The sequence below is a fragment of the Noviherbaspirillum soli genome, from assembly GCF_015352955.1.
Taxonomy (GTDB): Bacteria; Pseudomonadota; Gammaproteobacteria; order Burkholderiales; family Burkholderiaceae_D; genus Noviherbaspirillum_A; species Noviherbaspirillum_A soli.
This window is the reverse complement of the sequence record NZ_JACYOX010000001.1, coordinates 57,497-288,182: the sequence shown is the minus strand read 5'-3', so window position 1 is coordinate 288,182 and position 230,686 is coordinate 57,497. Positions and strand designations below refer to the sequence as shown.

General features: G+C 63.3%; 195 protein-coding genes and 5 tRNA genes (2 of these 200 cut by a window edge). 93 read left to right on the top strand and 107 right to left on the bottom strand.

What is annotated here, in order from left to right; all coding sequences use genetic code 11:
• The 5 genes from IGW04_RS01245 to IGW04_RS01225 all read right to left on the bottom strand — a co-directional run.
• A protein-coding gene (locus IGW04_RS01245; RefSeq protein ID WP_194711195.1) for a hypothetical protein crosses the window boundary here: on the bottom strand, positions 1-1,302 show its 5' portion. Its footprint begins 180 nt before the window's first position; only the first 1,302 of its 1,482 coding nucleotides appear in the window; its start codon is at positions 1,300-1,302; its stop codon lies beyond the left edge, outside the window.
• Between the two features lie 174 nt (positions 1,303-1,476).
• Positions 1,477-2,904 carry a hypothetical protein gene (locus tag IGW04_RS01240; RefSeq protein ID WP_194711194.1) on the bottom strand — a complete coding sequence of 476 codons (1,428 nt, stop codon included), beginning with the start codon at positions 2,902-2,904 and terminating at the stop codon, positions 1,477-1,479.
• Positions 2,905-3,186: 282 nt separating this feature from the next.
• Positions 3,187-5,838, bottom strand: a complete 2,652-nt coding sequence (locus IGW04_RS01235; RefSeq protein WP_194711193.1) for a putative bifunctional diguanylate cyclase/phosphodiesterase — start codon at positions 5,836-5,838, stop codon at positions 3,187-3,189.
• Positions 5,835-7,043: a formate-dependent phosphoribosylglycinamide formyltransferase gene (purT, locus tag IGW04_RS01230; protein ID WP_194711192.1), complete on the bottom strand. Its 1,209-nt coding sequence runs from the start codon at positions 7,041-7,043 to the stop codon at positions 5,835-5,837. The genes IGW04_RS01235 and purT overlap by 4 nt, the downstream gene beginning before the upstream one ends.
• 179 nt (positions 7,044-7,222) lie before the next feature.
• Positions 7,223-8,887: an MFS transporter gene (locus IGW04_RS01225; RefSeq protein ID WP_194711191.1), complete on the bottom strand. Its 1,665-nt coding sequence runs from the start codon at positions 8,885-8,887 to the stop codon at positions 7,223-7,225.
• A 231-nt stretch (positions 8,888-9,118) separates the two neighbouring features.
• Here IGW04_RS01225 and IGW04_RS01220 point away from each other — a divergent pair, with 231 nt between their 5' ends.
• From IGW04_RS01220 to IGW04_RS01155, 14 genes are all read left to right on the top strand, one after another.
• Positions 9,119-12,475 carry a DEAD/DEAH box helicase gene (locus IGW04_RS01220; protein WP_228526731.1) on the top strand — a complete coding sequence of 1,119 codons (3,357 nt, stop codon included), beginning with the start codon at positions 9,119-9,121 and terminating at the stop codon, positions 12,473-12,475.
• Between the two features lie 156 nt (positions 12,476-12,631).
• Positions 12,632-13,810 carry an acetyl-CoA C-acyltransferase gene (locus IGW04_RS01215; protein WP_194711190.1) on the top strand — a complete coding sequence of 393 codons (1,179 nt, stop codon included), beginning with the start codon at positions 12,632-12,634 and terminating at the stop codon, positions 13,808-13,810.
• A 126-nt stretch (positions 13,811-13,936) separates the two neighbouring features.
• On the top strand, positions 13,937-15,751 hold the full coding sequence (locus IGW04_RS01210) for an acyl-CoA dehydrogenase (RefSeq protein WP_194711189.1): 1,815 nt from the start codon (positions 13,937-13,939) through the stop codon (positions 15,749-15,751).
• A gap of 71 nt (positions 15,752-15,822) precedes the next feature.
• Positions 15,823-16,125: a Dabb family protein gene (locus IGW04_RS01205; protein ID WP_194711188.1), complete on the top strand. Its 303-nt coding sequence runs from the start codon at positions 15,823-15,825 to the stop codon at positions 16,123-16,125.
• Between the two features lie 271 nt (positions 16,126-16,396).
• The gene (locus IGW04_RS01200) at positions 16,397-17,182 is read left to right on the top strand and encodes an SDR family oxidoreductase (protein WP_194711187.1); all 786 of its coding nucleotides are present in this window, start codon (positions 16,397-16,399) and stop codon (positions 17,180-17,182) included.
• Positions 17,182-17,622, top strand: coding sequence for a PaaI family thioesterase (locus IGW04_RS01195; protein ID WP_194711186.1), 441 nt, complete (start codon positions 17,182-17,184; stop codon positions 17,620-17,622). Before IGW04_RS01200 ends, IGW04_RS01195 begins: the two co-directional genes overlap by 1 nt.
• 51 nt (positions 17,623-17,673) lie before the next feature.
• Positions 17,674-18,669, top strand: a complete 996-nt coding sequence (locus IGW04_RS01190) for an NADP-dependent oxidoreductase (protein ID WP_194711185.1) — start codon at positions 17,674-17,676, stop codon at positions 18,667-18,669.
• A gap of 11 nt (positions 18,670-18,680) precedes the next feature.
• Complete coding sequence (locus IGW04_RS01185; RefSeq protein WP_194711184.1) at positions 18,681-19,607, top strand: glutathione S-transferase family protein; 927 nt, start codon at positions 18,681-18,683, stop codon at positions 19,605-19,607.
• A gap of 71 nt (positions 19,608-19,678) precedes the next feature.
• The gene (locus IGW04_RS01180) at positions 19,679-20,581 is read left to right on the top strand and encodes an SDR family oxidoreductase (protein ID WP_194711183.1); all 903 of its coding nucleotides are present in this window, start codon (positions 19,679-19,681) and stop codon (positions 20,579-20,581) included.
• Positions 20,582-20,626: 45 nt separating this feature from the next.
• The gene (locus IGW04_RS01175; protein WP_194711182.1) at positions 20,627-21,529 is read left to right on the top strand and encodes an alpha/beta fold hydrolase; all 903 of its coding nucleotides are present in this window, start codon (positions 20,627-20,629) and stop codon (positions 21,527-21,529) included.
• Positions 21,530-21,657: 128 nt separating this feature from the next.
• Positions 21,658-22,884, top strand: a complete 1,227-nt coding sequence (locus IGW04_RS01170) for a L,D-transpeptidase Cds6 family protein (RefSeq protein WP_194711181.1) — start codon at positions 21,658-21,660, stop codon at positions 22,882-22,884.
• Positions 22,884-24,074 carry a L,D-transpeptidase family protein gene (locus IGW04_RS01165; RefSeq protein WP_194711180.1) on the top strand — a complete coding sequence of 397 codons (1,191 nt, stop codon included), beginning with the start codon at positions 22,884-22,886 and terminating at the stop codon, positions 24,072-24,074. Before IGW04_RS01170 ends, IGW04_RS01165 begins: the two co-directional genes overlap by 1 nt.
• A 57-nt stretch (positions 24,075-24,131) precedes the next feature.
• Entirely contained in the window at positions 24,132-24,569 is a 438-nt protein-coding gene (locus tag IGW04_RS01160) for an acyl-CoA thioesterase (RefSeq protein ID WP_194711179.1), read from the top strand.
• The gene (locus IGW04_RS01155; protein ID WP_194711178.1) at positions 24,566-24,994 is read left to right on the top strand and encodes a GNAT family N-acetyltransferase; all 429 of its coding nucleotides are present in this window, start codon (positions 24,566-24,568) and stop codon (positions 24,992-24,994) included. The genes IGW04_RS01160 and IGW04_RS01155 overlap by 4 nt, the downstream gene beginning before the upstream one ends.
• Here the strand turns inward: IGW04_RS01155 and IGW04_RS01150 are convergent.
• Genes IGW04_RS01150 through ygfZ form a run of 3 tightly spaced genes read right to left on the bottom strand, consistent with a single transcriptional unit; the run spans position 24,939 to position 27,075 of the window.
• Positions 24,939-25,739, bottom strand: coding sequence for an NRDE family protein (locus tag IGW04_RS01150; protein ID WP_194711177.1), 801 nt, complete (start codon positions 25,737-25,739; stop codon positions 24,939-24,941). The genes IGW04_RS01155 and IGW04_RS01150 overlap by 56 nt on opposite strands.
• Positions 25,730-26,017, bottom strand: a complete 288-nt coding sequence (locus IGW04_RS01145) for a DUF4936 family protein (RefSeq protein WP_194711176.1) — start codon at positions 26,015-26,017, stop codon at positions 25,730-25,732. Before IGW04_RS01145 ends, IGW04_RS01150 begins: the two co-directional genes overlap by 10 nt.
• A gap of 11 nt (positions 26,018-26,028) precedes the next feature.
• Positions 26,029-27,075: a CAF17-like 4Fe-4S cluster assembly/insertion protein YgfZ gene (gene ygfZ / locus IGW04_RS01140; protein ID WP_194711175.1), complete on the bottom strand. Its 1,047-nt coding sequence runs from the start codon at positions 27,073-27,075 to the stop codon at positions 26,029-26,031.
• Between the two features lie 104 nt (positions 27,076-27,179).
• On the opposite strand from ygfZ, the gene mltG reads away from it, so the two are divergent.
• From mltG to IGW04_RS01120, 4 genes are all read left to right on the top strand, one after another.
• Positions 27,180-28,160, top strand: coding sequence for an endolytic transglycosylase MltG (gene mltG / locus IGW04_RS01135; RefSeq protein WP_407672010.1), 981 nt, complete (start codon positions 27,180-27,182; stop codon positions 28,158-28,160).
• Between the two features lie 17 nt (positions 28,161-28,177).
• Positions 28,178-28,789, top strand: coding sequence for a dTMP kinase (tmk, locus tag IGW04_RS01130; protein ID WP_194711173.1), 612 nt, complete (start codon positions 28,178-28,180; stop codon positions 28,787-28,789).
• Positions 28,790-28,887: 98 nt separating this feature from the next.
• Entirely contained in the window at positions 28,888-29,916 is a 1,029-nt protein-coding gene (locus IGW04_RS01125; protein ID WP_194711172.1) for a DNA polymerase III subunit delta', read from the top strand.
• A gap of 7 nt (positions 29,917-29,923) precedes the next feature.
• On the top strand, positions 29,924-30,289 hold the full coding sequence (locus IGW04_RS01120) for a PilZ domain-containing protein (RefSeq protein WP_194711171.1): 366 nt from the start codon (positions 29,924-29,926) through the stop codon (positions 30,287-30,289).
• Between the two features lie 148 nt (positions 30,290-30,437).
• Here the strand turns inward: IGW04_RS01120 and IGW04_RS01115 are convergent, their stop codons facing one another.
• Positions 30,438-31,010 carry a porin family protein gene (locus IGW04_RS01115; protein WP_194711170.1) on the bottom strand — a complete coding sequence of 191 codons (573 nt, stop codon included), beginning with the start codon at positions 31,008-31,010 and terminating at the stop codon, positions 30,438-30,440.
• A 314-nt stretch (positions 31,011-31,324) separates the two neighbouring features.
• Between IGW04_RS01115 and IGW04_RS01110 the strand changes: the two genes are divergently transcribed.
• Positions 31,325-32,113, top strand: a complete 789-nt coding sequence (locus IGW04_RS01110) for a TatD family hydrolase (protein ID WP_194711169.1) — start codon at positions 31,325-31,327, stop codon at positions 32,111-32,113.
• On the top strand, positions 32,106-32,792 hold the full coding sequence (locus IGW04_RS01105) for an ankyrin repeat domain-containing protein (protein WP_194711168.1): 687 nt from the start codon (positions 32,106-32,108) through the stop codon (positions 32,790-32,792). The genes IGW04_RS01110 and IGW04_RS01105 overlap by 8 nt, the downstream gene beginning before the upstream one ends.
• A 15-nt stretch (positions 32,793-32,807) precedes the next feature.
• Here IGW04_RS01105 and IGW04_RS01100 read toward each other — a convergent pair whose 3' ends face one another.
• Positions 32,808-34,340, bottom strand: coding sequence for a glycine betaine ABC transporter substrate-binding protein (locus IGW04_RS01100; protein WP_194711167.1), 1,533 nt, complete (start codon positions 34,338-34,340; stop codon positions 32,808-32,810).
• A 107-nt stretch (positions 34,341-34,447) separates the two neighbouring features.
• On the opposite strand from IGW04_RS01100, the gene IGW04_RS01095 reads away from it, so the two are divergent.
• Positions 34,448-35,170, top strand: a complete 723-nt coding sequence (locus tag IGW04_RS01095; protein ID WP_194711166.1) for a pseudouridine synthase — start codon at positions 34,448-34,450, stop codon at positions 35,168-35,170.
• A gap of 8 nt (positions 35,171-35,178) precedes the next feature.
• Entirely contained in the window at positions 35,179-35,910 is a 732-nt protein-coding gene (locus tag IGW04_RS01090) for an RNA pseudouridine synthase (RefSeq protein ID WP_323744793.1), read from the top strand.
• A gap of 1 nt (position 35,911) precedes the next feature.
• Here IGW04_RS01090 and IGW04_RS01085 read toward each other — a convergent pair whose 3' ends face one another.
• A complete protein-coding gene (locus IGW04_RS01085) occupies positions 35,912-36,247 on the bottom strand; it encodes a hypothetical protein (protein WP_194711164.1) in 336 nt (111 codons plus the stop codon).
• A 69-nt stretch (positions 36,248-36,316) separates the two neighbouring features.
• A complete protein-coding gene (locus tag IGW04_RS01080; RefSeq protein ID WP_194711163.1) occupies positions 36,317-38,047 on the bottom strand; it encodes an AMP-binding protein in 1,731 nt (576 codons plus the stop codon).
• A 176-nt stretch (positions 38,048-38,223) separates the two neighbouring features.
• On the opposite strand from IGW04_RS01080, the gene IGW04_RS01075 reads away from it, so the two are divergent.
• Positions 38,224-38,973: a glutathione S-transferase gene (locus tag IGW04_RS01075; RefSeq protein WP_194711162.1), complete on the top strand. Its 750-nt coding sequence runs from the start codon at positions 38,224-38,226 to the stop codon at positions 38,971-38,973.
• On the opposite strand, the gene ppnN is transcribed toward IGW04_RS01075, so the two are convergent.
• On the bottom strand, positions 38,966-40,336 hold the full coding sequence (ppnN, locus tag IGW04_RS01070; RefSeq protein WP_194711161.1) for a nucleotide 5'-monophosphate nucleosidase PpnN: 1,371 nt from the start codon (positions 40,334-40,336) through the stop codon (positions 38,966-38,968). The genes IGW04_RS01075 and ppnN overlap by 8 nt on opposite strands.
• Positions 40,337-40,526: 190 nt before the next feature.
• Between ppnN and IGW04_RS01065 the strand changes: the two genes are divergently transcribed.
• Together IGW04_RS01065 and IGW04_RS01060 are read left to right on the top strand one after the other, a co-directional pair.
• Entirely contained in the window at positions 40,527-41,396 is an 870-nt protein-coding gene (locus IGW04_RS01065; RefSeq protein WP_194711160.1) for an acyl-CoA thioesterase, read from the top strand.
• Positions 41,397-41,440: 44 nt separating this feature from the next.
• Entirely contained in the window at positions 41,441-42,331 is an 891-nt protein-coding gene (locus IGW04_RS01060; RefSeq protein ID WP_194711380.1) for a pirin family protein, read from the top strand.
• Positions 42,332-42,377: 46 nt separating this feature from the next.
• On the opposite strand, the gene IGW04_RS01055 is transcribed toward IGW04_RS01060, so the two are convergent.
• The gene (locus IGW04_RS01055) at positions 42,378-43,109 is read right to left on the bottom strand and encodes a phosphatase PAP2 family protein (protein ID WP_194711159.1); all 732 of its coding nucleotides are present in this window, start codon (positions 43,107-43,109) and stop codon (positions 42,378-42,380) included.
• A 245-nt stretch (positions 43,110-43,354) separates the two neighbouring features.
• Here IGW04_RS01055 and IGW04_RS01050 point away from each other — a divergent pair, with 245 nt between their 5' ends.
• Positions 43,355-45,208: a hybrid sensor histidine kinase/response regulator gene (locus IGW04_RS01050; RefSeq protein ID WP_194711158.1), complete on the top strand. Its 1,854-nt coding sequence runs from the start codon at positions 43,355-43,357 to the stop codon at positions 45,206-45,208.
• A 22-nt stretch (positions 45,209-45,230) separates the two neighbouring features.
• Here the strand turns inward: IGW04_RS01050 and IGW04_RS01045 are convergent, their stop codons facing one another.
• The 3 genes from IGW04_RS01045 to IGW04_RS01035 are packed head-to-tail and all read right to left on the bottom strand — an operon-like array spanning position 45,231 to position 50,354.
• Positions 45,231-46,364, bottom strand: coding sequence for a hybrid sensor histidine kinase/response regulator (locus tag IGW04_RS01045; RefSeq protein WP_194711157.1), 1,134 nt, complete (start codon positions 46,362-46,364; stop codon positions 45,231-45,233).
• 18 nt (positions 46,365-46,382) lie between these two features.
• Entirely contained in the window at positions 46,383-47,207 is an 825-nt protein-coding gene (locus IGW04_RS01040) for a CheR family methyltransferase (protein WP_194711156.1), read from the bottom strand.
• Between the two features lie 12 nt (positions 47,208-47,219).
• Positions 47,220-50,354: a response regulator gene (locus IGW04_RS01035; RefSeq protein WP_194711155.1), complete on the bottom strand. Its 3,135-nt coding sequence runs from the start codon at positions 50,352-50,354 to the stop codon at positions 47,220-47,222.
• 358 nt (positions 50,355-50,712) lie between these two features.
• On the opposite strand from IGW04_RS01035, the gene IGW04_RS01030 reads away from it, so the two are divergent.
• From IGW04_RS01030 to IGW04_RS01020, 3 genes are all read left to right on the top strand, one after another.
• Positions 50,713-51,342 carry a YfiR family protein gene (locus IGW04_RS01030; protein ID WP_194711154.1) on the top strand — a complete coding sequence of 210 codons (630 nt, stop codon included), beginning with the start codon at positions 50,713-50,715 and terminating at the stop codon, positions 51,340-51,342.
• Positions 51,342-53,231: a hybrid sensor histidine kinase/response regulator gene (locus IGW04_RS01025; RefSeq protein WP_194711153.1), complete on the top strand. Its 1,890-nt coding sequence runs from the start codon at positions 51,342-51,344 to the stop codon at positions 53,229-53,231. The genes IGW04_RS01030 and IGW04_RS01025 overlap by 1 nt, the downstream gene beginning before the upstream one ends.
• A gap of 239 nt (positions 53,232-53,470) precedes the next feature.
• The gene (locus IGW04_RS01020) at positions 53,471-55,888 is read left to right on the top strand and encodes a catalase (protein ID WP_194711152.1); all 2,418 of its coding nucleotides are present in this window, start codon (positions 53,471-53,473) and stop codon (positions 55,886-55,888) included.
• A 351-nt stretch (positions 55,889-56,239) separates the two neighbouring features.
• Here IGW04_RS01020 and IGW04_RS01015 read toward each other — a convergent pair whose 3' ends face one another.
• On the bottom strand, positions 56,240-56,962 hold the full coding sequence (locus IGW04_RS01015; protein ID WP_194711151.1) for a Crp/Fnr family transcriptional regulator: 723 nt from the start codon (positions 56,960-56,962) through the stop codon (positions 56,240-56,242).
• Between the two features lie 90 nt (positions 56,963-57,052).
• Positions 57,053-57,394: a hypothetical protein gene (locus IGW04_RS01010; protein WP_194711150.1), complete on the bottom strand. Its 342-nt coding sequence runs from the start codon at positions 57,392-57,394 to the stop codon at positions 57,053-57,055.
• A gap of 214 nt (positions 57,395-57,608) precedes the next feature.
• Here IGW04_RS01010 and IGW04_RS01005 point away from each other — a divergent pair, with 214 nt between their 5' ends.
• Positions 57,609-57,872, top strand: coding sequence for a hypothetical protein (locus tag IGW04_RS01005; protein WP_194711149.1), 264 nt, complete (start codon positions 57,609-57,611; stop codon positions 57,870-57,872).
• Positions 57,873-58,068: 196 nt separating this feature from the next.
• A complete protein-coding gene (locus IGW04_RS01000) occupies positions 58,069-59,367 on the top strand; it encodes an NCS2 family permease (RefSeq protein ID WP_194711148.1) in 1,299 nt (432 codons plus the stop codon).
• Between the two features lie 293 nt (positions 59,368-59,660).
• Here IGW04_RS01000 and IGW04_RS00995 read toward each other — a convergent pair whose 3' ends face one another.
• The 8 genes from IGW04_RS00995 to IGW04_RS00960 all read right to left on the bottom strand — a co-directional run bounded on the left by IGW04_RS00995 (position 59,661) and on the right by IGW04_RS00960 (position 69,026).
• Positions 59,661-60,749, bottom strand: a complete 1,089-nt coding sequence (locus IGW04_RS00995; RefSeq protein ID WP_194711147.1) for a DUF294 nucleotidyltransferase-like domain-containing protein — start codon at positions 60,747-60,749, stop codon at positions 59,661-59,663.
• Between the two features lie 36 nt (positions 60,750-60,785).
• On the bottom strand, positions 60,786-62,942 hold the full coding sequence (locus IGW04_RS00990; protein WP_323744792.1) for a 3'-5' exonuclease: 2,157 nt from the start codon (positions 62,940-62,942) through the stop codon (positions 60,786-60,788).
• The gene (locus IGW04_RS00985) at positions 62,939-63,307 is read right to left on the bottom strand and encodes a response regulator transcription factor (RefSeq protein WP_194711146.1); all 369 of its coding nucleotides are present in this window, start codon (positions 63,305-63,307) and stop codon (positions 62,939-62,941) included. The genes IGW04_RS00990 and IGW04_RS00985 overlap by 4 nt, the downstream gene beginning before the upstream one ends.
• Positions 63,304-66,027: a sensor histidine kinase gene (locus tag IGW04_RS00980; protein ID WP_228526730.1), complete on the bottom strand. Its 2,724-nt coding sequence runs from the start codon at positions 66,025-66,027 to the stop codon at positions 63,304-63,306. The genes IGW04_RS00985 and IGW04_RS00980 overlap by 4 nt, the downstream gene beginning before the upstream one ends.
• Positions 66,024-66,242, bottom strand: a complete 219-nt coding sequence (locus IGW04_RS00975) for a hypothetical protein (protein WP_194711145.1) — start codon at positions 66,240-66,242, stop codon at positions 66,024-66,026. Before IGW04_RS00975 ends, IGW04_RS00980 begins: the two co-directional genes overlap by 4 nt.
• A 2-nt stretch (positions 66,243-66,244) precedes the next feature.
• Positions 66,245-67,885, bottom strand: coding sequence for a cation acetate symporter (locus IGW04_RS00970; protein WP_407672018.1), 1,641 nt, complete (start codon positions 67,883-67,885; stop codon positions 66,245-66,247).
• 47 nt (positions 67,886-67,932) lie between these two features.
• Positions 67,933-68,238 carry a DUF485 domain-containing protein gene (locus tag IGW04_RS00965; protein WP_194711143.1) on the bottom strand — a complete coding sequence of 102 codons (306 nt, stop codon included), beginning with the start codon at positions 68,236-68,238 and terminating at the stop codon, positions 67,933-67,935.
• A 248-nt stretch (positions 68,239-68,486) separates the two neighbouring features.
• Positions 68,487-69,026, bottom strand: a complete 540-nt coding sequence (locus IGW04_RS00960; RefSeq protein ID WP_323744791.1) for an acyloxyacyl hydrolase — start codon at positions 69,024-69,026, stop codon at positions 68,487-68,489.
• Positions 69,027-69,260: 234 nt separating this feature from the next.
• Here IGW04_RS00960 and IGW04_RS00955 point away from each other — a divergent pair, with 234 nt between their 5' ends.
• Entirely contained in the window at positions 69,261-70,187 is a 927-nt protein-coding gene (locus tag IGW04_RS00955; RefSeq protein ID WP_194711142.1) for an endonuclease, read from the top strand.
• 180 nt (positions 70,188-70,367) lie between these two features.
• Here IGW04_RS00955 and IGW04_RS00950 read toward each other — a convergent pair whose 3' ends face one another.
• The 4 genes from IGW04_RS00950 to dbpA all read right to left on the bottom strand — a co-directional run bounded on the left by IGW04_RS00950 (position 70,368) and on the right by dbpA (position 72,950).
• Positions 70,368-70,625 (bottom strand): hypothetical protein, encoded by a 258-nt coding sequence (locus tag IGW04_RS00950; RefSeq protein WP_194711141.1) that lies wholly within the window; start codon positions 70,623-70,625, stop codon positions 70,368-70,370.
• 180 nt (positions 70,626-70,805) lie between these two features.
• Positions 70,806-71,060 (bottom strand): hypothetical protein, encoded by a 255-nt coding sequence (locus tag IGW04_RS00945; protein ID WP_194711140.1) that lies wholly within the window; start codon positions 71,058-71,060, stop codon positions 70,806-70,808.
• A 15-nt stretch (positions 71,061-71,075) separates the two neighbouring features.
• Entirely contained in the window at positions 71,076-71,288 is a 213-nt protein-coding gene (locus IGW04_RS00940; protein WP_194711139.1) for a hypothetical protein, read from the bottom strand.
• Between the two features lie 270 nt (positions 71,289-71,558).
• Complete coding sequence (gene dbpA, locus IGW04_RS00935; protein WP_323744789.1) at positions 71,559-72,950, bottom strand: ATP-dependent RNA helicase DbpA; 1,392 nt, start codon at positions 72,948-72,950, stop codon at positions 71,559-71,561.
• Positions 72,951-73,134: 184 nt separating this feature from the next.
• Here dbpA and IGW04_RS00930 point away from each other — a divergent pair, with 184 nt between their 5' ends.
• Entirely contained in the window at positions 73,135-73,833 is a 699-nt protein-coding gene (locus IGW04_RS00930; RefSeq protein WP_194711137.1) for a hypothetical protein, read from the top strand.
• A complete protein-coding gene (locus tag IGW04_RS00925) occupies positions 73,830-74,429 on the top strand; it encodes an RES family NAD+ phosphorylase (RefSeq protein WP_194711136.1) in 600 nt (199 codons plus the stop codon). Before IGW04_RS00930 ends, IGW04_RS00925 begins: the two co-directional genes overlap by 4 nt.
• Before the next feature lie 14 nt (positions 74,430-74,443).
• Here the strand turns inward: IGW04_RS00925 and IGW04_RS00920 are convergent, their stop codons facing one another.
• Positions 74,444-75,187 (bottom strand): hypothetical protein, encoded by a 744-nt coding sequence (locus IGW04_RS00920; RefSeq protein ID WP_194711135.1) that lies wholly within the window; start codon positions 75,185-75,187, stop codon positions 74,444-74,446.
• Between the two features lie 31 nt (positions 75,188-75,218).
• Here IGW04_RS00920 and IGW04_RS26005 point away from each other — a divergent pair, with 31 nt between their 5' ends.
• Positions 75,219-75,347, top strand: coding sequence for a hypothetical protein (locus tag IGW04_RS26005; protein ID WP_267253670.1), 129 nt, complete (start codon positions 75,219-75,221; stop codon positions 75,345-75,347).
• 318 nt (positions 75,348-75,665) lie between these two features.
• Here the strand turns inward: IGW04_RS26005 and IGW04_RS00915 are convergent, their stop codons facing one another.
• The 4 genes from IGW04_RS00915 to IGW04_RS00900 form a co-directional block, all read right to left on the bottom strand.
• Positions 75,666-76,571, bottom strand: a complete 906-nt coding sequence (locus IGW04_RS00915; RefSeq protein WP_194711134.1) for a crotonase/enoyl-CoA hydratase family protein — start codon at positions 76,569-76,571, stop codon at positions 75,666-75,668.
• 87 nt (positions 76,572-76,658) lie between these two features.
• A complete protein-coding gene (locus IGW04_RS00910; RefSeq protein ID WP_194711133.1) occupies positions 76,659-80,417 on the bottom strand; it encodes an AAA family ATPase in 3,759 nt (1,252 codons plus the stop codon).
• A complete protein-coding gene (locus IGW04_RS00905; protein ID WP_194711132.1) occupies positions 80,414-81,646 on the bottom strand; it encodes an exonuclease SbcCD subunit D C-terminal domain-containing protein in 1,233 nt (410 codons plus the stop codon). The genes IGW04_RS00910 and IGW04_RS00905 overlap by 4 nt, the downstream gene beginning before the upstream one ends.
• Positions 81,647-81,796: 150 nt before the next feature.
• Positions 81,797-82,045 carry a hypothetical protein gene (locus IGW04_RS00900; RefSeq protein ID WP_194711131.1) on the bottom strand — a complete coding sequence of 83 codons (249 nt, stop codon included), beginning with the start codon at positions 82,043-82,045 and terminating at the stop codon, positions 81,797-81,799.
• 144 nt (positions 82,046-82,189) lie between these two features.
• On the opposite strand from IGW04_RS00900, the gene trxC reads away from it, so the two are divergent.
• Complete coding sequence (gene trxC / locus IGW04_RS00895) at positions 82,190-82,639, top strand: thioredoxin TrxC (protein WP_194711130.1); 450 nt, start codon at positions 82,190-82,192, stop codon at positions 82,637-82,639.
• A 488-nt stretch (positions 82,640-83,127) separates the two neighbouring features.
• On the opposite strand, the gene IGW04_RS00890 is transcribed toward trxC, so the two are convergent.
• Positions 83,128-83,598: a cyanophycin metabolism-associated DUF1854 family protein gene (locus IGW04_RS00890; RefSeq protein WP_194711129.1), complete on the bottom strand. Its 471-nt coding sequence runs from the start codon at positions 83,596-83,598 to the stop codon at positions 83,128-83,130.
• Between the two features lie 2 nt (positions 83,599-83,600).
• A complete protein-coding gene (locus tag IGW04_RS00885) occupies positions 83,601-85,874 on the bottom strand; it encodes a cyanophycin metabolism-associated ABC transporter (protein WP_194711128.1) in 2,274 nt (757 codons plus the stop codon).
• 268 nt (positions 85,875-86,142) lie between these two features.
• On the opposite strand from IGW04_RS00885, the gene IGW04_RS00880 reads away from it, so the two are divergent.
• The 3 genes from IGW04_RS00880 (at position 86,143) to IGW04_RS00870 (ending at position 92,411) form a co-directional block, all read left to right on the top strand.
• Positions 86,143-88,311 carry a cyanophycin synthetase gene (locus tag IGW04_RS00880; RefSeq protein WP_407672017.1) on the top strand — a complete coding sequence of 723 codons (2,169 nt, stop codon included), beginning with the start codon at positions 86,143-86,145 and terminating at the stop codon, positions 88,309-88,311.
• A gap of 43 nt (positions 88,312-88,354) precedes the next feature.
• Positions 88,355-90,928: a cyanophycin synthetase gene (gene cphA, locus IGW04_RS00875; protein ID WP_194711126.1), complete on the top strand. Its 2,574-nt coding sequence runs from the start codon at positions 88,355-88,357 to the stop codon at positions 90,926-90,928.
• Between the two features lie 457 nt (positions 90,929-91,385).
• Positions 91,386-92,411 carry a tyrosine-type recombinase/integrase gene (locus tag IGW04_RS00870; protein WP_194711125.1) on the top strand — a complete coding sequence of 342 codons (1,026 nt, stop codon included), beginning with the start codon at positions 91,386-91,388 and terminating at the stop codon, positions 92,409-92,411.
• A 333-nt stretch (positions 92,412-92,744) separates the two neighbouring features.
• Here IGW04_RS00870 and IGW04_RS00865 read toward each other — a convergent pair whose 3' ends face one another.
• Positions 92,745-92,954, bottom strand: coding sequence for a hypothetical protein (locus IGW04_RS00865; RefSeq protein WP_194711124.1), 210 nt, complete (start codon positions 92,952-92,954; stop codon positions 92,745-92,747).
• Positions 92,955-92,968: 14 nt separating this feature from the next.
• Here IGW04_RS00865 and IGW04_RS25540 point away from each other — a divergent pair, with 14 nt between their 5' ends.
• From IGW04_RS25540 to IGW04_RS00855, 3 genes are all read left to right on the top strand, one after another.
• Complete coding sequence (locus IGW04_RS25540) at positions 92,969-93,142, top strand: hypothetical protein (RefSeq protein ID WP_228526728.1); 174 nt, start codon at positions 92,969-92,971, stop codon at positions 93,140-93,142.
• 189 nt (positions 93,143-93,331) lie between these two features.
• Positions 93,332-94,495 (top strand): AAA family ATPase, encoded by a 1,164-nt coding sequence (locus tag IGW04_RS00860; protein ID WP_194711123.1) that lies wholly within the window; start codon positions 93,332-93,334, stop codon positions 94,493-94,495.
• Positions 94,496-94,759: 264 nt separating this feature from the next.
• On the top strand, positions 94,760-95,806 hold the full coding sequence (locus IGW04_RS00855; RefSeq protein WP_194711122.1) for a porin: 1,047 nt from the start codon (positions 94,760-94,762) through the stop codon (positions 95,804-95,806).
• A gap of 313 nt (positions 95,807-96,119) precedes the next feature.
• Here the strand turns inward: IGW04_RS00855 and pip are convergent, their stop codons facing one another.
• A complete protein-coding gene (pip, locus tag IGW04_RS00850; RefSeq protein WP_323744788.1) occupies positions 96,120-97,064 on the bottom strand; it encodes a prolyl aminopeptidase in 945 nt (314 codons plus the stop codon).
• A 296-nt stretch (positions 97,065-97,360) separates the two neighbouring features.
• Between pip and IGW04_RS00845 the strand changes: the two genes are divergently transcribed.
• Positions 97,361-99,994: a DNA translocase FtsK gene (locus IGW04_RS00845; protein ID WP_194711120.1), complete on the top strand. Its 2,634-nt coding sequence runs from the start codon at positions 97,361-97,363 to the stop codon at positions 99,992-99,994.
• 402 nt (positions 99,995-100,396) lie between these two features.
• The gene (locus tag IGW04_RS00840; protein ID WP_194711119.1) at positions 100,397-101,074 is read left to right on the top strand and encodes a TorD/DmsD family molecular chaperone; all 678 of its coding nucleotides are present in this window, start codon (positions 100,397-100,399) and stop codon (positions 101,072-101,074) included.
• Between the two features lie 697 nt (positions 101,075-101,771).
• Here the strand turns inward: IGW04_RS00840 and IGW04_RS00835 are convergent.
• Complete coding sequence (locus tag IGW04_RS00835) at positions 101,772-103,337, bottom strand: hypothetical protein (protein WP_194711118.1); 1,566 nt, start codon at positions 103,335-103,337, stop codon at positions 101,772-101,774.
• Positions 103,338-103,684: 347 nt separating this feature from the next.
• Here IGW04_RS00835 and IGW04_RS00830 point away from each other — a divergent pair, with 347 nt between their 5' ends.
• Complete coding sequence (locus tag IGW04_RS00830) at positions 103,685-103,969, top strand: hypothetical protein (protein WP_194711117.1); 285 nt, start codon at positions 103,685-103,687, stop codon at positions 103,967-103,969.
• Here the strand turns inward: IGW04_RS00830 and IGW04_RS00825 are convergent.
• On the bottom strand, positions 103,959-105,263 hold the full coding sequence (locus tag IGW04_RS00825; RefSeq protein WP_194711116.1) for a hypothetical protein: 1,305 nt from the start codon (positions 105,261-105,263) through the stop codon (positions 103,959-103,961). The genes IGW04_RS00830 and IGW04_RS00825 overlap by 11 nt on opposite strands.
• A gap of 244 nt (positions 105,264-105,507) precedes the next feature.
• Between IGW04_RS00825 and IGW04_RS00820 the strand changes: the two genes are divergently transcribed.
• The 7 genes from IGW04_RS00820 (at position 105,508) to IGW04_RS00790 (ending at position 111,951) form a co-directional block, all read left to right on the top strand.
• Positions 105,508-105,780, top strand: coding sequence for a hypothetical protein (locus IGW04_RS00820; protein WP_194711115.1), 273 nt, complete (start codon positions 105,508-105,510; stop codon positions 105,778-105,780).
• A gap of 8 nt (positions 105,781-105,788) precedes the next feature.
• Positions 105,789-108,665, top strand: a complete 2,877-nt coding sequence (locus IGW04_RS00815; RefSeq protein WP_194711114.1) for a molybdopterin-dependent oxidoreductase — start codon at positions 105,789-105,791, stop codon at positions 108,663-108,665.
• 179 nt (positions 108,666-108,844) lie between these two features.
• Positions 108,845-109,528, top strand: a complete 684-nt coding sequence (fdh3B, locus tag IGW04_RS00810) for a formate dehydrogenase FDH3 subunit beta (RefSeq protein WP_228526725.1) — start codon at positions 108,845-108,847, stop codon at positions 109,526-109,528.
• Entirely contained in the window at positions 109,525-109,746 is a 222-nt protein-coding gene (locus tag IGW04_RS00805; RefSeq protein ID WP_194711113.1) for a hypothetical protein, read from the top strand. The genes fdh3B and IGW04_RS00805 overlap by 4 nt, the downstream gene beginning before the upstream one ends.
• Positions 109,747-109,781: 35 nt before the next feature.
• On the top strand, positions 109,782-110,876 hold the full coding sequence (locus IGW04_RS00800) for a formate dehydrogenase subunit gamma (protein ID WP_194711112.1): 1,095 nt from the start codon (positions 109,782-109,784) through the stop codon (positions 110,874-110,876).
• Positions 110,869-111,495 carry a hypothetical protein gene (locus IGW04_RS00795; protein WP_194711111.1) on the top strand — a complete coding sequence of 209 codons (627 nt, stop codon included), beginning with the start codon at positions 110,869-110,871 and terminating at the stop codon, positions 111,493-111,495. The genes IGW04_RS00800 and IGW04_RS00795 overlap by 8 nt, the downstream gene beginning before the upstream one ends.
• Before the next feature lie 24 nt (positions 111,496-111,519).
• Complete coding sequence (locus tag IGW04_RS00790) at positions 111,520-111,951, top strand: DUF3305 domain-containing protein (RefSeq protein WP_194711110.1); 432 nt, start codon at positions 111,520-111,522, stop codon at positions 111,949-111,951.
• A 270-nt stretch (positions 111,952-112,221) separates the two neighbouring features.
• Here the strand turns inward: IGW04_RS00790 and IGW04_RS00785 are convergent, their stop codons facing one another.
• The 6 genes from IGW04_RS00785 to IGW04_RS00760 all read right to left on the bottom strand — a co-directional run bounded on the left by IGW04_RS00785 (position 112,222) and on the right by IGW04_RS00760 (position 119,839).
• Entirely contained in the window at positions 112,222-112,665 is a 444-nt protein-coding gene (locus IGW04_RS00785; RefSeq protein ID WP_194711109.1) for a hypothetical protein, read from the bottom strand.
• A gap of 770 nt (positions 112,666-113,435) precedes the next feature.
• On the bottom strand, positions 113,436-114,146 hold the full coding sequence (locus tag IGW04_RS00780) for a TetR/AcrR family transcriptional regulator (protein WP_194711108.1): 711 nt from the start codon (positions 114,144-114,146) through the stop codon (positions 113,436-113,438).
• Positions 114,147-114,185: 39 nt separating this feature from the next.
• Positions 114,186-116,195, bottom strand: a complete 2,010-nt coding sequence (locus IGW04_RS00775) for an acetyl/propionyl/methylcrotonyl-CoA carboxylase subunit alpha (RefSeq protein WP_194711107.1) — start codon at positions 116,193-116,195, stop codon at positions 114,186-114,188.
• A gap of 14 nt (positions 116,196-116,209) precedes the next feature.
• Positions 116,210-116,995: an enoyl-CoA hydratase/isomerase family protein gene (locus IGW04_RS00770; RefSeq protein WP_194711106.1), complete on the bottom strand. Its 786-nt coding sequence runs from the start codon at positions 116,993-116,995 to the stop codon at positions 116,210-116,212.
• Between the two features lie 9 nt (positions 116,996-117,004).
• Positions 117,005-118,612 (bottom strand): carboxyl transferase domain-containing protein, encoded by a 1,608-nt coding sequence (locus IGW04_RS00765; protein ID WP_194711105.1) that lies wholly within the window; start codon positions 118,610-118,612, stop codon positions 117,005-117,007.
• Positions 118,613-118,642: 30 nt separating this feature from the next.
• Entirely contained in the window at positions 118,643-119,839 is a 1,197-nt protein-coding gene (locus IGW04_RS00760; RefSeq protein WP_194711104.1) for an isovaleryl-CoA dehydrogenase, read from the bottom strand.
• 331 nt (positions 119,840-120,170) lie between these two features.
• Between IGW04_RS00760 and IGW04_RS00755 the strand changes: the two genes are divergently transcribed.
• Together IGW04_RS00755 and IGW04_RS00750 are read left to right on the top strand one after the other, a co-directional pair.
• Positions 120,171-121,385 carry an ABC transporter substrate-binding protein gene (locus tag IGW04_RS00755; protein ID WP_194711103.1) on the top strand — a complete coding sequence of 405 codons (1,215 nt, stop codon included), beginning with the start codon at positions 120,171-120,173 and terminating at the stop codon, positions 121,383-121,385.
• A 72-nt stretch (positions 121,386-121,457) separates the two neighbouring features.
• Positions 121,458-123,137 carry an AMP-binding protein gene (locus IGW04_RS00750; RefSeq protein WP_194711102.1) on the top strand — a complete coding sequence of 560 codons (1,680 nt, stop codon included), beginning with the start codon at positions 121,458-121,460 and terminating at the stop codon, positions 123,135-123,137.
• Positions 123,138-123,473: 336 nt separating this feature from the next.
• On the opposite strand, the gene hpf is transcribed toward IGW04_RS00750, so the two are convergent.
• A complete protein-coding gene (gene hpf, locus IGW04_RS00745; protein WP_194711101.1) occupies positions 123,474-123,815 on the bottom strand; it encodes a ribosome hibernation-promoting factor, HPF/YfiA family in 342 nt (113 codons plus the stop codon).
• A gap of 361 nt (positions 123,816-124,176) precedes the next feature.
• Here hpf and IGW04_RS00740 point away from each other — a divergent pair, with 361 nt between their 5' ends.
• A complete protein-coding gene (locus IGW04_RS00740) occupies positions 124,177-126,753 on the top strand; it encodes a sensor domain-containing phosphodiesterase (protein WP_194711100.1) in 2,577 nt (858 codons plus the stop codon).
• Between the two features lie 54 nt (positions 126,754-126,807).
• Here the strand turns inward: IGW04_RS00740 and IGW04_RS00735 are convergent, their stop codons facing one another.
• The 3 genes from IGW04_RS00735 to IGW04_RS00725 form a co-directional block, all read right to left on the bottom strand.
• The gene (locus tag IGW04_RS00735; protein WP_194711099.1) at positions 126,808-127,788 is read right to left on the bottom strand and encodes a 2-hydroxyacid dehydrogenase; all 981 of its coding nucleotides are present in this window, start codon (positions 127,786-127,788) and stop codon (positions 126,808-126,810) included.
• 63 nt (positions 127,789-127,851) lie between these two features.
• A complete protein-coding gene (locus tag IGW04_RS00730) occupies positions 127,852-129,546 on the bottom strand; it encodes a thiamine pyrophosphate-binding protein (RefSeq protein ID WP_194711098.1) in 1,695 nt (564 codons plus the stop codon).
• Positions 129,547-129,689: 143 nt separating this feature from the next.
• The gene (locus IGW04_RS00725; RefSeq protein WP_194711097.1) at positions 129,690-130,619 is read right to left on the bottom strand and encodes a LysR family transcriptional regulator; all 930 of its coding nucleotides are present in this window, start codon (positions 130,617-130,619) and stop codon (positions 129,690-129,692) included.
• 219 nt (positions 130,620-130,838) lie between these two features.
• Between IGW04_RS00725 and IGW04_RS00720 the strand changes: the two genes are divergently transcribed.
• The 3 genes from IGW04_RS00720 to IGW04_RS00710 are packed head-to-tail and all read left to right on the top strand — an operon-like array spanning position 130,839 to position 136,119.
• Positions 130,839-131,426, top strand: coding sequence for a DUF2760 domain-containing protein (locus IGW04_RS00720; protein ID WP_194711096.1), 588 nt, complete (start codon positions 130,839-130,841; stop codon positions 131,424-131,426).
• Positions 131,423-133,279, top strand: coding sequence for an Hsp70 family protein (locus IGW04_RS00715; RefSeq protein ID WP_194711095.1), 1,857 nt, complete (start codon positions 131,423-131,425; stop codon positions 133,277-133,279). Before IGW04_RS00720 ends, IGW04_RS00715 begins: the two co-directional genes overlap by 4 nt.
• Before the next feature lie 2 nt (positions 133,280-133,281).
• On the top strand, positions 133,282-136,119 hold the full coding sequence (locus IGW04_RS00710; RefSeq protein ID WP_194711094.1) for an Hsp70 family protein: 2,838 nt from the start codon (positions 133,282-133,284) through the stop codon (positions 136,117-136,119).
• Positions 136,120-136,153: 34 nt separating this feature from the next.
• On the opposite strand, the gene IGW04_RS00705 is transcribed toward IGW04_RS00710, so the two are convergent.
• Positions 136,154-136,522, bottom strand: a complete 369-nt coding sequence (locus IGW04_RS00705; RefSeq protein ID WP_194711093.1) for a DUF423 domain-containing protein — start codon at positions 136,520-136,522, stop codon at positions 136,154-136,156.
• A 247-nt stretch (positions 136,523-136,769) separates the two neighbouring features.
• On the opposite strand from IGW04_RS00705, the gene IGW04_RS00700 reads away from it, so the two are divergent.
• Positions 136,770-137,321: an ATP-dependent Clp protease proteolytic subunit gene (locus IGW04_RS00700; RefSeq protein ID WP_194711092.1), complete on the top strand. Its 552-nt coding sequence runs from the start codon at positions 136,770-136,772 to the stop codon at positions 137,319-137,321.
• A gap of 94 nt (positions 137,322-137,415) precedes the next feature.
• On the opposite strand, the gene IGW04_RS00695 is transcribed toward IGW04_RS00700, so the two are convergent.
• Positions 137,416-137,748 carry a KGG domain-containing protein gene (locus IGW04_RS00695; RefSeq protein WP_194711091.1) on the bottom strand — a complete coding sequence of 111 codons (333 nt, stop codon included), beginning with the start codon at positions 137,746-137,748 and terminating at the stop codon, positions 137,416-137,418.
• Positions 137,749-138,107: 359 nt separating this feature from the next.
• Here IGW04_RS00695 and IGW04_RS00690 point away from each other — a divergent pair, with 359 nt between their 5' ends.
• The 3 genes from IGW04_RS00690 to IGW04_RS00680 all read left to right on the top strand — a co-directional run bounded on the left by IGW04_RS00690 (position 138,108) and on the right by IGW04_RS00680 (position 141,675).
• On the top strand, positions 138,108-138,563 hold the full coding sequence (locus IGW04_RS00690) for a hypothetical protein (RefSeq protein WP_194711090.1): 456 nt from the start codon (positions 138,108-138,110) through the stop codon (positions 138,561-138,563).
• Positions 138,564-138,933: 370 nt separating this feature from the next.
• On the top strand, positions 138,934-139,803 hold the full coding sequence (locus IGW04_RS00685; RefSeq protein ID WP_228526724.1) for an isoaspartyl peptidase/L-asparaginase: 870 nt from the start codon (positions 138,934-138,936) through the stop codon (positions 139,801-139,803).
• Positions 139,804-139,839: 36 nt separating this feature from the next.
• Positions 139,840-141,675, top strand: a complete 1,836-nt coding sequence (locus tag IGW04_RS00680; RefSeq protein ID WP_194711089.1) for a Mur ligase family protein — start codon at positions 139,840-139,842, stop codon at positions 141,673-141,675.
• A 55-nt stretch (positions 141,676-141,730) separates the two neighbouring features.
• Here the strand turns inward: IGW04_RS00680 and IGW04_RS00675 are convergent, their stop codons facing one another.
• Entirely contained in the window at positions 141,731-142,141 is a 411-nt protein-coding gene (locus tag IGW04_RS00675) for a bacteriohemerythrin (protein ID WP_194711088.1), read from the bottom strand.
• On the bottom strand, positions 142,138-142,575 hold the full coding sequence (locus IGW04_RS00670) for a universal stress protein (RefSeq protein ID WP_194711087.1): 438 nt from the start codon (positions 142,573-142,575) through the stop codon (positions 142,138-142,140). The genes IGW04_RS00675 and IGW04_RS00670 overlap by 4 nt, the downstream gene beginning before the upstream one ends.
• A gap of 218 nt (positions 142,576-142,793) precedes the next feature.
• Between IGW04_RS00670 and IGW04_RS00665 the strand changes: the two genes are divergently transcribed.
• Entirely contained in the window at positions 142,794-145,463 is a 2,670-nt protein-coding gene (locus IGW04_RS00665; protein WP_194711086.1) for a bifunctional diguanylate cyclase/phosphodiesterase, read from the top strand.
• Between the two features lie 157 nt (positions 145,464-145,620).
• On the opposite strand, the gene IGW04_RS00660 is transcribed toward IGW04_RS00665, so the two are convergent.
• From IGW04_RS00660 to IGW04_RS00645, 4 genes are all read right to left on the bottom strand, one after another.
• Positions 145,621-146,622: a tripartite tricarboxylate transporter substrate binding protein gene (locus IGW04_RS00660; RefSeq protein WP_194711085.1), complete on the bottom strand. Its 1,002-nt coding sequence runs from the start codon at positions 146,620-146,622 to the stop codon at positions 145,621-145,623.
• An 87-nt stretch (positions 146,623-146,709) separates the two neighbouring features.
• Entirely contained in the window at positions 146,710-147,909 is a 1,200-nt protein-coding gene (locus IGW04_RS00655; RefSeq protein WP_194711084.1) for an AI-2E family transporter, read from the bottom strand.
• 99 nt (positions 147,910-148,008) lie between these two features.
• Positions 148,009-148,335, bottom strand: a complete 327-nt coding sequence (locus IGW04_RS00650) for a BON domain-containing protein (protein ID WP_194711083.1) — start codon at positions 148,333-148,335, stop codon at positions 148,009-148,011.
• Positions 148,336-148,418: 83 nt separating this feature from the next.
• A complete protein-coding gene (locus IGW04_RS00645; protein WP_194711082.1) occupies positions 148,419-149,006 on the bottom strand; it encodes a hypothetical protein in 588 nt (195 codons plus the stop codon).
• A gap of 268 nt (positions 149,007-149,274) precedes the next feature.
• On the opposite strand from IGW04_RS00645, the gene IGW04_RS00640 reads away from it, so the two are divergent.
• Positions 149,275-149,487: a glycine zipper 2TM domain-containing protein gene (locus IGW04_RS00640; protein ID WP_194711081.1), complete on the top strand. Its 213-nt coding sequence runs from the start codon at positions 149,275-149,277 to the stop codon at positions 149,485-149,487.
• A gap of 90 nt (positions 149,488-149,577) precedes the next feature.
• On the opposite strand, the gene IGW04_RS00635 is transcribed toward IGW04_RS00640, so the two are convergent.
• Complete coding sequence (locus IGW04_RS00635) at positions 149,578-150,279, bottom strand: Crp/Fnr family transcriptional regulator (protein WP_194711080.1); 702 nt, start codon at positions 150,277-150,279, stop codon at positions 149,578-149,580.
• Between the two features lie 203 nt (positions 150,280-150,482).
• On the opposite strand from IGW04_RS00635, the gene IGW04_RS00630 reads away from it, so the two are divergent.
• The 4 genes from IGW04_RS00630 to IGW04_RS00615 all read left to right on the top strand — a co-directional run bounded on the left by IGW04_RS00630 (position 150,483) and on the right by IGW04_RS00615 (position 155,378).
• Positions 150,483-151,301: an OmpA family protein gene (locus tag IGW04_RS00630; RefSeq protein WP_194711079.1), complete on the top strand. Its 819-nt coding sequence runs from the start codon at positions 150,483-150,485 to the stop codon at positions 151,299-151,301.
• 225 nt (positions 151,302-151,526) lie between these two features.
• Positions 151,527-152,771 (top strand): D-amino acid dehydrogenase, encoded by a 1,245-nt coding sequence (locus IGW04_RS00625; RefSeq protein WP_194711078.1) that lies wholly within the window; start codon positions 151,527-151,529, stop codon positions 152,769-152,771.
• Entirely contained in the window at positions 152,764-153,888 is a 1,125-nt protein-coding gene (locus tag IGW04_RS00620) for an NAD(P)/FAD-dependent oxidoreductase (RefSeq protein ID WP_194711077.1), read from the top strand. Before IGW04_RS00625 ends, IGW04_RS00620 begins: the two co-directional genes overlap by 8 nt.
• Complete coding sequence (locus tag IGW04_RS00615; protein WP_194711076.1) at positions 153,885-155,378, top strand: NAD(P)H-hydrate dehydratase; 1,494 nt, start codon at positions 153,885-153,887, stop codon at positions 155,376-155,378. The genes IGW04_RS00620 and IGW04_RS00615 overlap by 4 nt, the downstream gene beginning before the upstream one ends.
• Here IGW04_RS00615 and IGW04_RS00610 read toward each other — a convergent pair.
• Complete coding sequence (locus IGW04_RS00610) at positions 155,344-156,057, bottom strand: ABC transporter ATP-binding protein (protein WP_228526722.1); 714 nt, start codon at positions 156,055-156,057, stop codon at positions 155,344-155,346. The two genes, IGW04_RS00615 and IGW04_RS00610, sit on opposite strands and share 35 nt — an antisense overlap.
• A gap of 25 nt (positions 156,058-156,082) precedes the next feature.
• Between IGW04_RS00610 and IGW04_RS00605 the strand changes: the two genes are divergently transcribed.
• Together IGW04_RS00605 and mnmH are read left to right on the top strand one after the other, a co-directional pair.
• Positions 156,083-156,706 carry an arylesterase gene (locus tag IGW04_RS00605; protein WP_323744787.1) on the top strand — a complete coding sequence of 208 codons (624 nt, stop codon included), beginning with the start codon at positions 156,083-156,085 and terminating at the stop codon, positions 156,704-156,706.
• A gap of 4 nt (positions 156,707-156,710) precedes the next feature.
• Entirely contained in the window at positions 156,711-157,784 is a 1,074-nt protein-coding gene (mnmH, locus tag IGW04_RS00600; protein WP_194711074.1) for a tRNA 2-selenouridine(34) synthase MnmH, read from the top strand.
• Positions 157,785-157,945: 161 nt separating this feature from the next.
• Here the strand turns inward: mnmH and IGW04_RS00595 are convergent, their stop codons facing one another.
• The 11 genes from IGW04_RS00595 to IGW04_RS00545 all read right to left on the bottom strand — a co-directional run bounded on the left by IGW04_RS00595 (position 157,946) and on the right by IGW04_RS00545 (position 171,332).
• Positions 157,946-159,880 carry a SurA N-terminal domain-containing protein gene (locus tag IGW04_RS00595; RefSeq protein ID WP_194711073.1) on the bottom strand — a complete coding sequence of 645 codons (1,935 nt, stop codon included), beginning with the start codon at positions 159,878-159,880 and terminating at the stop codon, positions 157,946-157,948.
• 88 nt (positions 159,881-159,968) lie between these two features.
• A tRNA-Asp gene (locus IGW04_RS00590) sits at positions 159,969-160,045 on the bottom strand.
• Between the two features lie 46 nt (positions 160,046-160,091).
• Positions 160,092-160,167, bottom strand: a tRNA-Val gene (locus tag IGW04_RS00585).
• 62 nt (positions 160,168-160,229) lie between these two features.
• Positions 160,230-160,502 carry an HU family DNA-binding protein gene (locus IGW04_RS00580; RefSeq protein WP_194711072.1) on the bottom strand — a complete coding sequence of 91 codons (273 nt, stop codon included), beginning with the start codon at positions 160,500-160,502 and terminating at the stop codon, positions 160,230-160,232.
• Between the two features lie 207 nt (positions 160,503-160,709).
• Positions 160,710-163,121: an endopeptidase La gene (gene lon / locus IGW04_RS00575; RefSeq protein ID WP_194711071.1), complete on the bottom strand. Its 2,412-nt coding sequence runs from the start codon at positions 163,119-163,121 to the stop codon at positions 160,710-160,712.
• 261 nt (positions 163,122-163,382) lie between these two features.
• Positions 163,383-164,651, bottom strand: a complete 1,269-nt coding sequence (clpX, locus tag IGW04_RS00570; RefSeq protein WP_194711070.1) for an ATP-dependent Clp protease ATP-binding subunit ClpX — start codon at positions 164,649-164,651, stop codon at positions 163,383-163,385.
• Positions 164,652-164,816: 165 nt separating this feature from the next.
• Positions 164,817-165,446 carry an ATP-dependent Clp endopeptidase proteolytic subunit ClpP gene (gene clpP, locus IGW04_RS00565; RefSeq protein ID WP_323744786.1) on the bottom strand — a complete coding sequence of 210 codons (630 nt, stop codon included), beginning with the start codon at positions 165,444-165,446 and terminating at the stop codon, positions 164,817-164,819.
• Between the two features lie 30 nt (positions 165,447-165,476).
• The gene (gene tig / locus IGW04_RS00560) at positions 165,477-166,820 is read right to left on the bottom strand and encodes a trigger factor (protein ID WP_194711069.1); all 1,344 of its coding nucleotides are present in this window, start codon (positions 166,818-166,820) and stop codon (positions 165,477-165,479) included.
• A gap of 28 nt (positions 166,821-166,848) precedes the next feature.
• Positions 166,849-166,935, bottom strand: a tRNA-Leu gene (locus IGW04_RS00555).
• 135 nt (positions 166,936-167,070) lie between these two features.
• Entirely contained in the window at positions 167,071-170,163 is a 3,093-nt protein-coding gene (locus IGW04_RS00550) for an efflux RND transporter permease subunit (RefSeq protein ID WP_194711068.1), read from the bottom strand.
• Positions 170,160-171,332, bottom strand: coding sequence for an efflux RND transporter periplasmic adaptor subunit (locus IGW04_RS00545; protein ID WP_228526721.1), 1,173 nt, complete (start codon positions 171,330-171,332; stop codon positions 170,160-170,162). Before IGW04_RS00545 ends, IGW04_RS00550 begins: the two co-directional genes overlap by 4 nt.
• Positions 171,333-171,435: 103 nt before the next feature.
• Between IGW04_RS00545 and hpnC the strand changes: the two genes are divergently transcribed.
• The 3 genes from hpnC (at position 171,436) to hpnE (ending at position 174,589) form a co-directional block, all read left to right on the top strand.
• Entirely contained in the window at positions 171,436-172,254 is an 819-nt protein-coding gene (gene hpnC, locus IGW04_RS00540; protein WP_194711067.1) for a squalene synthase HpnC, read from the top strand.
• Positions 172,255-172,387: 133 nt separating this feature from the next.
• A complete protein-coding gene (gene hpnD / locus IGW04_RS00535) occupies positions 172,388-173,221 on the top strand; it encodes a presqualene diphosphate synthase HpnD (RefSeq protein ID WP_194711066.1) in 834 nt (277 codons plus the stop codon).
• Positions 173,222-173,251: 30 nt separating this feature from the next.
• Complete coding sequence (hpnE, locus tag IGW04_RS00530) at positions 173,252-174,589, top strand: hydroxysqualene dehydroxylase HpnE (RefSeq protein WP_194711065.1); 1,338 nt, start codon at positions 173,252-173,254, stop codon at positions 174,587-174,589.
• Positions 174,590-174,676: 87 nt separating this feature from the next.
• Here the strand turns inward: hpnE and radA are convergent, their stop codons facing one another.
• The gene (gene radA, locus IGW04_RS00525) at positions 174,677-176,050 is read right to left on the bottom strand and encodes a DNA repair protein RadA (RefSeq protein WP_194711064.1); all 1,374 of its coding nucleotides are present in this window, start codon (positions 176,048-176,050) and stop codon (positions 174,677-174,679) included.
• Between the two features lie 9 nt (positions 176,051-176,059).
• Positions 176,060-177,145, bottom strand: a complete 1,086-nt coding sequence (gene alr, locus IGW04_RS00520; RefSeq protein WP_194711063.1) for an alanine racemase — start codon at positions 177,143-177,145, stop codon at positions 176,060-176,062.
• A gap of 150 nt (positions 177,146-177,295) precedes the next feature.
• Between alr and lplT the strand changes: the two genes are divergently transcribed.
• Entirely contained in the window at positions 177,296-178,558 is a 1,263-nt protein-coding gene (gene lplT / locus IGW04_RS00515) for a lysophospholipid transporter LplT (protein WP_194711062.1), read from the top strand.
• 27 nt (positions 178,559-178,585) lie between these two features.
• On the opposite strand, the gene IGW04_RS00510 is transcribed toward lplT, so the two are convergent.
• From IGW04_RS00510 to tsaB, 4 genes are read right to left on the bottom strand one after another with little or no spacing between them, the layout of a single operon-like run.
• Positions 178,586-179,563, bottom strand: a complete 978-nt coding sequence (locus IGW04_RS00510) for a DUF1853 family protein (RefSeq protein WP_194711061.1) — start codon at positions 179,561-179,563, stop codon at positions 178,586-178,588.
• The gene (locus IGW04_RS00505) at positions 179,547-180,344 is read right to left on the bottom strand and encodes a uracil-DNA glycosylase (protein ID WP_194711060.1); all 798 of its coding nucleotides are present in this window, start codon (positions 180,342-180,344) and stop codon (positions 179,547-179,549) included. The genes IGW04_RS00510 and IGW04_RS00505 overlap by 17 nt, the downstream gene beginning before the upstream one ends.
• The gene (gene rimI / locus IGW04_RS00500) at positions 180,341-180,811 is read right to left on the bottom strand and encodes a ribosomal protein S18-alanine N-acetyltransferase (protein ID WP_228526719.1); all 471 of its coding nucleotides are present in this window, start codon (positions 180,809-180,811) and stop codon (positions 180,341-180,343) included. Before rimI ends, IGW04_RS00505 begins: the two co-directional genes overlap by 4 nt.
• Entirely contained in the window at positions 180,808-181,500 is a 693-nt protein-coding gene (gene tsaB / locus IGW04_RS00495) for a tRNA (adenosine(37)-N6)-threonylcarbamoyltransferase complex dimerization subunit type 1 TsaB (RefSeq protein WP_194711059.1), read from the bottom strand. Before tsaB ends, rimI begins: the two co-directional genes overlap by 4 nt.
• 77 nt (positions 181,501-181,577) lie before the next feature.
• Here tsaB and IGW04_RS00490 point away from each other — a divergent pair, with 77 nt between their 5' ends.
• Together IGW04_RS00490 and IGW04_RS00485 are read left to right on the top strand one after the other, a co-directional pair.
• Entirely contained in the window at positions 181,578-182,009 is a 432-nt protein-coding gene (locus tag IGW04_RS00490; RefSeq protein WP_194711058.1) for a thioredoxin family protein, read from the top strand.
• Positions 182,010-182,098: 89 nt separating this feature from the next.
• On the top strand, positions 182,099-182,554 hold the full coding sequence (locus IGW04_RS00485) for an HAD domain-containing protein (RefSeq protein ID WP_194711057.1): 456 nt from the start codon (positions 182,099-182,101) through the stop codon (positions 182,552-182,554).
• 129 nt (positions 182,555-182,683) lie between these two features.
• Here IGW04_RS00485 and IGW04_RS00480 read toward each other — a convergent pair whose 3' ends face one another.
• Positions 182,684-184,360: a hypothetical protein gene (locus IGW04_RS00480; protein ID WP_194711056.1), complete on the bottom strand. Its 1,677-nt coding sequence runs from the start codon at positions 184,358-184,360 to the stop codon at positions 182,684-182,686.
• Positions 184,361-184,588: 228 nt separating this feature from the next.
• On the bottom strand, positions 184,589-187,219 hold the full coding sequence (locus IGW04_RS00475) for a mechanosensitive ion channel family protein (RefSeq protein ID WP_194711055.1): 2,631 nt from the start codon (positions 187,217-187,219) through the stop codon (positions 184,589-184,591).
• Positions 187,220-187,467: 248 nt separating this feature from the next.
• Between IGW04_RS00475 and lpxO the strand changes: the two genes are divergently transcribed.
• Together lpxO and pepA are read left to right on the top strand one after the other, a co-directional pair.
• A complete protein-coding gene (gene lpxO, locus IGW04_RS00470) occupies positions 187,468-188,367 on the top strand; it encodes a lipid A hydroxylase LpxO (RefSeq protein ID WP_194711054.1) in 900 nt (299 codons plus the stop codon).
• Between the two features lie 560 nt (positions 188,368-188,927).
• The gene (gene pepA / locus IGW04_RS00465) at positions 188,928-189,749 is read left to right on the top strand and encodes a flocculation-associated PEP-CTERM protein PepA (RefSeq protein ID WP_194711053.1); all 822 of its coding nucleotides are present in this window, start codon (positions 188,928-188,930) and stop codon (positions 189,747-189,749) included.
• Between the two features lie 92 nt (positions 189,750-189,841).
• Here pepA and IGW04_RS00460 read toward each other — a convergent pair whose 3' ends face one another.
• Together IGW04_RS00460 and IGW04_RS00455 are read right to left on the bottom strand one after the other, a co-directional pair.
• Positions 189,842-190,558: an SDR family oxidoreductase gene (locus tag IGW04_RS00460; RefSeq protein WP_194711052.1), complete on the bottom strand. Its 717-nt coding sequence runs from the start codon at positions 190,556-190,558 to the stop codon at positions 189,842-189,844.
• 33 nt (positions 190,559-190,591) lie between these two features.
• Positions 190,592-191,524 (bottom strand): MYG1 family protein, encoded by a 933-nt coding sequence (locus IGW04_RS00455; RefSeq protein WP_194711051.1) that lies wholly within the window; start codon positions 191,522-191,524, stop codon positions 190,592-190,594.
• 148 nt (positions 191,525-191,672) lie between these two features.
• Between IGW04_RS00455 and IGW04_RS00450 the strand changes: the two genes are divergently transcribed.
• The 3 genes from IGW04_RS00450 to IGW04_RS00440 all read left to right on the top strand — a co-directional run bounded on the left by IGW04_RS00450 (position 191,673) and on the right by IGW04_RS00440 (position 194,876).
• Positions 191,673-191,864 (top strand): hypothetical protein, encoded by a 192-nt coding sequence (locus IGW04_RS00450; protein ID WP_194711050.1) that lies wholly within the window; start codon positions 191,673-191,675, stop codon positions 191,862-191,864.
• 164 nt (positions 191,865-192,028) lie between these two features.
• Positions 192,029-192,418, top strand: a complete 390-nt coding sequence (locus IGW04_RS00445) for a DUF2946 domain-containing protein (protein WP_194711049.1) — start codon at positions 192,029-192,031, stop codon at positions 192,416-192,418.
• Positions 192,419-192,563: 145 nt separating this feature from the next.
• Positions 192,564-194,876 carry a TonB-dependent receptor gene (locus IGW04_RS00440; RefSeq protein ID WP_194711048.1) on the top strand — a complete coding sequence of 771 codons (2,313 nt, stop codon included), beginning with the start codon at positions 192,564-192,566 and terminating at the stop codon, positions 194,874-194,876.
• A 37-nt stretch (positions 194,877-194,913) separates the two neighbouring features.
• Here the strand turns inward: IGW04_RS00440 and IGW04_RS00435 are convergent, their stop codons facing one another.
• The 6 genes from IGW04_RS00435 to IGW04_RS00410 form a co-directional block, all read right to left on the bottom strand.
• Entirely contained in the window at positions 194,914-195,540 is a 627-nt protein-coding gene (locus tag IGW04_RS00435) for a LysE family translocator (protein ID WP_194711047.1), read from the bottom strand.
• Positions 195,541-195,691: 151 nt separating this feature from the next.
• Positions 195,692-197,104 carry an FAD-binding oxidoreductase gene (locus IGW04_RS00430; protein WP_194711046.1) on the bottom strand — a complete coding sequence of 471 codons (1,413 nt, stop codon included), beginning with the start codon at positions 197,102-197,104 and terminating at the stop codon, positions 195,692-195,694.
• 21 nt (positions 197,105-197,125) lie between these two features.
• Entirely contained in the window at positions 197,126-198,139 is a 1,014-nt protein-coding gene (locus IGW04_RS00425) for a tripartite tricarboxylate transporter substrate binding protein (protein WP_194711045.1), read from the bottom strand.
• Between the two features lie 121 nt (positions 198,140-198,260).
• Positions 198,261-199,292 carry a hydroxyacid dehydrogenase gene (locus IGW04_RS00420; protein WP_194711044.1) on the bottom strand — a complete coding sequence of 344 codons (1,032 nt, stop codon included), beginning with the start codon at positions 199,290-199,292 and terminating at the stop codon, positions 198,261-198,263.
• Positions 199,292-200,515, bottom strand: a complete 1,224-nt coding sequence (locus tag IGW04_RS00415) for an alpha-hydroxy acid oxidase (protein ID WP_194711043.1) — start codon at positions 200,513-200,515, stop codon at positions 199,292-199,294. Before IGW04_RS00415 ends, IGW04_RS00420 begins: the two co-directional genes overlap by 1 nt.
• Positions 200,516-200,578: 63 nt before the next feature.
• Positions 200,579-201,256 carry an RraA family protein gene (locus IGW04_RS00410; RefSeq protein WP_194711042.1) on the bottom strand — a complete coding sequence of 226 codons (678 nt, stop codon included), beginning with the start codon at positions 201,254-201,256 and terminating at the stop codon, positions 200,579-200,581.
• 109 nt (positions 201,257-201,365) lie between these two features.
• On the opposite strand from IGW04_RS00410, the gene IGW04_RS00405 reads away from it, so the two are divergent.
• Complete coding sequence (locus IGW04_RS00405; RefSeq protein ID WP_194711041.1) at positions 201,366-202,286, top strand: LysR substrate-binding domain-containing protein; 921 nt, start codon at positions 201,366-201,368, stop codon at positions 202,284-202,286.
• A 38-nt stretch (positions 202,287-202,324) separates the two neighbouring features.
• Here the strand turns inward: IGW04_RS00405 and IGW04_RS00400 are convergent, their stop codons facing one another.
• The 7 genes from IGW04_RS00400 to cysS all read right to left on the bottom strand — a co-directional run bounded on the left by IGW04_RS00400 (position 202,325) and on the right by cysS (position 208,997).
• Entirely contained in the window at positions 202,325-202,729 is a 405-nt protein-coding gene (locus IGW04_RS00400) for a hypothetical protein (protein ID WP_194711040.1), read from the bottom strand.
• Positions 202,730-203,001: 272 nt separating this feature from the next.
• Positions 203,002-203,095: transfer RNA gene (locus IGW04_RS00395), tRNA-Ser, on the bottom strand.
• Positions 203,096-203,182: 87 nt separating this feature from the next.
• On the bottom strand, positions 203,183-204,433 hold the full coding sequence (locus IGW04_RS00390; RefSeq protein WP_194711039.1) for an aspartate kinase: 1,251 nt from the start codon (positions 204,431-204,433) through the stop codon (positions 203,183-203,185).
• A 133-nt stretch (positions 204,434-204,566) separates the two neighbouring features.
• The gene (tilS, locus tag IGW04_RS00385) at positions 204,567-205,973 is read right to left on the bottom strand and encodes a tRNA lysidine(34) synthetase TilS (RefSeq protein ID WP_194711038.1); all 1,407 of its coding nucleotides are present in this window, start codon (positions 205,971-205,973) and stop codon (positions 204,567-204,569) included.
• Complete coding sequence (locus IGW04_RS00380) at positions 205,939-206,913, bottom strand: acetyl-CoA carboxylase carboxyltransferase subunit alpha (protein ID WP_194711037.1); 975 nt, start codon at positions 206,911-206,913, stop codon at positions 205,939-205,941. Before IGW04_RS00380 ends, tilS begins: the two co-directional genes overlap by 35 nt.
• A 42-nt stretch (positions 206,914-206,955) precedes the next feature.
• Positions 206,956-207,606 carry a DNA-3-methyladenine glycosylase family protein gene (locus IGW04_RS00375; RefSeq protein ID WP_194711036.1) on the bottom strand — a complete coding sequence of 217 codons (651 nt, stop codon included), beginning with the start codon at positions 207,604-207,606 and terminating at the stop codon, positions 206,956-206,958.
• A gap of 5 nt (positions 207,607-207,611) precedes the next feature.
• A complete protein-coding gene (gene cysS, locus IGW04_RS00370; protein ID WP_194711035.1) occupies positions 207,612-208,997 on the bottom strand; it encodes a cysteine--tRNA ligase in 1,386 nt (461 codons plus the stop codon).
• Positions 208,998-209,243: 246 nt separating this feature from the next.
• Here cysS and IGW04_RS00365 point away from each other — a divergent pair, with 246 nt between their 5' ends.
• From IGW04_RS00365 to IGW04_RS00350, 4 genes are read left to right on the top strand one after another with little or no spacing between them, the layout of a single operon-like run.
• Complete coding sequence (locus tag IGW04_RS00365) at positions 209,244-209,807, top strand: peptidylprolyl isomerase (RefSeq protein ID WP_194711034.1); 564 nt, start codon at positions 209,244-209,246, stop codon at positions 209,805-209,807.
• Positions 209,808-209,865: 58 nt separating this feature from the next.
• Complete coding sequence (locus tag IGW04_RS00360; RefSeq protein WP_194711033.1) at positions 209,866-210,354, top strand: peptidylprolyl isomerase; 489 nt, start codon at positions 209,866-209,868, stop codon at positions 210,352-210,354.
• 27 nt (positions 210,355-210,381) lie between these two features.
• Positions 210,382-211,197 (top strand): UDP-2,3-diacylglucosamine diphosphatase, encoded by an 816-nt coding sequence (locus tag IGW04_RS00355; RefSeq protein ID WP_194711032.1) that lies wholly within the window; start codon positions 210,382-210,384, stop codon positions 211,195-211,197.
• A 5-nt stretch (positions 211,198-211,202) separates the two neighbouring features.
• A complete protein-coding gene (locus tag IGW04_RS00350) occupies positions 211,203-212,114 on the top strand; it encodes a LysR family transcriptional regulator (RefSeq protein WP_194711031.1) in 912 nt (303 codons plus the stop codon).
• Between the two features lie 85 nt (positions 212,115-212,199).
• Here IGW04_RS00350 and IGW04_RS00345 read toward each other — a convergent pair whose 3' ends face one another.
• The 6 genes from IGW04_RS00345 to IGW04_RS00320 all read right to left on the bottom strand — a co-directional run bounded on the left by IGW04_RS00345 (position 212,200) and on the right by IGW04_RS00320 (position 219,339).
• Positions 212,200-214,188, bottom strand: a complete 1,989-nt coding sequence (locus tag IGW04_RS00345) for a TRAP transporter large permease (RefSeq protein ID WP_194711030.1) — start codon at positions 214,186-214,188, stop codon at positions 212,200-212,202.
• Positions 214,185-214,811 carry a TRAP transporter small permease subunit gene (locus tag IGW04_RS00340; protein WP_194711370.1) on the bottom strand — a complete coding sequence of 209 codons (627 nt, stop codon included), beginning with the start codon at positions 214,809-214,811 and terminating at the stop codon, positions 214,185-214,187. Before IGW04_RS00340 ends, IGW04_RS00345 begins: the two co-directional genes overlap by 4 nt.
• 117 nt (positions 214,812-214,928) lie before the next feature.
• The gene (locus IGW04_RS00335; protein WP_194711029.1) at positions 214,929-216,080 is read right to left on the bottom strand and encodes a TRAP transporter substrate-binding protein; all 1,152 of its coding nucleotides are present in this window, start codon (positions 216,078-216,080) and stop codon (positions 214,929-214,931) included.
• Positions 216,081-216,472: 392 nt separating this feature from the next.
• A complete protein-coding gene (locus IGW04_RS00330; RefSeq protein ID WP_194711028.1) occupies positions 216,473-216,676 on the bottom strand; it encodes a cold-shock protein in 204 nt (67 codons plus the stop codon).
• A gap of 166 nt (positions 216,677-216,842) precedes the next feature.
• Positions 216,843-217,673 carry a winged helix-turn-helix domain-containing protein gene (locus IGW04_RS00325; RefSeq protein ID WP_194711027.1) on the bottom strand — a complete coding sequence of 277 codons (831 nt, stop codon included), beginning with the start codon at positions 217,671-217,673 and terminating at the stop codon, positions 216,843-216,845.
• A 946-nt stretch (positions 217,674-218,619) separates the two neighbouring features.
• Positions 218,620-219,339, bottom strand: a complete 720-nt coding sequence (locus IGW04_RS00320) for a response regulator transcription factor (protein WP_194711026.1) — start codon at positions 219,337-219,339, stop codon at positions 218,620-218,622.
• A gap of 530 nt (positions 219,340-219,869) precedes the next feature.
• Here IGW04_RS00320 and IGW04_RS00315 point away from each other — a divergent pair.
• Positions 219,870-220,712: a winged helix-turn-helix domain-containing protein gene (locus tag IGW04_RS00315; RefSeq protein ID WP_194711025.1), complete on the top strand. Its 843-nt coding sequence runs from the start codon at positions 219,870-219,872 to the stop codon at positions 220,710-220,712.
• Here IGW04_RS00315 and IGW04_RS00310 read toward each other — a convergent pair.
• Positions 220,696-221,451: an SDR family oxidoreductase gene (locus IGW04_RS00310; RefSeq protein ID WP_194711024.1), complete on the bottom strand. Its 756-nt coding sequence runs from the start codon at positions 221,449-221,451 to the stop codon at positions 220,696-220,698. The two genes, IGW04_RS00315 and IGW04_RS00310, sit on opposite strands and share 17 nt — an antisense overlap.
• Before the next feature lie 1,217 nt (positions 221,452-222,668).
• On the opposite strand from IGW04_RS00310, the gene IGW04_RS00305 reads away from it, so the two are divergent.
• A complete protein-coding gene (locus tag IGW04_RS00305) occupies positions 222,669-222,872 on the top strand; it encodes a cold-shock protein (protein ID WP_194711023.1) in 204 nt (67 codons plus the stop codon).
• 647 nt (positions 222,873-223,519) lie between these two features.
• Here the strand turns inward: IGW04_RS00305 and IGW04_RS00300 are convergent.
• On the bottom strand, positions 223,520-224,197 hold the full coding sequence (locus IGW04_RS00300; RefSeq protein ID WP_194711022.1) for a response regulator: 678 nt from the start codon (positions 224,195-224,197) through the stop codon (positions 223,520-223,522).
• Between the two features lie 285 nt (positions 224,198-224,482).
• Here IGW04_RS00300 and IGW04_RS00295 point away from each other — a divergent pair, with 285 nt between their 5' ends.
• The gene (locus IGW04_RS00295; protein ID WP_228526716.1) at positions 224,483-225,460 is read left to right on the top strand and encodes a flagellar brake protein; all 978 of its coding nucleotides are present in this window, start codon (positions 224,483-224,485) and stop codon (positions 225,458-225,460) included.
• Between the two features lie 36 nt (positions 225,461-225,496).
• Here the strand turns inward: IGW04_RS00295 and IGW04_RS00290 are convergent, their stop codons facing one another.
• Both IGW04_RS00290 and IGW04_RS00285 read right to left on the bottom strand, forming a co-directional pair.
• Positions 225,497-226,381: a DMT family transporter gene (locus tag IGW04_RS00290; protein WP_194711020.1), complete on the bottom strand. Its 885-nt coding sequence runs from the start codon at positions 226,379-226,381 to the stop codon at positions 225,497-225,499.
• Positions 226,382-226,637: 256 nt separating this feature from the next.
• Positions 226,638-227,018 (bottom strand): hypothetical protein, encoded by a 381-nt coding sequence (locus IGW04_RS00285; protein WP_194711019.1) that lies wholly within the window; start codon positions 227,016-227,018, stop codon positions 226,638-226,640.
• A gap of 704 nt (positions 227,019-227,722) precedes the next feature.
• Here IGW04_RS00285 and IGW04_RS26000 point away from each other — a divergent pair.
• Together IGW04_RS26000 and IGW04_RS00280 are read left to right on the top strand one after the other, a co-directional pair.
• Positions 227,723-227,851: a hypothetical protein gene (locus IGW04_RS26000; RefSeq protein WP_267253669.1), complete on the top strand. Its 129-nt coding sequence runs from the start codon at positions 227,723-227,725 to the stop codon at positions 227,849-227,851.
• A 97-nt stretch (positions 227,852-227,948) separates the two neighbouring features.
• A complete protein-coding gene (locus IGW04_RS00280; RefSeq protein WP_194711018.1) occupies positions 227,949-228,176 on the top strand; it encodes a hypothetical protein in 228 nt (75 codons plus the stop codon).
• Positions 228,177-228,312: 136 nt separating this feature from the next.
• Here IGW04_RS00280 and IGW04_RS00275 read toward each other — a convergent pair.
• Positions 228,313-228,389, bottom strand: a tRNA-Arg gene (locus IGW04_RS00275).
• A 249-nt stretch (positions 228,390-228,638) separates the two neighbouring features.
• Here IGW04_RS00275 and IGW04_RS00270 point away from each other — a divergent pair.
• Both IGW04_RS00270 and IGW04_RS00265 read left to right on the top strand, forming a co-directional pair.
• A complete protein-coding gene (locus tag IGW04_RS00270) occupies positions 228,639-229,259 on the top strand; it encodes a methylamine utilization protein (protein WP_194711017.1) in 621 nt (206 codons plus the stop codon).
• 7 nt (positions 229,260-229,266) lie between these two features.
• Positions 229,267-230,686, top strand: partial view of a putative bifunctional diguanylate cyclase/phosphodiesterase gene (locus tag IGW04_RS00265; protein WP_194711016.1) — the 5' portion only. Its footprint extends 989 nt past the window's final position; the window shows 1,420 of its 2,409 coding nt (coding positions 1-1,420); its start codon is at positions 229,267-229,269; the stop codon falls past the right edge of the window.

Here is a 230,686-nt window from a genome sequence, read left to right as displayed (position 1 = left end):
TCCGATCAGCGCAGAGAGTCGGAACGACTTCGTGCTTTCCTTCGGACTAACGACTGCCTTCGGACTCTGCACCGGACTGGTCAGTGGGCTGCCCGATGGCGTGGATGTCGGGCTGAGAGTCGCTGTCGTACCCAAAATGGATGGCCCAATTCGGTGTTGCGACGGATGAAGGCCGATGGGGCCCGAAAAGCTCGCTGACAGCCGGCCCATTTTGCCGCCCTCGATTTCTGCCCATGATTCGTTCGCCTGCACCGGGCTGGATACGGAGCGCTGCCTGCCCTGCGGGCTTGACGGCGCAAACGAGGGGGACCATGGGCGAACGGCGTCTTCCTTTTCTTCGCCAAGCCATTCGCGGCACTGGGCCAGAAGGGTGCGCAGCCCCTTCTTCAGATCTTCCTTCTCAGACCTCTCGGCACTGAAATGCTGAATGGCATCCTTCAGGCCACGCGCAATAAATTTTTCCAGCGCCGGGCAAATGCTGTTCAGTTCGGCAACCATCTCGGCCTCCTGTCCATCAACGGCGGCGACCTTTGCACGGTTAAACATCTGCATCAATCCGGAGAAGGCATGATGGGCCGCCTGGAATTCGGCTGTCGGAACGCCTTCCTGTTTGCCGGTGCCCATGAACTTCCGCATCACATCGGCAAGGACGCTCTCCAGCGCCTTCTTTATTGCATCTGCAATCGGCTGGAGTTGCCGCTTTTGTTCCCGATCGCTCAACTGTGGCCTCGTTGCCGCCGGTGTGACAGGTAGCACCGGCGTGTCGAACAGGGCCAGCAACGATGGGTCGGTAATTTCGTCAAAAACAAAGGAAGGCTTGTCTTGTTCGAGCCATTGTTGACGGCGGCTTGTGGTGTCTGTCCCGGGGGCGAGCAGGCTCCCCTGGCTTCGGCTGGAACTGGCTTGTGCTTGCGTGCCGGCCAACGCCGGCATGGCCTCCGCGGCCTGAGTGGCTGGGGACAGCCTGCTGCTGGCATTGCGCAGCGCTGGCACGCTTGCGTTGGGGCTGCGCACGGCGGCGGCATGGGACTGGATCGTTTGCCCGGCACTTGCGGTTTCCCTGCGTGGCGAAGAAACAGGCGAGGTTGGCCGCTGTTCAGTTTCGCCGGAATGGCTGACGCTCCTGGCCGAGGCGCTATCTTTTCTGACACTTAATTTAATTTTCTTGAAAGGCAAGTTACCCGATGTCTTGTTGTCGGCCGTAACGTCGTTTTCCTCCTTGCTGATGCTGGCTTTCGCAGCCGCCGCATGTTGCTCGGCCGATGGGCTGCCATGTCTGTCAAGTGTGGACGCTCGTTTCATGCTTCTTACCTCTTCAGGAGTGGCTGCTCTCGGGATCGCCTACCGACGGTCCCGAACGACGCCATCGCGGCCTCGTTCAGACCATTGCCTGGCGTGCAGCAAGGAATGTGGATGTGTGTCTGCCATTGCCGGGATCACGGTGGCCATGCTGCAGGCGCCAGCGCAACCACGCTGCTAGGCGTCCGCCTTTTCCCGCGTGGACGGCTTTGCATCGGTCGTGGTTGTCGTTGTCGTGCTGACGGTGCTTGTGGCACCTGGCGTTGATGGCGGCCCTTGCAGGGTTGTCACGTCGCCATCGTGAACGCTGTCTGCGTCGTGTACCGCTTCGTTTCGGTCAGTCGGTCCGGACAGTGCCGGCGGCGACAAGAACAGCATGCTGGGTGGGCGCGGCTTGGGTTGCGCCTTCAATGGCTTTGAGGGGGAGGACACACCCTTGCGCGGCGACACCTGTTTTGCCTCGGCCCGTGCGGGAGACGGCGACCTGGGAGGGGAGGACGGATGTTCATCGCCGTTCGTCCCGGTCCTGGCATCCAATGCCGGCGCCGGAGACGGCATCACCGTGTTGTTCACGCTCTGCTTTTCATTCCCTTTGCTTTCGGTGCGCATGTGTCTCGATGTGCGGGGCGTGGTGCTGAGCGGCGAGTGTGGCCCGGCGTTGGATGGGTTTGCACGGCTCCAGTCCAGCCTGGGCACCGTGTTCGTGTTACCTGGCGCCAGGCGCGACCGTGTATCTGCCGGCCCAGAAGAAGGGATTGTCGCATCGCTTTGAGCCTGGGGAGGGCTTGAGACAGTCTTCTCCGCCACCTGCGCCTTATGACGCTTGGCCGGGCTGTTTTTGAACTGGGGGCTGCCTTCATCGCCCTGGGCTCGCTTGCCCGACGGCGGAGAGGGCATCTTTTCAAGCCGTCCGCGGCCCGCCTCGCTGTCAGGCGAGCGCGGAGTACGCTGCACCGTGGGAGATTGCGGGAGAACTGCATCGGTTTTTTTTGTCTTCTCGTTCTTTTGCCTTTCAGGGCTGCTCACGAACCGCGGTGACGATGGACGAGGAGATCTTGGTTGTTGTTGTTGTTGTTGTTGTTGTTGTTGTTGTTGATTCAGCCTCTCGTTCACTAACTGCGACAGCGCCGTAATCTTGTGTCCAAGCTGCAGGCACTGATTATGCGCTTCTGAAAAATTCTGATCGCCATCGGGATCCTGCTTGAGTCCATCGATGGCGGCAAGCAGGAATACCTGATTTGACTTTGCGGCAAGCAGATAGGTTTGGCATTTAAGGAAATCAGTCCTATCGTAATGGGTGTCTACCTGGCCCAATGCATTACTGATTTGCGCAGCCATTTCCTGCATCCGCTGTGCATTTGCTGGCTTGCCGGCCTTCGCGCATTCCGTGGCAATGGCAGAGCCCATCTTGTCAATAAAGATGCCGATATCAAAAAAAGTCTGGCACAGGGAGTCGCTTTTGCCGATCCCCACAAGCAGTGCTTCGTATTCTTTCGTGAGGACGCGCGGCACAGCCGTGCGCGGCGACAGTGGCGTGGCGCCGTTGTCAGGCAAACGCCTCGGTGAGTCCGTTGCGCGCGGCGATCCAACTTTCTGGTTGTCCATTACTTCTCCTTTGGTTAAAGACGAATGGTCTTGCATGGGATATATGGCATGCCGGGGGTCGCCGGCCCATGGCCTCGCCGCGGGAGCGATGCAGGATGTGGCCTGGTCCGGCTTGCAGGTTCCCGCGGTCATCGCGCTGGCCTGAAGGACAGGGATTCCTGGCGCATGATCAAAACGGCAAGCTTTGTAACCGTGACTTTTTGATTGTTCCTGGCGCCTGGCCGGGTAGGCTTTAAGGGAAATGCAGAGATGCGGAGATGCGCTGAGCCGCGCGGACGCGGCTCAGGCCGGTATGCTGGATGACAGCGAGTACGCGCTGTCGGCAGAAAGCAGATGCTCGGCCTGGGCGGCAGGCACGCCGGCCGAGAAGAAATAACCCTGTCCCATCCGACAGCCCATGCGCCGCAGGGCGGCGACCTGTTCGGCCGTCTCCACGCCCTCGGCGATCGTGTCGAGTTCCAGCAGCTGGGCCAGTGTCAGGATCAGCTGCACGATGCCGGCATCGTTGCTCTCCTGGCCTAGGCCGCGCGCGAAGGCACGGTCAATCTTCAACACGTCGATGGGTAACCTTTGCAGATAGGCCAGTGAAGAATAGCCGGTGCCGAAATCGTCCAGCGCCAGGCGCAGGCCCAGGCTCTTGAGCCTGGCCAGGTTCTCGATGGTCTGCTGCGGATTGGCCATGGCCGAAGACTCGGTCAGTTCCAGTTCGATGAACTGGGGCATCACGCCCGTGCGTTCAAGTATCTGCGCCACTTCCCCGATGAAGGAAGAATGCATCAGCTGCCGCATCGACACGTTCACGCCCAGGGTCAGCGCTGTCTTGCGCGGATACTTCTGATGCCACTGCTTCAACTGGATGCAGGCTTGCTCCAGCGCCCACAGGCCGATGGGCACCACCATCCCCGAACTTTCCGCGATCGGGATGAAGTCGTCAGGCTTGATCTCGCCATACTGCGGGCTGTTCCAGCGCATCAGGAGTTCAAAGCCGCACAGCCGGCCGTCGGCCAGCGCAACCTGCGGCTGGTAGACCAGGGTCAACTCCTGGCGTTCCAGTGCGAAGCGCAGCGCCACATCCATTTGTGCGCGGCGCGTCGTTGACAGCTGGAGCTGGGCATTGAACAGTTGCGCGCGATTGCGGCCGCGCTCCTTGGCCTGGTACATCGCGGCATCGGCGTCCCTGATCAGCTCAGAGGGCGTACGGTGCTCGGGTAACAATTGCGCCACGCCGATGCTTGCATGAAGCTTGACCACGATATCGCCCACCATGATCGGCTCGGCCAGGATGTTCAGCAAGGCTGCCGCGCGTTCACAGGCGACCTCGGTGCTGTCATGGGTCAGCACGATGAATTCGTCGCCGCCAAAGCGGGCCACCATGTCCTGCGGACCGGCGGTGGACTGGATGCGGCGCGCCAGTTCGATCAGGCAGCGGTCTCCCATGTCATGGCCATGGGTGTCGTTGACGCTCTTGAAGAAATCCAGGTCGAGATAGAGCACCGAAACCTGCGGCGGCCTCTGGCCCTCCGGAGCGATCTGGTCGGCAATGGCCTTGAGCACATAGCGCCTGTTGGGCAGCCCGGTCAGGGCATCATGCATGGCCAGGTGTTCCAGCCGCATTTCATATTCCTTGCTATCGGTGACGTCGCGCACGATGCCCAGCATGCCCGATGTCACGCCATTGGCATCGCGCAGCGGATATTTGAAGGTGCGGTACCAGCGCTCCGCTTCGCCATCCCGCAAGTCCTGCACTTCAAGGTTTTCCACCGGCACGCCGCTGCGTATGACGTTCATGTCCTGCAGGTGAAGCCGATGCGCCGCATCCGGATTGACGAACATCCGGCCGCGCGCCTTCTGCAGCGCCTGCAGTTCCTCCGAAGTCTTGCCATGCAGCTCGATGTCGGAGGTACAGCCGTTGTGCCTTTGAAAGCTGGCGTTGGTGATGGTGAAGCGGCCTTCCCGGTCCTTTGCATAGATCATGGCCGGATTGAGGTCGAGCACCGTGCGCAGGAGCGCATGTTCTTCCATGAGCTTGCGCTCGGCCTCGACACGCGCGCTGATGTCCTCGATGCTGAACACCAGGCCCTTGATGGCCGGATCATGCAGCATGTTGTAGCCGCGGATTTCAAGCCATACCCAGTTGCCTTCACGATGCCTGATGCGCAGTTTCATCGCCAGGCTGGTGCCGGGGGTGCGTCGCAGCAGGCGCAGGTTGTCGTTTCGACGCGCGAGATCATCCGGATGGATCTCGGGCACGGCGCCGCTGGTCATCTCGTGCTCGGTGTAGCCAAGCACGTCATTGACTGCCGGGTTGATGTAGGTCGTGTTGAAATGCCGGTCAGTGATCATGAACACATGCTTGGCTGCCCGTGCAATCACATTGAAGCGGCGCTCGTTGGTCAGCGCCTGTTCCAGCGACGCCAGGTTCATCTCCATCGCGCGCGAAAGCCAGGTGGACAGCAGGCCGGCAAACAGGGTGACGAAAAACCCGGGCAGCCAGTCTTCGGGCTGACTGCCGCCCGCAACGCTGGTCAGCACGCCGGTTGCCGAGATGCCGAGAATCACCGCCATGGCATGCGGCGCCGGCAGGACCAGCGGAAACACGCCGGCCAGGCCTATCCACCACGGCAACGGCGCTATCGGCAACTGCGCCTGCACCGACAGCATGCCGATAGCGGTGCAGGATGCCAGCAGTTCCATCAGGACGTGGCGCCTGCCGAGCAAAAGCAAGCCGGGCCTGAGCAGGCGCACCATGGCGACGGTCGCCAGCACGCCCACCACGAACAGGGCCACCTTGACGACGCCTGCCGATCCGGGATGCGCTATCCACAGCAGCACGCCGGTCTCCACCAGCAGGCTGGCATAAAGAAAAAGCGAACCGGCGCGGAAGATATCCGGGCCGGTGTAAGCGCTACCCCGTTGCGGTAGCGTCAGTTTCATGGCAGCACTGGCTTGACCCTGGATGCCGCTTCCTTGGCATGACGGCGCGCCGTCTCGATATCTCCTGCGGCGGCCAGCGCCACGCCCATGCGGCGCCGGGCATGGGATTGCGGTTTGCCAAACAGCCGGATGTCCGAGCCCGGCACGGCGAGGGCGTCGGCAACGCCTTCGAACGCGATGCCGACGGCTTCATGCTGGCCATAGATCACGGCCGACGCGGCTGGCGAGCGCAGCGCGGTATTGACCGGCAGACCCAGGATCGCGCGCGCATGCAGGTCGAATTCGCTCTGGAACTGGCTTGCCATGGTCACCATGCCGGTGTCATGCGGGCGCGGGCTGACTTCGGAGAACCACACCATGTCGCCGGCAACGAACAATTCCACGCCGAAAATGCCCAGTCCGCCGAGATTGTCGGTCACCTGGCGGGCGATCTCGCGGGAACGCTCAAGCGCTAGCGATGGCATCGGGTGGGGCTGCCAGGATTCGACATAGTCGCCCTGCACCTGGACATGGCCGATCGGATCGCAGAAACTGGTTTCGGTCTCGCCCAGGGCATTGCGCGAGCGCACCGTCAGCAGGGTGATTTCATACTCGAAGCGGATGAAGCCCTCGACGATCACGCGCCCGGAATCAACCCGGCTGCCGGCTGCCGCGGCATGCCATGCGGCTTCCACGTCCTCCGGGCCGTCGAGCTTGGACTGGCCCTTGCCGGAGGAAGACATCACCGGCTTGACGATGCAGGGAAAACCCAGTTCATGGCAGGCTGCGCGCATGGCCTCCAGGCTGTCGGCGAACCGGTAGGGCGATGTCGGCAATCCGAGTTCCTCGGCGGCCAGCCTCCGGATGCCTTCGCGGTTCATGGTCAGCCAGGCGGCGCGCGCCGTGGGAATCACTGTGGCCTTGCCATCGCGCTCCAGCTCGACCAGCGTCTGCGTGGCAATCGCCTCGATTTCCGGCACCACGAGATCGGGCTGCTCGGCTGCGATCAGTGCCGCGAGGGCGTTGCCGTCGGTCATGTCGATCACGTGGGCACGGTGCGCCAGTTGCTGGCCGGGCGCGTTTTCATAACGATCGACGGCAATGGTTTCGACGCCCAGGCGCTGCAAGGCAATGATGACTTCGCGGCCCAGCTCGCCCGAGCCGAGCAGCATGACCTTGGTGGCAGTGGGGGACAGGGGCGTGCCGAGGCGTGCGGGTATGGTCATGTTGATTCTGCGGGGAATGTAGGTCAGGAATAATAGGAAATTACCAACGCGACAATACCAAACGTCGCTGGGTTTGGACAGCCATATCGGCGTGGTAACGGAGAATACGCAAAGAAAAACCGCCGGCGTGATGCCGGCGGTTCGGGAGCGGGAAAGGCGTCAGGAACGCCGGGTTCTCGTCAGTCGTCAGCGTAGATGTTGCGGTCCTTGGTCTCACGCACGAACAGCAAGCCGATCACGAAGGTGATCAGGGCGATGATGATCGGGTACCAGAGACCGTAGTAGATGTCGCCCTTGTAGGCCACCAGCGCGAAGGCGGTGGTGGGGAGCAGGCCGCCAAACCAGCCGTTGCCGATATGGTAGGGCAGCGACATCGAGGTATAGCGGATGCGGGTCGGGAACATTTCCACCAGCATGGCTGCGATCGGGCCGTAGACCATGGTCACGTAGATCACCAGCACGGTCAGCAGCGCCAGAACCATCGGCTTGTTGATCTGCGCCGGATCGGCCTTGGTCGGATAGCCGGCTGCCTTGACGGCATCGCCCAACTCCTTCTTGAAGGCGGCATCCTTGGCGGCGGCCTCTTCCTTGGACAGGCTGGTGGCGTCGTAACCGTTGATCACCTTGTCGCCGACCTTGACGGTGGCCACCGAGCCAGGTTCGCCGGCCACATTGGTGTAGGCCACCGATGCATTGGACAACTGGGTACGGGCGATGTCGCAGGACGAAGTGAACTTCTTGGTGCCGGTCGGGTTGAACAGGAACTGGCATTTGGCCGGATCGGCAGTGACCACAACGGGCGAATTCTTGATCGCGTTTTCCAGCGCCGGGTTGGCGTAATGGGTCAGCGCCGAGAAGATCGGGAAATAGGTCAGGGCTGCGATCAGGCAACCTCCCAGGATGATGGGCTTGCGGCCGATCTTGTCGGACAGGATGCCGAAGATCACGAAGAACGGGGTGCCGATCACCAGGGAGGCGGCGATGAACAGGTTGGCCGTGGCGCCGTCGACCTTCAGCGTCTGCGTCAGGAAGAACAAAGCGTAGAACTGGCCCGTGTACCACACCACGGCCTGGCCGGCGGTCAGGCCGATCAGGGCCAGGATCACGATCTTCAGGTTGCCCCATTGGCCGAAGGCTTCCGACAGCGGCGCCTTCGAGGTCTTGCCTTCGGCTTTCATCTTGGCAAAAGCCGGCGACTCATTCATCGACAGCCGGATCCAGACCGAAATCGCCAGCAGGAACACCGACACCAGGAACGGAACGCGCCAGCCCCAGGCGGCGAAGGCCTCCTCGCCGACGGCGGTGCGGGTGCCCAGGATCACCATCAGCGACAGGAACAGGCCCAGCGTCGCGGTGGTCTGGATCCACGAAGTGAAGAAGCCGCGCTTGCCTTCAGGGGCATGCTCGGCAACATAGGTCGCGGCGCCGCCGTATTCGCCGCCCAGCGCCAGGCCCTGCAGGATGCGCAGGATGATGAGGATGATGGGGGCGGCGATGCCGATCGAATTGTAGTTGGGCAGCAGGCCGACGATGAAGGTGGACGCGCCCATGATCAGGATGGTGACCAGGAAGGTGTACTTGCGGCCGATCATGTCGCCGAGGCGACCGAACACCAGCGCGCCGAACGGGCGGACGATGAAACCGGCGGCAAAGGCCAGCAGGGCGAAAATGAAGGCGGTGCTGGGGTCGGTGCCGGCGAAGAACTGCTTGGCGATGATGGCGGCCAGCGAGCCGTAAAGGTAGAAGTCGTACCACTCGAATACCGTTCCCAGGGAAGACGCAAAGATGACCTTGCGCTCCTCCTTGGTCATGCTGCCCGAGGCGGCGGTCTGCACAGTGCTCATGATGTCTCCGTTGAAATGTTTGTTGTACGGGCCGGGCCCGCGAATTCATGATGCTGAGGCGCAGTGTAGGAGTCTTACCTTACGGCAGGCTTGCTTGAAACTTACTGGATTCTTACGCAGGCGGCTTCCATGTATCGTCCGTGCCTGCCGCTGTTTTACAATGCTGTTCCGCTAATTTCTCGCACTCCGCGCCGAGCCCCCCCACCGTGTTCCATATCCAATCCTTGCATCATGCGCCCTGATATCCATCCATCATTCGGCGACGAGGTCGCGTACGACATGCAGGCAGTGCAACGCTGGTTTTCCGCCTCCACGCTCGCCAAGGCCAGCGGCTATATCAACTCAGTGATCACGCTCGGCTGGGCCAGAGGCACGCTGTTTGCCGACGTCCAGGGCTCGGAGCGCCGGCCGTACATGCTTTCTGTCTCGTTCCTTGAAAGCCCCATGGGCCTGCAGGCACACGGCAGTTGCCGTTGTCCTGTGGGAGCGAACTGCAAGCATGTTGCCGCGGCGCTGCTGGCCAACCTTGAAAGGACCACCTCCTCGGCCGACCAGCCGCGCCCGGAAATGCTGCGCTGGCTGGAAGATTTTCGCGCCCAGTGCCAGGCCAGCAAGGCGTCCGCCGAGCGCAAGGCAGCGAAAAACGATCTTTGCCTGCTGTATCTGCTGGCGTGGGAGCCGTATCAGCAATGCCCTGCAGTGAGCATGTTCAAGACGCACCGAAGCGAGAGGATGGCGCTGCGCAGGAACGCCGACTCCTGGAACAATGTGCAGCCGGCATTGTTGAAGCCGCCGAAGTTCGTTGCCGAACAGGACATGCCCATCCTGCGCGGGCTATGGATGACGCGCAAGACCGACTACGACGACAAGTTTCTTCTGCGCGGCGAGGCTGGCGCGGATCTGCTCGAAAGGCTGGTGGCCACCGGACGCCTGTATCTGGATACCGTGGACCAAAGCGGCAGCGGGCAGGCGGACGCCACGTACCGCGGGCCGTTGCGGCCGGCTGGCGTGCGCGCCAGCCGTATTGCCTGGGAGGTGGAAAAGGGTGGGCTGCTGCGGCCCGCGCTGCATGTCGATCCCGCGGCCGAAGTGCTCATTACGGTAGAGCCGCCCTGGTACGCGGACCCGGCCTCGCTGGAGGCGGGAGTGGTGGAATTGCCGGCCGCCATGCGCGAGGTGCCGTCGCGCAGCGTTGCCGGCTACCTGTCGATGCCGCCGATCCTGCCGGTTGAGGCGGCCCTCGTGGCGGCGGTGCTGAGCGAAACCGTGCCAGTCCTGCCGCCGCCGCCGCTGGAACAGCTCGCGTCTCTGCGTACGATCGACCTGGAGCCGGTGCCGGTGCTGGCGCTGGATGCGCGCTTGGTCTACATGGACCACAACGGGCAATATACCTACCGGGCCCATGTGCTGGACTTCGGCACGGTGGACTTCCTCTACGACGATATCCGCGTGCCTGCCTACAGCGATACCACGCTGTTTGCCGACCTCAAACAGCAGATGGTGCAGGTCAAGCGCAAGCCGGAAGCGGAAGCCGCGCGGATCAGGCAACTCAAGGCGGCCGGTCTGCGCAAGGTCACGGTTCAGCATCCTGAACATCATGGCTTGCCGCATCGCATCTTCACGCCGCGTGAATCTGACGGCTGGGACGAATTCATGCAGGAGGGCCTGCGCGGGCTGCGCGGCAAGGGCTGGCAAGTGGCGATGTCGCCCGACAGCCGCTTCAACGTCATCGACATCGACGCCATTGACGGCGTCGCGCGCCAGAACAAGGATGGCTGGTTCAGCCTGGAGCTGGGGATTGCCGTCAACGAGCGCACCGTGCGGCTGGAGCCGCTTCTGCTTGAACTGTTCAAGCGTGATCCGCGCTGGCGCAAGGGACTGCTGGAGGGCATTGACGACGATGAAGCGATCGAGCTGAAAACCCCGGAAGGTGAACGGCTGCGCATCCGCGCGGAGCGCCTGAAGCCAGTGGTGCGCACCCTGATCGACCTGTTCGACACCATGCAGGATGGCGAACTGCGCATGGGGCCTCTGGATACCGGACGCCTGGATGCGCTCAATGCCACTGGACGCTGGGAGTTCCATGGCGATAGCGCGGTGCGCGAGTTGGCGCAGCGGCTGCGCGAAGGCGGCGGCCTGCAGACAATCAAGCCGCCGCGCGGCCTGAAGGCGACCTTGCGCCCGTATCAGCAGCAGGGCCTGGACTGGATGCAATTCCTGCGCCGGCACCGGCTAGCCGGCGTTCTGGCAGACGACATGGGGCTGGGCAAGACGGTGCAGACGCTGGCCCATGTGCTGGCGGAAAAGCAGGCCGGACGCCTCGACCGGCCGGCGCTGGTCGTGATGCCGACCACGCTGGTGCCCAACTGGCTGGCCGAAGCCGCCCGCTTTGCGCCTGGCCTTAAGGTGCTGGGCCTGCATGGCGCGCAACGCAAGGACAGCTTCGAGCGCATCGGCGAATCCGACCTGGTGCTGACCACCTATCCGCTGGTCTGGCGCGACCATGAGGCGCTGGCCGCGCATGCCTATCACCTGCTGATCCTCGACGAGGCACAGTATGTGAAGAATGCCGCGTCCCGCGGCGCCGCCGCGATCCGCCAGCTCGATGCCCGCCATCGGCTGTGCCTGACGGGAACGCCGCTGGAAAACAATCTGGGCGAACTATGGGCCCAGTTCGATTTCCTGCTGCCGGGATTCCTCGGCAGCCAGCAGGACTTCAACAAGCGCTGGCGCAATCCGATCGAGAAATTCGGCGACAACACGCGGCGCGAGCTGCTGGCGCGGCGCCTGCGGCCGTTCATGCTGCGCCGGAAAAAGGACCATGTGGCGACCGAGCTGCCGCCCAAGACGCAGATCGTGACCACGGTCGAGCTGGAAGCGGCGCAGCGCGACCTGTATGAAACGGTGCGCACCGCGATGCAGAAGAAGGTCAGGGAAGCCATCGCCGGACAAGGACTGGCGCGCAGCCACATCATCGTGCTGGATGCATTGCTGAAACTGCGCCAGGCCTGCTGCGACCCGCGCCTGGTCAAGCTGCGTGGCGCCAAGTCCGCGCAATCGGCCAAGCTCGAGATGCTGATGACGATGCTGCCCGCGCTGCTGGACGAAGGCCGCAGGATACTGCTTTTCTCCCAGTTCACGGCGATGCTGGACCTGATTGCCGAGGCGCTCGACGCCGCTGGAATTCCATATGTCATGCTGACCGGCGAGACCAGCGACCGCAGCCTGCCGGTGCAGCGATTTCAGCAGGGCGAGGTGCCGCTGTTCCTGATCAGCCTCAAGGCCGGCGGCGTTGGCCTGAACCTGACTGCCGCCGACACCGTCATTCACTACGATCCGTGGTGGAATCCCGCGGCCGAGAACCAGGCGACCGACCGCGCACATCGCCTGGGGCAGGACAAGCCGGTGTTTGTCTACAAGCTGATTGTGGCGGGCAGCATCGAGGAAAAGATCGTCGCGCTGCAGGAACGCAAGGCCGCGCTGGCCGACAGCATCTTGTCCGATCGCGCCGCTGGAAGTGCCGCCTTTTCCAGCGAGGACATTGAAGCGCTGTTCGCGCCGCTGCCGGAATTGCCCGGAGAAAAATGAGAATGCCCGGTACAGGATGAAAGACTGTCAAAAGTTTTGCGAACGACCGTACTTAATTATGCTATTCTCGCTGCACAAGAAAAAGTCGTTCCAGTTTGTTTCGCAACCCGGCGCCAATCGCCGCATACCGAATTTCATTCCAACCAGGAGACCCACATGACTGACGCCGTCATCGTTTCGACCGCCCGCACCGCCCTTGCCAAGTCCTGGAAAGGCGCCTTCAACATGACCCACGGCGCAACCATGGGCGGCCACGCGCTGTCGCATGCCATCCAGCGCGCAGGCATCGAGCCCGGTGAAGTCGAAGACGTGCTGATCGGCTGCGCCACTCCGGAAGGTGCCACCGGCAGCAACATCGCCCGCCAGATCGCCATCCGTGGCGGCTGCCCGGTCACCACCGCCGGCATGACCATCAACCGTTTCTGCTCCTCCGGCCTGCAGACCATCGCCACCGCAGCCCAGCGCGTGATCGCGGGCGAAGGCGACATCTATGCCGCCGGCGGCGTGGAGTCGATTTCCTGCGTGCAGCAGGAAGCCAACAAGCACATGATCGTCGAGACCTGGCTCAAGCAGAACAAGCCGGAAATCTACTGGCCGATGCTGCAGACCGCCGAGAACGTCGCCAAGCGCTACAACATCAGCAAGGAGCGCCAGGACGAATACGGCGTGCGCAGCCAGCAGCGCGCATTCGCCGCGCTGAACGAAGGCAAGTTCAAGGACGAGATCGTGCCGATGACCACCATCATGGGCGTGGCCGACAAGGCGTCCGGCATGCTGATGACCCGTGAAGTCACCATCGATGCCGATGAAGGCATCCGCGGCGACACCACGATGGAAGGCGTGTCCAAGATCCGCACCGCGGTGCCGGGCGGCGTGGTGACCGCAGGCAACGCCAGCCAGTTCTCCGACGGCGCCTCGGTGGCCATCGTGATGAACAGCAAGCTTGCCGAGCAGCGCGGCCTGACCCCGCTGGGCATCTTCCGCGGCTTTGCCATTGCCGGCTGCGAGCCGGACGAAATGGGCATCGGCCCGGTGTTCGCCATCCCCAAGCTGCTGCAGAAGGCCGGCCTGAAGGTCGAGGACATCGACCTGTGGGAACTCAACGAAGCCTTCGCCGTCCAGGTGCTGTACTGCGCCGACAAGCTGGGCATCCCGATGGACCGCCTGAACGTCAATGGCGGCGCAATCGCGGTTGGCCATCCCTACGGCGTGTCGGGCGCGCGCCTGACCGGCCATGCGCTGATCGAAGGCAAGCGCCGCGGCGCCAAGCTGGTGGTGGTGACCATGTGCATCGGCGGCGGCCAGGGCGCTGCCGGCCTGTTCGAAGTCGTTTAAGCGCGCAAGCGCGGAGGCAGCGCACGGCTGCCTTCAGCGCCCGCCGGCGGCCTGGGCTGCGGCGGGCGCCTGCCTCATCTCATCAACAGGATCGCGCAGGCACGGACTTGCGCGACGGAGACCAGCATGCAATCCAAACTTCTATCCCGCCGCGACATCGACTTCCTGCTGTATGAATGGCTCAACGTCGAGTCGCTGACTTCGCGTGCGCGCTATGCCGACCACAGCCGCGAGACCTTCAACGCCGCAATGGACACCTGCGAACAGATCGCCACCGACCTGTTCGCTCCGCATAACAAGAAGAGCGACCAGCAGGAGCCGCATTTCGACGGCGAGCAGGTCACCATGATTCCGGAAGTCGGCGCGGCGCTGAAGGTGTTTTGCGAGGCGGGCCTGATGGCCGCCGGCCAGGACTACGAGCGCGGCGGCATGCAGTTGCCGTGCGTGGTCGAGAAAGCCGGCTTTGCCTACTTCAAGGCAGCCAATGTCGGGACTTCGTCCTACCCCTTCCTGACCATAGGCAATGCCAACACGCTGCTCAAGTGCGGCACGCCCGAACAGATCAGGACCTTTGTCGAGCCGATGCTCGAAGGCCGCTTTTTCGGCACCATGTGCCTGTCCGAGCCGCAGGCCGGCTCCAGCCTGTCCGACATCGTGACCCGCGCCGAGCCGCAGGAAGACGGCACCTACCGGCTGACCGGCAACAAGATGTGGATCTCGGCCGGCGAGCATGAGCTGTCGGAAAACATCGTGCACCTGGTGCTGGCCAAGGTGCCTGGCCCGGACGGCAAGCTCATTCCCGGCGTCAAGGGCATTTCCCTTTTCATCGTGCCGAAGAAGCTGGTCAACGAGGACGGCAGCCTGGGCGAGCGCAATGACGTGGTGCTGGCCGGCCTGAATCACAAGATGGGCTATCGCGGCACCACCAACTGCCTGCTCAATTTCGGCGAGGGCAAGTTCAGGCCCAAGGGCAAGGCGGGCGCCATCGGCTACCTGGTGGGCGAAGTCCACAAGGGCCTGGCCAACATGTTCCACATGATGAACGAGGCCCGCATCGGCGTCGGCCTGGGCGCGGTGGTGCTGGGGTACACCGGCTACCTGCATGCGCTGGACTATGCGCGCAACCGTCCGCAGGGACGGCATCCGATGAACAAGGATCCCGCCAAGCCGCAGCTGAGGATCATCGAGCATACCGACGTCAAGCGCATGCTGCTGGCGCAGAAAGCCTACGTCGAGGGCGGCATGGCGCTGGCGCTGTACTGCTCGCTGCTGGTCGACGAGCAGCGCACCAACGAGAGCCCGGAAGCGGTGCGCGAGGCCTCGCTGCTGCTGGACATGCTGACGCCCATCGTCAAGTCCTGGCCGTCGCAGTGGTGCCTGGAAGCCAACAATCTGGCGATCCAGGTGCACGGCGGCTACGGCTATACCCGTGAATACAACGTCGAGCAGTTCTACCGCGACAACCGGCTCAATCCCATCCATGAAGGCACCCATGGCATCCAGGGCCTCGACCTGCTGGGCCGCAAGGTGGTCATGCAGGAAGGCGCGGCGTTCAAGGCCTATGCCAATGCGGTGCAGAAAACAATCGACCGTGCGCTGGCCGTGAAGGAACTGGCGGCCGATGCCCATGCGCTGGGCGCGGCGCTGCAGCGCATCGATGCGGTGACCCGTTTGCTGTATGCCGCCGGCGACATGAACAAGACCCTGGCCAATGCCTCGCTGTACCTGGAAGCCTTTGGTCATACGGTGCTGGCGTGGATCTGGCTGGAGCAGGCGCTGGTGGCGGTGGGCAAGGAAGGCCATGACGCCGACTTCTACCGCGGCAAGCTTCAGGCCTGCGCCTACTTCTTCAAGTGGGAGCTTCCGAAGGTGCATCAGCAGCTGGACCTGCTGGAAACCGTCGACACCACCACGCTGGACATGCAGGACGACTGGTTCTGAGGCCAGACGGCGCGTGGGCAGGCAGGGCTTTCGCGCCGTTTATTCAAGAGATGAAACGATACGGAGCATCGATGCTGAAGCACATCGTGATGTGGAAACTGAAGGACCAGGCCGAGGGCGCAGACAGGGCAGCCAATGCGCTGAAGATGAAGGAACTGCTCGACGCCTGCGCCGGCATCGTGCCCGGCATCCTGAAGTTCGAGGTGGCGCTGGCCCAGGCCGGCCTGGAAGCAAGCTATGACGTGGTGCTGTACTCGGAATTCGCCGACCGCGCCGCGCTCGATGCCTACCAGGAGCATCCGCAGCACGTTGCGCTCAAGCCATTCATCGGCGCAGTGCGCGAGGCGCGCCAGTGCATGGATTATGAGATCTGAAACCTTTTCATTCAGTAGGGCGCAATACCCGAAGGGCATTGCACCATTGGTCGATGAAAGAAATTTTTCGAATTAGCGTTTTTGGCAAGCGTCCCACGGTGGAATGCCCCTTCGGGGTATTCCACCCTACGTCAGCTAAAACGTTTGCGGTGGCGTAGGGTGCAATACCCGAAGGGCATTGCACCATCGGCCAGCCCTACATGACACCGGGAGCGGCGACGCATCCCCGCCATTCAAACAAAGACGACTCGACGAGTCACAAGGAGACAAGATGAGAACCACCCAACAGTTATTCGACCTCAAGGGCAAGACCGCCCTGATCACCGGCGGCTCGCGCGGCCTCGGCCTGCAGATCGCTGAAGCGCTCGGCGAGCAGGGCGCCACCCTGGTGCTGTCCTCGCGCAAGCAATCCGATCTCGACGAAGCAGTGGCGCACCTGAAGTCGCGCGGCATCGAAGCCAGCGCCATTGCCGCCGACCTGTCGCGCGAGGAAGCGGTCGGCCCGCTGGTGGCCGAGGCCATGAAGCGACTTGGCCACATCGACATCCTGGTCAACAATGCCGGCGCCACCTGGGGCGCGCCAGCCCAGGACTATCCGACCGAAGCCTGGGACAAGGTGATGAACCTGAACATCCGCAGCATCTTCCTGCTGTCGCGGGAAGTGGGCAAGCAGTCGATGATTCCGCGCAAGTACGGCCGCATCGTCAATGTCGCCTCCATCGCCGGCCTGTCCGGCAACGGCCCGGACTCGATGCAGACCATCGCCTACAACACCTCCAAGGGCGCTGTGGTGAACTTCACCCGCACCCTGGCCGGCGAATGGGGCCGTCACAACATCACGGTCAATGCGCTGGCGCCGGGCTTCTTCCCGTCCAGGATGACCAAGGGCATCCTGGAGCAGCGCGGCGAGGAGAACCTGGCCAAGCGCGCGCCGCTGCAGCGCATCGGCGACGACGAAGACCTGAAGGGCGCGGCGCTGCTGTTCGCCTCCGACGCCGGCAAGCACATCACCGGCCAGATCCTCGCCGTCGACGGCGGCGTGTCGTCGGTGCACTGATGACGGCGTTCACCCCGAAACAGCAGCCGTTCCCGTCTGAAATCCCGTTCCTGCACGACCTCGGCGTCGAGTTCCACGGCATGGGGGATGGCCGCGCCGAGATCGCGCTGACGCTGCAGCCGCGCCATATGAACAGCTGGCATGTGACCCATGGCGGCGTGGTGATGACGCTGCTGGATGTGGTGATGTCCATGGCCGGCCGCTCGCTCGACCCGGAAGCCCGCGGCGGCGTCACCATCGAGATGAAGACCAGTTTCATGGAGCCGGGCGGCAAGGCCGGCGGCCGCATCGTCGCCCGTGGCCACGCCTTCCACCGTTCCCGCACCATGTGCTTCTGCGAAGGCGAGCTGTGGGATGGGGAACGGCTGGTGGCCAAGTCCATGGGCACATTCAAGTTTTTGAAGCGCACCGACGCCGGCCCCCGCATCGAGAAGGGCTGAACCGGTTTCCCGCAGTTTCATTTGCAGTCAAATCCATCAGGCGGAGTACTCATGAGCACCTATCAGCAGATCGTCCTCGCATCCCGTCCCCAGGGACACGTCAGCCCCGACAACTTCCGGCTGGAGCAGGTACCGGTGCCGTCCATCAGCGACGGCCAGGTGCTGATCCGCAATCACTACCTGTCGCTCGACCCGTACATGCGCATGCGCATGGAGGACGTGAAGAGCTACGCCGCGCCGCAGGCGATCGGCGCGGTGATGGTGGGCGGCACGGTCGGCGAAGTGGTCGAATCGAAGAACCCGAAATTCGCGGTGGGCGACAAGGTTGTCGGCATGCTCGGCTGGTCCGAGATGGGCGTGTCCGACGGCGCCGGCCTGCGCCGGGTCAAGGATGGCCCGGTGCCGCTGTCGGCCTACCTCGGCTCGGTCGGCATGCCGGGCATGACCGCGTGGTATGGCCTGACCCAGATCATGCAGCCCAAGGCGGGCGAGACCATCGTCGTGTCGGCTGCCAGCGGCGCGGTCGGCAGCGTGGTCGGCCAGCTGGCCAAGCTGCGTGGCTGCCGCGCGGTCGGCATTGCCGGCGGCCCGGAAAAGTGCGCCTACGTGGTCAATGAACTGGGCTTCGATGCCTGCGTCGACTACAAGGCCGGCAACCTGGCGCAAGACCTGAAGGCGGCCACGCCGGACGGCATCGATGCCATTTTCGAGAATGTCGGCGGCGAGATCTTCGACGCCTGCGTCGCCCGCATGAATCCTTTCGGCCGCATCGCGCTGTGCGGCCTGATCGCCGGCTACGACGGCGAGCCCATGGTGCTGAACAACCTGCGCACCTTCCTGACGATGCGGCTGTCGATGCGCGGCTTCATCGTCTCCGAGCATCCCGAGCTCTGGCCGCAGGGGCTGCAGGAACTGGGCGAACTCGTCGGCGGCGGCAAGCTGAAGTTCCGCGAGTCGGTGGCCGATGGGCTGGCCGCCGCGCCGGAGGCCTTCATTGGCCTGCTCAAGGGCAGGAACTTCGGCAAGCAACTGGTCAAGCTGTCCTGAGACGGCGCGCCATGACCGACATCATCCTGCATCACTATCCGACATCGCCGTTCGCGGAAAAGGTCAGGCGCGTGCTGGCCTGGAAGAAGCTGCCGTGGAAGTCGGTGATCATCCCGGTGATCATGCCCAAGCCCGATCTGCTGCCGCTGACCGGCGGCTACCGCCGCACGCCGGTGATGCAGATCGGCGCCGACGTCTACTGCGACACCGCGCTGATCTGCGCCGTGCTGGACCGTATCGCGCCATCGCCCGGCCTGTATCCGGCGCCGGTGGCAGGGCAGGCCAGGCTGCTGGCACAGTGGGCCGACAGCACCCTGTTCTGGACCGTGATTCCCTATGTGTTCCAGCCGGCCGGCGTCCAGAGCCTGTTCGGCCACCTGACGCCGGAGCAGATGCAGGCCTTCAGCGCCGACCGCGCCGCGATGCGCGGCAATGCGCCGCGCATGCATCCCGCCGATGCCGCGGCGGCGCTGCCGCAGTATCTGCGCTGGCTGGATGACATGCTGGCCGGCGGCCAGTCGTGGCTGCTGGGCGAACAGCCCAGCATCGCCGACTTCTCGGTCTACCATTGCCTCTGGTTCGTGCGCAATGCCAAGGCGGTGGCCGGCATACTCGACCAGTTCCCGCGCTTGCGGAACTGGATGAGCGCCATCGAGGCCATCCCGCTGGCGCCGCCTGAAAAGTTGAGTGCTGAAGAGGCATTGCAGATGGCGCGCACGGCCGAGCCGGCAGCGCCGGACACAAGCTTCGTCGATACCCATGGCATTCCGCTCGGCACGCCGGTGACGGTGACGCCGACCGATTATGCGCAGGACCCGGTGGCGGGCGAACTGGTTGCCGCCAGCGAGATCGAGTATGCGGTGCGGCGCGAGGACGAGCGGGCCGGAACCGTGGTGGTGCATTTCCCGCGCATCGGCTATCAGCTGCGGCGGGCCTAGCAAAAAAAAGGCGGGCCTCCGCGGCCGCCTGACAAGAGCGCCGGCGGAGGCGCACAGACAAAGGAGACAACATGCATACATTCGAGAACAAGGTTGCCGTCATCACCGGCGCAGCGAGCGGCTTCGGCCGGGAATTCGCCAACATCGGCGCACGGCTGGGCATGAAGCTGGTGCTGGCCGACGTGCAGCAGGACGCGCTCGAAGCCGCCCGCGCCGAACTGGCCCAGCAGGGCGCCCAGGTGACGGCGCTGCGCTGCGACGTGCGCCATGCCGCGGAAGTGCAGGCGCTGGCCGACGAGGCCATGCGTGCCTTCGGCGCGGTGCACCTGCTGTTCAACAATGCCGGCGTCGGCGCCGGCGGCCTGGTATGGGAAAACTCGCAGGCCGACTGGGAATGGGTGCTGGGCGTGAACCTGTGGGGCGTGATCCATGGCGTGCGCATCTTCACGCCGCTGATGCTGGAATGCGCCAGCAGGGATTCGAGCTACCAGGGACACATCGTCAACACGGCCTCGATGGCCGGCCTGCTCAATGCGCCGACCATGGGCATCTACAACGTCTCCAAGCATGCCGTGGTGTCGCTGTCGGAGTCGCTGTACCAGGACCTGAAGCTGGTGGACGCGCCGATCGGCGCGTCGGTGCTGTGTCCTTACTTCGTGCCGACCGGCATATCGGCTTCGCACCGCAACCGTCCGGACGACCTGAAGCAGGACGCGCCGCCAACGGCCAGCCAGCGCGCCGCCCAGGCCATGTCGGACAAGGCGGTCGGCTCGGGCAAGGTATCGGCGGTGCAGGTGGCGGAATGGACCTTCGACGCCATCCGCGATGACCGCTTCTATATTTATTCCCATCCCGGCGCGCTGGGCAATGTGCAGCAGCGCATGGAGGAAATCATCCAGCAGAAGAATCCCGGCGATCCCTATGCGGCCGCGCCCCACATCCGCGAGATGCTGCGCGAGAAGCTCAAGGGCTGAAACACGCGCTTTGCCGTTCTGCCATTCACTTCACCAGGAGCCGCCATGTCCGCCGCCATCAAGACCGAGCAATACGCCAGCCTCTCCAACGGCACCCGCCTGCATTACGCCAGCGCCGGCGATCCCGGCCGTCCGCTGGTGCTGTTCGTGCACGGCTTTCCGGAGTTCTGGTACGAGTGGCACGAGCAGCTGGCCGAGTTCGGCCAGCAGTATTACGCCGTCGCGCCGGACCTGCGCGGCTTCAACCTGTCGGACATGCCGTCCGACCCGGCCCAGTACAAGGCCAGGCTCATCATCGATGACCTGAAGCTGCTGATCAACGCGCTCGGCTACGACCGCTGCATCATGGTGGCGCATGACTGGGGCGGCGCGATCGCCTGGAGCTTCGCGCTGGCGCTGCCGGCAATGCTGGAAAAGCTGGTGATCGTCAACGCGCCGCATCCTTATCTGTTCATGAAGGCGCTGGCGAACGACCCGGCGCAGCAGGCCGCCAGCGCCTACATGAACTGGCTGCGCGCAGATGGTTCGGAGAAGGCGCTGGCCCAGAATGATTTCGCCATGATGGAAGGCTTCCTGACCGGCATGGGCAAGTCGCCGGCGCCCTGGTTTACCGGCGAGACCAGGGCAAAGTACCACGCGTGCTGGGCGCGCGGCCTGACCGGCGGCGTCAATTACTACCGCGCCTCGCCGCTGCATCCGCCGACCGAAGGCAATGCAGGCCCGGCCCGCCTGGAGTCGCAGATGAAGCCGGAAGACTTCACCATTCGCGTGCCGACCAAGGTGATCTGGGGCGAAAGCGACATGGCGCTGCCCAAGGGCCTGCTCGACGGGCTGGAGAATGTGGTGCAGGACCTGGACCTGACCCGCATACCCGAAGGCAGCCACTGGGTCGTCCATGAGCAGCCGGCGCGCATCAACCAGTTGATCCGGGAATTCATCGAGCGCTGAGGCTGGCGGCGCGGCCGCGTCGCCTCGCCGCTCGTCGAATCGGCATGCCTGCGACCGGCCAGGCAAGAACGCGACCGGCGGCGGCGTTGCCGGTGTACCATACCGGTTTTTTCCGCACACTACGCCTGATGAGTTCGTTTTTCCCGCCGTCCCGGTTCCGCTTTCTCGTCCCGCCCTTGCTGGCGCTGCTGCTTGGCGTCGGCGCGGCGCAGGCGGACGACGCTGCCGACATTGCGCGGCTTGCCCGCAGCGGCCAGGGTGAGGAAGCGCTCAGGCGCATCGACGCGCTGCTGGCGAAACAGCCGGCTGACGCGCAGATGCGCTTCATGAAAGGCGTGATGCTCTCCGAGACCAGGCCGGCGGATGCGATTGCCATCTTCAGCAAGCTGACCCAGGACTATCCGAAGCTGCCCGAGCCCTACAACAACCTGGCGGTGCTGTATGCCGCGGCCGGCCAGTACGACAAGGCCAGGGCAGCGCTGGACAAGGCGCTGCGCACGCATCCGGCCTATGCCACCGTTTTCGACAATCTGGGTGACGTCCATGCACGCCTGGCCAGCCAGGCCTATGACAAGGCCCTGCAGATCCAGCCCGGCAAGCCGGCGCCGGCCCAGCTTGCGCTGGTGCGAAACCTGACCATGCCGGGGGCCCAGTCTGCGTCGCTGGCAGTGAGCCCGGTGGTGGCGGCAGCGCCAGTCGCTGCCGCAGCAACCCAGGCAGCCGCACCGCAGCCTCCGGCATCGCCAGCCCCAGCGCCGATAGCGGTCGCGCCCGGCAAAGCTGCGCCGCCTGCGGTCACGATCATTGCCACCGCACCCGTGGAAACCAAACCTGCCGCGCCGGTGGCCAAGGCCGAGTCCAGGCCGGCGGCCGCGGCGCCGCGCGAGGCAGTGCCGCCGCGGCCGGAACCGGCGCGGGCGGATGCCAGGCGTGCCGAGCCGCCGGTGCGCATGGCCAAGGCCGACAAGGCCGAAAAACCCGATACCAGGGCGCGTGCCGCGCAGGAAGCCGCCGCCGAACGGGAAGCTGTGCTGAGCGCGGTGCAGAGCTGGGCCAAGGCCTGGAGCGCCCGCGACGTACAGGCCTATCTGGCCCATTACGCCTCCGACTTCGATCCGGCTGGTGGCATCAGCCGCAAGGCATGGATGGAAGAGCGCCAGCAGCGCATCGCCGGCAAGGGACGCATCAAGGTCGATATCGACAAGCCGCAGGTGACCACCGAAGGCAGTACCGCCATCGTGCATTTCCGCCAGAGCTATGTGTCCGACCGCCTCAGCGCAACCAGCCGCAAGACGCTGGAACTGGAACGCCAGCGCGGCAGGTGGCTGATCAAACAGGAACGCACGAGCAGTTGATGGGATTGCGCACACGATTCCTGGGCTGCTGCCTGGCCGCCGCAAGCGCATTGCTGCCGGTCGCGCCGGCCGCGGGCGCAGGCCGGACGGACCCGGACCAGATGCTCATCGCGGTGTACAAGGACCTTGGCAACCGGCACCTGCGCGACGCGCTGGCCAAGGCCGATGCGCTGGTGAACGCCTATCCCAACTTCCAGCTCGGCCACCTGGTGCGCGGCGACCTGCTGATGATGCAAACCCGGCCTGTCGACCGGATCGGCGCGGTCGAAGGGGCTGCGCCCGAGGCGCTTGCCGACCTCAGGCAGGAAGCCATGGCGCGCATCAGGGCCCTCACCGAGCGGCCCGATCCGTCCAGGGTGCCGCGCGCGGTGCTGCAGCTGCGTTCCGACCAGAAGCGGGTGCTGGTGGTGGATGCACACCGTTCCCGGCTGTACGTCTATGAAAACCGCCAGGGCGAACTGCGCTTCCTGCAGGACTTCTATATCAGCCAGGGCAAGCTGGGCATCAACAAGCAGAGGGAAGGCGACCAGAAGACGCCGCTGGGCGTGTACTACATTACCAGCCGGCTGGCGGGCTACCGCCTGCCGGACTTCTATGGCGTCGGCGCGCTGCCCTTGAGCTATCCGAACGAATGGGACAAATTGCAGGGCCGGGAAGGATCGGGCATCTGGCTGCACGGCACGCCGTCACGCAACTACAGCCGGCCGCCCCTGTCGTCCGACGGCTGCGTGGTCCTCACCAATCCCGACCTGCGCCAGGTCTATGCCGGGGTCGAGGTCAACAAGACGCCGGTCGTGATTGCGCGCGACGCCGAGTTCGTGCCGCGCCAGCAGGTCGACGCCGAGCGCGTGCAGGCGCAGGCGATGGTCGAGAACTGGCGCTCGGCGCTGCAATTGCAGGACCTCGACCAGCTGCGGCGCCACTATGCCAGCCGCTTCCGCAGCGAGCAGGCCGACACGCTGGACGACTGGCTGGCGCGCCAGCAGAAAGGCATCCAGCAGATGAACAAGCCAGCGCTGGCGCTGCGCGAGCTGAGCCTGTTCCGTTATCCGGGCGAGGAACTGATCGTGGCCACGTTCACGATGGATGCGGTGTCGGGCGGCAAGCGCTCGTCGATCCGCAAGCGGCAGTACTGGGGCCGCGAAGCCGGGCACTGGAAAATCGTATCGGAAAGCGGCTGGACGGCCTGAGCGCGCCTGGGCCACAGCCTTCATGTCATCAAGTCAATTCAACTGAAAAGGAGCGTCATGGCACGCGCGGATTTTGCATTCTTCCACCCGTTGCGGGTGCGCTGGGCCGAAGTCGATATGCAGGCCATTGTCTTCAATGGCCACTACCTGACCTATTTCGATGTCGCCTTCACCGAATACTGGCGCGCCACCGGCCTGCCCGGCGTGATGCAGCAGGCCGAGGATGGCCAGGAGATGTTCGCCCGCAAGGCCACCGTCGAATATCACGCGCCGGCACGCTTCGATGACATGCTCGACATCGGCGTGCGCTGCGCCGCCCTCGGCCGCAGTTCGATGCGCTACGTGCTTGAAATCTACCGCGGCGAGGAATTCCTGATTTCCGGCGAACTGGTCTACGTGTATGCCGACACGACCGTGCGCAAGGGCGTGGCGCTGCCGGATGCATGGCGCGCCCGGCTGGCGGAACTGGAACGGCTGGCGCCGGTGCAGCAATGAGCCTGCGCATCGTGATTGGCTCCTGGGAGCAGCAGCGGCAGGCTGCCGCGGCACTGAGGCAGCAGGTGTTCGTGGTGGAGCAGGGGGTGCCGGCCGAGCTGGAACTGGACGAGATGGATGCGCAGTCGCTGCATGCGGTGGCTTATCAGGACGGCGTGCCGGTCGCCACCGGCCGCCTGCTGCCGGACGGCCATATCGGACGGATGGCGGTGCGCCAGGATGCGCGCGGCGCCGGCACCGGCAGCCTGGTGCTATGCGCCCTGATGGATGAGGCACGCCGCCGCGGCGACCGCGACGTCGTGCTGCATGCCCAGCTCAGTGCACGGGACTTCTATGCCCGGCACGGTTTCGAGCCGGAAGGCGACATGTTCATGGACGCGGGGATCGAACACATCGCAATGCGCCGTAGATTTTCTCCTGGATGACCGGCGCCTCGGCGCCGCAGGGCTCGGCCAGCCGCTCGGTCAACTGGGCGCTGCCATCCTGCAGCAGTTGCACGACCGTGGAGCAGCGGGTGCCATAGCCGGGCGACTCGATGAAGATCGGGGACAGCACCCGCTCCCATTCCAGAGGTACGCCGGTATGGGGCAGGCGGCAGTCGCTGGGGCGGGTGGCATCGCTGAGCATGTCGAAGTAGGCGTCGATAGGCGCGCCCTGGCACAGGAGGCTGGCGAATTCCGCCTTGCTGCTCAGCACCTTGGGCCACGGGGTGTCGAGAAATCCATTCGACAAACCATAGATGCCATGCGGCAGCGGCAAGCCATTGCGCGGGTCTTCCGTATCCGCGTTGGTGTACCAGATCAGCTCGCTGCCGTCGCACACCAGCAGGTTGAAGCCGTTATAGCGGTCGGCGTGCGGCGCCAGCGTCTCGACGTAATCGGCCGCGCCGTCGCTGCCGCGCAGGAAGTCGGACACCAGCGCGCCGCGCGAGGGCGCGTCCGGACGGACGGACTGCGGGTCGCGCACATTGGTCAGGGCGGCGAAACGGCCGCCGCGGGTGATGCCCAGCCAAGTGCCATTTCCACGCAGGTCGCGGCCGGCATACACGTCAGGTTCATCCGCCCACCAGTGCGCCGGCAATGCAGGACGCTCGTAGAATTCGTCGCGGTTGGCTGCTGCCAGCAGCGAGAGGCCAGGAATCACCTGCCACGCAAATACAATCAGGCACATGCTTCCAGGTCCATGAAGATTTCAGTGTGGCGGCCGCCGTTGGCACATGCTGCGATGCCGCTTTGCTGGACCGCCAGGTCGAGCAAAGCGGCAAAATCAGAGGGGGCGCCCGTATAAACTTCCATCCAGGTCTGCATGCCATTCTGTTCGCCGGGGCGGCGCTTCAGGGCGGTGACGACGCCGTGGCTGGCCGCGAGCTGCTGCTGAAGCAGCTTCACCCGCGGCGCCAGGGCAACGGCCGCGTCCGGCGCGACCTTGTAATAGACATAGAAATCCATGCGCAGGCCGTTCAGGTAGGGTCGATCAGTTCGTAGGGCAGCGTGCCGATTTCCAGCACGGGGCCGGACGCCGAGCCGAGCCGGATGTCGTCTCCCTGCTCGAGCACGGCGGTCTTCAGCTCCACAAGGCACAGCGTGCGGTCGCCGCTGGTTTCGGCATTGACGACCTGGCCGCAGGGCTGATCCGGATCGCTGCTGGCAAACACCTCGGTGCCGGCCAGCACGCCGGTGGCAGCCACCTGTGCCGGCAGCATGCGGCGCTTGAGCTTGCCCAGGTACTGGCTGCGGGCGACGATTTCCTGGCCGGGGTAGCAGCCCTTGCGGAAATTCACGCCGCCCAGCACTTCGAAGTTGATCATCTGCGGCACGAACTGCTCCTGGGTCGCCTGCACGACCAGCGGAATGCCGGCCTGGATGTCGAGCGCCCGCCAGGCGGCGGTGGCAGCGGGACGCAGGCTCTGCGCCAGTTGCGGCCAGGCCCGCTGCGCGGTTTCCACCGATGCGATCCACTGGAAGCGCGGCGCGCCGGCCGCATCCGGCATGCGAATCAGGGTGCCGGCGACCTGCTGCGTCACGCCATAGGCGGCGGGTAACTCGGGGAACCAGGGCGCCAGCGCGGCCGCGACGTCCGGGCCGGCCAGCCCGAGCGCCACCTGGCCGTCACTGACGTCGGCCAGCTTTGCCTTGGCGCGCAGGATGAACATCTGCAGGCGCTTCTGCACCGCGGCCTGTATCTCGCGCGGCAATTGGAGCAGGATGGCGTCGCTGGATTTCCAGATCAGCATCGTTGCCAGCAGGCGTCCCTTGGGCGTGCAGTAACCCGCCAGCCGTGCTTCGGACACGCCAAGCGACTGGACGTCGTTGGTCAGCTGGTTATGCAGGAACGAGGCGGCTTCCTCGCCGGTGGCGGCGATCAGGCCGAGATGCGTCAGCGGCACGACGATATTCGAGTCGTTGGATTCGTCCTGGAACCCGACGACTTCCGGAGCGGTCGATGCAGAGAGGCGGGCGCCTTGGGTAGCCAGAAAGTCCAGCCAGGGAGTGGTGCTTGTGCTCATGGGATTAGTTGATTGGTGGATTCACCGATTATCATGACGGCTCGATTATAGTGGCGTCAGAAAAACGCGTTCGGTCGGGCGCGAATTTGAACAGGCGGAGTGGTGTGAAAAAGTTTCTTTCAGTAATGACCGTCCTTGTCGCGACGCTGGCGTTCGGCTTCACCTATTGGGCCGGGCAGCCCATCATGAAGAAGGATGGCGAGGCGATCGGCTTTACCATCGAAGCCGGCAGCGGCGTGCGTGGCGCGGCCGAGCAGGTGGCAGCGGCCGGCGTGCCGGTGCAGCCGCTGCTGCTGGAAGCGCTGGTCAGGCTGAGCGGCAAGAGCGGCAGGATCAAGGCCGGCGCGTACGAACTGGAACCTGGCACCACGCCGCGCCGGCTGGTCGAGCAGCTGGTGCGCGGCGAATTCGCGCAGCACGCGCTGGTCGTGATCGAAGGCTGGACTTTCCGCCAGATGCGGCAGGCCATCGCTGACAATGCGGCACTCAAGCACGACACCGTTAACATGAGCGACGAAGAACTGCTGGCCAAGGTGACGCCGGACTACCGTCAGCCGGAAGGACTGTTCTTCCCCGATACCTATTTGTTTGCCAAGGGCGCCAGCGACCTGCAGATCTACCGGCGCGCCCACGCGCTGATGCAGAAAAAGCTGGAGGAGAACTGGGCCGCCCGCGCGCCGGGCCTGCCCTACAAGTCCCCGTACGAGGCGCTGATCATGGCGTCCATCGTGGAAAAGGAGACTGGCCAGAAATCCGAGCGTGACCTGATTGCCGGCGTGTTCGTCAACCGCCTGCGACAGGGCATGATGCTGCAGACCGATCCCACCGTGATCTACGGCATGGGCGAACGTTTCCGCGGCAATATCCGCAAGCGCGACCTGCAGACCGATACGCCGTACAACACCTACACCCGCGCCGGCCTTCCGCCGACGCCGATCGCGCTGCCTGGTACTGCTGCGCTGGCCGCGGCGCTGAATCCGGCCCGCACCGATGCGCTGTACTTCGTCGCCCGCGGCGACGGCACCAGCCATTTTTCCGGCAGCCTGACGGAACACAACCAGGCAGTGAACAAATACCAACGATAGTCATCGCTTCAACATTCATGAAACCAGGAAAATTCATTACCTTCGAAGGCATAGACGGCGCCGGCAAGTCCACCCACCTGTCCTTCGTCGCCTCATTGCTCCATGAAATGGGCCATACCGTCATCACTACCCGCGAGCCCGGCGGTACGCCTCTGGGCGAGCAGTTGCGTGGCCTGTTGCTGAAGGAAAAAATGCACTTGGAAACCGAGGCGCTGCTGATGTTCGCATCGCGCCGGGAGCATCTCGCACAAGTGATCGAACCAGCGCTTGCCCGCGGCGACTGGGTCGTTTCCGACCGATTTACCGATGCCACCTTTGCCTATCAGGGCGGCGGCCGCGGGCTGGCGCGGGACAAACTGGACGCACTGGAAGCCTGGGTGCATCCGCATCTGCAACCCGACCTGACGCTGCTGTTCAATGTGCCGCTGGAGGTGGCCCGCGCCCGTCTTGACAAGTCGCGCGACCTCGATCGTTTTGAACAGGAGCAGGCGACCTTCTTTGCCGCTACCCAGGCCGAATATCTGCGGCGGGCAGAACAGTTTCCCAAGCGTTTTCGACTGATCGATTCCACCAAGCCAATAAATGAAGTAAATCAAGTGCTTGCGGCAATTGTCGGAGAGTTGGGATGAACTTCAGCTTTGCTTTGCAAGCAACTGATTATGAATAGAAATTCGGGGAAAGTTAAAGTGGTTTGTGAAGTGAGTATGGTCGGGAAGCAATGGGCACAATGACTAACCAGACTTTGCCTTGGCAAGCCGAAACCTGGTCCCAAGTGATGCAGATGCGCGAGCGTTTTCCGCATGCGGTGTTGCTGCACGGACCAGAGGGGATCGGGAAAACACGGTTTGCCGAGCAACTCGCCCAAGCGCTGCTGTGCGAATCGCCTCTGCCGGATGGCCATGCCTGCGGGCATTGCCTGGCCTGTGGCTGGTTTGCCCAGTATGCGCATCCGGATTATCGGCGGGTGCGTCCGGAAAGCCTGGAAGATGCCAGCGCCGTGGATGACGCAGGCGCCGAAACCGCTAAGGCGGCGAAGGCGGAGAAAGGCGCCTCCAGGGAAATCCGCATTGAGCAGATCCGGTCACTTGCCAACTTCATCAACGTATCGACCCATCGAAGCGGCCGGCGCGTCGTGCTGCTGTATCCGGCTGAAGCGCTGAACGCGATTGCCGCCAATGCCTTGCTGAAAACGCTGGAAGAGCCGCCTCCCGCAACAGTCTTCCTGATGGTGAGCCACAATATCGACCGTCTGCTTCCAACCATCGTCTCGCGTTGTCGCAAGGTACCGCTGACCATGCCCGGCGCGGCGCAGGCGCTGGCCTGGCTAAAGGAACAGGGCGTGGGAGATGGGGAAAGCTGGCTGGCCGAGCAGGGTGGCGCGCCGCTGTCGGCGCTGACGCAGTCACAGGCAGGGTCGCGCGAGGCGGTCGAGACGCTGCTGGCGCATCTGGCCAAGCCGGCAGCCGAGGCGGCGTTGAAGACGGCAGACCAGTTGCAGAAATCCCCGCCGGCCGAAGTAACCGCCTGGCTGCAGCGCTGGCTCTATGACGTGTTTTCCGTCAAGTTTTCCGGAAAGATCCGTTATTATCCAAAACACCGCCGGGAAATCGATGCGCTTGCCATGCGTGCGGACCCGATCAAGCTGCTGGCGGTATTGAAGTCGATGAATGAAAGACGGGCCATTGCCGACCACCCGCTGTCGCCCAAGCTGTTCATCGAAGACATGTTGCTGGATTACTCCACCGTTTTTGCATAGGTTCGCCATGGCAGAAATCAGCGGCGCCTCGCCGCCCCGTCCCTCCGTCCTCTCGCTGTCCGTCAAGGAAAAGGCGGCGCTGTATGCTGCTTACATGCCGTTTCTGGCGAACGGCGGCATTTTCGTTCCGACCAGCCGCAGCTACCAGTTGGGCGACGAAATCTACCTGATCCTGTCGCTGATGGACGATGCCAGCAAATATCCGATCGCGGGCAAGGTGGTGTGGGTAACGCCAGCCGGCGCCCACAATAACAAGGCGCCTGGCATCGGGGTTCATTTTCCGGCCGATGAGAGCGGCCAGCGCACACGCCAGCGTATCGAAGAAATCCTCGGCGCGGCAATCACGTCTTCGCGGGCCACCCACACGCTATAGGCGCTTCCACTCCTGGGGTATGTTGAACCGCCCGGCGTGTAAGCGGCAGGTGATTCGGTAGAGCCGGCGGCGGCATGGGCGCCGGAAATGCGAAGAGAAGCCAGGAAAAACATCGGCTTCCCCAAACAACGATCAGAACACTGCTTCCTCAGAACTTGTAGCGCAGGCCGACGGAAACCATCTGCGCCTTGGTATTGCCTTCGTTCTCGTCAATGACCTTGCCAAAGTTTTCATACTCCGCAACCACGCTCACATTCTTTGCAAAGCTGTACTCGGCGCCGATGCCGAACATCGCGGTGGTATTGGACCTGCTCATGCTGTCGCTAAAACCGTTCAGCCGCGCCGTGACCTTGCCGTGGTTGGCAGTAAGTCCGGCCTTGGCAAACACCGAGAATTCCGGGCTCAGCGGCAGGGCGGCGGTGCCAGCGATATACAGGGCGCGGGCGCGGTAGTCCAGCGAGGCCGTATTGACGCCGTCCGTATCTGAATCGCTCACTTTGCCGAGGTGGGCATAACCGGCTTCGATGCCAAAGTTTTCAGTCAGGGCGTAGCCGCCGTACAGCTTGACGCCAGTCTTGTGTTCCTTGCCCGAATCGCCATCGATGGACAATTTGTGCTCGGCACTGCCGACGTTGGCGCCGATATAGGCGCCTGCGGCATGCGCCGAGGCGGAGAGCAGAAGTGCGGTGGTCAGCAATACGGTCAAAAGAGTTTTATTCATTATTTTCCCCAGGAATACCTTTAAAGAATTTGCCGCATTCGAAAGCCAAAAGCAGCCTTACTAGGGTAACCAACTGCAGTGGAGAGTTCCTGTCTGGAAAGGAAGGAGGATCGCTCTGTTTTTAAGATCAGAACACACTGTATTTTTGCGATGCTCTTCGCCGGCATGATCTTGACAGGCAACGAACTGTTAACGCGCTTGTGGCGACGCAAGCGTCCTCATCCGCCTGATGACCAGCAGAGTTCCGCAATGCGATGCAGTGGCCGGCAGCTGAGCCCGGCAAGCGCTTGCGCCATTGCGTACAATGGCGGGCTATGTTCATCGATTCCCATTGCCACATCAATTTTCCGGATTTTGCCGAGCGCATGCCGGAACTGCTCAACCGCATGGCGGAAAACCGTGTCACGCATGCGCTGTGCGTGTCGGTGGACCTGCCTGACTTCCCGCAGGTGCTGGAACTGGCCGAGCGGCATCCGCATATCTATGCATCGGTCGGCGTGCATCCCGATTATCCGGACACGCCGGAACCTTCCGTGGACGATCTGGCCCGCCTGTCCGACCATCCGAAGATCATTGCAATTGGCGAAACCGGTCTGGATTACTACCGCCTGGAGGGTGACCTCGAATGGCAGCGAGAACGCTTTCGCACGCACATTCGTGCATCGCGCGCCACTCGCAAACCCCTGATCATTCACACCCGCGCCGCCGCCGAAGACACGCTGCGCATCATGCGCGAGGAGGGCGCAGGCACCGACAAGGGCGGCGTCGCCGGCGTGATGCATTGCTTCACCGAATCGCTGGAAGTGGCCGAGGCGGCCATTGCAATGGGTTTTTATATCTCGTTTTCCGGGATCGTGACCTTCAAGAGCGCACGGGAATTGCAGGCGGTAGCCCGTGCCGTTCCGCTTGATCGCATGCTGATCGAGACCGATGCCCCGTATCTTGCGCCGGTGCCGTTCCGCGGCAAGACCAATGAGCCGGCCTTCGTCAGGCATGTAGCGGAGTTCATCGCCACGCTGCGCGGCGAACCGCTGGAGCGGATCGCCCACCATACCACCGACAACTTCTTCAAGCTGTTTTCCAGCGCCCACGCCCATGCATGACGTCCTGACTTCCCGCCTTTCCCGCCGCCAGGCGCTGCGCTTGCTGGCGGTGCCGGTCCTTCTCTCTGTCTTGCCCGGCCTCGCTTTCGCAGGTGCTTACGACGACTATTTCAGCGCGGTCAAGCTCGACAACATCAAATTGGTCCGGTCGTTGCTGCAGCGCGGGTTCGACCCCAACACGGTGGAGGAAGAGCGCGGCGAGACCGGGCTGATCATTGCCGTGCGCGAGGATGCCGGCAAGGTGTTCGACCTGCTGCTCAATACGAAAGACGTCAACCTCGATGCCCGCGCCCGCAATGGCGACACCGCACTGATGATGGCGGCCTACAAGGGCAGGTACGACGTGGCAAAGGCACTGCTGGACAAGGGCGCGGAGCCGAACCAGACCGGCTGGGCTGCGCTGCATTACGCCGCCGCGGTGGGCAACAACCAGATCGTGCAGCTGCTGCTGGACCATTCCGCCTATATCGACGCGGAATCGCCGAACCAGACCACGCCCATCATGATGGCGGCGCGGGGCGGCCATATTCTGACGGTGAAGCTGTTGCTGGACGAAGGCGCCGACCTGACCCTGAAGAATGGCGCGGGCATGACGGCGCTCGATTTTGCCCGTGTCGGCGGCTTCAAGGACATCGTCGAAGGCCTGACTTACCGGCTGAAAAAGGCCGGCAAGCTGTAAGTCAGGCGTGCATGTTTAGCTATTGCCGCGCCGGCGCAGCGCACGTTCCGCCAGTTCGAACAAGCCTTGCGTGACGAGCGCCAGCAAGGCGGAAGGAATGGCGCCGGCCAGGAGCATCTGGTTGTCGTTGAGCGCCAGTCCGACCGCAATCCGTTCTCCATAGCCGCCGGCGCCGATGAAGGCGGCGATGGTTGCCGTCCCCACCGTCATGACCGCCGCGGTTTTCACGCCCGCCAGGATCAGCGGCCATGCCAGCGGCAGTTCCACCAGCAGCAGTATGTCGGCACGGCGCATGCCCAGCGCCTGCGCTGCCTGGCGCAGGCCGTTAGGCACCTGCGCCAGCCCGGCACAGGTGTTGCGCACGATGGGCAGCAGCGCATAGACGGATAGCGCGATCAGTGCCGGCCGGGTGCCGATCGCACCCAGCAGCGGTATCAGCATGGCGAGCAGGGCCAGCGATGGTATGGTCTGCAATACGCCAGCCAGCCCGAGCACCGGCTGGCGCAAGCCCGGCACCAGGGAGGCTGCCAGGCCAAGCGGCACGCCTGTCGCCGTTGCTGCCGCCACGGAAACAAGCACCAGGAACAGGTGCTGCCCCGTCAGCGGAAGCAACCGGTCCAGCAGCTTGGCCTGCAAGCCGCTGGGCGCGGCGCCCGCGCCGGCTGGCCTGGCGCCGCTATCCTTTGCCGGGTGGGCGGGCCCATCCCTCAGGAAACCCTCCGCCGCCTGGGCAAAGCTGCGGCCTTCCAGCTCGACCGCGGCATTCAGCGCAATCATCCGCTGCTGGCTGATGCTGCCTTCGAGTCGCTGCAGCGCGCGCCAGGCGACCGGAAAACGCCCGGGCGCATCCAGCCGGTACAGCAGCATCGCGTCGTAGCGCGGGAAATAGCCGAGATCGTCTTCGAGAACCCGCAGGCCCATGCGCTCGATGCGGGCGTCGGTCGTATAGATGTCCATCACGTCGATCTGGCGCGCGGCCAGGGCATCGTAGGCAATGCCATGGTCCAGGCTGCGGGGCTGGTTGGCCAGCCGATAACGCCGGGCAAGGCCCGGCCAGCCGTCGGCGCGGCCGATGAATTCATGCGACAAGCCCAGCCTGAGCATTGGATGACGCGCCAGGTCGCTCAGCCTGACGATGCCGAGTTTTTGCGCCTGGTCTTCAGGCATGGCCAGCGCGTAACTGTTGTTGAAGCCCAGCGGCACATCTGCGCCCAGTCCCAGCGCCGCCAGTTCATGCCGGACCTGTTCCAGCGGCACCGGTCCGGCATGACGCAGTATTTCCTGGCTGATGGTGCCCAGGTATTCCGGATAGACATCGATGCTGCCAGCCTTCAGGGCTTCGAACAGGATGGCGGTATTGCCCAGGCCCCGGCGATGCACGGCCTGGCCGGCTTGAGCGGCATTGGCCGCAGCGGTCAGGATCTCGCCCAGCACATAGGACTCGGTAAAGCGCTTGGAGCCGACCTGCAGCGGCTGTCCGGCCTGGGTGAGCGGCGTTGCTGCGATCAGCAGGATGGCTGCGAGCGTGCGCAGGAGCTTCAAGAGCATAGGGTGTCCGTCATCGTGGGCCTGTTGCCCGGATTGGCGGGCGAAGGCGCTCTAGCTTAACCGGAATCGGCCGCAGAAACGGAAGTCGCTTCTGGTACAGTGCCGCCATGAGCAAACTGACTTTGGATCGCATGCTGCAGTCGCAGGGCTTCGGCAGCCGCAAATGGTGCCGGCAACTGGTGGAGGATGGTGAAGTCACGGTCAACGGCCAGCCGGTCGATGACTACCGGCTGGCGCTGGACCCCGACCACCTGGTCTTCACCGTGTTTGGCGAGGAATGGGCTTACCGGCAGCATATTTATATCGCACTGAACAAGCCGGTGGACATCGAGTGTTCGCGCAAGCCCAGCCACCATCCCGGCGTGCTGACGCTGTTGCCGGAACAATTCACCTGGCGCGAGGTGCAGCCCGTCGGCCGGCTGGACCATGACACCACCGGCCTGCTGCTGATGTCGGACGACGGCGCCTTCATCCATGCCCAGTCGTCGCCGCGCCGGCATGTGCCCAAGGTCTATGTCGCCACCACCCATGAAGCGGTCACCGACGAACTGCTTGAGCGGTTGCGCAACGGCGTGCAGCTGCATGACGAACCCGCGCCGCTGGCGGCGCACCGCTGTGCAAGGGTGTCTGAAAATGAACTGGAGATCGTGCTGGAACAGGGCAAATACCATCAGGTCAAGCGCATGCTGGCCGCAGCCGGCAATCACTGCTCGGCGTTGCGGCGCGTCGCGATCGGCGGCCTGACTCTGGATGCGCTGGGCCTGGCGCCCGGCCAGTGGTGCTATCTGGATCCGGAACAACTGGCGCTGCTGGCGCCTGCCGCCCAATGAGCGAGCTCGTGACACTCCGCCTCGCCAAGCGCCTGGCCCAGGAAACCGGCTGTTCGCGCAACGAGGCGCAGCAATACATCGAAGGCGGCTGGGTGCTGGTCGACGGCCAGGTGTGCGAGGAGCCGGGCCTGCGTGTGGGCCCGGAGAACCGCGTCGTCCTCGCTGCCGGCGCACGCGCCGAAGCGGCGCCGCCGGTCACGCTGCTGTTTCACAAGCCGGTCGGACTCGACACCGGGCCCGCCGGCAAGCCGGACGCCGGACTGATCCTGCCGGCGCTGACGCTCGCCATGCGCAGCGCCGTCGACCGCTCCGGCATACGTCCGCTGAAGAAGCACTTCGTCGGCCTGCAGCTGACCGATGGCCTCGAAACCCAGGCCAGCGGACTGCTGGTTCTGACGCAGGACTGGCGCGTGGCGCGCCGGCTGGTGGACGATGCGGTCCGGATCGAGCATGAATACATCGTCGACACCGGCACGCAGGTGAGTGACGAGCAACTGGCGCGGATCAACCAGGGCATGCAGTTCAATGGCAAGGCAGTGACCGGCCTGAAAGCTAGCCGCCAGAGCGAAACCCGCGTGCGCATCGTGCTCAAGACACCGCCGCGCGGCCTGATCGAGCGTTTGTGCACCGAAGCCGGCCTCGGACTGGTTGCGCTGCGCCGCATCCGTATCGGCCGGTCGCCTCTGGCAGGGCTTGAGCCGGGCCAGTGGCGCTACCTGGCCGGCTACGAGAAATTCTAGGTCACGACAGGCTGGCCGACTTCGAGTTCGCGCTGCCACTCGCCAACCGGAAATAAGGACGGTCATCGCGGGATGGCGGCATAGTCGAGCCTAGCGCGTCCTCCAGCATGGCCGGCGTGCGCAGGGACGACTCAAACACGGATCGGGGCAGGCACCGGCATGGCGTTGCGCCGTTGGGCATCATGATCATGAACATCAGTTCCTGGCGCGGCGGCAGTGGCTGGAAAGCCGCCTTCAGCACCGCCCATATCTGCTCTATCGTCAGGTCGTCGAGCCAGGCATGTCCTTCGATGCGCAGCGCATAGTGATTGGCATTGCCGGTTTGTACAGGGGGCATGGTTCGTGTCCGCTAGTGGGTGAGTTGGCTGGGGTAGCGGCCCGGCCTCTGGCCGTGCGTCGCAGGAACTTAGTAATGGGAAGCCATCGCCGGTTCGGTGCCATGGCGTCGCCGGCGCTCGTATGCGTCCGCAGTGGGCAGCATGCCGTTGAGGTAATCGATGCGACACTGGTTACGGCGGACCTTGCCGCTGGAGGTCTTGGGCAGGCTGCCCGATGCCAGCAGCACCACATCGTCCACGGGCAGCAGGTGCACCCGCCGGATCGCATTGCGGATCGCCGTCTCTATCTGAGGCCACTTTTCGCGGCGGCGCATGAGTTCCCGCCTGATTTCACAGACGATCACCAGTTTGGGACGTTCCACGCCATCCACCGTGAATGCTGCGGAGGAGGAGGGGCGCAGACCGCAATGGCTGCGCTCGGCCAGCAGTTCCAGGTCCTGCGGCGCATGGTAGGCGCCGCACAGCCGGATCCGGTCGGCCAGGCGGCCGACGACGAAGAGTTCGCTGGAACGCAGATACGCGATGTCGCCGGTGCGGATGAACGGACCGTCGCCGTCGGCCAGCAAGGCGCCGAACACCGCCTCGGAAACCAGTGGCTCATTCCAGTAGGCCAGGCCGGCGGAATCGCACTGCAGCCAGATTTCCCCGACCTCGCACTCGGCGGCCTGACGCCGCGAGACCGGATCGACCACCAGGATGCGGCAGTCGTCGTGCGGCATGCCGCAGCTCACCACGGGATGCGACAGGCCGGCAATGCCGGGCTGGTCCATGTCCGGCCCTTCCTTTCCCAGTGAACCGGTGACATGGCGACCGGCCTCGCTCAGGCTGTAGCATGGCAGGAGCGCCTGCTGCTTCAAGCCAACCGGGCCCAGCAGATCGAGCAGGCGGGCCAGGGTGGCGGCGCGCACCTGTTCTCCGGTGCAAAAGCACACCCGAAGCGACGACAGGTCAACGCCGCGAAGATGATTGGGACGCATTTTGCGCAGCAGGATATCAAACATGAAATTCGGGCCGCCGATGGTGGTGACGCGGTGGTGCTGGACCAGGTAGAGCCAGCGCCCCGGACGCTGCACGAACTGGGCGGGCGTCATCAGCATGGCCGGAATGCCACTCATCATCGGCTCCAGAACGCCATACATCAGGCCGACTTCATGGAACAGGGGCAGCGTTATCAGGCTGGCACTCTGCGGGTCATGCCCGAAGGAACGGCGGACGGCGGCGCAGGCGCGCGCCAGTCGGCCGTGGGTCTGCAATATGCCATGCGGGTCGGCAGCAGTGCCCGAGGTGTACTGGATCAGCGCCGGCGTATCCGGGCGGATTTCCGTCGGTTCCCACATGCAGGGATCGGCCCGGCCAGCCCCATCGTTATCCTGCGGTATGGCGATCCTGGGCAGTTCCGGTGTGAAGCTGGTTGCCATCACGCTGTCGCTGTCGGTCAGGATCGCCGCCGCACCGGCATGGCGGGCGATGAACTGGATGCGTTGCTTCAGGCTTTCCCGTCGCGGCGGTGCGGTCGGCACGGCGATCCCGCCAGCCAGCAGGCAGGCGTAGAAGCCAATCACGAAGGCGCAATTGGTGCGGCAGGCGAGCAGTACAGGTTTGCCGGCGAGGTTTCCTTGCTGCAGGACCACGGCAAGGCTGGCTGCCTCCCACAGCAGGTTTGCGCAAGTAAGCTTGATATGGGTGCCGGGAAGATCACTGATGAAGTGATAGGCTGTTTCGTCGGGATTTCTGGCAGCACGGTGAATGAGGGCCTGAACCAGATTTTGCTGTCCAGATACGTTTGATTCCGCGGTCATTCAGTCATTCTCCCGGTAAAGTCGGTATGCGCCGTTCGCGGGATCGAACATTCGTTCACGAGGAATGTTTCAACAACAATAATTATTCTTTATTAACATTGCTGAGTAGCATCTTTGGGACCGCTTGCGGTCACTTGTTGCCAATGGCTGCCCGTTCAGCGGTAAAGGAAATGCTCATGACTTATCAGCTGTATTACTGGCCAGGCATACAGGGCCGCGGTGAATTTGTCAGGCTGGCCCTCGAGGAGAGCGGCGTGGGCTACCAGGACGTTGCCCGGGACGAAGGAAGTCCGGCCCTGATGGCGGCCATGGGGCAGCGTGATGCGTTTCACCCGCCGTTTGCACCGCCATTCCTCGTGACTGACGGATTGGTGATCGGCCAGACGGCCAATATCCTGTATTTCCTCGGACCGCGGCTCGGACTGGCGCCTGTGCCGGAAGCCGGACGTTGCTGGGTGAATCAACTGCAGCTGACGATCGCGGACATGGTGACCGAGGCCCATGACACCCATCATCCCGTGGCGTCGGGGATGTACTACGACGACCAGAAAAGCGAGGCGCTGCGACGCGCCCGCGACTTTACCGGGGCGCGCATGGAAAAATTCCTGCGCTACTTCGAGGGGATACTGCAGGCGAACCCGGACGGTCCGGACTGCCTGGCGGGCGCGGCGCTGAGCTATGCCGACCTGTCGATGTTCCAGTTGATCGAGGGGCTGAACTATGCCTTTCCCAAGGCGCTGGCGCACCTGACGCCCGGCCTGCCGCACCTGATGGCCCTGCATGACGCCGTGGCGCGGCGGCCGAGGATTGCCGCCTACCTGCAATCCCCGCGCCGCCTGCCGTTCAACGAACAAGGCATTTTCCGGCACTATCCCGAACTCGACGCCGACCAGGAGGCGCCGCAGACCTACGCCAACCCTACTTGATGACCCGGTAGCACGGAACGTACTGCTTGCCGGGCAGCTTCATCCGGTGCTGCTCGACGAACGCGGTCAGCAGGGCGTCCATCGGCTCCATGATGGCCGGATCGCCATGGATCTCGAAATGGCCGTACTGCTCGATCGCCCGTATGCCTTGCTCCTTCACGTTGCCGGCCACCACGCCAGAAAACGCCCGCCGCAGGTCGGCTGCCAGCAGGTGAGTCGGCTGGTTCTTGTGCAGGCGCAGGTTGCGCATGTTCTCGTGGGTCGGCAGGAAGGGTTTCTGGAACTCGTGGTCGATCTTCAGCGTCCAGTTGAAGTAATAGGCGTCGGTGCGGGCCTTGCGGAATTCCCTGACGCGCCGCATGCCGGCTTCCATCGTCTTGGCCACCCGCACCGGGTCGTCGATGATGATTTCATAGCGCCGCTGCGCCGCCTCGCCGAGCGTGAGGCCAATGAAGGCGTCGATCTGGGCGAAATAGTCGGCCGAGTTCTGCGGACCGGTGAAGACCAGCGGGAAGGGCTGCTCCGCATTGTCCGGGTGCAGCAGGATGCCGAGGATGTAGAGGATTTCCTCGGCGGTGCCGGCGCCGCCCGGGAACACGACGATGCCATGGCCGGTGCGCACGAACGCCTCCAGCCGCTTCTCGATGTCGGGCAGGATCACCAGGTCATTGACGATCGGGTTGGGCGACTCGGCCGCAATGATGCCCGGCTCGGAAATGCCTAGATAGCGGCCGGTGCCGATGCGCTGTTTCGCATGGCCTATGGTGGCGCCCTTCATCGGACCTTTCATCGCGCCCGGGCCGCAGCCGGTGCAGATGTCGAGCATGCGCAACCCGAGTTCGTAGCCGACCTTCTTCGAATAGTCGTACTCCAGCCGGGAAATCGAATGGCCGCCCCAGCAGACCACGAGATTGGGATTGGTCAGCGGGCGCATCACGCCGGCATTGCGCATGATGTGGAACACCGCGTCGGTGATGCCAGCCGAGGTGTTGAGGTCGAAATTGACGTTGCCGTTGACTTCGTCGGCAATGAACAGCACATCGCGCAGCACGGCGAACAGGTGCTCGTGGATGCCCTTGATCATCTTGTCGTCGACGAAGGCGCTGGCCGGCGCGCCCTTGATGTCGAGCTTGATGCCGCGTTCCCGCTCGATGATGTCGATGTCGAACGAAGGGTAGCGTTCCAGCAGTTCCTTGCCGTCGTCGAGGTAGTTGCCGCAGTTGAGCACGGCGAGGGAACAGTTGCGGAAGACCTGGTGCAGTCCGCCGTGGCTGTTATCCAGCAATTTGTGAATTTCGGCCTTTGACAGGACTTCCAGGCGGCCTTCCGGAGAGATCTGGGTGTCGACGACTTTATATTCCATGGGGCGTGCTTCCATAAGTGGAGATCATCAGGTGCATGCGCGGCCGTCCCGGGAGAGCCGGCCGGATGGCCGCGCATGGGAGCATCATACTCCTAGGTATTGTCGAAACCTTAACCTAGTCGATCATCGACGACAGTGGTCAAACTGGACTAAGATGCGTTTCATTCCGTTTAACATTCCATCCTTGCCCATGTCAGACCCGACGCTCTACAACACCGAAGAAATCATCCGCCTGCTGCAACTGGAGGAAACCGGCGCCGACCGCTACCGTGGCCAGAGCCACTTCATGGGCAGCCCCAACGTCTTCGGCGGACAGGTGCTGGGCCAGTCGCTGTATGCGGCGGTCAAGACGGTCGACGGCCGCCGTCCGCATTCGATGCATGCGATGTTCCTGCTGGCGGGCAATCACAGGCTGCCGATCGATTATGAAGTCGAGCGCGTGCGTGACGGCGGCAGCTTCAGCACCCGGCGCGTGGTAGCGTTCCAGGAAGGACGGCGGATCTTTGTGATGTCGGCCTCGTTCCAGGCGGTGGAAGTGGGCCTGTCGCACCAGAAGGACATGCCTACCGACGCCGATCCGGAGCGGATCGAATCGCTGCTGCCGCGCTGGCGCGACCAAGCCAATGCAGCGCGGCCCTACCAGCCGGTGCCGGTCGATTTCCGGGCCGAGAGCGGCGGCGATATCTTCAGCAGCCATACCACCGAGCCAAACAAGCAGGTGTGGACCCGCGCGCCGATCGCGCTGGGCGACGACCCGCTGATCAATGAAGCGCTGTTTGCCTACGTCTCCGATTACGGCCTGCTGTGGACCTCGCTGCAGCCGCACGATGTGCGCCCCGGCGACCGCCGGCTGCAGATCGCCAGCCTCGACCACACCATCTGGTTCCACCGGCCGTTCCGGATGGACGACTGGCTGCGCTTCGAGATGGAAAGCCCGAACGCCTCCGGCGGCCGCGGCCTGTGCCTGGGTTATGTGTACGACCGCCAGGGCGTGCTGGTGGCGACCATTGCACAGGAAGGACTGATCCGGCTGCGCAGTCCGCGGCCTGCCGCCGGCTGATTCCTTCATTTCACCAACCAGAAGCTGGGAGCACCACCATGTCCATGCAGCCTTTCATTGCCATCGCCCCCCATGAACGCGACCTTGGCGGATTCTCGGTGCGGCGCCTGCTGCCATCGGCGGCGCGGCGCATGGTGGGTCCCTTCGTGTTCTTCGATCACATGGGACCGGCGGAATTCGGACCGGGGCAGGGCATCGACGTGCGGCCGCATCCGCATATCGGCCTGGCCACGGTGACCTATCTGTTCGAGGGCGCCATTGAACACCGCGATTCGCTGGGCTCGCTGCAGCGCATTACCGCCGGCGACGTGAACTGGATGACGGCCGGGCGCGGCATCGTGCATTCGGAGCGCACGCCCGCCGACCTGCGCGCCAGCGGCGCACGGATGCAGGGATTGCAGACCTGGGTGGCGCTGCCACGCGATCAGGAACACTGCGACCCGGCCTTCGTTCACCATCCCGCCGCCACGCTGCCCGTCATCGAGATGCCCGGCGTGTCGATGCGGCTGATCGCCGGCAGCGCCTTCGGCCAGACCTCGCCGGTGCAGTGCTTGTCCAGCATGTTCTATATCGCCGTGGAGATGGAGGCCGGCGCCAGCTTCGTGCTGCCGGATGCCTACGCCGAGCGCGGCGTCTACCCGCTCTCGGGCGATGTCAGCATCAATGAAGGCGTGCTTCCCGCCGGTCAGATGGCGGTGCTGAACCAGTCCGAGCCGGTCACGCTGCAGGCGCTGTCGCCGGCGCGGCTGATGCTGCTGGGCGGCGAGCCGATGGATGGCGAGCGCTTCCTGTGGTGGAATTTCGTCGCCAGCGACCGCGCCTTCATCGAGGAAGCCAAGGAACGCTGGCGCAATGGCGGCTTCGATGCCGTGCCGGGCGAGACGGAGTTCATTCCCTTGCCCGGCGAGCCGAAGGCGCCGGAGTCGTTCAGCTAGTGCAAGCTTTCCCGGCCCCGATCGGCTGCCAGGCTTTGAACAAGCGCTAATAGCCGGCGCCGGGCCTCCGGCGCCGGCGCAGCGTGGTCACCGCCATCCACACCAGGGCCAGCCAGGCCACGCCTTCGAGGATGCCCGCCACCACGTCGGTCAGGTAATGCGCGCCCAGGTACAGCCGGCTGAAGGCGATCAGGCCGATCAGCGCGGCGCAGGCCAGCACGCTGGCCAGGCGCCATTGCCAGCGGTCGACCCGGTGCGCGACATACGCTGCCAGGAGGCCATACAGCATCGTGCTGTAGGCCGCATGGCCGCTGGGGAAGCTGAAGGTCACAAGGTGCAGCAGCGGCTCGTCGAAGACGGGACGCTGGCGGGCGAAGGCCAGCTTCAGAAGCATGTTCAGCGCCATGCCGGCCGGCATGGTGAGCAGCACGGCCAGCAGCCAGTAATGATCCCGCTTCAGGCACAGGTACAGCGCCAGGCCGCTGGCCAGCACCGCGATGCCGCCCGGGGCATGCACGTGGGTGATGGTAAGCAGCGCATCGGTCAGCGCCGGTGCGTTGTGCGCATGCAGCCACTGCGCGAGCGGCCGGTCGAACATGGTCGCTGGCCCATCGCGGGCAACCTGGAAGGCCAGCAGCGAGAAACCAAGGGCGCATAGCAGGAATACCAGTGCGCCAAGCCGGCGCTGCGCGCGCGGCGCGGCCAGGCCAGGCTGTTCCGTGCGCCTGGCACGGGCCAGCGGCATGGGGGTAGGGGTTGGCTTGGAATCGCTGTTCATGGGAAGGGGTCTTGTCGCAGTATCGCAAAGGCCCGGATCAATCCGCGGCTTGAATGACGGCAGACAATGCGCATGCGCAAAGGCCGCTGCGGCAGCGCCGATGGCCGGCTGTTTCGTGTTACGCTCATGCGCCGCCTGCCAGGGAACCGGCGCCATTCAGAACCGGGAGCCTGCGCGGCCGACCCTTCTGCCGCCCAGGCTCCTTGACTCAACCGCATTCCTTTCGACCGCCATCCTGATCCTTTATGTCCAGCAGCTATCAGTCCAAAGCGCAGTTCGAACAAGAGATTGAAAACCGGCTCGGCCTGATACCGAATCTGTTCCTGTCAACGCCAGCCGCGCCGGAAGTGTTGCAGCAATTCTGGATGGAAGGGCAGGCAGCCTATCTCGACAATCCACTGCCCTCCTTGTTCAAGGAGCGGCTGTTCGTTTATCTGTCACGGTTCTGTGCTGCCCGCTACTGCGTGATACGGCATGCGGGCTTCCTGCTGGGGCAGGGCTATCCCGCGGGCGACCGCAGCGCCGCGCCGCAGTCGGTCGAGGAGGTGATGACGCTGCTGCGCTACCTGCCGCCGCGCGCGGCCCATCTGCAGGCTGCGCTGCAGGTGCTGCTGGCGGCGCCGGGCGCGCTGACCAGCCTGCCGCGGGCCGGCGAGCCGGTCGAGCAGGCGCTGTTCATGGCCTGTGGCGCGATCGCCCAGGCCCCGGAACGCAATCAGCGCGCCCGGGACGCGGTGCAGCATGTGCTGGGACGGCAGTGGAGCGGGCAGCTGTTCTCGCTGATGGCCTACATCGTCAAGCTGCATTTCTGGGCCCGCCTGCATCCCGAGATCGCGGTGGAACCCGACTTGCGCGCATTCATGGAACGCGAACCCGAACTTGCGCAGTTGCTGCATCAGCCGGAGACCGTGGAGTCCGCACCGACGCCTGACGCGTCCGTGCCAGCCGGCGTCCAGGAAGACGAAGCCATGGCCGCGCCGCGCAAGCTGGATCTGCAGCATCAGCGTTTCATTTCGCTGTTCAGCCACGAACTGCGCAACCCCGCCGCGGCGATCAGCGCAGTGTCCGACATGTTCCAGGTGGTGGGGCTGGCGGACGACCGCCTGCGCAGCGCCGGCAATATCCTGCACCGGCAGATTCATGCCCTGACCCAGACGCTGGAGCGGATGGTGGACTTGTCGGCGCTGCTGTTTGGCGACGTCCGGCTGGCCGGCGCGCCGACCGCGATCGATGACGTGCTGGCCGCGTCCCTGCGCGAGATGGCGCCGCGCCTGCAGGAAAAAAACTGCGCCGTCGAACTGGAAGCCACCGAAAGCCGGGTGTTCGTGATGGCGGATGGGCGGCGGCTCGGGCAGATGTTCGAGAGCCTGCTGCAGCATGCGCTGAAAGCCAGTCCCGCCGGCCGTCCTCTGCAGATCGGCATCGCCGTCCAGGGACAAACCGTGAGCATCGCCTTCCGCGATCATGGGCCGGGATTTGCCGAACAGGCCCACCCGCTGGCCGAGCCTGCCGCCGGCGGCAGCAAGGGCAGCATGAGCGTGGCCCTGACCGCCGCACAGGCAATCGCCGCGCTCCATCAGGGCAGCCTGCACGCCGCCAGCCCGGGTCCGGGACAGGGCCAGACCGTCACTGTCACGCTGCCGCTGCTGAACCAGGCGGGCGGCGCCGGCCAGGGCAGCCAGTCGGCCGCGGGCGGCGAGAAGGCGCCACTGCGGGTTCTGGCCATCGAAGACAACCGCGATTTCGCGCAGTTGTTCCGGCACATGCTGGAAATCATGGGCTGCGAACTGGACATCACCTCGGACGCGCGTTCCGGCCTCAGGATCGCGCGGGAGATCATGCCGCAGCTGATCTTCTGCGACATTGGCCTGCCCGGCGACATGGATGGTTTTGCCTTTGCCCGTGCGCTGCGCGCCGATCCGGCCCTGCAGCATATTCCGCTGGTTGCCGTTTCCGGCTACAACAGCCCGGCGGACGTGCAGCGCGCGCGCGACGCCGGCTTCGACCGCCTCTGCGGCAAGCCGGTGAAGTTCGCCGATATCAGCGAAGCGCTGTCAACCTTCGCCGCCCCCGGCCGCAGGCAGTCACCGCCCGGCTGAGGCCAGGCTTGCGGCGGATGGCCTACGCTGCGTCGGCGTCGGTGCGGCGCGGCAGGCGGATGGTGAAGGTGGTGCCGTCCGTAACGTTGGACGAGAGCGTGATGCTGCCCCGGTGGGCATCGATGAAGTACTTCACGATATAGAGCCCAAGGCCCAGGCCAGGCTGGCCGCGTCCTTCGCGGCCTGGCCGAAACGGCATGAAGGCCTGCGCCACCATGGTCTCCGGCATGGCGCCGCGATTATGGATGCGCAGCCGCAGCCAGTCCGGTTCCGAGCCGTCGATATCCACGCTGACCGGCGCTTCCGGCTCGCCATGCGCCAGCGCATTGGCCAGCAGGTTGGACAGCACCTGGCCGATGCGATGCGGATCGAACACGCCATCGGCGCTTCCGGTGCAGTGCATGGCTACCGGGTTGGTATGCCCGGCTTGCCTGAGCTCATCGGCGATGCGGCGGCAGACCTGCTCGACATTGCCCGGCGCCAGGTCCAGCGCCACGCCGCCCGAACGGATGCGCGCCACGTCCAGCAGCTGGCTGACCATCTTTTCCATGCGCTGCGCGCTGGAGCGTATGCGGGTCGCCACCGCATTGACCTTCTTTTCGCCGGACATCAGCAGCAGCAGCTCGGCGCCGTTGAGCACCGCGGCCAGCGGATTGCGCAGGTCGTGTCCAAGCACCGCGGTAAACATCTCGTTGACCCTGAGCGCCTCGCGCAATTCATCGAGCTGGGACGAGAGCTGCTTTTTCTGGGCGAACATCTCGACGAAGACATTGACCTTGCTGCGCAGGACTTCCGGATCGACGGGCTTGTACAGGAAGTCGACCGCGCCGGCCTGGTAGCCGCGAAAGCTGCGCTGCGGCTCGTTGATGGCGGCGGTCATGAAGATCAGGGGGATGGCCCGGGTATGCGGATTGCCGCGCACCAGTTCGGCCAATTCGAAGCCGTTCATGTTGGGCATCTGCACATCGAGCAGTATCAGCGCGACCTCCTGCTTGAGCAGGATCTCCAGCGCGTCCACGCCGGATGCCGCCTTCAGCACCGTCAGGCCGGGGCGCGCCAGCAGTGCCTCGATCGCCACCAGGTTTTGCTGGATGTCGTCGACCACCAGGATATGAATGTCCGGTGCGGGCGCGGAAGTGGCTACGGATGCTTGCATGGTGAATGAAGTGTGATGTCAGAGTCGCTGGTAAATCCGTTCGCTGGCGCAGAACTCTGCGTAGCGGCTGGCCTGGCTGGTAAAGCGCAATGTCTCTCGGCTGCCGAGGCCCAGAAAGCCCCGGTGGATCAGCGCCTCGTCGAACAGCTTCAGCGCGCGATCCTGGAGTTCCCGGTCGAAGTAGATCAGCACATTGCGGCAGGATACCAGATGGACTTCGGAAAAGACGCTGTCGGTGGCCAGGCTGTGATCGGCGAACACGATGCCGCGCCGCAGCGAGCGGTCCAGCAGCACGCCGTGGGCACTGGCCGTGTAATAGTCCGCCAGCGACCGGGCGCCGCCGGCGCGCAGATAGGCCTGGCTGAACTGGGCCACGCGGTCGACCGCATAGATGCCGGCCTCGGCCGCCTTCAGCGCTTCCGGGTTGATGTCGGTGGCGTAGATGATGCTGCGTTCCAGCAGGCCTTCCTCGGCCAGCAGGATGGCCAGCGACCAGACTTCCTCGCCGGTGCTGCAGCCGGCCACCCAGATGCGGATCGACGGATAGGTCGACAGCACCGGGATCACCTGTCGCCGCAGCGCCAGGAAATACTCGGGGTCGCGGAACATCTCGGAGACCTGCACCGTGAAGTACTGCAGCATCTGCGCGAACACTTCCGGCTCGTGCAGCACCCTTTCCTGCAGGTGCGACACGCTGCGGCAGCCGAAACGCTCCATCGCCTGGCGTATGCGCCGGCGCAGCGAGGAGCGGGCGTAGTGGCGGAAGTCGTGCTGGTATTTCTGGTACACGCCCTCCAGCAGCAGCGTGAGCTCGATGTCGAAGGTGGTCAGGGCATGCGGCATGGCTTGCTCCGTTCAGCGTGGCATCCAGACCCGGCACAGCGACACCAGCTTGTCGACGTCGATCGGCTTGGCGATGTAGTCGTTGGCGCCGGCATCGAGGCAGTGCTGGCGGTCGTCGCGCATGGCCTTGGCTGTCAGCGCGATGATGGGCAGGCGCGCATGCTCGGGCATCTTGCGGATGGCCCGGGTGGCCGCCAGGCCGTCCATCTCCGGCATCATCAGGTCCATCAGCACCAGGTCGATGTCGCGCCGCGCCTCCAGCGTTTCCACCGCCTCGCGGCCGTTGCGGGTCACCACGAGCTGGGCGCCCAGCGGCTCCAGGATGCTGGTCAGCGCGAAGATGTTGCGCACGTCGTCCTCGGCGATCAGGATGCGCCGGCCCTCGAAGGCGGCATCGCGCTGGCGCGCCTGCAGCAGCAGCTCGCGCTGGTTGGGCGGCAGGCTGGCTTCCACCCGGTGCAGGAACAGGGTGACTTCATCGAGCAGCCGCTCCGGCGAGCGCGCGCCCTTGATGATGATGGACTGGGAATAGCGGCGCAGGCGCTGCTCCTCCTCGGCCGACAGCGCGCGGCCGGTGTAGACGATCACGGGCGGAAAGGAATACTTGCCGCCGGCCGCCATCTGTTCCAGCAGCTGGTAGCCGGATGCATCGGGCAGCATCAGGTCCATCACCATGCAGTCGAAGGTGGTTTCCGATACCTGGCGCAGCGCTTCGGCGACGGTGCCGGCGGTGGTGATCTCGATGTCGTCGCCCGACAGCAGCAGCGCCAGGTTTTCGCGCAGCGGCGCATTGTCCTCCACCAGCAGGATGCGGCGGGCGGCCTTCTGCAGCTTCTGCTCCAGGCGCTCGATCGCCGCGATCAGGCCCTCCCGTGCCACCGGCTTCAGCGCAAAGCCGACCGCACCCATTTCCAGCGAGGTATGGGTATGGTCGTCCACCGACAGCATGTGGATCGGGATATGGCGGGTGTCGGGGTCGCGCTTCAGGCGTTCCAGCACGCCCAGTCCGGATTGGTCGGGCAGGCCGACATCGAGCAGGATCGCGCTGGGCTGATGCTCGCGCGCGAGCTGGTACCCCTCGTCGCCGGTGGCCGCATGGATGCAGTCGAACTCAAGTTCGTGCGCCAGGTCGTACAGGATGGTGGCGAAGCGCTGGTCATCCTCGATCACCAGGATCAGCCGTTCGCGGCCGCGGCCGCCGCGGTCGTCGCTGATGCCGGCGGCTGTGGCCGTCTCCGCCGGCGGGGACGATGCGGCCGATGCCCGCGGCTGCGGCGGCGGCAGGCTGGCGCCGCCGTTCTGCACTGCCGCACGCGGCGTGGCGCGCTGCGGCGCCTGGGCAGCGGGGCTGGCCTTGGACGCTTCGGCGCCGGCCAGCTCGGCTGCCGCCTCCAGCGTGAAGGTGCTGCCCAGGCCGACCGCGCTCTGCACCCGGATCTCGCCGCCCAGCAGACGGGCAAGCTGGCGCGAGATCGATAGCCCCAGGCCGGTGCCGCCATATTCGCGGCTGGTGCTGCCGTCGGCCTGGCGGAAGGCTTCGAAGATCACTTCCTGCTGTTCGGCGGGAATGCCGATGCCGCTGTCGCGCACGGCGAAGCTGACGTTACGGCCGCTGTGCGTGACTTCCATCACGACCTCGCCCCGGTTGGTGAACTTGAAGGCATTCGACAGCAGGTTGCGCAGCACCTGGGTCAGCCGCTGGCTGTCCGTGACCAGGCTGGCGGGCGCGTCGTCGGCAATGCGCACCTCGAACGCCAGGCCTTTCTCCCTGGCGACCGGCTCGAACAGCCGGCGCAGCGGGTCGATCAGCGCGGACATGGCCACCGTCTGCGGCCGCACTTCCATGTGGCCGGCCTCGATCTTGGACAGGTCCAGGATGTCGTTGATCAGCGCCAGCAGGTCATTGTTGGATGCATGGATGGTCTGGGCATAGCGCACCTGCTCGGCGGTCAGGGTGCCGGGCCGGTTGTCCGCCAGGATCTGCGACAGGATCAGCGAACTGTTCAGCGGCGTGCGCAGCTCATGAGACATGTTGGCCAGGAATTCCGACTTGTACTGGTTGGCGCGTTCCAGTTCGGCCGCGCTTGCCTCCATGTTTCTCTGCACTTCGACCAGCCGCGCCTTCTGCAATTCCAGGCGCTGGGTGCGTTCCTCCAGCTGGGAATTGGCCTGCTCCAGGTCGGCCTGCTGCTGTTCCAGCTGCGCCTGCGACTTGCGCAGGATGCCGCTCTGCTGCTCCAGTTCCTCGTTGGACTGGCGCAATTCCTCCTGCTGCACCTGCAGCTCCTCGCTCTGGCGCCGGGTTTCCTCCAGCAGGTCAGCCAGATGCTGGCGGTACATCGCCGACCGGATCGCCACGCCGATGCCTTCGCCTGTCATCTGCAGCAGTTCGCGCGCGGCCTCGATGTCGGCGCCCGGCCGCAGGAAGCCGATTTCCAGCACGCCCTGCAGCTTGCCGTCGGCGCTGGCCGGCACGATCAGCAGCCGCGACAGCCTGGAATCGCCTATGCCCGACGTCACCCGAAGATAGTCCTCGGGCAGGTTGGACAGCACCACGATGTCGCCCTTGCGCGCGGCCTCGCCCGCCAGTCCCTGGCCCATCGTCAGGCAGGGCAGCTCCGAAAGCGCGCGCACGCCGGCGTAGGAGGCGGTCGGCACCAGCAGGCCGGCCTCGACCCGGTACAGCAGCGCCACCTGGGCATCGAGATAGCGGCACAGGGTGTGCAGGATCTTGTCGCCGAGCTGGTTCACGTCCAGTTCGCCCAGCATGCTGTTGGACAGTTCGCCATCGCCCTGCTGAAGCCAGATCAGCTTCTGCGCGCGATTGCGCTCAATGATCACCTTGCGCACCAGGTAGGCGATGCAGAGCAGCACCACGAAACCCATGAAGCGGTTGATCGCGCCGATCTGGGTATCGATGCCGTCCGGCGACAGCACGAAGCCGGCCACCATCAGTACGATCTGGCCGCCGACCACGTAGAACGGCGCAAGCGGACGCTTCTGGAACAGGGTCAGCACCACGGGGATGAGATACAGCAGCCATTCCGCGTAACCGACGCGGGTCTGGGTGTCGACCGCGAAAATCACCCCGCTCAGGGCGACGATGGCGGCATAGAAGGGAAGAGGGGACCTGGCGCTGGATGGCATGGAAGAAGCAGTCGGGATGTCTCGATGGGCGGTTGCCGGAAATGGTGTCATGCTGGCAATAAAATTGACCCGGATTATATGCGCTGCGGAAGCGGGTGATCACGCGTGCGCGCAAACATTTGCCAACTGCAACATCCGTTCCGGGGTTTGATCGATGGAAAGTTTTTCGACGCTCTATACTATCGGTTTCCCGGCTTTGCAAACGGGCCTTCCGCATGAGATGCTTCGGTCTTTCCGAAAACGCATGCCAGGCTTCGGCCGGCCACGGCGGCAGATGCGCCGCTGGCTCTTGCGGCTTTACGCCAGAAGGCAATCGTTTCGCGCAGCATGGCGGGACGACACTGATTGGAAAGATTGAATGCCCGCCTGTTCCTCAAGCGATTCCCTGGTTGATCACCTGTTTTACCGATGCTCGCGCGCGATCGGCCGCCTGCTGGCGCGTGGCGCGGCGCCACTGCTTGCGGTCGCATCGACGCTGGTCCTGGCCATTGCGCTGTCCGGCGCGGAAGCGGCGCCGCCCGGCGAACTGAGCCAGCAGGATGCCGGCGCGCGCGCCGGCTACCTGTACAGCTTCCTCGGCTATATCGAATGGCCGTCGCGCGCCTTTGCGCTGGCCGACTCGCCTCTGGTGATCGGCGTGGTCAACGCCGAGTCGGTCGCGGCGGAACTGCTGCTGTCGACCGTCGGCCGCAACGTCAACAACCGGCCAGTGACGATACGGCGCGTCCGCCCGGGAGAGAGTCTCCAGGATATCCATCTGCTCTATATCGGGCCCGGCGACACCGAGCAGGTGGAAAGCCTGCTGGCCCAGGTGCCGCAGCGCTGGACCGTGACCGTCACCGACGAGCAGGCCGCGGGCGTGATCAGTTTCCGCCATACGGATGGCAGGCTGCGCTTTGAAGTGTCGAACGCGGCCGCCGAGCGCGGCGACTTCAAGCTCAGTTCGCGGCTGATGTCGGTCGCCATCGTGCAGCCGGGCTCGAACTGATGCCGGAATTCTTCAGCAGGTCGATCACCCGGAAACTGATGCTGGTGGTGCTGGCCACCACCTTTACCGGGCTCTTCCTCTCGGCGCTGGCGATGCTGGCCTATGACATCCGCACCTACCAGTCGGCCTGGCTGGACGACCTGCGCACCCAGGCCGACCTGATCGCCCGCTCCAGCGCGCCGGCGCTGACCTTCAACGATCCCAAGGCCGCCACCGAAAACCTGGCCCTGCTCAAGACCCGGCCGGCCATCGTCGCAGCCGCCATCTACGGCCCCGGCGGCAAGCTGTTCGCTTCCTATGCCCGTAACCGGGAACGCAGCGTCGTGCCGCCGGTGGCGCAAGCGGCCGGCTACCACATCGATGGCGAGCACATCGTGGTGTACCAGCAACTCGTCGCCAACCACGAGCTGGTGCTGACGGTCTACCTGCGCGCCCGCTACGAGCTGATGGACCGTCTGCGCAACTATGCCGTCATCCTCGGCTCGGTGATGGCCGGCAGCCTGGCGCTGGCCGGAATGATTTCCCTGTGGCTGCAGGCAGCCTTCATCCGTCCGATCCTGGCGGTGACCACCGTGGCCCGTGAAGTCATGCAGCGCCGCGACTTCTCGCTGCGGGTGAAGAAGACCACCAACGACGAGATCGGCGTGCTGGTGGACGCCTTCAACGACATGCTCGACGAGGTCGGGCAGCGCGCGGCCGCGCTGGAACAGTCGAACCGCGTGCTGGAGCATGAAACCGCCGAGCGCCGCAGCGCCGAGCAGGCGCTGCGGGTGGCGGACCGGCGCAAGGATGAATTCCTGGCGACGCTGGCGCACGAGCTGCGCAATCCGCTGGCGCCGCTGATGAACGGGCTGGAAATCCTGCGTATTGCCGGCGCCAATCCGGCGCTGGCCGACCGCTCGCGCGAGGTGATGGAGCGGCAGTTGCGGCAGATGGTGCGGCTGGTGGACGACCTGCTGGATGTGTCCCGCATCACCACCGGCAAGCTGATGGTGCGGCGCAGCCCGGTGCAGCTGCAGCAGGTAATCAGGAGCGCGGTGGAACTTGCCGAGCCCTTCATCCAGAGCCGCGGCCATACCCTGGATGTGAAATTGCCCGCCGAGCCGGTCTGGCTGGAAGCCGACGCCACCCGGCTGTCGCAGGTGTTTTCCAACCTGCTCAACAATGCGGCCAAGTACACCAACTCCGGCGGCGCGATACGGCTTCAGGCGAGCGTGGACAACGGGCGCGCGGTGGTGAAGGTGGTCGACAACGGCATCGGCCTGTCGCCGGCGATGCTGACCCGCATCTTCGACATGTTCACCCAGGTCGATTACTCGCTGGAGCGCTCCAATGCCGGACTGGGCGTGGGCCTGACGCTGGCGCGGCGCCTGGTGGAACTGCACGAGGGCACGCTGGAAGCCTTCAGCGACGGCACCGACAAGGGCAGCGCCTTCGTCGCCACCCTGCCGCTGGCTGCGGCGGCAGCGCCGGAAGAGGGCGCCAGCGCGCCCGATGCAGCGCCGGCGCAGCGCTTCCGGATCCTGCTGGCCGACGACAACACCGACTTCGCCAACAGCCTGGCTACCCTGCTGCAGGGCCTGGGCCATGAATTGCTGGTCGCGGCGGACGGCCTGCGCGCGCTGGAAGCGGCGCCGTCGTTCCAGCCCGACTTCGCCTTCCTCGACATCGGCCTGCCTGGCCTGAACGGCTATGCGCTGGCGCGCGCCTTGCGGGCCAACCCGGCTACCAGCGGCACGGTGCTGGTCGCGGTGACCGGCTGGGGCCAGGAGCGCGACCGCCAGCAGGCGCAGGAGGCCGGCTTCGACCACCATCTAGTCAAGCCGGTGGAGCCCGCGCTGATCCGCGAAGTGCTGGCCCGCCAGTGGCAACGCCAGCCGGCCGGCTGACCTGCCGCATTTGATCCCGCGCAAGCCTTCCGCTCTTCCTACAACGCTATCGGAAATGCGCCTATCAGCCGCAGCGCGGGCGGCTGATAGGGTGCATGGGTTCGATCCCGGCAGCCAGTCCTTTGCAATTCCAGCCTGAATGACGGCCGCCCGGACCCGTCGACTTCCTCCTCAACCCATTTCCGTTCCCGCTGCCGCTTACAGGCAGGCGCGGGACGCTTACCTACGAGGCAATCATCATGGCAACAAAGAAGAACAAGAAGGGCGCAGACGAAGGCGCGGGTTCCATCCTCGCCACGGTGTCGGCGCCATCGACCGGCACTGCGCCGCAGACCTTGCAGAGCAAGGAGAGGCAGAAGGAGCGCCTGCTGGAGAAAATGACGGCCAGCCAGGCGCTGGCGGCTGAAATGCCCCAGAACCCGACCAAGGGCAGCGAATATGGCGAAGCGGCGCGCAAGCCGGCGGCCGGCGTCACCGTCACGCCGCCCAGCGCGTTGGCGGGCGCCAGCACCACATCGGAAAACCAGGCGTCGGACAAGGTCGGCAAGGGCGTGCCACCGCAAGGCGAAAGCCCGGTGGCGGACCCGCTGGACCGGGTACGCACCGATTCGACTGGCCAGATCCTAACCACCAACCAGGGCGTGCCGATTGCCGACAACCAGCACTCGCTGAAGATCGGCCTGCGCGGGCCGACCGCGCTTGAGGACTTCATCCTGCGCGAGAAGATCACCCACTTCGATCATGAGCGCATCCCCGAGCGGGTGGTGCATGCCCGCGGCTCGGCCGCCCACGGCTACTTCGAGGCCTACGACGATTTCTCGAAGATCACCCGGGCCTCGCTGCTGGCCAAGGCCGGCAAGCAGACCCCGGTGTTCGTGCGCTTTTCGACGGTGGCCGGCGAGCGCGGCTCGACCGACACCGCGCGCGACGTGCGCGGCTTCGCCGTGAAGTTCTATACCGATGAAGGCAACTGGGACCTGGTGGGCAACAACATGCCGGTATTCTTCATCCAGGATGCGATGAAGTTCCCGGACCTGGTCCATGCGGTCAAGCCCGAGCCGAATAACGGCATACCGCAAGCCGCCAGCGCGCATGACACCTTCTGGGACTTCGCCTCGCTGTCGCCGGAAAGCACGCACATGATGCTGTGGCAGATGTCCGACCGGGCCATCCCGCGCAGCTACCGCATGATGCAGGGCTTTGGCGTGCATACCTATCGGATGGTGAATGCGGAGGGCCAGTCGGTGTTCGTGAAATTCCACTGGACGCCGATCGCCGGCACCCGCTCGCTGGTATGGGAAGAGGCGGTCAAGATTTCCGGCGCGGACCCCGACTTCCATCGCCGCGACCTGTGGGAAGCGATCGAAGCCGGCGCTTTCCCGGAATATGAACTGGCGCTGCAGGTCTTCACCGAGCAGGAAGCCGACGGATTCGGCTTCGACGTCCTGGACTCCACCAAGCTCATTCCGGAGGAACTGGTGCCGCTGACCCCGGTGGGCAAGATGGTGCTGAACCGCAACCCGGACAACTTCTTCGCCGAGACCGAGCAGGTGGCCTTCTGCGTGGCGCACGTGGTGCCGGGCATCGACTTCAGCAACGACCCGCTGCTGCATGGCCGCATCCATTCCTATCTCGACACCCAGATCACCCGCCTGGGCGGCGTGAATTTCCACGAGATTCCGATCAACTCGCCGGTGGCGCCGGTGCACAACAACCAGCGCGACGGCCATCATCGCCAGGCCATCCATCGCGGCCGCGTGGCGTACGAGCCCAATTCGCTGGCGGGCGGGTCGCCGGCGCAGGCGGGCTATGGCGCCGGTTTCACCAGCTTTCCGGAGCACATCGCTGAAGACAAGGTGCGCGGCAAGGCCGCACTGTTCGCCGACCACTATTCGCAGGCCCGGCTGTTCTGGCAGAGCCAGACCACCTTCGAAAAGCAGCACATCATCAAGGCCTTCCGCTTCGAGCTGACCAGGGTGCAGACGCTGGCAGTGCGGCAGCGGGTGGTATCGCTGCTGATGAACGTGGCCGACGAGCTGGCGCAGGGCGTGGCGGACGGCATCGGCATTCCGTTGCCGCAAGCCGCGCCGGTGCTGGCAACGCATGCGCTGCCGACCTACGCGCCGTCGCCGTCGCTGTCGATCACCCACTTCCCGGGCGACGGCAGCATCAAGACCCGTCGGGTGGCGCTCCTGGTGGCCAATGGCGTCGAGGCGTCGGCGATACGCAGTCTCTACACCGCCTTGTTGACCGAGGGCGCGGTGCCGCGCCTGGTCGGGCCTCTGCTTGGACAGGTGATGCCGGTCGATGGCGATGCGCTAAATGTCGAGGTCTCGGTGGAAGCCATGCCGGCGGTGCTGTACGACGCCGTCATCGTGCCATCGGGCGAGACGGCCATCGAGGGCTGGAAGGGCGATCCCGATGTGATGGACTTCCTGCGCGACCAGTACCGGCACGGCAAGCCGATGCTGATGCTGGGCGGGGCGTCGGCCTTGCTGCAGCAGGCCGGCATTCCGTCCAGCCTGCCGGATGGCGGCGCGGATGATGCGCTGATCCTGGCCGAGGCAAGCGGCGCCGACGCCGCCTTCGCGCAGTTCAAGACCGCGCTGGCGGGATATCGGCAGGCCAAGCGCGATGTGAATGCGCCCAAGGTGTAGGGCAGAACGCAAGCGCCAGTCACGCACGGTTCGATGAACCGCAACCCCGTCACGGCATGTCCGCGACGGGGTTTTTCACATATAAGCAATCCGGGTGCGACGCTTGCCGACCCAGCCGCACGAAAACAGGCGGGTCGATGAGACGCTATGCGCCCCATTAAAAATGCAACTATCGATTTGGTCTGCCAACCAGATCGAAAACCGCCACGGCGGACAGCCGTAGGGTGGAATACCCCGGAGGGGCATTCCACCATTCGTGGACCATGGAAGGTCTTCGACAATGACATTTGCGGTATGCGAGCGCGGTGCAATGCCCTTCGGGTATTGCACCCTACGATTTGCGGAAATGCGCTAGGCGCGCCCGACGCCCAGCGCCCGCTCGAACTGCTTCCTGACCACGCCATAGCATTCGCAGCAGACATCCTCGATGCCCGGCCGGTCCAGGATGGTCACCAGTCCCCGGCTGTACTTGATCAGCCCGAGCTGCTGGAACTGCCGGGCAATCAGGCTGACGCTCGGGCGGTGCACGCCGAGCATATCGGCCAGGAATTCCTGGGTAATGTGGATCTCGTCGCCGGGAACCCGGTCATGATTCATCAGCAGCCACTTGGCGAAGCGCTCCTCGATGGTATGCAGGCGATTGCAGGCGACCGACTGGCTTATCTGCGCCATATAGGCCCGCAGGTAACTGAAGACCAGGTTGCGCAATCCGGTATTGGCCTCGATCGCCGCCAGGAATGGCGCGATCGGCATTTTCAGCGCATCGCCGGCGATCTGGCAGGTGACCGTCTCCAGCGATTGTTCACTGCCGGTCAGGATATCCACCGGCGAAAAGCCCTCATTGCCCACGGTGCCGACTTCCACCGCGGTGCCGTTCTCCATGATGGCCAGCACCGAATGCTCGCCGCTGAGCGGAAAGTAGACGTGGTCGATAGGCTGGTCGCGCTGATAGAAGGTCGCCTTCAGCGGGCAGGGAATCCACTCGAGGTGCGGATACAGACTCGCGTATTCCGACTTTGACAGCCGCGCAAGCAGATGGTTGGCGCAGGCATCGGGCGAAGTGGGTATGTCCATGGCAATGTATCGTCCGGCTAGGTTGGATGAACAACAGGCATTGCCGCAAGGGCAGGGCAGGCGCCGTGCCTGCCGTTCCTGGAGCGCGACTCAGGTACGCCCGTGCTTCTTCTGCGGCATGTTTTCCGCCGGCGTGAAAGGCTTGTCCACTGTCGCCTCGACGCCGCGCTGTTCGCGCAGGTCGGTATCGACCTGGCCCTGTTCCACGTCCTTGTAAGCCTGCTTCATCACTTCCCGCGGGCCGCTGGACTGGGTGCCGCCCGGCACCTCGTCACGGTCGTTGGGCTGCAGCGGCACCTGCTCCTTGCCGTCCGGCTTGGTCAGGTCGACGGTGAAAGGCCGGGTCCCGGTCTCGCGCACGCTCTTCTCGCCGCCACTGCTGGAAATCGTGCTCTTGTCATCCGGCATTGGCGGTTCCTGGTCTTTTTTCATCGTTTTTTTCCTTTCATAAACTTTCATAAACATAATCGTTGGACCATGTCCCGACACCGGGATTCCCCTCGCGCAGTCCAAAAAATGCATGGACCCTGTTCTGAATCTATCCCGCCGCCATCGGTCTGGCCGCGGCATCGGTTCCGGCATGCGCCGGCGGCGGGTAAGATGAAGCAGCGACGGCATCCGCCGCTGCTTCACTGAAAGGAAAGCAATGGCCATCGACTTGAAGACAGTGGAGGAACTGATCAGGGAAATCGAGCTTGCCGACCCGATCGACTGGGGCATGCTCAACATCGACGAGGAAGACGCCACCCGCCTGATCGCGTCTTCCGTGGTCGGGCACTACGAGGAAAACATCCGCCCCATGCCGGACCGCGAGCGCGACTACATCGTGGTGTCCTCGATCGCCAAGCTGACGCTGGAAAACTTCGTCCTCAACGTCAAGCTCGCCCGCGCCACCGGCGGCCAGGCCTGATCCGATCCCGCCCGCCGCGGCGGAAGGGAGCGCTGCGCATCATTGGTTCCGGTGATACCCGTTATCACTGAAAACGCATACCCAATATCGCTGTGCCGCAATATGGCGGGGGCTCCGGTGCGCTATCGTCGTGGCCATCCGAAGATGCCCGCGTTGCTGATCCGCCGGGCCACAACAATCAGACCTGGAGACCGCCGTGGCGCTGCTGGAAAACTATTTCAAACTGAAGGAAAACGGCACCGACGTGCGCACCGAGCTGCTGGCCGGGCTGACCACCTTCCTGACCATGGCCTACATCGTGTTCGTCAATCCGGCCATCCTGGGCGACGCCGGCATGCCCAAGGACGCGGTGTTCGTCGCCACCTGCCTGGCCGCCGCGCTGGGCACGCTGATCATGGGCCTGTATGCCAACTACCCGATGGCGCTGGCGCCCGGCATGGGGCTCAATGCCTATTTCGCCTATACCGTCGTGCTGGGCATGAAGATCTCCTGGCAGGCCGCGCTGGGTGCGGTGTTCATCTCCGGCTGCCTGTTCATCCTGGTCAGCGTGTTCCGCCTGCGGGAGCAGATCGTCAACGGCATCCCGCCATCGATGCGCACCGCCATCACCGTCGGCATCGGCCTGTTCCTCGGCCTGATTTCGCTGAAGAGCGCCGGCATCGTGGTGGCCAATCCGGCCACGCTGGTCGGCCTGGGCGACCTGCACAAGCCATCGGCCGTGCTGGCCGTGGTCGGCTTCCTGCTGATCGTGGCGCTGGACCGGCTGCGGGTGCGCGGCGCCATCCTGATCGGCATCCTGGCCGTGACCCTGCTGAGCTTTGTGTTTGCAGATAACAAGTTCGGCGGCGTGGTGTCGATGCCGCCGTCGATGACGCCGACCCTGTTCAAGCTCGACATCATGGGCATCCTTTCCTTCGGCATCCTGAATGTGGTGCTGGTGTTTTTCCTGGTCGAGCTGTTCGACGCCACCGGCACGCTGATGGGCGTGGCCAACCGCGCCGGCCTGCTGAAGAACGGCAAGATGGAACGCCTGAACAAGGCGCTGCTGGCCGACAGCACCGCCATCGTCGCCGGTTCCTTCCTGGGCACCTCCAGCACCACGGCCTATGTGGAAAGCGCCGCCGGCGTGCAGGCCGGCGGCCGCACCGGCCTGACGGCGGTGGCCGTGGCCGCGCTGTTCCTGCTGTGCCTGTTCTTCGCGCCGCTGGCCGGCGTGGTACCGGCCTATGCCACTGCGCCGGCGCTGCTCTACGTTGCCTGCCTGATGCTGCAGGACCTGGTGCATGTCGACTGGACCGACACCACCGAGAGCGTGCCGGCCGCGGTGACCGCGCTAACCATGCCCTTCACCTTCTCCATCGCCGAGGGCGTGGCATTCGGCTTCATCACCTATGCGGCGCTGAAGCTGCTGACCGGCAGGGCGCGCGAGGTCAAGGTCATCGTCTGGATCATCGCCGGGGTCTTCCTGTTCAAGCTGATCTGGCTCGGTAGCTGACAAGGGTGGAATACCCCGAAGGGGCATTCCACCGGACCGTCGACCACGGCGACGTCCATCTTCCCTGCGCGTGCAAGCGCCCACGGTGGAATGCCCTTCGGGTATTCCACCCTACGAGGTAAGGTCAGCAATCGCAACGATCCGCGACAGCCGCGACGCATGGCCAAGAAAACGCTGCGCTGGCTCCGTAGCTGACGTAGGGTGGAATACCCCGAAGGGGCATTCCACCGGACCGTCGATCACGGCGAAGTCCATCTTCCCCACGCGGTACCGTCAGCAATCGCAACGATACGCTACAGCCCCGAACCACCACCAAGAAACAGCTGCGACAGCCGCTGCTGCATGGCCCCAGCCGCCCGCAGCGCTTGCAGCAGCGCGCGCCGCTCGCCAGCCTCCAGGGAGTCGGGGCGCAGATGGTTGTCCATCGGCTCGCCGCGCAGGTAGCGCTGCTGCTGCAGCCTCAGGCGCAGCAGCGCGATGAAGTGAAAGCTGCCTTCCCAGTCGGCCGCTTCGGCCGGATGCAGCAATTGCCGCTGCGCCGCCATGCGCAGCCGGCCCACCGTGCCGCAGGCGTCGGCGCCGCAGGCCAGGCCCAGCACCCGGGCCGCATCCACATACAGGGCGGCGGCATTGTGCTTGAGGTCGATGGTGCCTGCATGCGGCCCTGACTTTTCCGGCGCGAAGCGATGCAGCAGGCCCAGCGGCGGACGGCGGCGCAGCGCGTTGTCGGCCATCTGGAACAGGAAGCGCTGATTGTCCGCGGCACGGCGGACGGTCCATGCCGACAGCGCGCGCGCCAGCGCCAGGTCGCCGTCAAGCGGCCGCAGGTCGAAGAAAATCGTGGCATTGAGCAGCGCCAGCGGATCGCCCTCGCTGATCCAGCCGTCGAAGCGTTCGCGCCATTCATGCAGAGACAGGCAGCATTCCGGGTTCCCGGCCATGATGCCGCCGGGGCAAAGGGCAAAGCCGCATTCGTCCAGCAGCTGATTGACGCGCCGCGCCAGCGGCAACAGATGCCGCCGCAGCGTGTCGGGATCGGCGCTGTCGTCGAACACGATGCCATTGTCCTGGTCGGACACGAAGGTCTGCTCCTGGCGGCCCTCGCTGCCCAGCGCGATCCAGCACCAGCGCGCGGCGGGTGGCGGCAGGTCGGCACTGGCCAGCGCGATGGCGCGCCGGGTCAGCGCGTCCGACACGGCGGAAATCACGCGGGTCAGGGCGGCGGCCGGTGCGCTCTGCGCCCGGCCATGCTCCAGCGCGCGGGCGGCATCGGCCGCGCGGCGCAGGCCGGCATGGTCGGCGCGGGAAATGTCGCGCAGCAGGCGCCGGAGATCCGGCATGAAACGTGAAGGAAAACGGGAAGGGGTCACGGTGGATTGCATCGTCCTGAGTTCCGCCGAAGGTTGCTGCCTCGATCGTCAATAGTTGATCCGGGCATAGCGGGTATGCCGCGCCGCCTCGCGCGCCTGGCCCAGCGTGGCAATGCCGGCTTCGGCCAGCAGCGGCAGCATGCGCAGAAACACGTCGGCCGTCACGATGGCGTCGCCCAGGGCGGTATGGCGGCCGACCACGGCCACGCCGAGCCGGGCGGCGATGGCTTCCAGGCTGTGCTCGGCCTGGTTCGGATGCAGCGCCTGCGACAGCAGCAGGGTATCGAGCACCGGCTGGTCGAAGGTGACGCCGGCCTCGGCTTCCCGCATGCGCAGGAAGCGCAGGTCGAATGCGGCGTTGTGCGCCACCAGCACCGTGTCTTCCACGAAGCGATGGAACTGCGCCAGCACTTCCACGCTGCCCGGCTGGTGCCGCAGCATGTCGTCGCTGATGCCATGCACTGCAAACGACGCCGGCGAGACAGGCCGGCGCGGCCGCACAAGCCGTTCGAACTGCTCCTGCCGCAGCAGGCGGCCGTTGACGATGCGCAGCGCGCCGATGGCGATGATGTCGTCGCCGCCGCCCGGGTCCAGGCCCGTGGTCTCGGTGTCGAACACGGTGCAGGACAGGCGCGACAGCGGCGTGGCGTCCAGCGCCGCATTCTGGCCGGCCTGGCCGAACAGGTCGAAGTCATAGAACTCGGGGCGCGACGGCTTCGGCCGCGGCAGCGGCAGGGCCGCGCCGGCAAGCAGGGCAGGCAGCAGCAGGCGCCAGCGCAGCCTGCCTCCCTGGTCGAGCAGCATGGTTTCGCCGCCATGGCGCTGTGCCACCGACTGCAGGCTGGCGCCGCCGTCCGGCGCTTCCTCCTCCCACCGGCGCAGCAGCGCCGGCGACGGCGCGTGGCCCTGCCAGACATATTCCAGCCAGGCCAGCCGGCCGTCGGCGCCCAGTTGCAGCACTAGCGGGCCGGTGGCGCATTCGCGCAGGATGGCAGCGCCCAGCCGGGCCAGCGCCTGCGTCAGCGCATAGCTGTCGACCTGCAGCCAAGGCGCCGGTTCGCACAGGGACTGCGAACTCAGTTGCAGCGAACGGCCTTCCAGCCTGCGCTGCAGCAGGGCCAGCAGGTCGTCGCCGCGCATTTCCTCCAGATGCCAGCTGCGCGACGCCTCGTCCTCGCGCTGCGTGGTCGCCTCACCGATGGCGGCGGCGAGCGCCTGCGACTCTTCCTCGATGGCCGCGATGAAACGCCCGCGCCGTTCCGCGGGCATGTCGGCATAGGCGCCCAGCGTTTCGGCAGCGGCGCGGATATTGGCAACGCCGGCGCGCGCCTGCCGCAGCAGGCGCTCCAGAAGCGCCGCATCGCGGTCCTGCGCCTGCGCCTGCCGGCTGATGTCGTCCACGGTGAGCACGAAGCCCGACAGCGCCTGCGCATCGTCGAGCACCGGCGCGATCTGCATGCGCATCATGCGGCCATCCGGCATGCCGGCCACGAATGCCGCGCGCGGCAGTTCATGCAGCACAGGCGTCGCTTCGCCGGCCCGGCGGTCCTGCAGCCTGTGCTGCAGCTGTTCGAGCGCATGCACGATCAGGCCGCGCTCGATCAGCCCGAAGACAGAGCGGCCCAGGCCGGGCGCGGCGCCGTCGCCATTGTCCAGCAGCGCGCTGGCATGGCTGTTATAGAGCAGGATGCGGCCTTCCAGGTTGCACATCACCACGCCCAGCGCCAGGTCGGCCATCAGCGCGGCCAGGCGGTTGCGTTCCTGCGCCAATGAACGCAGCGCGCTGTCGACGCGGTCACGGCTTTCCTGCTGCAGCGCCTGCAGCTGTCTCGCCAGCGCATTGAAGCGGCCCGCCAGTTCCCGCACCGGCGGCGCGCCCTCGATGTCGCTGCGGTGGGCGGGATTGGACTGCAGCAGCGCGGCTTCCTCGGCCAGCCGGGCCAGGGGCGCCAGCCAGCGATCGAAGACCCGCTTCAATGCCAGCGCCAGCAGCAGAAGCAGCATCAGCGCGGCCACGGCCAGCATGCCGGCCTGCTGGCCCAGGGTCTGATGGAAGGCCGCGCGCTGGATGCCATCCATGTCCAGCCCGGCCAGCAGCAGCACGGCAGCGACGATGCCGAGCTGGGCGGCAAACAGCAGCGCCAGCATGAGCAGGTAACGCCGCTGCAGAGGTGGGATGCCGGGCGCGGCCATGGTTGCCGTCACTGCGCCAGCAGGCTGTGCACCAGCGCGATCAGCTCGCGCGTGGAAAACGGCTTGGTCACGTAGGCGTTTGCACCCAGCGCCAGGCCCTTGCTGACTTCCAGTTCGCGGCCCTTGGCCGACAGCATCACGACCTTGATGCGAGCCCAGTCCGGGTTGGCGCGGATGCGCTGGCAGACCTCGTAACCGTTCAGCCTGGGCAGCATGATGTCCAGCAGGACCAGGTCCGGCCGGAAGGCAGCCAGCTGCGCCAGCGCCGCCTCGCCATCCTCCGCCACGGCCACCTCGAAGCCGGCCTGTTCCATCAGGAACTCCAGCGACAGCACGATGTTCGGTTCATCGTCGACGATCAGGATTCTTGCGCTCATGGTGGGCTCTCCAGCGGGCTTGCCGGCGTTGTCTGCGGCGCGGTGTCCAGCGGCAGCGTGAAGATGAACCGGGCGCCGCCGCCCGGCGCATCTTCCAGCCACAGCCTGCCGCCGAAATGGCTGACGATGCGGCGGCTGATGGGCAGGCCAAGGCCGGTCCCCTGCGGCTTGCCGGTCAGGGTGTCGCCGCCCTGGCGGAACTTGTCGAAGATGATTTCCCGGTCTTCGGGGCGCACGCCGGGACCGTTGTCGCTGACCGTCACCCGCAATGCATCGCCTTCCCGGCGCAGCACTACTGCGATGCGGCCGGTCTGCGGGCTGCAGAACTTGGCCGCGTTCGACAGCAGGTTGAGCATCACCTGCATCAGCCGGTCGCGGTCGGCGCGCACTGGCGGCGGCGCCGTCGGCAGGTCCGCATCCAGCGCAATGCCTTTATCGCGCAGCAGCTGGCCGCCCGCTTCCAGCGCGTCGCGCACCACCTGCGCCAGGTCGAGCGCCTCGGCATGCCATTCGGCGCGGCCGGCGTCGAGCTTGGCCAGGTCCAGTACATCGTTGATCAGGCGGGTGAGGCGCTCGCTTTCGCGGATGATGATGTCGAGATAGGCGGCGCGCTTCTGCGCCGGCAGGTCGGGATGGTCGCGCAGGATTTCGGAAAACGCCCGTATCGAGGTCAGCGGCGTGCGCAGTTCATGGGTCACGGTGGAGAGGAAGTCATCCTTCATCCGGTCCAGTTCGGTGAGCCGCTGGTTGGCCGCCCGCAGCTCGGCCGAAGCGCGCTCCAGTTCGGCCGACTTCTGCTCCAGTTCCCGGCTGTGGGCGATGGCCTGCGCGCTTTCGTCGAGCAGGGCCAGCATGTCGTCGGCGGCCAGGCTTTCCTGCTGCAGCGCCGAGCGGGCCATCACGCGGGCCGATGCGGCGCCCATCGCCCCGGCCAGCGCCATCTCGGCCTCGTGCATCAGCATGCCGGGCGAGGCCTGCGGATGCTGGCGGCGCAGGTTCTGCGCGGCCGCCGGCCCCAGGATGCGGCCAACCACGGCCAGCATCGCTTCGGCCGGCGCCGCGCCATGCCAGGCCGATGGGCCGCCCTGCGTCGGGTCGACGAAGCGGCGCGCCTGTACCTGGCCGAGCGCATCCGGACGTGTGAGCAGCGACACGCCGGCATAGGCCAGGCAGTTCACCAGCATGCTCCAGAACATCGCATGCGACACCGGGTCCATGCCTTCCAGGCCAAACAGGGCATAGGGCCGCAACCAGGTCTGGCCATACGGGCCGGGGTCGAGGAAGCTGGCGGGCAGCCAACCGGAGCGGGCGAAGGAAGGGAGGAGCAGGGTGTAGAGCCAGACCAGGAAGCCGGCCGCCAGGCCCAGCAGCGCGCCGTTGCGGTTGCCACGTCGCCAGTAGAGGCCGCCCAGCACCGCCGGCGCGAACTGGGCCACCGCGGCAAAGGAGATCAGTCCGATCGCCATCAGCGCATACGCTTCGCCGGCGGCGCGCGAATAGGCGTAGCCGAGCGCCATCAGTGCCACGATCGCCACCCGCCGTATGCCCAGCAGCATCGCGCTCAGGTCGGCATGCGCTGCCAGCCGGAAGAAGCCCAGCCGCAGCAGCAGCGGCATCACGAGGTCGTTGCACACCATGGTGGCGAGCGCGGTGGTTTCGACGATCACCATGCCGGTGGCGGCCGACAGGCCGCCGATGAAGACCAGCAGCGCCAGCGCAGGCTGGCGCTCGGCGAGCGGCAGCGTGAGCACGAACAGGTCGGCATTGGCATGCGCCTCGGGAAAACGCATCAGGCCGGCGAAGGCGATCGGCAGCACGAACAGGTTGATCGCCAGCAGGTACAGCGGCAGCAGCCAGCTGGCGCTCCTGACATGCTGCACGCTGACGTTTTCCACCACCGCGATCTGGAACTGGCGCGGCAGCAGCAGGATCGACAGCATCGACAGCAGGGTGAGCCAGGCCCAGCCGCCCTGGCTGGCGCCGGCGCCCGGCAGGGTCAGGGCCTGCAGCGCCGGCAGTTCGGCGGCCCGCGCGAACAGCGCGCCCAGGCCGTCGTACATGCCATAGCTGACATACAGGCCAACAGCCAGGAAGGCGCACAGCTTGACCACGGATTCGAAGGCCACCGCCGCCACCATGCCTTCATGCCGCTCGGCCGCGTCCAGATGGCGCGCGCCGAACAGGATGGTGAAGGCAGCCAGCAGCAGCGCCACATGCAGCCCGGCATCGCTCCACACCGGCCCGGCCGCCGGCAGCGGCCCGGGAAAACTCTGCAGCAGCGCCAGGCTGGCGGAGACCGCCTTCAGCTGCAGCGCGATATACGGCACGATGCCGACCACGGCCACCAGCGTGGCCAGTCCGCCCAGCAGCGCGCTCTTGCCGTAGCGCGAGGCGATGAAGTCGGCGATCGAGGTGATCCGGTTGGCCTTGCTGACCACGATCATCTTGCGCAGCACGATCCACCACAGCGCCGCCATCAGCGTCGGCCCCAGGTACACCGGCAGGAAGCCGATGCCGTCGGCCGCGGCCCGCCCGACGCTGCCGTAGAAGGTCCAGCTGCTGGCATATACCGCCAGCGACAGCGCATAGACTGCGGGATGGCCGATCAGGCTGTTGCCGGCCGCGGCGCGGCGGTCGGCATGGAAGGCGATCGCAAACAGCAGGCCGAGGTAGCAGGCAGACGCAATAGCGATCTGCCAGCCGCCCAGCATGCCGTTCATGCCTGCCCGTCGTCGGCGTCGCGCCCCGGTCCCAGCACCAGCGCGATGCCGGCGATCAGCAGGGCCCACGCGACGAACAGATACAGGTACAGCGCCGGGATGCCGGCCACCGCGCCAAGCCGGCCGAACAGGGCCAGGAACGGATAGTTCAGCAGCAGCCAGCCCGCCGCGAACAGGGCCAGGAGCCGCTCCGCGCAGAGGCTTGGCCGCGCCATGCTCAGTGTCCCGACGCGCCGGCCGCGCCGATGCCGGTCTCCGAGCGCACGGTCTGGGCCTCGAAGCCGGCCCGGTCGCGCCGCGCCCGCTCGCTGTTGTCCATCAGCGAGAACAGCCAGATGCCGGCAAAGCCCGCGGTCATCGAGAACAGCGCCGGCGAAGTGTAGGGAAAGATAGCGTCCTTGTTGTGGAACACGTCCACCCAGACCGACTTCGACAGCACCGTCAGCACCACGGCGGTGATCAGCCCGACGAAGCCGCCCAGCGCCGCGCCGCGGGTGGTGCAGTTCTTCCACAGCACCGACATAAACAGCACCGGGAAGGTGGCCGAGGCAGCCACGGCGAAGGCCAGCGACACCATGAAGGCGATGTTCTGCTTCTCGAACACGATACCCAGCACCACCGCGATCAGGCCCAGCGCCACGGTGGTCACGCGCGACACCCGCAGCTCGTCCTGGCTGGTGGCGGTGCCTTTCTTGATCACCACCGAGTACAGGTCGTGCGACACGGCTGAGGCGCCCGACAGCGTGAGGCCAGCCACCACGGCCAGGATGGTGGCGAAGGCGACGGCGGAGATGAAGCCGAGGAAGACATTGCCGCCGACCGCGGTGGCCAGGTGCACGGCCGCCATGTTGTCGCCGCCCAGCAGCTTGCCGGCCGCGTCCTTGAACACCGGGTTGGTGGAAACCAGCACGATGGCGCCGAAGCCGATGATGAAGGTCAGCAGGTAGAAGTAGGCGATCCAGGTGGTGGCCCAGAACACCGACTTGCGCGCTTCCTTGGCGCTGGGGACGGTGAAGAAGCGCATCAGGATGTGCGGCAGGCCGGCGGTGCCGAACATCAGCGCCATGCCGAAGGAAATGGCCGAGATCGGGTCCTTGATGAAGCCGCCCGGCCCCATGATGGACTGCTGCTTGGGATGCACCTCGACCGCCCTGGCAAACAGCGCCTCCGGGCTGAAGTTGAACTGCCACAGCACCATGAAGACCATGAAGGTGGCGCCGCCCAGCAGCATGATGGCCTTGATGATCTGCACCCACGTGGTTGCCGTCATGCCGCCGAACAGCACGTAGATCATCATCAGGGTGCCGACGATCACCACCGCGATCCAGTATTCCAGCCCGAACAGCAGCTTGATCAGCTGGCCGGCGCCGACCATCTGGGCAATCAGGTAGAAGGCCACCACCACCAGCGTGCCGGCCGCGGCGAACAGCCGTATCGGCGTCTGCTCGAAGCGATAGGCCGCCACGTCGGCAAAGGTGAAGCGGCCCAGGTTGCGCAGGCGTTCGGCCATCAGGAAGGTCAGCACCGGCCAGCCGACCAGGAAGCCGATCGAATAGATAAGGCCGTCATAGCCGTTCAGGTACACCGCCGCCGAGATGCCGAGGAAGGAAGCGGCCGACATGAAGTCGCCGGCAATGGCCAGCCCGTTCTGGAAGCCGGTGATGCCGCCCCCGGCCGTATAGAAATCGGCGGCGGACTTGGTCTTGGCCGCCGCCCATTTCGTGATGAACAGGGTGAACACCACGAACACCGCGAACATGGCGATCGCGGTCCAGTTGGTGGGCTGCTTGACGGTCTGTCCGAGCGCGTCGCCGGCGGCCAGGGCCTGGCTGCCGGCCAGTGCCAGCAGCGCCGCCATGGCGGCCTGAATGGAACGAGTGGCGCGAGTGGGGCGAGTGGCGCGGCTCATAAGGCCTTCTCCCGGATGCTGGCGGTCAGTTCGTCGAACTCGCCATTGGCGCGCCGCACGTAGATGCCGGTGATCACCACGGTAAAGAAGATCACGAACAGGCCGATCGGTATGCCCCAGGTCATTACGCCCGCGCCCATCCGGGTCGAGAGGAAGTCGCGGTTGAAGGCGATCAGCAGGATGTAGCCGTAATAGACCACCAGCATGATCACGGCGAGCGTCCAGCCATAGCGGGAGCGGCGCGCCACCAGCCTGTGGTACTCGGGGTTTGCCTTGATGCGTTGAACGAGATCATCTTCCATTTTTATTCCTTCGTCTTGGCAGCGCCGGACCCGGCATGGGGCCGGGGCCGGCCGCTGCGGAAATGACATGGAGGCCCGCCCGGTCGGGCAGGCAGGCGATGAATGCAGGCGCCTTGCTTCAAGCTAAAGGCCGGACAGCCTGATGTATTTGACCTGTCGCAAAACTTGCTGAATGTGGGCGATCAGCGACGCACGAAAGCTTTCGCTGGCTGGGCGGATGCGGGAATTTGATGTGCTGCGTCGCGCGCTCAGGGAAAGAAGTAGCTGACCTTCATCGAAACGAAATCAACGCCGCTGTTGGGGTGCTTGATACCGCCATTGGAGTAGTGCTGGATCGACAGGCCGACGCTGGCGCGCGGGCTGAAGATATAGCCGATGCCGAGCTTGCTGCCGAATTCGAAGGCCGTGGAAAGCCGGTTGTCGCTGTTGTTGTACAGCTCCGACAGAAGGTGTGCGCCGATGCCGGCCTCGCCATAGAACTTGCTGCCCGGCTTCTGGAAACGGAACATTGGCGTGATGCCGATCTCGTTCAGGTTCTGGTGCTGTCCTGGCTGGTTCTTGTAGCGGGTGCCACGCCAGTGGGCCAGGTCCAGGTTCCAGTAGCCGTTGATGACGAGGTTTTCGGATTCATGCAGCGCCTTCTGGAAATTCCACATCAGGCTGCCGCGCGCGAACTGGACATGGCTGCCAGTGCCTGCTTCGAACGAGATGCCGTCAACGGCATGGGCTGGCAGCACGGCGCAAGACAGGGCGAGGCCGCAGAGGCAGGCAATCGGCGATCGTTTCACATGCATCTCCATGGGGAAGCGGCGGGAATTCTTCTTGGTTTTCGTTGGCGCACTGCATCAACATTGTTATTTTTGCATGGCAATTTGGTCCAAAGCTTGATCAGTTCGACCTTTGACGCTTGGCGGATGACAAGGAGGCAAGGGAGACTTGCCTTTTTTCATGCCGGCGGCCGGCGGCATCGATGCGCCGGTGGCATAATGCCCGGCCGATCTGCCGTTTTCCTTACTGCCGTCATGCGTTCCCGCGTTTCTTCCGTTGGCCTCATCCTGAGGCCCAGCCCAGCCTCCGGTTTCTGCTATCCCGACCATATCGATCGCGCCAGCCTTGACGCCTTGCCGCGTCTGCCGGGCGTATACCGCTTCATTGGCCATGACGGCTGGCCGGTGTATATCGGCAAGAGCGTCTGCCTGCGCAGCCGGGTGCTGGCGCACCTGCGCACGCCGGAGGAAGCGGCCATGTTGCGCGACACGGTGCGGGTGGAATTCGAGCGCACGGCGGGCGAGGTCGGCGCGCTGCTGCTGGAATCGCGCCTGATCAAGCAGATGCAGCCGGCCTACAATGCGCTGCTGCGCATGGTGCGCGACACCTACGCGCTGGCGCTGGACGAAGGCGCGGCGCAGCCGGTGATCCGCGGCTCGGGCGAGCAGGCGCCGGGACGCATGCTTTACGGCCTGTTTGGTTCACGCGCCTCGGCGCTGGAAGGTCTGCGGGCGCTGGCGCGACGGCATGGCCTGTGCCCGGCGCTGCTTGGCCTGGAAAACCAGGTCGGCAAGCGCGGCTGCTTTTCCCGCCAGCTCGGCCGTTGCAATGGCGCCTGCATCGGCACCGAAACCGCCGCGGCCCATGCGGCGCGGCTGCGCGGGGCGCTGGCCGGCATGCAGCAGGCGGTGTGGCCTTTTCCAGGCGCGGTGGGCATCGTCGAGCGCGGCGCCGGCCTGCGCCAGGTGCATGTGGTGGACCACTGGGCCTATCTCGGTTCGCTCGACGGCCGCCGCCGGCGCCTGGCCGCCAAGGGGCAGGAACTAGCGCGGCTGGTGGACATCGACACCTACAAGATCCTGGCGGCGCCGCTATTGGGTGGCGCGATGGAACTGGTGCATTGCACGGTGAGTGGTGGCGCGGTGCGCTTTGAACCCGCGAGCTGCCAACATTCGCTTTAGGGTAAAGCGGCTGACAGATAGATAAAACATGCTGCTGAAAACGTTCCTGCCACAAAGCGGCATTGTTTTAAGACAGTGCCGTACCGGCATGGGGTAATGCCAAGTCAAATATGCCCTTGAATTTGCGGGCACGAATTATATTTTCCTGTCAGCGGTGGAATCGCAGCATGAAAAGGGACATCAACTCCACTGTGGACCGTATTTAACTCTAAGGCTCAACGCATCATGCTCCTCCTGAGTAATGAAATTATTCATCAATGAGATGTCCAGTCTTGCGTACGCCCCATTCTTTGTCTTGAATTTTTGCAAAGCCTGCATTTGTTCCGATGCAGATCCGCCCTGAATGCCCTGGAGATCCTCCAGCGAAATCTCCTTGTTTGAAATTTGGCCGGCGCTCCCGCTATCGTTGGAAAATATGTCTAACTTATTAGAAGTCATAAATAACTCCGCAATCTGAGTAATTTTAAAAAATCAACAATTGCTGCTGCTGGCTTAATTTCATTGTCCTGGAAGGAGAAGGAACGAAATTTTACGAGCCTGGCGCGCTTCGAATAAACCCGAACAGCAGAGGTGATTCTTGGGGGAAATGAACAATTTTCCGATTGCAATATCGGGAGATCATTTTTTCTTTTTTTCATAATAAGGCTCTATGTCTTTGACTAAAATATCCGCTATCAAGATTGAAATTTTCCCTTGATTTGTGTCCCGTACCAGCGTACTGAAGGCATCATCGGAAGTTTGGCAGTCGGAGACCAGCTTTTCCCAGTATTCACTCTTAACAGATCCGCCAGTTATGGCATCCAATGTCTCAAACGAGAGGTTTTCGCTGATTGCTTCGGGATGGCCTATTCTGTCTTTTTCATTCTTCATCATTCCAGCCTTTATTGATTATTTGGTTGGTCCATAAATAATGCAGGCGAACGCCAGACGGCAGGAATGTTTCGCCGGCACTTGATTGACTTCATTATCTGCAACAGGTGAAAGCTGCTTTCGCTTGATGGCCGCCTTCTTGTTTTCACGATGAACAGTCAAGGAGTTGGGTGACAGACTGAAGATGCTGGTTCCTTTTCCATCGGGAACGAAATGGCTGATTTCAGTCAATTTTCAGCAGAAGAAACACATGAAGGAAATCGTTCCTGCTTGAGCATTGTTTTAATGCTCGCGCATTGATAAGCCCGTCCCTCGTGGCCTATGCAGAGCAAGGCCGCCGACGATGCCGCGGCTTTCTGCGGATGGTGTTTTCCGGGATGCAGGTGTCGTGAAACACCTGAAGAGGTGACGCAAACGGCCGATTTATACGAGCCCCATTTTCATTGCGGGAGCGAGCGCATCGCGTTAATAACCTGATGCCCGAGCTTCGCCCGGAACGTCTCAGGCATCAATGAAGCGCATCCGGAACGGGCGCCCCTTGATGTTGCCGGCGGCGAGCCGCTCTGCTGCCTGTTCGGCGATGCCGCGCTCCAGCGCGACATAGGTGTTGAATTCGAAGACATTGATCTTGCCGACCTGTTCCTTGGCGAGGCCAGCGTCGCCGGTCAGCGCGCCCAGCAGGTCGCCGGGACGCAGCTTGTCCTTCTTGCCGCCCTGGATGCACAGGGTGCGCATCGGCGGCTGCAGCCGTTCCCCGGCGGCCGGCGCCAAGGCTTCCAGCGCTTCCCAGGCGACGGCCGTTCCTTGGTCCTGCTCGATCGCCTTGACCCATTTGCGTTCGCCCGGCCCGACCAGCGTCAGCGCCAGCCCGGCCTCCTTGCCGCGTCCGCTGCGGCCGATGCGGTGGATGTGGACATCGGCGTCGCGCGAGATATCGGCATTGATCACCGCTTCCAGCTGCTGGATGTCCAGGCCGCGCGCGGCGACGTCGGTCGCCACCAGCACCGAGCAGCTGCGGTTGGCGAACAGCACCAGGATCTCGTCTCGTTCGCGCTGCTCCAGGTCGCCGTACAGCGCCAGCGCAGTGTAGCCCTGCGCATGCAGCGCGTCCGCCAGTTCGCGGCAATGAGCCTTGGTGTTGCAGAACGCCAGCGTCGACTGCGGACGGTAATGGTCCAGCAGCGCAGCCACCGCCGCGCCGCGCGCGTCCGGCCCGGCGCCGATCTCGATGAAGCGCTGCACGATGCCGCTGTCGTCATGGCGCGACTCCACCCGCACCTCCACCGGGTCGCGCAGGAAGGGCGCGGTGGCCTGGCGGATGTCGTCCGGATAGGTGGCGGAAAACAGCAGGGTCTGGCGGCGCGCCGGCGTCATCGAGACGATGCCCGACATTTCCTCGTAAAAGCCCATGTCGGTCATGCGGTCGGCCTCGTCCAGCACCAGGGTCTGGACGGTGGAAAGATCGATGGTCTGGCGCTGGATATGGTCGGCCACCCGGCCCGGCGTTCCCACCACGATATGCGCGCCATGCTCCAGCGACGCAATCTGCGGCCGCATCGGCATGCCGCCGGTCAGCGTCAGCACCTTGATGTTGGCCGCGAAGCGCGCCAGCCGGCGCAGCTCATTGGCAACCTGGTCGGCCAGTTCGCGGGTCGGGCACAGCACCAGGCCCTGCACCGCGAACCAGGCCGGATTCAGGCGCTGCAGCATGCCGATGCCGAACGCGGCGGTCTTGCCGCTGCCGGTGCGGGCCTGGGCGATCAGGTCGCGGCGGTCGAGCACCACCGGCAGGCTGGCGGCCTGGATCGGCGTCATTTCGTGGTAGCCAAGCTGGGTGAGATTGGCGAGCATGGCGGGCGACAGCGCAAGGCTGGAAAAGGAACTGGAATTCACGGCGGGGAGCAGGGTAGGGACGGCGGGATGCGCAGTGTAACAGCCGGCGGGCAGGCGGAGGCGAAAGGGCATGATCGTAGTACGCTATAGTCCGCCGGCTTTATTTGTCTTGCTTTTCCTGTTTGTCTTGGTTGACACCGTCCGCCCGGACGGCTACATTGATCCCACATTCAGGAGGCCGTTCATGTCCTATCACCATCCATCCGGTGCATCCGCCGCCGATTCCAGCGCCGCCGCCGCCCTGCTGGCCGAGGCGGTGTCGGACTTCATGCAGACTGGCGCTGCCAACGCGCCGGGCAGCGCCGACTCCTTCCTGCGCGCCTATTCGACGCTGGCGCGCTCGGTGCCGAAAACCCGCCGCCGGGCGCTGTACCAGGTAATGAGCCAGGCGCTGCTTGCCGCGGCCGAAAAGGAGGGCCTCTCGGACCCGGCGCCGGCTGCCGCTGCCAGCCAACAGGAAACGGCCAAGGATGCCGGCCCGGACCCGGCCGACAGCGATTTCATGGCCAGCCTGCGCAGCCAGGAATCGCAGCGGCGGCGCGACGATGTCGCCGCCGGCCGCCTCCTGGGTTCGGCCGACATGCGCGAACGGCTGGGCATTTCGCGCCAGGCGCTGAGCGCGGCGGTGCGGGCGCAGCGCCTGTTCGTGCTGGCCGGCCCGTCGGGCGACTTTCTCTACCCCGCCTTCTTCGCCGATGCGCGGCATGACCGCGCGGTGCTGGAAAGGGTGTCGCGCGCGCTGGGCAGCCTGCCGGGCGGCGCCAAGTGGGAATTCTTCACCACGCCCAGGCTGTCGCTGGGCAAAAGAACCCCGCTGCAGGCGCTTGCCAAAGGGCAGGTGGAAGAGGTGCTGGCCGCTGCCGCCGCCTTTGCCGATGCATGACGGCGGCGCCGCGCACGCGCCGCCTGGGCCTGCCCAGCCTGCCGGACCATCTGCCCATCGTGACCCTGCCGCCGCAAGCGCTGGTGCGCATTTCCCGCTATGACAGCGGCGAGCCGCATTTCGGCCGCACCGGCGGCAACCGCTTCGACGACCCCGAACGCGAGTACGGCACCTGCTATTTCGGACTGAGCCTGGCGCTGGCCATGGCGGAAACCCTGCTGCATGACGCCGTGGCGGTGCGCGGCCGCTTCCGGGTGCATCCGGACAGCATCGCCAGCCGCTTCCTGCTGACGTTTTCGGGCAAGCCGCTGCGGCTTGCCGACCTCACCGGCGCCAGCCTGAAACGCATGGGCGGGCATGCCGCACTGACCGGCAATGCCTCCTATGGCCTGCCGCAGCGGTGGTCACAGGCGGTTTTCCGGCATGGGGATACGGTCGATGGCTTTCTGTACATGTCGCGCCATCTCAATACCGAGCAGGCGGCTGTGCTGTTCGACCGCGCAGGCGGAAAAATCCGCCTGGCGGCCGCCATTCCCCTGCCATCCTGCCCCGGCCTTGCGGCCGCGGCGGAACTGCTGGGCATAGGCAGCGCCTGACGGACGTAGGTGCATTAACGCGAGGTCAAATCCAGAGGTAGCGCGGCGGGCGCATTTGGGTTCAACGGGTCGCGCTCCGGCGGCGATGTCAGCAAGCCGTTCGCCGCATCATGCGGCAGCGGGAATGAGGACTCGGTGTACTGGATCACTTTCCTGGATTTGAAGACGTTCGGACTGGTCTCTACGATCACGACCTGGATGCGGTCGAAATCCAGGAAGGTCTTTGATTTGTGAAAGCCGATGGGAACAGCCGTACCGTCGGGAAGCGTATCGGCGAAAACACCGTAGGTATGGCCGAGACCGTGCAATGTAATCGTTCGCTGGCAATTAATGTCCGAGTAGGATTCAACGATCCAATTTGTCACATCGCGCTTCCGATATTTGTAACGAAGGGCATTATTTGTCCATACCGTTCTGAACGCGGCTTCGTCGAAAATGCCGGCTGGCGGGATTGTTTCAATATAAAACTGCGGCGCCTGTGGATTTTCCTGCAAATCCAGGACGAACTTGAGATGCCGCTCGAATTCCACCGGATTATTTTCCAGCATGACGATCGTATTCAGCGCATAAATCACCTTGTTGATGATTTCGCTGCCTACCCTTACCGCCTCTTCATGCCTGATCTTCGCCTCCAGCGGGGCCATGATAGGAGGCGCGCCGGAGCAGGTCGTTGCAACCGTTTGGGCGAAGGAAGCAAGCGGCATAAACGGAGCAGCCGCGACGATTCCCGACAGGACGAGCTTCTTTAATAAAGACATTTAATTTCTCCCAAATGAATTAGGAATTTCCATGACCGAAAAGTCAGGAAACGCATTACGGAAAACGCTGGCAGGTAATGAAAAAGCGCGGAAGCAAAAGAAGGACGATTCCGCAGCATCATGGAAATCCGGCTTTTTTGACACTGGACTTTCCGGATAGAAAATGCGGAATTATTTTAAAAGATTTCAAATCCGCAATAACTTGGATGCTGAAACCGATTATAGAACACAACATTGAAACCACAAGTAACTTAAGATAAAAACATTAAATTAATATTTAATAGTTTTTGGAATTAATACGAAAATTAAGCCACTTGGGAAAAGTGGCAGGCGTGTCAAAAACCACCGGCTGCACGGGGCGTGGCCACGGGCGGTCATTCCGCCAGGCGCTTGCGGCGGGCTGCGGGACAGCCTGCCGCTGCTCATCGACGCTATGGAAGCAGGAAGGGCTGCAGGGATAACTGAAAACCGGACGTGCTTACTCGTACGGCCTTGGCTGCCACCAGGGCACGAAGTCCGGCATGTCCTTAGCCACGGACTCGGAAAACGCCGCCGGCCGCTTCTCCAGGAAGGCATTGATGCCCTCCCTGGCGTCGGCGCTGCGGCCGCGGGCGTAGATGGCGCGGCTGTCCACCTTGTGCGCCTCCATCGGATGGTCCGCGCCCAGCATGCGCCACATCATCTGCCGCGCCAGCGCCACTGACACCGGCGCCGCATTTTCGGCGATTTCCCTGGCAAGCGCCCGCGCCGTCTCCAGCAGTTCGTCCGGCGCGACGACCTTGCGCACCAGCCCGCCTTCCAGTGCTTCCTGGGCCGGGAACACCCGCCCGGTCATGGTCCATTCCAGCGCCTGGCTGATGCCGACCACGCGCGGCAGGAACCAGCTGGAACACGCCTCCGGCGTGATGCCGCGGCGGGCAAAGACAAAGCCGAAGCGCGCGTCGCTGGAGGCGATGCGGATGTCCATGGGCAGCAGCATGGTCGCGCCTACGCCCACCGCCGGACCGTTGATAGCGGCAATCACCGGCTTCATGCATTCAAAGATGCGCAGCGACACCCGGCCGCCGCCGTCGCGCACCGACTCATGGCTGTAGTCGATGCCGCCGTCCGGCCGGGTCGGCGTGCCCTGCTTGTCGGGGCGGTCGGCGCGGGCCGCGAAATCGAAGGTCTTGGCGCCCTGGGACAAATCCGCGCCGGCGCAGAAGCCGCGCCCGGCGCCGGTAACGATGATGGCGCGCACCTCGTCGTCGGCGTCGGCCCGGTCGAAGGCGGCGATCAGCTCTTCCATCATGGTGCCGGTGAAGGCGTTGAGCCGGTCGGGCCGGTTCAGCGTCAGGGTCAGGATGTGCTCGCTGACCTCATAGAGCAGGGTTTCATATTGCATGGCGGTCTCCTTTTGCTTGTATGGTTGTTGAAATACCCGTTTGAATGCCCGTTGAAAAACCTTCCCTCAGTCCTGCTACGCCGGTTGTCATCCCTGGGCGATCGCCAGTTCGCTGCTCCCGGCGGCGCTGCGCCGCACCAGGATGCGGGTGGCGATGCGCTCGGTCATTTCCTGCACGTGGGTGATCACGCCGACCTTGCGGCCCAGCGCCTGCAGGCCGTCCAGCGCATCCATGGCCACCCGCAGCGTGTCGGCGTCCAGGCTGCCGAAGCCTTCGTCGATGAACAGCGACTCCACCCGCACCCGGTTCGACGACAGCGAGGCCAGGCCCAGCGCCAGCGCCAGCGACACCAGGAAGGACTCGCCGCCCGACAGCGAATGCACCGAGCGCAATTCCTCGCCCATGTCCTGGTCCACCACCATCAGCGCCAGCGTGTCGCGCACCCGCTCCAGCCGGTAGCGCCGCGCCAGTTCGGCCAGGTGCCGGTTGGCATAGCCCAGCAGCACGTCGAGGGTGAACTGCTGGGCATAGTTGCGGAATTTCTTGCCGTCGGCCGAGCCGATCAGCTCGTTCAACTGCGCCCAGCGCCGCTGCACCGTTTCCTGGGCCTCGATCAGCAGCAGCATCTCGGCGGCGCCGCGCCGGCGCGCATCGTCCTGCTGCAGCGCCAGCTGCAGGGCGGTGGCGCGCTGATGCAGCACGGCGCGCGCATGGCCGGCCTGCTCCAGCAGCAGGCGCAGGACGGCGGCATCGTGTTCGGAAACACGCCAGATTTCCTCGCCAGCCGCCAGGTGCGCTTCCCGTTGCGCCTGGCGCTCCCGCGCCACCGCCTCGGCGCGCTCGGCGGCCGAGTCCAGCGCCTGCAGCGCATTGCGCTCTTCCTGCATCCAGGCGGCATCGGCCTGCAGCAATTCGAGCAGCGCGTCCTGTTCCAGCGCCTGGCCATGCCGTTGCCGATATTGCGCCAGCCAGTCGGCCAGCAGGCTTGCCGCCTCGCTGGAGGCCGCGCCCAGCTCAGCCAGCCGGCCGCGGGCCATGTCCAGCGCCTCCGTGCAGCGGCCCACCGCCAGCGCGGCATGCTGGCAGGCCTCGTTTTCCTGCTGCTGGCGGGTGCGCGCCGCCTGCAGCGCGGCCTGCATCGCAGCCTCCACCTCGCGCACCGGCCGGCCGTCGAACAAGGCGGCCCGGTCCGCCGCCAGCGCACGGCCGGCCTGTTCCAGCATGTTCCAGGCCTGGGTGGCGCGAGCTGCCTCGGCGCGGGCGGCTTCGCTCGCCTGGCTCAGCGCCTGGACGTCCACTTCCAGCGCTGCCACCTGGACCTGTCCTTCGCCAGCCACCTTGGTAGCAGCGAGGAAGGACTGGGCATGACGCGCGCAGCGCTCGTGGAACCGGGCGGGGTCGGCGCGCCAGGCGTCTTGCCATCCGTCGTCCAGCGGCAGCGCATCCAGCGCGTTCAGCCCGTCCTGCAAGCGGGCTGCCAGTTCCTGCTCCCGTTCCTGCGCGGCGGCGCTGGCCTGGCTGGCGGCCGCCAGTTCGAGCCGGCCGGCGGTGATGGATTCGGTGGCGCTTGCCAGGCGGATGCCGGCCTGGTCCAGCGCCTGCTGGGCGGCGTCGCGCGCCGCCGCCGCGCGGCGCAGCGCCTGCTCGGCCGCGTCGAGTTCCTGCAGCCGGCGCTGGTTGGCCTGGCGCTGCAGGACCAGCCACTGCTGGCGTTCCTGCTCCGCCACCGTGGCAAGTCCGTCCGCGACCGCCAGCAGCGGATGGGCGGCCCACAGCGCGCGCCGCTCGCGCTGAGGCGCGTCCAGCGCGCCCAGTTCGGCTTCGGCGGACTGGCCCTGCTGGCGGGCGGCGGCGAGCAGGGCGCGCTCGGCGGCCTGGCTGTCGCGGTTTTCCTGTGCGGCGCGGCGCAGCGCCGCAAGGTCGGTGCGCAGGCTGGCCAGCAGGCTGTCAAAGCGCGGATCGGCCGCGCGGTAGGGATGTTCCTCGGCGCCGCAGACCGGGCAGGGCGCGCCGTCTTCCAGGCTGGACCGCAGCTGCTCGGCGGTCTCGCCGCAGGCCGCCTCGGCCAGCTTGAGCGCATGCTCGGCCTGTTCCAGCCGCGCATCCAGCGCCGGCTGCGCCTGCACGGCCTGTTCCAGCCGGCTCGCGGCCTGGGCCGCCGCAATGGTCTGGCGTTCCAGGCCGGCGCGCAGCGCCGTTTGGCGCGCATCGGCCTCGCACAGCGCCGACCACAGGCGCTCGGCATCGGCCAGCTGTTCCCGTTCCCGCTGCAAGTTCTCGCGTGCGGCGCCGATATCCTGCTGTTCCAGTTCCCGCAGCCGCAGCACGGCGGCGTCGCGCTGCGCCAGCGCCTGCTGCTGGGCGGCGCTGGCCTGGCGAAGCGATTCGGCCTGTGCCTGTTCCGCCTGCCGCGCCTTTTCCAGCCGCGCAGCGGCGGCAGCGGCGGCCTCGCGTGCTGCCGCATGCTGGCTTGCCTGCTGCTGGGCCTGGGCAAACAGCGTGTCCCAACGCTGCCAGCCTTCCGCCAGCGGCGCCAGCCGCTCATGACTGGCCAGCCATTCCTTCGCCTGGCGCAACCGTTGCGCCGCCTGTTCCAGTTCCTGCTGGCGCGCATGCTGCTTCTGGCGCGCCGCCGCTACGGCCTCGTGCCCCTGGCTGGCCTGCCGGGCCGCCTCCGCCAGGCCGGGCTGGTGGTCGGCGATGCGCACGTCCAGCGCCTTGGCCTGGTCCAGCCTGGCCGCCTCGGCCGACTGCGCCAGTTCCAGCGCATGCAGGCTGTCGCTGGCTGCCGCCAGCCGCTGCCGGGCGGCCGCCCCCGCGGCCACCGACTTTTCCAGGCTCTGCTCATGCTGCGTCAGCGCCTGCCGGGTGCGTTCGATGTCGGCCAGCACGCGCCGCCCATCGTCCACCAGCGGCCGCGCCGGCTGCACCGACTCGACCAGCCGCAGCCGTTCCCGGCGCGGCTGCGCCGAATCGCGCCGCGCCACGCTGTCTGCCAGTGCGGCCGCCGCCTGCTGTTCGGCCAGCAGCAGCCGGTCGGCTTCCTCGCGCCAGCGCAACTGGCGCGCCAGCCGGTCCAGCCCGGCGTCGGCGACGGCCAGCTGGCCGACCGCTTCCACCAGTTCGCCGTCGACCCGCGAGCGTTCTTCGTGCGCCATAGGCCGCTGGTCGGCCAGCCGTTCTTCGAGCCGCCTGGCGCGCGCCAGTTCTTCCTTGGCCCGCTCGTAGGCCCGGCGTGAAATCTCGGTGTAGATCTGATTGCCCGTCAGGGTTTCCAGCAGTTCGCCGCGCTCGTTGTCGTCCGATTTCAGGAAGGCGGAAAACTCGTTCTGCGCCAGCAGCACGGCGCGGGTGAACTGCTCGAACGACAGCCCGATGCGCCGCGCGATCTCGGCCTTGACCTCGGAATTGGTGCCGCCGATGGCCTCCTCGCCGGGCAGGCGCAGCAGCGTCATCGCGGTTTTCTGCAGGCTGCCGTTGGCCTTGGAGCGCGCCCGCCGCACGCTCCAGCGCGAGCGGTAGGCCAGGCCGTCATTGCCGATGAAGTCCACTTCTGCATAACCGTCGGCGGCGCCGCGCCGCAGCAGGTTGCGGGTGTCATAGGGCGTCACCACTTCGCCGCGCACGTCGGGCAGGGCGATGCCGCGGGTGCCGGCGCGCAGCAGGCGCGGGGTGGCGTCGTACAGCGCCACGCACAGCGCATCGAGCAGGGTGCTCTTGCCGGCCCCGGTGGGGCCGCTGATGGCGAACAGGCCGGACGACTGCAGCGGCTCGCTTTCGAAATCGACGCAGAACTCGCCGGCCAGCGAAGCCAGGTTCCTGCCGCGTATGGCCAGTATCCTCATGCGCCGGCCTCCTCGTCCATGCCGAGCATCAGCTCGGTGAAGGCGGCAAGCTGCTCGGGTGGCGCCTCGGCATCGAACTTCTGCCGGTACAGCCGGCGGAAGATCTCGTCCGGCTGCAGCTGGTCGAGCTGATCCAGCGACAGCGTGGCGCCTTCTTCCTCGCCGCGCACGGGCAGGCTGGTGTCGATCCGGGCCAGGCGGGCATGGCGGCCTTCCAGCGCCGCTTCCACCTTGGCCCGCAGGCCGGGTTCGGGCGCATCCAGCCGCACCCGCACTTCCAGGTAAGGCGGCACGCCTTCGCCGCCCGGCGGCAGCGCGCGCAGCGCCACCAGCACGTCTTCCACCGGGGCCGGCTTCAACGGAACACGCAGCAGGTCCACCGCGCGCGGCACCGGCAGCGGCAGGATCTCGCCGGCGCGCTCGCCGTCGAGATCGACCCGCAGCACCTGGTGGTTGTAGTTCACCTCGGAAAACGACAATGGCAGCGGACTGCCGCAGTAGCGCAGGTGCGGCTGCCTGCCGACCATCTGCGCCAGGTGCAGGTGGCCCAGCGCCGCATAGGCGATCTCCGGCCCGAACATCGAGGCCGACAGCGCCTCGCTGCCGCCGATGACGATGCGCCGCTCCGAGTCCTCGGACGCGGCGCCGCCGGTCATGTGGCAATGTCCAAGCGCAATGATGGCCTGTCCGGCCTGCCGGCAGGCCAGCGCATGCGTCAGCGCCTGCCGGTACAGCAGCGCAATGCCCTCGGTATAGGCGTCAGTCGCGCCATCCGCGCGGGGCACGTCGCCCGGCCGCAGGAACGGCACCGCCAGGCACCAGGCCGCCGCCTGGCCGCTGCGGTCCTTCAGCGGCACCACCAGCCGGCCGTAGTCGATGTTGCCGTCGGCGTCGCGCACCACATTGCCGACCAGGCTGACGTCGAGTTCCTCCAGCAGCGGTCCCGGCGCTTCCAGCCGGCCGGCCGAATCGTGGTTGCCGGCAATGATAACGATATTGAGATGCGGCGCGGCCGACTTCGCGCGGCGCAGGAAGCGATACAACTGCTTCTGCGAGGCGGCAGACGGATTGGCGTTGTCGTAAATGTCGCCGGCAATGAGCAGCGCATCCACCTGTTCGGCGACGATGGCGTCGATCAGCCAGTCGAGGAAGGCCTGGTGTTCATGGAAACGCTCGAAGCTGTGCAAGGTCTGGCCGAGGTGCCAGTCTGAAGTGTGCAAGAAACGCATTACGGGAAAATCCTGGGTTGGCATCGGACGGCGGCCGGAACAAGTCGCGCGGCCGCGGCGCTGCCATTGTAATCCCGCAGTGCAAAAGAACGTGGATTGAAAAAATTACCGGCAGCATGCTGCCGGTTTGCGCATCGTGCCGGCGCGGTGTCAGTGCAGCCGCGCGCGTCCCTGCATGTCCGGCATAGGCGGCATTTCCGGCGTGGAGGGTTGCGGCACGACGCCGGGGCCGGAAGGGGAATCGGGACTGATCGGATCCTGTTCCGGTGGCGGCATTTCAGGCTGTGGCTCGTAGCCGGGATTGATTTCCGGCTGCGGCGAAGGGACATTGGGCACCTCGGGCGGAATGTCGCCCGGATTCTGATGCAGCCGCACGGGTGTGGTCAGTGGTTGAAACATAAGCCTCCTGGTGCAAGATAGGGAAAGAAGCCGGCATGCAGCCTGCGCCGTCTGTGAAATATCAAGCATTTACCGCGCCAGCAATGAACCGTCGCCGGCGCCACCCGTCCTATCCGGACCAAACCCTCTTGAGGAAAGCACGCGATGAGTGAATCCCTGCATATCGTCTGTCCCCATTGCAATACCGTGAACCGGGTGCCGTCCGCCCGGCTGGAGATGCATCCCAGCTGCGGCAAATGCGGCCGGCCCGTGTTTGACGGGCACCCGGTGGAATTGAATGCGCAGACCTTTGCGCAGCAGGTCAGCCGCAGCGACATTCCTGTGCTCGTGGATTTCTGGGCGCCCTGGTGCGGTCCCTGCCGGTCGATGGCGCCGGCCTATGCGCAGGCGGCCCAGCAACTGGAGCCGGCGATCCGGGTCGCCAAGCTCAACACCGAGGAAGCGCAGGAGCTGGCGGCGCGCCATGCGATCCGCAGCATCCCGACACTGGCGTTGTTCCACCATGGCCGCGAGGTGGCGCGGCAGGCGGGGGCGATGGATGCGGGCGGGATTGTTGCCTGGGTGCGGCGGCATGCGGGGCGGAACGCTGCCTGAAGCGGATGAGGCTCGGCGTGGGTCGTGGGTCGTGGGTCGTAATGTCGTAGGGCGGAATACCCCACAGGGGCATTCCGCCGAGCGGTCGATCAGGCTGAGTCTTTGCAGTGGCCGGCTGCTTTACCTCTGAAGCAAAAGCGCCCGCGCTGCCCGTGCTTCGCCAGGTGACGCAACGCGGCTGCACTGCCGTGGAGACAAGCCGGGAGTTCGCCCCGGCGGGCGACCTACTTCTTTTGCTTCGCCAAAAGAAGTAGGCAAGAAAAGGCGACCCGGTGATCGCGCCCGCTGCGCGGGTGCCCGTGTCAGCGGTGCCCGGAGCGGGGCGCGGCTAAACTCGCTACACTTCGTTTCGCTCAGACAGACGCCGCACCTTTTCCCGCTCCGGGCACCGCTGACACGGCGCGCTCAACGGGATTTCACTGCCACTTCAAACGCAACGGCAACTGTCGCTGCGCGGACGTCAAAAGCAACCGCAACTTTTGCCCTCGCTACAGGAAACGATCGAGTATCTTCCGGCTCTGCCGGTCCAGGCCATGCAGATCCCGCAGCAGGAAATGGATGCCGTGGCTGTCCGAGATCAGCAGGGTGTCGGCGCTGATGCGGCGGATGTCTTCCTCGCCGCGCAATACAAAACTGGTATCGCCGCGGTCGGTGCTGACCTGCCAGGTGGACGGCGTGGCATAGCTGGATACCGAGCGGATCGCCCGGATCTCGGGCATGAATTCCCGTCCCTGCAATTCCTCTTCCAGCAGCGCCCGCGTCGCGGCCGTCAATGCGGCGAGCGACGGTATCCAGGCCACTTCCTTGCCATCGCCGGTCATCAGCGAGATGCCTTCGTCCGGCGCCTGGATCGGAAAGGCGCGCACCGGCGCCACGCCCGCATGCTGCTGGCCGTCGGCGGTGGTCAGCACCAGCCTGCCGAAGCTGTCGCGGGAAAGCTGCAGTTGATCGCCGTCCATGCTCATTCCTTTTCCCGTGTGTCGTCGATGTCGCGGTCGACATTGCGCGCCTGCGCCTGGTACAGCCGGTAATAGGCGCCTTGCCGGGCCATCAGTTCATCATGCGGCCCCTGTTCGATCACCTGGCCGCGATCCATCACCACCAGCCGGTCGGCGCGCTGCAGCGTCGACAGACGGTGCGCGATGGCGATCGTGGTGCGGCCCTTCACCAGGTTGTCCAGCGCCTTCTGGATTTCCTTTTCCGTCTCGGAGTCGACCGAGGACGTGGCTTCGTCCAGGATCAGGATGCGCGGGTCAATCAGCAGCGCCCGCGCAATGGAAATGCGCTGCCGCTCGCCGCCGGACAGGCCCTGGCCGCGCTCGCCGACCATGGAATCATAGCCATGCGGCAGGCGCAGGATGAACTCGTGGGCATGGGCCGCGCGCGCAGCCGCCATGATCTCGGCGCGGGTCGCGTCCGGCTTGCCGTAGGCGATGTTCTCGGCAATCGTGCCGAAGAACAGGAAGGGCTCCTGCAGCACCAGGCCGATATTGCTGCGGTAGTCGGCAACGGCGAAGGAACGGATATCCACGCCATCGAGCCGGATCGAGCCTTCGGCCACGTCGTAGAAGCGGCAGATCAGGTTGACCAGCGTGCTCTTGCCCGAGCCGCTGTGGCCGACCAGGCCTATCATTTCGCCCGGCGCGATGGTCAGGTTCACGCCGCGGTTCACCGCCCGGTTGCCATAGCGAAAACCCACGTCGCGCACCTCGATCCGGCCTTCCACCCGCTCCAGGCGGGCCGGCGTGGCGGGGTCGGGCACGCTGGAGACGTGATCCAGGATGTCGAAGATGCGCTTGGCGGCCGAGGCCGATTTCTGGGTCACGGAAACGATCCGGCTCATCGAGTCCAGCCGCGAATAGAAGCGGCTGATGTAGGCCAGGAAGGCGGTCAGGGTGCCCACCGTGATATCGCCGCGCGAGACCTGCCAGATGCCGAAGGCCCACACCACCAGCAGGCCCAGCTCGGTCATCAGCGACACCGTCGGCGAGAACAGCGACCAGATCCGGTTGATCCGGTCGTTCACGGCCAGGTTGTGCTTGTTGGCCAGGCGAAAGCGCGCCGCTTCCCGCTTTTCCTGGGCAAATGCCTTCACCACCCGGATGCCCGGTATCGTGTCGGCCAGCACGTTGGTGACCTCGCCCCAGACCCGGTCGATTTTCTCGAAGCCGGTGCGCAGCCGGTCGCGCACCACGTGGATCAGCCAGGCGATGATGGGCAGCGGCACCAGCGTCACCAGCGCCAGCCACGGGTTGATCGAGAACAGGATGGCCGAGGTCATCAGGATCATCAGCACGTCTGTTGCGAAATCCAGCAGGTGCAGCGACAGGAACACGCAGATGCGGTCGCTCTCGCTGCCGATGCGCGCCATCAGGTCGCCGGTGCGCTTGCCGCCGAAATATTCCAGCGAAAGCCGCAGCAGGTGCTCATAGGTCGTGGTGCGAAGGTCCGCGCCGATGCGCTCCGACACCAGCGCCAGGATATAGGTCTTGGCCCAGGTCAGGCCCCAGGCCAGCAGCGCCGCGCCCAAGAGACCCAGCAGGTACATGCCCACCACCGCGGGGTCGATGCGCTGGCCGTTCTGGTACGGGATCAGCACGTTGTCCATCAGCGGCATGGTCAGGTAGGGCGGCACCAGGCTGGCCGCCGTGCCCAGCAGCGTCAGCAGGAAACCGGCCAGCAGCTGGCCGCGGTAGGGCCGGGCGAAGCGCCACAGCCGGAATAGTGTCCAGGTCGAGGGCGGCGTGTGGATGACCTTGGTGCAGACCGGGCAGACATCCTGGTCCGGCTCCAGCGGCGCCTTGCAGCTCGGGCAGACGGTCTGGTCTTCCGACTCGACTTCCAGCCCGTCGAGGTGGCTTTGCAGTCGCAGCTGGAACTGATCGATCACCCGCATTGCCAAAAGGTTCATGCCCAGCGTGAAATGCCACGCCGCCAGTCGGCCGGCCGGCGTCACCAGTTCCAGATGGCCGACGCCGGCATGGTCATGATGTTCCAGCCGCATGCCAGGTTCGAACGCCCAGTCGCGCCAGTCCCGTTCGCCCGGCGCACGGGCAAGGATGCGGCGATCGGTCAGGATGACGATGCCGTCGGCGAAGTGGTGGCGGGCGTCGAGGTCAACCGTAACCCAGGTAACAACGTTCTCCCCGGCGGCAAGACGTTTTTCTACAACATCCCGCCACTGCTCCGGCAAGTCGCCGGCGGGTCGGTCGGGGAGTGGCAATACGGTGGTCATTCTGCGGCAAACTCCATGCGCACCGCTGGCGGCACGCAGTTTTGTTAGAAAAAGTAAGGAGACTTGTTCCGTTGAAACGGGATGGCAATATACCCCATCCGAGGAATCATATGTCCGAGAGGCAATTATTTACGGTATTCTTGCGGTCCAGCGGACTGGCTGGCGGCGGTCCGGGAGTATACAGCCTTATGGAGCACCTGGTTGCCGCAACGATGGGCAATCCTTAACCGAGCATGACGGCAGCCGGTCCGTCAAGAATCAGACGATGATGAAAAAGAAAGAATTGGTATTTCGCCGCGTGACCCATCTGCGCGGCCCGAACATCTGGACCTACCGGCCCGTGATCGAAGCCTGGGTCGATATCGGCGAACTGGAACAGTTTCCCTCCAACAAGATACCCGGACTCTACGAGCGCCTGACCGCCTGGCTGCCGAGCCTGGTCGAGCACCGCTGCGGCGTCGGCGAGCGCGGCGGCTTCCTGGAGCGGCTGCGCGAGGGCACCTGGGCGGCCCATATCCTTGAGCACGTGGTGCTGGAACTGCAAAGCCTGGCCGGCATGCCCACCGGCTTCGGCAAGGCCCGCGAAACCTCGGAGTCCGGCGTGTACAAGGTGGCTTTCCGCACCCGCCAGGAAGAAGTCGGCCGCGCCGCGCTGGAAGCCGCGCGCGAACTCCTGATGGCCGCCATCGAGGACCGACCGTATGACGTGGCCGGCGCCATCGGCGGCCTGCGCGAGATGGTCGACAGCATTTGCCTCGGACCGAGCACCGCCCATATCGTCGATGCCGCCACCGAGCGCCGCATTCCGTCCATCCGCCTCAACGACGGCAACCTGGTGCAGTTCGGCTACGGCGCGCGGCAGCGCCGCATCTGGACCGCCGAGACCGACCGCACCAGCGCCATCGCCGAGGGCATTTCCCGCGACAAGGACCTGACCAAGTTGCTGCTGCAGAGCTGCGGCGTGCCGGTGCCCCAGGGCCGCCTGGTCGACGACCCGGCCGACGCCTGGGACGCCGCCGAAGACATCGGCCTGCCGGTCGCCGTCAAGCCCTACGACGGCAACCATGGCCGCGGCGTGTCGCTCGACCTGACCACCCGCGAACAGGTGGAAGCCGCGTTCGAACTGGCCAGCCGGGAAGGCAGCGGCGTGATCGTCGAACAATCGATATCCGGCGTCGAGCACCGGCTGCTGGTGGTGGGCAAGCGGGTCGTCGCCGCCGCCGCCGGCGAAACCACCGCCGTGATTGGCGACGGCAAGTCCACCATCGCCGAGCTGATCGAGTCGCAGGTCAACACCGACCCTCGCCGCGGCGAGGACGAGGAATTCCCGCTGGAGCCGCTGAAGCTGGAAGAGGGCGACGAGCTGTCGCTGCAACTGGCTCGCCAGGGCCGTTCGCGCGCCACCGTGCCGGCCGCCGGCGAAAAGGTGGAACTGCAGCGCAATGGCAACGTGGCCTTCGACGTCACCGACCGCGTCCATCCGGACACCGCGGCGCTGGCCAGCCTGGCTGCCCGCGTGGTCGGCCTGGACATCGCCGGCGTCGACCTGGTGGTGGAAGACATTTCCAGGCCGCTGTCGGAACAGCGCGGCGCCATCATCGAAGTCAATGCGGGCCCGGGCCTACTGGCCCATACCAAGCCCGCCACCGGCCGGCCGCAGCCGGTCGGGGCCGCCATCGTCGACCACCTGTTCGGCGCCAAGGACGATGCCCGCATCCCGGTGGTCGGCATCACCGGCAGCCGCGACACCAGCCGCATCGCGCGCCTGATCGGCAAGATCCTGTGCGCCAGCCACCGCCATGTCGGGGTGGCCTGCGCCGACGGCCTGTTCCTCAACAACCGCCAGATCCGCAAGGACGATTGCGCCACCTGGGAAGCCGGCCAGAGCCTGCTGATCAATCGTTCCGTGCAGGCAGCCGTGATGGAAAACGGCAACCGCGTGATCCTCGGCGAAGGCCTGGCCTACGACCGCTGCAGCGTCGGCGTCGTCACCGACGTCTCCGGCCTGGAGCAGCTGGCCGACTTCGACATCCGCAACCGCGACCAGCTCTACAACGTGGCCCGCACCCAAGTCGACGTCGTGCTGCCGGACGGCGTGGCCGTGCTCAATGCCGCCGACCACCAGGCGGTGGAGATGGCCGAGCTGTGCGACGGCGACGTGATCTTCTATGCGCCGTCGGCATCGCTGCAGGTGATCGCCGCGCACCGCGACGATGGCGGCCGCGCCGTGTTCGCCCGCGACGGCGACGTCGTGCTGGCCAACGGCAGGAACGAACATGCCGTGCTGACCGGCGCCTTGTCGCTGGGCGGCGCCGACCTTGCGCCGGACAGCGTGCTGGCCGCGGTGGCAAGCGCCTGGGCGCTGCAGATTCCGGCCGAGCTGATCTGCGCCGGCCTGCGCACCTTCGGCGCCGAGGCGCAACGGGCCAAGCATTAAAGCCGGCATGGCCGGACAGTCATTACGGGACAGGATCAAATTTATGGAAGTATCAAGAATCCGGGCGCTTCGCGGCCCCAACCTCTGGAGCCAGCACACCTCGATCGAAGCCGTCATCGAGTGCGCGCAGCAGGAAAGCGACATCGCCCGCATGCAGGGTTTTGAAGAGCGGCTGCGCGCCCGCTTTCCCGGCCTGCCGATGCTGCAGCCCAGCGGCCACCACGACGCCGTCTCGCTGGCCCATGTGCTGGAACTGACCGCGCTGAGCCTGCAGGCCAATGCCGGCTGCCCGGTCACCTTCAGCCGCACCACGCCCACGCTGGAAAGCGGCATCTACCAGGTGGTGGTGGAATATACCGAGGAAGAGGTCGGCCGGCTGGCCTTCGACCTCGCCATCGAACTGTGCCAGGCGGCGCAGCAGAACCTGCCGTTCGACGTCGATGGCGCGCTGGCCCGCCTGCGCGAACTCGACGAGGACATCCGTCTCGGACCCAGCACCGGCTCCATCGTCGACGCCGCCGTCGCCCGCAACATTCCCTACCGCCGCCTGACCAGCGGCAGCATGGTGATGTTCGGCTGGGGCAGCCGCCAGCGCCGCATCCAGGCCGCCGAAATGGACCGCACCAGCGCCATCGCCGAATCGATCGCCCAGGACAAGGAGCTGACCAAGAAGCTGCTGGCCGCCGCCGGCGTGCCGGTGCCGCGCGGCGGCATCGCCACCACGCCCGAGGCCGCCTGGGCGCTTGCCCAGCAGATCGGCATGCCGGTCGTCACCAAGCCCAAGGATGGCAACCAGGGCAAGGGCGTCACCGTCAATATCGACAGCCGGGAGAGCCTGCTGCGCGCCTTTGCCATCGCCAGCGAGTATGGCGATGAAGTCATCGTCGAGCGCTATCTCGCCGGCGACGATTTCCGCCTGCTGGTAGTGGGCAACAAGCTCGTTGCCGCAGCCCGGCGCGACCCGCCGCAGGTGGTGGGCGACGGCGAGCACACGGTTCGCCAGCTGGTCGACCTGATCAACAGCGACCCGCGTCGCGGCACAGGCCATGCCACATCGCTGACCCGCATCCGCTTCGACGACATTGCCCTGGCGCGCCTGGCCGAACAGGGTTACCAGGCCGACTCGGTGCCGGCCCGCGGCCAGCGCGTAATGCTGCGCAATAACGCCAACCTGTCCACCGGCGGCACCGCCACCGACGTCACGGACGACGTGCACCCGTCGGTTGCCGCCTGCGCGGTCGAAGCGGCCCGCATGGTAGGGCTGGATATCTGCGGTGTCGACATGGTCTGCGACAGCGTTCTGAAGCCCATCGAGGAACAGGGCGGCGGCATCGTCGAAGTCAATGCCGCGCCCGGACTGCGCATGCACCTGACCCCGTCCTACGGCAAGGGTCGGGCAGTCGGTGAAAGCATCATCGAGGACATGTTCCCGGCGGGCGAGGACGGCCGCATCCCGGTGGTGGCCGTGACCGGCACCAACGGCAAGACCACCACGGTGCGCCTGATCACGCACCTGCTCGGCAGCGGCGGCCTGCGCACCGGCATGACCAATACCGACGGCGTCTATATCGAGGGCCGCCGGATCGACAGCGGCGACTGCAGCGGCCCCAAGAGCGCCCGCAACGTGCTGATGCACCCGGACGTGGACGCCGCCGTGTTCGAAACCGCCCGCGGTGGCGTGCTGCGCGAAGGCCTGGGCTATGACCGCTGCCAGGTGGCGGTGGTCACCAACATCGGCAGCGGCGACCATCTGGGCCTGAACTACATCACCACGGTGGAAGATCTTGCGGTGCTGAAGCGGGTGATCGTGCAGAACGTGGCGCATAACGGCATGGCGGTGCTCAACGCAGCCGATCCCATCGTGGCGTCGATGTCGGAAAACTGCCCCGGCCAGGTGACCTATTTCGCCGCTGACCGGCATCACCCGGTGATGACCATGCACCGGGCGCAGGGGCTGCGGGTGGTGTTCGTCGATGGCCGCGACCTGGTGGCCGCCGAAGGCATCGGGGAAGTGCGCATTCCGCTGGCCGACGTGCCCATCACCCTGGGCGGCACGCTGGCATTCCAGGTCGAGAATGTGATGGCTTCGGTGGCCGCGGCCTGGGCCGTCGGCATCAGCTGGGACAGCATACGCGCCGGCCTGCGTTCCTTTTCCAACGACAGCGACAACGCGCCGGGACGCTTCAACATGTTCCGCTACCGCGGCGCCACCGTGATCGCCGATTACGGCCACAACCCGGACGCGATGCTGGCGCTGGTGAAGGCGGTGGAAACCTTGCCGGCACGCCGCCGCTCGGTGGTCATCAGCGGGGCAGGGGACAGGCGCGATGAAGATATCCGCCAGCAGACCCGCATCCTCGGCGACGTGTTCGACGACGTTCTGCTGTACCAGGACCAGTGCCAGCGCGGCCGCCAGGACGGCGAGGTGATCGCCTTGCTGCGGGAAGGGCTGGAAGGCAGCCGCCGCACCAGCGCCGTGCGGGAAATCCGAGGCGAGTTCGTCGCCATCGATACCGCGCTGGGCAGCCTGAACGATGGCGACCTGTGCCTGATTCTGGTGGACCAGGTCGATGAAGCGCTGGCACATATCGCCGCACGGGTGGCGCAGGCTGCCTAGGCGCGCTGAATCGCCTTTCGGAAAAAAAACAGGAACGGACGACCGCGAGGTCGTCCGTTTTTTTGTTGGTGAGTGCGGATCACCTTAAAAAATGCAACTATCAACAATGAAATCCACAACACTTGAAAACAAAAACCCGCCACCAGAAAAGAGGGACCATCGGAAAGGGGTGGCGCGTCACTTAGCCGCAAAGATCTGGCAAGCTAAAAATGAATGCATCAATTCAAAGAAACCCAGCAGGGCTTCGAAAAAGAATTAACACATAAAACTTTGCAGTCCATTTGCAAGAAAAGCGAAAGACAGGTTAACCACGATAGGAATCAATCACTTATATTAAATTTTATTGACATTCCACATGCATGTCAGATGAGCATTCCTTATAATGGCGAATCCTTCCGGTTGAACGACATTGAATTGATTTTACGTTTTCAGATTCCAACAGGAAAATTGATTCGCCATGAAAAGCTCGCTATTCGACACTGGCCATTTTTGGGCTTCCGATCCCATGACGCCGTTCAAGACATTCATCGCATCGCCCGAGTTCGTGGAACTCGGCAGGCGGGTCCCGGCCTACCGCGATCCCGACAAGAAGGCGCAGCCGCTGCGGCCTGCGACGATTCAGGTTTATACCCTGATGTTCGGCAAGTTCCACCGCTGGATGCGTGACCATGGCAAGACGCTCTATACCGTCAATGATGCCGACATCCTGGAATTCCTCGACAGCCGCCAGGCGGACGAAACCGGCGAGGCGGAACAGCTCAAGAGCACGATCAGGGTGAAATATGTGCGCATGCTGGAGCGGGTTTTCCAGCACCTTGAGGTCTCGCCGAATCCAGCCCAGAGTACCGCCTTCCAGATCTACAAGACAAAAGGCGCGAGCGGCAAGGATCTGGAAATGGTGGTGATGGACGACGCGCAGCAGCAGGCGTTCATGCAAGCGCTGCCGGTGGCCAACGAGACGCCCGCCGGCTGGAAGCGCCGGCGCGACCGTGCGATGCAGGCCTTGATGCTGGGCGCCGGCCTGACCGTTGCCGAGGCCATGCATGCAAAGATGCGGGATATCGGCGTGCTCGACGGCACCGGTTCCTTGCCAGTGACCATCCGGCCGGAGTCTGCCCAGAGCACCACCCGTGAGCACAAAACGCTGTTGCGTCCCTTTGCACTGGCCGAGGTGATGCAGTGGGTGGAGGAGCGCAAAAAGCTGGACATACCGGGCCAGTTGCTGTTTCCCGCCTCGCTCGCTACAGGCAAGCCGCTGGACAAGGCAACCGTGTACCGCCAGGTAAAGAAAACCTTCGAGCGCGCCGGCCTGGAAATGCCGCGCCAGGGCGGGCGTACGCTGCGCAATACCTTTGCGGTGCGTGAGCTTGAAAAGGAATCGGTGGAGCTGGTCGGGCAGTTGCTGGGGCTGGAGCGCCAGCGTTCCACGGAGGCTTACCTGAACGCGGCGCGACGCAAGTCCAGGTCACAGCGGCTGAGTTGAATCGGGCAGCACGTCGACCGCGAGCTTCGGCCTGGGCAGGCGGTTATGGAAATGGACGCCTGCTTATCGGTGGGCGCCAGTGAAAGAGAGGACAAGAATACCGGGGGAGGATCTACCCATCCTTAATTCAAAACATTATTTTACATAATGCAAATTATCAGGCTAAAACGTGTAGTGGCTGGATTATAATGTCTCGAACTGGCTAAATCAGAATGTCCCACTTCCCACCGTCGCGCCAGACTGCCCACGACAAAAAGCCCGCGTTCGTACGCGGGCCATGACTGCACTAAATGGATCGACCGAGACGGATTGACTAGCTGATCGTCCCGCCCTTTACTTGCTGGTCCCGGTCGTGCCCGTGGTGCCGCTGGTCCCGGTGCCGGCCGTGCCAGCGCCGGCGGCCGTGCTGCCGGACGTTCCGCTGCCGCCCGCTGCCGTGCCCGTGCCCGTGCCCGTGTCTGCGCTGCGGTTGCAGCCTCCAAGGACAAGCATGAGCGCTGTTGCCGCCAGCATCACCCGGGCGCTGTTGGTAGAAACTTTCATCGTTGATCCTTTCATTGAGTAATGAAGTCTGTGCAGCCGCCTTGCATCCTGAAAATTTCCACAATGACAAAGTTGCTATCACTTCGACGGGAATTAGCGAACCCTGTTCCGGCGCGGCGCTGATCACACCCGATCCCCTGATTTTGATCAAGGCTTTTCATGCCAAGCCAGAAAGTTTTTGCGCATAGGCCCTCGTTCCTGTTAGTGGTTTTAGTGTTTTAAGGTTTTTCTATTTTTGGCTTCGATAATTGCATTTTTATTCAACCCCCAGGAAACCTCGGTCGAGTCGGGTTACCAACAGACGCCACGCAACCACCTCTGCCAACGGTTGCACATTGCAGTGATTTCCTTCCAGCCAGCCGCCAGCAAAACCCGCCATGCTCACCACCCTTGCCATCGCGAATTACCGTTCCATCCGTCATCTCGTCATTCCCCTGAACCGGCTCAATATCGTCACTGGCGCCAATGGCAGCGGCAAATCCAGCCTTTATCATGCCCTCCGCCTGCTTGCCTTCACGGCGCAGGGGCGCCTGATTGCTGCGCTGGCCGATGAAGGCGGCCTGCAGTCGACCTTATGGGCCGGACCGGAAACCATTTCCGCCGCGGTCCGGCAGGGTGAGCACTCGCCTCAGGGCACGCGCCGGAAAGAGCCGGTCAATCTCAAGCTTGGCTTCGGCACCGGGCAACTGGGATATGCGATCGACCTCGGCCTGCCCTTGCCCTCCTCGTCCATGTTCGGATCCGATCCCGAAATCAAGCGCGAATGCATCTGGAGCGGCGCCGTCCTGCGGCCGGCCGCTCTGCTGGTGGACCGTAAAAACTGGACCGTCCATACCCGGGCCAGCGATGGCGCCTGGCGTCAGATGACCGAAACGCTGTCGCCATTCGATAGCATGCTGGCCGAACTGGCGGACCCCAATGCCGCTCCCGAAATGCTGATGCTGCGCGAGCAAATCCGTTCGTGGCGTTTTTACGACCAGTTGCGCACCGATATCGACGCTCCCGCGAGACGCGCCCAGATCGCCACCCACACCGCGGTCCTGACAGCGGACGGCGCCAGCCTGGCGGCGACATGGCAGACCATACGTGAGATCGGCGATGCGGCCGCGCTCAACGACGCCGTGTCCGACGCCTTTCCCGGCGCCAGGGTAGGCGTCAGGCAGGTCGGCAACGGCCTGCAGATCGAGATGTGGCAGCATGGGCTGCTCAGGGCGCTGTCTGCCGCGGAACTGTCGGAGGGCACGCTGCGCTACCTGCTGTGCATTGCCGCCCTGCTCTCACCCCGACCGCCCGCGCTGATGGTGCTCAATGAACCCGAGACCAGCCTCCATCCCGACCTGTTGCCCGCGCTGGCGAGGCTGATCGTCAAGGCTTCCGGTGAAAGCCAGATCGTGGTAGTTTCCCATTCCACCCGTCTGGCGGCGGCGCTGGAACGGGAGGGCGACGCCGCCACAATGACGCTTGAAAAGGACTACGGTGAAACCGTGATCCAAGGCGTGCATGCGCTGGAAAGACCCGCCTGGCATTGGCCAAAACGCTGAGCCCCGGTTGTGCGGCTTGATCGGACACAATTGTTTCTTTCCGGGCAATAGTACATTGCCGCAGGCATGGTCAATCCGTTTGGCGCCAATCCCTACAATGGCACTCGTTGCCTGATGCATGGGGAAAATACCCTCCGGCATTCATTGATGCGTGCGGCCAGGACTACCTTCCGGGCGCTATCAAACGCATCTCATGCGGCAACCGCTCGCGCGGCACGAGGCCAAGCGACGTTCATACACACAGCATCAAATGGGATAGCCAAGATGAAAAAAGCAGTAGCAGGACTGGCCGTGCTGACAGCCATTTCCGGGAGCGCCGCGGCGCAGACCAGCGTCGCCGTATATGGCGTGATGGACATCGGCATCGCCAGGCGTGACGACAGCAACCCCGCCGGCAAGACCGTCTCGATGGAGAGCGGCCAGCAGTCGGGCAGCCGTCTCGGCTTCAAGGGCCGTGAGGACCTGGGCGGCGGCATGGCGGCGCAGTTCGTGCTGGAGAGCGGCATCAATCTCGACAACGGCACCTCCGGGCAAGGCGGACGCCTGTTCGGACGCCAGGCCTGGCTCGGTCTGGACGGTAATTTCGGTGGCCTGAAACTGGGTCGTCAGCAGACCGTGCTCTACACGGCGCTCGACAAGATCGATCCTTTCCACATCAACCTGGCCGGCAATTCGCAGAAAGTGTTTGGCTATGGCACCTACGCCGCCGACCCGTTCCTGCGGTCCGACAACACCATCGCCTACAGCACCCCGACCGTGGCAGGCCTGGTCGGTACGCTGACCTACAGCCTGGGCGAGCAGGCGGGCGACTACTCGGCCAAGCGCAGCACGGGCCTGGGGCTGAGCTACGCCAACGGTCCGCTCAACCTGCAACTGGCTTACCTGAAGGCGAACACGGTGTCTGCGCCGGCCGGATTCGGCACCTCAACCGGCGACAACCGCGCTCTGCTGGTCGGCGGCACCTATGACTTTGGCCTGGCAACAGCGCATCTGGGCTATGCGGAAAATCGCCTCGGCAGCATCAGCGGCGGCGGCAAGGACCGCAACCTGCTGGCTGGCGTCACCGTGCCGGTCGGCGCTGCCGGCAGCGTGATGGCTTCCTTCATCCGCAATGAGCTGACCGACCTTGCCGAAGGCCGGAGCGACCAGTACGCGCTGGGCTACTCCCACAAGCTGTCCAAGCGTACCAACGTCTACACCTCGGTGTCGTACACGAAAAATGACAGCGATGTCGCGCTCAACACCTTCCGTGGCGAGCAGTTCGGCCAGAGCGTGCGCCTGTTCAACGTCGGCGTCCGGCACTCGTTCTGAACGAAGCGCCATCCAGGGTGCCTTGGCGCCCTGCTTTACCTAAAAAGCCGTCGGCAATTTCCGACGGCTTTTTTCATGGAACGAAAGGAAGCGAGTTCTGCAGGAATTCCGCCGAACTGAGGACGTAGACCGACACCGCCGATACCACAGCGGGCACGAGAGCAATAACGCCTGATTGATATTTACGCATGTTGGTTCCCCAGTTCGATGCTGGAAGAATAGACACTGCGCAGAAATGTTGATATCAGACAATCTCCCGTCATGTTGTAGGACAGTCGGCATCCCGCTGTCGGCTGCCGTGAGCAAGCCGAAATTAGTCGAAGCGGCGGTGCAAGCGAAACTGCTCCGTGGCCCTGATCAATGCAGCCGCAATGCCTGGCTCGGACGCGGCGTGACCAGCGTCGGCGATGATGTCCAGGCGCGATCCAGGCCAGTTCGCATGCAACCGCATTGCGGTCACCGGCGGGCAGATCATGTCGTAGCGGCCCTGCACGATGCAGGCAGGCAGATGGCAGATACGTTCGAGGTTGTTCAGCAACGCCTGCGTTTCCATGAAACCGGCATTGAGAAAGTAATGCGCCTCCAGCCTGGCAATGGCGAGGCAGGCCGCGTCGCTGTCGCCGCCCGCCGGTTCCGGCTGTGGATGAAGATAGGCGCAGCGGCTTTCGTACAGGCTCCACGCCCGCGCCGCGCGCAGCATGGCGGCGGTATCGTTGCCGAACAGGCGTTCGGCATAGGCATTGAGCAAATCGCCGGGTTCGGAAGGCAGCACCTCGGCGGCGAACGCTGCATGGGGTTCGGGGAAGAACTTCGCCATGCCGGTCATGAACCAGTCGATTTCCTCCTGGCTGCACAGGAACACGCCGCGCAGGATAAAACCGCTGCATCGTTCCGGATGGCGTTCTCCATAGGCCAGCGCCAGGGTGGCGCCCCATGAACCGCCAAACACCAGCCAGCGCTGGATACCCAGCATTTCCCGCAACTGTTCGATATCGTCGACCAGGAGCGGCGTGGTGTTGTCCCGCACCTCTCCAAGCGGCGTCGACTGGCCGGCGCCACGCTGGTCGAACAGCACAATGCGGTAATGCGCGGGATCGAAGAAACGACGGTGGCGCGGCGACAGCCCGCCTCCCGGCCCGCCATGCAGGAACAGCACCGGCTCGCCGTCCGGGTTGCCGCACTCTTCCCAATACAGGGTGTGCAGCCGGTCGACCGGCAATGCGCCGCTTCGATACGGTTCAATCGGCGGGAAAAGCACGCTTTCCAATGGGTTACCGGCGTTTCCGGGCAGGCTGAAAACGCCTCCCTGCCTACTGGTGTCATCAAGAGTGTTCATGGCTGATGGATAGTCGGTAAACAAGCGCCTTTTCGCGGCCGCGTCATGTTGGGTTTCGGGTAAACTGCCTGCTTTCCATTTCACAGGATACAGAAGTCTATCGCTCTCTCGGGCGTTAATCGCGCATTCGGGAGGCTAACTCATGTCTGCCGCACCATTTCCCCGAACGCTGAAACCCACGCGATAACGGGCTTTAGGACTCCATCGCAATCCGAAGTATGCAAATCGCTGTTTTTTCCTTTTTTGGCTGGTCGGTTTTATGGGTGCTGCCCTTGCTTGCGCGCCTGGCCGGCGGCCTGCTGGGCATGGGCCCCGGCGCACGCGGCCGCGGCTCGATACGACTCTGGCTGGGCACCCTGCTGATCTTCTGCGCAAGCAGCGCACTCGAGGCAAAGCTGCGTGGCCGGCCCGACACCGGCCCGGCGCCGGCCGCTTTCGGTCATTGGGTGGCTGGCGGGCTGACCCAGGCATTCGGCGGCGTCTTCAGCGCGCTGTTGCTGCTGGCTGTGATGGCGCTGGGCCTGTTCTGGCTGTTTGGCCGGCCTGGCGTCAGGACCGAATCGGAAGACGATGTGGCGCCGCGCGGACCGTCCCTGCCGGGCGAGGCGCTGCTGCCGCGCCGCACCCTGTCGGCCGAGCCGCCGCCGGCAAGGTCGAATCCGGGGAGCCTGCGCGCCGCCACCACGCCGCCGCCGCGCAAGCACCAGTCCTGGACCTTGCCGCCGCCGATTCCGCCGCAGGAAACCGTGGCTGGTCGCCGTCAGGCGCAACCGGTGGCGTCGACTGAAAAGCCCGCCGCCCGGCCGGCGCCGCGCGCGCCCAGCGCCTGGGACGCGGTCGAGAGCCTGCGTCCCACCGAGGCGATGCTGGCACGCGCACGTGCCGAGGAACTCGCCGCGCGCCGCGAACGCGAGCGGCGCGAAGCCCTGCGCCAGCCGCGCCCGGCGGCAGCGCCCATGTCCGCGCCAGCCGTTCCTGCCAGGCCGGTCGCCCAGGCCATGACCACCTCAATCCCCTCCCCCACCACCACGGGCAGCAGCATCACGGCGGCCAGGCACTCCGCACCGGCCGACGAGGAGACCATCGACAGCAGCCTGTTCCTGCCGCCGGGCTTCGGCGAAGTCATCGACAGCAGCGAGTTTTTGCCACCCGGTTTTTCCGCCGCGGCATCCCCGGCCGCGTGGCATGCCGGGCCGATGCCAGCCCCGGACATTCCGGTGATCGACAGCAGCGACCTGTTCCTGGGCTCGGAGATGCCTGCGCTGGGCATGGCTAGCAGCCCTGCCCCGGCCAGCGCGGCAGCACCATCCTTCTCAATGGTGGCGCCGGCGGCGTCGATTGCACCGGTTGCGCCGCCAGCACGTCGGCCGCAGGCCATGCCCCTGCCGGGGTTGACCCTGCTGGACGCAGCCGATGGCACCACCATCGATATCTCGGCCGAGGAACTGGAACAGACCGGCCAGCTGATCGAGCAGCGCCTGAAAGAATTCAAGGTGCCGGTCACGGTGCTGGGCGCCGGCGCCGGCCCGGTGATCACCCGCTATGAGGTCGAACCCGCCACCGGCGTGCGCGGCGCCCAGATCGTCGGCCTGATGAAGGACCTGGCGCGCGCACTGGGCCTGACCTCGATCCGCGTGGTGGAAACCATCCCCGGCAAGACCTGCATGGGCCTGGAATTGCCCAACACCCGGCGGCAGATGATACGGCTGTCGGAAATCCTGGAGTCCGACGCCTATCGCGGCTCGCCATCCCACCTGACGATTGCGCTGGGCAAGGACATCACCGGCAGGCCGGTGGTGACCGACCTCGCCCGCGCGCCGCACATGCTGGTGGCCGGCACCACCGGCTCGGGCAAGTCGGTGGCGATCAATGCGATGATCCTGTCGCTGCTCTACAAGGCCACGCCCGAGGATGTGCGCCTGATCATGATCGACCCCAAGATGCTGGAGCTGTCGGTCTATGACGGCATCGCCCACCTGCTGGCGCCGGTGGTGACGGACATGAAGCTGGCGGCCAATGCGCTGTCCTGGTGCGTGGGCGAGATGGACCGGCGCTATCGCCTGATGTCTGCGCTGGGCGTGCGCAACCTGGCCGGCTACAACCAGAAGATCCGCGACGCCGCCCAGCTCGGCCGCAAGGTCGCCAATCCGTTCTCCCTGACCCCGGACGCACCCGAGCCGCTGGAGCCGCTGCCGATGATCGTGGTGGTGATCGACGAACTGGCGGACCTGATGATGGTCGCCGGCAAGAAGATCGAGGAGCTGATCGCCCGCCTGGCGCAGAAGGCGCGCGCCGCCGGCATCCACCTGATCCTGGCTACGCAGCGGCCATCCGTGGACGTGATCACCGGCCTGATCAAGGCCAACATTCCAACCCGGGTGGCATTCCAGGTATCGTCCAAGATCGATTCCCGCACCGTGCTCGACCAGATGGGCGCCGAAGCCCTGCTCGGACACGGCGACATGCTGTTCCTGCCGCCGGGTTCGGGTTATCCGCAACGGGTGCATGGCGCCTTCGTCTCCGACCAGGAAGTGCATCGGGTGGTGGAATACCTGAAGCAGTTTGGCGAACCGGATTACGAGGACGCAGTGCTGGCCGGGCCGGCGACGGCGGAGGAAGCTGCCGAGGCCTCTCCGGTGGATGCCGATGCGGAAGCCGACCCGCTGTACGACGAGGCGGTGGCGTTCGTGATCCGCAGCCGCAAGTCGTCTATATCGGCGGTGCAGCGGCAGCTGCGCGTTGGTTATAACCGCGCCGCCAGGCTGGTGGAACAGATGGAGGCTGCGGGCGTGGTGTCGGCGATGTCGAGCAATGGCAGCAGGGACGTGCTGTCGCCGCCGGGCGGGGAATGACGCCTTGCCGGTGGCGACAACCGGGCCGTTCGTGGCAGCGTTCCTTTTCTTCGTCCGAACGGAAGCCGAAAATTTTCCTTGATTTCAATGCTGGACGAGCATGGCTCTACGGCAAGGCGTCACCCCCGCTGTCGGCATTCATGAAGGTTACCGGAAATGCACGAAGCAGCAACGACCTGATTTTCAACACGGGGATGACGGCATTGGAGCAGCGACGCATGCTCCAATGCGAATGACCATCAAAGTCGCTGCAAGCCGGATCGGCAGGGCGAGGCCTGGAACCAAGTCATGTGTTGATGGATCTCCGGTCATTCATTCCACATTTCCGGCATAAGGACGAAGCGCTGTTTATCGTGTTTGCCATGCCGCGGACCACGCGACTTTTCTCTGCCGAAAGAATTCATGCACGCTGATGAGGATAAATTCGCTTTGCCGCCTGACGGGGAGACTGCAACCGCGCCGGTCGGGAATGCGCAAGGCGGGTCCATTATTCAGTCAGCCGAAGAGCAGGGCCGCGCCCGGTTCTACACCCTTCTGGCCATGCTGTTGTTCGTTCCGCCTTCGTCCGAATTGCTGCATGCGCTCGCCAATGCGGATCCGATTGCCGGCGAAACCGGGAGGCTTGAATCGGCCTGGGAGCAACTGGTGCTGGTCGCCGGCATCATGGACGCCGAGGCTGTGCGCGAGGAATTCGATGCGCTGTTCGTCTCGACCGGGACGCCGCTGATCAATCCGCATGCATCGCTTTATTTATCAGGGTTCATGATGGACAGGCCATTGGCGGCGCTGCGCGATACGCTGCGCGGATTGGGCGTGGTGCGGCGAGCAGGCGCCAGTCAATTGGAAGATCACCTCGGATCGCTATTTGAGACGATGGCTTTGCTAATTGCACAGGGCCGGCCGTTAACGATCCAACGTGAGGTTTTCGACGCGTACATTGGCAGTTGGATAGAACGCTGCCTTACCGATATCCGGGAAATGCCCAGTGCGAACTTTTACCGGAAGATTGCTGACGTCATCGAGGCGTTTTATCGAATCGAGGTAGAGGCGTTTGAGCTTGCGCCACATGCCCGATCCTAGTTGCTCAGTCTCAGGGCAACTATGCCTGCGCCTTTTTCTGCAATCTCATCTTAAATTTGGTTCAGCTCGGTTCACAGCGCTCAGATTCTTTCAAAAATTTGATTCTTCCTCTGCTCGGATACGAAACTGTTCCTTCAGCATCTTCCATACATTCTTCGCGTCCCCTTCAGAGAAAATTTTCTTATCGGCACCACTTGCAGCGTAAACAAGCTCAATAAACTTTTTCACCGGTCGCAGCCGCCGAACCCGCCCTTGGATTATGCGCGGCACCACACGGCAAATCTGTCACGGGATCAACGAGCGCATTTTCGATTCAGTTAGACCCAGCTTGCCATCGTTTTTCCTATCCACTAACGTCCCATGAAATCGCGTCTTTTCCCACCTGCTTGCGTTGGGATGGTCGTCAATAGCTTGGCTATTGACTCCTCACCCGTCTTGCCAGACGAAAAAGTCCATCGGTTTCATCCGGGACATTATGGATTGGGACTGGTATAACGAGGTCAGTTCAGAAACGATGCGGCGCAGAGGCTTCACTGCCATGAAAATGTTGCCTACATTGGACGTCCATCCTTGCCTTGGTGAGTTGGCAAAGGATAAATTCCTTGCTCAGCCTTTTCAAGTTTCCGGATGGCAGGCCAAATTTAATCAATTTATTTTTGAACCCTTCATTAAATAAATTTCTTCAAATTGCGGAATTTTACGCATTGGCATATTTCTTTTCAAATCTGTAGAATTCCCTTCCGATTATTTGAGAGAAATCTGGCAGGGAAGAGAGCGCTTCTAGTAAAGTCCAGTTTCCAAAATTGCGCTTTTGATGGTGGCTCAAAGAACCTTTTAGAATAATGAGTTTTCTGCAAAGCGTTGCAATCGGATTGCTGCTTCTTTCATTATCAAAATTGTCATCCAGGAGCAAGCTTCCGCTGTCGGAAAAAATCTCAAAATATTGAGAGGCTACATCTCCGTTCTGACTGGTGAATTCTTCAAATTTCCCACCATCTCGAAGGAATGATTCCTTGGCTGCATTCACATCATCTTCAAACTTTTTACAATATTGGAGAACCAGGCCTGCAAGGTTCTTATCCTGATCGGATTCCGCCGAAAAATTCAGCCCGTTGATAATGCCCTGCATCGATTCATCTTTACCATACGCAGACGCAGCCTTATGGAACGCAAATGCTGATATACGCTCTTGCCCCGCGCTAAACTGGTCATCAAATATTTCTTTAACAATTGATTCAAAGTCAGAAATATAAATTTTCTCGCTATTTTCTTTTTTGGCTACTTCAATAGCCCGGAAAAAATTGTTTGCAATTACTACCTCATTATCAAAAGATAAATCACCACAAGCAAGGTCTTTAACGGCATCCCTAATTCCTTTTATTATCGATTTTTTAATCTGCTCAGGATGCTCCATAAGGTTGCTGATGGGCACGTTGATTTTTTCCAGGCAAAAGTTTTTCAACTTGTTCTTATCAAAACCTTTATGATTTCCAATCTGCCTGGAAAATTCATCACGCCATTCATTCCTCATCGACTCTAAAAATCGAATATCAGGGAAGAAAGGCAGGGAGGCTTGAATCCTGAAATTACCTACATCCTGAAAAATACCCTGTATTGTTTCTTCAAATTTATCTGGCGATTTTTTATTTTCATTATTTATTTTGTCGACGAAGAAAAGATTTGCATATCCCTCCGCACTTAAGGCTATGACCCGCGACATCAATGCGCCCGATAGCTCATAGAAAAATTTTTCACACAGATCAGACTTAACTCCCGGCTTTTCTTGACCCGTTAATTCCGCAAGATGTTTTACATACCTTGTTGCGTTTTTCAACTGCTCCAAATCGGCATGCGTTATTTTGATGCACAATTCTCCGAAAATTTTTTCTATATCAGCAGAATTTGCATGAGCAAAGAACTCATTCATTGCAGTGGACCGCACCGCTTTCAAACCGCCACCTATTGATCCAGCATTTTCCCGGAATACTGCTTTCGAAAAATCAGCCAAGAAATTTCTTTGCGAAAAAAAGACCTTGGCTCGAGCCGCGCACGCTCTAACAAAAACCGCAATTCTTTCGGATAATTTTTTTGGCTGGCAAGGCGAGTGGAGGTGTCTGGCTCTCGGATCTTTTAAAGATTGGCCATCAATTTCAGCCGAAATGGATGGAAAGAAAGCATCAGACATTGTCGTCAACATAGATTGCAAGGAATTTGTGCCGGGAACGATTCCGCAAGCACGGACGGTTTGAGAACAAGTCAGCATCTTATTCTTTCAAGAATGAATATTCAAATAAGTAAGAACACGTTTTGTTTCGTTCCATGAAGCCAGAATTTTCGGAATAGCCAGAAAAGTCGGCCAAGTTCTTCATCCGAAACAATCCAGGCAAGGCGGTAGCGATGACCGTTCACGGCTGTGTGGTGCAGTCATTGGAAGGACTGGCGGAAAATTTACCCAAGTATAAAAAAAGCCGTTGGATATGTTCCGATTGCGATGTCTAAAACATGCCTCTTGGCTGATGGATCCGCTATCGTTCGGATGGCTTGCTAAAATAAGCCACACCGACTTTCGATTTGAGGCTGTACTGATTCCCTGGATGAGGAAGAAAGTCAATGGATTCGGGACCGACGCAAGGCTGGCGGCCAATGCGCCGTCGTGGTGCCTGGGCCAAATGGAACGAACTGGCGGACCTGATCGAGCAATGGCGGGCGGCAGGAATTTTTTGTCGTTTGCCGGCGGGGATTAAAACAAAGCCGGCGTCCCTGAACAGTTGGGCCCGTTCTTCGTCGCCATTTGAACAAGCACTTTCCCCTTTATTGATTGTGGCATTCCCTTTCACGGAGCGCGCCCTGCTTTCTTCGTGTTTCATGCAGACCGGACTGTTTGCTATAGGATAAAATTGCCCGTGCCAAAATGAGCGGAAACCGTTTTTTCGCCATGATTTGAATCACCAATGTTCTTCAGACGAATCCGTGAATGATCCGTGGATTTTGGCGAAAAATCAAGCACGGTTGATATTGACAAAAATTCGTTTAATTTTTTCATGTCAACGTTATTTTTTTTAAAGCCGGAGTTTTCACGCGCAACCTTTTGCAACAGAGCGCCCTCTCGTCCTGCTGAATGGTTTTCCACATGCTTCTTTATTTCCCTAAGGAAGAAGCTTACGTCTGAATCTTTTATATTACTTTTCTCCAGGCCAGCCAGTTCGCCAAACAGCTTTCTTACCATATTTTCGGTTCCAGAAGATTCGAAACGCTCGGCATTAATATTTCTATAATAATCGTTAAAGCATTTTTCCAGCTTCTTTTTCAAATCCGCTCTTGGCAGCATTTTTTCTTTTGTCCTCATATCAACTTGCAATGCTCCCTCATTGTTTTTTCGGCCAACCGCAGCTTCGTAAATTGCACCCTGCAACACGGCGCGTGAAATACCAAGCTTTGGATATTTTTCTTGAAATGAGGAATGGATATTTGATGCATTGCCAAAAGCATTTTGTTGCAATATTGAAATTTTTGCGGCCGGTGTCATGACAGCGTCAAACGATTTTTTTAAAGCCGTCTTTACATCGTCTTCGTTTAACCCTGCAGATAACTCCATTAAATCACACACGGCATATCGCATTTCCTGCAAAGCATTAGAATTCAAGGGGTTATGCGGATTCCACTTTTTAACTATCCTCTGTGAAGCTTTATTCAAGTGTTGGCTTATGAACCCAGTTTTCAGAATCCCGATTGCAGCGGGCTCACCAGGTGTTAATTCTGTTGAAATGCATTTCTCTTGCATATGATTCAAGGCGGCAAATCCAGTTAGCAGTGACGACTCCGAGTACGCTCCGAGCACTCGCTTCAAGGCGGATTCAACTCCCAACATGTCCTGACATTCCTTTATATGGCATTCCAATTGAAGGAAATTTCTTGAATCTTTTTTCCATTCTTCTGGCTTTTTACAGAGCAGTTCGAGATTGGATGATAGGCAATAGATTCTGTAAGCGCTGCCCAATTTCAGTCCATCAGCAATAAATTGCATTGCTCGATCAAAAAGACTGCAAGGGATCGTCTTGCCAGTTGTTCCTGTTCTTGGAACCATGATCCCGCGCGCTGCGGCGCCAGCATGGCCATTACGCTCATCATGTGCGTCTCCCGTAGGCGAGCCCAGTAGAGGGGGGCGAGAAGTCAAGATGTCTAAATACATGATCGTTCCTGGTGATTTGGGAAGGTACCCATGAGTGCTGTCCAGATAAAAATCGGTCCCTTCGGTTCGGTAAGCTTTTTGAATCTCTTGTTGCCATACTGACCACTAAGATTTACAAAAGGTGCTTGCAACTTCTTCAACCATGCGCCGGTTCAATACCTCGCGCCGATTTAACGTCACAACCAGCCACGGTCCGATCCGACCGCGACACGCCCAAGGGCATGGCTCTTGCAACAGCCCCGGCATGCCTACCGAAACCACCGATCCATCCCGCAGCTTGATGCGGCAAGCGGCAGACGTTGCCAATTCCACGAACACGACCAAGGGCCGCCGCGGTTTCCTGCGTACCAGCGCCAATGCCGGCCTGCTGGGCGCAGCGCTTGCCCTGCTATCCCGCAGCGCTCCCATTCAGGCGGCCGATCAGGTCAGCGCTGCCGGCAGCACTGAACCTCCCACCAGCGGCTACCACGAAACCGAGCACATCCGTAAGTACTACGCCAAAGCGCGTCAATTCTGAGGCTGCCCATGACCCTGCTCCGTAGAACCGGTGACACCGTCAAGCGTTCCACCCTGGTGCCGCGAAGCCTCAGCCAGGGCGTGCCGAAAGGGCTGACCCGGCGCGCCTTCCTGGCACGCACCGGGCTGGTGGCCGGCGGCGGCCTGCTGGCGCAGCAATTGCCGCTGCGCGTGATGCAGGCGGCAGAGGCCCAGACCACCCACGCCCCGCCGGACCAGGGCAAGCCCGAGGTCAAGCACACCATCTGCAGCCACTGTTCGGTGGGCTGCTCGGTAGAAGCGGTAGTGCAGAACGGCGTCTGGGTGCGGCAGGACACGGCGTTCGACTCGCCCATCAACCTTGGCGCCCATTGCGCGAAGGGAGCCTCGGTGCGGGAGCACGGCCATGGCGAGCACCGGCTGCGCTATCCGATGAAGCTGGTCAATGGCAAATACCAGCGCATCAGCTGGGACCAGGCAATCAATGAAGTCGGGGACAAGCTGCTTCAGCTGCGCCAGCAGGCGGGGCAGGATGCGATCTTCTGGATCGGCTCGTCCAAGCACAACAACGAGCAGTCCTACCTGCTGCGCAAGTTCGTCTCCATGTGGGGTTCCAACAATACCGACCACCAGGCGCGCATCTGCCATTCCACCACGGTAGCCGGCGTGGCCCAGACCTACGGGTATGGCGCCATGACCAATTCCTTCAACGACCTGAGCCACAGCAAGGCGGTGCTGTTCATCGGCTCCAATCCGGCCGAGGCGCATCCGATCTCGATGCTGCACTTCCTCCATGCGAAGGAACTGGGCGCGAAGATGATCGTGATCGACCCGCGCTTCACCCGCACCGCGCGCTTTGCCCATCACTACGTGCGCATCCGGCCCGGCACCGATATCGCTCTGGTGTGGGGCATCCTCTGGCATATCTTCGAGAACGGCTGGGAGGACAAGCAATACATCGAGCGGCGCACCTACCGCATGGACGAGGTGCGCAAGGAAGTGGCGAAATGGACGCCGGAGAAAGTATCGGACGTCACCGGCGTGCCCGAAGCCACGGTGAAGAAGGCCGCCGAAATGCTGGCAACCAACCGGCCGTCGTCGGTGGTCTGGTGCATGGGGATCACCCAGCACCATGTCGGCACCGCCAATGTGCGCGCGCTCTCGATCCTGCAGCTGGCGCTGGGCAATATCGGCGTGGCCGGCGGCGGCGCCAACATCTACCGCGGCCATGACAATGTGCAGGGCGCGACCGACGTTGGCCCGAACCCGGATTCCCTGCCCGGCTACTACGGCCTGGCAGAAGGCGCGTGGAAATACTTCTCGCGGGTCTGGGATATCGATTACCAGTGGCTGCAGGGACGCTTCGCCAGCAAGGCGCTGATGGAAAAGCCCGGCATGACGGTGTCGCGCTGGTTCGACGGCGTCAACGAGAACAAGCAGTTCGTGGACCAGCCCAACAGCCTCAAGGCCGTGCTCTACTGGGGCCACGCGCCCAACAGCCAGACCCGCCTGCCCGACATGAAGCTGGCAATGCAGAAGCTGGACCTGCTGGTGGTGATCGACCCCTACCCGACCATGACCGCGGCCATGCACGGCAGGAAGGATGGCGTCTACCTGCTGCCGGCCACCACCCAGTTCGAGACGCAGGGGTCGGTAACCTGCAGCAACCGCTCGGTGCAGTGGCGCGAGCGGGTGATCCATCCGCTCTTCGAGTGCAAGACCGACCACGAGATCATGTACCTGTTTGCGAAGAAGTTCGGCTTCGCCAATGAACTCTGCAAGCACATCAAGGTGGTGGACAACGAGCCTGTGATCGAGGACATCCTGCGCGAGATCAACCGCAGCGTCTGGACCATAGGCTACAGCGGCATCTCGCCCGAGCGGCTCAAGCTGCACATGGAAAACAAGCACACCTTCAATCCGACCACGCTGCTGGCGGAATACGGTCCGTGCAAGGGCGACTACTACGGCCTGCCGTGGCCGTGCTGGGGCACGCCGGAAATGAAGCATCCCGGCACGCCCATCCTGTACGACATTTCCAAGCCGGTGGCCGAGGGCGGCCTGCCGTTCCGGGCCAACTGGGGCGTGGAGCATGATGGCCTGCCGCTGCTGGCGGCTGACGGCTCGAGCAACAAGGACAGCGAGATGCAGTTCGGCTATCCCGAGTTCGACCATGTGCTGCTGAAGAAACTGGGCTGGTGGAATGAACTGACGCCCGAGGAGCAGAAGCAGGCAGACGGCAACAACTGGAAGACCGATATGTCGGGCGGCATCATCCGCGTCGTGATCGCGCATGGCTGCGCGCCTTATGGCAATGCCCGCGCCCGCTGCCATGTGTGGAATTTCCCCGACCCGGTGCCGGTGCACCGCGAGCCGCTGGTCAGCCCGCGGCGGGACCTGGTGGCAGCCTATCCGACCTATCCGGACAAGGCCGCGTTCTGGCGACTGCCCACGCTCTACAAGTCGGTGCAGGACATCAATTTCGCCAAGGACTACCCGCTGATCATGACCTCGGGAAGGCTGGTCGAGTATGAAGGCGGCGGCGACGAGACGCGTTCCAATCCCTGGCTGGCTGAATTGCAGCAGGCCATGTTCGTGGAAGTCAATCCGCATGACGCCACGCAGCTCAATGTCCGGACCGGCAAGTTCGTCTGGGTGGAAACCCCGACCGGCGCGCGCCTGAAGATCACCGCCTTTGTCACGCCGCGGGTGCCGGCCGGGCTGGTCTGGATGCCGTATCACTTCGGCGGCTGGTGGATGGGCGAAGACCTGCGGGGGAATTATCCAGCCGGCGCCGCGCCCATCGTGCTGGGCGAAGCGGTCAACACCGGCTGGACCTATGGCTATGACGTGGTGACGATGATGCAGGAGACCAAGGTCTCGCTGTGCCGTCTGGTGACGGCCTGATGCATCCGCCTGAAGTAGGGCGTAATACCCCGAAGGGGCAGTACGCGCAACTAGCGGTCCCGGCAAGACGCGGCATTCGCCCCTAGTGCTACGGCTCGCCGTGCAATGCCCTTCGGGATTGCACCCTACGAAAGCGGCCGGCCTGATCGGTACGAAGCAGCAAGGAGCAAGGAGCAAGCATGGCAACCAGGATGAAATTCATTTGCGATACCGAGCGCTGCATCGACTGCAACGGCTGCGCCACGGCCTGCAAGAACGAGAACGAAGTGCCATGGGGCATGCACCGGCGCCGGGTGGTGACTGTCAACGACGGCATGCCGGGCGAGGCGGCGATCTCGGTGGCCTGCATGCACTGCACCGACGCACCCTGCATGGCGGTATGCCCGGTGGACTGCTTCTACCATACTGCGGACGGCATCGTCCTGCACAGCAAGGACCTGTGCATAGGCTGCGGCTACTGCTATTACGCCTGCCCCTTCGGCGCGCCGCAGTTTCCCAACCCCGGCGCCTTCAACCATCGCGGGAAGATGGACAAGTGCACCTTCTGCTCGGGCGGCCCGGAGCCGGACAACTCGGAAGCGGAGTTCCAGAAATATGGCCGCAACCGCATCGCCGAGGGCAAGCTGCCGGTCTGCGCCGAGCAGTGCGGCACCAAGGCGCTGCTCGGCGGGGATGCCAGCATCATTGCCGACATCTATCGCCAGCGGGTGGAGATCCGCGGCTACGGGCCGGAACTGTGGGGCTGGGACATTGCCTATGAAACCAGGCGCAATGGCGGCAAGGTGGAAAACAAGGGCGACGGTCCGCGCCGCAACCAGGTGCCGAACGACTTCCAGAACAATCCTAGAAAGTTTCCGACATGAGCCGCGTCCATGCCCGCGTACTCGCCCTTGCGCTGATGGCCTGCGCCCTCTCCGGCTGCCTGGAAGTGGAACAGCATCCGCCCTGGGTGCACGGCTATTACGACGGCAAGCCGGACAACATGCCATCGCAGCGCCACTACCACGGCGACCGGCTGGCCTGGAATGCCGCCATCGACAACCGCAACAGGCGCCAGAACGAATACAACCGCATGCCCTGAGCCGGGCACCAGAACCGCACAACAGGAGAGCAGCCATGCACCCACACCCGACCCGGCACAGCGTCCTTGCCGCCTGGCTACTTGGCATGCTGCTGCAGCTGGCCGTGGCGATGTCCTGGGCCGCGGTGCCAAATGAAAAGGCAGTGCCGGCCTATGCCGAGGAACAGACCATCCTGCAGGTGGAAAAGGGTACGCCGCAACCCGGCATGGGCGACGCCGACTCGGGCCGCCGCCATATCGACCGCCACTACGTGAAGCCGTTCGGCCTGCAGCCGGAAATGGATGTCCTGCTGCAGCGCGGCGGCAACACCTGGCGCACCCTGCGCAACGGACCGATCGCCACCATTGCCGGCACCATCCTGCTGGTGGTGCCGCTGCTGATCTTCGGCTTCTACCGTGCGGTCGGTCCGGCCCGGCTGGACCGGCCCGAGTCGGGCCGCAGGATACAGCGCTTCACGCTCTGGGACCGGGTGATCCATTGGGCCACCGCCTTCAGTTTCCTGGCGCTGGCGCTGACCGGGCTGATCATCATGTACGGCAAGCAGCTGCTTATCCCCCTGATGGGCCACAACGCGTTTTCCTGGGTGGCCATCCTCTCGAAGTATCTGCACAACTTCGTCGGGCCGCTGTTCATTGCCTGCTCGGTGCTGATGTTCTTCACCTTCCTGCGCGAAAACCTGTTCCGGCGCTGGGACTGGGACTGGATCAAGAAAGGCGGCGGCCTGGTCAGCCACAAGCATGTGCCGGCCGGCTACTTCAATGCCGGCGAGAAGGTTTGGTTCTGGGGCGGCGTGGCGCTGCTGGGCATTATCGTCTCGGTGTCCGGGCTGATGCTGGACTTCGTCAATTTCAGGCAGACGCGGTATCTGCTGCAATGGGCCAACTACCTGCATGTCGGCGGCGCGGTGATCTATATCGCCGCCAGCATGGGGCACATCTTCATCGGCACCTGGGGCACGCCGGGCGCCTATGATGCGATGCGGCACGGCACGGTGGATGAAGCCTGGGCAGCGAGCCACCATGCGCTCTGGTATGAAGACGTCAAGGCTGGCAAGGCGACGGCGCCGCATGGCCGCCATGCAAGCCACGCGCCGTCGGCACAGCCTGCGAGGGGGAGCGATTATGCATGACCGAACTGCGCTGCTGGGCTGCTTCGCGCTGAGCGGGATGCTGCTGCTCGGCGCCTGTGGCGAGCGCGCCGCCGGCAACCGCAGCGAAGCACGGCAGACCAATTTTCCCGGCCAGCTTGCCGCCGGCAGCAAGAGCAGCGGCGAGATCATGGAGCGCTCGCGTGAAGCGACCAAGAGCCAGATGCCGAGCGGCACGCCTGGCATACCCGAAGGCGCCGGCGGCAATACCAGCGGCCCGGCCATGGGCGGCACGTCGCCGGGCGCCGCGGTGGCAGGCGACGCGCCCAAGGGAAAGATGGCGGGTGAGACACCGGCCGCCGGCCCGGCGGCAAGCGCGGCACAACCCAGCGCCGCCGAGCAGGCCGCAGCCAGAGCGCAAAAGGAAAAACAGGAACTGGCAGCCTCCATGGATGAGGTGGCGCGGCGCTGGCGCGCCGACGCAGCAAAGAACGGCTGGAAGACCTATCCTGCCGTGGGCCATGATGCGGTCGCCGGGATTACCGCCTCGGGCGCGCAGGAGCAGACGCGAGCCGTGCCGCCGCCGGTGCACAGCGAGAAGTCCGGCAGCGCCGCGCCCAGCGAGGACGTGAAGAAGCCCAAGGAACCCGGTGCAAAGTGAGCACCGGAACCGGGAGCATGCCCGATGCTGATGGCTGAACTGCCGCTGGCTGTCCTGATGCGCTGGCATACCCCGACCAGCATCTGGGACCAGGCCCGCTGGCGGCCCGAGGCAGTCAGCATCGACCGGGCGGACGCCGGCGCCCAAGTATGCGCGGTCACGGCCGACAGCCGCCTGCTGCGCGGCGTGGCGCTGCAGCTTTACCCGGATGAAAACGACGGCTATTTCGAAAACTGGGCCGCCCCCGAGCCTAAGGTCTTTCTGTTGTGGCGCGTGGAAAGCGGCGAGCCGGCGATCGTGTCCGCCTCCGTCAGCTACGGCGAAGGCACCCGCATGCTCGATTCAGGAGACCAGGCCGATGGCATCGGCATGCCGTCCGACATCCACGCCTGGCTGGGCAGCTACCTGCTGTGCCACTACGAGCCGCCTGCGCGCGGCAAGCGCAACCACGGCTGATCCAACGCCAAGGGGAGCCCCGTTCCGTCCCGTCTCGTCCCCTCCCGTACCGTCCTGAACCGCTTCAGCGCCGCCTGGCTCGACAATACTTGAGCGAACTCATCACGGCGATCAACTCGTTGCTGCATCATTAACAGCTGACAATTGCCAACTGTCCTATCGCGATTCGTTTTCCCCTCCTACCAGAAGTTCGGGGTTTGTCCTACTGCCCATTCCCGCGTCCTTGCCTACAGTGAAGCTTCACACCCAGCGCGGTGCTTTTCACACGACTCAACAAGGAGTGAACATGAGGAAGACTTCAATTGCAGCATTGATTGCAGCGATGGCATTCGCAGGTTCAGCGATGGCGCAAAGTACCGGCGGCGGCACGGGCGGCGGCATGAGCGGCAGCCCAGGCTCGAGCAGCGGCGCGGCAATGACCGGCGGCAGCGGCGGAACCACTTCGGGCAGCACTTCCAGCCGAAGCGGCGGCAGTTCGACCGACATGGGCAGCGGCTCGAGCACGTCTGGCGCTTCCGGCATGAGCGGCGGTTCAGGCACCTCGGGCAGCACCGGCTCGTCGGACATGAGCGGTGGCTCGGGCACCTCTGGGAGCACTGGCTCTTCGGGCAGCAGCGGCACATCGGGCAGCACCGGCTCTTCCGGCATCAACAGCGGCTCCTCCGGCATGAGCGGCAGTTCAGGCAGCGGCACCTCCGGCACGATGGGCGGCACCAGCGCCGGTACCGGTGGGATGGGATCGGGCAGCTCCAGCGGCGGCAGCAGCCGTTAAGCCTCGCCTCGGTTGCAGTCAATTAGCCAGCTGCCCCTCGCAAGAGTAGGCGGCTTTTTGTTGCGGACTATTGGCGGCTGACGCGGTTCGTAGCGGACTATTGGCCGCTGACGCGTTTTGTAGGGCGGAATACCCCGCAGGGGCATTCCGCCAGGCGGTCGATCTTGCTGAGGCGTTGGATCTGCCTGTTGCGTTTCCTCTGAAGCTTGAACCGCCCTTGCTGCCCGTGCGTTGCCGGGTGACGCAATACGGCTGCACTGCCGTGGAGACAGGCCGGGAGTTCGCCCCGGCAGGCGACCTCCTTTTTTGCTTCGCCAAAAAAGGAGGCAAAAAAGGAGGCAAAAAAGGCGACCCCGATGATCGCGCCCCGCTAACGCGGGGTGCCCGTGCCAGCGGTGCCCGGAGCGGGGCGCGGCTAAACTCGCTCCGCTTCGCTCCACTCAGACAGACGCCGCACCTTTTCCGCTCCAGGCACCGCTGACACGGCGCGCTCAACGGGGAGTTGAACGCCCACTTCAAAAGCAACCGCAAGGGCAACCGCAACCACAACTGCAACGGAACCTGAATTGCGCGTCCAGCCAGTCCGGAGCCAAGCCCGAAGCGCTCCCGCCGCAAAACCGATGCAGCCCTTGCCCCTGGCTTGTCAGGCCCGCGCTTATCGTTCAGTTTCGTATCGCGCCCCTTGAACGCGCTCACCCAACGTTCAATCCCTTCAAGCCCGCGCGCCCTGCTCCAGCCGCCGCAACGCCTCCGACACTTCCCCCCGGAACCTGGCAAGCTGCTCCAACGACTGGCTGACCGGCATGAACGCCGCCCAAAGCATGTTGGTCAACTGGCCGGCGGTGGTCTCGATATCGGGCTTGTTGCGGTTGACCATGTAATCCCACAGCACATGCTCCATCGAGCCATAGACCATGTCCCGCAGCAGGGGCAGCGGCATGTCCTGGCGGATTTCGCCGTCGCGTTGTGCCGCCGCCAGCACCTTCATCAGCGGCGCGGTATAGCGCCGCTTGAGCTCGGCAATCAGGTCGGCGAATTCGGCATCGGCGCTGCGGCCTTCGGAAAGCACCAGCTTGCACATGCCGGTGCCGTCCTGCATCAGCGTCACCAGGTGCTTGTGCACCACGAAATGCAGCCGGGCCCGCGTGCCCACCACCAGCGGCACTTCCTGCTCCAGCACCAGCGAGATCTCGTCATACCATCCCTTGATCACCTGCATGCACAGATCGCGCTTGCTGCTGAAATAGGAAAAGACCGTGGCTTCCGAAATGCCCAACTCGCGCGCAATGTCAAGCGTGGTGGAGTTTTCATAGCCGTTGTCGGAAAAGACCTGGCGCGCCGCGACCAGGATTTCCCGCACGCGCCGCTCCGACCGGGCGCCGAGCACCTCGCGCTTGCGGCTTGCTTTCAATGGCGTATTCATGGGCTGTCGTCTGGCTTCTGTTCAGGCTGGCTTGCAATGTCAGCTATGAAAAGCCAGCAGCTGCACGCCTTCTTCCACCTGGTCGCCGGTCGAATAGAGAAGTTCTTCCACCACGCCGTCCCGCGGCGCGGCAATCGTGTGCTCCATCTTCATTGCCTCCATGATCAGCAGCGGCGCGCCCTTCACCACCGCCTCGTCCTTCTTCACCAGGATGGCGACGATCTTGCCCGGCATGGGCGCGGTCAGCCTGCCGCCTTCATCCTCGGACTCGCCGGCATGCGCCAGCGGATCGCTGTAGCCCAGCACAAGGTGGCGCTCGCCAGTGAAGACATGCACTTCCTCGCCGTTGATCACCACCGTGCCGCGCACCAGCCGGCCGTCGAGCCGGACCGCGTAGTCATTGCCTTCGTGGCGCACCAGCGTCACTTCATGCGATGCATCGCCATGCGCGAGCTGCCAGCCATGGGCCAGGTAGGAGAGGCCGACTTCCCGCGCCTGCTCGCGATCGGTGAAGCGGAAGTTGCGGCGCAGCGATGCATTCATGCGCCAGCCATCGGTGCGCGCCCAGGGATCGGCGGCGTTCGCCGCGCCATGCCTGGTCTCGCCGGAGACCAACGCCACCGCCGCCAGCGCCAGCGCCTCCCTGCCGGCGGCTGCCGGCAGCGGGAATAGCGCCGCATGGTTGCGCTCGATCAGGCCGGTGTCGAGGTCGGCGGAAGCAAAAGGCACGCTTTCCACCAGCCGCTTCAGGAAGGCGATATTGGTGGTCAGGCCCACCACCTGGTAATGCGTCAGCGCATTGGCCATCAGCGCCAGCGCTTCCTCGCGGTCGCGGCCCCAGACGATGAGCTTGGCAATCATCGGGTCGTAGAAGGGCGAGATCGCATCGCCGGCGCGCACGCCGCTGTCGATGCGCACCGGCGCCGGGTGCGCCGGGTTTTCGCCGAGGCTGAAGGACACCGCCTCCGGCATGCGCAGATGGCGCAGCGTGCCGATCGAAGGCAGGAAGTTGTTGTCCGGGTTCTCCGCATAGATTCGGGCTTCCAGCGCATGGCCGTGGATGGCGAGATCGGCCTGGCCTAGCGGCAGCGGCTCGCCGCAGGCCACCCTCAACTGCCATTCCACCAGGTCCTGGCCGGTGATCATTTCCGTCACCGGATGCTCCACCTGCAGACGGGTATTCATCTCCATGAAGTAGAAGGAGCCATCCTGGTTGGCGATGAATTCCACCGTGCCCGCGCCGACATAGCCCACCGCCCGGGCCGCGGCGACCGCCGCCTCGCCCATCGCGCGGCGGCGTTCTTCCGTCATGCCCGGCGCCGGCGCTTCCTCCAGCACTTTCTGGTGCCGGCGCTGCACCGAGCAGTCGCGCTCGAACAGATAGACGCAGTTGCCATGGGTATCGGCAAACACCTGGATCTCGATATGGCGCGGCCGGGTCAGGTATTTCTCCACCAGCACCTTGTCGTCGCCAAAGCTGCTGATCGCCTCCCGCTTGCAGGAGGCCAGCGCGGCCTTGAAGTCCTCGGAACGCTCGACGATGCGCATGCCCTTGCCGCCGCCGCCGGCGCTGGCCTTGAGCAGCACCGGGTAGCCGATCTCGTCGGCGCGCGCCTGCAGGAATTCCGGCTCCTGGTTGTCGCCGTGATAGCCGGGCACCAGCGGCACGCCGGCCTTTTCCATCAGCGACTTCGCAGCCGACTTCGAGCCCATCGCATCGATGGCAGAAGCCGGCGGGCCGATGAAGGCGATGCCCGCGTCCGCACATGCCTGGGCGAAGCCGGCATTCTCGGACAGGAAGCCATAGCCCGGATGCACTGCCTGTGCGCCGCTGACCAAAGCCGCGGCGATGATCTTGTCGGCGCGCAGATAGCTTTCCTTGGCAGCGGCAGGCCCGACCGGCACCGACTCGTCGCACAGCGCGACATGGCGCGCATTCACATCGGCCTCGGAATAGACGGCAACCGTCTTCACGCCCAGCCGGCGCGCGGTGGCGGCGACACGGCAGGCGATTTCGCCGCGATTGGCAATCAGTATCTTGGTAAACATGGTTTCTCCAGTTCTCATTCCAGCCAGGACGGCTTGCGCTTTTCAAGGAAGGAGCGCACGCCTTCGCGTCCCTGCTCCGATGCGCGGATGTCAGCGATGCGCACCACCGTGTCCTGCACCAGCGCATCCGTCAGCGGCTGCCCGGCCACGTCGTTCACCAGGCGCTTGGCCGCGCTTACCGCATCCGGGCTCGCCGCCAGCAGCGACTTCAGCAGCGCGCCAACGGCATCGTCCAGCCCATCGGCCGGCACGCACTCATGGACCAGGCCCATGCGCTGCGCGGCGGCTGCGGAAAACCGTTCCGCGGTGATGAAGTAGCGGCGCGCCGCCTGCGCGCCCATGGCGCGAATCACGTAGGGGGAAATCGTCGCCGGGATCAGTCCCAGCTTCACTTCCGACAGGCAGAAGTTGGCCGCCTCGGCTGCCACCACGATGTCGCAGGCGGTGGCCAGTCCCATGCCGCCGGCATAGCAGTCGCCCTGCACCCGCGCCACCACCGGCTTGCCGCAGTCATGGATGGCGCGCAGCATCGCCGCCAGGCCGGCCGCATCTTCCAGGTTTTCTTCCCGGCTGTAGCCTGCCATCTTCTTCATCCAGTTCAGGTCGGCGCCGGCGCAGAAGGCCACGCCGCGCGCGGCCAGCACCACCGCGCGCACCGAGCTGTCCGCATCCAGCGCCCTGAATGCGTCGGTCAGTTCGGCAATGCTGGTCTCGTTGAAGGCATTGCGCACATCGGGCCGGTTCAGCCAGACGGTGGCAACCGCCTGCTCCTGCCGTATTTCCAGTGTCTGGTAATCCATGGCGTCTCCTTACATGCGAAACAGGCCGAACTTCGTCTCGGGCACCGGCGCATTCAGCGCGGCCGAGAGGCCCAGGCCAAGCACAATGCGGGTGTCGGCCGGGTCGATCACGCCATCGTCCCACAGCCTTGCGCTGGCATAGTACGGATGGCCCTGGTGCTCGTACTGCTCCTTGATCGGCGTCTTGAACGCGCCCTCTTCCTCTGCGCTCCAGCTGCCGCCGCGCGCCTCGATGCCGTCGCGCTTGACGGTGGCCAGCACGCTGGCCGCCTGCTCGCCGCCCATCACCGAGATGCGGGCATTGGGCCACATCCACAGGAAGCGCGGCGAGAACGCCCGGCCGCACATGCCATAGTTGCCGGCGCCAAAGCTGCCGCCGATGATCACCGTGAACTTGGGCACGGCGGCGGTGGCCACCGCGGTCACCATCTTCGCGCCATTCCTGGCGATGCCTTCATTCTCGTACTTGCGGCCGACCATGAAGCCGGTGATGTTCTGCAGGAAGACCAGCGGGATCTTGCGCTGGCAGCACAGTTCGATGAAGTGCGCGCCCTTCAGCGCCGATTCGGAAAACAGGATGCCGTTGTTGGCAATGATCCCGACCGGCATGCCGAAGATATGCGCGAAGCCGCAGACCAGCGTGGTGCCGTAGCGCGCCTTGAATTCCTGGAACACGCTGCCGTCGACGATGCGGGCAATCACCTCGCGCACGTCGAACGGCTTCCTGGTATCGACCGGGATCACGCCATACAGCTCCTGCGCCGGATACTTCGGCGCAACCGCTTCGCGCAGCAGCATGTCGGGCGCCTTCTGCCGGTTCAGGTTGGAGACGATGGTGCGCGCCAGCGACAGCGCATGCAGGTCGTCCTTGGCCAGGTGATCGACCACGCCCGAGAGGCGGGTATGCACGTCGCCGCCGCCCAGGTCTTCCGCGCTCACCACTTCGCCGGTGGCCGCCTTCACCAGCGGCGGGCCGCCGAGGAAGATGGTGCCCTGCTCCTTGACGATGATGGACTCGTCGCTCATCGCGGGCACATAGGCGCCGCCCGCGGTGCAGGAGCCCATCACCACAGCGATCTGCGGTACGCCCTCGGCCGACATGTTGGCCTGGTTGTAGAAGATGCGTCCGAAGTGGTCGCGGTCGGGGAACACGTCGTCCTGGTTGGGCAGGTTGGCGCCGCCGGAGTCGACCAGGTAGATACAGGGCAGCTTGTTCTGCATCGCGATTTCCTGCGCCCGCAGGTGCTTCTTCACCGTCATCGGGTAATAGGTGCCGCCCTTGACGGTGGCGTCGTTGCAGACGATCACGCATTCGATGCCGGCCACGCGGCCGATGCCGGTGATGATGCCGGCCGACGGCGCGGCATTGTCGTACATCTCGTAGGCAGCGAGCTGCGACAGTTCGAGGAAAGGCGTGCCGGGGTCCAGCAGCATCTGCACCCGGTCGCGCGGCAGCAGCTTGCCGCGGGCGGTGTGCTTGTCGCGCGCAGCGGCGCCGCCGCCCTGGGCGATGGCCGCGACCTTCTGCTTTAGGTCGTCGACCACGGCCTTCATTGCCGCGGCATTGGCCTGGAATTCCTCGGAGCGGGGATTGAGCTTGGATTCAATGCTGTTCATCGCGTCATTCTTCCTTGGTGATTGTGCGGCTTACCGGGTTTCGGCGAACAGTTCGCGGCCGATCAGCATGCGCCGGATCTCGCTGGTGCCGGCGCCGATTTCGTAGAGCTTGGCATCGCGCCACAGCCGCCCCACCGGATATTCGTTGATGTAGCCGTTGCCGCCCAGCGCCTGGATCGCCTCGCCCGCCATCCAGGTCGCCTTCTCCGCCGAGTACAAAATCGCGCCGGCCGCGTCCTTCCTCAAGGCCCGCACCGCGTCCGGCGTCTTCGCCCGGTCGCAGGCCTGGCCCACCGCGTACACATACGCCCGGCAGGCCATCATCGTCGAATACATGTCGGCCAGCTTGCCCTGCATCAGCTGGAATTCGCCGATCGGCTGGCCGAACTGCTTCCTGTCATGCACATACGGCACCACCGCATCCATGCAGGCCGACATGATGCCCAGCGGACCGCCCGACAGCACCGTGCGCTCGTAGTCCAGCCCCGACATCAGCACGTTCACGCCGCGCCCCAGGCCGCCCAGCACATTTTCCGCCGGCACCTCGCAGTCCTGGAACACCAGCTCGCCAGTGTGCGAGCCGCGCATGCCCAGCTTGTCGAGCTTCTGCGCCACCGAGAAACCCTTGAAGCCCTTCTCGATCAGGAAGGCCGTCATGCCGCGCGGACCGGCCTCGATATCGTTCTTGGCATACACCACCAGCACATCCGCATCCGGGCCGTTGGTGATCCACATCTTGCTGCCGTTGAGCACCCAGCGGTCGCCACGGAAATCCGCGCGCAGCTTCATCGACACCACGTCCGAGCCGGCATTCGGCTCCGACATGGCCAGCGCGCCGACATGCTCGCCGGAGATCAGCTTGGGCAGGTACCTGGCCTTCTGCTCGTCGCTGCCGTTGCGGCGGATCTGGTTCACGCACAGGTTGGAATGCGCGCCGTAGGACAGGCCGACCGAGGCCGAGGCGCGCGAGATTTCCTCCATGGCCACGATGTGGGCCAGGTAGCCCATGGCGCTGCCGCCGTACTCCTCATCCACCGTAATGCCCAAGAGGCCCAGCTCGCCCATCTTTTTCCACAGGTCCATCGGGAACTGGTCGGTGCGGTCGATCTCGGCGGCGCGCGGCGCGATCTGGTCCTGCGCGAACTGCTGCACCGTCTCGCGCAGCGCGGCGATGTCTTCGCCATGGTCGAAAGTTAAACCCGGGAGATTGAGGAATGTTTGTGCCATGACTGCAGGGTCCTGTGGTTGAAGAGTGCGGGAATGCAGCCGGTCGCACAAAGCGAAGGTGGCCGCACGGTTTTCTGAGTATAGCTCACAAAATCTTGTTTTTGACAGTACTAATTCAACAAACATTCGCTTGCCATCATGCCGTTATCGCACATACAATCGGCTGCAATTAACTGAGCCTTACTCAAAGATCGCATGCCAACGGTGTCTTTCGGCAAGGCGGCGCGGCTTGGTTAACGCCTTGCGGCAAACATGCGCGAAGCGGCGAAAAACAATAACAGCGGCGCCGCCCTGGCATGACCCATCACACGCACACCAACGGAGACATTGCATGCACCAGTTCAACAGGACGCTCTGCGCGGCCGCCCTCATCGCAGCAGGCATCAGTTCGGCATCGGCCCAGGTCAGCGACGACGTCGTCAAGATCGGCATCCTGACCGACATGTCGGGCCTGTATTCCGACCTGTCCGGCAAGGGTTCGGTCGTTGCCGCCAAGATGGCGATCGACGACTTCGGCAAGACCGTGCTGGGCAAGCCGATCGAACTGGTCAGCGCCGACAGCCAGAACAAGGCGGACGTTGCCTCGGCACGGGCGCGGGAATGGGTGGACCAGCAGAAGGTCGACGCGCTGATGGACCTGGTGCCCACCAACGTGGCCCTGGCGGTGATGGAAGTGGCGCAGCAGAAGAACAAGGTCGCCATCGTGGTGGGCTCGGCATCGAGCACGGTGACCAACGAGAAATGCACGCCCACCAGCGCGCACTGGATGTACGACACCTATTCCAGTTCCGTCGGCACCGGCCGCGCGCTGATGAAGCGCGGCGCCGACAGCTGGTATTTCCTGACAGCCGACTATGCCTTCGGCAAGTCGCTGGAAAAGGATGTGTCGGATGTGGTGGCCGCCGGCGGCGGCAAGGTGCTGGGCTCGGTGCGCCACCCGCTCAATGCCAGCGACTTCTCTTCCTTCCTGCTGCAGGCCCAGACTTCCAAGGCCAAGGTGATCGGCCTGGCCAATGCAGGCGGCGACACCGTGAATGCGGTCAAGCAGGCGGGCGAGTTCGGCATCGCCTCCAAGGGGCAACTGGTTGCGCCGCTGCTGATGTTCATCAGCGACGTTCATGCAATCGGCCTGAACTATGCCCAGGACATGTACCTGACCGAGGGCTTCTACTGGGACGCAAACAATGAAACCCGCGCCTGGTCGCGCCGCTTCTTCGAGATCCAGAAAAAGATGCCGACCATGGCGCAGGCCGGCATGTACTCGGCCGTGACCCATTACCTGAAGGCGATCAAGGCCGCCGGCACCGACGAGACCGGCGCGGTGATGAAGAAGATGCGCGAGCTGCCGATTTCCGACGTGGTGATTCCCAAGGGCACGCTGCGCGCCGACGGCCGCGTGGTCCACGACATGCTGCTGTTGCAGGTGAAGAAGCCGGCCGAGTCCAAGGCGCCCTGGGACTACTACAAGATCATCGGCACCGTGCCCGGCAATGAAGCATTCCGGCCGCTGGCCCAGTCCGGCTGCCCGCTGGTCAGGCAGCAGTAAGCTTTTTTTGCAATGCTTGATGAGCCGCGCAGGCCGCGGCCTTTTCTCGCAACGGATCACAGGAGACTTTTCATGCAGCAGGCAAGCTACGTCCACGGCGCCCATGATGTGCCGTTGATCGGCGAAACAATCGGCGCCTTCCTGGACGGCGTGGCAGAGCGTCATGGCGACCAGCCGGCGCTGGTGGTGGCGCATCAGAACGTGCGCTGGACTTACCGGCAGTTCCACGAGCGCGTGAACCGGCTCGCCGCCGGTTTGCAAAGGCTCGGCCTGAACCCCGGCGACCGGATCGGCATCTGGTCGCAGAATTGCGCGGAATGGGTGCTGACCCAGTTCGCCACCGCCAAGGCCGGCCTGGTGATGGTCAACATCAACCCGGCTTATCGACGCTCCGAGCTGGAATACGTGCTGGACAAGGTGCAGTGCAGCGCGCTGATCCTTGCGCCCAGCTTCAAGAGCAGCGATTACATCGCGATGCTGCAGGACGTCGTGCCGGAAATTCATCACAGCGCGCCAGGCGCGCTGAAGTCGGCCCGGCTGCCGCACCTGCGCCATGTGATCCGGCTGGGCAGCGAGAACACGCCCGGCATGCTGAACTTCGACGCGGTGCTGGAATCGGCCAATGCCGCCGACCTGGAACAGATGGAGCGCATCGCCGCCACGCTGCAATTCGATGACGCCGTCAATATCCAGTTCACCTCCGGCACCACCGGCGCGCCCAAGGGCGCGACGCTGACCCATCACAACATCCTCAACAACGGCTTCTTCATTGGCGAAGCGATGCGCCTGACCGAGAAGGACAGGCTGTGCATCCCGGTGCCGCTGTACCACTGCTTCGGCATGGTGCTGGGCAACCTGGCCTGCGTGACGCATGGCGCGGCGATGATCTACCCCGGCGAGGGTTTCGACGCCAAGGCAGTGCTCGAGACCGTGCAGTCGGAAAAATGCACCGGCCTGCATGGCGTGCCGACCATGTTCATCGCCATTCTCGACCATCCCGACTTCGCAGGCTACGACCTCTCCGGCCTGCGCACCGGCATCATGGCCGGCTCGCCCTGCCCGATCCAGGTGATGACGCGGGTGATCGAGCAGATGCACATGAAGGAAATCACGATCGCCTACGGCATGACCGAGACTTCGCCGGTGAGCTTCCAGAGCTCGGTGGACGATCCGGTCGACCTGCGCGTCTCCACCGTGGGCCGGGTGCACCCGCACCTGGAAGTCAAGATCGTCGACGCCGAAGGCCGCATCGTGCCGCGCGGCGAAAAGGGCGAACTGCTGACCCGCGGTTATTCCGTGATGCTGGGCTACTGGGGCGATGAGGAAAAGACCCGCGAAGCCATCGATGCGGCGCGCTGGATGCATACCGGCGACCTGGCCGTAATCGATGACAACGGCTTCTGCAGCATCGTCGGCCGTTCGAAGGACATGGTGATCCGCGGCGGCGAGAACATCTATCCGCGCGAGGTCGAGGAATACCTGTACCGCCACCCGAAGGTGCTGGACGTCCAATGCGTGGGCGTGCCGGACCCGAAGTATGGCGAGGAACTATGCGCCTGCATCATCTTGCGGCCGGGCATGCAGGCCGATGCCGACGAGATCAGGGCCTTCTGCAATGGGCAGATCGCGCATTACAAGATCCCGAGATATGTGCGCTTCGTGGAAAGCTTCCCGATGACGGTGACCGGGAAGATACAGAAATTCATGCTGCGCAAGCAGGTGGCGACGGACCTGGGGCTGGCGGCGGACTAAGGCCGACGTTCCTGCGGTTTGGGCACGCATGCAGGGATGCATGCGTGCTTTTTTATGGCTACCGAGTCAACCATGACGAACGGCGCAAGGATGCTTTCTGACACGCTTGAAACGCGGTGCTATGACGCCGGCATTCGTCCTTGAATCTCTGGGGCGAAGGCTGCCCGATCGCAGCCTGCCAGGCGAAATACCTTGAAGAAGAATGAAACGACCGGTGGCCAGGAGCAGGCGCGGCGTCGCGCTGTCCTTGGGCCACCCGCGGTGCAATGCTGTCCCGCTACTGCACCGAAGGGGCCAAGGCAGGCAACTCCTGGCCAAACGGGCGGCAATGCCTGATCAGATTTCTTCCTCCGGCATCCGCTTCGCGCTCTCCTGCCGGTGACCCTGCACCTTGCCCTTGATCTTCTGCACCTGGCGCTCGAGCTTGTCGACCATCAGGTCGATCGCTGCATACAGGTTTTCCGCATAACTTTCGGCGTGGATCACATCGCCCTTGATGCGCAGGTTCGCTTCCGCGCGCTGGCGCTTTTCCTTCTCGGCAGGCGCTTCGACGCCAAGGATCACGGCCACGTCGATGACCTGATCAAAATGGCTTACGACCCGGTCCAGCTTGGTTTCCACATATTCCCGGATGGCGGGAGTCAAGTCGATGTGGTGTCCGGTAATCAATACATTCATGAAGTTCTCCTATTCCAATCTGGAGCAGGTAGGAGTTGAACGCCCAGGATAGGTTCATGCCTCCTGCCAGTTTGCTTGATGAAAGGCAAATCGCTTTCCGGAATGCACGATCCGCGATCAGGACCGGCAAACCGGTACCCTCACCATGGGCTGCAACGAATGCGCTGTCAAGTCAGGATTCAGCCTTGCCGCGGCGACTCGATGCGGCCGCCTATTCCTGCCTGCATCCAGGGCAGAGCAGGAGCAATGCGCCTGCTTGCCCGCAACAGCGCCATGCAGCCTGCCTTTGCCGCTTGCATCCGGCAATGCTGGTTGTACACTTACCGGCATACCTCGGAATGGGAGCCTTCGCGCAAAGGCTATGGACATCCAGCAACACGAGCGGCGTCGACTTGAAGTTCTGCTCTCGCTCGACGTGCTCGATACCGCCCCCGAAGAAGCCTTCGACCGTATTGCCGAATCCGCCGCCAGCCTGTGCGATACGCCCATCGCCGTCATCACCCTGCTGGATGAGCGTCGCCAGTGGTTCAAGTCGTCGGTTGGACTCGCATTGAAGCAGACGGAGAGGTCGATTGCCTTCTGCGATCAGACGATACGCGGCAGCCAGCCATTCATCGTCACCAATGCGGCAGACCACCCGCTGTTTGCGGGCAATCCACTGGTCACCGGTCCGCCCGGACTGCGCTTCTATGCGGGCTGTCCGCTGGTTTCCCGCAACGGCTATGCCTTGGGCGCGCTGGCCGTGATGGACACGGTGCCGCGCACGCTGGATGAAGTCCGCATCCGCATGCTGCGCATGCTGGCGGACCAGATCATGGCGCTGCTCGAACTGCGCCAGCGCAATCGCGAGCTGGAACGGACTGCCGCCGAATTGGGCCGGATGAACCAGGAAATCAGACAGTTCTCGGACCATCTGAAGCAGGCGCAGCGTATTGCCGGCGTAGGCAGCTGGGAAATGCGGCTCGGCACCGGCCGCCTGCACGGGTCCGAAGAGTTCCATTCCATCCTTGGACTGCGCGCGGAGGTGGACGGCACCGTGGCTGCCAGGGCATTGATGGCCAGGGTGCCCGAACCGGACCGCCGGCGCTTGCTGCGGCACCTGCACGCCATGGTGCGCCATCGCAAGCCCATGCAACTGGAACACCGGATCATCACCGCGCAGGGCGGCACGACCTACGTGATGCAGCGGGCGGAGCTGTGCGACGACAAGGAAGGCGCCACCATCGTGGGCACCATGCAGGACATCACGCAGCATCGGCTAAGCCAGGAAAGATTGAGGCTCTTCCATACCTGCATGTCGCGCGTCAATGAGGTGGTGATGATCACCGACGCCAGCCCGCTCGATGAGCCGGGACCGCGCGTGGTGTTCGTCAACGACGCATTCGAGCGCCTGACCGGCTACAGCGCGCAGGACATCATGGGCCGTTCCCCGCGCCTGCTGCAGGGCCCGGAGACCAGTCGCGCCGAGCTGGACCGTATCCGCGCAGCGCTGCAGCAAGGCGAGCCCGTGTACAGCGAAGTCATCAACTACGGGAAACAGCGCCAGCAGTACTGGCTGGCCCTGACCATCAGCCCCATTGCAGATGACAGCGGCCGCATCAGCCACTTCGTTTCCATCCAGCGCGACATCACCAGGAGCAAGCTCGCCGAACAGCAGATCGAGCAGCTCGCCTTCTATGATCCGCTGACGCGCCTGCCCAACCGGCGCCTGCTGCTGGACCGTTTGCGGCTTGCACTGAATGCCGTCAGGCGGAGCGGCCGCATAGGCGCGCTGCTGTTCATCGACCTCGATAACTTCAAGAGCCTCAATGACACGCTGGGACACGACAAGGGCGACCGGCTGCTGGAAGCAGTCGCACGCCGCCTGGAAGGCTGCGTGCGCAAGTCCAACACCGTGGCGCGCCTCGGCGGCGATGAGTTCGTGATCATGATCGAGGACATTGCCGGCGACGCGGTGACGGCCGGCGCCCATGCGGAACTGGTGGTGCGCAAGGTCCTGGCCGGTTTTACAACGCGCTTCGAACTCGATGGCATCGGTTATCACTGCACGCCCAGCGTGGGCGTGGCCCTGTTCGACCGGCGCGTCAGCGAAGTCGATGAATTGCTCAAGCAGGCAGACCTGGCGATGTACCATGCCAAGGCGATGGGCCGCAACACGGCCTGCTTCTTCGACCCCGACATGCAATCGGCAATCAATGCGCGGGTAGCGCTGGAGCGTGATCTGCGCGCGGCACTGCATCAGCATCAGTTCGAGCTGCATTACCAGCCGCAGGTCGACAGCGCAGGCCGCACCGTTGGCTATGAGGCGCTGATCCGTTGGCATCATCCGCGCCATGGCCTGGTCTTTCCGCAGGCCTTCATTCCGATGGCCGAAGAAACCGGGCTCATCAGGGGCATCGGCGGCTGGGTTTTGCAAAGCGCCTGCCGGCAGCTGGCCAACTGGTCGGCACGGCCGGACCATGCGCATCTGACGATTTCAGTCAATGTCAGCGCCGGCCAGTTCGGCCATCCGGAATTCATGCAGCAGGTGCTGGCCGCGATTGCGTCCGCGGGCGCCGATCCCTGCCTGCTCAAGCTCGAACTCACGGAGAGCGTGCTGGTGAAGAATCCGGATGACACCATCGCCAAGATGGCCGGCCTGAGAAACCATGGAATACGCTTCGCGCTGGATGATTTCGGCACCGGTTACTCATCGCTGTCCTATCTGAAGCGGCTGCCGCTGAACCAGATCAAGATCGACCAGTCCTTCGTCAGGGACGTGCTGGTGGACCCGAACGATGCCGCGATCGTGCGCACCATACTGGCGCTGGGCCGGATACTCGGGCTGGATGTGATCGCCGAAGGAGTCGAGGTCGAGGCGCAGCGCGACTTCCTCGCGCGTCATGGCTGCCATGGCTACCAGGGCTACCTGTTCGGCCACGCGCGCCGGGTGGCCTGACGCTGCCTGCATGAAAGGGGCTCATGCGATGAGCCCCGCCGCTCACGGCGTTTTCTACGCACCGCCGGTCGCATACCTCGCCACCGGCTCCTCCCCCGCCAGCGCCCGCAGCAAGTTGGTTGTCGCCAGTTCCGCCATCGCATGCCTGGTCTCGTGCGTGCCCGAGCCCACATGCGGCAGCGGCGTGACCTTGGGATGGCGGCGCAGCGGCGAGTCCAGCGGCAGCGGCTCGGTGGCGAACACGTCAAGGCCGGCCGCGCGCAGGTGGCCGCTGTCCAGCGCTGCGAGCAAGGCGTCCTCATCGACGATGGCGCCGCGCGCGCCGTTGATGAAGATCGCGCCTGGCTTCATGGTTGCGAACTGGCGCTCTCCCATCAGGCCGCGGGTTTCATTCGACAGCGGCAATGTCACCACCACGATATCGGACTGCGCCAGCACGGTCTCCAGCGGCGCATGCTGCGCGCGGCCCGCGAGCTCCGGCAGTTCATGCGGACGGCGCGCGTGGTACAGCACCGGCATGCCGAAGCCCAGCGCGCCCCGGCGCGCCACCGCCTGGCCGATGCGGCCGTAGCCCAGGATGCCCAGCGTCTTGCCATGCACGTCCCAGCCGAACAGGTCCGCGCCGATATTGCCCTTCCAGCCGCCCTCCCGCACCAGCTGCGCCAGGTCGACCAGGCGCCGGCTGGTCGCCATCACCAGCGCGAACAGCGTGTCGGCGGTGGTTTCGGTCAGCACGCCGGGCGTGTGGCACAGCACGATGCCGCGCTCATGCAATACGGGCAAAGCATAGTTGTCCACGCCGACCGAGATGCTGGAGATGACCTCCAGCCGCGGCGCGCGGGCGAGCATGGCCGCATCCACCGGGAAGACCGAGCCGATCATGCCCTGCGCATGCGGCAGCGCTTCCTCGAAGGCGGCACGCTGCGCCGCAATGCCGGGATCGGCCACCGTGACCTCATGCAGCGCGCTGATGCGCGCCAGCTGGTCCGGCGGCAATGCGCGAAATGCCAGCACCTGTTTTCGTTCCGTGTTCATGTCTCGTTCCCTGTCTGTGTCGTTGTGTGTTTATGCAGGCGTATCGTCTTTGGACGGATGGCGTCAGTCCTTCAGGCGCATCGCGGGCGTGATCTGGCGCGGATCGGTGCGCAGCTCCAGCAGCGCCGGCTTGCCGCTGGCGCGGGCGCGGGCGAAGGCGGACTCGAACGCGTCGGCCGTCTCCACCAATTCGCCGTAGGCGCCGAAGGCGTGCGCCATCGAGACGAAGTCGGGGTTGTGGATGCCGGTGGCGCTGATGCGCCCAGGGAAGCGTTTCTCCTGGTGCATCCGTATCGTGCCGTACATGCCGTTGTTGACCACGATGACGATGCACGGCGCGCCGTACTGCACTGCCGTTGCCAGCTCCTGCGGATACATCAGGAAGCAGCCGTCGCCGGCGAAGCAGACCACGTCGCGTTCCGGATGGCGCAGCTTGGCCGCGATCGCCGCCGGAAAGCCATAGCCCATCGCGCCGCAGGTGGGCGCCAGCTGGGTGCGGTTCTGGCGGTAGCGGTAGAAGCGGTGCAGCCAGACGCTGTAGTTGCCGGCGCCATTGGTCAGGATGGCTTCGTCGGGCAGCGACTGGTCCAGCATGTCGACCACGCGCCCCATGTCGACGCCCTGGTAGGACGGATCGACCGCCGGCACTTCGGTGAAGGCCAGGTAGTCGCTGCGGGCGGCGCTGGTCCATTCATTCCATGCAAGGTGCGCGGTCGGACGCAGCCGGCGCAGCATCGCGGCGGCGTTCGTCACGCCGGCATTGATCGCCAGCGCAGGCTGGTAGACCCGGCCCAGTTCATTGGCGTCGGCATGGATATGCACCAGGCGCTGCGCCGGCTGCGGCACGCTCAGGTGGTTGTAGCCGTCGGTGGTGATGTCGCCCAGCCGGGTGCCGACCGCCAGCACCAGGTCGGCCTGGCGCACCCGCTCGGCCAGGCGCGGATTGATGCCCAGGCTCATGTGGCCGGCGTACTGGCCGTTGCGGTTGTCCATGATGTCCTGGCGGCGGAATGCGCAGGCCACCGGCAGGTTCCAGGCGGCGGCGAATTCGGCCAGGTCGGCGGCGGCCTGGGCGCTCCAGTTCGAGCCGCCAACGATGACCAGCGGCCGCCTGGCCTTGGCCAGTTCGGCGGCCAGCGCGGCTTCGTCCTCGGCCGAGGCGGCAGCCGATACCGGCCGGTAAGCCGGCGCGTCGGCCACCGCGGCGCTGCCGTCCAGCACGTCTTCCGGCAGCGCCAGCACCACCGGGCCGGGACGGCCCGAGGTGGCGCACTGGAAGGCGCGGGCCACGAATTCCGGTATGCGGCGGATGTCGTCGATCTCGGCCACCCACTTCGCCAGCGGCCCGAACATCTGCACATAGTCGACTTCCTGGAAGGCTTCGCGGCCGCGGTGCTCGCGCGCCACCTGGCCGATGAACAGGATCATCGGCGTCGAGTCCTGGAAGGCGATGTGCACGCCGCAGCTGGCATGGGTGGCGCCGGGACCGCGCGTGACGAAGCAGATGCCGGGCCGGCCGGTCAGCTTGCCGTCGGCTTCGGCCATGTTGGATGCCGCGCCCTCATGCTTGCTGACGATGGTGTCGATTTCGGGCGTGTCATGCAGCGCGTTTAGCACGTCGAGATAGCTCTCGCCCGGCACGCAGAAAAGGCGGTCCACGCCGTGTATGCGCAGTGCGTCGACCAGGATGCGGCCGCCGCTGCGTTGCGCGTCCTGGGTGGCATTGCCGGAGTTCAGGGAAGATTCGCTGTTGTTCATGGGCCATCGCCTTCAAGTGAATTTGGGTTGCCGCGCCGGATGCGCGTGATGTTTTATCGACTGTGCCGAATTGTCATGGATGCAGGACCCGCAAGCGCGGGATTTTTCGCATTTCTGCCATGCATGGATTCGGGAGGTCGGGATCAATCGGCAAGCGACGCATCCGGCCAGCCGCCGACGGCGACGATCTGCGCCATTTCATGCCGCAGCGCCTGGGTGATGTCCCACAGATGCGGCACCGGCGGCCGGTTGCGGGCGCTGGCGATCACGACGTCGCGCACCACGTCCGGTTCCACCAGGCGCGCGGTGCGCAGCCGGCCCTGCGCAGTCTCTTCCGCCACGGCGGCCAGCGGCAACAGCGTGCAGCCATAGCCCTGTTCCACCAGGTGCCGGCTGACATTGGTCGAGGTGTCGCATTCCATCGCGATATCGAGCCGGATGCCCGCCTTCTGCGCCAGCGATTCGGCCAGCAGCCGCAGGCCATGATGGGTGCTCGGCAGGATCAGCGGCACTTCGGCCAGGTGCCGCACCGGGAAGTCGGCGCCGATGTGGGTGAAGGACGGCGGCGCCACCAGATGCAGCGGTTCGCGCAGCAGCCTGTCCACCTTCAGGGCGCCGGCATGCGATGGCAGATACAGCAGGGCGAGGTCGATTTCGCCGTCGGCCAGCCAGTTCAGCATGTGGCTGCCCAGGCCTTCCACGAAACGCAGGCGGGTGCGCGGGAAGCGCTGCCTGACCACCCGGCCGACGGCGGCGAAGCTCATGCGGGCAATCGTGGGCTGGGCCGCGATCACGACCTGCGACGGTCCCGCGTCGGAAAAGGCCTGCACCGCGTCGCGCGCTTCAACTATGCTGGCGGCGATGCGGCGGGCATGGGCCAGGAGCGCTTCGCCGGCTTCGGTCAGGGCCACGCCGCGGCCGTTGCGGTGCAGCAGCCGCACGCCGGTGGCGCTTTCCAGCCGCGCCATCTGGCGGCTCACCGTGGACTGGTCGCTGCCCAGCGCCACCGCGGCCCGTGAAAGACTGCCGCAGCCGGCCACTTCGATGAAGCACTGGAGATCGTCGGAATTCATTGCATTGAGCGGCAGGCCGGGCGGCAGGCACGGATGAGTTGGAAAAAAGTCGATGCGAATTTATCATGTAGCCTCTCACAGAACGAAATGCCCGACAACGCACGCGCTGGTGAGTATTGTTCAACAGCGAGCCAACAGCGCCGATTTCCGCCGGATCAACTCGCATCTGGCGCGCTTCTGACATAATCCCCCGCTTGTCGAGATACAAAGGAATAGCAAATGAACAAGCCCAACCCTGGCGGCGCGCCTTCCCGCCCGTCTTTTTTCAGCCGTGTGTCGCTCGCATTCGGCGCCTTTTTCAAGATTGTGGGCAATCCCGACTATGCCGGCCGGATCGACAAGCTGCCTGAGCACGACGTAGCGCCGCAGCCTGCTGCGCCTGCCGCACCGGCCGAGCCGAAGCCGGCGCTGCGCATCCTGAAGGAAGCCTCGCCCGACGCCGCATTGCAGCTGCTGGGCATGCTGCAGCGCGATGCGCGCCTGATCGATTTCGCCACCGAAGACCTGTCCGCCTATTCCGACGCCGATATCGGCGCCGCCGCCCGTGTGGTGCACGAGGGCTGCCGCAAGGTGCTGCGCGAGCATTTCATGATCGAGCCGGTATTGCGCGAGACCGAAGGCAGCCAGATCACCGTCAGTCCCGGCTTCGACGCCTCGGCGATCCGCCTGACCGGCAACGTGGTCGGCAGCGCGCCGTTCAATGGCGTGGTCGGCCATCGCGGCTGGCGCGCCACCGACGTGCATCTGCCGAAAGTGGCCGACGGCCACAACGTGCATGTGCTGGCGCCGGCGGAGGTGGAGCTGTGAACGACACCGCGAACGCGCCGCGCTACTGCATCGGCATCGACCTCGGCACCACCCATAGCGCGCTGGCCTATGTCGACAGCGCCGCTTCCGATGGCGAAAAGACCAGCCACGGCGTGCTGGCGCTGCCGCAGCTGACCGGGCCGGGCTCGGTCGAGTCATTGCCGCTGCTGCCCTCGTTCCTCTACCTGCCGCATGCGGACGAACTGCCGGCCGGCGCGCTGGCGCTGCCCTGGACCGACAGCCAGGCCTATGCGGTCGGCGAGTTCGCCCGCAGCCGCGGAGCGACCACGCCGATCCGCCTCGTGTCGTCGGCCAAGAGCTGGCTTTCGCATCCGGGCGTGGACCGGCGCGCCGGCATCCTGCCGGTGGATGCGCCGGCCGACCTGGCCAGGGTGTCGCCGGTGGAAGCGTCGATCCGCTATCTCGACCATCTGAAGCAGGCCTGGAACCATGCCCATCCCGACGCGCCGTTCGACGCGCAGGATGTGACGGTGACCATCCCGGCATCGTTCGACCCGGCCGCCCGCGAACTCACCGCCGAGGCGGCGCGCGCCGCCGGCTACGAACACCTGACCCTGCTGGAAGAGCCCCAGGCGGCGCTCTACAGTTGGATACAGGGCAGCGGCGGCAACTGGCGCAAGGAAGTGCGCACCGGCGACATCATCCTGGTGGTCGACGTCGGCGGCGGCACCAGCGACTTTTCGCTGATCGCGGTGCTGGAGCGCGACGGCAACCTGGAACTGCACCGGGTGGCGGTGGGCGACCACATCCTGCTCGGCGGCGACAACATGGACCTGACCCTGGCCTATGGCGTGGCCCGCAAGCTGGCCGCCGCCGGCACCCAGCTCGACCCGTGGCAGATGCGCTCGCTGACCCACGCCTGCCGCGCCGCCAAGGAAAGCCTGCTGTCCGACCCATCGCTGGCATCGCTGCCGGTGGTGGTGCCCAGCCGCGGCGCCAAGCTGATCGGCGGCTCGATCCGCACCGAACTCACGCGCGAGGAAGTCGCGGCCACCATCCTGGAAGGCTTCTTCCCGCAGGTGGACGCGTCGGCCCGCCCGGCCTCGCGCACCCGCGCCGGCCTGACCCAGATCGGCCTGCCCTTTGCCCAGGATGCGGCGATCACCCGCCACCTGGCCGCCTTCCTCGGCCGCCAGCAGGGCGCGACCGCGGAACTGGCCGGCTTCGCCCCCCAGCATCCGGGCGCAAGCTTTCTGCACCCCACCGCAGTGCTGTTCAACGGCGGCATCTTCAAGTCCGAGCTGCTGGCCCAGCGCACGCTGGACACGGTAAACAGCTGGCTGGCCGCGGAAAACGCGCCGGCGGCGCGGCTGCTGGCCGGCGCCGACCTCGACCTCGCCGTGGCGCGCGGCGCCGCCTACTACGGCCATGTGCGGCGCGGACGCGGCGTGCGCATCCGTGGCGGCACGGCTGCGGCCTACTATGTGGCGGTGGAATCGGCGATGCCGGCCATTCCCGGCATGGAGCCGCCGATCCAGGCGCTGTGCGTGGCGCCGTTCGGCATGGAGGAAGGCAGCGAGGCCGCGGTGCTGGACCAGGAATTCGGCCTGGTGGTCGGCGAGCCTGTGCATTTCCGCTTCTTCGGCTCCACGGTGCGCAGGCAGGACCAGATCGGCGCCCTGCTCGACTACTGGCAGCCGGACGAGCTGCAGGAACTCGACGAGATCCAGGCCACGCTGCCAGCCGACGGCCGCCAGCCCGGCCAGGTGGTTGAGGTGCGGCTGCAGGCACGCGTCAGCGAGACCGGCACGCTGGAACTGGCTGCCGTGCCGCGCGACGGCAGCGCCCGCTGGAATGTCGAATTCGACGTCCGCGGCGCCCGTCCGGACTAGGCATGGCGAAACAGGCGCCTGAACGCGGCGCCGGGAGGCGGGGCGGCGGCGAGCCGCGCCAGCGCGCCCCGGCGAGCGCCTATATCGTCGGCATCGATCTCGGCACCACCAACACCGTCGTCGCCTACGCCGCCCCCGGCGACGACGCGGTACGGCTGTTCGCCATCGAGCAGCTGGTGGCGCCGGGCGAGGTGCGGGCCGAGCCGCTGCTGCCTTCGCTGCGCTACCATCCGGCCGCCGGCGAGTTTGCGCCGGGCGCGCTGCGCCTGCCCTGGAGCCAGGCCGACGAGCCGGAGGTGATCGGCCAGCTTGCGCGCCGGCTCGGCGCCCAGGTGCCGGGGCGGCTGGTGTCGTCCGCCAAGAGCTGGCTGTCGCATGCGGCGGTGGATCGCACTGCGCCCATCCTGCCTTGGGGCGCGCCCGACGACGTGGCGAAGATATCGCCGCTGGACGCCAGCGCGAGCTACCTGGCGCATGTCAGGAGCGCCTGGAATGCGCATTTCCCGCAGCATCCGCTGGAACGCCAGGACGTGGTGCTGACCATCCCGGCTTCCTTCGACGAAGGCGCCCGGGCGCTGACGGTGCAGGCGGCGCGCCTGGCCGGCCTGCCGCGGCTGCACCTGGTGGAGGAACCGCAGGCGGCGCTGCATGACTGGCTGCACCGGCACCGCGACCGGCTGGCCGAAGACCTGGCGCAGAGCCGCCTGATCCTGGTGGCCGACGTCGGCGGCGGCACCACCGATTTCAGCCTGATCCGGGTGGCGATGGACAACGGCCAGCCGGTGCTGGACCGCATCGGCGTCGGCCAGCACCTGATGCTGGGCGGCGACAACATGGACCTGGTGCTGGCCCATCTGGCGGAGTCGCGGCTGCATCCGCCGCAGCCGGGCAGCGCGCCGCAGAAGCTGTCGGCCAGCCGCATGTCGCAGCTGATGGAGCGCTGCCGCGCGGCCAAGGAACAGCTGCTCGCGGCGGACGCACCGGAGCAGGCGCCGGTCACGCTGCTGGGCGGCGGCAGCCGCCTGGTGGGCGCGGCGCGTTCGGTGGAACTGGGCCGGGAGGAAGTGCGGCAACTGCTGGTGGACGGCTTTTTCCCGCGCGTGGCGGCGGATGAAAACAGCCGGGCGCGGCGCGGCGGCCTGGTGGAATTCGGCTTGCCCTATGCCAGCGATGCAGCCATCACCCGCCACCTGGCCGGCTTTCTGCAGCAGCATGCGGCCGATGCGCGGCATGCCCTGGGCCTGGAAGCGGACGATCAAAACACTCCGGCGATGCCCGACACGCTGCTGCTCAACGGCGGCGTGTTCCGCGCCGCGGCGCTGTCGGAGCGGCTGATCGACGTGCTGCAGGCATGGCGCGGCGCGCCATTGACCCTGCTTCACAACGACGACCCCGATGTGGCCGTCGCGCGCGGCGCGGTGGCCCACGGACTGGCGCGGCGCGGCCAGGCGCAGAAGATCGGCGGCGGCGCCGCCCGCAGTTATTTCCTGGCACTGGAAGGCAGCCAGCAGGGTGGCGAGCCGGCCGTCTGCATCCTGCCGCGCGGCAGCCAGCCTGGCGCGGAACTGCTGCTGGAGGAACGGATTTTTGGCCTGCGCCTGGGCCAGCCGGTGCGTTTTCACCTTGCCGCGTCCACGGGTGCGGCCACCGCCGGCGAACTGGTCGACCTGTCGGCCATCGACGCGCAGCGCCTGCCGCCGCTGGCAGCGGTGCTGCCGGCAGACCAGGGCCGCGGGAAGCAGGAGATGGAAGTGCGGCTGGCCAGCATGCTGACGGAACTGGGCACGCTGCAGGTGGCTTGCGTGGCCGCGCATGATCCGGCGCGGCGCTGGGAGCTGGAGTTTCAGCTGCGCGGCGTGGAAGCGGGGCCGGAGTCAGGCGAAGCCAGGCTGCCGCCCGGATTTGCGGACGCGGTGCAGAGAATCGAGCGCGTCTTCATCCAGCGCGGCCAGAACCTGCCGCCCAAGGAGATCCGGCAACTGCGCCTGCAGCTGGAAAAGCTCCTCGGCAGCCGCGAACGCTGGGACCTGCCGCTGCTGCGCAAGCTCTACGACGTGCTATGGAAAGGCGTGCGCGGCAGGCGCCGCTCGGCCGACCATGAACGGCTGTGGCTCAACCTCGCCGGCTACTGCATGCGTCCCGGCATCGGCTATCCGCTCGACGACTGGCGCATCGAGCAACTGTGGACCATTTTCCCGGAAGGCGCGCAGCACCGCGCCGACAGCCAGGTATGCGCCGAGTGGTGGACGCTGTGGCGGCGCGTGGCGGCCGGGCTGCCGGCCGAGGCGCAGCTGCGGCTGCTGGAGGATTTTGCCTTCAACGTGCAGGCGGATGAACGGGAGCGCAAGCGCCGTCCGCCGACGCTGACGCCGGGCGGGCTGGACGACATGCTGCGGCTGGCGGCGTCGCTGGAACGCATTCCCGGCGCCTACAAGGTCGAGATTGGCGACTGGCTGCTGGAACAGTTGCAGGCGCAACCCGACCAGCGCCTGATGCTGTGGGCCCTGGGCCGGGTCGGCGCCCGGGTGCCGGTGCATGGCAGCGCGCATGAAGTCGCGCCGGTGGAAGCGGCATCGGCCTGGCTGGAATGGCTGCTCACGCTGGACTGGCGCCGCATCGAGCCGGCCGCATTCGCCGCGGCCCACATTGCCCGCCTGACGGGCGACCGCAGCCGCGACCTGCCGGACACGCTGCGCCAGCGGGTCGCCGAGCGCCTGCGCATGGCACAGGCGGCACCGGCCTGGAGCGCGATGGTGCTGGAAGTGGTGGAACTCGAAGAAGCCGACGAACGCCGGATGCTGGGCGACACCCTGCCGCCAGGGCTGAAGCTGCTGCAGTGAGAATGTCTTGGGCAACCGCCCGGCCGGCGGGTTTTCAGCCTTTGAGCACAGCCCAGGCCAGGCAGGCCCAGGCGGCCAGCCAGGCCAGTCCGCCCAGCGGCGTGATGGCGCCCAGCCAGCGTATGCCCGACAGGCTGAGCAGATAAAGGCTGCCGGAAAACACCACGGTGCCAGCGATGAACAGATAGCCGGCGCTGCTGGCCAGGCTGCCGGGCCAGCGGCTGATTGCCCAGGCGGTGGCGATCAGCGCGAACGCGTGGTACATCTGGTAGCGCACGCCGACTTCGAACACGGCCATCATGTCGGCATCCAGCCGCTGCTTCAGGCCATGCGCGCCGAATGCGCCGGCGGCCACGCCGATGAATGCCGATACGGCGCCGCACACAAAAAAGAATTTTTCCATCCGGGCATTATAAGAGCGTCGGGAGAAATGTTCCTGGCTGGGCGGGCAGGACAGCGCAGCCAGGCCAGGAACATGCTGCCAGTACCGCCAGGACCAACCGGCTCGGCAGACGCAACGTGATGGCTTGCTGCGAACGCCTCCCGGCAGGCGGGCCCTTGCGCTGGCCGGGTCGCCGCTGAACAAATCGGCCGCGGCGCACTCTGACCAGCATGGCGTATTGCAGCGCCGGATGACGAGGAGGAAGCGGATGACCCAAGACGCAGGCAATGAGGCCTGGTACACCCTGTCGGGCGATGTGAACGATTCCATGGTGCGGCGCGTCTTCGATGCGCTGGCCCAGATGGCGCAGGATGGGGTGACCACCGCGCATCTGCTGGTGCATTCCCACGGCGGCTATATCAGCGACGGCATCTGTCTCTATAACGTGCTGTCGGCATCGCCGGTGCGCTTCATCACGTACAACGCCGGCGTGGTGGCGTCGATTGCCGTGACGCTGTTCCTGGCCGGCGAGCGGCGTTATGCATCGGAAACGGCCCGCTTCATGATCCACAAGTCGCATGCATCGCCGCATTCGGGCATCGCTGCCGACGAACTTGCCGTGGTGGTGGAGGGCTTGCGCGCCGATGACAGCCGCACCGAATCGGTAATGCGCCGGTTTCTCAAGCTCACCCCGGCCCAGCTCCAGGTCCACGCCCATACCGATCTGCACCTCACCGCCCGCGATGCGCTCGCCGCCGGCCTGGTCGATGAAATCCGCGACTTCAGCCCGCGCCCCGGCGCGAGGCTGTGCAATATCTGAAGCCGGGCCTCAGCAGTTCAAGCAAACATCACAGGCACAAAAGGAAAGAGGCGGATGCGCCCGCATCCGCCTCTTTCCTCATTTCCAGCCTTCCCTACTTCTGGTTCTTGTGGCTTTGCCGGCCAGCCTCGGCATGCTGCTCGCTGCTGCCGCCACGGGTCGAGCCGCCGCCCTCGTTGCCGGCGGCGGCGCTTCCTTGGTTGCCGCTGTTCTTGCGGCTGTTCTTGTGGCTCATGCTGCCGGCACGGCGCGCCTCTTCCGAAGTGAATTCATGCGCATTGCCGCTGCGGTGCGCTGCCCGTCCGCCTTCGCTGGCGATGGCCCGCTGCTGGTTCGGGTCCATCGATGCAAAGCCGCGCATGCTGGTGCGGTCGCCCTGCTTGCCACCCTGATTGCCCTGCTTGGAGTCTTGCTTGTTGGAAGCCATGATGTTCCTTTCTGGAAGAGTCAACGAAAGTCAGATGCACTGCCCGCTTCACTGGCTATATCGACAGTGACGGCATCGGCACTGGCTCATCCTAATGAACGGCCGTGTATCGCTGTATAGGACGAAGGATGACTCTCTTGTCAGAAATGCATACCCAACTGTCGACCTTGCGCCGTGCATGGATTCGGGGAAACCACGGCTCACCATGCACATTTCGCGCGGTGGCAGCGCGGCGAAAACAGCCAAAGCTTGTCCGAACAGTCCTCGCACGCCGGTTGATTGAACTCCGCCTGCTGCCAATTTCTAATCCGCATGCGCAGCGATCATCGCCTTGCGCCCCTTTTCCATTAGGAGCACACATGAAAAGCAAACTCATCACCACGCTGTTGACTGCCCTGCTGGCTGCAGGAACCGCCCATGCCCAGCAAGGCGGCCACGATACCCATTCATCCGGCCACGCCAGCGAGGCGCCTGGCAAGGGCCTGGTGGATGGCGCGGCGACGACGGAAAAACGCGGCCCGAAAGGCACCAGCCGGCATGACAGCACACCTTCGGTCAGCCGTCAGCACAGCGCCTCCGGCACGCCTGGCGCGACCAACGGCAGCGACCGCATGTCCGGCGCATCCGGCACCTCCAGTTCCGGCGCCACCGGTGTCGGCCAGGGCGCGGCCGGCATGGAAAGCGGGAATAGCCGCCAGCTGGGCATCGGCAACAAATCCTCGGGCACGGCCGGTTCGGCCGGCGGCAGCGGCGCTTCCAGTGCGGCAGGTTCGGGCGGCATGGGCGGCGGCCCCACCGGCGGGACGATGCGCTGATTGGGCTTGCGGTAACGGGAGGGTATTCCGGTCAGGCCGCACAGCCTGCGCCGGGTATGCCCTGCCGGCACCCGTGAAAACCGCTCACCGTGCCCCGCTGAAGATACGCATCGTGTCTGGCAGACTTGCCACGGCCCTCTCTTGATGGCGGGTGGTTGTGGTGGGTTAGATTGCTGCTGGCGGTTTTGTGCTTCTATGTTTTTAGAAGGTTTCCTTCGATAGTTGCATTTTTAATGTTGATGCACATGGCGGCTACACGGCGACCGAGCTTTGCCCGCTATGTCAACCATCGCACAGACACAGTGTTCCCCATGCGCCAGAATCGATGCCTTGACCAGAAAGACGAATGATGAACGGGCATGCGGGAAGGATGGCAGTAATCGTGCATGGCGGCGCTGGGGCGCCCAGCCTTTATGCGGATGGTTGCGTGCGCGCCGCCCACGCCGCCATGGCGGCAATGCGTAGCGGCGATGCAATGGACGGCGCCATCGCCGCCGTGGTGACGATGGAGGACGACGGCCGCTTCAACGCCGGCAGCGGCTCGGTGCTGGGCCTCGATGGCGCGACGGTCGAAATGGACGCGGCGGTGATGGATACCCGCGGCCGCCTGGGGGCAGTGGCCTGCCTGCGGGGAATCAGGAACCCGGTGCGGGTAGCGCGTTCGGTGGCGGAAACACCGCACTGGCTGCTGGCCGGTGAAGGCGCGCACCATTTCGCGGCGCGGGTCGGCCTGCAGCAGCCGCATGTGATCAGCGGGCATGCGCGCCAGCGTTATCAGGAACTGAAGGAACGCATGGCCACTGGCAGCCCTGCCCTGCCCGGCGTCGACAGCCAGGCATTCAGCAAATACTGGAACTACCCGACGCCCCAGGGCGGGGACACCGTGGGCGCAGTCGCGCGCGATGCCCAGGGCCACTTCGCCGTTGCCGGCTCCACCGGCGGCACCGCACCGGCATTGCTTGGGCGGGTCGGCGACACGCCCATCATCGGCAGCGGCTTCTACGCCGGGCCGCACGGCGCGGTGGCGGCCACCGGCATCGGCGAACAGATCGTGCGGCACCTGCTGGCCCATACCGTCTACAGCTGGATCGCCGAAGGCATGCCGCTGAAAAAGGCGCTGAGCCGTGCCATCGATTTCTTTCCGGAAGAAGTCGACATCGGCCTGATCGCCGTGAGCCGCACCGAAGCCGGCAGCAAGAGCAACCGCGACATGCCGATCGATTACCTCGAACATGAGTAATGCCCACGCCGCTGCCTGCGCCAGCGCCAGGACCCGATGAATCTGACCGAACTGCGCTTCCTGCGCGGCCCGAACCGTTACGCCCGGCAGCCTTGCCTAATGGCCGTGATCGACCACGACGATGGCGCTCCCGCGGCGCCTCTCCCGCCGGCGGCCGCATCGCTGCTGGCAATGCTTGCCGGGCACGCGCTGGCGCGGCACGCTACCGCCGTCCACCTGGCTGGCGCCCTTGCGCAGTCCCTGCAGCGTGCGGCCGGATGCACGACCGGCTTCTGGACCGTACGCCGGGAGCATGGCTTGCCGCACCGCTATCGGCTTGCATTGGGCTATCAGATCGAAGCGCTTGCCGAAAGCGCGCTGGAACAGTCGATGCAACTTACAGCAATGCTGCTGCAAGGCCAGGCGGTCGATGCCGAAGCGGCATTGGCCAGCCTGCGCCTGCTTGCGCAACAGCATGCGCCAGGACCCGGCGCGGCGGCCATCGCGAGGGCGGCACTGGCGCGGCGGATCCCGTTGCAGCCGCTCTCGGGGCCGGAACCGCTTTGCCGGCTTGGCTGGGGAAACAGGCAGCAGCGGCTTCATGCGGCCGACGCCACCGAGCTCGACCGCATGGCCGCAGAACCGGCAAGGCAGGCAGCCGGCGCCCTGCTTGGCACGCTGTTTGCACCTGGCAGCGACGGCCGCATTCCCGTCATTGCCATTGCCGGCACCAATGGCAAGACCACCACCACGCGCATGATCGGGCATGCGTTCACGCTCGCCGGGCTGCGCGCGGGCATTGCCACTACCGAAGGCATATACATCGGCGGCCAGCAGGTCGACGAGGGCGACTGCACCGGTTACTGGTCGGCGCGCATGGTGCTGGAAGCCGCGCGAGCCGAGGTCGCGGTGCTGGAAACGGCGCGCGGCGGGCTGCTCAAGCGCGGCCTCGGTTTCGATCGCTGTGATGTGGCCGTGATGCTCAATGTCAGCGCCGATCATCTCGGCATGGACGGCGTGCACAGCGTGGCCGAGCTGGCGGAAGTGAAATCGGTGGTGGCCCGTGCGGCGCGCCGGGCGGCCGTGCTGAACGCGGAGGATGCGCACTGCGTGGCGATGCGTGCCCGGCTGGGACGCGGCGTCGAGGCGATCTACTTTTCGATGGATCATGCGGCGCCCGTGCTGCTGCGCCATCTGGCGCGGGGTGGCCGCGGCGTGTATCTGAAAGACGGCCGCATGATGCTGGCCAGCCACGGGCAGCACCGTTCACTGATCGAGGTCACGGCCATGCCTGCCGCGCTCGGCGGCCATGCGATGCATAACGTCGCCAATGCCATGGCGGCCACGGCGGCGCTCATCGGCGCCGGGCGTGCGCCGGAACTGGCGGTGGCAGCGCTGTCAAGCTTCGTCTCGGACGCGACCGGCAATCCGCTGCGCGCCAACCTGTTCGAGGCGGGCGGCATCGCCATCCTGGTCGACTACGCCCACAACAGCGCGGCCTGTGCCAGCCTCGTGACGATGGCGCGCTCGCTGTGCAGCGGAAGGCTGCGGGCCGTGATCACCGTGCCGGGCGACCGCCGCGATTGCGACCTGGCCGACATCGGCCGCATCTGCGGCGCGGGTTTCGATGAATTGCTGGTCTACGAAGCCGAGCCACGCGGACGGCCGCGGGGCGAGACCGCGAGCCGCCTGCTGGCCGGGGCACGGCAAGCGGGTGCCGGCTGGAGCGACGCCGAACCGGATGTCAGGCAGGCACTTGCGCGGATGCTGGCCCGTTGCCAGGCGGGCGACATGCTGGTGTTTACCTGCGGCGGGTCATTGGATGACCTGGTTGCGGTGCTGCGTCCGCTTTATCCGGAGGCTGCGCAAACCGTTGCAGGGCAAGTGAAATAGGCTGCGCCCGCAAGGGCGCAGCCTATTGCCAACCAGGCGCAACGCGGCAGAGTGATCAGACGCTCGCCTGCTCGCCCTGCGTCCAAAGCGCCATTGTGCTATCCATGGTTTCGATATGAAGCAGGAACCAGCCGGGCATCAGCGCGACCACTTCCCGCCCCGGTGCGAGGTCCCCCGCCATGACCTGACGGGCCACATGGTGCAGTCCGCCCAGCACCCTGGCATGCTGTTCGCGATGGCTGGGCAGGCCGGAGAAGTTGCTGGCTTCCATCAGGTCTTCTTCCTCGCGGAAGTCCTTCTCCACCTGGGCGACGAACCGCGCATAGCTTTCCGGGAATTCGGCATCGGCCATGTCGGCGAGCCTGGCCAGTTCGTTGAGCAGGTCGCGGTGGGCGGTATCCACCGCCGGCAGCCCCAGGGTCAGGCGTGGCGCCCAATGGCCTTTGCTGGAAGTCGCCGCAGTCATCGGAACACCATCACTGGCAAGGTGCTGTGCGCCAGCACTTTCTGGGTTTCGCTACCCACGAACAGCCGGTTGACGCCCTTGCGGCCATGGGAAGCCATGAAGATCGCGTCACACCCAAGTTCGTCGGCCAGGCGCACGATTTCCTCGTAAGGACTGAACGACAGCGCCACCCGGGTATCACACGGCACGCCCGCGTCGCGGGCCGCTTCGGCCACCTCATCCACATGACGGCGCGCCTGGTCCTGCATCTGCTTTTCGTACCGTGTCTGGTCGGGCAGAAAGGCGGACTCGGACAGGGCGGAATACGGAAACGGTTCCGCCACCGACACCGTGGTGATGCGGGCACCGGCCTCCTTGGCGAAACCGACGGCCGCCTGCACAGCCTTGGCAGACAGCGGCGAGCCGTCCGTAGGCACCAGCAGATGTTTGAACATGGCACTCTCCTCTGGTCATTTCAGGTTGTCATTAAAGCCAGCCCATGCTAGAACCCCGCCTGACGCTTTCCCTTGCGCTACATCAAAAACCGCCGAGTGCTGTTTGCCACGCCGCGACGATGCAATAATGCGCTCCAGGCTGATGCAACACAGCAATCCCGACATTGTTGGTCATGCCAAGCGCAAGTTGTGCTGGCCTGGCCGGAGATCCTTTTACCTTGAAGACACAGATCGACAGATTGCCGCGCCTGGCAATCGCCTTGCCCGTGCTGTGCGCCGTGCTCGTTGCGCTGACATGGATCACTGTCAGCGCCAAGGCCGTGCGTGAGCGCAGCCTGGCCGAAGCTGGGGCGACCCAACATGCGCAAGCGCTCGCGCGTTCCTATGCCGAGCAATTGCAGCGCACCGTCAGCGAAATCAACCAGATCACGTTGACGCTGAAGTACTACTGGGAAAACACAGGCCAGCGTCCCTCGCTGGAAGACCAGGCCAGCCATGGCTTGTATCCGCCCTCCTCCCGGCTCTACGTGGTCGTGTTCGACCGTAACGGCCGCACCCTGTCGAGCACCATGCCCAATCCTTCTCGGCAAAGCGTGGCCGACCGGGAATACTTCAAAGCCCATCAGGGCAGTGCCGAGACAGGCCTGTTCATCAGCCAGCCCTATATCAGCCGCTCGTTCGGGCGTCCGGTGATTGCCTTCAGCCGGGTGCTGCGCGACCGCAGCGGCGACTTCGATGGTGTCATTCTGGTAGCGGTCGAACCCACCGTCCTGCTGTCCTTCTTTGGCCAGTCCAGCATGAGCGGCCAGGATCTCATCGCGCTGCACCGCACCGACGGCGCCCTCGTCGCCGCCAGGACAAGCGACAGCGCGCCGGCAGGCAACGCGCTGTTGGCTTCTGCGCCGAGGCCGCAAGGCGAGTCCGGGGTGCAGCCTGTCAATGGCAGCCAGTTCACCGATGGCGCGGCGCGCATCCTGGCATGGCAGCGGCTTGCGGATTACCCGCTGGTGGCGACCGCCGGCCTTGCCACCAGCAAGATCTACATCGCTGCCGAGGAAGCCGCGCGGACCGACCGGCGCTATGCGACGACGCTGACCATGGTGCTGATCGTCGCGGGCTTCGCAGGCGCCCTGGCTTGCCTGCGCGCCGCCGCCCATGCGCAGCGCGAGGCGCGCATCAAGGACACCTACCGGCTGGCGACCGACGGCGCCCGCGAGGGCTTCTTCATGGTGCGCAGCCAGACCAATGGCCAGGGCAAGATCATCGACTTCCAGGTCGAGGACTGCAACGAGCGCGGCGCGGCCTTTGTCGGCTATGCGCGCGCCGGATTGATGGGCAAGTCCTTCAGCGACCTATACCGTGGCGCTGCGCTGAACAAAGTCATGCGCATCTTCCGCCATGCGATGGATAACGATTTCCACGAGGATGAATTCCAGCTCAGCGCCGTCGGGCGCGACCGGCCATTGTGGCTGCACCGCAGGCTGGTCCGGTCCGGGGATGCGCTGGCAATGACGGTGCGCGACATCTCCGACGTGCGCGCGCATGCCGAGCAGCTGGCCCGCATGGCCAATGAGGATGCGCTGACCACGCTGCACAACCGGCACTGGCTGATGCAGACCATGCCGCAGATGCTGGCAAGGGCACAGGCCAGCGGCGGCATGCTGGCCCTGCTGTTCTTCGACCTCGATGACTTCAAGAACATCAACAATACCCTGGGCCATGCGGCCGGCGACCAGCTGCTGCGCATGACGGCGCTGCGGCTGCGCGGCGCGCTGCGTCCCGGCGACCATGGCGTGCGCCTGGGCGGCGACGAATTCACTGTGATACTGGAGCAGATCGGCAGCGCCGAACAGGCCGAAGCCATCACCGCGCGGGTGGTGGAGGCGCTGGCGACGCCTTTCGTGCTCGCCGATGGCAGCCGGCACGCGGTGCATGCGTCGATCGGCATCAGCATGTATCCCGCCGACGGCGAGGACGCCGAGACGCTGATCAAGCATGCCGACATTGCGATGTATGACGTCAAGGCCAGCGGCAAGGGGCAGTTCCGGTTTTATCATGCGGACCTGTCCGCCAGCCTGGTGCAACGGCTGGCCTTGGAGCAGGCGCTGCGCGATGCGATCGAGGGCGACCAGTTCGTGGTGCATTACCAGCCGCGCGTCGACACTTTCACCGGCGCGCTGCGCAGCATGGAAGCGCTGGTGCGCTGGGCGCATCCGCAGCGCGGCATGGTGCCGCCGCTGGAGTTCATCCCGGTGGCCGAGTCCATGGGGCTGATCCTGACGCTGGGCGAGCAGGTGGCCGACAAGGTGTGCGCCCAACTGGGCGCATGGCAACGGCGGGGTCTGCCGCCGGTGCCGGTGTCGATCAATGTCTCGGCCCAGCAGTTCAACCAGGGCGACGTGGCGGCGATGCTGGCCGACTGCATGGCACGGCACCGGATCGAAGCGGCGCTGCTGGAAGTGGAGCTGACCGAGTCCTGCATGCTGGCCACCGACCGCCCGGTGGCGGAGCAGCTGGCCGCGATCAAGGCGCTGGGCGTGCGGCTGCTGGTGGATGATTTCGGCACCGGCTATTCATCGCTGTCGCAACTGCAGCAGCTCGACCTCGACGTGCTCAAGGTCGACCGCGCATTCACATCGCAGCTGAGTGCCGGCGCGCAGGGCATTGCCTTTTTCCGCGCCATCGTGTCGATGGCCCATGTGCTCGACATGAGCGTGGTGGCCGAGGGCGTGGAAACCGAGGAGGAGCTGCGCCTGCTGCGCGAGCTTGCCTGTGACGAGGTGCAAGGCTATTACATTTCCCGGCCATTGCCGCCGGAGGCGATGGAGGCACTGATGCGCGGCGCCTTCACGCAGGCAGGCATCCATCCCGTCGCGGACGGCGCCTGATAGCAATCCCGATCATGACCTGCCAGATGAAACGGATGGATTTTTGCGCATGGCAAGGCCGATGAGGGACCAATAGCCCAGCTATTGAAGACGATCCCAACGCAGCCAGGCGGAAAAAAGCCGGCGTTTCATGGCAGGTTATGGCTTGGGGTTGGTATTAGTCGACCTTGGCCCCGGATGCCTTGACCACTGCCGCATACTTCTTCAGCTCGGCCTGGATCAGCGCCGCAAACTGCTCGGGCGACGTGGGCGACGGTTCGGCGCCCAGCTTGGCCATGCGCTCCCGCACGTCGGCCGACTGCAGCGCCTTGCGGATCTCCGCATTGAGGCGCTCCACCACCGGCGCCGGCGTGCCGGCCGGCGCCAGCACGCCGAACCAGGTATTGATATCGAAGCCGCCCAGGCCTTCCGCCTTGCCGGCTTCCGAAATCGTCGGCAGATCCGGCACCGCCTCGGCACGCCTTGCCGTGGTGACCGCGAGTGCCTTGAGCTTGCCGGCGCGGATATTCTGGCTGGCCGATGCCAGGTTGTCGAACATCAGGTCGGTCTGGCCGGCGAGCAGGCCCAGCTGGGCAGGCGCCGCGCCGGCATAAGGGATGTGCACCATGCTGACCTTGGCCATGGACTTGAGCAGTTCGCCGGCCAGATGCCCTGCGCTGCCGTTGCCGCCGGACGCGAAGTTGAGCTGGCCCGGATGGGCGCGGGCATATTTCACCAGGTCAGTCACGGAAGCGATGCCGTGGCGGCTGGCGATGTCCGGGTTCATCACCAGCACATTGGGCACGCTGGCCACCAGCGACACGGGCGCGAAGTCGCGCACCGGGTCATAGGGCATCTTGGCGAACAGCGTCGGATTGATGGCATGGGTTGCCACCGCGCCCATCACGATGGTGTAGCCATCAGGCGCCGACTTGGCCACGATGTCGGCGCCAAGGTTTCCGCCGGCGCCGGGCTTGTTGTCGACGATGACCTGCTGGCCCATGCCCTCGCGCATTTTCTCGGCAATCATCCTGGCGATCGCATCGAGCGGACCGCCGGCCGGATACGGCACGACGAAACGGATCATCTTTGAGGGATAGGCTTGCGCCAGCGCGGCGGGCGCGGCGGCAAGCAGCAGGGAGGCGGCAATGCCGCGCAACAGGGATCGACGCAGGTTCATGGTGGCCATCGTGTTGTCAAATGGGCGCCATTGTAATGCCGGGCGATACCGAACGGAAAGCCTGCCGCGCCGCCATCAGGCGCAGCATCACTCGCCCAGAAGCTCCGCCACCGACTGCAGGCCTTCGATATGCTCGGCGATCACCTTCATCACCACGATGATGGGCACGCCCAGCAGCAGTCCCCAGATGCCCCACAGCCAGCCCCAGAACAGCAGGCCGATGAAGACCGCGGCCGGATTCATCTTGGCGATGCGCCCCGTCATCCAGGTGGTGACGAAGGTGCCTACCACGGTCGCCACGCCGAGCGAGATGCCGGCCACCAGGAAGGCGGTGGAGGCCGTGCCGAACTGCAGGAAGGCGGTGACCCCGGTCGCAATCGTAATCAGCAGCGGCCCGAAATAGGGAACCAGATGCAGGAAGCCGGCGGCCGCAGCCCAGGCGCCGGCATTTTCCAGTCCTATCCAGTGCAGCGCGATCCACATCATGGCCGCCAGCAGCAAATTGGTCACCAGCAGCATGAACATGTAGTTCTGGATCGAGGTGTTGATGTCGTCGAGTATCTGTACCGTGATCTTTTTCTGGCTCAGGGTCGGCCCGGTGAGCTTGACCAGCTTGCGCTTGAAGGTGTCGCCGGACAGCAGCAGGAAGAACACCAGGAACAGCACCATGGTGGTTTGCCCGACCAGGCCAACCGCGCCCAGCGAGCCGGCCCAGACCCAGTCGCCTATGCGCAGCTTGGGGGACTCCGGCACCACGACCGTGCGCGCCGGCGGCCTGCTGCCTGCCGCCTGGCTGGTGGCCTTCTCTATTTCGGCGGCGGCTTCCTGCATCTGCTGGATCGCCGACTTCTTGCCCTGCTGGGCATGCGCCACTGCGCTGGAAATCTTGTGCGCGGCCTCCGGAAGGCCGTCGATGATGGACTGGAACTGGGTGCGCAGGGTGTTGGCCGCGACTGCCGCGCCCAGCGTCAGCACCAGCATCACCAGGGTGGTGCCGACCACGCGCGGCAGGCGCATGCGCTGCAGCCAGAGGACCACCGGATTGAGGGTATAGGAAATGAAGATGCTGAACATTACCGGGATCAGGAATTTCTGCGACCACTGCAATGCATACAGAAAGGCCACGCCGGCGATGATGCATAGGGCCACGCCGCGGGCATCGACCGCCACCCGCGGATTGACCGTCAGCGCAGGCTCGGCGCCGGGGCGCTCGACCGGAACGATATCGGGTTCGGGGTTGCGGGTTGCGCTTGGCGCCTGCGGTGCAGCTTCGAAAGGTTTGTTCATTGTCGTTTCTTGCGCTGGCGCAAACGCATCATGCAAGGGCCGGCATACCGCCGCGCGCCGTGCGGCGGCCGGTATCGCCGGCTCCTCCCTGCCCGGATTTTACTTCAGGCGGATGTCATTCTTGACCGACGTCACGCCTTCGATGCCGCGCGCCACCGTGCCGGCCTTGGCTGCCTCTTCGCGGGTTGCGACGAAGCCGCTCAGCTGTACCGTACCCTGATAGGTCTCGACATTGATTTCGCGCGCCTTGAGCATCGGGTCATTGACCAGCGCTGCCTTGACCTTGGTGGTGATCAGGGCGTCGCCCGCGTATTCCTTGGGCGACTCGGTCTTCGCGCTCTTGGCGAACGGGCCGGAAGCGCAGCCGGTCAGTGCCAGCATGGATGCGGTGAAGACGGCTGCTGCAATGCGTTTGGTGATGGTCATGATGATTTCCTTTGTTTTATTGATGTTTCAAATTCGCCTTCCTGCGAAGGCATCCTCGGTCTTCCGCAATCGCGGAGCTCCCTTTACTCGCTGCGCTGCGCCCGGGCCAGGGTCATGCAGGCCTCCTTCGCAGCGCCAGCCAGGGCGTCACATCTTTCGCGCGCCGCCCTGTAGTAAGCCTTTTTTCTTTCTTCCTTGTCGCGATTGCGCGCCTCGGTCACCCGCAAGTCCGACCTGGCATCGGCAGTGGCAGCCAGGCGTTCCGCCCTTGCCTGCCGCATGCAGCCAGCCTTGGCATCGGCCGGACCGGCCTTGCAGCGTGCAACGGCGACATCATGGTCGGCATCGGCTGCCGCAATGCGGGCATCGGTTCTGGCCTGTGCCGTGTTGCGCCAGTGGGCGACCGCCTCGGCAGTCGCCTTTTTGTACTCGGCCTTCGCCTGGGCCGAACAAAGGGCGCGCGTGGCGCCACGGCTGCCGCTGTCCTGCCTGCAATGCCTTGCATCGGCGACATGGGTGGCGCGTGCCCCCTCCATCGACTCCCGGTACTGCCGCAGGCGCTCGTTGTCGGCCGCGCCGGCTGCAGCGCTCGCCAGCAGCGAGGTGCATGCCAGCACGGCGATGCTGCGCCTGCGTGAATTGCCTTTGCCGGATGAGGTTGCCTTTGCCATATATTCATGCCCGGTGTGTCGCACAGGCCTTTTCGTCATGGCGGCAGTGTCCCGCAATGCCCTGCCGCATTCAGTACGCTAACGAACATAGACGCGCAGGTTTTTGCATCGCTGCAATTGAGCGGCTTGCGGCTGGATGGCAATCCTGCTTCGTACGGCAGCGCACAGACACTCGTCCGCAGCAATCCTATCCTGTGGAGGATCGGGCGTGGTTGACGCGCCTGACCAGGTGCGATTTCTTAACCCGACGGAACCAAGGAGAGAAATAATGAAAATCATCAAGCAGTCCATGGCAGGTATCGTGGTTGTGGCCGCGCTGGTCGGCATCGGCGGTTGCTCGGGCATGTCGCCACAGACCCGCAACACCGCGATCGGCGCCGGCGTTGGCGGCGTTGCCGGCAATGTCCTAACCGGCGGCAGCACGATGGGAACGGTGGGCGGCGCCGCGGTTGGCGGCCTGATCGGCAACCAGGCGAAGTAGGACGGTCCAAACAACGGCGCACGGCATCGAGTTGGCCGCGCGCCGTTGTCATGTCGCATGGCTTGAATCAGATAAAGCCGGAAAGCCTGTCTATGCTTCGGCCAGTTTCTTCACCAGCGCATAACACCCGCACGACGCCATTTCCAGCCCCTGCCGGTTCAGAATCCGTATCTCCCCGCGGCTATAGCTGATCAGCCCGCGCTGTTGCAGGCTGGTAGCCGCCTTGGTAATCCCTACCCGCCGCACCCCCAGAGCCAGGCCCAGGATTTCATGCGTCAGATGCAGGGCATCCGTTTGCACCCGGTCACGCATCATCAGAAGCGATCGCGCAAGGCGTGCTTCGAGCAGATGGAAATGGCTGCAGAACGCAGTCTGGGTCGCCTGCACCATCAGGTCATGGGCATGGCGGGCCACTGCCTGCGCCAGCTCCGGATGCCGGTCCAGAGCCAGGCGAAAGGCGTCGGCCGGCATGCGCAGCGCCATGCCGCCGCGGCGAACCACTGCATGCACCGGCGACACCATGCCGCCCAACGCAACGGCGATGCCCGCCACTCCTTCATCGCCGACCAGCCCGACCTCAAGCGTCATGCGCTGGCTTGCCACGGCCATGAACGCAATGACGGCATCATCGGGGAAGTAGACCTGATCGATCAGCCTGCCCTGCTCGTGCAGCGCGCCGCCGGCATCGAGGGAGACCCAATCCAGCGCGCCTTCTCGCAGCATGGCCTGCAATGCGCCTGCCGGCAGTGCGGCCAGCAGCTGATTGCATGGAACGGCGTCAATATGGGTCATCGGGAGTCATCGGAATTTGTCGGTATCCAACGCGGATCGGCTGATCCAGCGCAAGGAAGCCTGCATGAATGACGTCTAGCGTAGCTTTCTTGCATGTTCCCGTATGTACGCCAACGTACAGTGTCCGGAGCCGGCATCGGTGACAATCTGGCCAGGCTGAGCCACGCGCCAGCTTTCGTCTTACCAAAGAAAAAGGATGCCCTATGCGTAAATTAACGATCTCCATGCTCACTGCCGTCCTCGCCGTCTCGGGTTGCGCGGACATGAACCCGACCCAACGCGGCACTGCCACCGGCGCTGGCGTTGGCGCCGGCCTGGGCGCCGTGCTGGGCGCTGCAACCGGCGGCGGCGGCGGACGCCGCACTGCCACCGGCGCAGTGCTGGGCGGGGCGGCCGGGGCCGTCATCGGCAATGTCTGGTCCGCGCGCATGGAAAACCAGAAGCGGGCGATGGAGCAGGCAACGCGCGGCACCGGCGTGCAGGTAACCCAGACCCAGGACAATCGCCTGAAACTCGACATTCCGAGCGACATTTCCTTCGACACCGGCCGTGCCGACATCAAGTCGAACTTCCGCCCGATCCTCGACCGTTTCGCCAGCGGCCTGGTGGAAAACCAGGCTGCCCAGGTCACCATCATCGGCCATACCGACAGCACCGGCGGCGATGCGCTGAACAACCAGTTGTCGATCGACCGTGCCGCGAGCGCCCGCAATTACCTGGCCAGCCGCGGCGTGGCGCAGCAGCGGGTTGCCATCGAAGGCCGCGGCGAACGGGAGCCGATCGCCTCGAATGACAACGAGGCTGGCCGGGCACGCAACCGCCGGGTCGAGATCTATGTCGCCGAGCCGCAGCAACAGGCGCAGGGTCCGCAGTACCAGCAACCGCAGTACCAGCAACCGCAGTACCAGCAGCCGCAGTACCAGCAGCCGCAATACCAGCAGCCGCAATACCAGCAGCCGCAATACCAGCAGCCGCAGTACCAGCAACCGCAGTACCAGCAACCGCAGTACCAGCCGCGCTGATCATCGCTGACCGCCAGGCCGGCGTGTGCAATTTCAGACGACAGCCCGCGCCGGCCGCCGCCGGAGCGGGCTGTCAATTGTGCTGTGCAAGGTTTGCGGATACTCTATGCAACTCTTTGCAGCCGCCTTGCCCCGCATGCCTTACTCAGACCCCTTTTCAAACCACGCGCCGCTGAACTCACGGCGCCGCTCTCATCAGGCTGCACCTCTCGGGAACCAGATTCAATGCAGATAGCCGTTGTCGGCGGTGGCGTGGCGGGCGTGTGCACCGCCTATTTCCTGGCGGCGGCGGGGCATCAGACCGTCGTTCTCGAGCGCTACAGCAATGTGGCGCTGGAAACCAGCTTCGGCAATGCCGGCCTGATGGCGCCCGGCCATGCCGCGCCATGGGCCGCGCCCGGCATGCCGCAGAAGCTGCTGTCCTACCTGTTCAAGCCGGAGTCCCCGGCGGTGCTCAAGCCCGGCATGAGCCCGACGCTATGGCGCTGGATGCGGCGCTGGCTGGCCGAATGCGATATCGGGCGCTTCCAGGTCAACAAGCTTCGCATGCAGCGCCTGGCGCTCTACAGCAATGAGCTGATGCATCTGCTGCGCGAGCATTACGCCCTGCAGTACGAGCAGACCCGCGGCCTGCTGCAGCTGTTTCGCAGCCAGCATGAACGCGCGCTGGCCCAGCCTTTGCTGGCCCTGCTGGAAGAAGCCGGGCTGCCGCACCATTTGATTCATTCTGACGACGCCCGGCTGATCGAGCCCGCCCTGGCCTACCACACCCCGCTGAATTCGGCGCTGCACCTGCCGGGCGATGAAGCCGGCAATTGCCCGCTGTTTACCCGCCAGCTGCGCGCGATTGCCCAGGAAATGGGCGTGGTGTTCCACTTCGACAGCGCAGTCGACGCGATCGAAACCGACCGCCATGGCGTGACCCTCGCCATCGGCCAGCAGCGCTTTTCTGCCGACGCCGTGGTGATTGCCGCCGGCTACGACAGCTTGCCGCTGCTGCGCCGGCTCGGCATCCGGGTGCCGCTGTATCCGGCCAAGGCCTATTCGGCATCGGTGGCGATCCGCAACTTCGACCAGTCGCCGCTGGCCTCGGTCGCCGACGAGAGCTACAAGGTTTCGGTGACCCGGCTCGGCACCCGCATCAGGGTGGCGGGCACGGTGGAACTCGGTTTCCCGGCGCCCGAACTGCGCGAGGCGGCGCTGCGCACCCTGGTCAAGGTCGGCGAGGACTGGTTTCCCGACGCGGCCAATTACAATGCCTCCAGTTTCTGGAGCGGCGTCTGGCCGATGCTGCCCGACGGCGTGCCGCTGGTAGGCCCGACCGCGCTGCGCAATGTGCATCTCAACATTGGCCATAGCGCATCGGGCTGGGGCATGGCGGCCGGTTCGGGCAAGCTGGTCGCCGACCTGCTCTCGGGACAGACCACGGATATTGATACGGAAGGACTCACACTTGCACGTTATGGATAAGACGGACGTCATTGTTATCGGCGCCGGCGTCGTTGGCCTGGCAGTCGCGCGCGCGCTGGCCCAGGCCGGCCGCGAAGTGATGGTGGTGGAATCGCACCCCGCCATCGGCATGGAAACCAGTTCACGCAACAGCGAGGTCATCCACGCCGGCCTGTACTACCCGAGCGGCAGCCTCAAGGCAGCGCTGTGCGTGACCGGCCGGGATGCGCTGTACGATTACTGCGCCGAACGCGGCATTGCCCATCAGCGCTGCGGCAAGCTGGTGGTGGCAACCACGGCCGCGCAGCATCAGCGCCTGGCTGAAATCGCCGCCCAGGCGCATGCCAACGGCTGCACGGAAGTGCGCATGATCAGCGCCGACGAAGCCAGGGCGATGGAGCCGGCGCTGCAGTGCACCGCCGCCCTGCACTCGCCAATGACAGGCGTGATCGACAGCCACGGCTACATGCTGGCGCTGCAGGGCGACGCCGAACATGCCGGCGCGGTGTTTGCGTTCGCCAGCCAGGTGCTGTCCGGCGAGCGACGCGACGACGGCATCGTGCTGCGCGTGGCCGAGACCGGCGCCGGCAGCGACGACGAAGGCTTCCTGCTGCATGCCCGCACCGTGGTCAACTGCGCCGGCCTGTGGGCGCCGCGCATCGCCCGCAGCATTGCCGGGCTGGATGAAGGCAGCATTCCCCGCGCCTGGTTCGCCAAGGGCAATTATTATTCCCTCGCCGGGCGCGCGCCGTTTTCGCGGCTGATCTACCCGGTGCCCGAGCCAGGCGGCCTGGGCGTGCATCTCACCCTCGACCTGGGCGGCCAGGCGCGCTTCGGTCCCGACGTCGAATGGCTGGAAGACGAGCAGATCGATTACCTGGTCGACCCGGCCCGGGCCGACCGCTTCTATGCCGAGATCCGGGCCTACTGGCCGGCGCTGCCCTCGCATTCGCTGCAGCCGGCCTATGCCGGCATCCGGCCCAAGATCAGCCCGCCGGGCGCGCCCGCCGCCGACTTCCTGTTCGCCTCCCATGGCAGCGGCCATTATCTTGGCCTGTATGGCATCGAGTCGCCCGGCCTGACGGCCTCGCTGGCCATTGCCGACCATGTGCTTGGATTGACCCAGGCATTGTCATGAAGCCGGCGCGCAGCCTCTACGGCGTTGCCCAGGTGCGCGCCATCGAACACGCGGCGCTGGCGGCTGCCCCGGCCGGCGCCCTGATGCGCCGCGCCGGCGCGGCCGCCGCCGGGCTCGCCGTGCGGCTGTTGCCGGCTGGCGGCCGGGTGCTGGCGCTTGCCGGCCCCGGCAACAACGGCGGTGACGCAATGGAGGCGGCCATCCTGCTGGCGGGCCGGGGCTGGCCGGTGACCATCGATTTCCGCGGCAGCCCGTCGTCGCTGTCGGCCGATGCCGCGGATGCGCTGCGCCGGGCGCAGGCGAGTACGGCGCAATTCGCCCCGGCTGATATGGCGGCCGGCTGGGACCTGGTGCTCGATGGCCTGTTCGGCATCGGTCTGGCCCGGCCCATCGCTGGCGACCTGGCTGAACTGGTGCGCGCGGTGAACCGCCTGCGCTGTCCGGTTCTCGCGCTGGATGTGCCCAGCGGTTTGGATGCCGATACCGGCGCCATCGTCGGTCCCGATGGCGTGGCCATTCAGGCCAGCCATACCCTGACATTCATCGCCGACAAGCCGGGCCTGCATACCGCCGATGGCTGCGACCATGCCGGCCTGGTGGATGTGGCCGGCCTGGAGACCGACCCGGCGCTCTTTCCGGCGCCGGCGGCGTGGCTGGCCGGCAGCAACCTGTTTGCGGCAAACCTGCGGCCGCGCCGGCAGAATTCCCATAAGGGCAGCTACGGCGATGTCGCGATCCTCGGTGGCGCCCAGGGCATGTCAGGCGCCGCCATCCTGGCCGCCCGCACCGCCGCGCTCAGCGGCGCAGGCCGGGTTTTCGCAGGCTTCCTGGCCGAGCCGCCCGCCTATGACCCGCCGCATCCGGAAATCATGTGCCGCCGCGCAGCCGACCTCGACCTGGAGCACGCCACCGTGGTCGCCGGCCCCGGACTGGGCAGCAGCGGCCAGGCCCGCTCCATGCTGTCCCAGGTGCTGGCCGGCGCGGCGCCGCTGGTGCTGGACGCGGATGCGCTGAACATGGTGTCCGCCGGCGCCGACCTGCGCAATGGCCTGGTCCGCCGCGGCGGCGCGCTGCTCACGCCGCATCCGCTGGAGGCAGCCCGCCTGCTCGGCTGCAGCGCCGCCCAGGTGCAGGCCGACCGGCTGGCCGCGGCGCGCCGGCTCGCCGCCGACTTTGGCGCGGTGGTGGTGTTGAAAGGCGCTGGCAGCGTGATTGCCCGTCCGGACGGGCTGGTGGTGATCAATGTCACCGGCGGCCCGGCGCTGGCCACCGCAGGTACCGGCGACGTGCTGGCCGGCCTGTGCGGCGCCCTGCTGGCGCAACGTTGGCCGACATGGGAAGCGGCACTGGCGGCGGTATGGCTGCATGGCGCCGCCGCCGACATGCTGGTGGATCAGGGTGTTGGCCCGGTCGGACTGGTGGCCAGCGAACTGCCGCGAACGGTGCGGACCTGCCTCAACCAGCTGATACGCGCAGCGGCTGGTCATTGACCAGCCGGCCGGCCGCAATCGTGATGGTGCGCTCGCACAGTGCGGCAATCGCGGTGTCATGGGTAACCAGCACCAGCGTCGATCCGCGCTCGCGGTTCAGCGCAAACATCAGATCGATCACCGCGTCGCCGGTGGCGGCATCCAGGCTGCCGGTCGGTTCGTCGGCAAACAGCAGCGGCGGCTCGCTGACGAAGGCACGGGCCAGCGCCACCCGCTGCTGTTCGCCGCCTGACATGTATTTCGGATAATGGCCCAGGCGCGCCTTCAGGCCGACGCGCTCCAGCATGGCCCCGGCCCGGGCGCGGGCATCGCGGTCGCCGCGCAATTCCAGCGGCAGCATCACGTTTTCGAGCGCGGTCAGGTGCGCCAGCAGCTGGAATGACTGGAACACGAAGCCCAGCTGCTCCTTGCGCAGGCTGGCGCGGCCGTCCTCGTCCAGCGCATAGATGTCGGCGCCATTGAGCAGCACGGTGCCTTCGGAAGGCGTGTCGAGGCCAGCCAGCAGGCCCAGCAGGGTCGACTTGCCGGACCCCGACGCGCCGACGATGGCAAGCGTGCCGCCCGCCTGCACTGTAAAATTCACATCCTTCAGAATGGTGAGTTCACCAGCCGCATCCGCGACACGCTTGCTCAGGTGGGAAACTTCAATCGCAACTTCGGCATTGATCGGTGCAGGCATGCAGGCAATCTTGGAAAGGATATCGATGGTTGGGAAAATACGGCGCGTCCTGCTGATGGCCGCGCTGCTGTGCGCCTCGGCGAGCGCCTATTCTGCATCAAAAACCCTGCTCGTGCTGGGCGACAGCCTTTCCGCCGAATACGGCCTGGCGCGCGGCAGCGGCTGGGTCGCGCAGCTGGAGAAACGGCTGAAGGCGGAAAACCCGGACGTGCGGGTGGTCAATGCCAGCATCAGCGGCGACACCACCAGCGGCGGCCGCACGCGCCTGCCGGCGCTGCTGGAAAAGCACAAGCCCGATGTGATGGTGCTGGAACTGGGCGCCAATGACGCGCTGCGCGGCCTGCCGGTGGCTTCCACTGAGGACAATCTGCGCGCCATGATCAGCGCCGCCAAGGGCATCCATGCCCGCGTGCTGCTGGTCGGCATGCAGATCCCTCCCAACTATGGCCCGGACTACACCCGCCAGTTTGCCGCGGTGTTCAAGAAGCTCGCCACCGAGCAGAAGGTGCCGCTGGTGCCATTCTTCCTGGAACGGCTGGTGGAACGGCCGGAGCTGTTCCAGAGCGACCGCCTGCATCCCACCGCAGACGCCCAGCCGCTCCTGCTCGACACCGTCTGGCCGCGACTGCAACCCCTGCTCGTAAAGTGATTCAATGAAGTTTCCTGTCCTGCTACCCATTTCCACCGTGCTGCCCGATCTCGGCAGCTACGACACCATCATCGACGTTCGCAGTCCGTCGGAATTCGCCGAGGACCACATCCCTGGCGCCATCAACTGCCCCGTGCTGGACGACGCCGAGCGCGCCGAGATCGGCACCCTGTACAAGCAGGCCAGTCCCTTCGAGGCCAAGAAGAAAGGCGCGGCGCTGGTGGCGCGCAACATCGGCAATCACCTTGAAAGGACGCTGCTGGACAAGCCGCGCGACTGGAAGCCGCTGGTCTACTGCTGGCGCGGCGGCAACCGCAGCGGCGCAATGGCCCACATCCTGGCCAGGGTGGGGTGGCCGGCGGTGCAACTCGATGGCGGCTACAAGGAATACCGGCGCCAGGTGAATCAGGCACTGTCAGAGCTGCCGGCGCGGTTTCGCTTCATCGTGGTATGCGGCACCACAGGCAGCGGCAAGAGCCGCCTCCTGCAGACACTGGCCCGGCATGGCGCGCAGGTGCTGGACCTCGAGCAGCTGGCGGCCCACCGCGGCTCGGTGCTGGGCCACCTGCCCAGCGAACTGCAGCCCAGCCAGAAAATGTTCGAGAGCAGGCTGTGGCATGCGTTGCAGGGCTTCGATCCGTCGCGCCCGGTGTATGTCGAATCGGAAAGCAAGAAAGTCGGCAACCTGCGGGTGCCGGAAGCGCTGATGGAAAAAATCCGTGCCTCGGAATGCGTCTCGGTGCAACTGACCCAGGTTGACCGTGTTGCGCTGCTGATGGAGGACTATGTGCACTTCGTCGAAGCGCCCGAGGCGCTGAATGCCCGCCTGGACTGCCTGGCGATGCTGTACGGCCGGGACAAGATCAGTCATTGGCAGCAGTTGGCGCTGGAAGGGAAGATGCAGCCTCTCGTGGAAGAACTGCTGACCGACCATTATGATCCGGCGTACAACAAGTCCATCCGCCGCAACTTCGGCCGCTTCGGCGATGCCATGGTGCTGGAGATCGCGGGCATTTCGGCACAGGCATTCGACGATGCGGCCGGGACGCTGCTGGCGGCTGACCGGGGCGCGTCCTGACCCGTTTCAGCCGGATGCAGGGCGCCTGAAAAAAGACGCTGAACCAAAGGCGCTCCGGGTGGGCTCCTTGCCATGAGCCCCCCAAAAAAGGCGCGAAACCCTCGGGTTTCGCGCCTTTTTTGTTTTGGTAAGCCTGCCTGCCGGCCGTTCCGCTCCTCTGCCTACTTCTGCCCTTCCGGCTCGCCGGCAGCCGCCGGGGCCGCAGGCGAATTGACCAGCTTGGTCTTGGCGCGCTTCTTCAGCACGTCGATGTAGGCCAGCGTTTCCTGTTGCGACAGCGCGGCGGCAATCTGCTGCTGCTCGGCGGTACGGCGCGCCTCATCGACCTTGGCAGCAGGCGCCAGCTTGTTGATGCGGTACACGCCATAGCCCTGGCCCGGCAATTCCGCGCCGACCACGGCCGGCAGCTTGCTCACGTCCGCCTTCATCACTGCCATGAACGCGCTTTCATCCAGTCCGCCGGCAGCGGTACGCGATACCATCTTGGCTGCGCCGAAGCCGTTGGCGTCGGTCCTGGTCTGCAGCTCGGCCAGGCGGGCCTCGCCCGCCTTCTTCGCCAGCGCCATCGCTTCCTGCTGCAGCACCAGTTCCCTGACCTGCGGCTTCACTTCTTCCAGCGGACGACGCGCCTTGGGCTGGTACGACACGACACGGCCGGCCACCAGGGTATTGGGCGCCACTTCCACTGCCTCGGTATTATGCTTGTTGCGCACCGCTTCGTCGGCGAACAGCGCGGCCAGGAACTTCGCATTGTTGTAAGGGACATCCTTGCCCAGGCCCGGCTTGGGCTCGCGTCCGGTGATCGTTGCGGACTCGATCTTCAGCCCCAGCTTGTCGGCCACCGGCTTCAGGCTGTCGGCCTGCTCATAGACGGTGTTGGAAAAGGTCTCGGCCATCTCGGTGTACTTCTTCGCCGCCAGCTGCTTTTTGATCTCGGCAGCGATCTCGTCCTTCACCTGCTCCAGCGAACGCACGCCGCCCGGCTTGATATCGGTGACCTGGATGATGTGGTAGCCAAACTCGGACTCGACCACGTCGCTGATCTCGCCTTTCTTGAGCTTGTAGGCAGCGTCCTCGAACGGCTTGACCATCATGCCCTTGCCGAAGAAGTCGAGGTCGCCGCCGCGTTCCGCAGAACCCGGGTCCTGCGAGTTTTCCTTGGCCAGCTTGGCGAAGTCGCCCGGGTTCTTGCGCAACTGCGCCAGCAGTGCGTCGGCCTTGGCCTTGGCGGCGCTGCGCTCCTTGGCTGGCGCCTCCTTGGGCGCGGTAATCAGGATGTGGCTGGCGCGACGCTGCTCTTCGGTGGTGTACCGCTTCGCATTCTGCTCGTAGTACGACTTGATGTCGGCATCGCTGACCGACACCTGGCTGGCGATATTGGCCGCGTTCAGCACCACGTATTCGGCCTTCACCTGCTCCGGCGTCTCGAACCGGCTGCCGCTCTTGTCGTAATAGGCCTGCAGCATGTCGTCGGTCACCTTGACCTTGGCGGCATAGTCGGATGCCTTGAACAGCTGCTCCTGCACTTCACGCTGCTGCTCGTTGATCTCCGACAGGCGGGTCGCCAGCGACTTGGGCGCGAACGCGCTGTTCTGCACTGCCGCATTGATCTGCTGCAGCGCCATTTCCTGGCGCAGCTGCGCTTCATACATGGTAGGCGTCATGCCCTGCGCGGCCAGCAGCGCCTTGTAGCGTTCGACGTCGAACTTGCCGTCGGCGGACTGCAGTTCCGGAATCTGCAGGATGCTCTGCTGCAGCGCTGCGTCGGATACGGACAGGTGGTTGCGCGCCGCTTCCACGGCCAGAGCCTTCTGCGCGATCAGGTTGTCGAGCAGGCCCCGGCGCGCTTCGGGGGTATCGAGAATGCGTGGATCGAACTGGGCGCCATAGGCCTGCCGCAGCCGGTCGGCCTGCTGGCGCTGCGCCGCATCCAGTTCTTCCTTGGTGACCTTCTGTCCGCCCACCTTGGCCACGACATTGGTTTCATCGCCCATGCGGGTATAGCTTTCCAGGCCGAGCAGAGCAAATGAAGGAACAATCAGGAGCAGCAGCAGAAACTGCATCAAACGCTGGTGGGTACGGATGAAATCGAACATGGTCTACCGATCACGGACAAATTGCTTGGTGCGCGAAATTCTAGCGCATATGAAAAAAGGCGAACATAAGTTCGCCTTTTTGGTTTTCTGGCGGAGTGGACGGGACTCGAACCCGCGACCCCCGGCGTGACAGGCCGGTATTCTAACCGACTGAACTACCACTCCTTGGTACTGCCGGAAAGCTGAAAGCCTTCCATTCCTGACGTGCTGTTGGTGGGTGCTGAGAGGCTCGAACTCCCGACCTACGCCTTGTAAGGGCGCCGCTCTACCAACTGAGCTAAGCACCCCGATAAAACCGCTATTCGCTGAGCCAGCCAGGTCTTGCCGCTTGTCACCGCGACAAAGGCGGCTAGTTTATCGCATCTTTCAATGCTTTGCCAGGCCTAAATTTCGGCACCTGCGCCGCGGCGATCCTGATCTGGTCGCCGGTGCGAGGATTGCGCCCAGTGCGGGCTGCTCGCTTCCCCACCAAAAACGTGCCAAAGCCGGCCAGCGTCACCGATCCGCTGTCCTTCAGGGTGCTGGTCACCGCTTTCAGCACGGCATCCAGCGCGCGGGTTGCCGTCACCTTTGGTATTTCCGCCGATGCGGCGATATGGTCTATCAGTTCTGTCTTGTTCAATTTCGCTCCTCCATCTCATTATTCCCCTCTGCGATTTTTCGCACGATAAATCGATCATCGAGGATGCAGAAAATCCGCAGCGAGTATTTAACAAGTCGGCCCAGAACGTGTCAAGGATCCAACATTTGCATTTTTACAACGGTCAGCATCTATGTGACGTAAAAAAAATCGCGCTCCGGGGAGCGCGATTTCGGGGCATGCAACAGCTCAGTGCTTCACGACGTTCGGATCAGCCTTGTCGGCCGGCTTGGTCACTGCCGCTTCGGCCATTTCCTCGTCGGAGAGTGGCGTCGGCTGGCGTTCCAGCGCAATTTCAAGCACTTTGTCGATCCAGCGCACCGGCACGATTTCGAGCTTGTTTTTCACGTTGTCCGGAATCTCTGCGAGATCCTTCACGTTCTGCTCGGGAATCAGCACGGTCTTGATGCCGCCACGATGCGCCGCCAGCAGCTTTTCCTTCAGGCCGCCGATCGGCAGAACTTCACCGCGCAGCGTGATCTCGCCGGTCATCGCGACGTCGGCACGCACCGGGATACCGGAGAAAACCGAAACCAGCGCCGTCGTCATCGCGATACCCGCGGAAGGACCATCCTTCGGCGTTGCGCCTTCCGGCACGTGGATATGGATATCGGTCTTCTCGAACACCTCCGGCTTGATGCCCAGCGATTTAGCCCGGCTGCGCACCACAGTGCGAGCGGCCTCGATCGATTCCTTCATCACGTCGCCCAGGGTACCGGTACGTATCACGCCGCCCTTACCCGGCATCGTGATCGCCTCGATCGTCAGCAAATCGCCGCCGACCTCGGTCCATGCGAGTCCAACCACCTGGCCAACCTGGTTTTCCTTCTCGGCCACGCCGAAGTCGAAGCGCCGCACGCCCAGGAACTTGTCGAGGTTAGCGGAATTGACTTCCACCTTGCGCTCGTTCTTGGACAACAGCAGCATCTTCACCACCTTGCGGCAGATCTTGGAGACCTCGCGCTCGAGCGAACGAACGCCGGCTTCCCGGGTGTAGTAACGGATGATGTCGCGGATCGCGTCCTCGGTCACCGTGATCTCGCCGTCCTTCAGGCCGTTGTTCTTGATCTGCTTGGGCAGCAGGTAGCGCTGCGCAATACTGGTCTTCTCGTCCTCGGTATAGCCGGACAGGCGGATGACTTCCATCCGGTCCAGCAGGGCCGGCGGGATGTTGTACGAGTTGGACGTCGCCACGAACATTACGTCCGACAGGTCGAAGTCCACTTCGACGTAGTGGTCGGAGAAGGTGTGGTTCTGTTCCGGATCCAGCACTTCCAGCAGCGCCGACGACGGATCGCCGCGGAAATCCATGCCCAGCTTGTCGATCTCGTCCAGCAGGAACAAGGGATTGCGCACGCCGGTCTTGGACAGGCTCTGCAGGATCTTGCCAGGCATCGAGCCGATGTAAGTCCGGCGATGGCCGCGGATCTCGGCTTCGTCGCGCACGCCGCCGAGCGCCATGCGCACGAACTTGCGGTTCGTCGCGCGGGCGATCGACTGGCCCAGCGAAGTCTTACCCACACCCGGAGGGCCGACGAAGCACAGGATAGGCGCCTTCAGCTTGTCGACGCGCTGTTGCACGGCAAGATATTCCAGGATGCGTTCCTTGACCTTCTCCAGTCCATAGTGATCGTCTTCCAGCACCTTCTCGGCATTGGCGAGGTCATTGTTGACCTTGGACTTCTTCTTCCACGGCAGGCCGATCAGCGTGTCGATGTAGTTGCGCACCACGGTAGCCTCGGCTGACATCGGCGACATCAGCTTGAGCTTCTTGAGTTCGCTCTGCGCCTTCTCGCGGGCTTCCTTGGGCATCTTGGCGAGCACGATCTTCTTCTCGAGCTCTTCCAGGTCCGCGCCCTCTTCGCCTTCGCCCAGTTCCTTCTGGATCGCCTTGACCTGCTCGTTCAGGTAATACTCGCGCTGCGACTTTTCCATCTGGCGCTTGACGCGGCCGCGGATGCGCTTCTCGACCTGCAGGATGTCGAGTTCGCCTTCCAGTTGGCCCAGCAGGTGCTCGTGGCGCTTGGCCACATCGAAGATCTCAAGGATCACCTGCTTCTGTTCCAGCTTCAGCGGCAGATGCGCGGCAATGGTATCGGCCAGGCGGCCGGCGTCGTCGATGCCAGCCAGGGACGTCAGGATCTCGGGCGGGATCTTCTTGTTGAGCTTCACGTACTGGTCGAACTGCTGGACGATGGCGCGGCGCATCGCTTCAACTTCCGCTTCGTCACCCGGCTCGGATTCGACCGGGGTCAGCTCGGCGGTGAAATGGCTGTCGAGTTCAGTGATCTTGTGGATCCGTGCGCGCTGTGCGCCCTCGACCAGCACCTTGACCGTGCCGTCAGGCAGCTTCAGCATTTGAAGAATATTGGCTATGCAGCCGATCTCGTAAATATCCTCGGCAGAGGGCTCATCCTTGGCAGCGGCCTTCTGCGCTGCCAGCATGATGCTCTTGCCTTGCTCCATGGCGGCTTCGAGCGCCTTGATTGATTTTGGACGGCCTACGAACAGCGGTATCACCATATGCGGAAAAACGACGACGTCGCGCAATGGCAGCAGCGGCAGTTGGGTAGGTGCGGTAACAGTAGAAGTAGTCGTCATGGCGGGCCTTATCAAAAATCCTGTTCATGATGTTGGCGCGAGCAGCCGAAACACAAGCCCGGGCATCAACAAAAAACATGCTTAGTTGCAAAACAAATAAAAAAGCCACTCACGTTTTTTATGCGCGGGTGGCTTTGCGATGTAAGCCTGTTTGTGTGTTGACAGGGCGAATTGTAACGGTTCTGCCTAAGAAACAAAGAAAAACCTGGACTTCTTACAGTTTGACGCAAAGGAGTGCGGCCGGCGGCCGCACCCGTGGCGTTACTTGGCGCCCGATACCTTGGGCTGTTCGTGGTAGATCAGAATCGGCTTGGCGCCATTGGTGATGGTGTTTTCATCAATGACAACCTTGGCCACGTTCTGCTCGTTTGGCAGTTCGAACATCACTTCCAGCAGCGCGTGTTCAAGAATGGACCGCAGGCCGCGGGCACCCGTCTTTCGGGCCAGCGCCTTGCGTGCCACCGCATGCAGGGCCGCGGGACGGATTTCCAGTTCTGCGCCTTCCATCTGCAGAAGCTTCGCGTATTGCTTGACAAGCGCATTCTTCGGCTCCAGAAGAATCTGGATCAGGGCCGCTTCATTCAGCTCGCTCAGGGTCGCCACCACGGGCAGACGGCCGACCAGCTCGGGAATCAGGCCGAACTTGATCAGATCCTCGGGTTCCGCTTCCAGCAGCACTTCGCTGGCCGTGCGCTCGGCCTGGCTCTTGACGCTGGCGCCGAAACCGATGCCGCTCTTTTCAGAACGCTCCGAAATCACCTTTGCCAGGCCGTCAAAGGCGCCACCGCAGATGAACAGGATGTTGGTGGTGTCGATCTGCACGAAATCCTGGTTGGGATGCTTGCGGCCGCCCTGCGGCGGCACCGAGGCCATCGTGCCCTCGATCAGCTTCAGCAGCGCCTGCTGCACGCCTTCGCCGGACACGTCGCGGGTGATCGACGGATTGTCAGACTTGCGCGAGATCTTGTCGATTTCGTCGATGTAGACGATGCCGCGCTGCGCCTTGTCGACTTCGTAATTGCAGTTCTGCAGCAGCTTCTGGATGATGTTTTCCACGTCCTCGCCAACATAACCTGCTTCGGTCAGCGTGGTGGCATCGGCAATCACGAACGGCACGTTCAGCATGCGCGCCAGGGTCTGCGCCAACAGCGTCTTGCCCGAGCCGGTGGGACCGACCAGCAGGATGTTGCTCTTGGAAAGCTCAACCTCATCCTTCTTGCCAAGATGCTTCAGGCGCTTGTAGTGGTTGTACACGGCGACTGACAGAATGCGCTTCGCATTTTCCTGGCCGATCACGTACTGGCCCAGCATGTCGAAGATTTCCTGCGGCGTGGGCAGGTCCGATTTCGGACCGGCTACGGTCTCGATGCTCGATGCCTCATCCCGGATGATGTCATTGCACAAATCAATGCATTCGTCGCAGATGAACACCGACGGGCCTGCAATGAGTTTTTTCACTTCATGCTGGCTCTTGCCGCAGAACGAGCAGTACAGCAGTTTTTCACCACTGGAGGACTTTTTATCGGACATGGAAAAAGCTTTGGAAAAAGGGTTCTACGATCTTACCCGCGAATCGAAAAGTCGTCACGAGTCTGCGCAATAAATTGACAATTGAAACATATTGCAAAATTGCACTAAAACAAAACGCCCGGGCATTGCTGGCCAGGGCGTTTTTTCATTCAGTCAGCCGCTGACTCAAGCGCGGCTGCTCAGCACCTTGTCGATCATTCCATAGTCCAGGGCCTGTTCCGCCGACATGAAGTTGTCGCGGTCGGTGTCGCGGCTGATCTGCTCCACCGGACGGCCGGTCTTTTCCGCCAGGATGGCGTTGAGACGTTCGCGCAGATACAGGATTTCCCGTGCCTGGATTTCGATGTCCGCCGCCTGGCCCTGCGCACCGCCCAGGGGCTGGTGAATCATGATGCGCGAATTCGGCAGCGAGAAGCGCTTGCCCTTGGCGCCAGCGGCCAGCAGGAAAGCACCCATCGAGGCAGCCAGGCCGGTACACAGCGTCGACACGTCGGGCTTGATGAACTGCATCGTGTCGTAGATCGCCATGCCGGCCGACACCGAGCCGCCCGGGCTGTTGATGTACAGCGAAATATCCTTGTCAGGATTCTCGCTTTCCAGGAACAGCAGCTGCGCGACGATCAGGTTGGCGGAATGGTCGTTGACCGGGCCCACCAGGAAAATCACGCGCTCCTTCAGCAGACGCGAGTAGATGTCGTAAGCACGCTCGCCGCGGCCGCTCTGCTCGATCACCATCGGCACCATGCCGAGCATCTGTGTATCGAGCGCGCTGTTTCCCATCATGCTAGTAGTCATGTGATTTCCCTCTGAGATCGCACCGGGGACTCAGCCCTGCGCGTTATTAGCCATCAATTCGTCGAAGCTCACCGGCTTGTCGGTGACCTTCGCCTTGCCAAGCACGTAATTGACGACGTTTTCTTCCAATACAAGAGCCTCGACTTCCGACAGGCGACGACGATCGCTGAAATAGTACTTCATCACTTCCTGCGGGTCTTCGTAGCTCTTGGCGAACTCTTCCACCTGGGCCTTGACCTGCTCCGGCGTTGCCTGCAGGTTCTGCTCCTTGACCAAATCAGCCAGGATCAGGCCCAGGCGCACGCGGCGCTCGGCCTGAGCGGTGAACAGCTCGCGCGGGAACGGCATGTCCTTCATGTTCATGCCGCGCTGCTGCATGTCCTGGCGGGTCATTTCCATCAGGCGCTCGACTTCCTGGTCAACCAGGGCCTTGGGCACGTCCAGCTCGACCTGCTTGATCAGCGCATCCATCACGCTGTCCTTGGTCTTGGCCTTGGCGCGGTTCTGGACTTCGCGTTCCAGGTTGGACTTGATGTCGTCGCGCATCTTGTCGAGGTCGCCGTCGGGGATGCCCAGCGACTTGGCGAATTCGGCATCGACTTCGGGCATATGCGCCCATTCCAAATTCTTCAGGGTCACGGTGAACTGGGCGGTCTTGCCGGCCACGTCCTTGCCGTGGTAGTCCTCGGGGAAGTGCAGGTCGAAGGTCTTGGACTCGCCCACTTTCAGGCCGACGGTGGCGGCTTCGAATTCCGGCAGCATGCGGCCTTCGCCGAGCACGAAAGCATAGTCGTCAGCCTTGCCGCCAGGGAATTCCACGTCGTCGATCTTGCCGACGAAGTCGATGGTGACGCGGTCGCCGTTCTGGGCGGTCTGGTCCGCACCGCCGTCGCCGTGCTCGCCCTGCTCGCCCTTGACGTGGTAGTGCACCCGCTGCTTGCGCAGGATGTCGATGGTCTTGTCGATTTCGGCTGGCGAGACTTCGGCCACGGTGCGCTCGATCTCGGCGGCGGACAGGTCGCCGACCTTGACTTCGGGATAAACCTCGAAGGTGGCGTCGAAGGCAACCATGCCTTCCGGTGCGCCTTCCTTAGCTTCGATCTTCGGGAAGCCAGCCACGCGCAACTGGTTCTCGTCGGTCGCTGCGGCAAACGCGCGGCCGACCTTGTCATTGAGCACGTCCGATTCCACCTGATAGCCGTACTGCTGCGCCACCATCTTCATCGGTACCTTGCCAGGCCGGAAACCGGGGGCCTTGGCGGTGCGGGCGCGGAGTTTGAGTTGCTTTTCCACTTCCGCCTGCACATCAGCCAGCGGCAGCGTGATCGTGATGCGACGCTCAAGTTTTTCCAGAGTTTCGACTTCAGTTGCCATGTGAATCGTCCAAAAAATAATCGTTCTGTGGTGCGAGGAGGGGGACTCGAACCCCCACACCATTGCTGGCGTCAGGACCTAAACCTGGTGCGTCTACCAATTTCGCCATCCTCGCGCAAATAGTCCGGTGCAAAAGCAAAGGGCGACCGGGAAGTGCAAGTGGGTCGCCCTGCTGTGCCGTTGCCACCGGCATTCAACTTCAGGCGCGGATTTTACTGGATTTTTCCGGCTGCCGTCGTGATTTTTGACATTATGCCATCGGCTGCGGCCGCTTGACCCTGAACCAGGTGGCGTACAGCGCCGGCAGGAACAGCAGGGTCAGGCCGGTTGCCACGATCAGGCCGCCCATGATGGCCACCGCCATCGGCCCCCAGAACACAGAGCGCGACAGCGGGATCATCGCCAGCACGGCCGCCGCCGCGGTCAGGATGATGGGCCGGAAGCGGCGCACCGCAGACTCCACCACGGCGTTCCAGGGCTCGGCGCCGTCGGCGATGTCCTGCTCGATCTGGTCGATCAGGATCACCGAATTGCGGATGATCATGCCGAACAGCGCGATCACGCCGAGCTGGGCGACGAAGCCGAACGGCCGCTGCAGCAGCAGCAGCGCCATGGCCGCGCCGGTCACGCCCAGCGGACCGGTGAGGAATACCAGCAGCGAGCGCGAGAAGCTGTGCAGCTGCAGCATCAGCAGGGTGAAGATGATGAAGATCACCAGCGGCACATTGGCGGCGATCGAGTCCTGCGCCTTGCCGCTGTCGGCGATGGCGCCGGCCAGCTTGATCTGGTAACCGGCCGGCAGCGTGGCGCGCAACTCGTTCAGCTTGGGGTCGATCTGGTTCGACACCGTCGGCCCCTGTATGCCTTCTACGACGTCAGCCTGCACGGTGATCGCCCATTCCCTGCCCTCGCGCCAGACCACGCCCGGCTCCCAGACGAAATGGGCGCGCGCCAGCTGCGAGATGGTGACCGCCTTGCCGCTGGCGGTCGGAACGCTGGTGCCATTGAGCAGCTCGATGCTGGAACGCTCGTCGACCGGCTGGCGCATCACGATGTCGATCAGCTTGTCGCCCTCGCGGAACTGGCCGATGGTGGTGCCGGACAGGATGGTATTGGCGGTGCGCATGACCGTCTGCGTCGTCACGCCCAGTGCGCGCAGCTTGTCCTGGTCGAGGTCCAGGCGCAGCACCTTGACCGACTCGTTCCAGTTGTCGTTCACGCCCAGCGTATTGGGATTGGCGCGCATGATCTCCTTGACCTTGTCGGCCACCTCGCGCACCTTGCCCACTTCCAGGCCGCTGACCCGGAACTGCACCGGGTAGGGAACGGGCGGGCCATTGGGCAGCAGGCGGACGCGGCCGCGCACTTCCGGGAAGTCGGTCTTGAACAGTTCGGTGATCTTCTGGCGCATCGCCTCGCGGCTCTTCAGGTCCTTGGGCACCACGACCAGTTGCGCGACGTTCGTCTGCGGGAAGATCTGGTCCAGCGGCAGGTAGAAGCGCGGGCTGCCGGTGCCGACGTAGCTGGTGTAGCTGCGTATGCTGTCCTGCTTGGCAAGGAAGGCCTCGAACTTCTTCACCTGGTTTTCGGTGGCGCCGAAGGATGCGCCTTCAGGCAGCCACATCTCTACCATCAGTTCCGGCCGCGACGAGTCGGGGAAGAACTGCTGCTCGATGAAACGGAAACCCAGCACGCCCAGCGCGAAGACCGCCAGCGTGATGGCGATGGTGGTCTTGCGCCATTCGACGCAGCGCGACACCAGGCGCCGGAAGCGGGTGTAGAACGGCGTGTCGAACAACTCGTGGTGGCCGTCGGCATGGGCCGCCGGCTTGACCTTGAGCAGCAGGTAGCCGATGTATGGCGTGAAGATCACGGCCGCCAGCCAGGAGATCAGCAGCGCCAGCGCATTGACCGAGAACATCGAGAAGGTGTATTCGCCGGCGGCCGACTTGGCCAGGCCGATCGGCAGGAAGCCGGCCGCGGTGATCAGCGTACCGGTCAGCATCGGGATCGCCGTGGAGGTATAGGCAAAGGTGGCGGCGTCGAAGCGCGACAGGCCCTCCTCCATTTTGCGCACCATCATCTCCACGGCGATGATGGCGTCATCCACCAAGAGGCCCAGCGCGATGATCAGCGCGCCGAGCGAGATCTTGTGCAGGTCGATGCCAAGGATGCGCATGAACAGGAAGGTCACGGCCAGCACCAGCGGTATGGTCAGCGCCACCACCAGGCCAGGGCGCACGTCCAGCCGCAGGGGCTTGGTATGCAGGCCCAGCGCGACGAAGCTGACCGCCAGCACGATCAGCACCGCCTCGATCAGGGTATGGACGAATTCATTGACCGAGGAGGCAACGGCTTCCGGCTGGTTGGTGACCTGCTGCAGCTCGATGCCCACCGGCAGCTTGGCGCGGATCTCGGCAGTGGCCTTCTGCAGGTTCTTGCCAAGCTCGATGATATTGCCGCCGCGCTCCATTGAAATGCCCAGACCGATCACCTCATGGCCGTTGAAGCGCATCTTGTCCTGCGGCGGCTCGCGGAAGCCGCGCCGCACGGTGGCGAAGTCGCCGAGGCGGAAGTTGCTGCCATTGGCGCGCAGCTGCAGGTTTTCCAGGTCGGCCACCGAATGGAGTGCGCCGCTGACCCTGACCTGCAGATTGTCGCTCGGCGTGACCAGCACGCCGGTGGATTCGACCGCGTTCTGCGCATTGATCTGGGCCACTACGGTCTCGAACGGCACGCCCAGCTGCGAGAAGCGCTTGTGGGAAAACTCGATATAGATCTTCTCTTCCTGCACGCCGTACTGCTCGACCTTGGACACCGACGGCACCTTCAGCAGCTGTTGGCGCACGAAGTCGGCGTAATCCTTGATTTCAGCATAGGTGAAGCCGTCGCCGGAGAGCGCGAAGATGGAGCCGAAGGTGTCGCCGAACTCGTCGTTGAAGAAAGGGCCGACCACGCCGCCGGGCAGCGTGCCGCGGATGTCGCCGATCTTCTTGCGCACCTGGTACCAGGCGTTCTGCACTTCGCGCGGCGGGGTCGATTCGCGCAGGTTCAGAATGATCAGGGTCTCGCCCGGCTTCGAGTAGCTGCTGATGCGGTCGATATAGGGCGTCTCCTGCAGCTTCTTTTCCAGCTTGTCGGTGACCTGGTCGGCCATCTGCAGCGAGGTGGCGCCGGGCCAGTAGGCACGCACGACCATGGCGCGGAAGGTGAATGGCGGATCCTCGTCCTGGCCCAGCCTGCTGTAGCTAAGCACGCCGCCCAGAAGCAGCACCACCATCAGGTAGCGGATCAGCGGTATGTGTTCGAGCGCCCAGCGCGAGAGGTTGAAGCCGCCCTTCATTTGGCGGTCCCAGTGCTGTTCTGGGCTACGGGTTCGGCATCGAGCACGGTGACTTTCTGGCCGGGCTTGAGCAGGTGCACGCCGGCGGTGACGACGACCTGGCCCGGATTGAGTCCGGAGGCAATCAGCATGTCATTGCCGGAGGCGCCGGCAAGCTGGACCGGCGCCAGCCGGACCGTGCCGTTTTCCACCAGCCAGACCGCGCTGGCGCCCTGGTTCTGCACCAATGCCGTCAGCGGCACCTTGAGCATCGGGTTTTCACCATCGGCGCTGAAGGTGACGTAGGCGGTCATACCCAGGCGCACATCCTCCGGCGCCTTGGGCAGGCTGATCTTGGCGGTATAGGTACGGGTGGCGGTATCGGCCACCGGCGACAGCTCGCGCAGCTTGCCGGGCAGCGCCTCATCGGGATTGGCCCAGGTGCGCACCGTCACATCGCTGACCTTGCGCAGCGCATCGACCTGGTCTTCCGGAATGCTGATGACCACTTCCTTCTCGCCCAGCTGCGCCAGCCGCACCACCGGCGTGCCGGCCGACACGACCTGCCCGGTCTCGGCATCGATGCCAGTCACCACGCCGTCGACATCGGCCACCAGGTTGCCGTAGCCGGTCTGGTTGCGCTGGGTGCGCAGCGCCGCCGCGGCCTGGTCGCGGGTGGCGCGGGCGGAGCGGTAGGCGGTTTCCTTCGCATCCAGCACCGCCTGGCTGACGAAATTCTTTTCCCGCAGGTCCTTGTAGCGCGCCAGTTCGGCCTTGGCCAATTCGAGATTGCTCTCGGCCGCGCCCAGCGCGGCATTGGCCTGCGACTGCGCCAGCTGCAAATCCTGCGGATCGAGCTGCATCAGCACCTGGCCGCGCTTGACCATGGCGCCCACGTCGACCTTGCGCGAGACGATCTTGCCGGCGACCCGGAAACCCAGCCGCGATTCGTAACGCGCCCGGATCTCGCCTGAAAACTGCGCCACCGTGCGGGTGCTGGCCGCCGCCATCTTCATCGCCCGCACCGGCCGCACTTCCTCCACCTTTTCCACCGGCTTGGAGCAGCCGGCCAAGGCCAGGCTCAACGCCAGGCCGGCCACGGCAAGATAGGCGCCGGCAGCGCGTCGTGGCGACGTGGTGCGCACATGGTTGAGGTTGGGCACGGTGGATTCCTTTACTATTCGGGGCAAAAAATGCTCCGGCTGCCTCAATGATGAGCGCCGCAGCCTGTCGGCCGGATGATTACTGACTGATGAGTTAGTAATTATAAGGCATTTGGATTTCAGGAAATCGATGTCAGTTGATCACTATGAAAACTTTCCGGTGGCTTCCGTTCTGCTGCCAGCACGGCTGCGCCCTCCGGTGGAGGCAATCTATGCATTTGCCCGGAGCGCTGACGATATCGCCGACGAAGGCGATGCCAGCGCTGACCAGCGGCTGGCATCGCTGCGGGACTATGCGACGCAATTAGACCGCATCGAAGCCGGGCAGTCTGTGGAATCGGCGCTGTTTGTCCGCCTGGCGCAAATGGTCGCTGCCCATGCATTGCCGCTGCAGCCGATGCGCGACCTGCTCTCCGCTTTTCGCCAGGATGTTGTGACCGTGCGCTATGCCACCTATGCGGATCTGCTCGACTACTGCCGGCGCTCCGCCAACCCGGTCGGCGCCCTGATGCTGCATCTGTATGGCGTGCATGATGCGCATAGTCTGCGGCAGTCGGATGCCGTCTGCAGCGCGCTCCAGTTGATCAACTTCTGGCAGGACGTGGCGATCGACTGGGACAAGGGCCGGATTTACCTGCCGCTGGAAGACCTGGCGCGTTTCGGCGTCGAGGAAGCGCAGATCGGCCGGCAGGAAAGCGACGACCGCTGGCGGGCACTGATGCGTTTCGAGGTCGACCGCGCACGTGCGCTGATGCTGTCGGGCGCACCGCTGGCGTGGCGGCTGCGCGGACGGATCGGCTGGGAACTGCGCCTGATCGTGCAGGGCGGGCTGCGCATCCTGGAGCGCATCGAGCAGGCCGACTACGATGTGTTCCGCCGCCGCCCCAGCCTGGGCCGGGCCGATTGGGCGCTGATGCTGGCGCGCGCCCTGGCGCGACGGCCGGGCTGAGCCGGGGTCGCCTTTGCCGTGATTGCGCTCCGGCAGCGCCGCCTTCCGGACCGCCTGCCTGTCTTAAAACCGGGTTCTCGGCTAGCATAGCGGCTTTGCCCGGTTCAGCCGCCCTTCATCCACTTCCCGATTCATGTCACCAGACGACTACTGCCAGCAAAAGGCCGCCCAGAGCGGCTCCAGTTTCTACTACAGCTTTCTGTTCCTGCCAGCGGAGCGGCGCCGTGCGATCACGGCGTTGTACGCATTCTGCCGGGAAGTCGATGACACGGTGGACGAAGCCACTGACGAATCGGTGGCGCGCGCCAAGCTGGCCTGGTGGAGGAAGGAAATCGGCGCCATGCTGTCCGGCGCGCCGACGCACCCGGTGACCAAGGCGCTGGAACCGCACCTGGTGCCCTATTCGCTCGACGGCAAACATCTGCTGGCCATCGTCGACGGCATGGAGATGGACCTGAACCAGACCCGCTACCTCGACTACCCGGCGCTCAAGCGCTATTGCTGGCATGTGGCCGGCGTGGTCGGCATCCTGTCGGCCAGCATCTTCGGCGCCACCCGGCCGCAAACCCTGGAATACGCGGAGCGCCTCGGCCTGGCCTTCCAGCTCACGAATATCATCCGCGATGTCGGGGAAGATGCGCGCAAGGGCCGTATCTACCTGCCGGTCAGCGAGCTGCAGCAGTTCCAGGTCACCGCCGCCGACATCCTCAATGCGCGCCACAGCGACAACTTCGAACAGCTGATGGCCTTCCAGACCGAGCGTGCGAAGAAAACCTATGAAGAGGCGTATGCGCTGCTGCCCGGGGAGGACAGGCGGGCGCAACGGCCGGGCCTGATCATGGCGTCGATCTACCGCACGCTGCTGACTGAAATCGAGGCGGACCGCTTCCATGTGCTGGAGCACAAGATTTCCCTGACGCCGATCCGCAAGCTGTGGCTGGCGTGGAAAACCTATGTGCGCGGCTGAGACTGAGTCTCGCCGCGCCGAACGGCCGGCATGACGGCGCCACGGGTCGCGGTCGTCGGCGGCGGCTGGGCCGGCTGCGCCGCCGCCGTTGCACTGGCGGCACGGGGCGCCAGCGTCACGCTGTATGAAGCGTCACGTACCCTGGGCGGCCGCGCACGGGTGATTTCCAGCCATGGCCGGGCCCTCGACAACGGCCAGCACATCCTGCTCGGCGCCTATGGCGAAACATTGCGGCTGCTGCGGCTGATCGGCGTCAAAGAGAAATCGGTGCTGCTGCGCCTGCCGCTGCAGATGTGTTACCCGGACGGCACGGGCATGACGTTCATCGCGCCGCGCCTGCCGGCGCCATGGCATGTCGGACTTGCCCTCCTCCGCGCGCGCGGCCTGCGTCATGCCGACCGCATGGCGCTGGCGCGCTTTTCCACCGCCGCCCGCTGGATGGGATGGCAACTCAACCAGGACTGCACGGTGGGAGAACTGCTGCAGCGCCACGACCAGACCGACACCCTGGTGCGGCTGATGTGGCGGCCGCTTTGCCTTGCGGCGCTGAACACGCCGCCCGAGCGGGCCTCCGCCAGGATTTTCCTGAATGTGCTGCGCGACAGCCTGGGCGCGCGGCGCAGCGCATCCGACATGCTATTGCCAAGGGTGGACCTGAGCGCCTTGTTTCCGCAGCATGCGGCGATGCACATCGAACGCCATGGCGGGCGGGTCTTGTACGGCGCCAGGGTTGAACGCCTTGAGCGTGGCGAGAGCGGCTGGCGTCTGGGAATGCAGTCACAGGATCAGGCACAAGCGCATGATGCAGTAGTGCTGGCCACCGCGCCTGCCCAGGCCGCCGCCCTGCTCGCCGGGCTGACGCAGGCCAGCGTCGTGCCGGCGTTCGACTGGGAAGCCATCACCACTGTCTACCTTCAATACGCCGCCAGCATCCGCCTGCCACGCATCTTCCTGGCATTGGAGGATGCGCCCGAGGCTGGCCACTGGGGCCAGTTCGTATTCGACCGCGGCCAGTTGAACGCCGCAGACGCCGGCCTGCTGGCGGTCGTGGTCAGCGTCTCCGGCGCCGCGCTGGAACAGGGCAACGAGGCGCTGGCAGCACAGGTTGCGGCGCAACTGGCCCAAGTGCTGCGCATGCCTGCGCTGGCGGCGCCGCAATGGAGCCGGGTGATTTCGGAAAAGCGGGCAACGTTTGCCTGCACGCCCGACCTGCAGCGTCCACCGAACGACATCGGGATCGATGGGCTGGCGCTGGCCGGCGACTACACGGCCAGCGACTATCCGGCCACGCTGGAATCGGCGGTGCGCAGCGGCACCGCAGCGGCGCGCCTGGTGCTGCAGGGCGTGGAAAACGGCCTTCAGGCCTGAATTCGGCCCTTCGCGCTTCCCTACGGTTTGCAGGCGGCGGCGCAGCCGACTGGCTTTTTACTGCAGATCTTTCTCGATAGTTGCGTTTCAGCTGTGTTCACGCACCCGCGCCAGCGCATCGTCGATCCGCTCGACCGGGATGATGGTCATGCCCTCGATCGGCTGCTTGGGCGCATTCGCCTTCGGAATCAGCGCCAGCGAAAACCCCAGCTTGGCGGCCTCGCGCAGCCTTTCCTGCCCTCGCGGCGCGGGACGGATCTCGCCTGCCAGCCCGACTTCGCCAAACACTACCAGCCCGCGCGGCAGCGGCTTGCTGCGCATCGACGACTGGATGGCCAGCAGCACCGCCAGGTCGGCGGCAGGCTCCGCGATCTTCACCCCGCCGACCGCGTTGATGAACACGTCCTGGTCGAATGCCGCCACGCCGGCATGCCGGTGCATCACGGCCAGCAGCATGGCCAGCCGGTTATGCTCCAGGCCGACCGAGAGCCTCCGCGCATTCGGCAGATGGGACGCATCGACCAGCGCCTGCACTTCCACCAGCAGCGGCCGGGTGCCCTCCTGCGTCACCATCACGCAGGAGCCCGGCACCTGGTTGTCATGCTGCGACAGGAACAGGGCCGAGGGATTTGACACGCCCTTCAGCCCCTTGTCGCCCATCGCGAACACGCCCAGCTCATTGACCGCGCCAAAGCGGTTCTTGATCGCCCTTACCAAGCGGAAGCTGGAATGGGTGTCGCCTTCGAAATACAGCACCGTGTCCACGATGTGCTCCAGCACCCGGGGCCCGGCCAGCGCGCCTTCCTTGGTGACATGGCCCACCATGATGATGGTCACGCCGGTCTGCTTGGCCACCCGGGTGAGCTGCGCGGCGCACTCCCGCACCTGCGCCACCGAGCCGGGCGCCGAGGTCAGCGCATCGGAATAGACGGTCTGGATCGAGTCGATCACCGCCACCTGCGGCTTTTGCTCGGCCAGGGTGGCAATGATCTTTTCCAGTTGAATCTCCGCCTGCAGCATCAGTTCGCGGGCATCGACGGCCAGGCGCTTGGCGCGCAATGCGATCTGCGCGCCGGATTCCTCGCCGCTCACATACAGCACCCGCTTGACCCGCGACAGGTTGGCGAGCGCCTGCAGCAGCAGGGTGGACTTGCCGATGCCGGGGTCGCCGCCGATCAGCACCACGCCGCCCGCCACCAGGCCGCCGCCCAGCACCCGGTCGAATTCCTCGATGCCGGTGCCGAAGCGCGGCACGTCGATCGCCTCGATGTCGGCCAGGCTCATCACCGGCGAGGCCTGGGTCAGGCCTTGCGGCTGGCTGGTGGTATAGCGGTTGTTGCCGGTCTCGATGGTGGTTTCGACCAGGGTGTTCCACTCGCCGCAGGCCGGACATTGCCCGGCCCACTTGCTGGTAATGCCGCCGCATGCGCTGCAGGTGTAATTGGTTTTCGCTTTTGCCATGTCTTGTCGTCAGTTGTCGCCGCGCACCGCGACAGCGACCCGCGGCGCCACCGCGCACATCAGTTCGTAGCCTATCGTTCCGGCAGCATCAGCTACCTCATCTATGGGCAATCCCTCGCCCCACAAGGTCACGGATGAACCGACCCGCGCCTGCGGCACATTGGTCAGATCGACGGTCAGCATGTCCATCGACACCCGGCCAGCCAGCGCGCAGCGCACACCGTCGACCAGGATAGGCGTGCCGCTGGGAGCGTGGCGCGGATAGCCGTCCGCATAGCCGCAAGCCACCACGCCGATCTGCATGGCCTGTTGGGCGACGTAGCGGCTGCCATAGCCCACTGCCTCGCCCCGCGCTATCTGCTGGATCGCGATGAGGCGACTGCACAGGGTCATGGCCGGCGTCAGGCCGAAGCTGGCGGCCGGCGCCGCGCCGGGCGTTCCGCCGTACAGCATGATGCCGGGCCGAACCCAATCCTCCGCCAGCTCGCCGTGCAGCAGGTTGGCGGCCGAGTTGCACAGCGACAGCGGCACATCCAGCCCTGACGCCGCCTCGCGCATGCGGCGCACCTGCTCGGCCAGCGGCAGGGCCTGGTTTTCCTCATCATCGGCATTGGCGAAATGGGTCACCAGGACGATATGCCCGACGGCGGGCAAGGCGCGCAGCCGGGCGTGCACGGAGGCAACCTGGTGCGGCCGGAAGCCCAGCCGGTTCATGCCGCTGTTGACTTTCAGGTGGATATTCACCGGCCCCTGCAGGGTCGCGGTTTCCAGCATGCGCAACTGGTCTTCACAGTGGACGACGGTGTCCAGTCCATGATCTGCCACGGCCTCCAGGTCGGCCGCATCGAAGAAGCCTTCCAGCAGCAGCACCGGTTTCCGCCAGCCACGCTGCCGCAGCAGGACGGCGGCATCCGGCTCCACCAGTGCCATGCCGTCGGCGTCGGCAAAGCCGCGCAGCGCGTTCATCAGGCCATGGCCATAGCCGTTGGCCTTCACTACCGCCCAGACCCTGGCCCTGCCGGCGTGGGCACGCGCGATGGCAAGGTTGCGTTGCATTGCAGCAATATCAATCGTGGCGAGAATGGGCCTGGGCATTTTCTGGCAAACCTTTTCAAGTAATGAAGAAGCAACTTTTCATTTTACTTGACCGTACTCCGCCAACCGACCGTAATTCGCTGGAGCACCAGAAGTTTCATGGTATAAAGCGACTCGGAGACAGACTACTTTCCCAGCGGACACTAACGGATGAATCGCGGTTTTTATACCATCATGGCAGCGCAGTTCTTTTCCTCGCTCGCCGACAATGCCTTATTGATCGCAGCGATTTCCCTGCTCGCCAGCACCAGCTCCCCGGCCTGGATGACGCCTCTGCTCAAGCTGTTCTTCGTGCTGTCCTATGTGCTGCTGGCAGCCTTCGTCGGCGCTTTCGCCGATGCGCTGCCCAAGGGACGGGTCATGTTCATCACCAACCTGATCAAGATCGTTGGCTGCGGAATGATGTTCTTGAGTGTCCACCCGCTGCTTGCCTATGCGATCGTCGGCTTTGGCGCAGCGGCCTATTCACCTGCCAAGTACGGCATCCTGACCGAACTGCTGCCCCCGGAAAAACTGGTGGCGGCCAATGGCTGGATCGAGGGCCTGACCGTGGCATCCATCATCCTCGGTACGGTGCTGGGCGGCACGCTGGTCAATCCCAAGATCGGCGCGGCGCTGATGGAAGTCGACGTGCCCTATCTCGACATGGGCATCGACACGCCGGTGGAAGGCGCGCTGCTGGTGATCGTGGTTTCCTACTTCGTCGCCGCCCTGTTCAACCTGCGCATTCCCGATACCGGCGCCCGCTACAGCCACCAGGAGCGCAATCCCGTCAAGCTGATGGTGGACTTTGCCGGCTGCTTCAACCGGCTGTGGGCAGACAAGCTTGGCCAGATTTCGCTGGCGGTGACGACGCTGTTCTGGGGCGCCGGCGCCACGCTGCAGTTCATCGTGCTGAAATGGGCCGAGAAGTCCCTGCACATGCCGCTCGACCGCGCCGCCATCCTGCAAGGCGTGGTGGCGATCGGCGTGGCCCTTGGCGCGGTGGCCGCGGCCCGCTTCGTGCCGCTGAAAAAATCCCTGTCGGTGATGCCGCTCGGCGTGGCGATGGGGCTGGTGGTGATCCTGATGACGATGGTCACCAACGTCTGGGTGGCTTATCCGCTGCTGATCATCATCGGCGCGCTGTCCGGCTACTTCGTGGTGCCGATGAATGCGCTGCTGCAGCATCGCGGCCATGTGCTGATGAGTGCCGGCCATTCGATCGCGGTGCAGAACTTCAACGAGAACCTGTCGGTGCTGACCATGCTGGTGCTGTACGCGCTGATGGTGAAGCTGGACCTGAACGTGAATATCGTGATCGTGCTGTTCGGCCTGTTCGTCTCCAGCACGATGCTGATGGTCATGCGGCGCCATGCGGCCAACCAGCGCGAGCATGACTCGCTGGCGCTGATCGGCGAACACAAGCACTGAGGCAGCCGGCGGCTGGCCAAAGCCGCCTTATTCCACCGCTGCCTGCACCCGCTGTCCGGCGCGCTCGCGCCAGCCTTCCGGAACGATGAAGCCGCGCGAGATTTCCAGTCCGATCCCGTCTTCCATGCGCAGCAGGGCCACCAGCACCGGCATCGCCTCGTCGTCGGCAAAGCGCCTGGACAGTTCCTCACCGAGCCGACCGCGATCAATGGTATCGGCCGAAGGCAGCCGGGCCGGCGCCAGCCAGGACAGCCGCGGCAACACCGCATAGGCAGGCGCCTCGGGCATTGCATCGAGGCCGCACCAGAACCCCCGGCAATGCAGGCCGCAGACGCCGAGCGCGGGCGAGACCGGGTAGTCGCCGTCGGGATAGAACAGCCAGCCCTTGACCAGCGCCTGGGCGGCGCTGACAGGCTGCGGCAGCAGCGGCTGCGCGGCCGGATGGTCCGACAGGCTCAATTGCCGCTGAAATATCTTCTGCATCTTCGCGCCCAAGCTGTCGGCCAGGTTCGGGCCGACGAAATAGTCGGCGCGTTCCTCTCGCACTGCGCCGGCCGGCGGCGACTGCAGCAGATAGAACTTGGTGGCGAATTCCCAGTGCAGCAGCGCCTCGTCGCGCCAGACCAGGAAATCGAACTCGCCCAGCGTGCGCTTGTCAGCGTCGCGCACCTGCAGGTTGTGCCCGGCCAGCACGCCCAGGTGCTGCAGGTAGAAGGTCATCAGCTGTTCGGCATAGCGGCCCAGCCGGGCATGGGCATGCAGCGCGAGATGGGCGTGCAGCGCCTGCGGCGCCGAGTCAAGCGCCAGCAGCCACGGTCGTGCCGCATCGCCGGCATCGCTCGCCAGTTCGGCGATGCGCCCTGCCCATTGCGGCGCCGCGGGGTCGAGCAGCGAGGGCGCGTCGATCAGCCAGGCCAGCGCCCTGACATGCGGATCGGTCAGCTGCCCCCAGCGGCAATGAAACCGTTCCTGGCAGCTCTGCCCGCTGTCAGTGCTGGCCGGCATAGGCGCTCATCGCCAGGCACAGGTCAGCCCATGACTTGCCTTTCTCGGTCAGGCGGCGCAACAGGTAGGCCGGATGATAGGTGACCACCAGCGGCATGTCGCGGTAATGGAAAACCTGCCCGCGCAACTTGCCCACCGCGCTGTCGGGCGGCAGATCCAGCAGCGACACCGCGGCGGTCCTGCCGAGCGCCACCAGCACAACCGGCTGCACCAGTTCGATCTGGCGCTGCAGGTACGGCATGCAGGCGCCCGCCTCTTCCGGCGCGGGCGCGCGGTCGCGGCCGTTCTCATCGGTCGGACGACACTTGACCACGTTGGCGATATAGGCATTTTCGGTGCGCGAAAGACCCATGGCCAGCAGCATGTTGTCGAGCAGCTTGCCGGCCGGTCCGACGAAGGGGATGCCCTGCAGGTCCTCGTTGCGGCCGGGGCCTTCGCCGATGAACATCCATTTCGCCTTCCGGTCGCCCACCCCGAACACGGTGTTCGTGCGGGTCTCGCAGAGACGGCACTTGACGCAGCCGGCCACAGCCTGCTGCAACGCGTCCCAATCCATCCGGGCCACCTCGCTGGCCGGCGGCGCTGCCGGCGGGGCCTCCAGGTGGATCGCGGAGGGCGCCTGCCCGGCCGCGGCAGGGACCGATGGCGTTTCTTCCACCGGCGCCAGCAGGTCGGGCTGCTGCGCTGAAGACGCATCCGCCGCCTGGCGGCGCCTGCTCCATACCGGACCCAGGCCCATTTCGGCAATCAGCTGGTCACGTCGGCCTGAACGGGAATTCATAGCGGCATCCTCATGACGATCGCGTTTTCGCGGGTATTGTTGGGCGCCGGATAATAATTGCGCCGCACGCCGATCCGGCCGTAGCCATAGCGCTCATAGATGGCCAGCGCGCGCTGGTTGGACGGCCTGACTTCCAGCATGATGGAACGCATGCCGCGCTCCCTCGCGCAGTCGGTGGCATGCTCCAGCAGCGCCAGGCCGTGGCCGCGCCCGTGCACCGGCGGGTCCACGGTGATGTTGAGAAGATGTGCTTCGTCCAGCGCGGACATGATCAGGAAATAACCCACCATCCGGCCCGACGCATCCCGTCCCACGCGGCACAGATAGCCGCTGCGGATCGAATCGAGGAAATTGCCGCCGGTCCAGGGAAAGGGATAGGCCGCCTGCTCGATGCGCAGCACTTCCGGCACGTCTTCCACCCGCATGGCTGAGAAGCGCAGCGCGTTGCCGGCGGGCCGGGCGCTCATGCCGCCTTCCCCGCCATGCGCTCCGCGGTCGTCAGCGCCACCTTGTTGCGAAGATAAAGCGGCTGCGCGCTTGCCGCATCCATGGTTTCGCCGCGGAGGAAGCGCCGGGCCGCCAGCGTCGCCACCTGGGCGGCGTGCGGCATGATGCCGGGCTCGGCCCGTGCAATGAAGTTCGCTGCGGCGAAGGCCTCGGCATAGGCGGAAAGGCCGTTGCCGCAGGCCAGGACCGTTCCCTGCGGCGTGACCTCGGCCGGCTTGGCCAGCGCCGGCGCGGCCACGGTATGCCAGCCGTCCGCGCCATGCCGATATTGCGCCCAGTAGACCTCCGCCATCCGGGCATCGAGCACGCACAGCACATCGGTCGCGCCGGTGCGCTCGTGACAGGCCTGGGCCATCGCCTCCAGCGTGACGACGGGCACCACCGGCAGCCCGGCGCCGAATGCCAGCCCCTGCACGGCGCCGCAGGCGGTGCGCACGCCAGTGAAGGAGCCGGGGCCGGCGCCAAAGGCGATTGCGTCGCAGTCGGCCAGCGTGATGCCGGCTTCGGACAGCAGGGACTGCACCAGCGGCAGCAGGGTTTGCGAATGGGTCTGCACCGGCGCGGCTTCACGGCCAAGCAGACGTTCATTGACATACAGGGCGACGGAGGCAAGCTCGGTCGAGGTTTCCAGGGCAAGAATCGTAGGCATTCGGCTATTTTACCGTGGCCGATGCGATTGGGCGGAGCTCGGCCGGCCGGGCTACGCGTAGGCTAAAATAGCGGCCCATGAGCAGCCTGACCCTTCAGCATGACAATCGCAGCGAACTGCTGGACGCGCTTTCCGGCGACGTCTGGTTCGTCGCCTGCCTGTGCGCGGCATGGTGCGATGTATGCCGCCAGTACCGTCCCGCCTTCGAAGCGCTCGCCGAGCGCCATCCGGACAAGCGATTCGTCTGGATCGATATCGAGGATGAAGCCGATATCGTCGGCGACTTCGATGTGGAGAACTTTCCCACGCTGCTGATCCAGCGCGGCGACACCGTCGCCTTTTTCGGCACCGTCCTGCCCGACGCCGGCCAGGCGCATCGCCTGGTCCAGGCGCAGGCGGCCCTGTCGGAGCAAGAGCTGGCGGCGCAGGCGCAGTCCTCGGCCGAACGCCGGCAATGGCAGCTCGACTACAATCTGCGCGCCAGACTGGCCGACTTCATCAACAGTTGAGCGCAGCCGTCTGCTTCCGGCGGAAGACGACTTGACAACTGTATATGCATACAGTACCTTGGTGCGACTTTCGCTCATCGGGTCAGGATATGCGCATACTCTTTCTTGAATTCGACGGCGTGCTGCATCCGGCCAGCGCAACATCACGCCTCTCTCCCTTTTCGCCACTGAAAACCGGTGTCCAGCAGGCCTGGCTGTTCCGGTGGGCCTGGATACTGGATGAAATGCTGATGCGTCATCCGGATGTCGGCATCGTGGTGCATTCACACTGGAAAGGCATGGCGCCGCAGCCGCAGTTGGAGAGCCTGATCGGCCCGCTCGGCCGGCGCCTGATCGGCGTCACGCCGGGTCCGGAGCGCTGGCCAGGCATCGTTTCGATGGCCGAGGCCAACCGGCTGCGGAACTACCGCATCCTGGACGCCCGTCCCAGCGCCTTCCCCCCACGGCTGACCGAACTCATTGCCTGCGACCCCGAGGCCGGGCTGCGCGAATTCAGCGTGCTGCGGCAACTGCAGGCCTGGCTGCGCGCGCCGCAATACCATTGATCGTCGCAATGCCGTGACAGGCCTGCAAAGCCCGGCTCCCCAAAAGCCAGGCATAAAAAAAGGCTGCACCTTACGGGCAGCCTTTCTGGCATTCGTGCGCGCAGCCGGAGCAGCAGCGCAGTCACGGGCCTAGTTCAGGTAATCGCAATACTTCTGCACGCCATACACCGGATCGCCGAATTCCCAATTGCTGCAGGCAATCGCGCCGGTCGCCGACTTGTACGAGTAGATATTGTTGGCGCCATAACGGACCTGATGGGTGCCGCTGAAGCTGCAGGTGCCGTTCTCGGTTGCGCAACGGGTCCAGGTCTGGGTGCTTGGCGCCGTCGTGGTGGTCGTGGTGGTGGTCGGCGCTGTCGTGGTGGTCGTGCTGGTCGTGGTATCTGCGTAGCTGCAGGACTTCGCCACGCCATAGACCGGGTCGCCGAAAACGGCATTGCTGCAGCTGATCGAATCGGTTGCCGACTTGTAGGCATAGGTGCCGTTGGCGCCATAGCGAACCTGACGGGTGCCGCTGAACGAGCAGGTGCCGTTCTCGGCCGCACACGCGATCCAGTTGGTCACGGTCGACGTGGTCGATGGCGAAGTCGTGGTGGTGGTCGTTGGCGTGGTGGTTGTGGTGGTCGTCGCTGCCGCGGCTTCATAGGCGCCGATGTCGATGGCGCCGTTCACCGGGCGGGCCTCGCCGCCGGCGACATGCTTGTACTGCAGCGTTGGCGTCAGGGACAGGCCGGAGGCGCTGGTGCCCGGTGCGGAACCCGCATTGATTGCCGGCGAGCCGCTGGCCGGACGCAGGTCGTAGCCGGCGCGATCGACGAAGGCGGCTGACAGCGTGCGCAGGTTGGTGCGGTCCACGGTGTTGTACTGGGTGCTGGCGGTGCCGGTGCCGACGAACAGGTTGTTCTGCATCAGTACCGGGGTGGTGACGCCGCTGCCGACCATGATGAAGGTGCCGCGCGAGCTGTCTTCATTGAGGAAGGTATTGTTGACCACATACAGTTCCTGGCCGACATTGCTCGCGCCCTCCTCGCCAAAGGCCAGCAGGGAAGGATTGTTGTTCCATGCCGGCTGCTGGATCACGTTGCCGATGACATAGGCCTTGCCCGCATTCGGCAGATCGATTTCATAGCTGGGCGCATTGATCGAGCTGGAAAAGCGGCTATAGACGATGGTGTTGGTATTGGCGCGGGACTTCAGGTTGTGGCCAACTTTGGCATCGTGCGAATAGCTGTTGCGAAACACCAGGCTGTTCACATGCCCGATGTACAGGTTATGGGAATAGCCGTCGCCGTAGCCGTTGCTGGCGAATTCGGTGTTCTCGATGATGATGTTGGACACGCCGTCGTTGTTGGTCAGGATGCCATTCTCGTTATCGTGCAGGTAGCTGCCGCGCAGGGTCAGGTCGCGGCCATCCAGGCGCAGCGCGGCGCCGTTGCGGTCAGCCACCCTGGCGCCAAACATCTCGACGTTTTCAATCACGGTACCGGTGCCCTGCACGACCCAGATGCCCTTGCCCATCGAATTGGCGCCGTTGGCATTGATCTTCGGGCGGCCATTGACGCCGCGGATGGTCAGCCAGCTGCGGCCAATGCCGCAAACGTCGCCGTTATAGCTGCCTGCGGCATCGATTTCGATGGTATCGCCGTCGGAAGCCGCGGCGAAGGCCCGGCACGGCGTCGAAAAGGTTTTGCCCGGACCAACCTGAAGGGTTGCGGCCGAAGCCGAGGCGGACACAAACAGGGTCAGAACAGCCGCAGCGGACAGCGCGGAGCGTCGGCAAGGCAGCGAAAGAAGAGAGGAGGACATGAGTGTCTTTCTGAACGTTTAACAAAGATTTCCGCACATCAATACGGCGATATTGACATGAGGAAACGTCAGAAAGTTCATTCCAGATAGAAATTATTTCCTGTCTGTAGCAAAAATTACGCGCAAAATTTACCGATAAACAATTTTATTTTCCAAATTGCATGGAAATAAAGCAACAAATGAACAAAAAGGCATGCTTTCGCATGCCTTTCGTGAAATCAAGCCAGTTCAGACCCTGGGCGGAACCGGACCGGGGCTGGCAGGCGAGACTTGCCCGGCTTCCTGGCCGGCTGGCGCGGCCGCTTCCTGCTCTGCCAGCGAGCCCGGCGGCAGATCCGCCACCACCGGCGCGGCTGACGCATCGGCCGGCTTTTCCGGCACGGCGCCGACGATTTCATTGTGCCGCAGCGCCTCATTGATTTCGGCCGTCATGTCGCTCTTGACCTCCATCCAGGCGTCCAGCGCATCGGTCCAGACCCGCAGTTCGAATTCAAGCTGGTCGATGCCGCGCCGTACGAACAGCACTTCCGGCGGCGGCGCCTGCAGCACGCTCTTGTGGCGGCGCGCCACGCCCAGCACCAGTTCCCGCGCCCGGCTGACATCCGCATCCAGCTTCAGCAGCACCGATACCGAAATCTGCCTGCGGCCGCTCGACAGCGTCCAGTTGATCACCTTGTCTGAAATCAGCTTGCCATTGGGGATGATGACTTCCGCGCCGGAGGTGCTCAGCACGACGCTGGCCCGTATGCCGATGCGCTGCACCCGGCCGGTCTGGCCGTCGATCTCGATGGTGTCGCCCACCTTGATCGGTCGTTCGAACAGCACGATCAGGCCGGAAATGAAATTGTTGACGATATTCTGCAGGCCAAAACCGATGCCCACGCTGAACGCGCCGGCCAGGATGGTGAACTTGGTCATGTCCACGCCCATCGCTCCCAGCGCGATCACGAAGCCTGACAGCAGCACCAGGTAATGCACCACCCGGTTGATCGCATACGGCAGGCCGCGCTCCAGGTACAGGTTGGGAAACACTTCCTCTTCCAGGATAAAGCGGGCCAGGCGCGACAGCAGGAAGGTGCCCCAGATCGTGAGGATGAAGATCACCAGGCTGCCGACCGAGGTTTCCAGCGAGCCCAGCGGGAGCTTGGCTTCCCACAGCGCGTCGAGGTGGGTCAGCAAGGGCGGCAGCAGTCCCAGCGCGCGCAGCGTCAGGCCGAGCCACACGATGAAGGCCACCCATTTCAGGAATCGGTTGAAGCGGCTGGTCAACAGCGGCGTGTGACGCTGCACCATGCCGAGAAAGGACAGCGGCGGCACGCACAGCAAGGCATGCAGCAGGCCTTCGCCGACGCGGGTCAGCGCATGTGCAACCACGGCGCTGAAGGCGCTGAAGAATGCGGTGGCGGTCAGCAGGTCGGCCAGGCGCACGTAACCCGCCAGGTTGGCGGCCAGCGCCACCGAAAACACCAGCAGGCCCGGCCATGCGCCCCAGCGCACCGCGCGCCATGCCGCGGTCGCGGTCCAGGGCGGACCGTCCGGCTTGCGGCGGGAGCGGCGCAGGGTCAGCACCAGGGCCAGCAGGAAGAATACGATCTCCGCCAGCATGGCCCAGCGCCAGATCACCGGCAGCGGCGTCAGGACGCCGCGCAGCTTGTCGAGCACGTAGAAGCCGACCACGACATACAGCACCGGATAAAGATGCCGCTCGATCACCCGGCGGGAAAAGATCAGCGTCGGTATGGCGCTGAATACGCCGCCGGCGAGCCAGAACAGCCGCGGCGCGCGGGGATAGAACCAGGCTGCCAGCAACAGGCTCAGCAGCACCGCGCTGACGATCGGCATGTCGAAAATCTTGCCGGTACGCTTGAGATTGCGGTCGCTCTGGCTCAGCACCTGCACCTTGCTGCGTATCAGGTACAGCAGGCCGGCGAGCGCCAGGAATGCCAGCGCGTGAATGCCAAAATTGCGCAGATTGTTCCGGATATAGGTTGCCAGTGCGACGGTTTCTCCCATGCCGCTGGTACCGGCATCGGGCAGCTCGCGCGCATGCACGTCGAGAGGATTGCTGAGCCAGATCGGCGGGCTGTCGGCATAGAACAGGCGCGCCGCTGCCTGCTCGCTGGCCTCCGTCAGCGCCTGGGTCGCCTGCGCCGCCCGGGAACCCACTTCGGCGGACTGGCTTTGCAGGGCCAGCACCCGCGCCCGCCGCTCCAGCACGGTCTTCTTGGTTCTCGCAACTTCGGCTGCGATTTCGCGTACGCGCGCCATTACCGGCGCCGGCGCGGCGCCGGTAATGGCAGCCTCGCGGGTGGCGCTCCAGGTGGCGTCGAGCTTGTCCAGCTCCGCCAGGTCACGGTCGAGCTGGGAGGCGGCACGGGTCAGGTCACGGGTGATCGCCGAGGAGCGGTTCTCCAGATAGCGCCATTCCGCTTCCAGGCTGCGTATCGTCTCCAGCGGGGTGTTGCGGGTGAGCAGGCGCCGCATTTCCAGCGTGCGCACGGCCATGTCGCGTGCCAGCACCGGCAATTCCTCGCTGGCGCTATCGAGCTCATCCTGCATGCGGCTGCGGGCTTCAAAGCGCCGCACCAGCGCGCTCGCGGTTTCGGCTTCGACCGCGACGTCGGCCAGGGCGACCGGCGTCGGGGCTGGTGGCGCAGCCGGCGCGGCGGCTGGAGCGGCCGCGCCGGCCGGGGCCGGAGCTGGCGCGGCCTTGGCGCCCTGCGCGATGGCGGGCCGCATCCCCAGCATCAGGACGAGGCCAAGCAGCAGCGTTGCCAGCAGTCCGTAAATGATGGACGCACGACGATCGCGCGGCAGGATGGAATGCATTGCAAGGAAGAAAAATCGGTCTGGGGTCATCAAGGAAATTGCCTGACGTTATCAATCCGGCATTGTATCGACAGGCAGCAGTGTAGGGTTCCGAACGAATCAAGCATCGGCTTCCTGCCTTCGCGGCAGGTCGAGGCGCCTGGACGAACAGCGCGATAAACATCGGCCAGTGGCCAGTAACGCAGGCTTGACAATAGTTTAGAAGATTAAAAAGGTTAAAATCGCGCGTTCGGGTGCTTTCCCGCTTCCCTTTTATCCTTACCTAACCTGTTCCCGCCATGAAGTGGACCATCGTCGCCATCTACCTGCTGTCCATCCTGCACATCCATTTCCGCGGCAGGGTCAGGCTGCCCTTCTTCCGCCAGATCTTCGATCATTCGTCGTTTGTCTCCCCGCTCAACACCTTCATGCACATGTTTTCCGGGGTGCCTTCGACGCCGTATCTGCCGACCAGCCAGTTTCCCGACCTAAAGCCTCTGCAGGAAAACTGGGAGATGATCCGCGGCGAGGCGCTGAACCTGATCGCGATGCAGAAGATCCGGGCGGCGGAAAAGAATGACGACGCGGGTTTCAACTCCTTCTTCAAGACCGGCTGGAAGCGTTTCTATCTGAAGTGGTACGACGCCAGCCATCCTTCCGCGGAAGCCTTGTGCCCGAAGACGGTGGCCCTGCTGCGCCAGATACCCTCGGTCAAGGCGGCGATGTTTGCCGAACTGCCGCCCGGCGCCAAGCTCAACAGCCACCGCGACCCGTTTGCCGGCTCCCTGCGCTACCACCTGGGCCTGGTCACGCCAAATACCGACCGCTGCTTCATCGATGTCGACGGCCAGCGCTATAGCTGGCGCGATGGCGAGGCAGTGATTTTCGACGAGACCTTCCTGCACTGGGCGAAGAATTCCAGCGACGTCAACCGCATCATCCTGTTCTGCGACATCGAGCGGCCGATGCGCTACCGCTGGGCGCAGAAGATCAACAAATGGCTGGGACGCACGATCATGACCGCTGCAAGCTCGCCCAATGAGACAGGCGACCAGACCGGCGGGATCAACAAGGTATTCCGCGTGTTCTGGCACGCCGGCCGCTATCGCCGCCGCTTCAAGGCCTGGAACCGCACGGTGTACTACATCGTCCGGGCACTGCTAATCATTCTGGTCGCCGCCTGGATCATCTTCGGCTGAGCGGCGCGCCGCCGGTTCCTGCCTGAACATCCCGCAGGCGCGGCATGCAGCATTCTGCGTCATAAGCTGGCCATCCCGTGCAGCTAGCCAGCCCGCCCGTCCGGGCTGCCTCCTTTCCGTTTTGCTACGCCTCCCTTTGCTTCCATCCCACAGGCTGGCCAGCGCGGCGCCTCCACGCCGCGCCTGCGCCGAACCCAAAGCAATTCAGCGCTTCGCCATGCCCGATGCGCTGCCGCTACGGAAACATTGTTAAAACATTTGCAGCGCTGACCCATTCCGTGTGTAAATTTCTCCGACAACCTGTGTTTTACATATTGAAAGCCGAAGGAAACAATCAAAGTTGGATGGCTATTCCTGGCAGTTCCTTTCTTTAATTGGCATATTTCCTTGATATTCAATGCCTTACTGAAACAATGCCGGTTTACTTTACATTCGCCACAGATAAACCCGGAGGCAATTTGTAAACGACTGTTTTTTAAAGGAGTTCACGTTTGGCCCCTATCTTGCTTACTACGTGGGAAGACGACAAGTCGCCCTCGTAACAATTGATCGGAGAAAACATGAATCACCCAACAAAAAATATCCTGCTGGCCAGCGCACTGGCACTGAGCGCAGGCCTGGCTTCGGCGCAGTCTTTTCCTGATTTCCAGGTTACCGAAAGCGCGGTTGCGGGTGCATTGGCAAACACCTTCACCGCAGACAAGATCACCGGCAACTACGATGAAGTCATCACGTTTTCGGGTAACACCTTCCAGGTTTCCCTGCTGTGGAATGCGGGCCAGTTCGTCGCCAGCAATGGCAGCACCCCTGTCGCCTCGCAACTCGGTGGCGTGAGCCCGAACCAGTACGGCATGTATGCATTGTTCCAGGGTAATGGCACCGTGCAGGCCGGCACCGGCAGCGGCGCGACCTTCAATTTTGCGCCTGGCGGTTCGCTGCGCATCTTCCTCGATCCGAATGCAGACAGCCGCTTCGGCGAGCCCGGTAGCGGCACCAGCGCCTTCAGCGTGGCCAACGGCGGCGACGACTACCTGATCGCTACCGGCATGCCCAGCTCCGGCCAGGGTACGCTGGATCCGACGCTGTCGACCTGCGGCGCCACCAATGGCATCAATTGCGGCAGCTTCGGCGCATCGTCCTCGCTGAACCTGACCACGGCCGGCAGCCAGTACTTCACCAGCCCGAATCCGTTCTACAACATCACTTTCCAGTCGGGCCAGCTCAACAATTTCTCGCCCACCGGCACACAGCGCATCAATGGATCGCTGGACGTGATCTTCGGCGGCGGTGGCAATCAGGTTCCGGAACCGGCCACGGTGGCACTGCTCGGCCTGGGCTTCCTCGGCTTCGGCCTGGCGCGTCGCAAGGCCCGCAAGGCCTGATTCACCCGCTTTCTGCTGGATTAAAAAAATGCCTGCTTTTCAAGCAGGCATTTTTTATTGACGCATCGTCGCCAGGCGGCGGACGCTGAACGTCAAACGTCACGCAAATCGGCAACCGGCTGCTGGCCGAAATCGGCACTCAGCAGAAAGCGCAGCAGCTTGCGGGCGCAGTCGGCTGGCGTATCCAGCTGGCCCTGCTGCTTCAGTGCCTCGAAACGCTCGCGCAGCGGAAAACTGGCCGGGTCGGCGGCCCTGATCTGCGCCTGCATGTCGGTATCGATCACGCCTGGCGCCAGGCTGCAGATTCGCAGCCCCGGCGCATTGTCCAGTGCGGCGGCGCGGGCATGGTGGTCCAGAGCCGCCTTTCCGGCGCAGTAAACCGCCCAGCCCGGATAGGCATTGCGCCCCGCGCCGCTCGACACATGCAATATCCGCCGCTGCGCGGCCGGCACCGCGGCGACCGCCGCTGCCAGCATCAGCGGCGCCGCCACATTGAGCGAAATGGCGCGCGCCACCTGTTCCGGCGCCTGCGTGGCGAGCGGTCCGACCGGCTGCAGCATGCCGGCATTGTTGATCAGCAAAACCGTCCCCGCCCCTGCCAGGAACGTCGCCATCTGGTCACCGGCCAGCCATTTGGCCAGTGCCGCCGTGTCGGACAAGTCAAGCTCCACCTGCTCAAGTCCCTCGCCTGCCGCTGCGCTGTTGCGGGCCAGCGCCAGCGTCGGGATGCCGCGCGCCGCCAGCTCGGCCGCAATCGCCGCCCCGAGGCCACGGCTATGTCCAGTCAATACGGCCTTTACCTTATCCATCAGCTTCCTTTCCAGGGTTATAGGCAATGACGATCAGGCATCCAGCGCCTGGCGCGCCATGTCGAGAACGCCGTCCCAGGACTTGCAGGCGGCAATGAACAGGTTGTTATGGCAGAACACCGCATCCGGCACACCGGTCGCGGCCGCCAGTTGCTCGCCCTGCAGGCCGGCCCAGTGCTGGGGAAGATCCTTGCGCGCATCGAAGCTCTCGGCAGCGCTGGGCACGGTATGCAACATGTAGCGCTGTTCCGCAACGCTATGGCTGATAACGAACAGGATCTGCGGCATTTCATTGCGCACGATGGACGCCCAAGGCAGCGCGCTGTTTTCAAGGAACAGCAGCCGCCCGTCATCCAGCCGCTGCGACTGGCGCACCTGCTGCACCGCCTGAAGCGCGCCCACCCGGTACAGGACGCCATTGCGGAGGATATCGGTCGCAATCTCCATCGCCCGGCGAAAGCGCGTCAGTCTCAGGGCGTCCGCCGCCTCGGCACTGCCGGCCGCCTGTTCATCCAGCCAGCTCGGATTGAAGCCCGAGATGATGGCCGACAATCCATAGCTGCCCGGCGCGCTTCTGGCAGCGCCGGTGTCGGACATATCGAGGTATTGCACCAGATCCGCATCGATCGCATGGGCGATTTCCGTCGCCTGTGTCGGGCTCGGCGCGTGGCCTGCCTGCTCGGCCACGAGCGAAACGCAACGCGGGCCGTATTCCTTCCACACCAGTCCGGCGCTCGCATACACCACGCCGGAAGCGCGCGCCCCTTGAAAACCCTTCTGGTGATGATCGAAACGGCCCTTCTCCGGATCCCAGACACCGCCGACATCGACGGCGAAATCGGCGCGGGCAATGGCTGCCGGGTCACGGGTGCGAACCAGTTCGCTGTTCGGGAATATCAGGTTGAGCACGGCTGCAGCCCAGACATCGTCTGCATGGAATTTTCCGGAGTGTGTTGCGATGATCATCGATTAAGCCAGGTGAGAGGGGAGAAACATTTTTCGAAGCGGCACATTTTACCGGTTGCACGCCAGAACAGGGCGACGCGGCGCAATACGAGCCCCGGAGGCGGCCTTACAATGGACGGATTACCGCCTTGCGGATAGGGAGATGCTCATGAAAACCGTTATCGTGCTGATGATTCTTGCAACCGTCGCCGGCTGCTCCTCGACGCGAGGCAGACCTTATCAGCCCAGCGACACGACGGCGGCCAGCGGCGCTGCCTCCTCTTACGAGGGGCCGACCCAGCGCAGCACGAAGCGCATGTTCAATCCGGACGGCAGCCTCGGCCCCTATTTTGGTACCTGAGTGCGTCTTGCCCCGGCCTCCTTGCTCCAACCGGATTTAATACCAATCCCAACCCATAGCCAGACGAAAAAATCCATTGGTTTCATCCGGGATGTTATGGGTTGGGATTGATATAACCCCCTGTTAAAATATTAACAATGGGAAAAAGGAAATTGCAGCGTGCCGTGGCAGCCTGGCTGGCCATGTTCGCGGTGGTCATCGCATCGGTGGCGCCGACAATTTCCCATGCCCTCGCACAATCGGCCCAACTTTCCCATGCGCAGATTCAGATTGCCGATGAAGGCGCGCCGGAAGACCTTTGCAGCACCGACGCCGACGCCGACGCAGACCATGCGCATGCCGGCGGGCATGGGCCAGCCCCCTCCCCTGCGCTCCATCTGGAACACTGTCCGTTCTGCCATCTGCATGCCGACGCATTGCAGGTGCCCGTCGTAGCCTTACCCATTCTTCCCATCGCAACCAGGCCCTCACGGCCATTGCTGTTCTTCCTGGCGCCCTCGCTGCTGCATGCCTGGCGCAGCGCCCAACCCCGGGCACCGCCGGCAGTTTGCTGACCTGACCTTGTGTCGCGCCGGGCACGCCATGCGTTGTCCGGACAAGCTCGTGCTGGCCGAAGGCTACCATTGCGCGGCCAGTGCTTCCTGCACGCCGCCCGCCTTCCGGGCGGCTTCAGCAGCAACGGAAGAATTGGAATCCACCATGAAACACATCACCTTGCGGCCGGCGGCCGCGGCGCTCGCCTGCCTGGGCGCCTTGCATGCCCAGGCCAGCGACCAGACCCTGCCTGCAATCACGATAGAGTCACAGGCCGTGCCAGTGCCGCGCGCCCAGCCCGGACACACCATGGAAAGCGCGACGGCGCAGCAGGCGGCGGAGACCGTCAATGCCATCAATACCGAAGACCTGCTGAAATACCAGCCCAGCATCCTGCTGCGCAAGCGCTATATCGGCGACACCCAGGCGCCGATGGCAACCCGGACCACCGGCACCAATGCCAGCGCCCGCAGCCTGATCTATGTCGACGGCATTCTTCTCTCGGCCCTGATCAACAACAATAACCAGAACGGCTCGCCGCAGTGGTTCATGGTGGCGCCGGGCGAGGTCGAACGCATCGATACCCTGTATGGTCCCTACTCGGCTGCCTATCCGGGCAATTCCTTCGGCGCGGTGACCGAGATCAGCACCAGGCAGCCGGCCGGCTTCGAAGCCGCGGCCGGCCTGACGCTGTCGAGCCAGAATTTCGGTCTTTACGGGCTGAGCGACCGTTACCCCGCGACCCAGGCCAGCGTCAGCCTGGGCGACCGCAGCGGCGACTGGTCGTGGCGCCTGGCCTTCAATCATCTCAGCAGCTTCAGCCAGCCGGTAACCTACCTGACCAGCGCGCAGTCGGCGCAGGCCGCGGGCGCGGCGGCGCCGATCCAGGGCGCCATCGCCGACCGCAACCGCAGCGGCGCGCCGGTTCAGATCGTCGGCGCCGGCAACCTGACCCACACCGTGCAGGACAGCGCAACGCTCAGGCTGGGCTACGACCTTCCCGCCGGCATGCGCGCGGCCTATACCCTGGGCTACTGGCAAAACAGTGCGCAAGCCGGCGCATTGTCATTCCTGCGCGATGCCGGCGGCCAGCCTTACTACGGCGCGGCATCCGGGACGGTGGCCCTGAACGGCAACGGCTACAGCGCGGCCGGCCTGCGCAGCCTGTTTTCCGCCAACACGACCGAGCAGGCGCACTGGATGCACGGCCTGTCGCTGCGCTCCGCCCGCGACCAGGCTTTCACCTGGGAAGCGCAGGCCAGCAACTTCAGCTATGGCAGGGACCTGGTCCGCACCTCGACCGGGGCTTATGGACGCAGCGATGCCGCGGGCCGCATCACCGACGCCGCCGGCACCGGCTGGAGCACGCTGGATCTTTCCGGCGGATGGCGTCAGGCCGACGGCGCGCGCCATCGCCTGGCCGTGGGCGCGCATCTCGACCGCTATCGGCTGGAAAGCCCGAGCTACGCCACCGCGCAATGGGAGAACGGCGCCGCCGGCGCGCTCACCGGCGATGCCAGGGGCAGCACCCGCACCGAGGCGCTGTGGGCGCAGGATGTCTGGCAGGTCGCACCGGCGCTGACGGCTTCAGTGGGCGGCCGTTACGAGCGCTGGCATGCCTACGACGGCTTCAACCTGTCCAGCAACGCCAGCGGCGCGCTGTTTCCGATCGACCAGCCCGAACTGCGCCGCTCCGGCTTCTCGCCCAAGTTCTCGCTGGCGTGGCAAGCCGCGCCGCTGTGGTCGGCGACGGCTTCGCTGGCCAGGGCGCTGCGCTTTCCAACGGTCGGCGAGTTGTACCAGAGCGTGCAGACCGGCGCCACCTTCATCCAGGCCAATCCCTTTCTCAAGCCCGAGGACGTCCGCTCGGCGGAGCTGGCGCTGGAACGCGGCGATGCCGACGGCAGGCTGCGCCTGTCGCTGTTCGGGGAACTGGTCGACGATGCACTGGTTGCGCAGACCTCCGCCATCGCCGGCATTGCAACGCCGCTGTCCTTCGTGCAGAACCTGGACCGCACCCGGCAGCGCGGCATTGAACTGGTGGCCGAGCGGCGCAATGTCTGGGCACGCGGCCTCGACCTGTCGGCCAGCATGACCTATGTGGATGCCACGATCGTGGCCAACAGCAGCTATGCGCCGACCGCCGCCGGCGCCACCTCGGTCGGGAAACGCACGCCGTATGTACCGGCATGGCGCGCCACCGCGGTAGCGACCTGGCGGCCCGACGAGCAATGGAGCCACACACTGGCCGCGCGCTACAGCAGCAGGGTCTATGCGACAGTGGACAACAGTGACATCAACCCCGGCACTTACCAGGGCTTCCAGGGTTACCTGGTGGTCGATGCTCGGGTGCAGTACAAGCATGGCAGGCACTGGACGGTTGCCGCCGGCATCGACAACATCAACAACCGCAAGTACTTCCTGTTCCATCCCTTCCCGCAGCGTACCGTGTTCGCCGAACTCAGGTACCGCTATTGAGGCGCCCGTGACATGACGATGGTCGCCGGCCTGACCGTTATCGACCGGCGATCAGCTTCAGTCCGAGCCCGATGAAGATCACGCCGGCGATGCGATCGAGCCAGAGCGGCGCGCCCGGCCGCCGTTGCAGCCACTGCCCTATGCTGCCGGAGAAATAGCCCAGCGCCCCGAACAGCACGGCAGCCTGCAGCGTGAATGTCAGGCCCAGCTGAACCGTCTGCAGCGCCACATGGCCGTTGTCTGCAATCACGAACTGGGGCAGGAAGGAAAGGAAGAACAGCACGACCTTGGGATTGATCGCATTGGCAAACAGGCCCTTGGCGAACAGCGCGCGCAAGGGCAGTTGCGGTCCGGCCACCGTTCCCACCTTGGCGCCGCCGCGGCTGCGCAGCGCCTGCACGCCCAGCCACAGCAGGTACAGGCCGCCCGCCACCTTCAATGCGCCGAATGCCATCGGCGACGCCGCGATCAGCCCGCTGATGCCAACCGCGGCAAGCAGCGTATGGCTCAGGCATCCGAGCGCGCAGCCCAGCCCGAACACCATGCCCTGCCTGCGCCCGCGCGAGACGCCGAAGCCCAGCACCATCAGGTTGTCCGGACCGGGCGACGCGGTGATCAGGATGGCCGCGGCAAGGAAGGCGAAGAACTGTTCGGGCGTGAGCATGGAAGATGGGCGGCGATGAATCGGAGCAGCATGATACCGCGCCGCTGCAGGATCGCGATGGCCATGGATTGCCGTCAGCCATCGGGCGCCGTTGCCGGAAGGCTTGCGACAGGCCGTGAGCCCGGCGCTTCGGCAGGTCGGGCTCGCAGGCTCAAAGCACCTTGCCGGGGTTCATCAGCTGATGCGGATCGAGCGCCTTCTTTATCGCCATCATCAGTCCCAGTTCAACGTCCGACTTGTAGCGCCGTATCTCGTCGCGCTTGAGCATGCCCAGTCCATGTTCGGCGGAGATCGAGCCGCCGAACCGCACGGCGCTGTCATGCACGATCCTATTGATCGCCTCCTGATGCAGGATGAACGTTTCATCCGCCATCGTTTCCGGCGCCGACACGTTGTAGTGAAGGTTGCCATCGCCAAGATGCCCGAAGGTCACCATCCGGCATCCGGGAAAGGCCCGCTGCAGCAGCGTGTCGGTCTGCCCGATAAACTCTGCGATCGACGAAATCGGCACCGAGACATCATGCTTGACATGCTTGCCCTCGGCGGCCTGGGCCAGCGTGATGTGTTCCCTGAGGCTCCACAACGCTCTGGACTGCGCAATGGATGAGGCGACAACCGCATCGCACACCACCGCGCCTTCCATCGCCTCCTCAACGACTGCTTCCAGCATGGCCGTGGCATGCGCCTCCGATTCGCTGTCGGAAATCTCCAGCAGCACATACTGGGCATGGGCGTCCTGGAATCCGGTCCGCATCTGCGGAAAATGCCTGGCCACCAGCGCAACGCTGAATGCCGACATCAGTTCGAATCCGGTCAGGCCGGAAGCGCAGGTGGCCTGCGCCATCGCCAGCAGGCGCTGCGCATCCTCCGGCGTGTTCAGCCCTACCAGTGCCGTCACCTGCGCCCTGGGCTGCGGGAACAGTTTCAGCACGGCGGCGGTGATGATGCCCAGCGTGCCTTCGGCGCCGATGAAGAGGTTGCGCAGGTCGTAGCCGGTATTGTCCTTGCGCAGTCCCCGAAGGCCGTCCCAGACCTTCCCGTCCGCCGTCACCACTTCCAGTCCTAGGCACAGGTCGCGCATGCTGCCATAGCGCAGAACGGCCGTGCCGCCAGCGTTGGTCGCCAGGTTGCCGCCGATGGTGCAGCTGCCTTCGGCCGCCAGCGACAGCGGAAACAGCCGGTCCGCCTTGCTGGCCGCGTTCTGCACCTCTTCCAGTATGCTGCCGGCCTCCACCGTGATGGTGTTGTTGACGAGATCGATGGCACGGATGCGGTTCATGCGCTTCAGGGACAGCACGACCGCGTTTCCCGCACCGTCGGGTACGCTGCCCAGGACCAGGCCGGTATTGCCGCCCTGCGGCACCAGCGGCACCTTCGCTTCGGCGCACAGGGCAACGATGGCCGCGACCTGCAGGGTATCGGCCGGGCGCAGCACGGCGGCGGCATTGCCGGTGAACCGGCCGCGCCAGTCGGTGAGATACGGCGCCATGTCTTCCGGCGCGGTCAGCACATGCATGGGGCCGAGGACCTCGCAACAGGCATGCAGGAATTCAGGACTGGTCATCAGGCTTTACTCCTCACTGGATTATTTCTCGCCCCAGGGCATGTCTTTCCACAATTTCTGGAATTGCTCGTCGCTTTCCTTCAGTTCGGCTTCATAGCGGTCCGGCGCCAGATAGCGCACCGGCGCGAAGGCCTGCGTTGCCTTCTTCTGGAACTCCGGATTGGCGATGGCCTTCTCGGTAGCGGCCACGAGGCGGATGCGTATGTCGGCCGGCAGCCCTTTGGGTGCAGCCAGGCCGCGCAGCGACACCAGGTTGATGTCGTAGCCCTGCTCCTTGAAGGTCGGCACATCCGGCGCCAGGGGATTGCGTGCGGCGCTCATCACGCCAAGATGGCGCAACGGCGTGCCGGCCTTGGCAAACTGCTGGGCCTCGCCGATATTGACCGCGGCCACATCGATCTGCTGGCCCTGCGCCGCGGTACGCACTTCCGATGCGCCCTTGTACGGCACATGGATCATCTGCACATTCGCAATCTTCTGGAACAGCAGCATCGCCAGATGGTCGTCCGAGCCGGTGCCGGTGGTTCCGACGCTGATCTTTCCCGGCGCGGCCTTCGCCTGCCGTGCCAGTTCCTGCAGGGACTTGATCGGACTGTCTGCATGCACCGAGAAGTTGCCGGGGTCGTCCACGATATTGCCGAGCAGGTCGAAGCTGCGCCAGGTAAAGGTCGTCTTGCGCTCGATCGGTATCGTCAGAACGTTCGGCGTGTTGATCAGGCCGATCGTATAGCCGTCCGGCGCGGAGCGCGCCAGTTCGCTGAACCCGATCGCGCCGCCCGCACCCGGCTTGTTGGAGACGACGATTCTGGCATTGTTGCCAAGCTCCTTTTCGATGAAGGGCGTGAGCAGGCGCACCACCATGTCCGACCCGCCGCCCGCCGCATAAGCGACGATCAGGTTGATCGGTTTGGTTGGGTACGCGCTTGTGTCAGTCGCCGCGCCGACGCCGGGCGCCAGCATCGCCGCAATGGCCACCAGTGGCGCCAGCATGGCGGGCAGGGAATTGCGCTTGCGGGCGCACAGTTGTCTGGACATGGTTTGTCTCCTTCTCCATTGGGATGGATGGTTTTGATGAAAGCCGGGCAATCAGCCGGGATGCCGGATGTGGGTAAGCCGACGCATGTGCTGGCCCGTGAGCACATGCGCCATGATCTCGCTACAGCAGCGCTTGCCTGAAGCGCTCCGAATACACAGGCCAGACTTCCGGATTGACGAGCCGCGGCGGCCTGCCGCCGCCTGCCAGCAAGGCGATCTGCTCCGCGGCGACTTTGGCGATGTTGTAGCGCGCCTCATGCGACACACCGGCGGTGTGGTGAGTGGCGACCACATTGCCCATCGCAAGCAATGGATGGTCGGCAGGCGGCGGCTCGACGCTCCATACGTCCAGCCCGGCGCCCCGCAAGTGTCCTGCCTGCAGCGCTTGCGCCAGCGCGGCTTCATCATGGATGCCGCCGCGCGCCGTGGTAATGAACAGGGCGCCCTGCTTCATCGCCTGAAAGGCAGCGGCATCGAACATGCCCAGCGTCTCCTTGTTGCGCGGACAGTGCAGCGAGACGATATCGCAGCGGGCCAGCAGTTCATTCATGGCAACCGGCGTCGCGCCCCGCTCCTCGATCTCCTGCGCACCAAGATAAGGATCTGTGGCAAGCACTGTCATGTTGAATGCACGTGCCAGGCTGGCCATGCGCGTGCCGATATGCCCCATGCCCACCAGGCCGAGCACCCTGCCGCTGATGTCGTGGCCCATCACCTCTTCGCGGCTGAATCGCTCGCCGCGGCGCAGCCGCCGGTCCTGTTCGCACAGCCGCCTGGAGACGGCGATCATCAGGCCGAAGGCTTGCTCCGCCACCGACATCGCATTGCCGCCGGCCTGGTTCACCACGGCCACGCCGGCCTTCGTGCATGCCTTGACATCGATGGTGTCGTATCCCGCGCCCGACGAGGAAACGCAGAGCAGGCTTGGGCAGCGCAGCAGCAATTCATCAGTCACATGCCACTGCGCTGGCAAGTCGTCGCGTGACGCCATCAGGTGATACACCTGCGCCTGCGCCAGCTTGCTCCAGGCTTCCTCATCGGCGCCGCTGATGGAAAATACGTCGAGATCGACGCCGGGATGGCTGCCGAGCAGTTCATCGAAAACCGGATTGGTCCAGGTGCCCGAGCGCACCACCTTGAGTTTGACTGTCATTACGCTGCCCTTTCGTCAGTAGCGATGTCTTCGATGGGAACGGCCTGCCGGTCGAGTGCGACGAGGCGATCCATCGTCATTTCATTGATGCCGCAGATTCCCAGCATGGCCATGTTGCGTGAAACTTCTTCCTTCAGCAGCGCGATGCCGTGGGCGACGCCTGCCTTGCCTGCCACCGCGGCCGCATGGGCGAAAGGCCTGCCGACGAAGGCCATGCGAGCGCCCAGCGCAAGCGCCTTCAGCACATCCGAGCCGCTGCGCACGCCGCTATCGATCATCACCGGCGTCGTCCCTGCCGCCTCGACGATCTGCTGCAATACAAGCAGCGGGGCGACGCTGCCGTCCAGCTGGCGGCCGCCGTGGTTCGACACGATGATGCCGTCCACACCGATGCGGCAGGCCGTTGCCGCGTCCTCGCTGCGAAGCACGCCCTTGATCACCAGCGGCCCCTGCCACAGGCTGCGGATCAGCTTCAGGTGCTCCCAGGTGAAGTGCCCGCGGTCCGAGAAATCCCTGACGACATTGGCAGACAGGATGGGCGCGCCGCGCGTGGCATAGTTGTTCTCGAAGTGCGGCATGCCGTGCCGGAGCAGCGTGCGGGCAAACGTGCCGAGGAGCCAGGACGGTCGCGACAATCCATCCCATGCAAGACGCAAGCTCGGGCGCAACGGCGTTGAAAACCCGGTGCGGACATTGTTCTCCCGGTTGGCCTGTGCCGGCGTGTCGACCGTGATCACCAGGGTCGTGAATCCGGCAAGCGCAACGCGGTCAATCAGCGCCCTGACCTGCTCGACCTGGCCCGGAAGATAGGCCTGGAACCATGCGCCTTTCGACACCTGTGCCACTTCCTCCAGCGGAATCAGCGACGAGCCGCTCATGATCATCGGCACCCGTGCTTCCTCGGCCGCCTGTGCAAGCACGATATCGCCGCGGTAGGAAGTCAGCGCGCTCAGTCCCATCGGCGCTATACCAATTGGCGAAGCATAGGTTTCGCCAAACAGGGTCACGGCCTGGGAGCGGCTGGACACATCCACCATCACCCTGGGCAGAAAGGCATAGCGGCCAAAGCTTTGCGCATTCCACCGTAGCGACGCATTGGTCTCAGCAGCGCCAGCGATATAGCCAAACAGCGGTCTCGGCAGGTGCTGTCTGGCGGCGGCCTCGAAGTCGTCCAGACAGAGCACCGACCGCAAGCGGCGCGCCGCCATCCTTGTCTCTTTCATGGCGTTCCCATGCCGGCGAGGCCGGCAGTCCTGGTTAGGCAAGCAGTGGATGGCCTGTTGGCATCAACGGCCCAGTTCGCAGCCTTTCGCGGCCAGCGTCGCATCCACCCAGCCGCGGCCCCATGTGCCGTTCTCGATGTCGATCAGCGTTTGCTGCTCGTCCCGCGACTTCGCGCTCGCCTTTTCCAGCACGCTGCCCGCATCCCGCGGATTGATTACGACTACCCCGTCCGCATCGCCTACGATGATGTCGCCGGGATGCACGACAACGCCGCCGCAGACCACCGGAAAATTGATCTCGCCAGGGCCTTCCTTGTAAGGCCCGGCCGGCGTCACGCCCGCTGCATAGACCGGAATGCTGACGGTCCTGAGGCAGTTCACATCGCGGATCGCCCCATCGACGATGATGCCGCCCAGCCCGCGCTTGATGGCCCACAGCACCATCAGTTCGCCGATCAGCGCGTTGGACATGTCGCCCTGGCCGTCAACCACGATGACATCGCCCGGCGCCGCCAGGTCGAGCGCCTTGTGCAGCAGCAGGTTGTCGCCGGGCCTGACCTTGACGGTGAAGGCCGGTCCGGCCAGCGGATTGTCGTTGTACGGCCTGATCGCCGGATGCATGCAGAAGGTGCGGTTGATGCTGTCGCCGATGTTGGCAACCGGGAGACGCCTGAAGGCATCGATGACGGCTGGGTCGGGACGAACGATCGATTCGTTAATGCGCATGCCCACGTTTGGCATTTCAGTCTCCTTGAATGGTTTTATTTGCCGTGGACAGATCATAGGTTTGCAAAAGTCATCTGTCTAATATATGTTTTAAAGCTTACCTATACTTTAAAAAGATACGACGATGGAGTTACGCCACCTGCGGTATTTCGTTGCGGTCGCCGAGGAACTTTCCTTTACGCGCGCCGCGGACCGCCTGCACATCGGACAGCCGCCGCTGAGCCAGCAGGTGCAGGCGCTGGAAGAGGAAATTGGCGCCGTGCTTTTCGACCGCTCGCGCCGAACGATACGGCTGACCGAAGCCGGCCGGATTTTCCTGGAGGACGCTTGTCGGGTATTGGCGCTGGCGGCCGGCGCGGCGGAGACCGCGCGTCGGGTTGAGAAGGGCGAGATCGGCCAGTTGAAGATCGGCTTCATCAAGTCCACCGCCTTCACGCCGATTTTTCCGAAGATCATCAACACCTACCGCACCCGGTTCCCGAACGTGAAGCTGGTGATGCAGGAAATGTCGACCATGCGGCAGCTGGCTGCCCTCGAGGATTACTCGCTGGACCTGGCATTCATCCGGCCGATGGATACCGACATTCCGCGTCAACTCGTGATGACGACCCTTCAGAACCATCGGCTATCAGTGCTGATGCCTGACAACCACCGGCTGGCGGATATCGGGCATCTGTCGATCGACGACCTCAGGAATGAGGACTTCGTGATGTTTCCGCGGGATGAGGGCACGACGCTGAACCTGGAGATCTATCGCCTCTGCGCGGAGGCGGGTTTTACGCCCAAGGTCACGATGGAAGCACGCGAGGTGGCCACGATCACGGGCCTGGTGGCGGCCCGCTGCGGCATTTCCATCCTGCCCGACCTGTTCCAGAGCCTGGGCATCAAGGGCGTGCTGTTCCGGCCCTTCGATACGCCCAGCGTGATCACCCAGCTGGCACTGGCAAGCCGCGCATCGGAATCCGGCGCCATTCCGCGGGCATTCTTCGATATTGCGAAGGAACTGGTTGCGCAAGGGGACGACATCAAGCCGGAGCAGGTGTAGAAGCCAGGCGTTTTTCTGCCTGAGGCCGCGACGGTGATCTACGCCTCGGGAAGCGGCGCATCGATCAGCAGGTCCGGCGACAGCGCGCGTATCCTGCGGTCGACGAAATAACCGCCAGCCTCCACATAGCGGAGGAACATGCGGCCGCAGCGCAGGCATGCCGACACGTTGGCGCGGTTGCAGGGAAAATAGCGCGGCGCAATGGGCGCATCCGGCGAGCCATAGCGTGTCCCGGCCGGATGATATTCCACGAAGGTTGGCTCGACATAGGGGTCTTCCAGCAGCGTGCCTACGTCCCTGAAATCCGCGTCGGCCAGCGCCAGCGGAACGCTTTGCCAGCTGCGCAAGGCCGGGCCAGAACAGGCGCATATGGCGCTGACATTGGACGATGCAGTCGCCAGGGAAACCAGATCGGGGAAGGTCAGCCTTGCCAGCTCGGCCATGGAATGGGTCGCCTATGTGAAGAAGAATTGAACGATGCCGGAATGTCTAGGGGTCAAGACAGGAAAGCTGTAAAGCGGCCCTGTGCTGCAGTCTGGCGACAATGGCTGCCTGGTGGAAGGTTAAGGCCTCATTGACCTGTGAACGCCCTGTCCACGACAGCTACCCTCGCCGCGCTGCCGGTGCGGTGCGGTCGAGGCATCGCGGAGTGATGCTGAAGCGCATCCTGAAAAGAAAACAGCCACTCGAAAGTGGCTGTTTTCAGTAATTGCTTTGGCGGAGACGGAGGGATTCGAACCCTCGATACAGGTTTAAGCCCGTATGCTTCCTTAGCAGGGAAGTGCCTTCGACCACTCGGCCACGTCTCCACACGTTGACGGTATTGCATGTCCGTCCAACGAAGTCCCGAATCATAACTTCTGAAGGGGACTTGGTCAATGGCAACCGGCGCTAATTCAGGCTTTTTCCAGCTCGAACGCCTTGTGCAGCACGCGCACCGCCAGCTCCATGTATTTCTCGTCGATCAGCACCGAAATCTTGATTTCGGAAGTGGAAATCAGCTGCATGTTGATGCCCTCTTCAGACAGCGTGCGGAACATCTGCGAGGCCACGCCAACGTGGCTGCGCATGCCCACGCCGACCACGGACACTTTCGATACCTTGGTGTCGCCGACGATGTTTCCCGATCCGATGTGCGCCTTCACGCTGGTGTTGAGCACGTCCATCGCGCGGTCGTACTCGCCGCGCGGTACGGTGAAGGTGAAGTCGGTCTTGCCGTCCACGCCCTGGTTCTGCACGATCATGTCGACATCGATGTTGGCTTCGGCGATCGGGCCGAGGATCTGGTAAGCGATGCCGGGACGATCGGGCACCTGCATGACGGTGATCTTGGCTTCGTCGCGGTTGAATGCGATGCCGGTAATGGTGGCTTGTTCCATGTGTGTATCTTCCTCAAACGAAATCAGGGTGCCGGAACGCGCTTCCTCTTCCAGCGGGATCATCGGGTCGGTCAATGACGACAGCACCCTGGTCGGCATGCGGTAGTTGCCGGCGAATTCCACCGAGCGGATCTGCAGCACCTTGGAACCGAGCGACGCCATTTCCAGCATCTCTTCGAAGGTCACGGTGCGCAGGCGGCGGGCGTCGCTGACCACGCGCGGGTCGGTGGTGTAGACGCCGTCGACGTCGGTGTAGATCAGGCATTCGGCCGCCTTCAGCGCCGCCGCCACCGCCACCGCCGAGGTGTCGGAACCGCCGCGGCCGAGGGTGGTGATGTTGCCGTTGTCGTCCACGCCCTGGAAGCCGGTGATGATCACGATGCGGCCGGCGTCGAGGTCGCGCTTTACGCGGGCGTCGTCGATCGACTGGATGCGCGCCTTGGTGAAGGCGGAATCGGTCCTGACCGGCACCTGCCAGCCGGCATAGGACACCGCGTCCTTGCCGATGGATTGCAGCGCCATCGCCAGCAGCGCCACCGAGACCTGCTCGCCAGTGGAGGCCAGCATGTCCAGTTCGCGCGGATCGGGCTGGGCCATCACTTCCCTGGCCAGGCCGAGCAGGCGGTTGGTTTCTCCCGACATGGCCGACGGCACCACAACGATCTGATGTCCGGCGTCATGCCACTTGGCGACGCGCCGGGCGACATTCTTGATGCGCTCGGTCGAGCCCATCGAAGTGCCGCCGTATTTATGTACGATTAAAGCCATGGGAAGTGTGATGAGTGGAAAAACAAACGCACGATTTTACAGGCCGTAACACAGGCTGACAAGAAGTTGCAAGCCCGGCCCGGCAAGCGGCTCCAGCCGGCGCGCTGCCGCCAGCAGCCTCGCCTGCATCAGATCAATCGGATTCCCAGCGCAGCAGCACGGCATTGCCCATCGCGGCATGCCGCACGTCCATGCCCAGGCCGGCGACGAACACCAGTTCGCCGTTCAGGTAGAGCAGCGGCGACCAGAGCCGGCGCCATGGCGCGATGTCCGCCTCCTGGTACAGCGCCTTCAGGCTGCGCGACGGCCGGTTCGCCGCCACCTTCAGCCTTTCCTGCCCGGCGCGCGGATGCAGCATCAGCGGATGGCGCCGCAGCTCTTCCTGGCTGATGCCCAGCCCCTCAGTCGGCTCCAGCACCAGCCTGCCGCGCCAGGCGGGCACCGGCAATTCGGCTTCGCCCTCCCAGCGCAGGGCTACCGGCGCCTCCGGCGGCGTGCCAAGCCGGGGATGCAGCTCAAGCCTGCTGCCGATGCGGCGCAGCGTCATCGGCCCGAAGTCGAAGAAGGGATGCATGTCGCCTGCCGCACCCAGCATCTGGCTGCGGATTTCCTCCAGGCGCGATGCGCTTGGCAACTGCACCCGGTTGCGGTAAAGCCAGTGACGCAGCAGATTGTCAGCGCGCTGGGCGGAAAGCGTCTGCAGCGCCGGCACATACAGCGGCGCGCTCCAGTCGGCGGCCCGGCAGGCGGCGAGGTCGATTTCGGCCAGTTCCTGCAGCAGCGCCTGGGCGCTCTGCACGTGGCCGGCGCTGCGCGCCACCAGCGGAGCAAAGTCGGGAAAATGCCGCTCCAGCACCGGCGCAACATCCTGGCGCAGCGCATTGCGGCGGTAGCGCGCGTCGGCGTTGGATTCATCGGTGACATGGCTCAGCCCTGCCTGGCTGGCAAACGCTTCCAGTTCAGCGCGGCGCAGTCCCAGCAGCGGCCGGCCGAGCGCCACGCCGTCGCCCAGCAAGTCATGGCTGGGCTGAAATGGCGCCATGCCCGACAAGCCCGGCAGCCCGGCGCCGCGCAGCAGTTGCAGCAGCACGGTTTCGGCCTGATCGTCCTGGTGATGCGCGGTCAGCAGCAGGACGCAACCTGTTTCGCGGCACAATTCGCCTAGCGCATGGTAGCGGGCAATCCGCGCCGCTTCTTCCACCCCCCGCCCCTCGGTATCCTGCAGGCTTATGTTTCGCGACAGCATGGGCACGCCGCAAGCCGCGGCCTCGCCTGCGCAATGCGCCATCCAGGCGTCGGCATTCGGGCTCAGGCCGTGATGGATATGAAACGCCGTCAGCGCAAGGTTGTGCGCCTCTGCATGCCGGCTTGCCAGGTGCAGCAGCACTGACGAATCCAGGCCGCCGCTGAAGGCGATGCCGATGCGCAGCGCAGGCCCGGAAACGGCAACGCGCGCCAGGATCGCTCCCAGCGCGCGTTCATACGCAGCGGCGACGCCGCCTTCCCTATTCAGGCTGCGAGATTTCCTTGAATTTGCCATAGCTCATCAGCTTTTCATGCCGCGCGGCCAGCAGGTCGCGCACCGGCATGCCCTGGAACTGGCGCAGGCTGTCCGCCAGCGCGCGCTTCAACATCGAGGCCATCTGTTTCGGGTCGCGATGGGCGCCGCCGAGCGGCTCGGTGACGATCTTGTCGATCAGGTTGATTGCCTTCAGGCGATGCGCGGTCAGGCCCAGCGCCTCGGCCGCATCGGACGCGCGCTCCGCGGTTTTCCAGAGGATGGAGGCGCAGCCTTCGGGCGAAATCACTGAATAGGTCGCGTATTGCAGCATCAGCACGGCGTCGCCGACCGCAATCGCCAGCGCGCCGCCGGAGCCGCCCTCGCCGATGATGGTGGCAATCAGCGGCACTTTCAGTTCGGCCATCACGTACAGATTGTGGCCGATCGCTTCGGACTGGCCGCGCTCTTCGGCATCGATGCCGGGAAAGGCGCCGGGCGTGTCGACGAAGGTGAAAATTGGCAGGTTGAATTTCTCTGCCAGCTTCATCAGCCGCATTGCCTTGCGATAGCCTTCCGGCTTGGGCATGCCGAAGTTGCGCATCGCGCGCTCCTTGGTGTCACGGCCCTTCTGGTGGCCGATCACCATGCAGGCCTGGCCATTGAAGCGGGCCAGGCCGCCCACGATGGACAGGTCGTCGGCATAGCTGCGGTCGCCATGCAGTTCATGGAAGTCGGTGAAGATCTCGTTGACGTAGTCCATGGTGTACGGACGCTGCGGATGGCGTGCTATCTGCGACACCTGCCAGGGCGTGAGCTTGGCGTAGATATCCTTGGTCAGCTGCTGGCTCTTGCGCGAGAGCCGCTCGATCTCTTCGGAGATGTCGACCGCGGAATCATCCTGCACGAAACGCAGTTCTTCGATCTTGGAATCGAGTTCTGCGATAGGTTGCTCGAAATTGAGGAAAGTTACCTTGCTCACCGTGGCTCCTTGGGATTCGACAGGCGGGAAATTCGGGAAAAGTCAGTATTCTACCGGGACTGGCTCGAGGCTACGCCACATGTACCAGGTGGCGACCGTGCGCCACGGCTCCCAGTTGGCGGAGACTTCGCGCGCATCGCTGCGCGAGACCGGCTCGCCGGAGAAATAATTCATGCTGATGCCGCGCAGCAAGCCGACATCGTCAAGGGGCAGAATATTAGGGCGCAGCAGATTAAAGATCAAGAACATCTCGGCGGTCCAGCGGCCGATGCCGCGGATCTGCAGCAGTTCGGCGATGACTTCCTCGTCGTCCATCTCTTCCCACTTCGCCACATGCACCCGCTTGGCCTTGAAATGATCGGCCAGGTCGAGGATGTATTCGGCCTTGCGGCGCGACAGGCCGCAAGCGGCCAGCTGCTCGGGGCCGGCCTTGATCACATGGACAGGCGTGCATTTCTGGCACGCCGCCAGCAGCCGCTGCCAGACGGTTTCCGCCGCCTTCACGGAAATCTGCTGGCCGACGATGGAGCGCGCCAGCGTGGTGAACGGGTCGCCGCGACCCACCAGGTGCAGGTCGCCAAACATCGGGATGATGCGGCGCATGATGCGGTCGCGCTTCATCAGTTCCTGCTTGGCGTCTTCCCAGTAGGCGGGAACGAACATCTGGGTGTCGCCCTGTAAGCTCTTGGCCATGCCGATTACGCCCGGCGCCATTCGGTCACGCCACCAGCCTTGTCCTCGAGCACGATGCCATCTGACAGCAGTTCGGCGCGGATGCGGTCGGCCTCGGCGAAATCCTTCGCCTTCTTGGCCGCCGCGCGGGCCGCGATGCGGGCCTCGATGGCGTCCGCGTCGGCATCGTCCTGCGCGCCACCGTGGAGGAAGTCCTGCGGCGTGCGGCCAAGCAGGCCTACCACTTCGCCCAGCGCCTTCAACTGCCGCGCCAGTGCCGGCGAGCGGGTCTTGTTGACTTCATTGGCCAGTTCGAACAGCACGGCCATCGCTATCGGCGTATTGAAGTCGTCATTCATCGCCTCGGCGAAGCGCGCTGCATGGTCTTCAGACCAGTCCAGCGGCTGCTGGTCCGGCGCCACCTGTTTCAGCGCGGTATAGAGCCGGGTCAGCGCGCCGCGCGCATCGGCCAGATGGGCGTCCGAATAATTGAGCTGGCTGCGGTAGTGGGCGCGCAGGATGAAGAAACGCACGACCTCGGCATCGAAATCCTTCAGCACTTCGCGGATGGTGAAGAAATTGCCCAGCGACTTGGACATCTTCTCGTTGTCGACACGGACGAAGCCGTTATGCATCCAGTAGTTCACGAAGGTCTGCCCGGTAGCGCCTTCGGACTGCGCGATCTCATTCTCGTGATGCGGGAACTGCAGGTCCTGGCCGCCGCCGTGAATGTCGAAATGCTCGCCCAGAAGCTCGCATGCCATGGCCGAGCACTCGATATGCCAGCCCGGACGGCCGCGTCCCCACGGCGAATCCCATTTCACCGCTTCCGGCTCGGATTCCTTGGCCGCTTTCCACAAGACGAAGTCGAGCGGATCGCGCTTGCCGCTGTTGACATCGACCCGCTCGCCGGCACGCAGGTCGTCCAGCGACTTGCCGGACAGCGCGCCATAGCCGGCGAAGTCGCGCACCGAATAATTCACGTCGCCATCGTCGGCCTTGTAGGCCAGGCCGTTGCGTTCCAGGCGGCCTATCAACCCCAGCATCTGCTGCACGTGGTCGGTGGCGCGCGGCTCGTGATCCGGCCGTTGCACGCCCAGCGCGGCGGCGTCCTCGTTCATCGCGGCGATGAAGCGGCCGGTCAGTTCGCCGATGGTTTCATTGTTTTCCACCGCGCGCCGGATGATCTTGTCGTCGATGTCGGTGATGTTGCGCACATAGGTCACGTCAAGCCCCCGCGCGCGCAGCCAGCGCTGCACCAGGTCGAACACCACCATCACGCGGGCATGGCCCAGGTGACAGTAATCGTAGACCGTCATGCCGCAGACATACATGCGGACCTTGCCGGGTTCGATCGGGGTGAATGCCTGTTTCTCGCGCGCGAGGGTGTTGTAGATCTTCAGTGCGGTCATGAATGGATACTGTGTGGGCCGGTATCAGGACTAGTTGGCACCCGCAGTGCCGACATGCTGGAGGGCGAGGCGGCGCGGCGGTGCCACGGAACCTGTGCCTGGCGCTTATTTTGTTAAAATGCGGTTTCGCGCGGCAGTATAGCACCGATGAATCACCGTTCCGGCGCGAAGCACCCTCCCCGGACGCGCCGCACCGCAGCACCGAAACGTCTTTCCACCCCTTCGATGAGCAATAAGGAAGCACAGATGCAAGGCATGCGCCGTACCCTGACGACCCTGGCCACCGCGGCCGCCCTGACATTGACCGGCCTGGCCGCCGCGGCCGACGCGCCGCAGGTCCTGCTCAAGACCAGCATGGGCGACATCACCGTTGAGTTGAACCAGGACAAGGCGCCGAAGAGCAGCGCCAATTTCCTGCAATACGTAAAGAGCGGCCACTACAACGGCACGGTGTTCCACCGGATCATCAATAACTTCATGATTCAGGGCGGCGGCTTCGATGCGTCCGGCAAGCAAAAGGCCACCAATCCCCCGATCGAGAACGAAGCCGCTAACGGCCTCAAGAACGAACCGTACACGCTGGCGATGGCCCGCACGTCGGTGCCGAACTCGGCAACCGCGCAATTCTTCATCAACGTGAAGAACAACGCCTTCCTGAACTATCCCGGCCAGGACGGCGCGGGCTACGCCGTATTCGGCAAGGTGATCAAGGGCACGGACGTCGTCGACCGGATCAAGGAAGTGCAAACCGGTCCGGGCGACGTGCCCGCCAAGCCTGTCATCATCGAGTCAGCCAGCGTCGTCAAGTAAGCGGCAACGGGCTTCCCATTTTCAAGCTTCCCATTCATCCAACCATCAAGGAATCATCATGGCTGTCCAACTCACCACCAACCACGGCGTCATCAAGCTGGAGCTCGACGCCGACAAGGCGCCCAAGACCGTCGAGAACTTCCTCAACTACGTCAAGGCCGGCCATTACGATGGCACCATCTTCCACCGCGTGATCGACAACTTCATGATCCAGGGCGGCGGTTTCGAGCCGGGCATGAAGCAGAAACCGACCAATGCGCCGGTGGAAAACGAAGCAAAGAACGGACTGAAGAATGAAGCCTATACCGTGGCGATGGCGCGCACGTCCGACCCGCATTCGGCATCGGCGCAGTTCTTCATCAACGTGAAGAACAATTCCTTCCTGGATTATCCGGGCCAGGACGGCTGGGGCTACTGCGTCTTCGGCAAGGTGGTTGAAGGCCAGGACGTGGTCGACAAGATCCGCGCCGTGCAGACTACCCGCAGCGGCATGTTCTCCGACGTGCCGGCACAGAACGTCGTGATCGAAAAAGCGGAAATCGTCTGATCCTTTCCACCATTGCGAAAACGTGACATGACTACGCCGGCCCCTCTCGCGCCGGCGACCGCAGCGCGGCCGGACATGGTCGCGCTGTTTGTTTCCGACCTGCACCTGCAGCCCTCCTCGCCATCCACCGCGTCGCTGTTCGCGGCCTTTCTGGCGCAGCACGCCTCCCGGGCAAGGCAACTCTATCTCCTTGGCGATCTGTTTGAATACTGGGCTGGCGACGACGACATCGACACGCCCTTCGTACGCGGCATCGTCGATGCGCTGGCCGCGCTCAGCGCCTCCGGCGTGGCGCTGTTCTGGATTGCCGGCAATCGGGATTTCCTGGTTGGCGACGGATTCGCCAGGGCAGCCGGCCTCACCCTGCTGCCCGATCCCCATGTGGCAAGCATCGCCGGCCGGCAGGTCATCCTTACCCATGGCGACGCCCAATGCACCGATGACATCGACTACCAGGTGTTCCGGACCCAGGTGCGAAGCCCGCAATGGCAGCAGGCATTCCTGTCGCAGTCGCTGGAAAAGCGCAAGGCCGTCATCGAAGGTCTGCGCAATGGCAGCCGCGAAGCGCAGTTGGGCAAGTCGATGGACATCATGGACGTCAATCCGGTCGCGATCGACACACTCTTTGCCCAAAGCGGCGCCGCACTGCTGATACACGGCCACACCCATCGTCCCGGCAAGCACCAGCATGGCGGCAATGTACGTTTGGTGCTGCCGGACTGGGACGGCGACAGCCAGCCGCCCCGCGGTGGCTGGCTTGGCATCGACGCCAATGGCGCGATACACCGCTTCGGACTGGACGGCACGGCGACACTGCAGGCCTCGGCCGCCACGCCCGGCTGAACCGCATGGACCAGTTCAAGCAGATCTCCACGTTCGTCGATGTGGTTGGCAAGGGCAGCCTGTCAGCCGCCGCGCGCGCCGAAGGCGTGGCGCCAGCCATGATCAGCCGGCGCCTCGATGCGCTGGAATCCAGGCTTGGCGTCAAGCTGCTGCAGCGCACCACACGGAAAATCGCCCTTACCCATGAAGGCACGGCCTTTCTGGAAAGCTGCCAGCGCATCCTCGCCGACCTGGAAAACGCCGAAGCCTCGGTCGCCGAGCGCAGTGCAAATGCCACCGGCCATCTGTCCATCTCGGCGCCGGCAGGCTTTGGCCGCCTGCATGTCGCGCCGCTGATGCCCTCTTTCCTGGCCGAGCATCGGGACGTCAGCCTGACCCTGAACCTGAACGACCGCATGGTCGACCTGATCGGCGAAGGCGTGGACGTCGCTGTGCGGATTGCCTCGCTGACCGACTCCGGCCTGATCGGCGTCAAGCTGGCAGACAACCAGCGGGTGGTGGTGGCCTCCCCCGCCTACCTCCAGCGCTACGGCCGCCCCGAATCGCTCGACGATCTCGCCTCCCACAACTGCCTGCCGATCAGCAGCGAAGGCAGCCAGCGCGGCTGGGTATTCCGCCACAACGGCCGCAACGTCACCCTCAAGGTATCGGGCAACATGGGCTGCAACGACGGCGCGGTGCTGCATGACTGGGCTCTGGCCGGCAAGGGCCTGGCGTGGCGTTCGATGTGGGAAGTTGGCGCAGCCATCGAGGCCGGCCAGCTGGTGACGGTGCTGGACGAGTTCGCCGCGCCTGGCAACGCGATTTACGCCGTCTTCGCCCAACGCCAGCATTTGCCGTTGCGCATCCGCGCCTTCGTCGAATTTCTCCGGCGCGCCTATGCCCGGCCGGACTACTGGCGCCGCGGCGTTGCCTAGAGCGCAGCTGACCCCGGCTCAATAAAAAATGCCGGCCGGATCGCTCCGGCCGGCATTCGGCCCAGTCACGCAAGGCAACACGGGCTCACTTGTACAGCATCTCCGGCAGCCACATGCCGATCGCAGGGAACATGTACAACAGGATCAGGGCAATGATCTGGATCCCCATGAACGGCAGCATTCCCAGGAAAATCTGGTTCAGGGTCACATGTGGCGGCGACACGCCCTTCAGGTAGAAAGCCGACATCGCCACCGGCGGCGACAGGAAGGCAGTCTGCAGGTTCATCGCCACCAGCAATCCGAAGAACAGGGGATCGATGTTGTAATGTCCCAGCAGCGGCACGAAGATCGGCATGAAGATCACGATGATCTCGGTCCATTCCAGCGGCCAGCCCAGCAGGAAGATCACGACCTGCGCCAGGATCATGAACTGCAGCGGCGTCAGGTCCATCGACAGTACCCAGGCATTGATGATTTCCTGGCCCCCCAGCAGCGCAAATGCGGCAGAAAAAATGCTGGAGCCAACGAAAAGCCAGCACACCATCGCACTGGTCTTGGCCGTCAGGTAAACCGACTCGCGCACCATGCCGAAGTTGAGCCGCCGGTAGGCTGCCGCGAGGAACAGCGCACCCAATGCGCCCATCGCCGCTGCTTCGGTTGGCGTGGCAAGCCCGAACACGATACTGCCCAGCACCGCCAGAATCAGAAACATCAGCGGAAACAGCGAGCCGAGCAGCATCTTGAACACTTCCAGCCTGGCGAAGGTGAAGATCGCATAGAACACGACTAGCGCCGCCAGTCCGATCGCCAGCGCAATCCAGTAGCCCTGCGGCGCCGGTTTAGCGGTAGGCTGGTCAGGCGAAGGCACGGCGGGTGCGGCAGGTGTCGCCGTAGCGGCGGTAGCCCCTTGCGGCGCCTGGGCCGGCGCCGGTATTGCTGCAGTACCCGGCGACGATGGCTCGGCCAGCCCGCCGGATGCCGACGGCTCTGCCAAGCTACCCTCGGCCACGGGCTCGGCAAGACCGCCATCCGTGCCAGGCTCCGCCAGGCCACCGTCGGTATTGCCGTCCGACAATGCAGTGCTCTCCGTTCCCATCTCGACCAGTTCCGTCTTTGCTTCTTCTGGCGCAGTGACGAGCGGGTACACCGCCGCCATCATGGCGACGAAGGCAAACGCCGGCAGCAAGGCGATCAGCAGTTGCGAGATCAGCGTCTTTGAAGGGACGCCGGCATTGCGCTTCCCCTTGATCGCCGCCAGCAGGCCTGGCACCGCGCGGCTGCTGCCGGCACTCTGTATCGACACCGCATAGGGCGGCAAGGCCACCTTGCGATCTTCCGCCGACAGCGGCGGCGCCAGATGCGGCTTGAGCTTGGCCACCACAATCACATACACCACGTACAGCGCCGCCAGCAACAGGCCCGGGAAGAATGCGCCCGCATAAAGCTTGACCACGGACACGCCTGCCGTTGCGCCATAGACGATCAGCAGCACCGACGGCGGGATGATGATGCCTAGCGCGCCGCCCGCCGTGATTGCGCCGGCCGACAGCTGAGTCCCATAGCCCGCCTTGAGCATGGCCGGCAAGGCCAGCAACCCCATCAGCGTCACTACCGCGCCAACGATACCGGTTGCCGTGGCAAACACGGCGCAGGTGACGATGGTGGCCACCGCCAGCGAGCCGGGGACCCGGGCCATCGCCAGATGCAGGCTGCGGAACAGCTTCTCGATCAGATTGGCGCGCTCGACGAGATAGCCCATGAAGATGAACAGAGGTATCGAAATGAGCACGTCGTTGGCCATGACGGAATAGGCGCGCTGCACCATCAGGTCCAGCGTCTGCTGAACCGCCAGGTCGGGATTCTGGCTGCGATAGGCAAACCAGGTGAAGATCACGCCCATTCCCATCAGCGTAAACGCCGTGGGAAAGCCGAGCATGATCGCCACGACAATCAGCGCCAGCATCAACAGGCCTAAATGGCCATTTGTCATCTCCGACGGCGGCGGCATCAATACGAACAAGCTCAGGACGATGGCAACCAGGATGGAGACGCCAAACCAGACTTCTTTTCTCATGTTTTGCTCCCTGCCTTGGCATCTACATACTTGTCCAGGCCGGCAATATCCGCATCGCTGACCTGCACCATATCCTTGAGCTTCTCCACATCGACTTCCTCGACGTCCTTCTTGCGGGCCGGCCATTCGCCATCGCGCAGACAGATCACGCAACGAATGATCTCGACGACACCCTGAAGCAGCAGCAGCACGCCTGCGATCGGGATCGTCGTCTTGAAGAAATAAAGTGGCGGACCATTGGCTGTCAGGGTCGAGTGCTCGGCAATGGCCCAGGACTCCGCCGCATAGCTGTAGCCGGCCCAGACCAGTGCGATGATGCCGGGGATGAAAAACAGGAAATACAGGAGCAGGTCGAGTCCCGCCTGCAGCCGCGGCGGAAAGAATCCATAAAGGACATCGCCGCGGACATGGCCGTTCTTGGCCAGGGTGTACGCCCCGGCCATCATGATGATGGTCCCGTACATCATGATCATCAGATCAAATGACCACGGGTTTGGACTGTTGAGCACATAGCGGGAAAATACTTCCCACGAAATAAGCAGCGTCAGCGCGAGCACCAGCCAGGAAAAGACCTGCCCGACCCAACTGCTTATGCCGTCAACCACAAACAGGAAACGTTGCATGCTGCCACCTCCGGATTCTGCAGAAAATTTCTGATACAACAGCACCGGTTTCGATACCGGCAAAAAAAACACCACCCGGCCGGGCCGAATGGTGTCTTCGCTCATGTCGAGATCGAATCAGGTCTTCTTCGGCGCGGCGGCTTTCTTGGCGAAATAATGGTTGTAGGCCATGCGACGGTTATTGTTCGTATCCATGTCCCACTTCATCGCGCGCTCGGCAAATGCACGCTGAGATGCCTCCACTTCCTTGAAGAGCGGATTATCGGCGCCCTTCTTCGCGACGACGTCGTCCCAGATTGCCAGTTGCGCCTGTAGCAGCGCATCGGGCGTCTTGTAGAACTTCACGCCGTTCTTGGTCTGCAATTCGATATAGTCCTTGGAATAACGGTCGATCGCCTTCCAGGACATGTCTGCAGACGAAGCTTCCACCGCGTTGGCGATGATGGCCTTCATCTTGTCAGGCAAGCCGTTGAACTTGGTCTTGTTGAACGTGATTTCGAATTGCTCGGAGCTTTGATGAAAGCTCTGCAGCATGCATACTTTGGACACGTCCGGGAAGCCCAGCACGCGATCGGAGGTGGCATTGTTGAACTCGGCGCCGTCAAGCAGTCCGCGGTCCATCGCCGGCACGATTTCGCCGCCAGGGAGCGCATTCACCGCGGCACCCATCGCAGTAAACAGATCAATCGCCAGGCCATTGGTACGGAACTTGAGACCCTTGAAGTCTTCCGGCTTGGTGATGGGCTTCTTGAACCAGCCCAGCGGCTGCGTTGGCATCGGTCCCGTCAGGAAGGATACGATGTTGGCGCCGATCGACGTGTAAAGCTTGTCAAGCAACTCTTTCCCGCCGCCGTACTTGTGCCAGGCAAGAACCATGTTGGCATCCATGCCAAAGACCGGGCCCGAGGTCCACAATGCAATCGCGCTTTGCTTGCCGTAGTTGTAGCCCATCACGCCGTGGCCACCGTCCAACGTGCCTTTGGATACGGCATCGAGCAGACCGAAGGCAGGCACCACGGCGCCGGCCGGCAACACTTCGATCTTCAGCTCGCCGCCAGTCATGTCATTGACCTTCTTGGCGAAATCCAGGGCGTACTCGTGGAAAATATCCTTGCTTGGCCAGGTACTCTGGAAGCGCATCTGCGTCGCTCCCTGGGCCGACGCAATCATTGGAAAGCTGGCTGCAGTGGCGGTCCCGGCAATCGCCTTGCCCAGAAACTTGCGACGTGGCGCCGTCTTCGTTGCAACAGGTTTATTCAACTTCTTCATGATGCCTGTCTCCGTATCATTAAAGTGTTAAGTACGCTTGATATGCTTGCCGTCGCTTCCCTATCCGCCTATGCCAGGTGAGCATGGCATGGCATGGAGGAAGCGAACTGCACGCATGCGCCCAAGCGGCAACAACATTCTTCGTGTTGCTTGCACTTGTTAGGACGCAGGGTGTTTTATAAACCTTTCCTACAGATTACTCAACAGAAAGATGCAGGTCAAAAGACAGGAGAAAGGCCAAAAACATGCTTATTTACAACTACATGACATCTGAGTCAGGCACAGAAACGAGGCCGTCTGATTGTAGAAATTAATGAGCAAAAATAGCAAAGAGCAAACGGCAATAAAAAAACCCCGGCATGCCGGGGTTTTTTCGGTACATCTTACGTCGCTTACTCAGGACGGATGTTCGATGCTTGCTTGCCCTTAGGACCGGTGGTCACTTCGAACGAAACGCGCTGGTTTTCCTGCAGCGACTTGAAGCCGCTCGACTGGATCGCGGAGAAGTGTGCGAACAGATCTTCGCCACCTTCGTCCGGGGTGATGAAACCAAAGCCCTTCGAATCATTGAACCACTTTACAGTACCATTTGCCATACAAATTCCTATTTCAGTTTAAGTTGGGTTTTACCCGATACATCGTTTCAACCAAGTAAGGAATGACAGACTGATACTGCACCACTACTAGCTCGAATCTCAACGATGCGGCGAATTATACGTGATTACGCGCTGCGAGGTGGAAAAAAAAGCCGTCCATGCGCGTTCAGCCTACCATCCTGCTGACGACCCGTTGCCTGGCATCCAGGCCATCGGAGATTTCCTTTATCGTCGAGCGAGATTTTTGCTTGAGGCAATAACCCTGTTTGTAAACACTGGTTACTGTGTACTGCCCTTTTGTCAACATTTCCAGTTTTAGCCTAAGTTGAAATATCGTAACCCGAATGTTGCTTCCCTCCGTGGATTTTCCTGTTGATCTAAACAACATGGCCAAATCGGCTAAGGGAATTACTGTACCCATTTGGCTCAAAAAAAGTTCCATCAACGCAAATTCAGACCGACTCAAATGCACGCCATTTCCAAAAAACAATAAAGCACGAGACTCACTAATCAACGAGAGTGCACCGTATAACACTTTAGTTTTTACAATATTTTTCCGCTTTAGCGCAGAAAATATTCTTCTTCCCAACTCGATAGACTCGAGGGGGAAAAAAGTCCAGTCTGAAATAATATCAGGCAGTTCACGTACTTCGCACAACAATTGCGGTGAATCGAATACTGCGATTAGCGGCAACAGGCGAGTAGCATTTCCCGCCTGCCCCAGAAACGCAAGCTCTTTCCGGTCTATGGACTGCAGGGATTCAATCGACAAAACATCAGTGGCCTCCACCAAAATGATCGAGGCCGCTCCCGCTTCTATTAAAAAATCCTTGACTTGTGGCTTTTCCTCAAAGTATGTGACGATAATGTTAATAGGGTCTGTTTCACAGCATAGTTGCAAAAGCGTATTGGCGAGCGTGACGTAATTTAACATAATCGCATCAAACAGCCGTTCTCCAATCACTTTTAGTTCCAACCGCATTTCCAGTTTCTCCAAGGAATTTAATTTTATTAAACATACAGCTTGGAACGCTCGGACGAAGAGCGAGCAAGCGGGATCGTATGTTTCAAAATTTCAACCTGAAGTTCCTGAATTTTTTTTGCCAAAATAAATAAACTCTTGAGCGACAACTGTCCAACGAAGATCGCACAAAGATGCAAAAATTCGCCAGCAGATATGGCCGCCCGATTTCTGGCCTAACCTGCGCCTCGCTATTTTGATCGCTAATCGCGCAAATATAGGATTACATATATGACGCGATCGAGTTTGAAATTAAAAATTCCCCAAAACGCAGAACGAGTCAACACGCACGAGAAGAGAATGAATCCGCACTTTATTATTTATTAAATAGAATATAACAAAAATAAAAAAATTAGGCCAGCAATCGCCAGCAAAAGCCACACCGATCGCAGCCCTATTAAAAATGACGGCAGTCCTTATTTTTCTATTTTTAAACGCCCGGGCTTAGAACTGGAGAACGGTCAAAAATGCGTACTGCTCAACCGTAACGTGGATTTTATAGTGGAAAATCGTTAATGCCAAAACACCGAAGAGAAGCATTCGGGCGCGCCGAGAAAAGATATTGCTAAACGTCCTCACCAATCGCTGCTGTAGCCAGGCTGCATCAGCCTTCTGCCCTGCATCGTTGGCCGACCAACCTGGCATAGTTATCTTAAATATTACCTATCAGCCCATTCTCCTACAACTTCATGACTCTCAAGGGAGCCCGGGATCGAAACATCGCTACAATCTTCGACCCTCTATACGCAAATAAAATCGCAACAGTAAGCATTCGCGCATTGGAAAATTATATTCACGCTTATTTTCCCATAAGCTCACATTGATGAAAATGCCGACGCCCAACCAACTCATGCTGCTGCCAATTTTTTTATTTAACTTGATTTTTCCGCAATCCATCATAAACAAATTATGCGCGCATCCTTCACTCGCTTCTTATTGGCTCAGTAAATATGTAACCAACTGAGTGAACCACTTTGATTGGCTGAGACAAAGGATAGGCCTCGTGAAGCTTGCGACGAAGTCTACTTACAATCGAATCAAGACGACGATTATCATAAGATAAAGGGTCCAGTCCGAAACCCAAAGCAATAATATCCCTCCTCTTTACCGGCTTTCCGATAGACTTCACCAACATTTCCATTAAATTGACTTCCAAATGGCTTAGCATCAAAGCGGCGCCAGATGGAGCAATCAAACGCCATTCGTTACGATGAAATTGCCATTGAACTGCAGTGGCGTCTTCCTCGCGCGAGTTGGTGCGACGATATATATTTTTTATATAAGCTATAAGCTCTTCGATTTCTACAGGCTTTGCCAAAAAAGCGTCCGCTCCACTAAAAATTAACTCACGGCGATGAGCGACTTCAAATTGGGCCGCAAGGATTATTATTCCAAGTGACTGAAGTCTTCGAAGAGACCTGATTTTCTTGACAGATAACACATCACCAGGTTTAGAGGATTCCAGATCAAAAATTACGACATCAACATGCGCATTAAACAAGTGCATGATAAGTTGCATAAGATCATTGAAGACAGTGGTATCGAATCCATGCTCTCTAAGTTTTTTTTCAAGGTTGCAATTCTGGACAGCCTTGTACTCAACGACAACCACTCGGATCATCTCCGCCTCCAATATTTTCAATCAGGTTATTTCATTTACCTAACTTAAAAAGCGATGGCATCTTAATGGCTGATCGCGCAAACCAAAAAACATTGGACACATGATTGCTAACCCCTACCTATGGCCAAATATCAGTTTCGAAAAAATTTACTCATCAAGAAGGCCCTCGCAAGAATGATCTGCGCTACGTACAACAAAATCCGCAACGGGGAACTCACACAGAAAAAGCTGGATGCAATATTGCAAATAGGAAACAACCCATCAATCGTAGGTATAGACGTTGGAAGTATGATGTCTACAGACAACAAAATTTACGGCACACAATGTTATCACTAACACAACTCATATACTACCGGTTACAAACAGTGATGTGCAACTGAAAGATGGAGGGAAGTAACAGAAATGTCAGGTCTGGTACAAACTGGTCAATTACCTGAGAGAACATGATGCCAATATTAACAAAAAGTAAAATTTTGGCATCAATGGCACTCGCTGGATCGATTTAGCCCGAGCACGTTCCTTACAACGCTTACCGCCAACGGAGTCGAACGATGAGGATTACTTTGAAGGTCATAGGGAAAGAACTCTTCAACATGCTCGACGCGAGTAAGGAAGAGTTGCAAGCCGTGTCTCCAAGGATAGGTGTGCAGCACGACCACTTCGAGTGGGATGTGGTTGATCTAGGCGCCTTGCGTCCAGAACACTTGCTAAGCTTTCCTGATAGGCCATCGGCACTATTAATCGACGCGCAGGAACCAGCATACGTGCAGAAAATTCAGTTGCTCGAAAAGAAGGAACTCACTTTCATCAAGAATCCGCCCTTCTTGCCGATCGTCATGTCTCCTATTGTTCTGATATTCAGATCAACTGCAGCATTGGCCGAAGCGCCAGATTTTCCAGACTTTGTAGCGGACTGGGTATGCACGCCGTTGACCATGTCAGATCTGGGTCGCCGCACTATCGCAGCACTCCGAAGAAAAAACATTCTTAAAACAAAGCTGCATTTTGGGTCGTTAACTTTGATTCCGGACGTTCGGCTACTATCGTTTCAGTCCAAGGCAATCCATTTGACACCGTCCGAATGTGCCTTGGCGGAACTATTTCTTAATCAAATGGGGACAGTCATTTTAATTAAAGATTTGGTCGCATTGTTTAAATCCAGCGGCAAGTCGACTGAGGGAAGCAACATCAGAGTAACCATTTTCCAGTTACGGCTTAAGTTAGAAATGCTGACAAAATCACAATACACTCTCGCAAGCGTCTACAAACAAGGCTATGTACTGCGTCCCAAAAACCGACCGCCGCTGGCAAATAATGCAGTAGGGGAAGAAAATCCACACAGAACAAGCTGTTATCTAGAACAGCATCAATATCTGACTATCCGCGACCAATGAACGGCATGTTCGTAGCCATTACGGTCATGAACTGAACGTTGGCATGCAGAGGCAAACTAGCCATATACGAGACTGCATCAGCGACGTGGCAGGTCTCGAAAGTTGGTTCTATCGCAGTGGAACCATTAGCTTGCAAAATGCCACGTTCCATTTTATCAGTCATATCCGTAGAGGCATTCCCGATATCGATTTGGCCACAGGCGATGTCGTACTTACGTCCATCAAGAGATGTGGCTTTCGTTAAGCCTGTGATGGCATGTTTGGTGGCCGTGTAGGTAACTGAGTGCGGTCTTGGAACATGGGCCGATATTGACCCGTTATTAATAATTCTTCCTCCGCGAGGAAATTGATTCTTCATCAACCGAAACGCTGCCCGAGTGCAAAGAAAAGCTCCAGTCAGGTTCACATCAACTGCTGCTTGCCAGCTTTCCAAAGATACATCTTCAATCGATGTGGCCGGCGTGAAAATTCCCGCATTGTTGAAAAGAAGATCTAACCTTCCATATTCCTGCTTTACCTTTTCAAATAAACCATCAACTTCTTCTACCTTTGATATATCTGCTGGCAGGATAAATGTTCTTTCAGCTGAACTACCAAGTGCTGCAGTCTCTTCCAATGCCGCGCGACGCCGTCCCACCAAGATTACAATAAGTCCATCTTGAAGCAGCCGTAGGGAAATAGCACGGCCTATACCGGATCCTGCGCCGGTAACCAGCGCCACTTTTTCAACTTTATTCATTGTGAACACCTCGTTACATATTTAATCAAGTAAAAAGCCAGCAGCAAACTGATCGCGAACCCGGCAGAGGGAATAATAACGTTTATTCAAGATTCGAACCTAATTGCAGTACAGAGATGCGTCCACTGTCTCTGGTCGAATAAGTTAGATCGCTGTTGCAAAGAACTTAGCTTTGACTGCATACCTTGACCTAGGCGTCCGGAAACCATGGCCTGACGGAGGCGCGACCAGGGATGTAGCATCTAGGTTCTGCGGCAAATTAACGAATTTTTGACTTGAACTATCTTTCTGTTCAAAGTTTTCTCGATTACTAGATAACTCAGATAACTCAGATAACTCAGATAACTCAGATAACTCAGATAACTCTCAATATTGTCGCGAATCAACGCCTTGGAGGTGTTGTATGGCGTTTGGAAATGTCGAGGAGTTTACACTGATATTTAACCCCTTGCCGCCCCTTGCCGCCCAGGTTGTTAAGAGAAGCGTAGCGCCTACGGCACAACCTCTCGAGTTGTTGGCTGAGTCTCCTCTCACTCATCGTACCATCTAAGAAGCGAAACGCTTTACCCTCCTTTATTCCTCTTATTGGGCATTGCGTCGAGCGCTACCTGCTAGGCTGACCCGGTGCATCTGTTGTCATGGAAGCAGGTTTGGCGATTTCCCCTACGCTGTTGTCTGCACTAGGCATAATTCAACCATAACTCATCAGTGGCGCCCCCGAAGTCTTGGATTTCCATAGCTTGCGTCTTAAAACTGTGTAGGGACAATTTGCCAGGATATGTCCTACTATATTCATGACTGCACGCTACAATGAATTACATTTGTTCAATTTCATTGGTCTAGGCAAAAATGTTGCCATTTTTTCATTACCATAAAACAACATTCATCGTTTCTCTTCCAGCCCGGCAGATCCTGCTCTTTCCTTTTAGATATAGCTACCCAGCATCATCAGATCGAGAAGATGAGCTCTCATGGGCGCTAACCGGTTAAAAAGCACCTATATTTCGTTGTCCGTGATATCACGGAATCAGCTATGCGCTTGACCCGATCAAACTTAGCAGATGATATAAAAAATTCTTGACCGGAACGAATGTCCAAGGCAACAATTGAAAACTATTGGTATCAATATTTTGTAATGATCGGTACCAAAGTTCCTGCTTGGTAGCAGACGTTACTATCGATGCGGGCTCATTTTTCTATTGAACTAGGATTTCGATATGGCAACTGGCACCGTGAAGTGGTTTAACGACTCCAAGGGCTTCGGCTTTATTACTCCCGATGGTGGCGGAGAAGATTTATTCGCCCACTATTCCGCAATACAAATGCCTGGCTTCAAGACGTTAAAAGAGGGACAGAGAGTAGACTTCGACCCAATCCAAGGAACGAAGGGAAAACAGGCAGCAAATATCCAGGCTGTGTAAACAGGGGCAATCAACGGCGCATTTCGGACTGTTTCCAGATGCGCCGCCCATGCTTCCCGCTTACCTTCCTATTTTTTCTACCGCGGCAATTCATGCTGTTTTTGATCCCCTTACCGACTCTTCTCTTTTTTATTTAGTGCCCACGCGTTTTGCAGACACTAGCGCAGGGTGCGCGCTGCTCCCGAATTTTTGATGGGTCGCGATAGGCGCTCTTGAAATCCGCATGGGTCACCTGAAAGAAACCATCACCCACGCATGCTAAACCCTATACATGACACGTTTCATTAAATTTCAAGATTTACAGCCTATCGTACAACTCAGACCTACTTTGAAGCGCATCCATGCCTTTGTAAGCGGCTGTTCTCATGGTGCTGTTCTCTTGCTGCAGGATTGAAACCTCCGCACATACGTTGTTGAATCTCACTCCTCTGCTGCGACCACTGCGTTTCCGGTCCTGACTGATTTTCCTACGGTTGCCGTTTCCAACCACTTCCGAACTGTCTGATGGCTTATGCTCCGTCCCTGTTCTAGAGCCGATATCGTCTGACTTGCATTGACTTTTCTTTTCAATAAGCAGTTATCTAATTCGGCTCTGCGCCCAGCGGTAAGTCGGATGGCATCGCTGGAAAACGAGCAACAGGACAAGATCATTCTTCCAGTATCCCCAACTTTGTCGCTTCATACACTGCTCTCCCCCTCGAACTGACCCCTAACTTTCCGTAGATATTGCGAACATGTTGAGCAACTGTATGGCAGGAGATAGATAGATTCACTGCAATTTCCCGGAATGCAAGTCCAAGCGCAAGTTCTCGCAAAACCTGGCTTTCGCGCTCCGTCAGCAACTCTATGCTAGAAGCAGTAAGACGTTTCAAAGAAACTGTGTCGCTTCGGTTCTCCGCTTCGCGCCTCCGAATAACGTTGAGGAGTTTCTTCGCCACAACGGGACTGAGCGGCGATGCCCCTGCATGCAAGTCATGCAGCGCTGAGACGAAAGCGGCTGACTCTATTGTTTTGAGAATATACCCGGCGGCGCCTCTTTCGATTGCAGACAAAATATTCAGCTCGTCGTCGAGGATGCTAATAATCATTGTATTTGCGTTCGGCCGTAAGGAAGTAATCTCGGAAAGCAGATCGAGACCGCTGATGTCGGGCAAGGCCAAATCTAGCAAGTAAATATCGGCATTGACTTCATGAACTAATCGCCGGCCTTGCCGGCCATCTACGGCTGTTCCAACGAGTAAAAAGTCAGAATTCGATTTTATAAGCTCGGTAAAATGCGCTAGAAATATTGGATGTACTTCGATGACAGCAATGGTGATCGGCATGGTTAATTAATTACCGCTATTTCCAGTTTTTTATTCACTCTAGCGAGTTATCGGCGCAAAAGTGTAACTTATATTAAGGCGACCATGTCTCGATTCGAGGTCACTGTGACATTGTAACCATTGCGATTTGACACAATTCTTGTTGGCAAATGTTAGCTTACCAAAAGAACGTTTTCCCAAAGGCGGTCTAATAGCGTCTGACCAAAAAAATTTCTTAGAGACAAGTGGAATTCGTGTACGATTTCGTCGTGGGTAGAATTTTAAATATCCAGAAGATTCAACGCATTGAACATCGCAGTACTAGTGATTTCGCACGTTCGGAATCCGCAAGGATCGACAATACACAAAGAAAGCATGGCTTCAAATTTACTGATACCGGTACCGGCACATCTGCTGAGCGTCGGCAAGGCGCTACCTCGCTCTGTCTATTCTGCCAATGGCGACTTGCTGCTATCGCAAGGCTTTGTGATCGAGTCTGTGGAACAGATAGCAACCCTGGTAGACAGTGGCTATCTTCGGCAGATCGAATTCGATGGTAAGACTGAACGAGGAAAACCAGGCATAACGGAACGTGCGTCTGCACCGGCCGAACAGGCTTCCACACCAGAACAAGGCAATGACGGAAAAGTTTTCATGGATGAAGTCCGGTGGCAAGTCGGCGAAACTTTTTTTCTTCATCAGCAGGGATTATCCGCCCGCTATACCGCACGATTTATTGGGTATGTTAAAAACCGGACGGTCCTTGTCACAATGCCTATTGTTGATGATAAATATGTGCTAATCCGCGATAGCCAGATGTTTATTGTCCGCGCTTTTTCCGGAAAGAAAGCATACGCATTTAGCGCTTATGTCATCAAGTCCGTACACTCCCCCCATCCGTATTTGCACTTGTCCTACCCGAAAGAACTCAGTTGCGCAACCATAAGACACCGTGCGCGTATACCCGTAAGCATCATTGCAGCGGTTTCAATGAATGAGCCCGAGGAAAATGTGGCGGCAATCATTTCTGATATGAGTCTCGGTGGCGCCTCGGCCAATATCAAGCATCCCTTTGGCGAAGTCGGTCAGCGGGGTCGAATTAAATTCAAGATCAATGCGGTTGGCGAAACAGCAATCGTTGACCTCGGCATCATACTCAGATCAATCGTACCAAGCGATAACGGCAGCGGCTGCAAGCATGGGTATGAATTTACAGACCTTTCGACCCATGACCGACTAGTGCTGTCAGCCTATTTCCATCAAGCGGAGATGGAACGGAACTGAACCAGCAGCAATTGAATCATTGCGTTGCTATGGAAATTATTGTTTTTTTCTCATATTCAACCAGGCAGTGGCGGCTCCGCTCATTGCGATCATGAGCATTCCTACCCAACCCCAAAAGTCAGGAGCATGGTCGAAAAATAGCCAGCTCATCAGCCCGGCAAAACCGATCTGTGCATACGTAAAAGGCATCAGGCTCGAGGTGCCAGCGCGGCTGAATGCCATAATAAGCAGCAGATGCCCTAGGGTTCCCAGAACGCCGATCAAGACCAGCACCCCGCCATGAGCAGCGTTTGCCTGGGTGAAAAAGTCGAGCAGTTCCTTTCGCTCAAGCATGAGAAAAGGAAGGAGCAGCAAACTGCCGGTTATGCCGCTATAGAACTGAGTTGTATAGGGGTTTTCAAGGACAGCAAGTTTACTTGTGATCAAGCTGTAGCCGCTGGAAATAAACATTGCAAAAAGCGGGATAATAACGACCCATCCAAATAAACCGCTTCCTGGCCGGATAACGATGATCGTCCCCAGGAAGCCGCTGGTCACCAGAGCCCAACGTAATTTTCCAATGCGCTCGTTCAGCAGCCAGCCAGCACACGCCGTGATCAATACCGGCGACAACATGATGATGGCGGTGAACTCAGCCAATGGCATCTTGCGCATACTGAAAAAAGCCAAAACACTGATTGACGCTAGCAGCACGCCACGCAAAATCTGAAAACGAGGATGCATTGTGCGGAAACCGGAAACACCGCGAATTTTTCCTACAACAACCGCCATGATGCCAGCCTGGATTGTGTACCGGCACCAAAGCACCATAACAACGGACATGAAGCTGCCAAGATACTTGGTAGCAGCATCCATGGAGGAAAACAGAAAGGTAGAGGCCACAATCATCATGACTGCGGCAGAGGCGTTGTTATTGCTCATCCCCGCCATCATAACGCAGCGGCAAGAATTTATCTAAAGCAACTATTGCCCGGAGCTAAGGTCGCCTCCGGAACTGTAAGCGGGACATTTTTGCAGTGAATCCGCATTCTTGCTTCTGAATACCTGCCTGAAATGAGCAGGAGCTTCCTCTGTTCGATTCGATTCGAGAGCTTTAGGAACGCCAAGGCCTTGAAGGCCGGCGACGAAAACGAGACGCCGACCTGAAATGAACTGAATGCCTACTAAGCCGGAAAGATTAATTATGCGCAGTAGCGAATACTGCGCTTTGACGCGCCGGCACAGAGACGGCATGCTTTTCCGAAACGCGGCGGGAAACGTCCAGGACGCCACGCTTAATCAGTATTCTCCGGATGGCGCGGTGTGCGCCGTCGGCCTCGGGCTTATCTTCAAGGAATGCGTCCATAGCAGCCAGAGCGATGTCGTCCATTTCTTCTTCCGAGAATGAATGAAACAGCTTCGCAGCCAGCACGTCGGTTGTCGTATCAGAGGTGCAAACCACTTTAGCAGCGTTCTTCACCAACACAGCGCGTACATCACGCGCGGTAATCCCGAAAGCCATTTGCAGCGGCATACCTACCTCCATTGAACGGTTTGCAACGATGTGCAATATGTCCATATGGTATCGCCAGGGTAATTAAGCTGATATAGGACAGAACCCTGTAAAGATGTAGGAAAGAATGAACGGCTATGTCGGTTCAAGTCTGATTTATACATTGGCGGCCTGACCATCAAGCTGCTTTCCAACGATTCTCAGGAAACCCTGCAGCGACCGACTCGAAAACCCATTTTGCTCCGCAGAAACGGCACATGAAGTACTCAGGTCGTCCTGCTCTGCGGCTGAACCACGCCATCCCAGGCCTGCCGAGGCTTTCCAGGCCAGCATGTCCGTTTTTATCATGAGAGCCTCGCCCCATGGCCAGACAAAGTGAACATTTCATGCAAGCGCCAGGTCGTGTGCACGCCTACTCCAGTGAAATGATTTACGCGGTGGGGAATATTGGCGGGACAGGAAGTTCCTCGTCATCAGCCTCTTTGCCAGGAGGAAGATCGGCAGGAGGAACCGCAGGCTGAGGCCCAGGTGTTTTCACAGGCGGGATCGAAGGACTGAAATCAGGGTCTGGCTTTTGAAAGTAGAAGAATCGTTTGCCTGCCTGCATAGCATCTCTCCGTCAGTTGCGGACCTTATATCGTAAGCCATTCAGGCTCATGCAGCATTGCGGCTTATCAGGCGTAAAGGAGTGAACCAAACCATTCATTGCAAAGTCTTACTTCCAGATCAGAAAAATGACGGACTCATATAACGGGATCCCGGAGGGCGCAATGAAACCAAGCAACTATTGGCAATTCGGCCAAGGTCATGCACGGCGGGAAATCAACACGCCTGTTATTTTGTTGATTGCAGGGCTGGGAGGGTTCTGGGTCACCGTTGCTTTCCTCGTGTTTGCTTAGGTTTTGCTTTATCTCGAAACACCCGGGTCAAAAAGTTGTTGTAATTTCCTTCGCTGGCTGAGCCAAGATAAGATGGTGTCACCATCCGGGAAGTTATATGAGCTTAAATAAATACGACTTGACTGCCTTTCGCCGGGCAAAACGCATACGTGCGTTAAAAATCGATTTCCTGATCGTCATATTTACCTTGGCGGCGATCATTCTGATCAGTCGCGAGCATCCGCAGCCCCGCCCGGGCGCACCCGCCTTCCATGTTCAGAAACAAACGACCCCGGATACGGGTAAGCCGCCAGCCAATGCGATCCTCGCAACCGCGGTACGTTGAGAATCGCATTTACCCGGGGAGACCGAAGAGTCCATAGGACTGCCCTATCCGGGCTATCGTCGATGTGATCACATTCGAAGTGGTGCCGCTTTCAAAACCAAAAGGGCCAGATCAAAGATCCGGCCCTTCTTTAATATGGTGCGGCTGGCAGGAATCGAACCCACGACCCCTTGGTTCGTAGCCAAGTACTCTATCCAGCTGAGCTACAGCCGCGAGCCGCTAAGTATATCAGCAGTTTACATATTTTGGAAGTTCGCTGCATCTGGATATAAATAACGGAAAGCCGGAGCTTAGAGAGAATGAGCTCAGCAGTAGTTATGTGCATAAGGAGTTGTTGTTCGACCATGAATGTTCTTCCTGTCGACCGTTCGCAATAACTATCCGTATGGTACATTTGGAAAATATTTCCTATGAACAATTTTTGCGGACCGCCACTGCAACTGAAAAGCCGATTGCACACCGATGAAGCGGAAACTCGCCACCTACACGCTTGCCGCCTGCAGCTTGAGTCTGTCAGGCCCATTATTTGCCACATCGCTCGATGTCAATGTCAAGGATGCCCAAGGCAATGCACTGGCGGATGCCGCAGTATATGTGGAGCCCCTGGATGGCTCCTTTCCAGCGCGGCCAAAGCCAGCGGAAATCGAGCAGAAAAACCGGAAATTCATGCCCTTGATGACGGTCATACAAACGGGCTCCGAGATTGCTTTTCCGAATAACGACACAGTCCGTCACCATGTCTATTCGTTTTCTCCCGCAAAACCATTTGAACTCAAACTTTATTCCGGAACGCCTGGTAATCCCGTGCTTTTCGACAAGCCTGGCACGGTGGTGATCGGCTGTAATATCCACGACCGCATGGTGGCTTATATACAGGTAGTCAATACGCCTTATTTCGGCAAGACGAACGAGACTGGAAAAGTGCGCATCAGCGATCTGCCGGCCGGAAAGTACAGACTCAAGGCTTGGCATCCCCAACTGCTGTCAGGCGCCACGATGCCGGAACCGGAGATCGCCATCAGCAAGCAAGACGTGGCAGTCAGCATTGCGCTGAGTCCCGCCGCCGATAACAAGCCGCATTGATCAGGCGATGTTCAACACTCTCGAAAGACGCATTGTTGCCTTGCTCCTCATCCTGGTGCTTGGCGTCCAGCTCGTCACTTATTTCATCATCAATAATGCGATCGAGCGTAATGGACGTGCCCTCATCGCGGAAGAGGTCGCTGTCGGAGGACGGGTATTCCATCGGCTCCTGCACCAGAATGCCGAGATGCTCACCCAGGGAGCGCAGCTGCTGGCAAAGGATTACGGATTTCTTTCCGCCATTGCCAGTCGCGACGAAGAGACGATCGCGTCGGTGCTGACCAATCATGGCGCGCGCATCGGCGCCTCGGTAACCGTGCTGGTTGATGTCGAGCGCACCATGCGGACCGGACCTTCGCAGTCGGTTTCCGCGGATGTGCAGCGGCTGATCCTGAAATTGGTGGGCATTGCCGCGCGCGAAGGGAGTGCAGTCGGCACCGGGATTGTGGATGATGCGCCGTTCCAGATCGTTGTCGTGCCGGTCAAGGCGCCCGTCGTGGTGGGCTGGGTCGCGATGGCATTTCCGATTGACCAGCGACTCGCCAATGACATGCGCGACCTGTCATCACTGGAAGTGAGTTTTCTTACCCGCTCTGCCGAGAGCAACTGGCGGGTCAGTGCCACTACCCTCGCCTTTGAAAACACCGTCGATCTTTTGCGCGCCATGCACGCGCGCGGCAGCTCGCACGACGCCAGCCTGGATATCGCCGAGAATGGCAGCGCTTACAGGGGCTCTGTCATTGACCTGGCAAGTACGGAAACGCAAACCGCGGTTGCCGTGCTACAGCGATCGGTAGCGGCTGCCACCGCCCCTTACGACGCGCTGCAAATGATGCTGCTGGCATTGACTGCCGGCGTGATTGCCATCGCTGCCGTCTTCAGCGTGCTTACCGCGCGGCGTATGACCGGCCCCTTGCGCGAGCTGACCAGCACCGCGCGGCGGCTTGGCGCCGGCGATTTCGACGGCCCGATTCCATCCGTTGGCGGCGAGGAGATATTGGAGCTCTCAAATGCCTTTGCCTCAATGCGCACTGCCATCAGCAAACGGGAAATGGAGATACACAAGCTGGCTTACTGGGACGCATTGACCGACCTGCCTAACCGGGCGCAATTCACCCGAAAGCTTGCACATGCGCTGGGTACGGCACGGAGCTGCCACATTCTGATGATGGATCTGGATCGTTTCAAGAACGTCAATGATGTGCTGGGCCGTGGCTTTGGCGATGCGTTGCTGCGCAAGGTCGGCAACAGGCTGATTGAGCATGCCGGCGTGGACGCTGCAAGCATCGCGCGGCTTGGCGGCGACGAATTTGCCCTCATGCTGGTTGACGCAACGCTGGACGACGCCAAAGCGGTGGCGGCACGCGTGCTCCAGTCCCTGGAAAAACCGATATCGCTGGACGATCAGGCGGTTGACCTCGGTGCGG

Coding starts and splice junctions, on each gene's coding strand:
- IGW04_RS01240 (WP_194711194.1), bottom strand. CDS start 2,904: ATGGACAACCAGAAAGTTGGATCGCCGCGCGCAACGGACTCACCGAGG.
- IGW04_RS01235 (WP_194711193.1), bottom strand. CDS start 5,838: ATGAAACTGACGCTACCGCAACGGGGTAGCGCTTACACCGGCCCGGAT.
- purT (WP_194711192.1), bottom strand. CDS start 7,043: ATGACCATACCCGCACGCCTCGGCACGCCCCTGTCCCCCACTGCCACC.
- IGW04_RS01225 (WP_194711191.1), bottom strand. CDS start 8,887: ATGAGCACTGTGCAGACCGCCGCCTCGGGCAGCATGACCAAGGAGGAG.
- IGW04_RS01220 (WP_228526731.1), top strand. CDS start 9,119: ATGCGCCCTGATATCCATCCATCATTCGGCGACGAGGTCGCGTACGAC.
- IGW04_RS01215 (WP_194711190.1), top strand. CDS start 12,632: ATGACTGACGCCGTCATCGTTTCGACCGCCCGCACCGCCCTTGCCAAG.
- IGW04_RS01210 (WP_194711189.1), top strand. CDS start 13,937: ATGCAATCCAAACTTCTATCCCGCCGCGACATCGACTTCCTGCTGTAT.
- IGW04_RS01205 (WP_194711188.1), top strand. CDS start 15,823: ATGCTGAAGCACATCGTGATGTGGAAACTGAAGGACCAGGCCGAGGGC.
- IGW04_RS01200 (WP_194711187.1), top strand. CDS start 16,397: ATGAGAACCACCCAACAGTTATTCGACCTCAAGGGCAAGACCGCCCTG.
- IGW04_RS01195 (WP_194711186.1), top strand. CDS start 17,182: ATGACGGCGTTCACCCCGAAACAGCAGCCGTTCCCGTCTGAAATCCCG.
- IGW04_RS01190 (WP_194711185.1), top strand. CDS start 17,674: ATGAGCACCTATCAGCAGATCGTCCTCGCATCCCGTCCCCAGGGACAC.
- IGW04_RS01185 (WP_194711184.1), top strand. CDS start 18,681: ATGACCGACATCATCCTGCATCACTATCCGACATCGCCGTTCGCGGAA.
- IGW04_RS01180 (WP_194711183.1), top strand. CDS start 19,679: ATGCATACATTCGAGAACAAGGTTGCCGTCATCACCGGCGCAGCGAGC.
- IGW04_RS01175 (WP_194711182.1), top strand. CDS start 20,627: ATGTCCGCCGCCATCAAGACCGAGCAATACGCCAGCCTCTCCAACGGC.
- IGW04_RS01170 (WP_194711181.1), top strand. CDS start 21,658: ATGAGTTCGTTTTTCCCGCCGTCCCGGTTCCGCTTTCTCGTCCCGCCC.
- IGW04_RS01165 (WP_194711180.1), top strand. CDS start 22,884: ATGGGATTGCGCACACGATTCCTGGGCTGCTGCCTGGCCGCCGCAAGC.
- IGW04_RS01160 (WP_194711179.1), top strand. CDS start 24,132: ATGGCACGCGCGGATTTTGCATTCTTCCACCCGTTGCGGGTGCGCTGG.
- IGW04_RS01155 (WP_194711178.1), top strand. CDS start 24,566: ATGAGCCTGCGCATCGTGATTGGCTCCTGGGAGCAGCAGCGGCAGGCT.
- IGW04_RS01150 (WP_194711177.1), bottom strand. CDS start 25,739: ATGTGCCTGATTGTATTTGCGTGGCAGGTGATTCCTGGCCTCTCGCTG.
- IGW04_RS01145 (WP_194711176.1), bottom strand. CDS start 26,017: ATGGATTTCTATGTCTATTACAAGGTCGCGCCGGACGCGGCCGTTGCC.
- ygfZ (WP_194711175.1), bottom strand. CDS start 27,075: ATGAGCACAAGCACCACTCCCTGGCTGGACTTTCTGGCTACCCAAGGC.
- tmk (WP_194711173.1), top strand. CDS start 28,178: ATGAAACCAGGAAAATTCATTACCTTCGAAGGCATAGACGGCGCCGGC.
- IGW04_RS01125 (WP_194711172.1), top strand. CDS start 28,888: ATGACTAACCAGACTTTGCCTTGGCAAGCCGAAACCTGGTCCCAAGTG.
- IGW04_RS01120 (WP_194711171.1), top strand. CDS start 29,924: ATGGCAGAAATCAGCGGCGCCTCGCCGCCCCGTCCCTCCGTCCTCTCG.
- IGW04_RS01115 (WP_194711170.1), bottom strand. CDS start 31,010: ATGAATAAAACTCTTTTGACCGTATTGCTGACCACCGCACTTCTGCTC.
- IGW04_RS01110 (WP_194711169.1), top strand. CDS start 31,325: ATGTTCATCGATTCCCATTGCCACATCAATTTTCCGGATTTTGCCGAG.
- IGW04_RS01105 (WP_194711168.1), top strand. CDS start 32,106: ATGCATGACGTCCTGACTTCCCGCCTTTCCCGCCGCCAGGCGCTGCGC.
- IGW04_RS01100 (WP_194711167.1), bottom strand. CDS start 34,340: ATGCTCTTGAAGCTCCTGCGCACGCTCGCAGCCATCCTGCTGATCGCA.
- IGW04_RS01095 (WP_194711166.1), top strand. CDS start 34,448: ATGAGCAAACTGACTTTGGATCGCATGCTGCAGTCGCAGGGCTTCGGC.
- IGW04_RS01085 (WP_194711164.1), bottom strand. CDS start 36,247: ATGCCCCCTGTACAAACCGGCAATGCCAATCACTATGCGCTGCGCATC.
- IGW04_RS01080 (WP_194711163.1), bottom strand. CDS start 38,047: ATGACCGCGGAATCAAACGTATCTGGACAGCAAAATCTGGTTCAGGCC.
- IGW04_RS01075 (WP_194711162.1), top strand. CDS start 38,224: ATGACTTATCAGCTGTATTACTGGCCAGGCATACAGGGCCGCGGTGAA.
- ppnN (WP_194711161.1), bottom strand. CDS start 40,336: ATGGAATATAAAGTCGTCGACACCCAGATCTCTCCGGAAGGCCGCCTG.
- IGW04_RS01065 (WP_194711160.1), top strand. CDS start 40,527: ATGTCAGACCCGACGCTCTACAACACCGAAGAAATCATCCGCCTGCTG.
- IGW04_RS01060 (WP_194711380.1), top strand. CDS start 41,441: ATGCAGCCTTTCATTGCCATCGCCCCCCATGAACGCGACCTTGGCGGA.
- IGW04_RS01055 (WP_194711159.1), bottom strand. CDS start 43,109: ATGAACAGCGATTCCAAGCCAACCCCTACCCCCATGCCGCTGGCCCGT.
- IGW04_RS01050 (WP_194711158.1), top strand. CDS start 43,355: ATGTCCAGCAGCTATCAGTCCAAAGCGCAGTTCGAACAAGAGATTGAA.
- IGW04_RS01045 (WP_194711157.1), bottom strand. CDS start 46,364: ATGCAAGCATCCGTAGCCACTTCCGCGCCCGCACCGGACATTCATATC.
- IGW04_RS01040 (WP_194711156.1), bottom strand. CDS start 47,207: ATGCCGCATGCCCTGACCACCTTCGACATCGAGCTCACGCTGCTGCTG.
- IGW04_RS01035 (WP_194711155.1), bottom strand. CDS start 50,354: ATGCCATCCAGCGCCAGGTCCCCTCTTCCCTTCTATGCCGCCATCGTC.
- IGW04_RS01030 (WP_194711154.1), top strand. CDS start 50,713: ATGCCCGCCTGTTCCTCAAGCGATTCCCTGGTTGATCACCTGTTTTAC.
- IGW04_RS01025 (WP_194711153.1), top strand. CDS start 51,342: ATGCCGGAATTCTTCAGCAGGTCGATCACCCGGAAACTGATGCTGGTG.
- IGW04_RS01020 (WP_194711152.1), top strand. CDS start 53,471: ATGGCAACAAAGAAGAACAAGAAGGGCGCAGACGAAGGCGCGGGTTCC.
- IGW04_RS01015 (WP_194711151.1), bottom strand. CDS start 56,962: ATGGACATACCCACTTCGCCCGATGCCTGCGCCAACCATCTGCTTGCG.
- IGW04_RS01010 (WP_194711150.1), bottom strand. CDS start 57,394: ATGAAAAAAGACCAGGAACCGCCAATGCCGGATGACAAGAGCACGATT.
- IGW04_RS01005 (WP_194711149.1), top strand. CDS start 57,609: ATGGCCATCGACTTGAAGACAGTGGAGGAACTGATCAGGGAAATCGAG.
- IGW04_RS00995 (WP_194711147.1), bottom strand. CDS start 60,749: ATGCAATCCACCGTGACCCCTTCCCGTTTTCCTTCACGTTTCATGCCG.
- IGW04_RS00985 (WP_194711146.1), bottom strand. CDS start 63,307: ATGAGCGCAAGAATCCTGATCGTCGACGATGAACCGAACATCGTGCTG.
- IGW04_RS00980 (WP_228526730.1), bottom strand. CDS start 66,027: ATGAACGGCATGCTGGGCGGCTGGCAGATCGCTATTGCGTCTGCCTGC.
- IGW04_RS00975 (WP_194711145.1), bottom strand. CDS start 66,242: ATGGCGCGGCCAAGCCTCTGCGCGGAGCGGCTCCTGGCCCTGTTCGCG.
- IGW04_RS00970 (WP_407672018.1), bottom strand. CDS start 67,885: ATGGCGGCGCTGCTGGCACTGGCCGGCAGCCAGGCCCTGGCCGCCGGC.
- IGW04_RS00965 (WP_194711143.1), bottom strand. CDS start 68,238: ATGGAAGATGATCTCGTTCAACGCATCAAGGCAAACCCCGAGTACCAC.
- IGW04_RS00955 (WP_194711142.1), top strand. CDS start 69,261: ATGCGTTCCCGCGTTTCTTCCGTTGGCCTCATCCTGAGGCCCAGCCCA.
- IGW04_RS00950 (WP_194711141.1), bottom strand. CDS start 70,625: ATGACTTCTAATAAGTTAGACATATTTTCCAACGATAGCGGGAGCGCC.
- IGW04_RS00945 (WP_194711140.1), bottom strand. CDS start 71,060: ATGATGAAGAATGAAAAAGACAGAATAGGCCATCCCGAAGCAATCAGC.
- IGW04_RS00930 (WP_194711137.1), top strand. CDS start 73,135: ATGTCCTATCACCATCCATCCGGTGCATCCGCCGCCGATTCCAGCGCC.
- IGW04_RS00925 (WP_194711136.1), top strand. CDS start 73,830: ATGACGGCGGCGCCGCGCACGCGCCGCCTGGGCCTGCCCAGCCTGCCG.
- IGW04_RS00920 (WP_194711135.1), bottom strand. CDS start 75,187: ATGTCTTTATTAAAGAAGCTCGTCCTGTCGGGAATCGTCGCGGCTGCT.
- IGW04_RS26005 (WP_267253670.1), top strand. CDS start 75,219: ATGACCGAAAAGTCAGGAAACGCATTACGGAAAACGCTGGCAGGTAAT.
- IGW04_RS00915 (WP_194711134.1), bottom strand. CDS start 76,571: ATGCAATATGAAACCCTGCTCTATGAGGTCAGCGAGCACATCCTGACC.
- IGW04_RS00910 (WP_194711133.1), bottom strand. CDS start 80,417: ATGAGGATACTGGCCATACGCGGCAGGAACCTGGCTTCGCTGGCCGGC.
- IGW04_RS00905 (WP_194711132.1), bottom strand. CDS start 81,646: ATGCGTTTCTTGCACACTTCAGACTGGCACCTCGGCCAGACCTTGCAC.
- IGW04_RS00900 (WP_194711131.1), bottom strand. CDS start 82,045: ATGTTTCAACCACTGACCACACCCGTGCGGCTGCATCAGAATCCGGGC.
- trxC (WP_194711130.1), top strand. CDS start 82,190: ATGAGTGAATCCCTGCATATCGTCTGTCCCCATTGCAATACCGTGAAC.
- IGW04_RS00890 (WP_194711129.1), bottom strand. CDS start 83,598: ATGGACGGCGATCAACTGCAGCTTTCCCGCGACAGCTTCGGCAGGCTG.
- IGW04_RS00885 (WP_194711128.1), bottom strand. CDS start 85,874: ATGACCACCGTATTGCCACTCCCCGACCGACCCGCCGGCGACTTGCCG.
- IGW04_RS00880 (WP_407672017.1), top strand. CDS start 86,143: ATGAAAAAGAAAGAATTGGTATTTCGCCGCGTGACCCATCTGCGCGGC.
- cphA (WP_194711126.1), top strand. CDS start 88,355: ATGGAAGTATCAAGAATCCGGGCGCTTCGCGGCCCCAACCTCTGGAGC.
- IGW04_RS00870 (WP_194711125.1), top strand. CDS start 91,386: ATGAAAAGCTCGCTATTCGACACTGGCCATTTTTGGGCTTCCGATCCC.
- IGW04_RS00865 (WP_194711124.1), bottom strand. CDS start 92,954: ATGAAAGTTTCTACCAACAGCGCCCGGGTGATGCTGGCGGCAACAGCG.
- IGW04_RS00860 (WP_194711123.1), top strand. CDS start 93,332: ATGCTCACCACCCTTGCCATCGCGAATTACCGTTCCATCCGTCATCTC.
- IGW04_RS00855 (WP_194711122.1), top strand. CDS start 94,760: ATGAAAAAAGCAGTAGCAGGACTGGCCGTGCTGACAGCCATTTCCGGG.
- IGW04_RS00845 (WP_194711120.1), top strand. CDS start 97,361: ATGCAAATCGCTGTTTTTTCCTTTTTTGGCTGGTCGGTTTTATGGGTG.
- IGW04_RS00840 (WP_194711119.1), top strand. CDS start 100,397: ATGCACGCTGATGAGGATAAATTCGCTTTGCCGCCTGACGGGGAGACT.
- IGW04_RS00835 (WP_194711118.1), bottom strand. CDS start 103,337: ATGCTGACTTGTTCTCAAACCGTCCGTGCTTGCGGAATCGTTCCCGGC.
- IGW04_RS00830 (WP_194711117.1), top strand. CDS start 103,685: ATGGATTCGGGACCGACGCAAGGCTGGCGGCCAATGCGCCGTCGTGGT.
- IGW04_RS00825 (WP_194711116.1), bottom strand. CDS start 105,263: ATGTATTTAGACATCTTGACTTCTCGCCCCCCTCTACTGGGCTCGCCT.
- IGW04_RS00820 (WP_194711115.1), top strand. CDS start 105,508: ATGCCTACCGAAACCACCGATCCATCCCGCAGCTTGATGCGGCAAGCG.
- IGW04_RS00815 (WP_194711114.1), top strand. CDS start 105,789: ATGACCCTGCTCCGTAGAACCGGTGACACCGTCAAGCGTTCCACCCTG.
- fdh3B (WP_228526725.1), top strand. CDS start 108,845: ATGGCAACCAGGATGAAATTCATTTGCGATACCGAGCGCTGCATCGAC.
- IGW04_RS00805 (WP_194711113.1), top strand. CDS start 109,525: ATGAGCCGCGTCCATGCCCGCGTACTCGCCCTTGCGCTGATGGCCTGC.
- IGW04_RS00800 (WP_194711112.1), top strand. CDS start 109,782: ATGCACCCACACCCGACCCGGCACAGCGTCCTTGCCGCCTGGCTACTT.
- IGW04_RS00795 (WP_194711111.1), top strand. CDS start 110,869: ATGCATGACCGAACTGCGCTGCTGGGCTGCTTCGCGCTGAGCGGGATG.
- IGW04_RS00790 (WP_194711110.1), top strand. CDS start 111,520: ATGCTGATGGCTGAACTGCCGCTGGCTGTCCTGATGCGCTGGCATACC.
- IGW04_RS00780 (WP_194711108.1), bottom strand. CDS start 114,146: ATGAATACGCCATTGAAAGCAAGCCGCAAGCGCGAGGTGCTCGGCGCC.
- IGW04_RS00775 (WP_194711107.1), bottom strand. CDS start 116,195: ATGTTTACCAAGATACTGATTGCCAATCGCGGCGAAATCGCCTGCCGT.
- IGW04_RS00770 (WP_194711106.1), bottom strand. CDS start 116,995: ATGGATTACCAGACACTGGAAATACGGCAGGAGCAGGCGGTTGCCACC.
- IGW04_RS00765 (WP_194711105.1), bottom strand. CDS start 118,612: ATGAACAGCATTGAATCCAAGCTCAATCCCCGCTCCGAGGAATTCCAG.
- IGW04_RS00760 (WP_194711104.1), bottom strand. CDS start 119,839: ATGGCACAAACATTCCTCAATCTCCCGGGTTTAACTTTCGACCATGGC.
- IGW04_RS00755 (WP_194711103.1), top strand. CDS start 120,171: ATGCACCAGTTCAACAGGACGCTCTGCGCGGCCGCCCTCATCGCAGCA.
- IGW04_RS00750 (WP_194711102.1), top strand. CDS start 121,458: ATGCAGCAGGCAAGCTACGTCCACGGCGCCCATGATGTGCCGTTGATC.
- hpf (WP_194711101.1), bottom strand. CDS start 123,815: ATGAATGTATTGATTACCGGACACCACATCGACTTGACTCCCGCCATC.
- IGW04_RS00740 (WP_194711100.1), top strand. CDS start 124,177: ATGGACATCCAGCAACACGAGCGGCGTCGACTTGAAGTTCTGCTCTCG.
- IGW04_RS00735 (WP_194711099.1), bottom strand. CDS start 127,788: ATGAACACGGAACGAAAACAGGTGCTGGCATTTCGCGCATTGCCGCCG.
- IGW04_RS00730 (WP_194711098.1), bottom strand. CDS start 129,546: ATGAACAACAGCGAATCTTCCCTGAACTCCGGCAATGCCACCCAGGAC.
- IGW04_RS00725 (WP_194711097.1), bottom strand. CDS start 130,619: ATGAATTCCGACGATCTCCAGTGCTTCATCGAAGTGGCCGGCTGCGGC.
- IGW04_RS00720 (WP_194711096.1), top strand. CDS start 130,839: ATGAACAAGCCCAACCCTGGCGGCGCGCCTTCCCGCCCGTCTTTTTTC.
- IGW04_RS00710 (WP_194711094.1), top strand. CDS start 133,282: ATGGCGAAACAGGCGCCTGAACGCGGCGCCGGGAGGCGGGGCGGCGGC.
- IGW04_RS00705 (WP_194711093.1), bottom strand. CDS start 136,522: ATGGAAAAATTCTTTTTTGTGTGCGGCGCCGTATCGGCATTCATCGGC.
- IGW04_RS00700 (WP_194711092.1), top strand. CDS start 136,770: ATGACCCAAGACGCAGGCAATGAGGCCTGGTACACCCTGTCGGGCGAT.
- IGW04_RS00695 (WP_194711091.1), bottom strand. CDS start 137,748: ATGGCTTCCAACAAGCAAGACTCCAAGCAGGGCAATCAGGGTGGCAAG.
- IGW04_RS00690 (WP_194711090.1), top strand. CDS start 138,108: ATGAAAAGCAAACTCATCACCACGCTGTTGACTGCCCTGCTGGCTGCA.
- IGW04_RS00685 (WP_228526724.1), top strand. CDS start 138,934: ATGGCAGTAATCGTGCATGGCGGCGCTGGGGCGCCCAGCCTTTATGCG.
- IGW04_RS00680 (WP_194711089.1), top strand. CDS start 139,840: ATGAATCTGACCGAACTGCGCTTCCTGCGCGGCCCGAACCGTTACGCC.
- IGW04_RS00675 (WP_194711088.1), bottom strand. CDS start 142,141: ATGACTGCGGCGACTTCCAGCAAAGGCCATTGGGCGCCACGCCTGACC.
- IGW04_RS00670 (WP_194711087.1), bottom strand. CDS start 142,575: ATGTTCAAACATCTGCTGGTGCCTACGGACGGCTCGCCGCTGTCTGCC.
- IGW04_RS00660 (WP_194711085.1), bottom strand. CDS start 146,622: ATGAACCTGCGTCGATCCCTGTTGCGCGGCATTGCCGCCTCCCTGCTG.
- IGW04_RS00655 (WP_194711084.1), bottom strand. CDS start 147,909: ATGAACAAACCTTTCGAAGCTGCACCGCAGGCGCCAAGCGCAACCCGC.
- IGW04_RS00650 (WP_194711083.1), bottom strand. CDS start 148,335: ATGACCATCACCAAACGCATTGCAGCAGCCGTCTTCACCGCATCCATG.
- IGW04_RS00645 (WP_194711082.1), bottom strand. CDS start 149,006: ATGGCAAAGGCAACCTCATCCGGCAAAGGCAATTCACGCAGGCGCAGC.
- IGW04_RS00640 (WP_194711081.1), top strand. CDS start 149,275: ATGAAAATCATCAAGCAGTCCATGGCAGGTATCGTGGTTGTGGCCGCG.
- IGW04_RS00635 (WP_194711080.1), bottom strand. CDS start 150,279: ATGACCCATATTGACGCCGTTCCATGCAATCAGCTGCTGGCCGCACTG.
- IGW04_RS00630 (WP_194711079.1), top strand. CDS start 150,483: ATGCGTAAATTAACGATCTCCATGCTCACTGCCGTCCTCGCCGTCTCG.
- IGW04_RS00625 (WP_194711078.1), top strand. CDS start 151,527: ATGCAGATAGCCGTTGTCGGCGGTGGCGTGGCGGGCGTGTGCACCGCC.
- IGW04_RS00620 (WP_194711077.1), top strand. CDS start 152,764: ATGGATAAGACGGACGTCATTGTTATCGGCGCCGGCGTCGTTGGCCTG.
- IGW04_RS00615 (WP_194711076.1), top strand. CDS start 153,885: ATGAAGCCGGCGCGCAGCCTCTACGGCGTTGCCCAGGTGCGCGCCATC.
- IGW04_RS00610 (WP_228526722.1), bottom strand. CDS start 156,057: ATGCCTGCACCGATCAATGCCGAAGTTGCGATTGAAGTTTCCCACCTG.
- IGW04_RS00605 (WP_323744787.1), top strand. CDS start 156,083: ATGGTTGGGAAAATACGGCGCGTCCTGCTGATGGCCGCGCTGCTGTGC.
- mnmH (WP_194711074.1), top strand. CDS start 156,711: ATGAAGTTTCCTGTCCTGCTACCCATTTCCACCGTGCTGCCCGATCTC.
- IGW04_RS00595 (WP_194711073.1), bottom strand. CDS start 159,880: ATGTTCGATTTCATCCGTACCCACCAGCGTTTGATGCAGTTTCTGCTG.
- lon (WP_194711071.1), bottom strand. CDS start 163,121: ATGACGACTACTTCTACTGTTACCGCACCTACCCAACTGCCGCTGCTG.
- clpX (WP_194711070.1), bottom strand. CDS start 164,651: ATGTCCGATAAAAAGTCCTCCAGTGGTGAAAAACTGCTGTACTGCTCG.
- clpP (WP_323744786.1), bottom strand. CDS start 165,446: ATGACTACTAGCATGATGGGAAACAGCGCGCTCGATACACAGATGCTC.
- tig (WP_194711069.1), bottom strand. CDS start 166,820: ATGGCAACTGAAGTCGAAACTCTGGAAAAACTTGAGCGTCGCATCACG.
- IGW04_RS00550 (WP_194711068.1), bottom strand. CDS start 170,163: ATGAAGGGCGGCTTCAACCTCTCGCGCTGGGCGCTCGAACACATACCG.
- hpnC (WP_194711067.1), top strand. CDS start 171,436: ATGTCAGTTGATCACTATGAAAACTTTCCGGTGGCTTCCGTTCTGCTG.
- hpnD (WP_194711066.1), top strand. CDS start 172,388: ATGTCACCAGACGACTACTGCCAGCAAAAGGCCGCCCAGAGCGGCTCC.
- hpnE (WP_194711065.1), top strand. CDS start 173,252: ATGACGGCGCCACGGGTCGCGGTCGTCGGCGGCGGCTGGGCCGGCTGC.
- radA (WP_194711064.1), bottom strand. CDS start 176,050: ATGGCAAAAGCGAAAACCAATTACACCTGCAGCGCATGCGGCGGCATT.
- alr (WP_194711063.1), bottom strand. CDS start 177,145: ATGCCCAGGCCCATTCTCGCCACGATTGATATTGCTGCAATGCAACGC.
- lplT (WP_194711062.1), top strand. CDS start 177,296: ATGAATCGCGGTTTTTATACCATCATGGCAGCGCAGTTCTTTTCCTCG.
- IGW04_RS00510 (WP_194711061.1), bottom strand. CDS start 179,563: ATGCCGGCCAGCACTGACAGCGGGCAGAGCTGCCAGGAACGGTTTCAT.
- IGW04_RS00505 (WP_194711060.1), bottom strand. CDS start 180,344: ATGAATTCCCGTTCAGGCCGACGTGACCAGCTGATTGCCGAAATGGGC.
- rimI (WP_228526719.1), bottom strand. CDS start 180,811: ATGAGCGCCCGGCCCGCCGGCAACGCGCTGCGCTTCTCAGCCATGCGG.
- tsaB (WP_194711059.1), bottom strand. CDS start 181,500: ATGCCTACGATTCTTGCCCTGGAAACCTCGACCGAGCTTGCCTCCGTC.
- IGW04_RS00490 (WP_194711058.1), top strand. CDS start 181,578: ATGAGCAGCCTGACCCTTCAGCATGACAATCGCAGCGAACTGCTGGAC.
- IGW04_RS00485 (WP_194711057.1), top strand. CDS start 182,099: ATGCGCATACTCTTTCTTGAATTCGACGGCGTGCTGCATCCGGCCAGC.
- IGW04_RS00480 (WP_194711056.1), bottom strand. CDS start 184,360: ATGTCCTCCTCTCTTCTTTCGCTGCCTTGCCGACGCTCCGCGCTGTCC.
- IGW04_RS00475 (WP_194711055.1), bottom strand. CDS start 187,219: ATGACCCCAGACCGATTTTTCTTCCTTGCAATGCATTCCATCCTGCCG.
- lpxO (WP_194711054.1), top strand. CDS start 187,468: ATGAAGTGGACCATCGTCGCCATCTACCTGCTGTCCATCCTGCACATC.
- pepA (WP_194711053.1), top strand. CDS start 188,928: ATGAATCACCCAACAAAAAATATCCTGCTGGCCAGCGCACTGGCACTG.
- IGW04_RS00460 (WP_194711052.1), bottom strand. CDS start 190,558: ATGGATAAGGTAAAGGCCGTATTGACTGGACATAGCCGTGGCCTCGGG.
- IGW04_RS00455 (WP_194711051.1), bottom strand. CDS start 191,524: ATGATCATCGCAACACACTCCGGAAAATTCCATGCAGACGATGTCTGG.
- IGW04_RS00450 (WP_194711050.1), top strand. CDS start 191,673: ATGAAAACCGTTATCGTGCTGATGATTCTTGCAACCGTCGCCGGCTGC.
- IGW04_RS00440 (WP_194711048.1), top strand. CDS start 192,564: ATGAAACACATCACCTTGCGGCCGGCGGCCGCGGCGCTCGCCTGCCTG.
- IGW04_RS00435 (WP_194711047.1), bottom strand. CDS start 195,540: ATGCTCACGCCCGAACAGTTCTTCGCCTTCCTTGCCGCGGCCATCCTG.
- IGW04_RS00430 (WP_194711046.1), bottom strand. CDS start 197,104: ATGACCAGTCCTGAATTCCTGCATGCCTGTTGCGAGGTCCTCGGCCCC.
- IGW04_RS00425 (WP_194711045.1), bottom strand. CDS start 198,139: ATGTCCAGACAACTGTGCGCCCGCAAGCGCAATTCCCTGCCCGCCATG.
- IGW04_RS00420 (WP_194711044.1), bottom strand. CDS start 199,292: ATGACAGTCAAACTCAAGGTGGTGCGCTCGGGCACCTGGACCAATCCG.
- IGW04_RS00415 (WP_194711043.1), bottom strand. CDS start 200,515: ATGAAAGAGACAAGGATGGCGGCGCGCCGCTTGCGGTCGGTGCTCTGT.
- IGW04_RS00410 (WP_194711042.1), bottom strand. CDS start 201,256: ATGCCAAACGTGGGCATGCGCATTAACGAATCGATCGTTCGTCCCGAC.
- IGW04_RS00405 (WP_194711041.1), top strand. CDS start 201,366: ATGGAGTTACGCCACCTGCGGTATTTCGTTGCGGTCGCCGAGGAACTT.
- IGW04_RS00400 (WP_194711040.1), bottom strand. CDS start 202,729: ATGGCCGAGCTGGCAAGGCTGACCTTCCCCGATCTGGTTTCCCTGGCG.
- IGW04_RS00390 (WP_194711039.1), bottom strand. CDS start 204,433: ATGGCTTTAATCGTACATAAATACGGCGGCACTTCGATGGGCTCGACC.
- tilS (WP_194711038.1), bottom strand. CDS start 205,973: ATGGCAAATTCAAGGAAATCTCGCAGCCTGAATAGGGAAGGCGGCGTC.
- IGW04_RS00375 (WP_194711036.1), bottom strand. CDS start 207,606: ATGGCCAAGAGCTTACAGGGCGACACCCAGATGTTCGTTCCCGCCTAC.
- cysS (WP_194711035.1), bottom strand. CDS start 208,997: ATGACCGCACTGAAGATCTACAACACCCTCGCGCGCGAGAAACAGGCA.
- IGW04_RS00365 (WP_194711034.1), top strand. CDS start 209,244: ATGCAAGGCATGCGCCGTACCCTGACGACCCTGGCCACCGCGGCCGCC.
- IGW04_RS00360 (WP_194711033.1), top strand. CDS start 209,866: ATGGCTGTCCAACTCACCACCAACCACGGCGTCATCAAGCTGGAGCTC.
- IGW04_RS00355 (WP_194711032.1), top strand. CDS start 210,382: ATGACTACGCCGGCCCCTCTCGCGCCGGCGACCGCAGCGCGGCCGGAC.
- IGW04_RS00350 (WP_194711031.1), top strand. CDS start 211,203: ATGGACCAGTTCAAGCAGATCTCCACGTTCGTCGATGTGGTTGGCAAG.
- IGW04_RS00345 (WP_194711030.1), bottom strand. CDS start 214,188: ATGAGAAAAGAAGTCTGGTTTGGCGTCTCCATCCTGGTTGCCATCGTC.
- IGW04_RS00340 (WP_194711370.1), bottom strand. CDS start 214,811: ATGCAACGTTTCCTGTTTGTGGTTGACGGCATAAGCAGTTGGGTCGGG.
- IGW04_RS00335 (WP_194711029.1), bottom strand. CDS start 216,080: ATGAAGAAGTTGAATAAACCTGTTGCAACGAAGACGGCGCCACGTCGC.
- IGW04_RS00330 (WP_194711028.1), bottom strand. CDS start 216,676: ATGGCAAATGGTACTGTAAAGTGGTTCAATGATTCGAAGGGCTTTGGT.
- IGW04_RS00315 (WP_194711025.1), top strand. CDS start 219,870: ATGAGGATTACTTTGAAGGTCATAGGGAAAGAACTCTTCAACATGCTC.
- IGW04_RS00310 (WP_194711024.1), bottom strand. CDS start 221,451: ATGAATAAAGTTGAAAAAGTGGCGCTGGTTACCGGCGCAGGATCCGGT.
- IGW04_RS00305 (WP_194711023.1), top strand. CDS start 222,669: ATGGCAACTGGCACCGTGAAGTGGTTTAACGACTCCAAGGGCTTCGGC.
- IGW04_RS00300 (WP_194711022.1), bottom strand. CDS start 224,197: ATGCCGATCACCATTGCTGTCATCGAAGTACATCCAATATTTCTAGCG.
- IGW04_RS00290 (WP_194711020.1), bottom strand. CDS start 226,381: ATGAGCAATAACAACGCCTCTGCCGCAGTCATGATGATTGTGGCCTCT.
- IGW04_RS00285 (WP_194711019.1), bottom strand. CDS start 227,018: ATGGACATATTGCACATCGTTGCAAACCGTTCAATGGAGGTAGGTATG.
- IGW04_RS26000 (WP_267253669.1), top strand. CDS start 227,723: ATGAAACCAAGCAACTATTGGCAATTCGGCCAAGGTCATGCACGGCGG.
- IGW04_RS00280 (WP_194711018.1), top strand. CDS start 227,949: ATGAGCTTAAATAAATACGACTTGACTGCCTTTCGCCGGGCAAAACGC.
- IGW04_RS00270 (WP_194711017.1), top strand. CDS start 228,639: ATGAAGCGGAAACTCGCCACCTACACGCTTGCCGCCTGCAGCTTGAGT.